General features: G+C 60.9%; 207 protein-coding genes and 3 pseudogenes (1 of these 210 running past the window's edge). 108 read left to right on the top strand and 102 right to left on the bottom strand.

Annotated features, from left to right (window positions below; genetic code table 11):
* Positions 1-242 precede the first annotated feature (242 nt).
* Positions 243-596 (bottom strand): YkgJ family cysteine cluster protein, encoded by a 354-nt coding sequence (locus BFQ04_RS25855; protein ID WP_065953227.1) that lies wholly within the window; start codon positions 594-596, stop codon positions 243-245.
* Positions 597-710: 114 nt separating this feature from the next.
* Between BFQ04_RS25855 and BFQ04_RS25860 the strand changes: the two genes are divergently transcribed.
* Positions 711-2003, top strand: coding sequence for an NAD(P)/FAD-dependent oxidoreductase (locus BFQ04_RS25860; RefSeq protein ID WP_065953228.1), 1293 nt, complete (start codon positions 711-713; stop codon positions 2001-2003).
* On the opposite strand, the gene BFQ04_RS25865 is transcribed toward BFQ04_RS25860, so the two are convergent.
* Positions 2004-2228: a DUF1127 domain-containing protein gene (locus BFQ04_RS25865; protein ID WP_065953229.1), complete on the bottom strand. Its 225-nt coding sequence runs from the start codon at positions 2226-2228 to the stop codon at positions 2004-2006.
* 166 nt (positions 2229-2394) lie between these two features.
* Between BFQ04_RS25865 and BFQ04_RS25870 the strand changes: the two genes are divergently transcribed.
* Positions 2395-3819 carry an aminotransferase-like domain-containing protein gene (locus BFQ04_RS25870; protein WP_065953230.1) on the top strand — a complete coding sequence of 475 codons (1425 nt, stop codon included), beginning with the start codon at positions 2395-2397 and terminating at the stop codon, positions 3817-3819.
* Between the two features lie 61 nt (positions 3820-3880).
* On the top strand, positions 3881-5449 hold the full coding sequence (locus BFQ04_RS25875; protein ID WP_065953231.1) for a phospholipase D family protein: 1569 nt from the start codon (positions 3881-3883) through the stop codon (positions 5447-5449).
* A gap of 71 nt (positions 5450-5520) precedes the next feature.
* On the opposite strand, the gene BFQ04_RS25880 is transcribed toward BFQ04_RS25875, so the two are convergent.
* Positions 5521-7014 (bottom strand): aldehyde dehydrogenase, encoded by a 1494-nt coding sequence (locus BFQ04_RS25880; RefSeq protein WP_065953232.1) that lies wholly within the window; start codon positions 7012-7014, stop codon positions 5521-5523.
* A gap of 230 nt (positions 7015-7244) precedes the next feature.
* On the opposite strand from BFQ04_RS25880, the gene BFQ04_RS25885 reads away from it, so the two are divergent.
* Positions 7245-7607: a cupin domain-containing protein gene (locus BFQ04_RS25885; RefSeq protein WP_065953233.1), complete on the top strand. Its 363-nt coding sequence runs from the start codon at positions 7245-7247 to the stop codon at positions 7605-7607.
* Positions 7608-7678: 71 nt separating this feature from the next.
* Here the strand turns inward: BFQ04_RS25885 and rpmG are convergent, their stop codons facing one another.
* A complete protein-coding gene (rpmG, locus tag BFQ04_RS25890) occupies positions 7679-7834 on the bottom strand; it encodes a 50S ribosomal protein L33 (RefSeq protein WP_003176906.1) in 156 nt (51 codons plus the stop codon).
* 11 nt (positions 7835-7845) lie between these two features.
* Positions 7846-8079, bottom strand: coding sequence for a 50S ribosomal protein L28 (rpmB, locus tag BFQ04_RS25895; RefSeq protein WP_003176907.1), 234 nt, complete (start codon positions 8077-8079; stop codon positions 7846-7848).
* Positions 8080-8537: 458 nt separating this feature from the next.
* Here rpmB and BFQ04_RS25900 point away from each other — a divergent pair, with 458 nt between their 5' ends.
* On the top strand, positions 8538-10130 hold the full coding sequence (locus BFQ04_RS25900; RefSeq protein WP_065953234.1) for an ABC transporter substrate-binding protein: 1593 nt from the start codon (positions 8538-8540) through the stop codon (positions 10128-10130).
* A 54-nt stretch (positions 10131-10184) separates the two neighbouring features.
* Here BFQ04_RS25900 and radC read toward each other — a convergent pair whose 3' ends face one another.
* Positions 10185-10859: a RadC family protein gene (gene radC / locus BFQ04_RS25905; protein ID WP_065886945.1), complete on the bottom strand. Its 675-nt coding sequence runs from the start codon at positions 10857-10859 to the stop codon at positions 10185-10187.
* Between the two features lie 154 nt (positions 10860-11013).
* Here radC and coaBC point away from each other — a divergent pair, with 154 nt between their 5' ends.
* The 8 genes and pseudogenes from coaBC to BFQ04_RS30595 all read left to right on the top strand — a co-directional run.
* Positions 11014-12222, top strand: coding sequence for a bifunctional phosphopantothenoylcysteine decarboxylase/phosphopantothenate--cysteine ligase CoaBC (coaBC, locus tag BFQ04_RS25910; protein WP_010207499.1), 1209 nt, complete (start codon positions 11014-11016; stop codon positions 12220-12222).
* A gap of 5 nt (positions 12223-12227) precedes the next feature.
* Positions 12228-12683 (top strand): dUTP diphosphatase, encoded by a 456-nt coding sequence (gene dut, locus BFQ04_RS25915; RefSeq protein ID WP_065953428.1) that lies wholly within the window; start codon positions 12228-12230, stop codon positions 12681-12683.
* A gap of 257 nt (positions 12684-12940) precedes the next feature.
* A pseudogene (locus BFQ04_RS25920) lies at positions 12941-14344 on the top strand (phosphomannomutase/phosphoglucomutase); the annotation flags it as partial.
* A 19-nt stretch (positions 14345-14363) separates the two neighbouring features.
* Positions 14364-15269 carry an acetylglutamate kinase gene (gene argB / locus BFQ04_RS25925; RefSeq protein WP_065953236.1) on the top strand — a complete coding sequence of 302 codons (906 nt, stop codon included), beginning with the start codon at positions 14364-14366 and terminating at the stop codon, positions 15267-15269.
* A 204-nt stretch (positions 15270-15473) separates the two neighbouring features.
* Positions 15474-15686, top strand: a complete 213-nt coding sequence (locus BFQ04_RS25930) for a hypothetical protein (RefSeq protein ID WP_065953237.1) — start codon at positions 15474-15476, stop codon at positions 15684-15686.
* A 16-nt stretch (positions 15687-15702) separates the two neighbouring features.
* On the top strand, positions 15703-16275 hold the full coding sequence (locus BFQ04_RS25935; protein WP_065953238.1) for a hypothetical protein: 573 nt from the start codon (positions 15703-15705) through the stop codon (positions 16273-16275).
* Positions 16262-16645 (top strand): hypothetical protein, encoded by a 384-nt coding sequence (locus BFQ04_RS25940; protein ID WP_065953239.1) that lies wholly within the window; start codon positions 16262-16264, stop codon positions 16643-16645. Before BFQ04_RS25935 ends, BFQ04_RS25940 begins: the two co-directional genes overlap by 14 nt.
* A 24-nt stretch (positions 16646-16669) precedes the next feature.
* Positions 16670-16756, top strand: a pseudogene (locus BFQ04_RS30595) (hypothetical protein); the annotation flags it as partial.
* 117 nt (positions 16757-16873) lie between these two features.
* Here BFQ04_RS30595 and pyrE read toward each other — a convergent pair.
* The gene (pyrE, locus tag BFQ04_RS25945; protein ID WP_003195489.1) at positions 16874-17518 is read right to left on the bottom strand and encodes an orotate phosphoribosyltransferase; all 645 of its coding nucleotides are present in this window, start codon (positions 17516-17518) and stop codon (positions 16874-16876) included.
* An 82-nt stretch (positions 17519-17600) separates the two neighbouring features.
* Between pyrE and BFQ04_RS25950 the strand changes: the two genes are divergently transcribed.
* Entirely contained in the window at positions 17601-18380 is a 780-nt protein-coding gene (locus BFQ04_RS25950; protein WP_003195493.1) for an exodeoxyribonuclease III, read from the top strand.
* Between the two features lie 59 nt (positions 18381-18439).
* Here BFQ04_RS25950 and BFQ04_RS25955 read toward each other — a convergent pair whose 3' ends face one another.
* Together BFQ04_RS25955 and rph are read right to left on the bottom strand one after the other, a co-directional pair.
* A complete protein-coding gene (locus BFQ04_RS25955) occupies positions 18440-18808 on the bottom strand; it encodes a DUF4870 domain-containing protein (protein ID WP_065953240.1) in 369 nt (122 codons plus the stop codon).
* Positions 18809-18830: 22 nt separating this feature from the next.
* Positions 18831-19553: a ribonuclease PH gene (gene rph, locus BFQ04_RS25960; protein ID WP_065953241.1), complete on the bottom strand. Its 723-nt coding sequence runs from the start codon at positions 19551-19553 to the stop codon at positions 18831-18833.
* A 216-nt stretch (positions 19554-19769) separates the two neighbouring features.
* Between rph and BFQ04_RS25965 the strand changes: the two genes are divergently transcribed.
* From BFQ04_RS25965 to BFQ04_RS25990, 6 genes are all read left to right on the top strand, one after another.
* Positions 19770-20633: a YicC/YloC family endoribonuclease gene (locus BFQ04_RS25965; protein ID WP_065953242.1), complete on the top strand. Its 864-nt coding sequence runs from the start codon at positions 19770-19772 to the stop codon at positions 20631-20633.
* A 10-nt stretch (positions 20634-20643) separates the two neighbouring features.
* Positions 20644-21264, top strand: coding sequence for a guanylate kinase (gmk, locus tag BFQ04_RS25970; RefSeq protein WP_057006353.1), 621 nt, complete (start codon positions 20644-20646; stop codon positions 21262-21264).
* A gap of 167 nt (positions 21265-21431) precedes the next feature.
* Positions 21432-21695, top strand: coding sequence for a DNA-directed RNA polymerase subunit omega (rpoZ, locus tag BFQ04_RS25975; RefSeq protein ID WP_003176920.1), 264 nt, complete (start codon positions 21432-21434; stop codon positions 21693-21695).
* Positions 21696-21755: 60 nt separating this feature from the next.
* Positions 21756-23861: a bifunctional GTP diphosphokinase/guanosine-3',5'-bis pyrophosphate 3'-pyrophosphohydrolase gene (spoT, locus tag BFQ04_RS25980; protein ID WP_065953243.1), complete on the top strand. Its 2106-nt coding sequence runs from the start codon at positions 21756-21758 to the stop codon at positions 23859-23861.
* A gap of 24 nt (positions 23862-23885) precedes the next feature.
* Positions 23886-24266, top strand: coding sequence for a RidA family protein (locus tag BFQ04_RS25985; protein WP_003176922.1), 381 nt, complete (start codon positions 23886-23888; stop codon positions 24264-24266).
* 56 nt (positions 24267-24322) lie between these two features.
* On the top strand, positions 24323-25066 hold the full coding sequence (locus BFQ04_RS25990) for a hypothetical protein (protein ID WP_065953244.1): 744 nt from the start codon (positions 24323-24325) through the stop codon (positions 25064-25066).
* A 63-nt stretch (positions 25067-25129) separates the two neighbouring features.
* On the opposite strand, the gene BFQ04_RS25995 is transcribed toward BFQ04_RS25990, so the two are convergent.
* Positions 25130-25981: an SDR family oxidoreductase gene (locus BFQ04_RS25995; protein WP_065953245.1), complete on the bottom strand. Its 852-nt coding sequence runs from the start codon at positions 25979-25981 to the stop codon at positions 25130-25132.
* A 189-nt stretch (positions 25982-26170) separates the two neighbouring features.
* Between BFQ04_RS25995 and exbB the strand changes: the two genes are divergently transcribed.
* The 6 genes from exbB to BFQ04_RS26025 all read left to right on the top strand — a co-directional run bounded on the left by exbB (position 26171) and on the right by BFQ04_RS26025 (position 33092).
* On the top strand, positions 26171-27145 hold the full coding sequence (exbB, locus tag BFQ04_RS26000; RefSeq protein ID WP_065953246.1) for a tonB-system energizer ExbB: 975 nt from the start codon (positions 26171-26173) through the stop codon (positions 27143-27145).
* A 6-nt stretch (positions 27146-27151) separates the two neighbouring features.
* On the top strand, positions 27152-27577 hold the full coding sequence (gene exbD / locus BFQ04_RS26005; RefSeq protein WP_003195519.1) for a TonB system transport protein ExbD: 426 nt from the start codon (positions 27152-27154) through the stop codon (positions 27575-27577).
* Positions 27574-28320 carry an energy transducer TonB family protein gene (locus BFQ04_RS26010; protein ID WP_057723307.1) on the top strand — a complete coding sequence of 249 codons (747 nt, stop codon included), beginning with the start codon at positions 27574-27576 and terminating at the stop codon, positions 28318-28320. The genes exbD and BFQ04_RS26010 overlap by 4 nt, the downstream gene beginning before the upstream one ends.
* Before the next feature lie 159 nt (positions 28321-28479).
* Entirely contained in the window at positions 28480-29400 is a 921-nt protein-coding gene (locus BFQ04_RS26015) for a hydrogen peroxide-inducible genes activator (RefSeq protein WP_057723306.1), read from the top strand.
* Positions 29401-29408: 8 nt separating this feature from the next.
* Positions 29409-31484, top strand: a complete 2076-nt coding sequence (gene recG / locus BFQ04_RS26020; protein ID WP_065953247.1) for an ATP-dependent DNA helicase RecG — start codon at positions 29409-29411, stop codon at positions 31482-31484.
* A 207-nt stretch (positions 31485-31691) separates the two neighbouring features.
* Positions 31692-33092 carry an aminoacyl-tRNA deacylase and HDOD domain-containing protein gene (locus tag BFQ04_RS26025; protein ID WP_065953248.1) on the top strand — a complete coding sequence of 467 codons (1401 nt, stop codon included), beginning with the start codon at positions 31692-31694 and terminating at the stop codon, positions 33090-33092.
* A gap of 130 nt (positions 33093-33222) precedes the next feature.
* Here BFQ04_RS26025 and BFQ04_RS26030 read toward each other — a convergent pair whose 3' ends face one another.
* From BFQ04_RS26030 to tagH, 13 genes are all read right to left on the bottom strand, one after another.
* On the bottom strand, positions 33223-33597 hold the full coding sequence (locus tag BFQ04_RS26030) for a hypothetical protein (protein ID WP_003195530.1): 375 nt from the start codon (positions 33595-33597) through the stop codon (positions 33223-33225).
* Between the two features lie 124 nt (positions 33598-33721).
* On the bottom strand, positions 33722-34645 hold the full coding sequence (tagQ, locus tag BFQ04_RS26035; protein ID WP_065953249.1) for a type VI secretion system-associated lipoprotein TagQ: 924 nt from the start codon (positions 34643-34645) through the stop codon (positions 33722-33724).
* 84 nt (positions 34646-34729) lie between these two features.
* Positions 34730-36442 (bottom strand): formylglycine-generating enzyme family protein, encoded by a 1713-nt coding sequence (locus tag BFQ04_RS26040; protein WP_065953250.1) that lies wholly within the window; start codon positions 36440-36442, stop codon positions 34730-34732.
* Positions 36435-37619 (bottom strand): ABC transporter permease, encoded by a 1185-nt coding sequence (locus BFQ04_RS26045; RefSeq protein ID WP_065953251.1) that lies wholly within the window; start codon positions 37617-37619, stop codon positions 36435-36437. Before BFQ04_RS26045 ends, BFQ04_RS26040 begins: the two co-directional genes overlap by 8 nt.
* A complete protein-coding gene (locus tag BFQ04_RS26050) occupies positions 37619-38323 on the bottom strand; it encodes an ABC transporter ATP-binding protein (RefSeq protein ID WP_065953252.1) in 705 nt (234 codons plus the stop codon). The genes BFQ04_RS26045 and BFQ04_RS26050 overlap by 1 nt, the downstream gene beginning before the upstream one ends.
* A complete protein-coding gene (locus BFQ04_RS26055; RefSeq protein ID WP_065953253.1) occupies positions 38323-41301 on the bottom strand; it encodes a serine/threonine-protein kinase in 2979 nt (992 codons plus the stop codon). Before BFQ04_RS26055 ends, BFQ04_RS26050 begins: the two co-directional genes overlap by 1 nt.
* Positions 41298-42017, bottom strand: a complete 720-nt coding sequence (locus BFQ04_RS26060) for a PP2C family protein-serine/threonine phosphatase (protein WP_065886928.1) — start codon at positions 42015-42017, stop codon at positions 41298-41300. Before BFQ04_RS26060 ends, BFQ04_RS26055 begins: the two co-directional genes overlap by 4 nt.
* Positions 42018-42671 (bottom strand): type VI secretion system-associated protein TagF, encoded by a 654-nt coding sequence (tagF, locus tag BFQ04_RS26065; RefSeq protein ID WP_065953254.1) that lies wholly within the window; start codon positions 42669-42671, stop codon positions 42018-42020. It abuts the gene before it with no gap.
* Positions 42668-46168 carry a type VI secretion system membrane subunit TssM gene (tssM, locus tag BFQ04_RS26070; protein ID WP_065953255.1) on the bottom strand — a complete coding sequence of 1167 codons (3501 nt, stop codon included), beginning with the start codon at positions 46166-46168 and terminating at the stop codon, positions 42668-42670. The genes tagF and tssM overlap by 4 nt, the downstream gene beginning before the upstream one ends.
* A complete protein-coding gene (locus BFQ04_RS26075; protein ID WP_065953256.1) occupies positions 46165-47454 on the bottom strand; it encodes a DotU family type VI secretion system protein in 1290 nt (429 codons plus the stop codon). The genes tssM and BFQ04_RS26075 overlap by 4 nt, the downstream gene beginning before the upstream one ends.
* A gap of 6 nt (positions 47455-47460) precedes the next feature.
* Positions 47461-48795 carry a type VI secretion system baseplate subunit TssK gene (tssK, locus tag BFQ04_RS26080; protein WP_065953257.1) on the bottom strand — a complete coding sequence of 445 codons (1335 nt, stop codon included), beginning with the start codon at positions 48793-48795 and terminating at the stop codon, positions 47461-47463.
* Positions 48796-48813: 18 nt separating this feature from the next.
* The gene (gene tssJ / locus BFQ04_RS26085) at positions 48814-49323 is read right to left on the bottom strand and encodes a type VI secretion system lipoprotein TssJ (protein WP_065953258.1); all 510 of its coding nucleotides are present in this window, start codon (positions 49321-49323) and stop codon (positions 48814-48816) included.
* A gap of 56 nt (positions 49324-49379) precedes the next feature.
* Positions 49380-50708, bottom strand: coding sequence for a type VI secretion system-associated FHA domain protein TagH (gene tagH, locus BFQ04_RS26090; protein WP_065953259.1), 1329 nt, complete (start codon positions 50706-50708; stop codon positions 49380-49382).
* A gap of 392 nt (positions 50709-51100) precedes the next feature.
* Here tagH and tssA point away from each other — a divergent pair, with 392 nt between their 5' ends.
* The 15 genes from tssA to BFQ04_RS26160 all read left to right on the top strand — a co-directional run bounded on the left by tssA (position 51101) and on the right by BFQ04_RS26160 (position 70097).
* Complete coding sequence (tssA, locus tag BFQ04_RS26095; protein WP_065953260.1) at positions 51101-52120, top strand: type VI secretion system protein TssA; 1020 nt, start codon at positions 51101-51103, stop codon at positions 52118-52120.
* Between the two features lie 54 nt (positions 52121-52174).
* Positions 52175-52681 (top strand): type VI secretion system contractile sheath small subunit, encoded by a 507-nt coding sequence (gene tssB / locus BFQ04_RS26100; RefSeq protein WP_003195557.1) that lies wholly within the window; start codon positions 52175-52177, stop codon positions 52679-52681.
* A gap of 2 nt (positions 52682-52683) precedes the next feature.
* Positions 52684-54180, top strand: a complete 1497-nt coding sequence (tssC, locus tag BFQ04_RS26105; protein ID WP_065953261.1) for a type VI secretion system contractile sheath large subunit — start codon at positions 52684-52686, stop codon at positions 54178-54180.
* A 165-nt stretch (positions 54181-54345) separates the two neighbouring features.
* Entirely contained in the window at positions 54346-54834 is a 489-nt protein-coding gene (locus tag BFQ04_RS26110) for an Hcp family type VI secretion system effector (RefSeq protein ID WP_005792512.1), read from the top strand.
* 78 nt (positions 54835-54912) lie between these two features.
* Positions 54913-55428, top strand: coding sequence for a type VI secretion system baseplate subunit TssE (gene tssE / locus BFQ04_RS26115; RefSeq protein ID WP_042945974.1), 516 nt, complete (start codon positions 54913-54915; stop codon positions 55426-55428).
* Entirely contained in the window at positions 55425-57284 is a 1860-nt protein-coding gene (gene tssF / locus BFQ04_RS26120; RefSeq protein ID WP_065953262.1) for a type VI secretion system baseplate subunit TssF, read from the top strand. The genes tssE and tssF overlap by 4 nt, the downstream gene beginning before the upstream one ends.
* Positions 57248-58291 carry a type VI secretion system baseplate subunit TssG gene (gene tssG / locus BFQ04_RS26125; protein WP_065953263.1) on the top strand — a complete coding sequence of 348 codons (1044 nt, stop codon included), beginning with the start codon at positions 57248-57250 and terminating at the stop codon, positions 58289-58291. Before tssF ends, tssG begins: the two co-directional genes overlap by 37 nt.
* The gene (gene tssH, locus BFQ04_RS26130) at positions 58284-60938 is read left to right on the top strand and encodes a type VI secretion system ATPase TssH (RefSeq protein WP_065953264.1); all 2655 of its coding nucleotides are present in this window, start codon (positions 58284-58286) and stop codon (positions 60936-60938) included. Before tssG ends, tssH begins: the two co-directional genes overlap by 8 nt.
* A gap of 155 nt (positions 60939-61093) precedes the next feature.
* Positions 61094-63034: a type VI secretion system Vgr family protein gene (locus BFQ04_RS26135; protein WP_065953265.1), complete on the top strand. Its 1941-nt coding sequence runs from the start codon at positions 61094-61096 to the stop codon at positions 63032-63034.
* 15 nt (positions 63035-63049) lie between these two features.
* The gene (locus BFQ04_RS26140; RefSeq protein ID WP_065953266.1) at positions 63050-63484 is read left to right on the top strand and encodes a DcrB-related protein; all 435 of its coding nucleotides are present in this window, start codon (positions 63050-63052) and stop codon (positions 63482-63484) included.
* Positions 63485-63496: 12 nt separating this feature from the next.
* Complete coding sequence (locus BFQ04_RS26145; RefSeq protein WP_083218074.1) at positions 63497-67885, top strand: RHS repeat-associated core domain-containing protein; 4389 nt, start codon at positions 63497-63499, stop codon at positions 67883-67885.
* A gap of 1 nt (position 67886) precedes the next feature.
* Positions 67887-68456 carry an imm11 family protein gene (locus BFQ04_RS26150; RefSeq protein ID WP_065953267.1) on the top strand — a complete coding sequence of 190 codons (570 nt, stop codon included), beginning with the start codon at positions 67887-67889 and terminating at the stop codon, positions 68454-68456.
* Between the two features lie 130 nt (positions 68457-68586).
* Entirely contained in the window at positions 68587-69234 is a 648-nt protein-coding gene (locus BFQ04_RS26155) for a hypothetical protein (RefSeq protein ID WP_065953268.1), read from the top strand.
* A gap of 151 nt (positions 69235-69385) precedes the next feature.
* Positions 69386-69730, top strand: a complete 345-nt coding sequence (locus BFQ04_RS29570; RefSeq protein ID WP_256544623.1) for an HNH endonuclease — start codon at positions 69386-69388, stop codon at positions 69728-69730.
* Between the two features lie 10 nt (positions 69731-69740).
* Entirely contained in the window at positions 69741-70097 is a 357-nt protein-coding gene (locus BFQ04_RS26160; protein WP_057726105.1) for a DUF7716 domain-containing protein, read from the top strand.
* An 85-nt stretch (positions 70098-70182) separates the two neighbouring features.
* On the opposite strand, the gene BFQ04_RS26165 is transcribed toward BFQ04_RS26160, so the two are convergent.
* The 3 genes from BFQ04_RS26165 to BFQ04_RS26175 form a co-directional block, all read right to left on the bottom strand.
* On the bottom strand, positions 70183-70458 hold the full coding sequence (locus tag BFQ04_RS26165; protein WP_003213368.1) for an HU family DNA-binding protein: 276 nt from the start codon (positions 70456-70458) through the stop codon (positions 70183-70185).
* A 190-nt stretch (positions 70459-70648) separates the two neighbouring features.
* Complete coding sequence (locus tag BFQ04_RS26170) at positions 70649-71797, bottom strand: NAD(P)/FAD-dependent oxidoreductase (RefSeq protein ID WP_065953269.1); 1149 nt, start codon at positions 71795-71797, stop codon at positions 70649-70651.
* Positions 71798-71834: 37 nt separating this feature from the next.
* Positions 71835-72002, bottom strand: a complete 168-nt coding sequence (locus BFQ04_RS26175) for a rubredoxin (RefSeq protein ID WP_065953270.1) — start codon at positions 72000-72002, stop codon at positions 71835-71837.
* A 193-nt stretch (positions 72003-72195) separates the two neighbouring features.
* Here BFQ04_RS26175 and BFQ04_RS26180 point away from each other — a divergent pair, with 193 nt between their 5' ends.
* Positions 72196-72759, top strand: coding sequence for a chorismate--pyruvate lyase family protein (locus BFQ04_RS26180; RefSeq protein ID WP_065953271.1), 564 nt, complete (start codon positions 72196-72198; stop codon positions 72757-72759).
* The gene (gene ubiA, locus BFQ04_RS26185; protein WP_065953272.1) at positions 72759-73649 is read left to right on the top strand and encodes a 4-hydroxybenzoate octaprenyltransferase; all 891 of its coding nucleotides are present in this window, start codon (positions 72759-72761) and stop codon (positions 73647-73649) included. Before BFQ04_RS26180 ends, ubiA begins: the two co-directional genes overlap by 1 nt.
* A gap of 119 nt (positions 73650-73768) precedes the next feature.
* On the opposite strand, the gene BFQ04_RS26190 is transcribed toward ubiA, so the two are convergent.
* Positions 73769-74146 (bottom strand): hypothetical protein, encoded by a 378-nt coding sequence (locus tag BFQ04_RS26190; RefSeq protein WP_065953273.1) that lies wholly within the window; start codon positions 74144-74146, stop codon positions 73769-73771.
* Positions 74147-74302: 156 nt separating this feature from the next.
* On the opposite strand from BFQ04_RS26190, the gene phoB reads away from it, so the two are divergent.
* The 3 genes from phoB (at position 74303) to BFQ04_RS26205 (ending at position 78025) form a co-directional block, all read left to right on the top strand.
* Complete coding sequence (gene phoB / locus BFQ04_RS26195; protein ID WP_003195617.1) at positions 74303-74992, top strand: phosphate regulon transcriptional regulator PhoB; 690 nt, start codon at positions 74303-74305, stop codon at positions 74990-74992.
* Between the two features lie 103 nt (positions 74993-75095).
* Complete coding sequence (gene phoR / locus BFQ04_RS26200; RefSeq protein WP_065953274.1) at positions 75096-76418, top strand: phosphate regulon sensor histidine kinase PhoR; 1323 nt, start codon at positions 75096-75098, stop codon at positions 76416-76418.
* 266 nt (positions 76419-76684) lie between these two features.
* On the top strand, positions 76685-78025 hold the full coding sequence (locus BFQ04_RS26205) for a hemolysin family protein (protein WP_057726098.1): 1341 nt from the start codon (positions 76685-76687) through the stop codon (positions 78023-78025).
* 120 nt (positions 78026-78145) lie between these two features.
* Here BFQ04_RS26205 and BFQ04_RS26210 read toward each other — a convergent pair whose 3' ends face one another.
* The 7 genes from BFQ04_RS26210 to BFQ04_RS26240 all read right to left on the bottom strand — a co-directional run bounded on the left by BFQ04_RS26210 (position 78146) and on the right by BFQ04_RS26240 (position 87613).
* A complete protein-coding gene (locus BFQ04_RS26210) occupies positions 78146-79054 on the bottom strand; it encodes a response regulator (RefSeq protein WP_065953275.1) in 909 nt (302 codons plus the stop codon).
* Between the two features lie 167 nt (positions 79055-79221).
* A complete protein-coding gene (gene phoU / locus BFQ04_RS26215) occupies positions 79222-79983 on the bottom strand; it encodes a phosphate signaling complex protein PhoU (RefSeq protein WP_065953276.1) in 762 nt (253 codons plus the stop codon).
* Between the two features lie 111 nt (positions 79984-80094).
* On the bottom strand, positions 80095-80928 hold the full coding sequence (gene pstB / locus BFQ04_RS26220) for a phosphate ABC transporter ATP-binding protein PstB (protein ID WP_065883786.1): 834 nt from the start codon (positions 80926-80928) through the stop codon (positions 80095-80097).
* Positions 80929-81033: 105 nt separating this feature from the next.
* The gene (gene pstA / locus BFQ04_RS26225; protein ID WP_065953277.1) at positions 81034-82704 is read right to left on the bottom strand and encodes a phosphate ABC transporter permease PstA; all 1671 of its coding nucleotides are present in this window, start codon (positions 82702-82704) and stop codon (positions 81034-81036) included.
* Between the two features lie 15 nt (positions 82705-82719).
* A complete protein-coding gene (locus BFQ04_RS26230; protein ID WP_175413321.1) occupies positions 82720-84753 on the bottom strand; it encodes an ABC transporter permease subunit in 2034 nt (677 codons plus the stop codon).
* Between the two features lie 386 nt (positions 84754-85139).
* The gene (locus BFQ04_RS26235) at positions 85140-86126 is read right to left on the bottom strand and encodes a phosphate ABC transporter substrate-binding protein PstS (protein ID WP_017135798.1); all 987 of its coding nucleotides are present in this window, start codon (positions 86124-86126) and stop codon (positions 85140-85142) included.
* 197 nt (positions 86127-86323) lie between these two features.
* Positions 86324-87613, bottom strand: a complete 1290-nt coding sequence (locus BFQ04_RS26240; RefSeq protein ID WP_065953279.1) for an MFS transporter — start codon at positions 87611-87613, stop codon at positions 86324-86326.
* Between the two features lie 405 nt (positions 87614-88018).
* Between BFQ04_RS26240 and BFQ04_RS26245 the strand changes: the two genes are divergently transcribed.
* Both BFQ04_RS26245 and BFQ04_RS26250 read left to right on the top strand, forming a co-directional pair.
* Positions 88019-88423 carry an acyl-CoA thioesterase gene (locus BFQ04_RS26245; RefSeq protein WP_003176975.1) on the top strand — a complete coding sequence of 135 codons (405 nt, stop codon included), beginning with the start codon at positions 88019-88021 and terminating at the stop codon, positions 88421-88423.
* Between the two features lie 75 nt (positions 88424-88498).
* Positions 88499-89398: a D-hexose-6-phosphate mutarotase gene (locus BFQ04_RS26250; RefSeq protein WP_065953280.1), complete on the top strand. Its 900-nt coding sequence runs from the start codon at positions 88499-88501 to the stop codon at positions 89396-89398.
* Positions 89399-89517: 119 nt separating this feature from the next.
* Here BFQ04_RS26250 and BFQ04_RS26255 read toward each other — a convergent pair whose 3' ends face one another.
* The 4 genes from BFQ04_RS26255 to purE form a co-directional block, all read right to left on the bottom strand.
* A complete protein-coding gene (locus tag BFQ04_RS26255; protein ID WP_065953281.1) occupies positions 89518-90054 on the bottom strand; it encodes a DUF3299 domain-containing protein in 537 nt (178 codons plus the stop codon).
* 77 nt (positions 90055-90131) lie between these two features.
* Positions 90132-90377 carry a GlsB/YeaQ/YmgE family stress response membrane protein gene (locus BFQ04_RS26260; RefSeq protein ID WP_057006311.1) on the bottom strand — a complete coding sequence of 82 codons (246 nt, stop codon included), beginning with the start codon at positions 90375-90377 and terminating at the stop codon, positions 90132-90134.
* Between the two features lie 105 nt (positions 90378-90482).
* Positions 90483-91568 carry a 5-(carboxyamino)imidazole ribonucleotide synthase gene (locus BFQ04_RS26265; RefSeq protein WP_065953282.1) on the bottom strand — a complete coding sequence of 362 codons (1086 nt, stop codon included), beginning with the start codon at positions 91566-91568 and terminating at the stop codon, positions 90483-90485.
* A gap of 12 nt (positions 91569-91580) precedes the next feature.
* Positions 91581-92072: a 5-(carboxyamino)imidazole ribonucleotide mutase gene (gene purE, locus BFQ04_RS26270; protein ID WP_003195648.1), complete on the bottom strand. Its 492-nt coding sequence runs from the start codon at positions 92070-92072 to the stop codon at positions 91581-91583.
* 362 nt (positions 92073-92434) lie between these two features.
* Between purE and BFQ04_RS26275 the strand changes: the two genes are divergently transcribed.
* Positions 92435-93085 (top strand): reprolysin-like metallopeptidase, encoded by a 651-nt coding sequence (locus BFQ04_RS26275; protein ID WP_065953283.1) that lies wholly within the window; start codon positions 92435-92437, stop codon positions 93083-93085.
* Between the two features lie 58 nt (positions 93086-93143).
* On the opposite strand, the gene BFQ04_RS26280 is transcribed toward BFQ04_RS26275, so the two are convergent.
* A complete protein-coding gene (locus tag BFQ04_RS26280) occupies positions 93144-94058 on the bottom strand; it encodes a LysR substrate-binding domain-containing protein (protein ID WP_065953284.1) in 915 nt (304 codons plus the stop codon).
* Positions 94059-94240: 182 nt separating this feature from the next.
* Between BFQ04_RS26280 and aspA the strand changes: the two genes are divergently transcribed.
* The 7 genes from aspA to BFQ04_RS26315 all read left to right on the top strand — a co-directional run bounded on the left by aspA (position 94241) and on the right by BFQ04_RS26315 (position 106839).
* Entirely contained in the window at positions 94241-95665 is a 1425-nt protein-coding gene (gene aspA / locus BFQ04_RS26285; RefSeq protein ID WP_032884466.1) for an aspartate ammonia-lyase, read from the top strand.
* A gap of 392 nt (positions 95666-96057) precedes the next feature.
* Entirely contained in the window at positions 96058-97503 is a 1446-nt protein-coding gene (locus BFQ04_RS26290) for an alanine/glycine:cation symporter family protein (RefSeq protein WP_065953285.1), read from the top strand.
* Between the two features lie 76 nt (positions 97504-97579).
* Positions 97580-98557 (top strand): asparaginase, encoded by a 978-nt coding sequence (locus BFQ04_RS26295; protein WP_065953286.1) that lies wholly within the window; start codon positions 97580-97582, stop codon positions 98555-98557.
* Between the two features lie 50 nt (positions 98558-98607).
* Positions 98608-99600, top strand: a complete 993-nt coding sequence (locus BFQ04_RS26300; RefSeq protein ID WP_065953287.1) for an AraC family transcriptional regulator — start codon at positions 98608-98610, stop codon at positions 99598-99600.
* Between the two features lie 132 nt (positions 99601-99732).
* On the top strand, positions 99733-100767 hold the full coding sequence (locus BFQ04_RS26305; protein WP_065953288.1) for a histone deacetylase family protein: 1035 nt from the start codon (positions 99733-99735) through the stop codon (positions 100765-100767).
* Positions 100764-101855 (top strand): polyamine ABC transporter substrate-binding protein, encoded by a 1092-nt coding sequence (locus BFQ04_RS26310; protein WP_065953289.1) that lies wholly within the window; start codon positions 100764-100766, stop codon positions 101853-101855. Before BFQ04_RS26305 ends, BFQ04_RS26310 begins: the two co-directional genes overlap by 4 nt.
* A gap of 358 nt (positions 101856-102213) precedes the next feature.
* Positions 102214-106839: a dermonecrotic toxin domain-containing protein gene (locus tag BFQ04_RS26315; RefSeq protein WP_065953290.1), complete on the top strand. Its 4626-nt coding sequence runs from the start codon at positions 102214-102216 to the stop codon at positions 106837-106839.
* Positions 106840-106847: 8 nt separating this feature from the next.
* Here BFQ04_RS26315 and BFQ04_RS26320 read toward each other — a convergent pair.
* Positions 106848-108385, bottom strand: a pseudogene (locus tag BFQ04_RS26320) (PLP-dependent aminotransferase family protein).
* Between the two features lie 87 nt (positions 108386-108472).
* Between BFQ04_RS26320 and BFQ04_RS26325 the strand changes: the two are divergent.
* The 3 genes from BFQ04_RS26325 to BFQ04_RS26335 are packed head-to-tail and all read left to right on the top strand — an operon-like array spanning position 108473 to position 110236.
* The gene (locus BFQ04_RS26325; protein WP_065953291.1) at positions 108473-109111 is read left to right on the top strand and encodes an FMN-binding negative transcriptional regulator; all 639 of its coding nucleotides are present in this window, start codon (positions 108473-108475) and stop codon (positions 109109-109111) included.
* Entirely contained in the window at positions 109108-109554 is a 447-nt protein-coding gene (locus tag BFQ04_RS26330; RefSeq protein ID WP_065953292.1) for a GNAT family N-acetyltransferase, read from the top strand. Before BFQ04_RS26325 ends, BFQ04_RS26330 begins: the two co-directional genes overlap by 4 nt.
* Before the next feature lie 10 nt (positions 109555-109564).
* Positions 109565-110236 (top strand): GNAT family N-acetyltransferase, encoded by a 672-nt coding sequence (locus BFQ04_RS26335; protein WP_065953293.1) that lies wholly within the window; start codon positions 109565-109567, stop codon positions 110234-110236.
* Between the two features lie 131 nt (positions 110237-110367).
* Here the strand turns inward: BFQ04_RS26335 and BFQ04_RS26340 are convergent, their stop codons facing one another.
* Positions 110368-111270: a homocysteine S-methyltransferase family protein gene (locus BFQ04_RS26340; protein ID WP_065953294.1), complete on the bottom strand. Its 903-nt coding sequence runs from the start codon at positions 111268-111270 to the stop codon at positions 110368-110370.
* A 114-nt stretch (positions 111271-111384) separates the two neighbouring features.
* On the opposite strand from BFQ04_RS26340, the gene BFQ04_RS26345 reads away from it, so the two are divergent.
* The 4 genes from BFQ04_RS26345 to BFQ04_RS26360 all read left to right on the top strand — a co-directional run bounded on the left by BFQ04_RS26345 (position 111385) and on the right by BFQ04_RS26360 (position 115937).
* Positions 111385-112206, top strand: a complete 822-nt coding sequence (locus BFQ04_RS26345; protein ID WP_065953295.1) for an ABC transporter substrate-binding protein — start codon at positions 111385-111387, stop codon at positions 112204-112206.
* Positions 112203-112973, top strand: a complete 771-nt coding sequence (locus BFQ04_RS26350) for an amino acid ABC transporter permease (RefSeq protein ID WP_065953296.1) — start codon at positions 112203-112205, stop codon at positions 112971-112973. The genes BFQ04_RS26345 and BFQ04_RS26350 overlap by 4 nt, the downstream gene beginning before the upstream one ends.
* A gap of 141 nt (positions 112974-113114) precedes the next feature.
* Complete coding sequence (locus tag BFQ04_RS26355) at positions 113115-114416, top strand: autotransporter outer membrane beta-barrel domain-containing protein (protein WP_065953297.1); 1302 nt, start codon at positions 113115-113117, stop codon at positions 114414-114416.
* A gap of 351 nt (positions 114417-114767) precedes the next feature.
* A complete protein-coding gene (locus tag BFQ04_RS26360; RefSeq protein WP_065953298.1) occupies positions 114768-115937 on the top strand; it encodes a hypothetical protein in 1170 nt (389 codons plus the stop codon).
* Between the two features lie 67 nt (positions 115938-116004).
* On the opposite strand, the gene oadA is transcribed toward BFQ04_RS26360, so the two are convergent.
* Both oadA and BFQ04_RS26370 read right to left on the bottom strand, forming a co-directional pair.
* Positions 116005-117813 (bottom strand): sodium-extruding oxaloacetate decarboxylase subunit alpha, encoded by a 1809-nt coding sequence (gene oadA, locus BFQ04_RS26365; protein WP_065953299.1) that lies wholly within the window; start codon positions 117811-117813, stop codon positions 116005-116007.
* 100 nt (positions 117814-117913) lie between these two features.
* Positions 117914-119329: an acetyl-CoA carboxylase biotin carboxylase subunit gene (locus BFQ04_RS26370; protein WP_065953300.1), complete on the bottom strand. Its 1416-nt coding sequence runs from the start codon at positions 119327-119329 to the stop codon at positions 117914-117916.
* Between the two features lie 196 nt (positions 119330-119525).
* On the opposite strand from BFQ04_RS26370, the gene BFQ04_RS26375 reads away from it, so the two are divergent.
* Positions 119526-120500 (top strand): LysR family transcriptional regulator, encoded by a 975-nt coding sequence (locus tag BFQ04_RS26375; protein ID WP_065953301.1) that lies wholly within the window; start codon positions 119526-119528, stop codon positions 120498-120500.
* On the opposite strand, the gene BFQ04_RS29040 is transcribed toward BFQ04_RS26375, so the two are convergent.
* The 3 genes from BFQ04_RS29040 to BFQ04_RS26390 all read right to left on the bottom strand — a co-directional run bounded on the left by BFQ04_RS29040 (position 120430) and on the right by BFQ04_RS26390 (position 124746).
* A complete protein-coding gene (locus tag BFQ04_RS29040) occupies positions 120430-120627 on the bottom strand; it encodes a PA3496 family putative envelope integrity protein (RefSeq protein WP_083218075.1) in 198 nt (65 codons plus the stop codon). The genes BFQ04_RS26375 and BFQ04_RS29040 overlap by 71 nt on opposite strands.
* Before the next feature lie 216 nt (positions 120628-120843).
* A complete protein-coding gene (gene hexR, locus BFQ04_RS26385; protein WP_003177007.1) occupies positions 120844-121710 on the bottom strand; it encodes a transcriptional regulator HexR in 867 nt (288 codons plus the stop codon).
* Positions 121711-121872: 162 nt separating this feature from the next.
* Positions 121873-124746 (bottom strand): GGDEF domain-containing phosphodiesterase, encoded by a 2874-nt coding sequence (locus BFQ04_RS26390; RefSeq protein WP_065953303.1) that lies wholly within the window; start codon positions 124744-124746, stop codon positions 121873-121875.
* A gap of 267 nt (positions 124747-125013) precedes the next feature.
* On the opposite strand from BFQ04_RS26390, the gene uvrD reads away from it, so the two are divergent.
* The 3 genes from uvrD (at position 125014) to BFQ04_RS26405 (ending at position 128913) form a co-directional block, all read left to right on the top strand.
* On the top strand, positions 125014-127197 hold the full coding sequence (uvrD, locus tag BFQ04_RS26395; protein WP_065953304.1) for a DNA helicase II: 2184 nt from the start codon (positions 125014-125016) through the stop codon (positions 127195-127197).
* A 302-nt stretch (positions 127198-127499) separates the two neighbouring features.
* Positions 127500-128369: a Tim44 domain-containing protein gene (locus BFQ04_RS26400; protein WP_065953305.1), complete on the top strand. Its 870-nt coding sequence runs from the start codon at positions 127500-127502 to the stop codon at positions 128367-128369.
* A 136-nt stretch (positions 128370-128505) separates the two neighbouring features.
* The gene (locus tag BFQ04_RS26405; RefSeq protein WP_003195742.1) at positions 128506-128913 is read left to right on the top strand and encodes an SMI1/KNR4 family protein; all 408 of its coding nucleotides are present in this window, start codon (positions 128506-128508) and stop codon (positions 128911-128913) included.
* A 102-nt stretch (positions 128914-129015) separates the two neighbouring features.
* Here BFQ04_RS26405 and BFQ04_RS26410 read toward each other — a convergent pair whose 3' ends face one another.
* The gene (locus BFQ04_RS26410) at positions 129016-130785 is read right to left on the bottom strand and encodes a cation:proton antiporter (RefSeq protein ID WP_065953429.1); all 1770 of its coding nucleotides are present in this window, start codon (positions 130783-130785) and stop codon (positions 129016-129018) included.
* A gap of 274 nt (positions 130786-131059) precedes the next feature.
* Here BFQ04_RS26410 and BFQ04_RS26415 point away from each other — a divergent pair, with 274 nt between their 5' ends.
* Entirely contained in the window at positions 131060-131545 is a 486-nt protein-coding gene (locus tag BFQ04_RS26415; protein ID WP_053258732.1) for an acyl-CoA thioesterase, read from the top strand.
* 125 nt (positions 131546-131670) lie between these two features.
* Here BFQ04_RS26415 and pdxY read toward each other — a convergent pair whose 3' ends face one another.
* Positions 131671-132543 carry a pyridoxal kinase PdxY gene (gene pdxY / locus BFQ04_RS26420; RefSeq protein WP_065953306.1) on the bottom strand — a complete coding sequence of 291 codons (873 nt, stop codon included), beginning with the start codon at positions 132541-132543 and terminating at the stop codon, positions 131671-131673.
* 117 nt (positions 132544-132660) lie between these two features.
* Here pdxY and BFQ04_RS26425 point away from each other — a divergent pair, with 117 nt between their 5' ends.
* Entirely contained in the window at positions 132661-133056 is a 396-nt protein-coding gene (locus BFQ04_RS26425; RefSeq protein WP_057726057.1) for a DUF3301 domain-containing protein, read from the top strand.
* On the opposite strand, the gene BFQ04_RS26430 is transcribed toward BFQ04_RS26425, so the two are convergent.
* Genes BFQ04_RS26430 through zigA form a run of 3 tightly spaced genes read right to left on the bottom strand, consistent with a single transcriptional unit; the run spans position 133050 to position 135909 of the window.
* Entirely contained in the window at positions 133050-134012 is a 963-nt protein-coding gene (locus tag BFQ04_RS26430) for a CobW family GTP-binding protein (protein ID WP_065953307.1), read from the bottom strand. The genes BFQ04_RS26425 and BFQ04_RS26430 overlap by 7 nt on opposite strands.
* Before the next feature lie 44 nt (positions 134013-134056).
* Complete coding sequence (locus tag BFQ04_RS26435; protein WP_065953308.1) at positions 134057-134701, bottom strand: DUF1826 domain-containing protein; 645 nt, start codon at positions 134699-134701, stop codon at positions 134057-134059.
* Positions 134701-135909: a zinc metallochaperone GTPase ZigA gene (gene zigA / locus BFQ04_RS26440; protein ID WP_065953309.1), complete on the bottom strand. Its 1209-nt coding sequence runs from the start codon at positions 135907-135909 to the stop codon at positions 134701-134703. Before zigA ends, BFQ04_RS26435 begins: the two co-directional genes overlap by 1 nt.
* 140 nt (positions 135910-136049) lie before the next feature.
* On the opposite strand from zigA, the gene BFQ04_RS26445 reads away from it, so the two are divergent.
* Positions 136050-136418 (top strand): glutamine synthetase, encoded by a 369-nt coding sequence (locus BFQ04_RS26445; protein WP_065953310.1) that lies wholly within the window; start codon positions 136050-136052, stop codon positions 136416-136418.
* Here BFQ04_RS26445 and BFQ04_RS26450 read toward each other — a convergent pair.
* Positions 136415-137626, bottom strand: coding sequence for an N-acetylmuramoyl-L-alanine amidase (locus BFQ04_RS26450; protein WP_065953311.1), 1212 nt, complete (start codon positions 137624-137626; stop codon positions 136415-136417). The genes BFQ04_RS26445 and BFQ04_RS26450 overlap by 4 nt on opposite strands.
* 128 nt (positions 137627-137754) lie before the next feature.
* Here BFQ04_RS26450 and folE2 point away from each other — a divergent pair, with 128 nt between their 5' ends.
* The 5 genes from folE2 to BFQ04_RS26475 are packed head-to-tail and all read left to right on the top strand — an operon-like array spanning position 137755 to position 141623.
* Entirely contained in the window at positions 137755-138645 is an 891-nt protein-coding gene (gene folE2, locus BFQ04_RS26455; protein ID WP_065953312.1) for a GTP cyclohydrolase FolE2, read from the top strand.
* Positions 138642-139310, top strand: a complete 669-nt coding sequence (locus tag BFQ04_RS26460) for a metal ABC transporter ATP-binding protein (protein WP_065953313.1) — start codon at positions 138642-138644, stop codon at positions 139308-139310. Before folE2 ends, BFQ04_RS26460 begins: the two co-directional genes overlap by 4 nt.
* Entirely contained in the window at positions 139310-140176 is an 867-nt protein-coding gene (locus tag BFQ04_RS26465) for a metal ABC transporter permease (RefSeq protein WP_065953314.1), read from the top strand. Before BFQ04_RS26460 ends, BFQ04_RS26465 begins: the two co-directional genes overlap by 1 nt.
* Before the next feature lie 11 nt (positions 140177-140187).
* A complete protein-coding gene (locus BFQ04_RS26470; RefSeq protein WP_065953315.1) occupies positions 140188-141066 on the top strand; it encodes a metal ABC transporter substrate-binding protein in 879 nt (292 codons plus the stop codon).
* Positions 141063-141623 (top strand): gamma carbonic anhydrase family protein, encoded by a 561-nt coding sequence (locus BFQ04_RS26475; RefSeq protein ID WP_065886671.1) that lies wholly within the window; start codon positions 141063-141065, stop codon positions 141621-141623. The genes BFQ04_RS26470 and BFQ04_RS26475 overlap by 4 nt, the downstream gene beginning before the upstream one ends.
* Before the next feature lie 74 nt (positions 141624-141697).
* On the opposite strand, the gene BFQ04_RS26480 is transcribed toward BFQ04_RS26475, so the two are convergent.
* A complete protein-coding gene (locus tag BFQ04_RS26480) occupies positions 141698-142219 on the bottom strand; it encodes a DUF3617 domain-containing protein (protein ID WP_065886672.1) in 522 nt (173 codons plus the stop codon).
* 130 nt (positions 142220-142349) lie between these two features.
* On the opposite strand from BFQ04_RS26480, the gene cls reads away from it, so the two are divergent.
* Complete coding sequence (cls, locus tag BFQ04_RS26485) at positions 142350-143789, top strand: cardiolipin synthase (RefSeq protein WP_065953430.1); 1440 nt, start codon at positions 142350-142352, stop codon at positions 143787-143789.
* 109 nt (positions 143790-143898) lie between these two features.
* On the opposite strand, the gene cfaB is transcribed toward cls, so the two are convergent.
* From cfaB to hflK (BFQ04_RS26525), 8 genes are all read right to left on the bottom strand, one after another.
* Positions 143899-145083 carry a C17 cyclopropane fatty acid synthase CfaB gene (cfaB, locus tag BFQ04_RS26490; RefSeq protein WP_065953316.1) on the bottom strand — a complete coding sequence of 395 codons (1185 nt, stop codon included), beginning with the start codon at positions 145081-145083 and terminating at the stop codon, positions 143899-143901.
* A gap of 87 nt (positions 145084-145170) precedes the next feature.
* Positions 145171-145959, bottom strand: coding sequence for an HvfC/BufC N-terminal domain-containing protein (locus tag BFQ04_RS26495; protein ID WP_065953317.1), 789 nt, complete (start codon positions 145957-145959; stop codon positions 145171-145173).
* Positions 145950-146795 (bottom strand): MNIO family bufferin maturase, encoded by an 846-nt coding sequence (locus tag BFQ04_RS26500; RefSeq protein WP_065953318.1) that lies wholly within the window; start codon positions 146793-146795, stop codon positions 145950-145952. The genes BFQ04_RS26495 and BFQ04_RS26500 overlap by 10 nt, the downstream gene beginning before the upstream one ends.
* 61 nt (positions 146796-146856) lie before the next feature.
* A complete protein-coding gene (locus tag BFQ04_RS26505; protein WP_065953319.1) occupies positions 146857-147108 on the bottom strand; it encodes a BufA2 family periplasmic bufferin-type metallophore in 252 nt (83 codons plus the stop codon).
* A gap of 116 nt (positions 147109-147224) precedes the next feature.
* A complete protein-coding gene (locus tag BFQ04_RS26510) occupies positions 147225-149111 on the bottom strand; it encodes a cation-translocating P-type ATPase (protein WP_065953320.1) in 1887 nt (628 codons plus the stop codon).
* The gene (gene hflK / locus BFQ04_RS26515) at positions 149108-150142 is read right to left on the bottom strand and encodes a protease modulator HflK (protein WP_065953321.1); all 1035 of its coding nucleotides are present in this window, start codon (positions 150140-150142) and stop codon (positions 149108-149110) included. The genes BFQ04_RS26510 and hflK (BFQ04_RS26515) overlap by 4 nt, the downstream gene beginning before the upstream one ends.
* Positions 150139-151128, bottom strand: a complete 990-nt coding sequence (gene hflC / locus BFQ04_RS26520) for a protease modulator HflC (RefSeq protein WP_065953322.1) — start codon at positions 151126-151128, stop codon at positions 150139-150141. Before hflC ends, hflK (BFQ04_RS26515) begins: the two co-directional genes overlap by 4 nt.
* 12 nt (positions 151129-151140) lie before the next feature.
* Complete coding sequence (hflK, locus tag BFQ04_RS26525; RefSeq protein WP_065953431.1) at positions 151141-153045, bottom strand: protease modulator HflK; 1905 nt, start codon at positions 153043-153045, stop codon at positions 151141-151143.
* A gap of 309 nt (positions 153046-153354) precedes the next feature.
* On the opposite strand from hflK (BFQ04_RS26525), the gene BFQ04_RS26530 reads away from it, so the two are divergent.
* The 7 genes from BFQ04_RS26530 to BFQ04_RS26560 all read left to right on the top strand — a co-directional run bounded on the left by BFQ04_RS26530 (position 153355) and on the right by BFQ04_RS26560 (position 159751).
* On the top strand, positions 153355-153978 hold the full coding sequence (locus BFQ04_RS26530; RefSeq protein WP_065953323.1) for a CDP-alcohol phosphatidyltransferase family protein: 624 nt from the start codon (positions 153355-153357) through the stop codon (positions 153976-153978).
* A gap of 11 nt (positions 153979-153989) precedes the next feature.
* The gene (locus BFQ04_RS26535; RefSeq protein ID WP_065953324.1) at positions 153990-155744 is read left to right on the top strand and encodes a bifunctional alpha/beta hydrolase/class I SAM-dependent methyltransferase; all 1755 of its coding nucleotides are present in this window, start codon (positions 153990-153992) and stop codon (positions 155742-155744) included.
* A 2-nt stretch (positions 155745-155746) separates the two neighbouring features.
* Positions 155747-157045, top strand: a complete 1299-nt coding sequence (locus BFQ04_RS26540) for a phosphatase PAP2/dual specificity phosphatase family protein (protein WP_065953325.1) — start codon at positions 155747-155749, stop codon at positions 157043-157045.
* Positions 157035-157478, top strand: a complete 444-nt coding sequence (locus BFQ04_RS26545) for a hypothetical protein (RefSeq protein ID WP_065953326.1) — start codon at positions 157035-157037, stop codon at positions 157476-157478. Before BFQ04_RS26540 ends, BFQ04_RS26545 begins: the two co-directional genes overlap by 11 nt.
* A gap of 9 nt (positions 157479-157487) precedes the next feature.
* The gene (locus BFQ04_RS26550) at positions 157488-158108 is read left to right on the top strand and encodes a lysophospholipid acyltransferase family protein (protein ID WP_065953327.1); all 621 of its coding nucleotides are present in this window, start codon (positions 157488-157490) and stop codon (positions 158106-158108) included.
* Position 158109: 1 nt separating this feature from the next.
* A complete protein-coding gene (locus BFQ04_RS26555) occupies positions 158110-159042 on the top strand; it encodes a phosphatidate cytidylyltransferase (RefSeq protein WP_065933648.1) in 933 nt (310 codons plus the stop codon).
* A 496-nt stretch (positions 159043-159538) separates the two neighbouring features.
* On the top strand, positions 159539-159751 hold the full coding sequence (locus BFQ04_RS26560; RefSeq protein WP_065953328.1) for a DUF3077 domain-containing protein: 213 nt from the start codon (positions 159539-159541) through the stop codon (positions 159749-159751).
* 135 nt (positions 159752-159886) lie between these two features.
* Here BFQ04_RS26560 and BFQ04_RS26565 read toward each other — a convergent pair whose 3' ends face one another.
* The 17 genes from BFQ04_RS26565 to mnmG all read right to left on the bottom strand — a co-directional run bounded on the left by BFQ04_RS26565 (position 159887) and on the right by mnmG (position 176151).
* Positions 159887-160246 carry a hypothetical protein gene (locus BFQ04_RS26565; protein WP_065953329.1) on the bottom strand — a complete coding sequence of 120 codons (360 nt, stop codon included), beginning with the start codon at positions 160244-160246 and terminating at the stop codon, positions 159887-159889.
* Positions 160247-160327: 81 nt separating this feature from the next.
* Positions 160328-162160 carry a glutamine--fructose-6-phosphate transaminase (isomerizing) gene (gene glmS / locus BFQ04_RS26570; RefSeq protein WP_057011543.1) on the bottom strand — a complete coding sequence of 611 codons (1833 nt, stop codon included), beginning with the start codon at positions 162158-162160 and terminating at the stop codon, positions 160328-160330.
* A gap of 10 nt (positions 162161-162170) precedes the next feature.
* Positions 162171-162938 carry a DeoR/GlpR family DNA-binding transcription regulator gene (locus BFQ04_RS26575; RefSeq protein WP_065886690.1) on the bottom strand — a complete coding sequence of 256 codons (768 nt, stop codon included), beginning with the start codon at positions 162936-162938 and terminating at the stop codon, positions 162171-162173.
* Between the two features lie 228 nt (positions 162939-163166).
* Positions 163167-164534 carry a bifunctional UDP-N-acetylglucosamine diphosphorylase/glucosamine-1-phosphate N-acetyltransferase GlmU gene (glmU, locus tag BFQ04_RS26580; RefSeq protein WP_065953330.1) on the bottom strand — a complete coding sequence of 456 codons (1368 nt, stop codon included), beginning with the start codon at positions 164532-164534 and terminating at the stop codon, positions 163167-163169.
* 122 nt (positions 164535-164656) lie between these two features.
* Positions 164657-165073, bottom strand: coding sequence for a F0F1 ATP synthase subunit epsilon (locus BFQ04_RS26585; RefSeq protein WP_032885166.1), 417 nt, complete (start codon positions 165071-165073; stop codon positions 164657-164659).
* A 44-nt stretch (positions 165074-165117) separates the two neighbouring features.
* Positions 165118-166494: a F0F1 ATP synthase subunit beta gene (gene atpD / locus BFQ04_RS26590; protein ID WP_065953331.1), complete on the bottom strand. Its 1377-nt coding sequence runs from the start codon at positions 166492-166494 to the stop codon at positions 165118-165120.
* A gap of 27 nt (positions 166495-166521) precedes the next feature.
* On the bottom strand, positions 166522-167382 hold the full coding sequence (atpG, locus tag BFQ04_RS26595; RefSeq protein ID WP_003195829.1) for a F0F1 ATP synthase subunit gamma: 861 nt from the start codon (positions 167380-167382) through the stop codon (positions 166522-166524).
* A 50-nt stretch (positions 167383-167432) separates the two neighbouring features.
* Positions 167433-168977: a F0F1 ATP synthase subunit alpha gene (gene atpA / locus BFQ04_RS26600; RefSeq protein ID WP_065953332.1), complete on the bottom strand. Its 1545-nt coding sequence runs from the start codon at positions 168975-168977 to the stop codon at positions 167433-167435.
* 21 nt (positions 168978-168998) lie between these two features.
* Positions 168999-169535 carry a F0F1 ATP synthase subunit delta gene (locus tag BFQ04_RS26605; protein ID WP_003195833.1) on the bottom strand — a complete coding sequence of 179 codons (537 nt, stop codon included), beginning with the start codon at positions 169533-169535 and terminating at the stop codon, positions 168999-169001.
* Between the two features lie 12 nt (positions 169536-169547).
* On the bottom strand, positions 169548-170018 hold the full coding sequence (locus tag BFQ04_RS26610; protein WP_003195835.1) for a F0F1 ATP synthase subunit B: 471 nt from the start codon (positions 170016-170018) through the stop codon (positions 169548-169550).
* 56 nt (positions 170019-170074) lie between these two features.
* Positions 170075-170332: a F0F1 ATP synthase subunit C gene (gene atpE / locus BFQ04_RS26615; RefSeq protein WP_002555987.1), complete on the bottom strand. Its 258-nt coding sequence runs from the start codon at positions 170330-170332 to the stop codon at positions 170075-170077.
* A gap of 133 nt (positions 170333-170465) precedes the next feature.
* Positions 170466-171335 carry a F0F1 ATP synthase subunit A gene (gene atpB / locus BFQ04_RS26620; RefSeq protein WP_057725770.1) on the bottom strand — a complete coding sequence of 290 codons (870 nt, stop codon included), beginning with the start codon at positions 171333-171335 and terminating at the stop codon, positions 170466-170468.
* Between the two features lie 16 nt (positions 171336-171351).
* Positions 171352-171759, bottom strand: coding sequence for a F0F1 ATP synthase subunit I (locus BFQ04_RS26625; protein ID WP_065886693.1), 408 nt, complete (start codon positions 171757-171759; stop codon positions 171352-171354).
* A 160-nt stretch (positions 171760-171919) separates the two neighbouring features.
* Complete coding sequence (locus BFQ04_RS26630; protein ID WP_065953333.1) at positions 171920-172792, bottom strand: ParB/RepB/Spo0J family partition protein; 873 nt, start codon at positions 172790-172792, stop codon at positions 171920-171922.
* A 9-nt stretch (positions 172793-172801) separates the two neighbouring features.
* Positions 172802-173599, bottom strand: a complete 798-nt coding sequence (locus tag BFQ04_RS26635) for a ParA family protein (RefSeq protein WP_057725767.1) — start codon at positions 173597-173599, stop codon at positions 172802-172804.
* 18 nt (positions 173600-173617) lie between these two features.
* A complete protein-coding gene (rsmG, locus tag BFQ04_RS26640) occupies positions 173618-174262 on the bottom strand; it encodes a 16S rRNA (guanine(527)-N(7))-methyltransferase RsmG (RefSeq protein ID WP_065953334.1) in 645 nt (214 codons plus the stop codon).
* A complete protein-coding gene (mnmG, locus tag BFQ04_RS26645) occupies positions 174259-176151 on the bottom strand; it encodes a tRNA uridine-5-carboxymethylaminomethyl(34) synthesis enzyme MnmG (RefSeq protein ID WP_065953432.1) in 1893 nt (630 codons plus the stop codon). The genes rsmG and mnmG overlap by 4 nt, the downstream gene beginning before the upstream one ends.
* Before the next feature lie 541 nt (positions 176152-176692).
* Here mnmG and BFQ04_RS26650 point away from each other — a divergent pair.
* The 3 genes from BFQ04_RS26650 (at position 176693) to BFQ04_RS26660 (ending at position 180665) form a co-directional block, all read left to right on the top strand.
* A complete protein-coding gene (locus tag BFQ04_RS26650) occupies positions 176693-177199 on the top strand; it encodes a sigma-70 family RNA polymerase sigma factor (protein WP_065953335.1) in 507 nt (168 codons plus the stop codon).
* Positions 177199-178143: a FecR domain-containing protein gene (locus BFQ04_RS26655; protein ID WP_065953336.1), complete on the top strand. Its 945-nt coding sequence runs from the start codon at positions 177199-177201 to the stop codon at positions 178141-178143. Before BFQ04_RS26650 ends, BFQ04_RS26655 begins: the two co-directional genes overlap by 1 nt.
* Before the next feature lie 149 nt (positions 178144-178292).
* The gene (locus BFQ04_RS26660) at positions 178293-180665 is read left to right on the top strand and encodes a TonB-dependent siderophore receptor (RefSeq protein ID WP_371914548.1); all 2373 of its coding nucleotides are present in this window, start codon (positions 178293-178295) and stop codon (positions 180663-180665) included.
* A 7-nt stretch (positions 180666-180672) separates the two neighbouring features.
* Here BFQ04_RS26660 and mnmE read toward each other — a convergent pair whose 3' ends face one another.
* The 5 genes from mnmE to rpmH all read right to left on the bottom strand — a co-directional run bounded on the left by mnmE (position 180673) and on the right by rpmH (position 184601).
* The gene (gene mnmE / locus BFQ04_RS26665; RefSeq protein WP_065953338.1) at positions 180673-182043 is read right to left on the bottom strand and encodes a tRNA uridine-5-carboxymethylaminomethyl(34) synthesis GTPase MnmE; all 1371 of its coding nucleotides are present in this window, start codon (positions 182041-182043) and stop codon (positions 180673-180675) included.
* 79 nt (positions 182044-182122) lie between these two features.
* Positions 182123-183805, bottom strand: coding sequence for a membrane protein insertase YidC (gene yidC / locus BFQ04_RS26670; protein WP_065894368.1), 1683 nt, complete (start codon positions 183803-183805; stop codon positions 182123-182125).
* A gap of 2 nt (positions 183806-183807) precedes the next feature.
* Complete coding sequence (gene yidD / locus BFQ04_RS29045) at positions 183808-184053, bottom strand: membrane protein insertion efficiency factor YidD (RefSeq protein ID WP_019816912.1); 246 nt, start codon at positions 184051-184053, stop codon at positions 183808-183810.
* A complete protein-coding gene (rnpA, locus tag BFQ04_RS29050; RefSeq protein ID WP_020302575.1) occupies positions 184046-184453 on the bottom strand; it encodes a ribonuclease P protein component in 408 nt (135 codons plus the stop codon). The genes yidD and rnpA overlap by 8 nt, the downstream gene beginning before the upstream one ends.
* Before the next feature lie 13 nt (positions 184454-184466).
* On the bottom strand, positions 184467-184601 hold the full coding sequence (gene rpmH / locus BFQ04_RS29055) for a 50S ribosomal protein L34 (RefSeq protein WP_003213577.1): 135 nt from the start codon (positions 184599-184601) through the stop codon (positions 184467-184469).
* A 584-nt stretch (positions 184602-185185) separates the two neighbouring features.
* Here rpmH and dnaA point away from each other — a divergent pair.
* Genes dnaA through gyrB form a run of 4 tightly spaced genes read left to right on the top strand, consistent with a single transcriptional unit; the run spans position 185186 to position 191379 of the window.
* Positions 185186-186691: a chromosomal replication initiator protein DnaA gene (dnaA, locus tag BFQ04_RS26680; RefSeq protein WP_065953339.1), complete on the top strand. Its 1506-nt coding sequence runs from the start codon at positions 185186-185188 to the stop codon at positions 186689-186691.
* Positions 186692-186729: 38 nt separating this feature from the next.
* The gene (gene dnaN, locus BFQ04_RS26685; protein WP_065886702.1) at positions 186730-187833 is read left to right on the top strand and encodes a DNA polymerase III subunit beta; all 1104 of its coding nucleotides are present in this window, start codon (positions 186730-186732) and stop codon (positions 187831-187833) included.
* Between the two features lie 20 nt (positions 187834-187853).
* The gene (gene recF / locus BFQ04_RS26690; protein ID WP_057725758.1) at positions 187854-188957 is read left to right on the top strand and encodes a DNA replication/repair protein RecF; all 1104 of its coding nucleotides are present in this window, start codon (positions 187854-187856) and stop codon (positions 188955-188957) included.
* A gap of 4 nt (positions 188958-188961) precedes the next feature.
* Positions 188962-191379, top strand: a complete 2418-nt coding sequence (gene gyrB, locus BFQ04_RS26695; RefSeq protein ID WP_065886704.1) for a DNA topoisomerase (ATP-hydrolyzing) subunit B — start codon at positions 188962-188964, stop codon at positions 191377-191379.
* 103 nt (positions 191380-191482) lie between these two features.
* On the opposite strand, the gene BFQ04_RS26700 is transcribed toward gyrB, so the two are convergent.
* Positions 191483-192205 (bottom strand): response regulator transcription factor, encoded by a 723-nt coding sequence (locus BFQ04_RS26700; protein ID WP_065953340.1) that lies wholly within the window; start codon positions 192203-192205, stop codon positions 191483-191485.
* A gap of 369 nt (positions 192206-192574) precedes the next feature.
* Here BFQ04_RS26700 and BFQ04_RS26705 point away from each other — a divergent pair, with 369 nt between their 5' ends.
* Entirely contained in the window at positions 192575-194863 is a 2289-nt protein-coding gene (locus tag BFQ04_RS26705) for a CHASE2 domain-containing protein (protein ID WP_065953341.1), read from the top strand.
* Positions 194864-194910: 47 nt separating this feature from the next.
* Positions 194911-195177 (top strand): hypothetical protein, encoded by a 267-nt coding sequence (locus BFQ04_RS26710; protein ID WP_065953342.1) that lies wholly within the window; start codon positions 194911-194913, stop codon positions 195175-195177.
* 247 nt (positions 195178-195424) lie between these two features.
* On the opposite strand, the gene BFQ04_RS26715 is transcribed toward BFQ04_RS26710, so the two are convergent.
* From BFQ04_RS26715 to glyQ, 4 genes are all read right to left on the bottom strand, one after another.
* Complete coding sequence (locus BFQ04_RS26715) at positions 195425-196195, bottom strand: lysophospholipid acyltransferase family protein (RefSeq protein ID WP_065953343.1); 771 nt, start codon at positions 196193-196195, stop codon at positions 195425-195427.
* Positions 196196-196277: 82 nt separating this feature from the next.
* Positions 196278-196817 carry a D-glycero-beta-D-manno-heptose 1,7-bisphosphate 7-phosphatase gene (gene gmhB, locus BFQ04_RS26720; RefSeq protein WP_175413322.1) on the bottom strand — a complete coding sequence of 180 codons (540 nt, stop codon included), beginning with the start codon at positions 196815-196817 and terminating at the stop codon, positions 196278-196280.
* Positions 196817-198871, bottom strand: coding sequence for a glycine--tRNA ligase subunit beta (gene glyS, locus BFQ04_RS26725; protein WP_065953344.1), 2055 nt, complete (start codon positions 198869-198871; stop codon positions 196817-196819). The genes gmhB and glyS overlap by 1 nt, the downstream gene beginning before the upstream one ends.
* Complete coding sequence (gene glyQ, locus BFQ04_RS26730; protein ID WP_065953345.1) at positions 198868-199821, bottom strand: glycine--tRNA ligase subunit alpha; 954 nt, start codon at positions 199819-199821, stop codon at positions 198868-198870. Before glyQ ends, glyS begins: the two co-directional genes overlap by 4 nt.
* Before the next feature lie 81 nt (positions 199822-199902).
* On the opposite strand from glyQ, the gene BFQ04_RS26735 reads away from it, so the two are divergent.
* Together BFQ04_RS26735 and BFQ04_RS26740 are read left to right on the top strand one after the other, a co-directional pair.
* On the top strand, positions 199903-200460 hold the full coding sequence (locus BFQ04_RS26735) for a DNA-3-methyladenine glycosylase I (RefSeq protein WP_065953346.1): 558 nt from the start codon (positions 199903-199905) through the stop codon (positions 200458-200460).
* Between the two features lie 40 nt (positions 200461-200500).
* Positions 200501-201388, top strand: a complete 888-nt coding sequence (locus BFQ04_RS26740) for a lysophospholipid acyltransferase (protein WP_065953347.1) — start codon at positions 200501-200503, stop codon at positions 201386-201388.
* 135 nt (positions 201389-201523) lie between these two features.
* Here the strand turns inward: BFQ04_RS26740 and BFQ04_RS26745 are convergent, their stop codons facing one another.
* The 5 genes from BFQ04_RS26745 to def form a co-directional block, all read right to left on the bottom strand.
* Complete coding sequence (locus tag BFQ04_RS26745) at positions 201524-201835, bottom strand: hypothetical protein (protein ID WP_065953348.1); 312 nt, start codon at positions 201833-201835, stop codon at positions 201524-201526.
* A gap of 18 nt (positions 201836-201853) precedes the next feature.
* Positions 201854-203227 (bottom strand): Trk system potassium transporter TrkA, encoded by a 1374-nt coding sequence (gene trkA / locus BFQ04_RS26750; protein ID WP_065953349.1) that lies wholly within the window; start codon positions 203225-203227, stop codon positions 201854-201856.
* A gap of 22 nt (positions 203228-203249) precedes the next feature.
* Positions 203250-204560 carry a 16S rRNA (cytosine(967)-C(5))-methyltransferase RsmB gene (gene rsmB, locus BFQ04_RS26755; RefSeq protein ID WP_065953350.1) on the bottom strand — a complete coding sequence of 437 codons (1311 nt, stop codon included), beginning with the start codon at positions 204558-204560 and terminating at the stop codon, positions 203250-203252.
* Complete coding sequence (gene fmt / locus BFQ04_RS26760; protein WP_065953351.1) at positions 204557-205510, bottom strand: methionyl-tRNA formyltransferase; 954 nt, start codon at positions 205508-205510, stop codon at positions 204557-204559. Before fmt ends, rsmB begins: the two co-directional genes overlap by 4 nt.
* A 69-nt stretch (positions 205511-205579) precedes the next feature.
* A complete protein-coding gene (gene def, locus BFQ04_RS26765) occupies positions 205580-206086 on the bottom strand; it encodes a peptide deformylase (protein ID WP_065953352.1) in 507 nt (168 codons plus the stop codon).
* Between the two features lie 135 nt (positions 206087-206221).
* Here def and BFQ04_RS26770 point away from each other — a divergent pair, with 135 nt between their 5' ends.
* From BFQ04_RS26770 to BFQ04_RS26780, 3 genes are all read left to right on the top strand, one after another.
* Positions 206222-206998 carry a peptidoglycan-binding protein gene (locus BFQ04_RS26770; RefSeq protein ID WP_065953353.1) on the top strand — a complete coding sequence of 259 codons (777 nt, stop codon included), beginning with the start codon at positions 206222-206224 and terminating at the stop codon, positions 206996-206998.
* A gap of 63 nt (positions 206999-207061) precedes the next feature.
* Positions 207062-208165 carry a DNA-processing protein DprA gene (gene dprA, locus BFQ04_RS26775; protein WP_065953354.1) on the top strand — a complete coding sequence of 368 codons (1104 nt, stop codon included), beginning with the start codon at positions 207062-207064 and terminating at the stop codon, positions 208163-208165.
* Positions 208166-208223: 58 nt separating this feature from the next.
* Positions 208224-208781: an L-threonylcarbamoyladenylate synthase gene (locus tag BFQ04_RS26780; RefSeq protein ID WP_065886727.1), complete on the top strand. Its 558-nt coding sequence runs from the start codon at positions 208224-208226 to the stop codon at positions 208779-208781.
* 104 nt (positions 208782-208885) lie between these two features.
* Here BFQ04_RS26780 and BFQ04_RS26785 read toward each other — a convergent pair whose 3' ends face one another.
* A complete protein-coding gene (locus BFQ04_RS26785; RefSeq protein WP_065953355.1) occupies positions 208886-209863 on the bottom strand; it encodes an NADPH:quinone reductase in 978 nt (325 codons plus the stop codon).
* Positions 209864-210022: 159 nt separating this feature from the next.
* Between BFQ04_RS26785 and hemF the strand changes: the two genes are divergently transcribed.
* Together hemF and aroE are read left to right on the top strand one after the other, a co-directional pair.
* On the top strand, positions 210023-210955 hold the full coding sequence (hemF, locus tag BFQ04_RS26790) for an oxygen-dependent coproporphyrinogen oxidase (RefSeq protein WP_065953356.1): 933 nt from the start codon (positions 210023-210025) through the stop codon (positions 210953-210955).
* Positions 210955-211773 (top strand): shikimate dehydrogenase, encoded by an 819-nt coding sequence (gene aroE / locus BFQ04_RS26795; RefSeq protein ID WP_065953357.1) that lies wholly within the window; start codon positions 210955-210957, stop codon positions 211771-211773. Before hemF ends, aroE begins: the two co-directional genes overlap by 1 nt.
* 53 nt (positions 211774-211826) lie before the next feature.
* Here aroE and BFQ04_RS26800 read toward each other — a convergent pair whose 3' ends face one another.
* The 3 genes from BFQ04_RS26800 to betC form a co-directional block, all read right to left on the bottom strand.
* Positions 211827-213395, bottom strand: a complete 1569-nt coding sequence (locus BFQ04_RS26800; RefSeq protein WP_065953358.1) for a SulP family inorganic anion transporter — start codon at positions 213393-213395, stop codon at positions 211827-211829.
* A 98-nt stretch (positions 213396-213493) separates the two neighbouring features.
* Entirely contained in the window at positions 213494-214408 is a 915-nt protein-coding gene (gene choX / locus BFQ04_RS26805; RefSeq protein WP_065953359.1) for a choline ABC transporter substrate-binding protein, read from the bottom strand.
* Positions 214409-214424: 16 nt separating this feature from the next.
* Positions 214425-215939 carry a choline-sulfatase gene (gene betC / locus BFQ04_RS26810; protein ID WP_065953360.1) on the bottom strand — a complete coding sequence of 505 codons (1515 nt, stop codon included), beginning with the start codon at positions 215937-215939 and terminating at the stop codon, positions 214425-214427.
* A gap of 103 nt (positions 215940-216042) precedes the next feature.
* Here betC and BFQ04_RS26815 point away from each other — a divergent pair, with 103 nt between their 5' ends.
* The 6 genes from BFQ04_RS26815 (at position 216043) to BFQ04_RS26840 (ending at position 221783) form a co-directional block, all read left to right on the top strand.
* Complete coding sequence (locus BFQ04_RS26815; RefSeq protein ID WP_065953361.1) at positions 216043-216993, top strand: choline sulfate utilization transcriptional regulator; 951 nt, start codon at positions 216043-216045, stop codon at positions 216991-216993.
* 30 nt (positions 216994-217023) lie between these two features.
* A complete protein-coding gene (locus tag BFQ04_RS26820) occupies positions 217024-217350 on the top strand; it encodes a DOPA 4,5-dioxygenase family protein (RefSeq protein ID WP_065953362.1) in 327 nt (108 codons plus the stop codon).
* 164 nt (positions 217351-217514) lie between these two features.
* Positions 217515-218474: a 2-dehydro-3-deoxygalactonokinase gene (locus BFQ04_RS26825; protein ID WP_065953363.1), complete on the top strand. Its 960-nt coding sequence runs from the start codon at positions 217515-217517 to the stop codon at positions 218472-218474.
* Between the two features lies 1 nt (position 218475).
* Positions 218476-219096, top strand: a complete 621-nt coding sequence (locus BFQ04_RS26830) for a 2-dehydro-3-deoxy-6-phosphogalactonate aldolase (protein ID WP_065953364.1) — start codon at positions 218476-218478, stop codon at positions 219094-219096.
* A gap of 48 nt (positions 219097-219144) precedes the next feature.
* Positions 219145-220293 (top strand): galactonate dehydratase, encoded by a 1149-nt coding sequence (gene dgoD / locus BFQ04_RS26835; RefSeq protein WP_003187297.1) that lies wholly within the window; start codon positions 219145-219147, stop codon positions 220291-220293.
* A gap of 185 nt (positions 220294-220478) precedes the next feature.
* Positions 220479-221783: an MFS transporter gene (locus BFQ04_RS26840; RefSeq protein ID WP_065953365.1), complete on the top strand. Its 1305-nt coding sequence runs from the start codon at positions 220479-220481 to the stop codon at positions 221781-221783.
* A 35-nt stretch (positions 221784-221818) separates the two neighbouring features.
* On the opposite strand, the gene BFQ04_RS26845 is transcribed toward BFQ04_RS26840, so the two are convergent.
* The 3 genes from BFQ04_RS26845 to trpB form a co-directional block, all read right to left on the bottom strand.
* Entirely contained in the window at positions 221819-223480 is a 1662-nt protein-coding gene (locus tag BFQ04_RS26845; protein WP_065953366.1) for an FAD-dependent oxidoreductase, read from the bottom strand.
* 171 nt (positions 223481-223651) lie between these two features.
* Positions 223652-224461: a tryptophan synthase subunit alpha gene (trpA, locus tag BFQ04_RS26850; RefSeq protein ID WP_065953367.1), complete on the bottom strand. Its 810-nt coding sequence runs from the start codon at positions 224459-224461 to the stop codon at positions 223652-223654.
* Positions 224461-225687, bottom strand: a complete 1227-nt coding sequence (trpB, locus tag BFQ04_RS26855; protein ID WP_065953368.1) for a tryptophan synthase subunit beta — start codon at positions 225685-225687, stop codon at positions 224461-224463. Before trpB ends, trpA begins: the two co-directional genes overlap by 1 nt.
* Before the next feature lie 110 nt (positions 225688-225797).
* Here trpB and BFQ04_RS26860 point away from each other — a divergent pair, with 110 nt between their 5' ends.
* The gene (locus BFQ04_RS26860) at positions 225798-226694 is read left to right on the top strand and encodes a LysR family transcriptional regulator (protein WP_065953369.1); all 897 of its coding nucleotides are present in this window, start codon (positions 225798-225800) and stop codon (positions 226692-226694) included.
* Here the strand turns inward: BFQ04_RS26860 and BFQ04_RS26865 are convergent.
* Positions 226691-227017: a DUF883 family protein gene (locus tag BFQ04_RS26865; protein ID WP_003170746.1), complete on the bottom strand. Its 327-nt coding sequence runs from the start codon at positions 227015-227017 to the stop codon at positions 226691-226693. The two genes, BFQ04_RS26860 and BFQ04_RS26865, sit on opposite strands and share 4 nt — an antisense overlap.
* 156 nt (positions 227018-227173) lie before the next feature.
* Between BFQ04_RS26865 and BFQ04_RS26870 the strand changes: the two genes are divergently transcribed.
* Together BFQ04_RS26870 and BFQ04_RS26875 are read left to right on the top strand one after the other, a co-directional pair.
* Positions 227174-227389: a dodecin gene (locus BFQ04_RS26870; protein WP_065953370.1), complete on the top strand. Its 216-nt coding sequence runs from the start codon at positions 227174-227176 to the stop codon at positions 227387-227389.
* 116 nt (positions 227390-227505) lie between these two features.
* Positions 227506-227730, top strand: a complete 225-nt coding sequence (locus tag BFQ04_RS26875) for a DUF1161 domain-containing protein (protein ID WP_065953371.1) — start codon at positions 227506-227508, stop codon at positions 227728-227730.
* Between the two features lie 60 nt (positions 227731-227790).
* Here the strand turns inward: BFQ04_RS26875 and BFQ04_RS26880 are convergent, their stop codons facing one another.
* Positions 227791-228222: the end of an LLM class flavin-dependent oxidoreductase gene (locus tag BFQ04_RS26880; protein WP_065953372.1), read on the bottom strand. It continues 570 nt past the right edge of the window; the window shows 432 of its 1002 coding nt (coding positions 571-1002); its start codon lies off the right edge, out of view; its stop codon occupies positions 227791-227793.

A 228222-nucleotide genomic window follows, 5' to 3' on the forward strand; every position in this document is an offset into this window, starting at 1 on the left:
AGCCTTTTTGGTTACTTTTGGGGCTCTTTTCCAAAAGTGACCCGCTGTAAAAGCGGAACCCATAGCAGCCGTTACCGCAGAAACGGATATGTACCCGGTCCAATCCAACATCCTGGTCGGCCCAGAGGCCGCCATCGGGGGCAAGCCCCCTCCCACACTTGGACCGAGGTGTATCAGGTGGGTAACCGTCGGTTGACAGGCCACCACGGGAGCCCCCCTCCCACATTGACCGAGTACATCCGCTACACCAGTACCTGCCGGGTACTCGCCATGTACGCGTGAATCTGCTTTTCAACCCGTGGATGAATCAATTCCACCGGCCGCCGGCCATTGGGGCACGGCAACGTCTTGGTAGTGCCGAACAGGCGACAGATCAGCGGGCGCTCGTCATACACGGTGCAGCCGTCAGGCCCCAGGTGCACGCAGTTGAGCTCATCCATGGCCGCTTCCTGCTCGGCAGCCGTCTTGCGCGGCAGGCGCGACATTTCTTCGGGCGACGTGGTGACCGGCCCACAGCAGTCGTGGCAACCGGGGACACACTCGAACGAAGGTATCTGTCGACGCAGCGCGCTGATTTTCTGACTGTTGCAACTCATCGAAACACATACCGAACGGCGAATAGGTGTGGATTCTGACTCAAAACGCACCGCGCAGACAGCTTCGCCCGACCGTTGTATCCTGCGTCAAATTTTTCAAACAGGGAGGCCCCCATGATCGTCAGCGCCCGGCACACCGCGTCCTACTACGCCGCCAGCAGCGTGCCGCACCCCGATTACCCGGCGTTGACGGGTGAGGTGCGTGCCGATGTCTGCGTGATTGGCGGGGGATATTCCGGGCTCAACACCGCCCTGGAGCTGGCCGAGCGCGGCTTCAGCGTCGTGCTGCTGGAGGCGCGCAAGATCGGTTGGGGCGCCAGTGGGCGTAACGGCGGGCAGCTGATTCGCGGCGTCGGCCATGGCCTTGACCAGTTCGCCAAGGTGATCGGCACCGACGGCGTGCGCCAGATGAAACTGATGGGCCTGGAAGCGGTGGAGATCGTACGCGAGCGCGTCGAGCGCTTCCAGATCCCCTGCGACCTGACCTGGGGCTACTGCGACCTCGCCAACAAGCCCCGCGACCTGCAGGGTCTCGCCGAAGACGCCGAAGAGCTGCGCAGCCTGGGTTATCGCCATCCAGTACGCCTGCTGCAAGCCGGCGAGATGGCCAGCGTGATCGGCTCCGACCGCTATGTGGGCGGGATGATCGACATGGGCTCCGGGCACCTGCACCCGCTGAACCTGGCCCTGGGCGAAGCCGCCGTTGCCCGGCAGTTGGGCGTGCAATTATTCGAGCAGTCCGAGGTGACGCGCATCGACTACGGCGCGCAGGTCAAGGTGCACACCGCCCTGGGCCAGGTACATGCCACGACGCTGGTGCTGGCCTGCAACGCCTACCTCAACGACCTCAACCCGCACTTGAGCGGCAAGATATTGCCCGCCGGCAGCTACATCATTGCTACCGAACCCTTGAGCGAAGCGCAAGCCGCCAGCCTGTTGCCGCAGAACATGGCGGTATGTGATCAGCGCGTAACGGTGGACTATTTCCGCCTGTCCGCCGATCGCCGCCTGTTGTTCGGTGGCGCCTGCCACTATTCCGGGCGCGACCCGCAAGACATTGGCGCGTATATGCGGCCAAAGATGCTGCACGTGTTCCCGCAATTGGCCAATGTGAAGATCGACTTCCAGTGGGGCGGCATGATCGGCATCGGCGCCAATCGGTTGCCGCAGATCGGACGCCTGGCGGATCAACCCAATGTGTATTACGCCCAGGCCTATGCAGGCCACGGCCTCAACGCCACACACCTGGCGGGCAGATTGCTGGCCGAAGCCATCAGCGGCCAGCAACAAGGGCGCTTCGATCTGTTCGCCCAGGTGCCGCACATGACCTTCCCTGGTGGTAAACACCTGCGCTCGCCGCTGCTGGCCCTGGGGATGCTCTGGCATCGCCTCAAGGAACTGGTCTGATCAATCGCGCCAGAAAGGCTTCAGGCCTTCATGGCGCGCCTGCTCTGCCGTCAGCCCCACGTCGCGCAATTGCTCTCGCGTCAGCGTGAGCAAGACCTTGCGTGTATGACGGCGGCGCCAGAACAGGCTCCAGCGGTTTTCGCCGGGCACAGAAGGCGCCCGCTCCTGCTCTGCTTCCAGTTCCTGGCTGTGTAACGCCAGCCGCACATCGCTCATGCCATTCATTTTGCCGTCCCTCGTTAGCGTGCTGCCTTGAGTGACTAGAATGAGCGCGCGCGCAAAACCCATACAGATTCAACCTCCCTTTATTAAATCCATACAGACACTGCCTATACATGGCTGAATCCTGTATTTTGCGCCTATCTGTACTGGTCTGTTGGGAGTGACCGCCGTGACCCTCTACGTCAACCTCGCCGAATTGCTGGGCACCCGCATCGAACAAGGCTTCTATCGCCCCGGCGACCGTCTGCCTTCCGTACGCGCATTGAGTGTGGAGCACGGGGTCAGCCTGAGCACCGTGCAGCAAGCCTATCGATTGCTGGAAGACAATGGCCTGGCGATGCCCAAGCCCAAGTCCGGCTATTTTGTGCCGGCGGGCCGTGAACTGCCGGCGCTGCCCGAGGTGGGACGCCCGGCCCAGCGACCGGTCGAGATTTCCCAGTGGGACCAGGTGCTGGAATTGATTCGTGCCGTGCCGCGCAAAGACACCATACAGTTGGGCCGGGGCATGCCAGATGTGTTGTCGCCCACTCTCAAACCGTTGCTTCGCAGCCTGGCCCGTGTCAGTCGCCGGCAGGATCTGCCCGGGCTGTATTACGACAACATTCTTGGCTGTATGGAGTTGCGCGAGCAAATTGCGCGACTGTCATTGGATTCCGGCTGCCAATTGACGGCCGAGGATATCGTCATCACCACCGGCTGCCACGAGGCGCTTTCCGCCAGCATCCACGCGATTTGCGAGCCCGGCGATATCGTTGCGGTGGATTCGCCAAGTTTCCACGGCGCCATGCAGACCCTCAAGGGCCTGGGCATGAAAGCCCTCGAGATCCCCACCGACCCGATCACCGGCATCAGTCTTGAAGCTCTGGAATTGGCGCTGGAACAGTGGCCGATCAAAGTCATCCAGCTCACTCCCAACTGCAACAACCCCTTGGGCTACATCATGCCGGAGGCGCGCAAACGCGCACTGCTGACCCTGGCCCAGCGCTTTGACGTGGCGATCATCGAAGACGATGTGTATGGCGAACTGGCCTACAGCTACCCGCGCCCGCGCACGATCAAATCCTTTGACGAAGACGGTCGTGTGCTGCTGTGCAGTTCGTTCTCCAAGACCCTGGCGCCTGGCCTGCGCATTGGCTGGGTCGCGCCGGGGCGCTACCTGGACCGGGTGCTGCACATGAAATACATCAGCACAGGCTCGACCGCTACCCAGCCGCAGATCGCGATTGCGGAATTTCTCAAAGGCGGCTATTTCGAACCGCATTTGCGCCGGATGCGCACGCAATACCAGCGTAATCGCGACCTGATGCTCGACTGGGTCAGCCGCTACTTCCCCGCCGGTACGCGCGCCAGCCGGCCGCAGGGCAGTTTTATGCTGTGGATAGAATTGCCGGAGGGCTTCGATACCCTCAAGCTCAACCGTGCGCTGATGGACCAGGGCGTCCAGGTGGCGGTAGGCAGCATCTTTTCTGCATCCGGCAAATACCGTAATTGCCTGCGTATGAACTACGCTGCCAAACCGACGCCGCAGATTGAAGAAGCGGTACGCAAAGTCGGTACCGCTGCGCACACCCTGCTAGCCGAAGCGGCAGACTGACCTTTTTCGAGCCATTGCCGTCATATGCCGACAAACGCCTGACCTGGATGCCGCTTCCTTGATGATTAAACGGCTTTTACCGCTTGCCCTGTTGGGAGCACTGGCACTGGGTGGCTGCGCGACAGCCTACACACCGCGCGTACCCAGTGATGCGCTGCCGGCGGCAGACTCCTCCTTCGGCCGTTCGATCCAGGCCCAGGCGGCACCGTATCAGGGCCGCTCCGGCTTTCGTCTGCTGCCCAACAGCAGCGAAGCCTTCATGGCCCGCGCCGAACTGATCCGCAACGCCCAGACCAGCCTCGACCTGCAGTACTACATTGTGCATGACGGTATCAGCACGCGCATGCTGGTGGATGAACTGCTCAAGGCCGCCGACCGCGGCGTGCGCGTGCGCATCCTGCTGGACGACACCACCAGCGACGGGCTCGACCAGATCATCGCGACGCTTGCCGCCCACCCCAACATCGACATTCGCCTGTTCAACCCGCTGCACCTGGGGCGTAGCACCGGGGTGACACGTGCCATGGGGCGCCTGTTCAACCTGTCGCTGCAACATCGGCGCATGCACAACAAACTGTGGCTGGCAGACAACAGCGTGGCGATCGTGGGCGGGCGCAACCTGGGGGATGAGTATTTCGATGCCGAACCCAACCTGAATTTCACCGATATCGACATGCTCAGTGTCGGGCCGGTGGCCGAGCAACTGGGTCACAGTTTCGATCAGTACTGGAACAGCGCGCTGAGCAAGCCTATCGATGAGTTTGTCGCGGACATGCCCTCCAAGGTCGACCTCGCTGTTGCGCGTGGGCGCCTGGAGGCCTCGCTGACCCAATCGCGTCAGCAGAACCACGCCTTGTATAACCGCCTGCGCACTTACCAGACCCAGCCGCGCATGGATATCTGGCGTCGCGAGTTGATCTGGGCCTGGAACCAGGCCCTGTGGGATGCCCCAAGCAAGGTGCTGGCCAAGGCCGACCCGGACCCGCAGTTGCTCCTCACCACGCAACTGGCGCCGGAGCTGGAGGGCGTCAGCCGTGAGCTGATCATGATTTCGGCGTACTTCGTTCCCGGGCCTCCCGGGCTGGTGTACCTGACGGGCCGCGCCGATGCGGGCGTGTCAGTGAACCTGCTGACCAATTCCCTCGAAGCCACTGATGTACCCGCCGTGCACGGCGGCTACGCGCCCTATCGCAAGGCGCTGCTGGAGCATGGCGTGAAACTCTATGAGCTGCGTCGACAACCTGGCGACCCCAGCGCAAGCAGCGGGCCGCACCTGTTTCGTCGCGGCAGCTTTCGCGGCTCCGACTCCAGCCTGCACAGCAAGGCGATGATTTTCGATCGGGAAAAATCGTTTATCGGCTCCTTCAATTTCGATCCGCGCTCGGTGCTGTGGAACACCGAGGTCGGCGTACTGGTGGACAGCCCGGAACTGGCGGAACACGTACGCAACCTGGCGCTGCAAGGGATGGCGCCAGCACTGAGCTACGAGGCGAAACTGCAGGATGGGCACATCGTGTGGGTAACGGAAGATAACGGCCAGTTGCACACCCTGACCCGGGAGCCCGGCAGTTGGTGGCGCCGGTTCAATGCCTGGTTCGCCACCAGTGTCGGCCTGGAGCGCATGCTCTAGAAATCAGGCATACCCCATGTGGGAGGGGGCAAGCCCCCTCCCACAGTTGCCCTGTGCTGTTTCCAGCAGGGTTACAGCTTGATCCAGGTCGCCTTCAGCTCAGTGTATTTGTCGAACGCGTGCAGCGATTTATCGCGACCGTTACCCGACTGCTTGAAGCCACCGAACGGAGCGGTCATGTCGCCGCCGTCGTACTGGTTGACCCACACGCTACCGGCACGCAGGGCCTTGGCAGTCAGGTGAGCCTTGGAAATGTCCGCCGTCCACACCGCCGCAGCCAGGCCATATTGGGTGTCATTGGCGATGGCGACAGCTTCTTCGGCGCTGTCGAACGTGATCACCGACAGTACCGGACCGAAGATTTCTTCCTGGGCAATTTTCATGGCGTTGGTCACACCGTCGAAAATGGTCGGTTCGACGTACGTGCCACCGGTTTCTTCCAGGGTGCGCTTGCCACCGGCGACCAGTTTGGCGCCGTCGGCATGCCCCGCTTCGATGTACGAGAGCACATTGTTCATCTGCTGGGTGTCCACCAGCGCACCCACGTTCGTGGCAGGGTCCAGCGGGTTACCGGGTTTCCAACCCTTGAGGGCCTCGATCACCAGCGGCAGGAAGGTGTCCTTGATCGAACGCTCCACCAACAGGCGCGAACCGGCGGTGCAGACTTCGCCCTGGTTGAAAGCGATGGCACTGGCTGCGGACGCGGCGGCGGTTTGCAGGTTCGGTGCATCGGCAAATACGATGTTCGGGCTCTTGCCGCCAGCTTCCAGCCATACGCGCTTCATGTTCGATTCGCCGGAGCGGATCAACAGTTGCTTGGCAATTTTGGTGGAGCCGGTAAACACCAGGGTATCCACGTCCATATGCACTGCCAGCGCGTTACCCACGGTGTGGCCGTAGCCCGGCAGCACGTTAAACACGCCTTTTGGAATGCCGGCCTCAACGGCCAGAGCGGCGATGCGGATGGCGGTCAACGGGGACTTTTCCGACGGTTTGAGAATCACCGAGTTACCGGTCGACAGCGCCGGGCCGAGTTTCCAGCACGCCATCATCAGCGGGAAGTTCCACGGTACGATCGCACCGACTACGCCGACGGGCTCACGGGTCACCAGACCCAGTTGATCATGGGGCGTGGCCGCCACTTCATCGTAGATCTTGTCGATTGCCTCGCCGCTCCAGCTCAAGGCATTGGCCGCGCCGGGGACGTCAATGTTCAGGGCGTCGCTGATCGGCTTGCCCATGTCCAGGGTTTCCAGCAGCGCCAGCTCTTCGGCATTGGCCTTGAGCAGCGCGGCGAAACGGATCATGACGGACTTGCGCTTGGCCGGTGCCAGGCGTGACCAGACCCCGGAATTGAATGTGGCACGGGCGTTTTCCACGGCACGCTGGGCGTCGGCGGCGTCACAGCTGGCCACAGTGGCGAGCAGACGGCCATCGACCGGACTGATGCATTCGAAGGTCTCACCGGAAGCGGCGGTGGTGTATTCGCCATTGATGTAAGCGCGGCCTTCGATTTTCAGGTCCTTGGCGCGTTGTTCCCAGTCGGCACGGGTCAGGGTGGTCATGCAAGTCTCCTCCTCTTATTGGATACAAGGGCCTGGAAAAGTGATCCCGGCGCCTCCACGAATGCTTGCCTGGCCAGCCTGCTGTTCGGCTCAAGGCACTTGCCACCCTAAACCAGCGGCTGGGGATGTTTCAATATATTTGACATAACGGCGGCAAACGCCCTTGCGATGTTCATTTTAATAAACATAGACTTTGGGCTCTCCAACTGCAGGCCAGACGGGATAAGCACATGAGCATCCAGGACATCGTCGATTTCAGCCAAGCCAATACCGCCCCCGACCGCTATCGCCCTGCCGCCGAGAAAATCCTCAAGGGCGACCCCGAACAGACGATCTACAACCACTACAACAGCCCATGCGGGCAAATGAACGCGGGCGTCTGGGAAGGCGAAATCGGGCAGTGGACAGTTAATTACACCGAGCATGAATACTGCGAGATCGTGCAGGGGGTTTCCGTACTGCGCGATGCCCAAGGGAATGCCAAAACCCTGCGCGCCGGCGACCGCTTTGTGATCCCGGCCGGCTTCAGCGGCACCTGGGAAGTGCTGCAAGCGTGCCGCAAGATCTACGTGGTGTTCGAACAGAAGGCCTGATCAGCGAATCACAGGCAAAAAAAAGCCCGTATCGTGAGATACGGGCTTTTTTTCACAAGGAAGGAAATCAATTACTTGATTTTGCCTTCTTTGTAGATCACGTGCTTGCGAACGCGCGGGTCGAACATTTTCTTTTCGAGCTTGTCCGGGGTAGTACGCTTGTTCTTGTCGGTAGTGTAGAAGTGACCAGTACCGGCGCTAGAGATCATTCGAATCAATTCACGCATGATAGAGCTCCTTAGATCTTGCCGGCGGCGCGGATTTCGGCCAGCACGACAGTGATGCCACGCTTGTCGATGATACGCATGCCTTTGGCAGATACACGCAGGCGAACAAAACGTTTCTCTTCTTCAACCCAGAAGCGGTGATGCTGCAGGTTCGGCAGGAAACGACGACGGGTTTTGTTATTTGCGTGGGAAATGTTATTCCCAGTCACCGGACCCTTACCGGTAACTTGACAGACTCTCGACATGCCTCAGCCCTCTAAAACCACATGCCCAACCCGGCATGGGTTGGCCGCTTAATCTCTCAGTCATTTGGCGCCAGGCGCCGCGTTTCTTTAGGGTCTTACCGGCTACACCTACAAGCGAAGGAACCGGGCCCCTAGAAAAGAGCGCTGCTTTATACCAGAAAGACCCAGGTGCAACAACAGCGAGTGTGTTTTTACCTGAGCAAATCTCGCCTATTGGCGCCTGAACCGTTGCCAGGAGGGGCCGCTGTAACAGCCGACCGCTCGTCGCACAGAATGATTTTCAGCGCCTGCAAGCACTCTGACCTGCACGTTGAAACGCGCTGAGGCGCCATCAAAACAGCATTTTGGCCAAAAGCACAGGCAAAAATAGGCTAGTCATTTAATCAACAGGCCACTACGGTAGGACTTTTCCAGACTGCACTCGCAGATGGGCCTTCGATCTGCACAGGAAACCGAATATGCGCCTCGCTGCCCTACCGCTGTTGCTAGCGCCCCTCTTTATCGCGCCGACGGCCGCTGCCGCCACCAATTTGAGCGTTTGCACCGAGGCCAGCCCCGAAGGGTTCGACGTGGTGCAGTACAACTCGCTGACCACCACCAACGCTTCGGCGGACGTGCTGATGAACCGCCTGGTGGACTACGACGCAACCGCCGGCAAGCTGGTGCCGAGCCTGGCAGACAGCTGGGATGTCTCCCCGGACGGCCTGACCTACACCTTCAAACTGCACCCGAACGTAAAATTCCATCGCACCGAGTATTTCACCCCGAGCCGCACCCTGACGGCCGAAGACGTGCGCTTCAGCTTCGAACGCATGCTCGACCCGGCCAACCCGTGGCACAAGATCGCCCAAAGCGGCTTTCCCCACGCGCAATCCCTGCAATTGCCGGCGCTGATCAAGAAGATCGATGCTCTTGACCCGCTGACCGTGCGCTTCACCCTTGATCACGCCGACTCCACATTTCTCGCAGCATTGAGCATGGGTTTTGCTTCGATCTATCCGGCCGAATATGCCGACAAATTGCTCAAGGCCGGCGCCCCCGAGAAGCTCAACAGCCAGCCCATTGGCACCGGCCCGTTTGTTTTCGTGCGTTTCCAGAAGGATGCGGTGGTGCGCTACAAGGCCAACCCAGACTACTTCGCCGGCAAACCGACGGTGGATAACCTGATCTTCGCCATCACGCCGGATGCCAATGTGCGCTTGCAGAAACTGCATCGCGACGAGTGCCAGATCGCCCTGTCGCCCAAGCCCCTGGATGTGGGCGAAGCTGAAAAAGACCCGGCCCTGAAGGTGGAAAAAACCGCCGCGTTCATGACTGCCTTCGTCGCCATCAACAGCCAGCACCCGCCACTGGACAAGCCCGAGGTACGCCAGGCGATCAACCTGGCCTTTGACAAAGGCAGCTACCTGAAGGCTGTATTCGAAGGCACCGCCGAAGCGGCCAATGGTGTTTATCCACCCAATACCTGGAGCTATGCCAAGGACTTGCCGGGTTATCCACAAGACCTCGCCAAAGCCAAGGCGCTGCTCAACCGCGCCGGCCTCAAGGACGGCTTCAAAACCACGCTCTGGACCCGCCCTACCGGCAGCTTGCTGAACCCCAACCCGAATCTTGGCGCTCAACTGCTGCAGGCCGATCTGGCCAAGGTCGGCATCCAGGCCGACATCCGCGTGATCGAGTGGGGCGAGTTGATTCGCCGCGCCAAAGCTGGCGAACACGACCTGCTCTTCATGGGCTGGGCCGGCGACAATGGCGACCCGGATAACTTCCTGACCCCGCAATTTTCCTGCGCAGCCGTCAAATCCGGTACCAACTTCGCCCGCTACTGCGACCCTGCGCTGGACAAGCTGATCAGCGCCGGCAAGACCACCAGCGAACAAGGCGTGCGCACCAAGCTCTACCAGCAGGCCCAGGCGCAGATCCAGCAGCAGGCCTTGTGGCTGCCCCTGGCACACCCCACAGCATTTGCCCTGACGCGCAAGAATATCGGTGGCTACCAGGTGAGCCCGTTTGGTCGCCAGGATTATTCCAAAGTCAGCGTCAAGCCTTAAGCTGCAAGCTGCAAGCCGACTTGTGGCTTGCAGCTCTAACCTTGCAGCTGCCTTCTACATCCATCCGTATTCCGCCATCGACAACGGATCACCATCGCCCACGATGATGTGGTCCAGCACCCGCACGTCCACCATTTCCAGGGCTTTTTGTAGAACCTTGGTCAATTTTCGATCAGCCGGGCTGGGGTCCACGCTTCCCGAAGGATGGTTGTGGCACAGGATCAACGCTGCCGCGTTGTACGCCAGCGCACGCTTGACCACTTGCCGGGGATAGACCAGAGCGGTATCGATGGTGCCTTCGCAGAGCGCCTCGAAACCCAGCACCCGATGCTTGGAGTCGAGAAACAGGCAGCCAAACACTTCGTGAGACTCATGACGCAGCAGCGCCTTGAGGTATTCGCGCACGGCCAGCGGGCTTTCCAGCACCGAATCGTTGCGCAGGCGCTCGGCCATGTGGCGCCGGGACATTTCCAGCACCGCCTGCAATTGGGCAAACTTCGCCGGCCCCAGGCCCAACTGCTGATTGAACAGCGCCTGGCTGGCTTCCAGCAGCGGGCGCAACCCACCGAATTGCGCCAACAGGTGGCGCGCCAGGTCCACGGCGCTCCTGCCGGATACGCCGGTGCGCAGGAAAATCGCCAGCAACTCGGCATCGGACAGACTGGCCGCGCCCCACTCCAACAGCTTCTCCCGCGGCCGCTCGGCAGCAGGCCAATTGCGAATACTCATCCCACCTCCTTTCCATGATGTACGCCGTATGCGCCGCTGTTGCCGGACGGACGCTGTGTTATCGTAGGCCCTCTTTTTTGCATGCGATTTCACCTGGGGAGGGGTCATCGCAGGCGTCACTGAACTGGCTTCACTGAACTGGAAAGGCAAACCAATGCAGCGTCTGTATCGGAAACGCATCGTTCTCGGCGTCGGCGGCGGCATTGCCGCCTACAAGAGCGCGGAACTGGTTCGCAGGCTCCTGGACCAAGGCGCCGAAGTGCGCGTGGTCATGACCCGTGGTGGCAGTGAGTTCATCACCCCGCTGACCATGCAGGCCTTGTCCGGCCACCCGGTTCACCTGGACCTGCTGGACCCGGCGGCCGAAGCCGCCATGGGCCATATCGAACTGGCCAAATGGGCCGACCTGGTGCTCATTGCACCGGCCACCGCCGACCTGATCGCGCGCCTGGCCCAGGGCATTGCCGATGACTTGCTGACCACCCTGGTACTGGCCACCGACGCCACCGTCGCCATTGCCCCGGCGATGAACCAGGCCATGTGGCGCGACCCGGCCACCCAGGCCAACACCCAACTCCTGCAAAGCCGTGGTCTCAAGGTCTTCGGCCCGGCGTCCGGCAGCCAGGCCTGTGGCGACGTCGGCATGGGCCGCATGCTCGAAGCCACTGACCTGGCGCTGTGTGCCGCCGAGTGCTTCCAGCACCTGGCTCTCACCGGTAAACACGTACTGATCACCGCGGGCCCGACCCAGGAAAACATCGACCCGGTGCGCTACATCACCAACCATAGCTCAGGAAAAATGGGCTTTGCCCTGGCTGAAGCAGCGGTTGAGGCAGGCGCACGTGTCACCCTGATCACTGGCCCGGTGCATTTACCGACGCCCGATCGTGTCACCCGAATCGACGTAGTCAGCGCCCGGGACATGTTGGCGGCCTGTGAAGCGGCCATTCCGTGCGACCTGTTCATCGCCTCGGCAGCGGTTGCGGACTACCGGCCGGAAGTCGTTGCACCGCAAAAGCTCAAGAAAGACCCTACAAGCGGCGATGGCCTGCTCCTGCAAATGGTGCGCAACCCTGACATTCTGGCCACCATCGCCACACGTGCGGATCGTCCGTTCAGCGTCGGCTTCGCCGCCGAGACCGAACATTTGCTGGACTACGCCGCGCGCAAATTGAAAGACAAAAACCTCGACCTGATCGTTGCCAATGATGTCGCCAACCCGAGCATCGGCTTCAACAGTGAGGAAAATGCCATCAGCGTGATCGACCGCGAGTTGCACGCCACCGTTTTCGCCCAGACCAGCAAGGGCAAGATTGCCCGTCAACTGATCTCTTTTATCGCCCAACGGCTGAACCAGGTTTAATGTCCATGCACGCTTTGCAAGCCAAGATCCTCGACCCACGCATCGGAAACGAATTCCCACTTCCGGCCTACGCCACCCCAGGTTCCGCCGGCCTGGACCTGCGCGCCATGCTCAAGCAGGACACGGTCCTCGAGCCAGGCCAGACGATCCTGATCCCCACCGGCCTGTCGATCTACGTCGGCGACCCGGGCCTGGCGGCCCTGATCCTGCCGCGCTCCGGCCTGGGCCACAAACACGGCATCGTGCTGGGCAATCTGGTGGGCCTGATCGACTCCGACTACCAGGGCGAATTGATGGTGTCGTGCTGGAACCGCGGCCAGACCGCATTCAATATCGCGGTCGGCGAGCGCATCGCCCAACTGGTGCTGGTGCCGGTGGTCCAGGCGCAGTTCGAACTGGTGCAGGAATTCGACGAAACCCAGCGTGGCGCAGGTGGTTTTGGGCATTCCGGCAGTCACTGACTAAGCTGAACAGGGCCGGGCGCAATTGCCCGGCCAGACGCCACCGCCCGGTTTTTCAGGATGAAGAATGCGCGTAAATTATCAGCGGATTTTATCAAATAAAATCAAGAAGTTACGCAAATATGAGCGCAAGGCCGAAGCGCCGATGGCACTTTTACACCACGAACTCTCTGCCGAAAACGTCGTCATACCCTTCAGTTTGAGCCTGCCGGCCAGCCACATCAGGCCAGCCTTGCCCCCTTTCAGATGGAGTTCCCCCCGCGATGAGTACTGCAGCCCGCGTAGCCCCGAGCTTTCCCGACAGCATCTTCCGAGCCTATGACATTCGTGGCGTGGTGCCCAAGACCCTGACCGCCGAAACCGCCTACTGGATCGGCCGCGCCATCGGTTCACAGAGCCTGGCCCAGGGCGAGCCGAATATTTCGGTAGGTCGTGACGGCCGCCTGTCCGGCCCGCAGCTTGTGGAGCAATTGATCCAGGGCCTGGCCGACAGCGGTTGCCATGTCAGCGACGTCGGCCTGGTGCCCACGCCTGCGCTGTATTACGCCGCCAACGTCCTGGCCGGCAAGTCCGGCGTGATGCTGACCGGTAGCCACAACCCGTCGGACTACAACGGCTTCAAAATTGTTATCGCCGGCGACACCCTTGCCAACGAACAGATCCAGGCTCTGCACACTCGCCTGAAAACCAACGACCTGAGCAGCGGCACTGGCAGTGTCACCAAGGTCGACATCCTGCAGCGCTACTCCGACGAAATCACCCGCGACGTCAAGCTCGCCCGCCGCCTCAAAGTGGTGGTGGATTGCGGCAACGGGGCGGCTGGCGTGATCGCTCCGCAATTGCTCGAAGCCCTCAATTGTGAAGTGATTCCCCTGTTCTGCGATGTTGACGGCAACTTCCCCAACCATCACCCGGACCCCGGCAAGCCTGAAAACCTGGTGGACCTGATCGCCAAGGTCAAGGAAGTGGGCGCCGACCTGGGCCTGGCCTTCGACGGCGACGGCGACCGCGTAGGCGTAGTGACCGAAACCGGCGAGATCGTGTTCCCGGACCGCCTGCTGATGCTGTTCGCCCGTGACGTGGTGGCGCGCAATGCCAACGCCGAAATCATCTTCGACGTGAAATGCACCCGTCGTCTCACGCCCCTGATCAAGGAATACGGCGGTCGCCCGTTAATGTGGAAGACCGGTCACTCGTTGATCAAAAAGAAAATGAAGGAAACCGGCGCCTTGCTGGCCGGCGAAATGAGCGGTCACGTGTTCTTCAAGGAACGCTGGTTCGGTTTTGACGATGGCATTTACAGCGCTGCGCGCCTGCTGGAGATCCTCAGCAAGGAAAAATCCACCGCGCAAGCGCTGTTTCAGACCTTCCCGAACGATATTTCTACGCCAGAGATCAATATCCATGTGACCGAGGAGAGCAAATTCAGCATCATTGACGCACTGCACGACGCGCAATGGGGTGAAGGCGCCAACCTGACCACCATTGATGGTGTGCGAGTCGATTACGCCAAAGGCTGGGGCCTGGTTCGCGCGTCCAACACCACGCCGGTGCTGGTGCTGCGCTTCGAGGCGGATACCGAGGCTGAGTTGCAGCGCATCAAGGACGTGTTCCACGTCCAGTTGAAACGTGTTGCCCCTGATCTCCAATTACCGTTCTGATTTTTTACCGGAGCCCTGAATGACCCTCGAACGCGAAGCCGCTGCCAACACCGCCAAGGTCCTGTCCGAAGCGTTGCCCTATATTCGACGCTACGTCGGCAAGACGCTGGTGATCAAGTACGGCGGCAATGCCATGGAAAGCGACGAGCTGAAAACCGGCTTTGCCCGCGACATCGTGCTGATGAAAGCCGTGGGGATCAACCCGGTTGTCGTCCACGGCGGTGGGCCGCAAATCGGTGACCTGCTCAAGCGTTTGTCGATCGAGAGTCATTTCATCGATGGCATGCGCGTCACTGACGCGCAGACCATGGACGTGGTGGAAATGGTGCTCGGTGGCCAGGTCAACAAGGACATCGTCAACCTGATCAACCGCCACGGCGGCAGCGCCATTGGCCTGACCGGCAAGGACGCGGAACTGATCCGCGCGAAAAAACTGACCGTGACGCGCCAGACACCGGAAATGACCCAGCCGGAAATCATCGACATCGGCCAGGTAGGTGAAGTGATCGGCATCAACACCGATTTGCTCAACCTGCTGGTCAAGGGTGACTTCATCCCGGTGATCGCGCCGATCGGCGTGGGCGCCAACGGTGAGTCCTACAACATCAACGCCGACCTGGTGGCCGGTAAAGTGGCAGAAGCGCTGAAAGCTGAAAAGCTGATGCTGCTGACCAACATCGCCGGCCTGATGGACAAGGAAGGCAAAGTACTCACCGGCCTGACTACGCAACAAGTCGACGAGCTGATCGCCGATGGCACCATCTATGGCGGCATGCTGCCGAAGATCCGCTGCGCGCTGGAAGCGGTGCAAGGTGGCGTCGGCAGCTCGCTGATCCTCGATGGCCGGGTTCCGAACGCGATCCTGCTGGAAATCTTCACCGATACGGGTGTAGGTACGCTGATCAGCAACCGCAAGCGTCAATGACGTGAAAATCTTACCTAGACCGTAGTTTTTCGTCGATTCCTTCGGCAACGCGCACCTGCGTACGAAACTTCCGAAGGAATCGACGAGATCTGCGGTCTTTTCAATGCGAGAGGGAAATGCCCTACCGCAATGATCGAATCATCCGACATCGTGCCGGCATGCATCTGCTTAGGATCTTCCTTAATTCCACAGGAGATCTTCCCCATGCAAAAAGTCCACACCCCCTACGGCAGCGACGTCTCGGCAGGCACTTATGAGTGCGCCGACTGCGGACGCCACTACAGCAATCAGTCGAAGACTTCACTCCCACCTTGTCCTGACTTCAAACCAGGCACGCACCTCCTGAAAGGCTGGCATATCCTCACCGGCCAAGGTGACGCCGTCGAAGATCCGTACCCGAACCAGCCTTCCCAATAACGGCGGAGACTGGACTATGGAGATCTCGTTCACCATCGATACCGATACTTTCCAGCGGGAACAGAGGGAGCCGGTCAAGAAAACCCTGAAAATTTCCGATAGCGAAATTGCAAGTGCCTTACAACGCATCGCCAAAGCAAGCCTGACCGAGTATTTGAAAATGCTGGTAGAGGGTGGCATGCCAAGTAGGGCAGATGAGGCGAAACAGGATCGCTTGCTGTATCTGATTCAAAGCTATTTCGGGCAGACTCTGCCCACTGAATCGCAGATTTCGACGATCTTTCAGCTGACCCAAAGCCAAAGCAAAACGTTGCTGAAAAACACGGTTTCACGCTTTCGTAATCAATTGGACGAGATCCTGCAGCACAGTATGCAAACTGTGATCGAGTCTGCAGAGCATGCACAGGCGGTGTATCTGGTGGTCATCAGCTCGGACGTCATCCGCGATGAGCTGAACATGCTCATTACGCAAAATGAGCCCACCTTCAAACCCATCACTAAACGCAAGGGCAGTGCCGGGCAATTCGAGATCAGCGAAGACTCACACGCGCTGTTGTGCCAAACGCTGGGCCTGAATGCCGTTGGGTGACATCGTCGCGGTCAGCGGCCTGCTGCTGACCCTGGCCACCTTCATGTTCAACTTGGCGTGGCCCAAAGTTCATGACGTGTTAGCGCTGGATGAGAGCCAATCAGGCGCGCAGGCCAGGAAACGTAGCAGGACTAAAGTCCTCAATATTTTGCTCGCCTGCGCCCTACCCATGACCAGTACTTTCATGGCGTTGTTTTACGTAAACCTGCCCACCGCCGTCCGCGTTATGAACAGCAGCAGACTGGACCTGTGGAACTTCGACGTGGATCGCACGTTGTACGTGCTGGTGGTCCTGGCATTGCTGGTGTTTGCGCTGTTCAACGCCTGGCTTGTCGTGCGATTGATCGATAAATGGCGGAAATTGGCTTAGCAACAAGTCGACGAACTGAGCGCCGATGGCCGGATTCCGAACGCGATCCTGCTGGAAATCTTCATCGATACGGGTGTGGGTACGCTGATCAGCAATCGCAAGCGTCCTTAAAAACGCTGAAAACAAATGTGGGAGGGGGCTTGCCCCCGATAGCGGCGTATCAGTTGGAGTATCCAGCACTGATGCACCGCTATCGGGGGCAAGCCCCCTCCCACATTACTTGCTGTATCAGACGCCGAACTGCTCGCGGTACGCCCGCACTGCCGGTAGATGCTGTTTAAGCTGCGGATCATCTTCCAGGAACTGCAACACCTGGTTCAACGACACAATGCTCACCACCGGAATGCCGAAATCACGCTCCACTTCCTGGATCGCCGACAACTCACCGTTGCCACGCTCCTGGCGGTTCAGCGCGATCAGCACACCGGCGGCCTTGGCGCCGTCCTGGGAGGCGATGATCTGCATCACTTCGCGGATCGCGGTGCCTGCGGTGATGACGTCGTCGATGATCAGCACATCGCCGGTCAACGGGGCGCCGACCAGGCTGCCACCTTCACCATGAGCCTTGGCTTCCTTGCGGTTGAAGCACCACGGCAAGTCCTGCCCATGATGTTCCGCCAGGGCCACCGCCGTCGCAGCGGCCAGGGGAATGCCCTTGTAGGCCGGACCAAAGAGCACGTCGAAGGAAATACCGCTTTCAACAATGGCTGCCGCGTAGAAACGCCCCAACTGAGCCAGGGCCGAGCCCGAGTTGAACAAGCCGGCATTGAAGAAATACGGGCTGGTGCGCCCGGACTTGAGGGTGAACTCACCGAAGCGCAAAACCCCGCGATCGATGGCAAAACGAATGAAATCGCGTTGATACGCCTGCATGAAAAAAGCCTCAGATACCACGGATTTAGCTAATTAGGTGGACGGCGTGTATCATACACGCACGCGATTTTTGGGGCCATTTATGCGGATCATCAGTGTGAACGTTAATGGTATTCAGGCTGCAGTCGAGCGTGGTTTGCTCAGTTGGCTGCAAGCACAGAATGCCGACGTCATCTGCCTGCAGGACACCCGTGCCTCCGCCTTTGAACTGGACGACCCAGCCTTCCAACTGGATGGCTACTTCCTTTATGCCTGCGATGCCGAAGTGCCCACCCAAGGTGGTGTGGCTTTGTACTCGCGGTTGCAACCCAAGGCGGTCATCAGCGGCCTCGGCTTCGAGACAGCCGACCGCTACGGGCGTTACCTGCAAGCCGATTTCGACAAGGTCAGCATCGCGACCTTGCTGCTTCCTTCGGGGCAGAACGGCGATGAAGACTTGAACCAGAAATTCAAGCTAATGGACGATTTCGCCCGTTATCTGGATAAACAGCGACGCAAACGTCGCGAGTACATTTATTGTGGCTCGCTGTACGTGGCGCAACAGAAGCTGGATATCAAGAACTGGCGCGACAGCCAGCAATCCCCGGGTTTCCTGGCGCCGGAACGGGCCTGGATGGACGAAATTGTCGGCAACATGGGTTATGTCGACGCGCTGCGCGAAGTCAGCCGTGAAGGCGACCAGTACAGCTGGTGGCCGGATAACGAACAGGCCGAAATGCTCAACCTGGGCTGGCGTTTCGACTACCAGCTGCTGACCCCGGGCCTGCGCCGGTTCGTACGCAGTGCACGCCTGCCGCGCCAGCCGCGCTTCTCGCAGCACGCGCCGCTGATCGTGGACTACGACTGGACATTGACCATCTGAGGTCATTCTCCAGACACAAAAAAACCGACAGCGATGTCGGTTTTTTTGTGGGCAACTGTTTACTTGACCAGGCGCCAGGTCCACGGATAACGGTAGGCAATGCCCTTATTCGCCTTGATACCGGCAATGATCGTCAGTATCAGCGCTCCAATCACCAGCACGGTCATCAACAAAAAGCCGATGACTACGAAGCCCAGCAACAGGCACACCAGCCAGGCGATCGCCACCGTGATCTGGAAGTTCAAGGCTTCCTTGCCCTGATCATCGATGAACGGGTCCACGTCCTTCTTGAACTGCCACAGGATCAACGGCCCCAACAAACTGCCGAAGGGGAACACCAACCCTGCAAACGCCGCGAAATGACACAACATCGCCAACTGGCGTACTTCCCCGGACGGTGTCGGAACCGGCAACTGGCTGTCATTCATGGCGCTTCTCCTGAGGACCGGCTTAGTCAGCCAGTGCGGCGTTTTGCAGTTCGAAAATTTCGGTCATGCCTTTCTGGGCCAGGGCCAGCATGGCGTTCAGCTCGGCCGGCTGGAATGGCGCGCCTTCGGCGGTGCCCTGCACTTCGATGAAGCCACCGGTGCTGGTCATGACAACGTTCAGGTCGGTCTCGGCGGCCGAGTCTTCCAGGTAGTCCAGGTCCAGCACAGGCTCGCCCTGGTACATGCCGACCGAGACGGCGGCGATCATTTGCTTGAGCGGGTCACCGCCTTTGAGGCCACCGCGCTTCTTGATCACTTTCAGTGCGTCGACCAGAGCCACCATGGCGCCGGTGATCGACGCGGTACGGGTGCCGCCATCGGCCTGGATCACATCACAGTCGACGTACAGGGTCACGTCGCCCAGCTTGGACATGTCCAGGGCAGCGCGCAGGGAACGACCGATCAGGCGCTGGATTTCCAGGGTACGCCCGCCTTGCTTGCCACGACTGGCTTCACGCTGGTTACGCTCGCCGGTGGCGCGCGGCAGCATGCCGTACTCGGCGGTCAACCAACCCTGGCCCTGGCCCTTGAGGAAGCGCGGCACGCCGTTCTCGACGCTGACGGTGCAGATCACCTTGGTCTCACCAAACTCGACCAGTACGGACCCCTCGGCGTGTTTGGTGTAGTTGCGGGTGATGCGGATCGAGCGGAGCTGATCGGCAGCGCGACCACTTGGACGTTTCATAGGGAATTCCTGTACTGAGGACGAAAAACTGCCGAGCATTATAGAGCCGCCAGCGGATTCGGGGCACTTCTAAAAATCCGGTTACGAATACGCGGTCCATCGCCCATTGTCTGGGCGCACCCGCCTCACTGCGCTACACTCCTGCGCCTTTGCAGCCTGTCGGCTCCCATTTCATCATCAGCCCGTATCTGCGGGACTGCATTGCGAGGTACCTCCATGGTGCACAGCATGACCGCCTTCGCCCGTGTCGAAAAAGCCGGCGCCCAAGGCACCCTCAGCTGGGAATTGCGCTCGGTCAACAGCCGTTACCTGGAGCCACATCTACGCCTGCCCGAGTCTTTCCGCGACCTCGAAGGCGCCGTACGTGAAGCGCTGCGCCAGGGCATTTCCCGCGGCAAGCTCGAATGCACCCTGCGCTTTACTGAAGAAACCACCGGCAAACCGCTGCAGGTTGACCGCGACCGCGCCGCGCAACTGGTCGCCGCCGCCGAAACCATTGCCGGCCTGATCAAGCAGCCCGCCGCACTGAACCCCCTGGAAGTCCTGGCCTGGCCCGGCGTGCTGGTGGCCGATGCCGCCGACCCGCAAGCCTTGAACGCCCAAGCGCTGGCACTCTTCACCCAGGGCCTGGACGAACTCAAGGCCGGCCGTGAACGCGAAGGCGCCGAACTGGCCCGCCTGATCAACGAGCGCCTGACGTCGATCGAGGCAGACGTCGTCACCCTGCGCGAACTCGTACCGCAGATGCTCGCCACCCAGCGCCAGAAGGTCCTGGACCGCTTCGCCGACATGAAGGCCGACCTCGACCCCGTGCGTCTGGAGCAGGAGATGGTGCTGCTGGCCCAGAAGAGCGACGTCGCCGAAGAGCTCGATCGCTTGAGCACCCACATCCTCGAAGTGCGCCGCGTGCTCAAGTCCGGCGGCGCCGCCGGTCGGCGCCTGGACTTCCTGATGCAGGAACTCAACCGCGAAGCCAATACACTGGGCTCCAAGGCGTTCGACCCGCGCAGCACCACGGCGGCGGTCAACCTCAAGGTGTTGATCGAGCAGATGCGCGAACAAGTACAGAATATTGAGTAAGGCAACCTCCATGACCCACAGCACCGGCACCCTTTACATCATTTCCGCCCCCTCGGGCGCGGGCAAGAGCAGCCTGGTCAAGGCCCTGACCGACGCTGACGAGCAGATCCGCATCTCGGTCTCCCACACCACCCGCGCCATGCGCCCGGGTGAGGTGAACGGCGTGCACTATCACTTCGTCGAGCGTACCGAGTTCGTCAGGATGATCGAACACGGTGACTTCCTGGAGCGCGCCGAAGTGTTCGGCAACCTCTACGGCACCTCGCAAAGCCACCTGCAACAGACGCTGGATGAAGGCCATGACCTGATTCTGGAAATCGACTGGCAGGGCGCCGAACAGGTACGCCAGCTGATGCCCAAGGCGCGCTCGATCTTCATCCTGCCGCCCTCGCTTGAAGCCTTGCACCAGCGCCTGACCAACCGCGGCCAGGACAGTGACGAGATCATCGAAGGTCGCATGCGTGAAGCCGTCAGCGAAATGAGCCACTACGTCGACTACGACTACCTGATCATCAATGACGATTTTGCCCACGCGCTGGACGATTTGAAGGCGATTTTCCGCGCCAATCAACTGCAGCAAAAGCGTCAACAGCAGCGTTTCGGCAAGTTACTCGCCGAACTGCTCGGCTGATTGGCCCTTCCCAAAATGGCTGCAAGGGCTTTACATTGGCACTTGTAGCGGTTTTGCGAGGGCCTGAGAAAAATCAGCGCTTCCCTAAACGCTGGTGATTTTTTAAACTGCTCAGTCCGCTCGCCCAACCGGGCAGCGCGCATCTTGCATTCGCTCCGAGGAATACCATGGCCCGCGTAACCGTTGAAGACTGCCTAGAACACGTGGATAACCGCTTTGAGCTGGTCATGCTCTCTACCAAGCGTGCCCGTCAACTGGCCACTGGCGGCAAAGAGCCCCTGGTCCAGTGGGAAAACGACAAGCCTACCGTTGTGGCCCTGCGTGAAATCGCTGAAGGCCTGATGAGCTACGAGTTCATCGCCAACGCTGAAATCGTTGAAGACGAACCGCTGTTTGCAGCGTTCGAGGACGAGTCCAACGAGGCCGTCTAAGCCTATGCCTGGTCGACGTAGCACGGCGCGGGGTCACAGCCTTCGGCAGGAGTTCACACTTTGCCGAGCATAGACGCCCTCGCCGATCGCTTATCGGCCTACCTCGGCCCCGACCAGGTCAACCTGGTCCGCCGAGCGTATTTCTACGCCGAACAAGCCCACGACGGCCAACGCCGTCGTAGCGGCGAGGCGTATGTCACCCATCCTCTTGCGGTGGCAAACATTCTTGCCGACATGCACATGGACCATCAGAGCCTGATGGCCGCGATGCTGCATGACGTGATCGAAGACACCGGCATCGCCAAGGAAGCGCTCAGCGCGCAATTTGGCGAAACCGTGGCCGAACTGGTCGATGGGGTCAGCAAACTGACCCAGATGAACTTCGAGACCAAGGCCGAAGCCCAGGCGGAAAACTTCCAGAAGATGGCCATGGCCATGGCCCGCGATATCCGCGTGATCCTGGTCAAGCTGGCCGACCGGCTGCACAACATGCGCACGCTGGAAGTGCTCTCCGGCGAAAAGCGCCGGCGCATCGCCAAGGAAACCCTGGAAATCTACGCGCCCATCGCCAACCGGCTGGGCATGCATGCCATTCGTATCGAGTTCGAAGACCTAGGCTTCAAGGCCATGCACCCGATGCGCTCGGCGCGCATCTTCCAGGCGGTCAAGCGCGCCCGGGGCAACCGCAAGGAAATCGTCAACAAGATCGAAGAGTCCCTGAGCCATTGCCTGGCGATCGACGAGATCGAGGGCGAAGTCAGCGGACGGCAGAAACACATCTACGGCATCTACAAGAAGATGCGCGGCAAGCGCCGGGCCTTCAACGAGATCATGGACGTCTATGCGTTCCGGATCATCGTCGACAAGGTCGACACCTGCTACCGCGTGCTGGGCGCTGTACATAATTTGTACAAACCCCTGCCGGGCCGCTTCAAGGATTACATCGCGATTCCCAAGGCCAACGGCTACCAGTCGCTGCATACCACGCTGTTCGGCATGCACGGCGTACCGATCGAGATCCAGATCCGCACCCGCGAAATGGAAGAGATGGCCAACAACGGCATCGCCGCCCACTGGCTGTACAAGTCCAGCGGCGATGAGCAGCCCAAGGGCACCCACGCCCGCGCCCGTCAGTGGGTCAAGGGCGTGCTGGAAATGCAGCAACGCGCCGGCAACTCCCTGGAGTTCATCGAAAGCGTGAAGATCGACCTGTTCCCGGACGAGGTCTACGTGTTCACGCCCAAGGGCCGGATCATGGAGCTGCCCAAGGGCTCCACGGCAGTCGACTTCGCCTACGCCGTGCACACTGACGTGGGTAACAGCTGCATCGCCTGTCGCATCAACCGCCGCCTGGCCCCGCTGTCGGAACCGCTGCAAAGCGGCTCCACGGTGGAGATCGTCAGTGCACCGGGCGCGCGGCCGAATCCGGCCTGGCTCAACTTCGTGGTTACCGGCAAGGCGCGCACGCATATCCGCCACGCCTTGAAACTGCAGCGCCGTTCCGAGTCCATCAGCCTGGGCGAACGCCTGCTGAACAAGGTGCTCAACGGTTTTGACAGTGCCCTGGACAAGATCCCGCAGGAGCGCGTGCAAGCGATGCTCCACGAGTACCGCCAGGAAACCATCGAAGACCTGCTCGAAGATATCGGCCTGGGCAACCGCATGGCCTACGTGGTCGCGCGCCGCCTGCTCGGCGAAGGCGAACAGTTGCCAAGCCCGGAAGGCCCACTGGCGATTCGCGGCACCGAGGGCCTGGTGCTCAGCTATGCCAAATGCTGCACGCCGATCCCGGGCGACCCGATTGTCGGCCACCTGTCGGCGGGCAAAGGCATGGTGGTGCACCTGGACAACTGCCGCAACATCACCGAAATCCGTCACAACCCGGAAAAATGCATCCAGCTTTCGTGGGCCAAGGATGTCACCGGCGAATTCAATGTCGAGCTGCGCGTGGAGCTGGAGCACCAGCGTGGCTTGATCGCCCTGCTGGCCAGCAGCGTCAACGCGGCCGACGGCAATATCGAGAAAATCAGCATGGACGAACGCGATGGGCGCATCAGCGTGGTCCAGCTGGTGGTCAGCGTGCACGACCGCGTGCACCTGGCTCGCGTGATCAAGAAGCTGCGCGCCTTGACCGGTGTGATCCGCATCACCCGCATGCGTGCATAACCGATCCATTACAAGGAGTCACTCATGACCAAGACAGTAATCACCAGCGACAAAGCCCCGGCCGCCATCGGTACTTATTCCCAGGCGATCAAGGCGGGCAACACCGTCTACATGTCCGGCCAGATCCCGCTGGACCCAAAGACCATGGAACTGGTGGAAGGCTTCGAAGCACAGACCGTACAGGTCTTCGAAAACCTCAAGTCCGTGGCTGAAGCGGCTGGCGGCTCCTTCAAGGACATCGTCAAGCTGAACATCTTCCTGACCGACCTGAGCCACTTCGCCAAGGTCAACGAGATCATGGGCAAGTACTTCGAACAGCCGTACCCAGCCCGCGCCGCCATCGGCGTTGCTGCCCTGCCAAAGGGCGCGCAGGTTGAAATGGACGCGATTCTGGTCATCGAGTAAAAACACCCGGCGCAGCTTCAATCGCTGCGCCGACTTCGTTTCAGAAGGATTTAGTCATGCGCAAAGCGCTTGTAGCCTCGTCGTTGCTCGCCCTGCTGCTCGGCGGCTGTGCCAGCAACCCTGCCAATCTGGATGTCAGCGGGACCTGGATCAACCAGGCCGCCATCGATGCGGCAGCCAAGGGCGGCCCTTTGCGCGAAGCCTTGCAGACCTTTGGCCCGAACCTGGAATGGGAGGTCAACACCAAGGCCTTGCAGGCACGCTACTACAACGGTTTTGAAGTAGCGGAAGGCAAGTTGCAGACGGACAAGCCAGGCGCCTGGAGCGTGGACTTCTACGGCAGCGCTGCCACCGAGCTCAAGCGCAGGGGCAAAAAGCTGCTGCAAGTGGCCAACGACAATGAGCCTGAGCAACTGTTCATGCGCCCCAAGGATCCGGCTCCGGAGGGCGCGCCACTGGGCGCCAACTTCGAGCGGGCGCTCTATGCGGCCTACATGGGCGGGGACTGGAAGATCACCGACGGGGTCGGCAATGGCGCCACCGTACAGTTCCAGGCTGACGGCAAGATTGTCGGCCTGCCTGGGGTGGACCGCTACTCCCTGTGCCTGGCGGGCGATTGCGCCTCGATGAGCGGCGGTTATGACAGCATCTGGCTGCAATTGAATGGCGTGGGCAATCCGTGGATCTTTGCGCGCAAGGGCAAGCAACTGGAGATTTTCCAGGCGATCAACACGGCGCAAGCGGATGAAGTGCCTCAGTTCACCCAAGGCCCTCGCCAATGGCTGCTTGAAAAGCAATAACCGACCGGGCAAGCAGCTAAATGTGGGAGGGGGCTTGCCCCCTCCCACATTCCAGACGGTGTTTCAACCCTTGAGGATGGCTGCATAGCCTTCCCGGTAAGTCGGATAGGTCGGTGCCCACCCCAGCGCCTTGGCCCGCGCATTACTGCATTGCTTGCTGCCGGCACGCCGCACACTGGCGTCCTCGGACCACTCTGTCACCCCCAGATACTCACGCAACCAACCCACCACTTCGGCCAATGGTGCGGGCGCGTCGTCGACACCGATATAGACCTTGTCCAGCGAACCGCCCTGCTCCACATGACGCAGCAAAAACGCCAGCAAGCCCGCCGCGTCATCCGCGTGAATCCGGTTGCCATATAAAGGCGGGTCAATCGCCACGCGGTAGCCCTGGCGAACCTGGGTCAACAGCCACTCGCGGCCCGGGCCGTAAATGCCGGTCAATCGCACCACGCTCGCCGGGATGCCGCTGTTGAGCGCAACCTGCTCGGCCTCGAGCATGACCTGGCCGGAATAACCTTTGGCCTGGGTTTCAGAGGTTTCGTCGACCCACTCGCCATTCTGCTGTCCATACACACTGCTGCTGGACACGAACAGCAGGTGCCTGGGCGCCTGACCGTAATCCTGCAGCCACTCCAGCACATGCTTCAAACCCTGCACATACGCCGCGCGATAGCCGGCCTCGTCGTGGTCGGTGGCTGCGGCGCAGTACACCAGGTAATCCACCCCGCCGATCGGCCAGGTCTCGGGGCAGTCTTTATTGAACAGGTCGCCGGCGATGCCGATCACGCCCTCGGGAAGACGTGAAATATCGCGGCGCAGGCCATGCACCTCCCATCCTCCGGCCAGCAATTGGCTAGCCAGCCGACTACCCACATCGCCGCAACCGGCAATCACAACAGAAGGCGCAGACATCATAAAACTCCATTCTCAAAGGCGCAGATTAGCCGCGCGAGAGGATCAACGGCCAGTAAAAAGCGAAATAAAGTAACAGTGCCACTTTAGTTAACAAGAATTACTTGCAATAATAACCACCCATTTGTCCTCGGCCCGCAGGGGTCTGGCAGGACGATCACCCATTATCTTCTCTCAGGTCCGGCCAGCATGACACGTAATACAAACCCCGCTTCGCCAACCAAGCCTCACAGCCCATCCCGCGCCTGGCGTACGATTGCTGCGATGCTGTTCAGCGTACTGCTGGCGCCGACCGCCGCTTTCGCTGATGCCACCGCACCTGCCGCTCCAGCCGCTGCCGAGCAGAATGCCGCCACCCCGGCTGCCCCAGCCGCCGCGCCAACCGCCACCGACCCGGCCCCGGCTGCAGCGCCTGCCGACGAAACCGGCGTTGTGCTGGAAGAAGACAACACACTGGGCATGGCACACGACCTGTCTCCGTGGGGCATGTACCAGAACGCCGACGTGGTGGTAAAAGCCGTGATGATCGGCCTGGCCATCGCCTCCATCATTACCTGGACCATCTGGATCGCCAAAGGCTTCGAGCTGCTGGGCGCCAAGCGTCGCCTGCGTACTGAAATCGTCCACCTGAAAAAAGCCACCACCCTCAAGGAAGCGAGTGAAACCGCGACCAAGAAGGGCACCCTGGCCAATACCCTGGTGCACGACGCGCTGGAAGAAATGCGCCTGTCGGCCAACACCCGCGAAAAAGAAGGCATCAAGGAGCGTGTCAGCTTCCGCCTGGAGCGTCTGGTGGCGGCCTGCGGCCGTAACATGAGCAGCGGCACCGGCGTGCTGGCCACCATCGGTTCCACTGCGCCCTTCGTCGGCCTGTTCGGTACCGTGTGGGGCATCATGAACAGCTTTATCGGCATCGCCAAAACCCAGACCACCAACCTCGCCGTGGTCGCCCCCGGCATCGCCGAAGCCCTGCTGGCTACCGCCCTGGGCCTGGTTGCCGCGATTCCTGCGGTGGTGATCTACAACGTCTTCGCCCGTTCGATTGCCGGCTACAAGGCCCAGGTGTCGGATGCGTCGGCAGAAGTCCTGCTGCTGGTCAGCCGCGACCTCGATCACCTGCCTCCCGAGCGCAGCTCGCAACCGCACATGGTGAAAGTGGGGTAATCGGCCATGGGCCTGCATTTGAATCAAGGCGACGACGAACTCGTCGAGAACCACGAAATCAACGTCACGCCGTTTATCGACGTGATGCTGGTGCTGCTGATCATCTTCATGGTGGCCGCACCGTTGGCCACCGTGGATATCAAGGTCGACCTTCCCGCCTCCAGCGCCAAGCCGGCGCCGCGGCCGGAGAAGCCGATTTTCCTCAGCGTGAAGGCGGATCAACGCCTGTTCCTGGGTGAAGAAGAAGTCAAGGCCGAAACCCTGGGGCCGGTGCTCGACGCCAAGACCCAGGGCAAGAAAGACACGACGATCTTCTTCCAGGCCGACAAGGGCGTGGACTACGGCGACCTGATGAGCGTGATGGATGCCCTGCGGGCAGCCGGCTACCTCAAGGTAGGCCTGGTCGGACTTGAGACGGCAGCCAAGAAATGATCACGACGCGCCACAAACTGACGCGTTATGGCACCAGCCTCGCAGTCGTGCTGGGCGTGCATGCCGTTGCGATCATCATCGCGCTCCAATGGTCCGCGCCGCAGGCGATTCAGCTGCCGCCGGCCGCGATGGTCATCGACCTCGCGCCCCTGCCGGCGCCACCGCCGCCTCCGGCACCGCCCAAGGTCGTTGCGCCACCGCCACCACCGGTCGAAGAGCTGCCTCTGCCGAAGTTGGCCGAAGCGCCCAAGCCAACGATCCAGGTGCCCAAGCCGGTCAAACCCAAGCCCAAGCCCCAGCCGCCCAAGCCGGTGGAGAAGAAGCCCGAGCCGCCCAAGGAAAAACCTTCCGAAGAGCCACCGAGCGACACGCCGCCGAGCAACGCGCCTGCGCAAAAATCCGCGCAGCCCGCCCCCGGCCCATCGGCACAGCAGCTTGCCGCCCAGGCATCCTGGCAAAGTACCCTGCTGGCACACCTGCAGAAGTACAAGAAGTACCCGCCAGGCGCGCAGCAGCGTGGCAAGGAAGGCATGAACCGCCTGCGCTTCGTGGTGGATGGCGAAGGCAATGTGCTGTCCTATGAGTTGGAGGGCCGCTCCGGCAACGCCGACCTGGACCGCGCGACGCTGGACATGATCCGCAAGGCTCAACCCTTGCCCAAGCCGCCAGCCGACCTGCTGAAAAACGGCAGTGTGGAACTCGTCGCACCGTTCGTTTACAACATCGACAAGCGCCGCCGCTAGCCGGGCACTGTGGGAGGGGGCGTGCTCCCTCCCACAGTCGGCTTCAGCGAATCAGCAAAATTACCGACAGCCCCCGCTCAATCCCCAGCAAAGTTCTGATAACGTGCGTCTATCGATTGCAGCCGGTATGCTTGGCCCGCAACTTCATGGACGCCCGCTATGACTCTTACAGAATTACGCTACATCGTGACCCTCGCCCAGGAACAGCATTTCGGCCACGCGGCCGAGCGCTGCCACGTCAGCCAGCCGACGCTGTCGGTGGGTGTGAAGAAGCTTGAAGACGAACTCGGTGTACTGATTTTCGAGCGCAGCAAGAGCGCCGTGCGCCTCACCCCCGTGGGCGAAGGCATTGTTGCCCAGGCCCAGAAGGTGCTGGAACAGGCGCAAAGCATTCGTGAACTGGCCCAGGCCGGCAAGAACCAGTTGACCGCACCGCTCAAGGTCGGCGCCATCTACACCGTCGGCCCCTACCTGTTCCCGCACCTGATCCCGCAACTGCACCGCGTCGCGCCGCAGATGCCGCTGTATATCGAAGAAAACTTCACCCACGTACTGCGCGACAAACTGCGCAACGGCGAGCTGGACGCGATCATCATCGCCCTGCCGTTCAATGAGGCGGATGTGCTGACGCTGCCGCTCTACGATGAGCCGTTCTATGTGCTGATGCCGGCCTCCCACCCGTGGACCAAAAAGGACAGCATCGACGCCGGCCTGCTCAACGACAAGAGCCTGCTGCTGCTCGGTGAAGGCCACTGCTTCCGCGACCAGGTCCTGGAAGCCTGCCCCACCCTGACCAAGGGCAACGACGGCGCCAAGCACACCACGGTGGAATCCAGCTCCCTGGAGACCATTCGCCACATGGTCGCTTCCGGCCTGGGTATTTCGATCCTGCCGTTGTCGGCGGTAGACAGCCATCACTACGCCCCCGGCGTGATCGAAGTGCGCCCACTCACGCCACCGGTGCCCTTCCGCACCGTGGCCATCGCCTGGCGCGCCAGCTTCCCGCGCCCCAAAGCGATTGAGATCCTCGCCGACTCGATCCGCCTGTGCTCGGTGGCCAAACCGCCTGCTGCGAGCTAAGTAACGGTATGACAGAGCTGTCGCAGGTGCCGGTGACGGCACTCAAGGGTGTCGGTGAAGCCATGGCCGAGAAACTGGCCAAGGTCGGCCTGGAAAATCTTCAGGACGTGCTGTTCCACCTGCCGCTGCGCTACCAGGATCGCACCCGGGTCGTGCCCATTGGCCATTTGCGTCCCGGCCAGGACGCGGTGATCGAAGGCACTGTCAGTGGCGCCGACGTGGTGATGGGCAAGCGCCGCAGCCTGGTGGTGCGCCTGCAGGACGGTACCGGTGGCCTGAGCCTGCGCTTCTATCACTTCAGCAATGCGCAGAAAGACGGCCTCAAGCGCGGCACCCGCGTGCGCTGCTACGGCGAAGCGCGTCCAGGTGCGTCGGGCCTGGAGATCTATCACCCGGAGTACCGCGCCATTACCGGCGACGAACCGCCGCCGGTGGACACCACTCTCACGCCTATCTACCCGCTGACCGAAGGCCTCACCCAGCAGCGCCTGCGCCAGTTGTGCATGCAGACCCTGACGATGCTCGGCCCGCAAAGCCTGCCCGACTGGTTGCCGCTGGAGCTGGCGCGCGACTATCAACTGGCACCGCTGGCCGATGCGATTCGCTACCTGCACCACCCGCCGGCCGACGCCGATGTCGACGAGCTCGCCCTCGGCCATCACTGGGCGCAGCACCGCCTGGCCTTCGAAGAACTGCTGACCCATCAACTGTCCCAGCAGCGCTTGCGCGAAAGCATGCGCTCGCTGCGCGCTCCGGCGATGCCCAAGGCCACGCGCCTGCCCGCGCAATACCTGGCCAACCTGGGCTTTGCACCGACCGGCGCCCAGCAACGCGTCGGCAACGAAATTGCCTACGACCTCAGCCAGCAGGAACCGATGCTGCGCCTGATCCAGGGCGATGTGGGCGCAGGCAAGACCGTGGTCGCCGCCCTCGCAGCCTTGCAGGCCCTGGAAGCCGGGTACCAGGTCGCGCTGATGGCACCGACGGAAATCCTCGCTGAACAACACTTCATCACCTTCAAACGCTGGCTCGAGCCGCTGGGGTTGGAAGTCGCGTGGCTGGCCGGCAAGCTCAAGGGCAAGAACCGTGCAGCCGCCCTCGAGCAAATCGCCGCTGGCGCGCCCATGGTGGTGGGCACCCATGCATTGTTCCAGGACGAAGTGCAGTTCAAGAACCTGGCGCTGGTGATCATCGACGAACAGCACCGCTTCGGCGTGCAACAGCGCCTGGCTCTGCGCCAGAAAGGCGTGGGCGGGCGCATGAACCCGCACCAGTTGATCATGACCGCCACGCCGATCCCACGCACCCTGGCCATGAGTGCATACGCCGACCTCGACACCTCGATCCTCGACGAACTGCCGCCCGGCCGCACGCCGGTCAACACCGTGCTGGTCACCGACACGCGGCGCGTCGAAGTGATCGAGCGGGTGCGCGGCGCCTGCGCCGAAGGCCGCCAGGCGTACTGGGTGTGTACGCTGATCGAAGAGTCCGAAGAGCTGACCTGCCAGGCCGCCGAAACCACCTATGAAGACCTCACCAGCGCCCTGGGCGAACTCAAGGTCGGGCTGATCCATGGCCGTATGAAACCGGCCGAAAAAGCCGCGGTGATGGCCGAGTTCAAGGCCGGCAACCTGCAATTGCTGGTGGCCACCACCGTGATCGAAGTCGGTGTGGACGTGCCCAACGCCAGCCTGATGATCATTGAAAACCCCGAGCGCCTGGGCCTGGCTCAACTGCACCAATTGCGCGGCCGCGTCGGTCGGGGCAGCGCCGCCAGCCATTGCGTGCTGCTGTATCACCCGCCGCTGTCGCAGATCGGCCGCCAACGGCTGGGCATCATGCGCGAAACCAACGACGGTTTTGTCATTGCCGAAAAAGACCTCGAATTGCGCGGTCCCGGCGAAATGCTCGGCACCCGCCAGACCGGCCTGCTGCAATTCAAGGTCGCCGACCTGATGCGCGATGCCGACCTGCTGCCCGCCGTGCGCGATGCAGCGCAAGCGCTGCTGGAGCGCTGGCCGGAACATGTCAGCCCGTTGCTCAACCGCTGGCTGCGGCACGGGCAGCAATACGGCCAGGTCTGACGCCCCTCCCCCCTGTAGGAGCGAGCTTGCTCGCGAAAACCGCCCTGACGACGCGGTCATCCAGAATGCCAGCGTTATCGTTAACGATTTTCGCGAGCAAGCTCGCTCCTACAGGGGCCGCGCACCCGATCACAAACCAAAGTTAGTCAACCAACAGGTGTAACAAGCTGGTTATACTTCGGCGACTGTAAGAAATTGGATCAGGCCATGTCAGAAGTTGCCCTCGCTACAGCCCCACTGACCGCCCCGCCGGTCATTCGGGCGCTGCTCGCAAAGCTCGCCATTCCCTACACGGAAGTCATCGAACAGCCTGGCCTGAACCCTGCGCGAAAGGTCCAGGCGGTACTGCTCGAAGACGCCGTCGGCGCGCTCATGGTGCTGTTCCCCCAGAGCCAGTTGCTCGACCTCAACCGCCTTACCGAACTCACCGGGCGTCGGCTCACCGCTGTGGCGCCGGAGCGCGTTGAGCGACTATTGGGCACACATGAACTGAACCTGCTGCCGGGCCTGCCGCCACTCACCAGTTCGCCTTGCCTGTATGAAGGCTGCCTGCTCAACGAGCCGAGCCTGTTGGTGCATTCGGGCGAAGCCGGGTTGCTGCTGGAAATCGCCAGCGAGCACTTCAAGACCATGCTGACCAAAGCCAGCGCCGCGCAGTTTGGCGAGCCGCTGAGCAAGATTCGCCCCAACCTCGACCGCCCCAATGATGACCGTGAGGAAATCACCCAGGCGATGCAGGCCTTCACCGCCCGCCGTATTCAGCAACGCCTGGAAGCGACCATCGAGATCCCGCCGCTGGCCGATACCGCGCAGAAGATCATCAAACTGCGCGTCGACCCCAACGCCACCATCGATGACATCACCGGCGTGGTGGAAACCGACCCGGCCCTGGCCGCCCAGGTGGTGAGCTGGGCGGCGTCACCCTACTACGCTTCGCCGGGCAAGATCCGCTCGGTGGAAGACGCCATCGTGCGCGTACTGGGCTTCGATCTGGTGATCAACCTGGCGCTGGGCCTGGCCCTGGGTAAAACCCTGAGCCTGCCCAAGGACCGCCCGCACCCGTCCACGCCGTACTGGCACCAATCGATCTACACCGCCGCCGTGATTGAAGGCCTGACCCGCGCCATGCCCCGCGCCCAGCGCCCCGAAGCCGGCTTGACCTACCTCGCCGGCCTGCTGCATAACTTCGGCTACCTGCTGCTGGCCCACGTTTTCCCGCCGCACTTCTCGCTGATCTGCCGCCACCTGGAGGTCAACCCGCATGTGTGCCACAGCTATGTCGAGCAACACCTGCTCGGTATCAGCCGCGAGCAGATCGGTGCCTGGCTGATGCGCTACTGGGACATGCCGGACGAGCTGTCCACCGCTCTGCGCTTCCAACACGACCCCACCTATGACGGGCAGTACGCTGAATACCCGAACCTGGTGTGCCTGGCCGTGCGCCTGTTGCGCAGCCGAGGCATTGGTTCCGGGCCGGATGAGGCGATTCCGGATGCGCTGCTTGAGCGTCTGGGCTTGAGCCGTGAGAAGGCTGAGGAAGTGGTCGGTAAAGTGCTGGATGCCGAGGTGCTGTTGCGGGAGCTGGCTTCACAGTTCAGCCAGGGATGAATGTGTAGCCTGTCAGGCCGCTATCGGGGGCAAGCCCCCTCCCACATTTGATCGAGTTCCAGCGTTGGAATGTGGCCGAATGTGGGAGGGAGCTTGCTCCCGCTGAATCCAGCTCGGTCTCCCTGAAAGCCTACTTCTTTTTCTTCGGCTTCAAATACTTGGTCAACCCCTGGAACCAGATCACCAGCGCCGGGTTGCCCTTGATCTGGATCGACTTGTCCTGAATCCCCGTCATGAACGCCAGTTGCTTGTTCTTCGCCTGCATCGTGGCGAAGCCGTAGGCGGCATCCTTGAAGGCGATCGCAAACGCCGGCGCCGGGTGTACGCCCGAGCGGCTGGTGATGCGCTGGTCTTTGACGATGAAGTGACGGGCAACCTTGCCGTCGAGGGTCTGCAACTGGAAGGCCAGGTCTTTGTCACCCAGCTGCTGCTGGAAGGCGGGATTGGTGCGGCTGGCTTTGCCCATCATCAGGCCCAGCACCCACAGGAGAAGACGAAATTTCATGCACACGGCCTCGGTGTAATTATTGAGTGGCCGCAGCAGTGTAACGATTTGCAGGCAGAACGCCACCGATCTCGCGCTTTAGCAGGAGATCGGCTGGCGTTTAACGCTTATAGCAACATGTTACTTAAACGTTAGGGCAAGGCACCGGCGCCCAGTCGGCCAGGTTCGGATCACGGCAGCTGCCCTCAAGCTGAGCCTTGCCGGCGCTGGCGACCTGCTTGCTTTCAGCCTGCTTGGCCTGCACGGTCTGGATGCTCTTCTCGGTGGTCACCGCTTCTTGTGGCACCACTGGCAGCACTTTCTTTTTCGGCGGCTTGACGACTTTCTTGCCTTTGGCTGGCGGCGCGACCTGTGTGGTGTCGGCAGTGGCGACGGTGACCACATCATTACGCTGCACCCCCACTTGCTGCAGGTCTTTCTCGTAGGCCTGGGTGTAGTTGTTCAGGTCTTCGCTGGCTTTGCCGTTGACCGCAACGATCAGATCGTTGGATTCCTTCAGGCCTGCCACGATTTCCGCCAGGCGCTTGCGGCCTTCGGTATCGTTGACGGTCTTGGCCTTGCGGTCTGCCACCAGCTTGGTGAACGCGCTCTGATAGCACTGCTGCGAAGCCTTGGCATAGGCGGTGCTGCGGTCGATGTCAGAGGCGCTTTTGTTGAAGTCGGTGGAGTAGGAAGCAATGCGCTGGTTGTCATCGGCGATCTGCTTCTGACGCTCGGTGTAGTAGCCCGCCGCGCCGCCCGCCAGGGCACCGCCGGCTGCGCCGATAGCCGCGTTACGGCCGCGCTTTTCCTTGTCGCCGGTCAGGGCGCCGAGCAATGCACCGCCGGCCGCGCCAATAGCGGCGCCGCTCACGACTGACTTGGTCATGTTCGAATCGGTAGCGCGCAGGTGCTGCACCGGCTCGTAGCAGTTCGGGTAGTACTCGACTTTGGTGCTCGACGCGACCTTGGACGCAGGCGACGTAGCGCAACCGGTCAACACGGTGCTGAAACCAGCCGCGATCAGCAGCAGGTGACGCTTGGAAACCGACTTACGGGAAAAAAGCATAGGTGTGATCTCTATTAAGTTTGACTTGCCCAGCACGGCCCACCGCCGTCTGAGTCCCTTCCAAGCTCGCTGGACAGCCAACGATCAAGACCGCTGACCGCTCGCTGCGAGCAATTCCTTCAAGATCGTTGCCGGGTCGGCCCGCTGTTGCTTGCGGTAGTTGCCGACATGGCGAACGAACAGTGTTGCGCGCGTCACCAGGCTCTTGCCGAGCACCGGCTTGCGATCCAACTCTTCCTTGATCCGTTGAAACTGGGCCTGGATCACCGCATCGGTATAGCGCGTACCGGTGGCCAGGTTATCGATATAAATCGCCACCGCGCCATCCAGCGCGCTGCGCCCGTTGGCAATGGCCATGTCGAATAACTGCGCGCTGGCCGTGTCCTTGTTATCCACAGCCTGCTGGCGGCTCTTCTGCAGGTTGGCCAGGCGGATGTTGTAGTTGCTGATGGTCTCGGCCACCAACGCTGCAGACTGGATCAGGTTGCCCGCCGCTTCTTCGCGTTGCTGGGCGATCAGCGAAACGTTGCGCTTGAGTTCTTCGTTGACCAGCCCCAGTTCGGCTTGCAGCTTGGGATCAACGCTGGCGGCGATGATGCTGTCCAGGCGCTTGGTCGGGTCCTGAGCGTCGTCGATGGCGTCGGTCAGCGAGGCGAGGCGTCCTTCTTTCTGCCACTGGGCGAACAGTTCCTTGTAGCGCGAGCGCGGCGCCGACAGCGCGCCAATCGCCACGCGAAAGCCGGTGGTCTCGTTGCTTTGCTCGGTGCCATCGGCGCCAAACAGCGGGTACTCGCGGCGCATGCCGGTAAACAACGTGCCTTCGCCCTCCAGGTAATTGCCGCCCTTGACCACGAAGCCGCCATAAGTGCCCTGGCGGCGCCCTGCGTGCACCAGCTGGAAGGATTCCTGAACCATTTCCGCAGCGTTGCCGATTACATCGAACATACCGATCGGGTTGGGCAATTTGGTGCCGATGGGCATCAACCGCGCCGCCTGTCCGGTGCCTCCCGCAACTTGATTGAACACCGCGTAGTCGCCCAGGGGTCCGTCGTTTTCACTGCCCTCGATGCGGCGTGGAAACAGGCGCCCTTCCAAATCCTGACGACTCACCGCCTGGCCACCGCGCGCGGCGTACTCCCATTCGACTTCGGTGGGCAGGCGCACAAAGCCCAGGCCGCCGTCTTCGGCCGAGGCACCGCGGCCGCTCACCGGCAGCAACTCGCGGTGGTATTTCATCAGCCAGGCGCTGTACACCGCCGAGAAACGCTCGGCCTCGAAACGCGACAATTTCACTTTAGGCAAACGCCCGGCCATCCCCTCAGGCGCATCGCAGGCCGGAGCCGGTTCGCCGCTGGCCAGGGACTGCGCCTGGGACATCACTTGGGCGTACTGGCGGGCCGTCACTTCGTACTTGCCGATGAAGTACAGCATCGGCTTGAGCGGGGTTTTGGCGTCGGTTTTCGGCATCAGCGGCGCGATGATCTTGTTCCAGTCTTTCGGCAGATCCTTGAGGGTGAACTGGCCGTTGATGAAGTCGCGGCGATAGCCGGAAATAAACGACTGCTGGTAGCCCGCCTCGCCTTCGGCAAAGGGATAGCCGAGGCTGACTTCGCGGTCGTCCAGGGTGCCCTGGGCCAACACGTAGGCGTAGCGAAACACCATCTGGCCTTCGCACGGCAGCGGCAGGCTCACGTCGTCCGGCAACGGCTTGGGGTTGTCGAGCTTGTCGCTTGCTTCATCGGCCCAGGCCAGTGAGGCCAGGCTCAGCGCCACACAGGCGCCCAGTAACTTAAACATCTCTGATTCCTTCGCAAGACTGGATACGCGCCACTCGCCAACCCCCACACGCCGCCGCCACGGCGCTGACGCCGAGCACGGCAGCCAGGGCCAGGCCGTAGTGACGCGCCAACAGATGGCTGGCGTATTCGCCCGGCACCTGCACGAATAATCGGTTCAAACCCGCTTCGGCCAGCCCATACAGCCCGGCACTGAGCACCGCGGCAATACTCGCGCTGTACAGCGCCTGCAGCACCACGAACAGCAACAGCGCCGCGGTGGAAAATCCCAGCAGGCGCAACACTGACAACTCCCGTCGCTTACGCGCCACCGCAGCCAACGCGCCGGCGAAGGTCGCGGCAAACGCACCGGCCAGGGCCAACCCGCAGATGATCCAGAATACGATCGACAGGTTGCGACTCAACGACTGCACCTGGGCGATGGTCGGTGCCTGGGTCGACACCGGCAGATTCTGCCCGGCGAAATAGAGGCGCAGCGGTTCCACGTCGGTGAGTCCGCGCGCATACAAACGAAACGCCGGGTACACCCGCTGCTCGCCCACCGCCACGGCGTCACCCTCCCATCCCAACGCCGGCACTGCGCGGCCATCGCGATAATCTTCCACCGCCTCCAGCAACGCCAGATCCGCAAACAGCCCGTCACGCGCGAAAGCCTCCAACGGCAATACCGCCCGCACCTGCAACCGCGCTCGCTGGGCCTCGACGCGCCCGGCCAGTTGCCGCGCAAAGCGCGTCTCCAGCCAGTCGCCGGGCCGCGCCGCGAGCTTCTCGGCGGCGGTATGGCTGAGCACGATCTGGTCCAGACCCTCAGGTATCGGCAAGCCGACCAGCAGCGGGTCGCCCGGCGCGGTCGGCAGCATTTCCAGGACCAAGGCGCCCACCTGCGCGGTCGCCGCAATCTGCCGCGTACGCGGTATGGCAAACGCCACATCGCTGCGCTGGCCAAGCTGCTCGACGAAAGCGCTGCTGAATCGACCGCCGCCCAACGGAATAATTTCACGGGTAGCGGGGTCGGTCTCCAGGCGTTGGGTCAAACTGCCAACCAGTCCAAATTTCAGGCCAAATAACACCAGCAACGGCGCGATGACCGCCACCAGTGCCAGCACCGAGCAGGCCGACAGCCACGCATCGTTGCGGTAGTCCTGCCAGGCAAGCGACGCAACCAGACCGATGCGCATCAGCAGGCCTCCCCGAGCGTGGCCGTGACACCGCCGTCGGCATCGCGTCGGCAACCGATGCGGTGCACCTGCAAGCCGCTGGCGCGGGCCAAGGGTTCATCATGCGTGGCGATCACACAGGCGGCGCGGTGTTCACGGGCCTGGGCCAGCAGTGCCTGCATCACGCGCTCGGCATTGAGCGGGTCGAGGGACGCCGTCGGCTCATCGGCCAACACCAGTTGCGGTGCATGGGCCAGGGCGCGGGCGCAGCTCACGCGTTGGCGCTGGCCCACCGACAGCGCCGCCGGACGCTTGTCCAGTTGATCGCTGATTTGCAGCTGCTCGGCCAGGCGCGCCACGCTGCCGTCGTCCTTCAAACCCAGCAACTGCCGGGACAAGGCAATATTGCCGCGTACATCGAGAAATTCGAGCAGCCCGCCGGTTTGCAGCACATAGCCCAGATGCCGGCTGCGCAATCGGGCCAGGTCGGTCTGCCGGTCCGCGCGCCACAGCCCATCGATGTCGACCTGGTTGAGTTCGAACTGCCCGATCCGGTCCGGCGCCAGCACCAGTGCGAGCATATCCAGCAAGGTGCTTTTGCCGCAGCCGCTGGGCCCGACAATCGCCAACTGCTCACCCGCACGCACGTGCAGCGCCGGAATCACCAGGCTGTAGCGCTGGCTGCCGACGCCCCGGCTCTTGTGCACCGCGTTCAGGCTCAGCATCACGGCAACGTCGACAACGGCACGCGGTACAACGCATCGCCCGGCTCGGCATCGCCGAACCGCACCCAGTTGGCCAGGTCATTGTGGAAGGTCTCGTAGAGACGGATTTTCGAATCCAGCTCGTCGATAAAATCTTCCTGCTCGGCCACGCTCAACGACAACCACAGGTCCTGGGTCATGTTCAGCGATTTGCTGCGATACGGCAGCCCCTCCAGGTACTCGCCCAACAGGCCGCCGTCGGCCAGGTTGCCGCCCTTGCGCAGGGCTTGCGGGTCACGGCTCATGTAGGCCGACGCGCTGGCAATTTCCTGGAAGAAGTCCTTGGGCGAGCTTTGGGTCTTGCGCGCCGCATCGACGATTAATTTCAGCGACTGCTGCAAGTCGTTCAGCTGCAATTTGGTCAGCATCACGCACACCTGGAACGCCGGCAGCGCCGGGTTGGTCAGGTCGCGGTCGGCGGTCCAGGCGCTGACCAGTTGCGGTGCCTGGCTTGCGGTTTTACGGCCGAGGAAGTCCATGTGCATGGCATAGCCGACGGCTGCGGATTTGTCCGCCAGGCTCGGCGCGGCACTGAGCAAAGGCACTGGCTGCGGCGTGTTGCTGCGCACCTGATGCACGAGGTTGGCGAACACCGTGCCGATCTCATCGACACGCTCACCCAGCTTGCGTACATCGCCGCCCGGCACCGGCGTGTACAGGTCGCCGATCTGCGGGTTGGCGTCGGCGGTCAGGACGCGATACTGACTCTCGGCGCCGGCATGGGTTTTCTTGCCGGCATCGGTGCGCAGATGCAACGCGTAGATCTTGATCTGCTTGCCCAGCGCCGCCTGGCGCACTTCGGCTTCGTTCATCTGGGTGGCGGCGAACGGGTCGTTCTTGCGCAGCGCACCGGCATCGGAGACCAGCAGGATGATGCGCCCGCCGTAGCCGGACCAGTCCATGCCGTCCACCGCCTGCATCACGCCGGCAAACGCGTCTTCGTTGAACGAGTGGCTGGACACCGTCGAGGCCTTGACCTGCCGCGCCATGTCGAGGAAACGCTGCGGATCGCGGCCCTGATCAAGGGTGATCAGGGTTTTGGCCACGTATTCCAGGCCGGGGGTTTTCTTGATGCTGTTGCGAAAGCCCACCAGGCCGAAGCTGACGCTGTCCAGCTCGCCGCGCTCGGCGATGCGGGTTTGCAGCTCGTGCACCACGTCGCGCACTTGATCGATATAGGGCTGCATCGACACAGTGGTGTCGACCACCAGCACCACAGCGGTACGGAAGGCGTCGGCATGGGCACTGAGCGCGGGCGCCGAAGGCTTGGCGACCGCGCTGCTGCCAGGGTCGATGGACGCCACGTTGAGCAACTGCACCGGTTGGCCGTTTTCGTCGAAGCTCTCTTTGGAATCAAAAATCGGCAACAGGTAGAACTGGTCTTGCGGCACCGCGCTGGCGGTGGGTTCCAGGGCCAGGACTTGCTGGTTGTCCTCACGGTTACTTTGCGCCTTGGCCAACGCACTTTTCGCCGCAGCCGGATCGCCCAACAGTTTTTCCACCTCGCCGGACTGACGCAGGAACATCACTGGCGCACGCCCCGAGCGTTCGGTGAACTTGAGCACCAGGCTTTGTTTCCAGTCACTGACTTGGGAGGCGGGCAACCAACCGTCGCTGCGCCCGTCGGTAGCGGCGCCGACACGCACCCAAGGGCTGCCGTCGATATCTTTGCGCTGGTACACGTAGAGCACGGAAAACGCGGGTAGCGCCTCGCCCGGCGCGCTGCCCGCCTCGTTGGAAAGCTTGGCGCCGGGCTTGCTGAGCACGCGCTGGAACAGCGTTTTCTTGCCCGCCATCAGCAACGGTCGTTGACCACCGTCCACTTCAGCGACGGCTACGGGCGGCGTCACCTTGGGAACCACGGCAGCCGGCGGTTGGGCAGGCTCATCGCTACCGCTCAGCCACCAATAGCTGGCACCACCGATGGCCAGTGCCACCGCAACCGCCACCGCGGCCAATGCCAGCACCGGCCCACGGCGCTGTTCGGACGGGGCGTTGTGCTGCGTTGGCGTCACGACCGGTTGGCGCACTATCGGCTGCGGCTGCGGTTTGTCGGTGGGTATGTCGACGGTGACAGGGGTCATGCCCGCCAGGTCAAAACTCAGTGGAATCGGCAGCGGCCGCACCAGGGTAGCCTCCGGCGACTCCGCCGGCAGGTTGTCCAGGGCCAGCAGTAATGCGTCGGCATCCGCGAAACGCTCCGCCGGATCCTTGGCCAACAACTTGCGCAGCACCTCCTGGTAACGGCCGTGGTGCACCGGCAATTCCGGCAACGGCTCAGTCAGGTGCGCGAGCGCCGTCGAAAGCGCATCGGTTCCGCGGTACGGCAGCTCGCCGACCAGGATTTCGTACAGCACCACGCCCAGCGCATACAGGTCGGCGCGGCCGTCGATCTCCTGGCCGCGTGCCTGTTCCGGGCTCATGTAGCTCGGCGTGCCCACGGCGAAGCCGGCCTGGGTGAACTGGGTGCGGTCGTCCAGGGACTTGGCGATACCGAAGTCCGACAACACCGCCGTGCCATCGGCGCGGAACAGGATGTTTGCCGGTTTCACATCGCGGTGTACCAGCCCCTGTGCATGGGCATAACCGAGCGCCGAGGCAATCTGGCGGATCAGCGTCACGCCCTGCTCCGGGGTCAGCCCGGCGGCAATGCGCTCTTTGAGCGTACCGTTGGGCAGGTACTCCATGGCCATGTAATACATTTCACCGACATTGCCGATGTCATGAATGGTCACCGTGTGCGGGTGCGACAGGCGCGCCAGGGTCTTGCCCTCGCGCAGGAAGCGTTCGCAGAACGTCGGGTCGGCCGCCAGGGCCGCCGCCATCACCTTCAACGCCACCTTGCGTTCCAGCGAGCGCTGGGTCGCCAGGTAGACGTTGGCCATGGCGCCTTCGCCGATTTCGCCTTCGATGGCATAGCCCGGGATCTCGATGATCATGACGAGACCTTCACGACGATCGTGGTGATGTTGTCCGGCGCGCCGCGATTGAGCCCCAGGTGGACCAGGCTGCGCACGATTTCATCCGGCGCGTCATGGCCGAGCACTTCGCCAATCTCATGATCCTCGACGGTCTTGGTCAGGCCGTCGCTGCACAGCAGGTAGCTGTCGCCGGGGGCGATCAACAGCTCCACCGAGGCCACGTTCAGTTGCGCTTCCACGCCCACCGCGCGGGTGACGATATTGGCGCGTGGGTGCACGCGGGCATCGGCTTCGCTGAGCAGGCCGCTGTCTTGCAGGTCCTGCACATAGCTGTGATCGCGGGAGAGGCTTTCCAGCTCACCGTCGCGCAGGCGGTACAGGCGACTGTCGCCGGCCCACAGGCACACCCCACGCAAGCCGCGTGCGGCCAGCACCACCACGGTGCTGCCCATCATGGTCACGCCACGGTTGGCGGTTTCTTCGCGTACCGCCGCGTTGATGCGAATCAGGTCGTTGCGCAAGGCGGCCGCGTATTCGTCGAGGGAGCGCCCCACCGGTACAGCGCGCAAGCTGTCGACGATCAGGCTGCTGACGTAATCCCCCGCCGCGTGCCCGCCCATGCCATCGGCCACCACCCACAGGCGGTTCTCCGGCAGCTCCAGGCAAGCATCTTCGTTGACCTGGCGGACCATGCCCACATGGCTTTTGCTCGCGGATTTGTAAGTCGCCCCCATCTACACCACACCTTCTTGTCCGAGCAGAAACTGCGCAAAATCGCTGGCGGCAGGCAAGCCCTGACACCGTAATAAACCGGGAGAAATACGCTGCGAACCGCGTCCCCACCACAGGCTGGCACCTTCGCAGGCTTGTTCGGCCAGCGCCGTCATGCGCCCGTGGGGCACGGTGGCGGCCACGCGTTGCAGGCCGGCGAAGCGGCTGTCGAGCGCACGCGGCTCAGTCGTCGGCACGCCAAGGCGGTCGAGGCCAGCGCTGAAACCTTCAAACGTTGCGCCGCTGTCCAGGGTGCCGAGCAGCAGCTCCTCGGCCTGCTCGAACCACCCATCCGGCCCGCCCACCAGGGAGGCGGGGTTGGTGTCGTGATCGAGCAACACCACCACGGCCAGCGGAAAATACCGCCCGACCCGATCGATACTCGGCATCACCACACCCGCCGCCGCATCCGGTCCGCACACCCCGGGCGCCAAGACAAAGCGCCACAGCGGGCTGACCAGGTAAGCGTTGAGCCAGCCGCCGCCCAGGCTGTTCTGGCTGGCGAGCAGCCCCGCCGCCAGCCAGCTGTCCCAGGGGCCGATAAAGCTCTGGGGCAAGGCGCGGCTGACAAAATCACCACGACTGGCCAACTTGCCGTAGAAACCCAGCGTCGTCATAGCCGCTCCGGCAAGCTGAAGCCGCTGAGCACGCGGCTCTTGAACGGGTTGAAGGCGCTGTTGGCGCGCAATTCGTAAGCGATGCTCGCGCCGTCGACCCGCAGGCGCAGGTTGAAGCGGTCCGGCGAGTTGCCGGCGGTCAGGTCCGATTGCTCCAGCAGGCGGAACCAGGCCCACGGGCCGTCCAGCGTCACACCGGAACGCCCGCTGGCCGAGGGCGGCATGATGGAAATACGCACCACGCCAATGCTGCCGGGGTTCGGCCATTGCATCGCCACCGGGCGGCTCGGGCCGTGGTCATAGCTCAGTTGCTGGCCGTCGAGGTCCAGCAGGAACTGGGTGATGGTCGGGTCCATCGACACCGGCTTGAGTTCGAAGCGCACCACAGGTTGCGTGCCCCCGGACCTGAAGAACGCATCGCGAATAGCCGCCGCGCGCTGGAAGGTCTGCAGCACGCCCGGCGCGATACCGAGCTTCTGCGCCGCGCCCGGCTGCCAGCGCCAGGTCTGCGCCGAGGTATCCACATAGGGCTGCAGGTACTTACGGAAGTAGTTATCCATCACCCCGCCGACGCCGAAGAACTGGCCGAAGTCATCCAGGGTCGCGTCCCGCGCACTGCCGGGCGACATCGGATAGCGTCCGGCCAGGGACTGGCGATACACGTTGACCACTTCGCTGACCCAGGCCGCGTTCAACTGGTTACGCACCCCGCCCATCATGCTGTTGGTGGTGGAATTGACCACCGACTTGACCATGCCCTGCACCAGCGGCGGTTGGCGCTCGGCATTCAGGCTGACCCGCGTGGCCGCAGCCGCCGCCTGGTTCTTGGCTTCGCCGAGCAGCGCATCGCCGCTGGCACCCACCATGGCGCTGACCTGCACATACAGCGCATTCATGTCCGAGAGCAGGCTGTCGATGGCCGCCGGCTCGCCTTCGTTTTTACTGACGATGCTGTTGAGTTCGGCAAAGTGCGCGGTGACTGGATCATCCGCAGCCACCGGCGCATTCGCCGTGGGTTGTTCCTGGCCGAGCAAGCTGCCCAAGCGCTCCTTGAGCTTGTCGACACCGCCTTCCACCGGCACACCCTTGGCGGCCAGTTGACGCTCTTCGGCCTGCAGGTCGGTTTCCCTGGCCACCGCCACCAGCAGCTTTTTCAGCGGTGAGGTCGGCCCCGAGATAACCCGCAGCACGTCGGCGGCCTGGGCCACGCTGGTGATCGGCACAAAGTCGATGTCGGCGAGCAACGCGTCCCACTGGCGCTGATAGTCCTGGAAATACAGGCGGCGCACATCGGCGGCCAGGCTCACCACGTTCTGCTGGTCGGCCTGTTCCTGGCCCAGGACCCATTGCTCTTCAGCCAGGGTGCCAGTCTGGTTCAGGCTGCTCAACAAAAACGCCTGGCGATAGCCCTTGGCGGTGAAGAAACCACTCAACGGCTCGCCCAACGGCTTGCCGCTCTTGCGACTGAACACCAGCGCGGCATCACGGCCGGCCGCTTCGTTGAGGCGAAAGTCCGCAATACCTTCAGGCAGTTTCTGGCGCTTGACCCGGTCGTAGACACGCTGGGCCACCGGCAATTGTTGCAATTGGCGGCGCAGGTCGTCGATCAGGCGTGGGTCAAGACGCGCAGTCGGTGGGTGACGGTCAAACAGTGCCTGCAAGTGCCCGGTCAAGGCCTGGCGCTGATCGGCCGGCAGGTCGCGTGGCAGGTTGCGGTCCCAGTCGAGGGCGATCCAGGCCTTGATGAAGTCCGGGTCGTAATGCTCATTGTCGGCCAGCATCAGATAGGCCTTGAGGCCTTCGTAGAGGAAGTCCGAGTTGCCGCCGCCGTGCAGTTGTTCTTCGATGCGCGTGACCAGGCGCGGGGCGAAGACCGCGATCAGCAACTTGCGATAGACGCTCGCGGATTCGGCTTCGAGCATGTCGCCCTGGTACAGCCCCAGCCCTTCGGACCAGCTTGGCGAATCGCCGGCCAGGTGCTTCACCGCGTTGAGCAAAGGCAGCACGGCCAATACGTCACGCTGCGCCGGGCTCAGGTTCTGCACGGTCTGGCCCAGGGGAGCGACTTTCTGATCGACTTGGGCGATATACGCCTGGTTGGCGCGATAACTCACCCACCACAGGCTGCTGACCACCACCACCAAGGCCACCGTGGCCGCGAGGACACCCCGGGCGAGCCACTTGCGACGGAGCTCGACTTTCGGGTTCACCCCGACCAGGCCACGTTCGGCAAAGGCCACGGCGGTGAAGAGTTTTTCGATGAAGTAACTGCGCCCGGTGCCGCTCTGGCGCGCCAAGTGTTGGCGGTCCAGGTTCATGCTCTGGGCCATGGCGCCGATCAGACGGTCAATCGGGCTGCCTTCCTGGGTGCCGCTGGTGAAGTACACGCCGCGCAGCAGCGCACGCTCTTCAAAGGCATTGGGTTTGAACACGCCCTCGAGGAAGCTCTGCAGGCAGTCCTTCAATGCGCCGAACTGCTGCGGGAAACCGTAGATCAGGTCGCGCCGCGCCGGGTCGCGTTCCTGTTGCAGGCGTTCCACCAGGCGTTCGTTAAGACGCTGTTCCAGACCGGCGAATTCGCTTTGCAGATGCGCCAACGGGCTGTCGCTATGCTTGCCGTCGTCCAGGGCAAAGGTCATGCCCCACACCTGGGCGCGCTCTTCCTTGCTCAGGTTGTCGAAGAACTCCATGAAGCCCGGCACCAGGTCGAGCTTGGTCAGCATCAGGTAGATCGGGAAACGCACGCCCAATTGGGTGTACAGCTCCTGGATACGCAGGCGAATCGCGGCGGCATGGGCGGCGCGCTCGGCATCGGTGCCCAGCAGCAGGTCCGACAGGCTGATGGCAATGAAGGCACCGTCGATGGGCCGACGTGAGCGCTGCTTTTTCAGCAGGTCGAGAAAGCCCAGCCACGCGGCTTTATCCACCGTCGAGTTGCTGTCCTGGGTGGTGTAGCGACCGGCGGTGTCGAGCAGTACGGCCTGGTCGGTAAACCACCAGTCGCAGTTGCGCGTGCCGCCGACGCCGCGCACCGCCCCCGCGCCCAATTGCGCAGCCAGGGGGAAGTGCAGCCCGGAATTGACCAGTGCGGTGGTCTTGCCCGAACCCGGCGGGCCGATGATCACGTACCACGGCAGCTCATACAGATTGCGGCGTTCGTCGCCACCGAGCTTGGCTTTCTTGAGCAGCGTGAGGGCTTCGTCCATGCGCTGGCGCAGGGTCGACAGCTCTTCGGCGGTCGCGACGCTATCGGGGTCGGCCGGGGTTTCGGCGGCCAGGCTGCGCATCACTTCGGCGGCCTGGCGGCGCGCCTGGATGATGCGCAACACGCGGTAGGCCATCCACAGTGCAAACACCAGGATGATCAGCGCCCAGCGGCGTCCCTCGGGCACCAGCACGTCGAGCAACGGCCCGACAAACCAGATGATCAGGCTCAGGGCGATCAACCCCAGCACGGGGATCACCCAGCGAATCATGAAACTGAAAAACGCCTTCACTCGACGCCCTCCGCCAATACGGTGATTTCAACCCGACGATTGCGGGCACGGCCTTCGGCAGTACTGTTGGTGGCCAACGGCTCGGTGTCGCTGCGGCCTTCGGCGCTGAAGCGCTCGGCCTGGCCGGTCTTGGCCGCGAGGATCTCCAGCACCGACTTGGCCCGCGCTTCGGACAGCGCCCAGTTCGACGGAAAGCGCAGGGTGGCAATCGGGCGGTTGTCGCTGTGGCCGGTGACACGCACCTGACCCTTGACCTTGCGGATGGCGTCAGCAATGCGCAGCATCAACGGCTGGTAGTCGTCGACGATGCTGGAACTGGCGGACGCAAACAGTTCATCGCCACGAATCGTCACCACAGAGCGGTCCACCTTGTCTTCCACGGCTACGCGGCCGGCCTTGATGTCTTCGGCCAGGAAGCCGGCCAGGCGTGGCCGCTCGATCACTTTCGGTTGCGCCACCGGACGGTCGATGGCTTGCACCGGAATCTCGCCCAGGGCATGGATATTCTTGAACACCGGCTCGGCATCCGAGGCCAGCTTCATGCGCAGGCCAAACAGCAACGCCAGCAGCAGCGCCAGGCCGATCGCCAGCGCAATCCACGGCGGCATGAATTGCGCCAGGCGATCGCGCGCCACGGTCACGCCGCGCCAGTGCGGCGACAGCTCACGCTCGTGTTCGCCACGGGCATTGCGAATCGCCGCGGCAGTGCGCTCGCGCAAGGCTTCCAATTGACTGCGCCCGTCGGTCATCACGCGGTAGCGGCCTTCAAAACCCAGGCACATGCACAGGTACAGCAGCTCCAGCAGGTACAGGCGCTCCCGTGGGCTTTGCAGGCAGTGGTCGAGCAACTGGAAGACCTTTTCACCGCCCCAGGCTTCGTTGTGCACGGTGATCAGCAAGCTCTGTTTGCCCCAATCGCTGGTGCTGCCCCAGGGCGTACTCAGCACGGCTTCGTCCAGGGCAGTGCACAGCGCGTAACGGGCCAGCAGCACTTCGTTGCGCGCCACGCCGGCGGCTTCGGCGCGCTCTTCAAACTGGCGCAGATAGGCCAATAACTGCGCGCGCAGGCTGGCCGGCGCCGGGTGTGCAAGGGTGTTACGCAACCGCGTCAGCAAGGCCAGCAACGGGCCGGCGGCGCTTTCCAGCGGGTTGAGGCCCTGGCTTTTGCCGGTGAGCATCGGCGCGGCCGGCATCGACAAAGGTGCAGGTTCCGCGCGCGCAGGTTCGGGTGCTCGGCCGCCCGGGCGCGGCATGAACTGTGTGCGGTCATCATCATTGGGATGCATCGCGGATTATCCTCGGATCGCCCAGAAGGCCAGGTTCAAGCCCGGGAACTGCCCGGCGATGTGGAAGGCGAAACCGCCGGAATTGCTCAACTGCTGCCAGTGTTCGCTGCCCCGGTCCAGCTCGTAATAGGTACTGCCTGCGTGGTAGGGCAATTGGCGTGGCGCCACCGGCAATGGCAGCAGGCCGATGCCCGGCAATTGCAGGTTGACCATGTCACGGATGTGCTCCACCGAGCCGACTTTGCTCTGCTGGCCGAAGCGCGCGCGCAGGGTTTCGCCGGGCACGTCGGCACGTACCACGAGGATGAAGCTGGCATTGTCGAGCAGGGTCTTGTCGGCCAGCATCGCCACGTGGATACCGTAGGCCTTCTCCACAATCGGGATCGGCGTGGCCTTGCTGTCGATCAGCATCGACAGCGCCTCACGCAGGGCGGCCATCACCGGGGCGAAGCTCAGGGCCAGGTCGTCGTGCTGGTACTGCGGGTATTCCTGGGGGCGGCGGCCAGAGGTCGAGAATGTCGAAAACTCACCGGCCAGGCTCACCAGCTCACTGAAGAAACGCTCCGGGTGCAGCGGGCTCAACTGGCTCAAATGCTGAATCAACGGCTGGGCGCGGTTGACCAGTTGCAGCAGCATGAAGTCGGCGATTTCCGATGCGCCGCCAGCGCCCGACGCCACCACACGGCCAGCCAGGGCTTCGCCACGCTGGTGCAGCAGGCCGAGCAGCTCGCTGCGAAAGGCCGTCAGCGGCTTGCTCGCGACCACGTCCAATACCGGCGGGATGTACGTGTCGTCGAGCACCAGTGCGCGGTCGGCGCGCTTTTCCTTGATGCGCACCAGCCCGATGGCGGCGTAATCGCTGATGCCGTCCTGGGCGGTCAGCAAACGCAACGCCCTGGAGCCCACAGCCACCGGCGCGCGGTTTTCGAAGGGCGCGTTGTCGTCGCGCACTTCACGCACCTGGCTCACATAACGCGCGGCCTCCAGGGCTTCACCTTCGTCCACCGTGTCACGCGCACCGGCACGCTTGAGCGGCAGGGCCAGGTACACCAGACCGTCGCGCAGGTTGTCGTCGATATTCAGCGGACTCGGCGCCAGATCGTCCTGGGGGATATTGAACGGCGTACCGTCAGGCAGCAGGCCACGGGCCGACACGATTGCCAGCTTGCCCTGGGCGAGCAGGCCCTGGTCGATCAGCAACTCGGAAAAGCCCCAGGCACCTGCAGACAACGGGCGGCTGCGGGCGTCGATCAGGTTTTCCAGGTAACGGTCATGCTGCTGGAAGTGCTGCGTTCCGATGAACATGCCTTCCGACCAGACCACGCGATTGTTCCAGGACATGGGGGCTCCGATTGCTTGTTATTGGGCTGGGCTGGAGGGGGTAGCCACGACGTCGGCGCGCACGGCACGCACATCGAGGCTGATCTGATATTCGGTGTATTGGCGCGGCGGCACGTTGATAACGGCGCGCCATTGCGCGCGGTCCAGCTCGCGATAGCCCACCAGCAGGCCGATCTGCCGGGTGGCCGGGTCGAGATCGCGCTGAACGCTCAGCTGTTGGCCGGGCTGGATCACCACTTCGTCCTGGTCCAGCAGGTCCAGGCCAAGCGTGGATTGCGCACGGTCAGCCAGGGCGAAGTAATCGGAGCGCGCGAACGTCGCGGCGTTTTTCAGCTCGAAAATACGCACCCGCACCGGGGCGGCCTGGCCGTTGGCGCCGGGGTTGAGCCCGGCGATCGCATGAAAATGCAGCTCGACGGCGGCAGTGTTCGCTTCAGCGTCGGCGGCGGCTTCGGGCTTGGCCGCGTCCTTGGCACACGCCGTCAGCAGCAGCGCGGTGGCGGCTGCAAGTAAAAACCTGGGAATCATCCTGCGTCCTCAATGACGTGTTTAGCTATCCGTTTTATCCATCACTGCGACGCGGCTCAGCGTCGCTGTCGTGCACTGTGCGCTTCGTAGGCCCGGCTGAATTCGCGGCCGAACAGGTCCTGGAAATCTTCCTGGGCCTCGCGGGAAATATTGTTGTAGAGCTCGGTGAATTGCTGCCAGTACTGGGCCTGGCGCGAGCCGTTGAAAATACTCGAGAGGCCGCCGGGCTTGCCCATGCGTTCCTCCAGCTGCGCCGGTTCAAAGCGCAGCAGCAAGTGCTTGAGCGCTGCTTCCACACCTGCCATCACGGCCAGTTGGTGCGCGCGCAGGTCGTCGAAGCTGTCACGCACGGCAGCGTCCGGCGCCATGAAGGCCGGGTTGCCGTGACGAAGCAGCAGCAGTAACGCTTCGTCGGCATTCGGAGCGAATTTCAACGGATTGTTTTCGGCGGGGCGGATCATGGTCTGCTGCATGCGAAATTCGCCCTTGAGGCTGGCGCGGGCACGCAACACGTCGATCAGGCCTTCGACCATCAGCCGGTAACTGCGGCCGATGCTTTCCATCTGGGCGCAGGCATCGGCCTGGTCCAGACGCAACTGATCGAGGCCGGCACCGCGCAGGAAAGCCTGCAAGAGATCGGCTTGTGGCTGGGCGTCGTCAGCGGGGAGCGCAACCGGCTCGACCACAGGCGGCGGCGCAATCACCGGCGCGGGGGGTGGCGCAACAGGGGCGAGCGGCGCGGGCGCGTCGCCAAGCAGGTCCCAGTCTTCGGGAATGACCGCACCGGCCACCGCCGGGGGTTCGGCCACCGGCACGGCAACCGGAGCCGGCGCACGGAAGTCATGTTGCTCGGAGGGCACGTGGTCTGCCACGGTGGCCGGTGGCACGGCAGCGGGGCTGAGGAAATCGAACAGGTCCGGCAGGGTCTCCATCGACGAAGCGCCATGAAACTGCGGCGCGATCATCGGTGTCGGCGCGGGCGGGCTCGCCACCGCGCCCATCAACGCCTCAAAGCTGTTCGGCGAATCACCGGCGAACGGCTGGCTGTCGACGGCCTGCACATTGAAGTCGATGCGCGCCTGGATTTCGTAATCGCCGATGCGAATCAACTCCCCATCCTGCAGCGGCTCGCTGTTACCACGGCGCAACCGGATGCCGGCGTTGACCAACTCCACACCGTTGGTACTGTTGTCGGTTAAATAATAACGGCCATCTTTGTACTGAATAACGCAATGTTGCGAGGAGACAAGGCGTTCGGGGTCGGGCAATACCCAGTCATTTTCCGAACTGCGGCCGATCGCCATCGAGCCCTGGTTCATGGACTTTTCGGCGCACTGCCCTGGGGTAATCTTGTGATAACTAGTGATAGTCAAACACAGCGACATCTTGCCTCCTTGCTGATACATCGCGCGCAGTCGAGACCTGGCCTACGCTTGCCTGAATATCGCCGCCAGGTCGTGGGACCGACCTTCCAAATCCGCATTTGCCAGCATGATCGCTGATCTTATCCGGCTTGCATGACAAAAATCCTCTGCGGGCGCAGCGTTCGACCCATCAGTCGCGCAGGTTGTTAAACACCGCACATCTGTCACAGAGGGCGAATAGCTTACCTTGACAAGGCATAAGTACTACACCAAAAATGCACAACTTCTTGAACATCAGTGATGGCACGATAGTGGCATTCTGAGGCTATGACCAAGAAAACATGCAAAGTTCACCGCGCAACTAATGCATGCATTGCCCGGCATCTAACGGGCTGATAGGGAGATCGAATTCTGTGGATGTGCCGTTGCTGCTCACCGCCGTTTCCGCGACTTCGCCCTGTGGCGAAGACATGGAATATGACGCGCAATTTCTGCAATTGGAACGTGATGCCAAGGGCCAGCCCGAGCGCAGCATGGGCGACTCGATCCTGCCCGCCGAGCCGCCGGAGTGGCGCAGCATCCAGCAACAGAGCCTCGACCTGTTGCAGCGCAGCAAAGACCTGCGCATCACCCACTTTCTGCTGCAAAGCACCCTCGCCCTCCAGGGCGTGGCCGGACTGGCCGAAGCGCTGACGCTGATCGATGCGTTGCTGCGCGATTACTGGGCCGACCTGCACCCACGCCTGGATGCCGACGACGATAACGATCCCACCGTGCGCATCAACGCCCTCACCGGCCTGACCTGCGACACCAATATTCGCCTGCTGCGCGAGAGCATCCTCACGCGCTCACGTACCTTCGGCCCTGTGACTCTGCGCGCGGCGCTCAACGCCAGCGGCCTGTTGAGCTTCCCCGATGAACAACTCGGCGCGCAGCAACTCAACGCCGCGTTCCTCGACAGCGACCCGGAGCACTTGCAGGCCACCCGCGATGCGCTGGTTGCCGCGCGCGCCGCCTGCGAAGCCATCGAACAACAGGTCAACGAACAGGTCGGTTCCGCCCAGGGCGTGGACCTCAGCGCCTTGAAGCAGCCGCTCAAGCAAGCCCTGCAATTGCTCAATCAAGCGGTGCCCGGCGCCGACAGCAGCAGCGAACCCGAGGCGGTCAATGAAGACCATGCCCCCTCGGTGGACTACGCCGCTGCCCCCGCTGCCCCGCGTCCGGTCGGCGATATCGCCAGCCGCGACGATGTGCTGCGCAGCCTCGACAAAATCCTTGCGTATTACACCCGGCACGAGCCTTCAAGCCCGCTGCCGGTGCTGTTGAACCGTGCGAAGAATCTGGTGCATGCCGATTTCGCGGCGATCGTGCGCAATCTGATTCCCGACGGCATGTCCCAATTTGAAAACCTGCGCGGCCCGGACAGCGAGTAAGCCGCCGGACCGTGCAGTAACAACACCGTCGCTCAAGCGACCAGGAGCAGCAACGTGGCGAAGCAAAGTTCTCAGAAATTCATCGCGCGCAACCGCGCGCCTCGAGTGCAGATCGAGTACGACGTCGAGCTTTACGGCGCCGAGAAAAAGGTCCAGCTGCCCTTCGTCATGGGCGTGATGGCCGACCTCGCCGGCAAACCAGCCGAGCCGCTGGCACCCGTGGCCGACCGCAAGTTCCTTGAAGTGGACGTCGACAACTTCGACTCGCGCCTCAAGGCCATGCAGCCACGCGTGGCGTTCCACGTACCCAATGAGCTGACAGGCGAAGGCAACCTGAGCCTGGACATCACCTTCGAAAGCATGGACGACTTCAGCCCGGCCGCCGTGGCGCGCAAGGTCGACTCGTTGAACCAGCTGCTCGAAGCCCGCACCCAGTTGGCCAACCTGCTGACCTACATGGACGGCAAGACCGGCGCTGAAGAAATCATCATGAAGGCGATCAAGGACCCGGCACTGCTCCAGGCACTTGCCAGTGCGCCCAAGCCTGCAGGGGAGCAGTAAGCATGACTGACAATACCGTTCGCGAAGGCGCGTCCAACCTGGGCGCCACCGAAGAAACCAGCGAGTTCGCCTCGCTGCTGATGCAGGAATTCAAGCCCAAGACCGAGCGCGCTCGCGAAGCCGTGGAGACCGCCGTACGCACCCTGGCCGAACAGGCCCTGGCGCAAACCGACCTGGTGTCCAACGACGCGATCAAGTCGATCGAGTCGATCATCGCCGCGATCGACGCCAAGCTCACCGCCCAGGTCAACCAGATCATCCACCATCAGGATTTCCAGCAGCTGGAAAGCGCCTGGCGTGGCCTGCATTACCTGGTCAACAACACCGAGAGCGATGAGCAGCTGAAGATTCGCGTGCTCAACATTTCCAAGCCGGACCTGCACAAGACCCTGAAGAAATTCAAAGGTACGGCGTGGGACCAGAGCCCGATCTTCAAGAAAATGTACGAAGAAGAGTACGGCCAGTTCGGCGGTGAACCTTATGGCTGCCTGGTGGGTGACTATTACTTCGACCAGTCGCCGCCCGATGTGGAATTGCTGGGCGAGCTGTCGAAAGTCTGCGCCGCCATGCACTCGCCGTTCATCGCTGCCGCGTCGCCGACCGTGATGGGCATGGGCTCCTGGCAGGAACTGTCGAACCCGCGCGACCTGACCAAGATCTTCACTACCCCGGAATACGCCGGCTGGCGCTCGCTGCGTGAATCGGAAGATTCGCGCTACATCGGCCTGACCATGCCGCGCTTCCTCGCGCGCCTGCCGTATGGCGCCAAGACCGACCCGGTGGAAGCCTTCGCCTTCGAAGAAAACACCGACGGCGCCGACAGCTCCAAGTACACCTGGGCCAACGCCGCATACGCGATGGCGGTGAACATCAACCGTTCGTTCAAGCACTACGGCTGGTGCTCGCGCATCCGTGGCATCGAGTCCGGCGGCGAAGTGGAAAACCTGCCGGCCCACACGTTCCCGACCGATGACGGTGGCGTGGACATGAAGTGCCCGACCGAAATCGCCATCAGCGACCGCCGTGAAGCGGAGCTGGCGAAGAACGGTTTCATGCCGCTGCTGCACAAGAAAAACACTGACTTCGCCGCGTTCATCGGCGCCCAGTCGCTGCAGAAACCGGCCGAATACGACGACCCGGACGCCACCGCCAACGCCAACCTGGCCGCGCGCCTGCCGTACCTGTTCGCCACCTGCCGTTTCGCCCACTACTTGAAGTGCATCGTGCGCGACAAGGTCGGCTCCTTCAAAGAGAAGGACGAGATGCAGCGCTGGTTGCAGGACTGGATCCTCAACTACGTCGATGGCGATCCTGCGCACTCCACCGAGACCACCAAGGCCCAGCACCCGTTGGCGGCTGCCGAAGTGATCGTGGAAGAAGTCGAAGGCAACCCGGGGTATTACAACTCCAAGTTCTACCTGCGCCCGCACTACCAGCTTGAAGGGCTGACGGTGTCGTTGCGCCTGGTATCGAAGCTGCCTTCGGCCAAGAGCGCTTAAGTAATTCGCTCTTCTGTGGGAGGGGGCTTGCCCCCGATAGCATCACCTCGGTCGGCCTCACAAACCGAGTTGCCTGCATCGGGGGCAAGCCCCCTCCCACACAAAAGCAATGGCCCTTTTGGGGCATAACCAAATTCAGTGGCTGAGTCCACACAGGGAGAAAACATGGCTGTTGATATTTTCATCAAGATCGGCGACATCAAGGGCGAGTCCATGGACAAGGCCCACAAGGACGAAATCGACGTGCTGAACTGGAGCTGGGGCATGGCCCAGTCCGGCAACATGCATGTGGGCGGTGGCGGCGGCGCGGGCAAGGTGAATATCCAGGACCTGTCGCTGACCAAATACGTCGACAAGGCGTCGCCGAACCTGATGATGCACTGCGCCAGCGGCAAGCACATCGACAAGGTCAAGCTGACCGTGCGCAAGGCCGGTGGCGAAAGCCAGGTCGAGTACATGGTGATCAACCTGGAAGAAGTGCTGGTCACCTCGCTGAGCACCGGCGGTTCGGGCACCGATGACCGCCTGACCGAAAACGTCACCCTGAACTTCGCCCAAGTGATGGTCGACTACCAGCCGCAGAAAGCCGACGGCACCAAAGACGGCGGCGCGATCAAGTTTGGCTGGAACATCCGTTCCAACACCAAGCGCTGATAGCCCCTGCAGCCGTGGCCTTGCGTCACGGCTGCAGACATTTTGTCCCTCCCGCAACCCGTCCGTGGAGCTGCTTTGGTGGTAACTGAAATCGCTTCCCGCGACCGTCTGCAACCGTCCCTGCTGGACCGGTTGACCGACGACGACCCAACCAATCCCAAGGAAAGCGCCGACAAACGCGTGCTGTCCCTGACCCAATTGAAAGCCTCGGTACTGCGCGACCTGGCGTGGCTGCTCAACACCACGTCGTTGCTCGATGCCGATGCCACGCTGCACACCCCGGCCGGTACGTCGGTGGTCAATTACGGCCTGCCGGCGCTGGCGGGCAACAGTGTTTCCAGCGTGGATATCAAGGCCCTGGAAGCCCTGATCTACCAGGCCATTGCCACCTTCGAGCCGCGCATCCTGCGCCACACCCTGCGGGTCAAAGCCCGTGTCGGCCAGGGCGAGATGAATCACAACGCCCTGAGTTTCGAAATCGAAGGCGACCTGTGGGCGCAACCGGTGCCGTTGCGCCTGTTGCTGCAGACCGATCTGGACCTGGAATCCGGGCATGTGCGCGTGGTCAATGCCGACCAGCGGAGACGCCCATGAACCCGCGCCTGCTGGAGCTGTACAACCAGGAACTGCACCACGTGCGCGAAAGCGCCGCCGAGTTCGCCAAGGAATACCCGAAGATCGCCAGTCGGCTGACCCTGTCCGGTATGGACTGCGCCGACCCGTACGTCGAACGCTTGCTCGAAGGCTTTGCCTACCTCACGGCCCGCGTGCAGCTCAAGCTCGACGCCGAGTACCCGACCTTCACCCACAACCTGCTGGAAATCGCCTACCCGCACTACCTGGCACCGACGCCGTCAATGACCGTGGTGCAGCTGCAGACCGACCCCGACGAAGGCTCCCTCGGCGGCGGCTTCCCGCTGCCCCGCGACACCGTACTGCGCGCCGCCCTGGGCCGTGAAACCCAGACCTGCTGCGAGTACCGCACCGCGCACCCGGTGACGCTGTGGCCGCTGCAGGTCAGCCATGCAGAGTACTTCGGCAACCCGTCCGCCGTGCTCGGCCGCCTGGCCGCCAGCGAACCGAAAGCCAAGGCCGGTCTGCGCCTGACCCTGCGCACCGGCGCCGAATTGCCGTTCAACAGCCTCGAGCTGGACAACCTGCCGCTGTACCTCAGCGGCGCCGATGAGCAGCCGTTCCGCCTCTACGAACAACTGCTGGGCAACGCCTGCGCGGTGTTCGCGCGCAAGCCCGGTGGCGACTGGGTTGAGCGCCTGCCTCAGGATGCCTTGCGTTCACGCGGTTTCGACGATGCCGACGCGGCCATGCCGGTGGTGGCGCGGGCGTTCCAGGGCTATCGGTTGTTGCAGGAGTACTTCGCCCTGCCCCACCGTTTCCTGTTTGTCGAATTCGCCGAACTGAGCCGCGCAGTCAAACGTTGCGACGGCCAGGAGCTGGAGTTGATCGTGCTGTTCGACCGTCACGACCCCAGCCTGGAAGGCAGCGTCGGCGCGGCGCAGTTCCTGCCGTTCTGCACGCCAGCGATCAACCTGTTCCCCAAGCGCGTGGACCGTATTCACTTGTCTGATCGGGTCAACGAACACCATGTGATCGCCGACCGCACCCGGCCGATGGATTTCGAGATTCACTCCCTGAGCGGCATCACTGGCCACGGCACCGGGCCGGAGCAGCCGTTTTTGCCGTTTTACGCCGTGCGCGATCCTTCCCGCTATGGGCGCGACCAGGCCTATTACACGGTACGCCGCGAACCCCGCGTGCTGTCCAGTGACCAGCGTCGCAACGGCCCGCGTTCCACCTATGTGGGCAGCGAAACCTTCGTCAGCCTGGTGGACAGCCGCCAGGCGCCGTATCGGCATGACCTGCGCCAGCTCGGCGTGACGGCGCTGTGCACCAACCGTGACTTGCCGTTGTTCATGAGCGTGGGCAACGGCAAGACCGATTTCACCCTCGCCGACAGCGCGCCGGTGCTCTCTGTGCGCTGCGTCGCAGGCCCCAGCCGCCCACGCGCCAGCCATGCCCACGACGCCAAGGCCTGGCGCCTGATCAGCCAGTTATCGCTCAATTACCTTTCCTTGAGCGAACAGGGCCAGGGGGCCGGCGCCTTGCGCGAACTGCTGCGCCTGTACGGCGACAGCAACGACGCCGCGCTGCAATTGCAGATTGAAGGCTTGCGCGAAGTCAGCAGCAAAGCCGTGACCCGACGCCTGCCGATGCCCGGCCCGATCGTGTTTGGCCGGGGCCTGGAAATCACCCTGGAATTCGATGAAAACGCGTTTCGCGGCACCGGAGTGTTCCTGCTCGGTGCGGTGCTGGAACGCTTCCTGGCACGTTACGTGTCGATCAACAGTTTTACCGAGACGGTGATCCGTACCACCGAACGCGGCGAGATCATGCGATGGAAAGCCAAGCCCGGACGGCGTCCGACCCTGTGAGTACCCTGGACGCGATGCACCAGGAGCCCTGGGAATATGACTTCTTCCAGGCGCTGCGGCGTATCGAGTGCGAATCGCCAGACCTGCCGCGCCTGGGCCATTCCCTGCGCCTGGCGGACGACCCGCTGCGCCTGGGGCAACAGGCCGATTGCACCTTCGCCCCGGCCACCCTGGCGTCGGTCGACCCCGGCGGCGACGGCAAGCCGGCGCGGCTGGAGCAATTCTTTTTCGGCCTCGGCGGCCCCAACGGCCCGCTGCCGCTGCATATCACCGAGTATGTGCGCGAGCGCCAGCGCAACAACGCCGACAGCACCAGCAAGCAATTTCTGGACGTGTTCCACCATCGCCTGTTGACCTTGTTCTACCGAGCCTGGGCCGAGGCACGGCCGACGGTCAGCCACGACCGGCCAGACGATGACTACTGGTCCGCACGCCTCGCCGCCTTGAGTGGCCGCGGCATGCCGAGCTTGCTCAACCAGGGCTTGATCGCCGACACGGCGAAGCTGCATTACAGCGGCCACTTGTCGGCGCAAACCCGCTACCCGGATGGCTTGAAGGCGATCCTCAGCGAGTACTTCGGCTTGCCGGTAGCGATCGAGGAATACGTCGGCCAATGGCTGGAACTACCCGAACGCAGCCGCATCGGCGTGAGCGCCAACCGGCTGGGCGTGGATTTCTGCCTGGGCAACCATGTGTGGGACCGCCAGCACAAATTCCGTATTCGCCTCGGGCCGCTCAAGCTCGACGATTACATGGGCATGCTGCCCGGCCACCCGCCGTTCAACGAACTGGTGGCCTGGGTGGCCGAGTACCTGGGCCATGAACTGGACTGGGACTTGAACCTGGTCCTGCAACAACCTGAAGTCCCGGCGCTGCAACTCAACGGCCGGTTCCGCCTGGGTTTCAATACCTGGCTCGGCCAACCTGCACATGACGCCAACGACCTAATCCTGGCCCGGCATTACGCCGATCATGCCACCACCTCAAGGAATCCAGAGCATGGGTGAAATCAGTCGCGCCGCACTGTTCGGCAAACTCAACAGCGTGGCCTACAAGGCCATCGAAGCCGCCACCGTGTTCTGCAAACTGCGGGGCAACCCGTATGTGGAACTGGCCCACTGGTTTCATCAGTTGCTGCAACTGCAGGACTCGGACCTGCACCGCATCATCCGCCAGTTCAACCTGGAACCGGCACGCCTGGCCCGCGACCTCACCGATGCCCTGGACCGCCTGCCGCGCGGTTCGACCTCGATTACCGACCTGTCGTCCCATGTGGAGGAAGCGGTGGAGCGCGGCTGGGTGTATGGCAGCCTGATGTTCGGTGAGAGCCAGGTGCGCACCGGTTACCTGGTGCTGGGCATTCTGAAAACGCCGAGCCTGCGCCATGCGCTGCTGGGCTTGTCTGCCGAGTTCGACAAGATCAAGCCCGAAGCCTTGAGCGAGCGCTTTGACGAGTACGTCGGCGACTCGCCGGAAAATGCCTTGAGCGCCAGCGATGGCTTCAATGCCGGTGTGCCAGGCGAAGCCAGCGGCGCCATGGCCCCCAGCGCGATGGGCAAGCAGGAGGCGCTCAAGCGTTTCACCGTCGACCTGACCGAACAGGCGCGCAGCGGCAAGCTCGACCCGATCGTGGGCCGTGATGAAGAGATCCGCCAACTGGTGGACATCCTCATGCGGCGCCGCCAGAACAACCCGATCCTCACCGGTGAAGCCGGGGTGGGCAAGACCGCCGTGGTCGAAGGTTTCGCCCTGCGCATTGTCGCCGGCGACGTACCGCCTGCGCTCAAGGACGTGGAACTGCGCAGTCTCGACGTGGGCCTGCTGCAAGCCGGCGCCAGCATGAAAGGCGAGTTCGAACAGCGTCTGCGCCAGGTCATCGAAGACGTGCAGGCCTCGCCCAAGCCAATCATCCTGTTTATCGACGAAGCCCACACCCTGGTCGGTGCCGGTGGCGCCGCCGGCACGGGCGATGCAGCCAACCTGCTCAAGCCTGCGCTGGCCCGTGGCACCTTGCGTACCGTGGCCGCCACGACCTGGGCCGAGTACAAGAAGCACATCGAAAAAGACCCGGCCCTGACCCGCCGTTTCCAGGTGGTACAAGTTGCCGAGCCCTCGGAAGACAAGGCACTGCTGATGATGCGCGGCGTGGCGTCGACCATGGAGAAACACCACCAGGTGCAGATCCTCGATGAAGCGCTGGAAGCTTCGGTCAAGCTGTCCCACCGCTATATTCCGGCGCGCCAGCTACCGGACAAGTCCGTGAGCCTGTTGGACACCGCCTGCGCCCGCGTCGCCATCAGCCTGCATGCGGTGCCGGCCGAAGTGGACGACAGCCGCCGTCGTATCGAAGCGCTGGAAACCGAGCTGCAAATCATCGCCCGCGAGCATGCGATCGGCATCGCCATTGGTGCGCGCCAGACCAACAGCGAAGCCTTGCTGAGCGCCGAGCGTGAGCGCCTGGCCACATTGGAAAGCCGTTGGGCTGAAGAAAAAGCCCTGGTGGATGAGCTGCTTGCCACCCGTGCGACCTTGCGTGAGAAAGCCGGCGTGGTGGACAGCGGCAGCGATGAATTGCGCACGCAATTGGTCGACCTGCAGCAGCGCCTCAGCGCACTGCAGGGCGAAACCCCGCTGATCCTGCCGACCGTGGATTACCAGGCCGTGGCCTCGGTGGTCGCCGACTGGACCGGTATCCCGGTGGGCCGCATGGCGCGCAATGAACTGGAGACGGTGCTCAACCTCGACCAGCACCTGAAGAAACGCATCATCGGCCAGGACCACGCCCTGCAGATGATCGCCAAGCGCATCCAGACCTCCCGCGCCGGCCTCGATAACCCGAGCAAGCCGATTGGTGTGTTCATGCTCGCCGGCACCTCGGGCGTGGGCAAGACCGAAACCGCCCTGGCCCTGGCTGAAGCCATGTACGGCGGTGAACAGAACGTGATTACCATCAACATGAGCGAGTTCCAGGAAGCTCACACCGTGTCGACGCTCAAGGGCGCGCCACCGGGCTATATCGGCTACGGCGAAGGCGGTGTATTGACCGAAGCGGTACGGCGCAAACCTTACAGTGTGGTGCTGCTGGACGAGGTGGAAAAAGCCCACCCGGACGTGCATGAAATCTTCTTCCAGGTGTTCGACAAGGGCGTGATGGAAGACGGCGAAGGCCGAGTGATCGACTTCAAGAATACGTTGATCCTGCTGACCACCAATGCCGGCACCGAGCTGATTTCCCACGTCTGCAAGGACCCGGCAAACATTCCCGAGCCCGAGGAAATCGCCAAGGCCCTGCGCCAGCCGCTGCTGGAGATTTTCCCGCCGGCCTTGCTCGGTCGCCTGGTGACGATTCCGTATTACCCGCTGAGCGACGAGATGCTCAAGGCCATCACTCGCCTGCAACTGAACCGCATCAAGAAGCGCGTGGAAAACACCCACAAGGTCGCCTTCGACTACGACGACGCGGTGGTCGACCTGATCGTCTCGCGCTGCACCGAAACCGAAAGCGGCGGGCGCATGATCGACACTATCCTCACCAACAGCCTGCTGCCGGACATGAGCCGTGAATTCCTCACACGCATGCTCGAAGGCAAGGCGTTGGCGGGGGTGCGGATCAGCAGTCGGGATAACGAGCTGCACTACCAGTTCAACGATTGACCTGACGAAACTCGATCCAATGTGGGAGGGGGCTTGCCCCCGATAGCGGTGAATCAGTCACCGAATGCATCAACTGACACGCTGCTATCGGGGGCAAGCCCCCTCCCACACTTTGAACCGGTTTCTTCAGTCATTTAGTCATTAAGAGACGCCCGATGCTATTCAACCAAGCCTCACGCCTGGCCCAGATCACCAGCCCCCTCGGGCCGGATGTGCTGTTGCTCAATGAAATGGGCGGCGGCGAAGAGCTGGGACGGCTGTTCAACTACGAGCTGCAACTGACGTCTTTGGACGCCAACATCGACCTCAACCAGTTGCTGGGCAAGCCGATGAGCGTGGGCCTGCAACTGGCCGACGGTGGCGAGCGGCATTTCCACGGCATCGTCGCGCGCTGCAGCCAGAACATCGACCAGGGCCAGTTCGCCAGCTACCAGGTGACGTTGCGCCCATGGCTGTGGCTGCTCAGTCGCACCTCCGATTGCCGGATTTTCCAGAACCTGAGCATCCCGCAGATCATCAAGCAGGTGTTCCGCGACCTGGGCTTTTCCGACTTCGAAGACGCCCTGAGCCGGCCGTACCGCGAGTGGGAATACTGCGTGCAGTACCGCGAGACCAGCTTCGATTTCGTCAGCCGCTTGATGGAACAGGAAGGTATCTACTACTTCTTCCGTCACGAACAGGACCGCCATGTACTGGTGCTGGCCGACGCCTATGGCGCCCACACCACGGTGCCCGGCTACGCCTCGATTCCGTACTACCCCAAGGACGAGCAGCAGCGCGAACGCGACCACATGCATAACTGGCACCTGGCACAGGAGGTGCAGCCCGGCTCGCTGGAGCTCAACGACTATGACTTCCAGCGGCCCAGCGCGAGCATCGACGTGCGCTCGGCCATGCCGCGTCCGCACACCGCCGGCGACTACCCGCTGTACGACTACCCCGGCACCTACGTGCAGAGCGCCGACGGCGAACACTACGCGCGCACCCGCATCGAGGCCCTGCAAACCCTGCATGAACAGATCGAGTTCGCCGGCAATGCCCGCGGCCTGGGTTCGGGCCACCTGTTCAGCCTCACCGGCTTCAGCCGCCAGGACCAGAACCGCGAATACCTGATCGTCGGCTGTCGCTACTACATCGTTCAGGAAAGCCTGGAAAGTGGCGGCGGATCCGGCTCGGCGCAGTTCGAAAGCAGCCTGACCTGTATCCCCGCGCAACAGAGCTACCGCACCCTGCCCACCACCCATCGGCCCGTGGTCAAAGGCCCGCAAACGGCGCTGGTGGTCGGCCCCAAAGGCGAGGAAATCTGGACCGACCAATACGGCCGCGTGAAGGTGCACTTCTACTGGGACCGTCACGACCAATCCAACGAAAACAGCTCATGCTGGATTCGCGTGTCGCAGTCTTGGGCCGGCAAGAACTGGGGCTCGATGCAGATTCCCCGGATCGGCCAGGAAGTGATCGTCAGCTTCCTCGAAGGCGACCCCGACCGACCGATCATCACCGGGCGGGTATACAACGCTGAGCAGACCGTGCCTTACGACCTGCCGGAAAACGCAACCCAGAGCGGCATGAAAAGTCGATCCAGCAAAGGCGGCACGCCGGCCAACTTCAATGAAATCCGCATGGAGGACAAGAAAGGGTTGGAGCAGCTGTACATCCACGCCGAGCGTAACCAGGACATCGTGGTGGAGGTGGATGAAAGCCATTCGGTGGGGCATGACCGGAATAAGAGCATTGGACATGACGAGGTGGTGACCATCGGTAATAACCGTCTGCGCATCGTCAAGCAGGAAGACATCCTCTCAGTGGGCCAGCGCAAGACCGACAGCATCAGCCAGAGCTACGTCATCGAAGTGGGCGAAAACCTGCGCCTGGTCTGCGGCGAAAGCATTCTGGAATTGAACGCCAGCGGGCAGATCAACCTCACTGGCGTGCAAATCAGCTTCTACGCCAGCGGCGATGCCGAGTTCAATACCGGCGGCCTCCTACACCTGAATAATGGTGGCGGCGCGGGCGCCACACCGGATGGCCAGGGCGTGAAAGCCAGCATCGACGCCAATATCAAAGCCGCGTTCCCCACGCCTAAAAGCTCCTGACGAGATCTGTTTGCCATGACGTATCGAATCAATGAATTCCAGTTTCAACTGCCTGCCGGCGAGTTGCAGGACGCGACGATCAACATTCTCAAGTTCCCCGAACTGGGCACCTCCCTGATCGTCAGCCGCAGCTTGCTGGGCGAAGGTGAAACCCTGCACAGCAACTTCAACGACCAACTCCAACGCCTGGAAAAACAGGTTCAGGATTTACGTTATCAACCGGGTGTCGATGTGCGTTTGGGCGCGGCTCAAGAAGTGGCAGGGATCGAATTACGCAGCCAGTTCAACAAGGGCAATGACAAGGTGTTCCAGTATCAATTGGCACTGGTGATTCCGGGCACGCGCAAGATGCTTGCTCTCAGCTACGTGAAGGCGGACGCGCTGGGTGAGGCCGAGGCGGCGCATTGGGCCTTGATAAAAAATTCACTGTCGTTCGACGCTATTTCCTGATGAGCGGCCTGCATGTCTGACGCGTTATGGGCGGCCCGGATGGGCGATGCGCTCGCCCACACTTCGATGATGGCCGACATCCTCGGCGGTGTGCTGGAGGTGGCGGCCAATATCGCGATCACTGCCGTGGCAACAGCTGCCGTGGTTGCGGCTACCGGTATCACCGTCGCCACCGGTGGCCTCGGCTGCTTCCTGTTGGGCGCGGTGGTGGGCACGATTGTCGGTCTGGCCATGAGCAAGACGGGCGCAGACAAAGGCCTGACCAATTTATGCGACAGCTTCAGCAATGCGCTGTTTCCGCCCACGGTGCAGGCCAATATTCTCACCGGTTCCACCAACACGCTCACCAATAACATCCCCGCCGCCCGCGCTGCCGGGGCAATCAGCTCTCACGTTGCGCCAGCGGGCACCGAACTGGAAGAGCCGGCGCCTACGCCTGAGGCCAGCTACCTGGACATGGCCGAGAGCTTCTTTTCGCAAATGTGGCGTCCGACCGTCGCCACGCCTGCGCCCGGTGCCGTGCCCAAGCCGCTGGACCTGGTGGTGTGCATGAAGCACCCGCCGATGCCACCGCAGTTTCTGGCGGAAGGTTCGGACAAGGTCACGATCAACGGCCAGCCGGCGGTGCGCAGCGGTGATCGCAGTACCTGCGATGCGACTGTGGTTTCGTCCGGGTTGATTTCCTCCAACGTGACCATCGGCGGTGGCTCCGTGGTGGTGCGCGAGATTCGCAGCGGCAAGACGCCGGGCGTGGGGCTGGCGGTGACGGCGTTGTTGATGCTCAAGGGTGGCAAGGGCAAGTTCTTCAGTAAGTTGCCGTGCATGCTGATCGGCGGTGCGACCTCGATGGCGGTCAGCAGTGCGATGGGGGCCCTAGCGAATGCGGCGATGGGCTCGTCGAATCCGGTGCATGCGGCGACTGGCGCGAAGGTATTGGGCGATGTCGATGAGCTGGATTTCATGCTGCCCGGCATCTTGCCGATTGACTGGCAACGTTTCTATAACAGCCGCGACGAACGCACCGGCAGTCTGTTTGGCGCGGGCTGGAGCGTGCCGTATGAGGTCTGCGTCGAAGTCCGGCCTCATCCCGACGGCGGCGAGACGCTTGTATACACCGACGAGCAAGGGCGCCCTATCGACATGGGTTCGATTCCCTTGGGCGGCGCGGTGTTCAGCGCCGGTGAAGGGCTCGCTGTGCGGCGGCACCTCAATGGGCAGTTGCTGATTGAGAGCGATGATGGCCTGTACCGTCTTTTTGAACTTACGACTAACCCGTCGCGACTGCGCCTGGCTCAGTTGGGGGACCGCAACGACAACCGCATCCATATTGATTATGACGAGGCCGGACGCCTGGTACGGCTGCGCGATACCTTCGACCTGGTGCAGGTTGAGCTGATTCGCGACGGCGAACAGGTCAGTCGCATCGAACGGGTGTATCCCGATCAACGCCGTGAGGCGCTTGTTGGGTATGGCTACGACACCGCCGGCAACCTGGCCGAGGTGCGTGATGCCACCGGTCAAGTGCGGCGGCGCTTCGCCTACGACAGCGACCGGCGCATGGTGGAGCATCAGTTGCCGACCGGGTTGCGTTGTTTCTATGAGTGGGCTTTGGTTGAAGGCCTGGAATGGCGCGTGGTGCGGCACTGGACGGATGAAGGCGACGCGTATCAATTCGACTATGACTTGAACGCCGGCCTTACCCGCATCACCGACGGATTACAGCGCGTCAGCACCCGGCACTGGAACACGCAGCACCAGATCATTCGCTACAGCGACAACCTCGGACAGACCTGGCTGTTCGAATGGAACGATGAGCGCCAATTGCTCAGCGCCACCGACCCGCAGGGTGGGCGCTACGAATACAGCTACGACGAGTCCGGCAACCTGATCGGCGAAACCGACCCACTGGGCCGCAGCGATTCGACCTTGTGGCTGGAGCATTGGGCACTGCCGCTGGTCGAGACCGACGCCGCCGACAACAGCTGGCAATATCGCTACGATCAGCGCGGCAACTGCATCGGCGAAACAGATCCGCTGGGCTACGTCACCCGGTACCGCTATGACGCCCATGGCCAGGTCGTGGAGATCATCGACGCCACCGGCAAAAGCAAGAAACTGCGCTGGAACCCGTTCGGGCAATTGGTCGAACACATCGATTGTTCGGGTTACCCGACGCGCTTCAGCTACGACGAGCGCGGTTATCTGCACGTCATCACCGATGCACTGGGTGAGCGCACGCAATTCAGCTACGACGCTCAGGGGCGCTTGCTAAGCACTCAATTGCCGGATGGCCGTATCGAGCAGTACCAGCGCGACATCAGTGGTCAACTGCTGGGGTATACCGACCCGGCCGGGCACACCACGCTCTACCAGCACAACCGCCGCGGCCAAGTCAGCCAGCGCACCGACGCCCATGGGCGGCAGGTGAAGTTCGGCTACGACAGCTACGGGCGCCTGCAAGCGCTGATCAACGAGAACGGTGAACGCTATCGCTTTGCCTGGGACGCCGCCGACCGCCTGGCCGAGCAGCAGGACCTGGACGGCAGCGCCAAGCGTTACGACTACGACCTGCTGGACAACATCACCACGGTAACCGCCATTGCGGCGCCTTATGGCAACGGCCTGGCGGTGGTCCCCGAGGCACCACCCGCGCCCATCGTTCATCGGCTGGAGCGCGATGCGGTCGGTCGGCTGGTTGCCAAAACCACCGACGATGGCCGCACCGAGTACAGCTACGACGCCGTGGACCAGCTCACGGCGGTGACTTTCACCGATCTGCAAGGCAATACCCAGGCCCTGGGCTTCGCCTACGACGCTCTCGGGCAATTGCTTGGCGAACAGAGTGCGGCCGGCACTCTGCACCACCACTACGACGAACTCGGCAACTTGATCCAGACCCAACTACCCGACGGCCGTTGGCTCAACCGCCTGTACTACGGCAGCGGCCACCTGCACCAGATCAACCTCGACGGCCAGGTGATCAGCGACTTCGAGCGCGACCGTCTGCATCGCGAAGTCCTGCGTACCCAGGGCCAACTCAGCACGCGCAGCGAATACGACCGCAGTGGCCGCCTGCGCGCACGCCAACGTCGACTGGCAGGCCAACCGTCGCTGCTACCAGCAGCCGTGCAAAAACAATTCGAGTACGACCCGGCCGACAACCTGATCGGCAAACTCGACCAGCAACCCGCTGCGCAACACCGCCAATTGCTGCACTACGACGCCACCGGCCGCATCATCGCCAGCCAGGACAGCCTGCACGGCCAGCGCGAAACCTTCGCCTACGATGCCGCCGCCAACCTGCTTGACGGCTCGCAGGCGGGTGCCGGGTTGGTGGTGCATAACAAGCTGCTGACGTATCAGGACAAGCGTTATCGCTATGACGCGTTTGGGCGGATGATTGAAAAGCGCAGTGCCAAACGCGGCGTGCAGCGGTTTGCGTATGACGCTGAAAGTCGGTTGATCGAAGTGCGCAATGAGAACGGCAGCGTGGTCAGAATGGCGTATGACCCGCTGGGGCGCCGGATTGAAAAAACCGAGCATGGCAGCGATGGGTATCCGCTGGGGGAAACCCGGTTTACGTGGGATGGTTTGCGGTTGTTGCAGGAGCATAAACATAGCCAGACCAGTCTTTATGTTTACGAAGATGAAAGCGGTTACGAGCCCTTGGCTCGCGTGGACGGCATTGGTCCGTTGCAGAAGATTCGTTACTACCACAACGACCTGAACGGCTTGCCCGAGCAACTGACCGAAGCCGATGGTCACAGCGTCTGGCAGGCGACTTATCGGGTGTGGGGCAACACGCTGGAAGAGGTGCGGGAGCCTTATTACATCGAGGAGCAGAACCTGCGGTTCCAGGGGCAGTACCTGGATCGGGAGACGGGGCTACACTACAACACTCTCAGGTTCTACGACCCCGAAATAGGGAGATTCACGACTCCAGATCCGATCAGTTTACTGGGCGGCATAAACCTGTACCAATATGCGCCAAATCCAATTACATGGGTTGATCCATGGGGCCTGTTTAATTGGAACTATAAAAATATGCCTGGAATCGATGGATTCCAGAAACACCATATTATTCCTCAATCGCTGGCTGATCACCCTGCTCTGAAGAAGGCTGGATTCGACATACACAAAACTTCCAACATCATTTACTTGCCTAGTGAAGAGGGCAAGCACAAATATCGCACTATTCACAAAGGCTCACATCCGGGTTACAACAAAGCTGTTCGGGCACAACTCAATGAAATATCCCTCGCGGGCAAGGCTGGAAAATGGAAAAAAGCCCAGTACGCGCAGGCAGTGAGGGAGGTTGTCAGCTCTGAAAGGTCGGGATTACGCAATGGGCGTACTCGGTTGAATAAAAACTCAACTCAAGCAGGTCGCTGCGGGAAATAATATGTACCTATTAGAAATCAGTGAAAATTATTCAGAAATTTACTGGTTCAAATACGACCAGAAAAAATCTCCCGACCACCTATTGTTTATTAGTGGAGAAGAGCAATCATCAATTGCTACCACTCCAACCTTTAGAAATAAAAATAAGATCAGCGCATCTCGCCTAATGTCCTTCGATCTTCTTCAAAGTGACACGCTTGAATTTGTAAGCGAGGCAATGGCCAACGTACTGCGCAAATTCCCGACAGACGTTCAGCTTTTTCCTGCCAACGTTTATCTAAAAGAAGAAAAGCTGGAAGGTTACTATGTATTCAATGTGATCCAGATACTTCCTTGTATTGATTTGAATAACTCTCAATATGGTCCCATGTTCAGCTTTATGCCGGATGGCCCTCTGAGATTCACCACTCTTCAAAGTCTGCCACCTGCTACCTTAGGCAATCACCATATCGTGAGAGCTAAGGAAAGTTCACAACGCATCTTTGTTTCCCAGCAGTTCAAGCAGCAATGCGAAGCATCCCAGCTTAAAGGTCTTCGATTCGTAGACTGTTCCAAAGGTATCCAAGTCTGAACAATAAAGGGGACTGAACAATAAACAACAATAAAGGGAACAATAAAGGGGACGGACCTATTTAATCCGGATAGGGACTATAAATAAATCCGACCCCTTTATCGGTTAGTTTTTCGAAGTGAATACTGCAATGAATCTAAATCTACTGACTTTGCAAGAAAGTGACGCATCTGCTCTGAGAGATGGCGTTCGTGTACGTCAACTGAGCCATCACGTTACCCAGATATTCATGACGTTGCTGCCCAAGGTCGAGCTAAACGGTAGTAGCAAAATAGTTGTTTCGTTGGGACCTCGCGGAGACGAAGATGTATTTGATAATGTCTTAGGCGTGACCAATATCTTCGTTGAAAATTTCGACTTCAAACAGTTTCTCTCTCTGAACCGCCGTAGCCAGGATGAAAAATTATTGGAAACGTTGCGTCAATCACTCACTCTTATTGCAACGAAAAAAGAAGACAATCAAGCCATTGTTGATGTTATCAACTCAACCGCTGAGGGCGTATTAAAAACAAATTTTGAACTAGAAACTCAAATCAAAAAACTCTCAAAAACCAGCAAAAATAAAAAATCCAAGATAAATGTTTATCGAGTGCTCAATGCTGCAGTCGGTGAAGGCTGGTACTGTGAAGAGCTCTTCCCGGCACATAAAAAAAGCTGGATGCATGAGCTGCCCGGCTTTATTGACCGGAGCGACTTATTCAAAACTGCGGAAATCAATGACTCTGCTTATAAAATCAAAAATCGTCTCGGCAAAGTGGTTTTTGAAATCGCTCTTTGATAATGAAATCCCTTACTCAACCAACAAAATTCAAGGCTATCTTGGAGTTCGCGGTGTGCAGCTCCACGGCAGCAAGGCTATCAAGTTTTTATAGAAAAGTAGAAAAAGGGAAAGATTTATTTAAAGATCTCCTAGCCAAGCAATTGCGAAAATAAATCCGTCCCCTTCTCCCTTCTCAAAGGACTCCGTACATTTCGCCGAATCCAACAGACAACTGCATTACGCAATGAAGAACGATCCCGCATTGCAAGCTACTGTCGAAGCAAAACACCCAGGCATCTCAAAATGGGTTGCGCCGAAGAAAAATGGCACGTTCAGAACAACAGCAATGAAAGGCTCGACCTGGCATCACCACCCTGTAGTAGGTGGCAATTTGCAGTTGGTCAGTCACGAGGACCATAAAAACCGTCACGGCGACTACCACCCGAAAGGCCGTAACGGTAAACGAGTAGGCGGCAGAAAAACCTGGGGTGGCGGGTCATCTTGTAGAAAATGAGGAGTCACTGATGAAAAAGATGCAAGGCATCACCAACCTGTTCAGCACCGTCAACTCCCATACCGATAACGACTGGGTCTATACCAACTTGGATAAATGGGAAGAAGAACCAAGGAATGCAATTTTCTACCTCATTTCCGAGGAGGAAATTGACGATCTCGAGGAAGACGATAAAACAGTCGAGAATTCTGCCGGCGAGCTTATCCCCAAGTCCCTGGAAAAAGAAAACGTCGAAACTTGGTTGGATGTGCAAACTCTACAAGCCATATTTGAAGTCATTCAAAAGAAGGTTAACGCGCCAGATAATGATATTTTGATCCGAGCAATCAATCACTATCGGGAATACGACGACTTCATGGAAGGCTGATTCCTATCCAACAAAAATGGGCACCCAACCCCGTCGGCGTGCCCATTTTTCATACCAACCCGCTTCCCTTCAGGCGGTACCGCTTTTACGGATTGACGCTGTCTTTAAGCGACTTGCCCGGCTTGAACGCAACAGTATTGCTGGCCTTGATCTTCACCGGCTCACCGGTCTGCGGGTTTTTGCCGGTGCGGGCGCCACGGTGGCGTTGCAGGAAAGTGCCGAAGCCGACCAGGGTGACGCTGTCCTTGCGGTGCAGGGCGCCGGTGATTTCTTCGAGAACGGCGTTGAGGACGCGGTTGGCCTGCTCCTTGGTGAGATCGGCCTTTTCAGCGATGGCGGCGGCGAGTTCTGGTTTACGCATATGTGAAGCCTCTTTGACGGTTTTTTGTTGTTATGTCCGTGCTGCTCTCTGGTGGAGCAGCGCCAAGGCGCCGCAGGCTCTACTCTGCGGCAGACGGGAGTGAGGATGGCATGCCCTCGCACGCTCCGCCAGCCTCGCCGCGACCTTTCTACGGGTAAGAAGAGGCTGATTCCGACAGAACGACCGACATTTACGCCAGCAGCGGCGGAAGTTCTTTATTCAATGCCAGTTTTTCCATGACGGCGGTGCCCGTCAGCGCGTAGCCCAGCAGGCGACCGCTGGCGTCGCGGCACAGGGCCTTGATGTCGGCGCCCTCGCCTTCGACACTCCATACGCCTTCGCTACCGCGTGGAGGCGGCGAGACCACCAGCGGGCAGACCGGGGTTTTCACGGTGATCGGCATCGGCCCGTAGCTCACGGCGGTAGCGTTGCCGGCCAGGGTCTGGGCCAGGGCGCGGGCGCAGGTCATCAGGGGCATGACGTACAGCAGGTTCAAGCCATCGACCTCGGCACAGTCGCCCAGGGCGTAGATATTGGCGTGGGAGGTCTTGAGGTGGCGATCCACCATGATGCCGCGGTTGATCTGCAGGCCGGCCGCCGCCGCCAGGTCTATGCGTGGGCGCAGGCCGATGGCGCAGACCACCAGGTCGCACTGGATCACTTCGCCGTCCGACAGATGGGCTTCCAGGCCATCGGCGTTGCGTTGCAGGCGGTTGAGTACCGGCCCCAGGTGGAAACGCGCGCCAATGCCTTCCAGCCCGGCTTGCACCGCAGCCGCAGCCGCCGGATGCAGCAGGGTCGGCATGACTTGTTCGCACGGCGCGACCAGATCGACTTCATAGCCGCCAAGGATCAGGTCGTTGGCAAATTCGCAGCCGATCAGGCCGGCGCCGAGCAACAGCACGCGGCGTTTGCCGGCAGCGGCGGCGCGAAAGCGCGCGTAGTCTTCAAGATCGTTGATCGGGAAAATCAGCTCGGCGGCGTCACCCTCGACCGGAACACGCACGGTCTCGGCACCCCAGGCCAGGATCAGGTCGCGGTAGGTCACTGACTCCTCGCCGATCCACAAGCGCTTGTGGCCCGGGTCAATGCCGCTGATACGGGTGTGGGTGCGTACCTGGGCCTTGAGTTGCTCGGCCATGGCGCCAGGTTCGGCCATGCTCAGGCCATCGGCTTCCTTGTTCTTGCCAAAACCGGTGGAGAGCATGGGCTTGGAGTAGGAGCGCCCATCATCCGCGGTGATCAGCAGCAATGGGGTGTCGCTGTCGAGCTTGCGAAACTCCCGGGCTACGTTGTAACCGGCCAATCCTGTGCCGATGATCACGACAGGTGAGTTCATTCCTTTCTCCTTGTAGTACGTTTCGTAAAACTTCAAATTAGCCGATTTCGATCATTTCGAAATCCATTTTGCCTACGCCGCAGTCCGGGCACAGCCAGTCTTCCGGAACATCTTCCCAACGGGTGCCGGGCACAATTCCGTCATCCGGCCAACCATCCGCTTCGTTGTAAATCAGGCCACAGACGATACATTGCCACTTTTTCATTACGTACTTCCTCAGGGTCCAGGCATCTTGGCCGACGGTCGATAGACCAGCGCTGCCGCTCGGCTCAGGGCGTTTGTACTGATCGCAGCCGGCAGATGCAAGTAGGATTGGCTTAAACGTCGGGTCAGCCCGGCAAAAGTTCAGGACGCCATGGTAAGCTCGCCGCCTCTTTTGCCGCCAATATTGACTTGCCGTGCCGCACTCAATCGCCCCTTCCGATGCTTGCCGATGGCTGCCCCAGAGCCTTCTGAGCCCGATGCCTGCGCCCTTGACCCTCGATTGGCTGTTCGATGAAGGCTCGCTGACGCGGCGGCTGACAGGGCTGTCCGGCAACGACTTCAGCGTGACGCCGCTGCTCGAAGGCTGGCAACCGTTGCGCGACGATGAATGTACGGCGCTGGCCCTGCCCCCGGGCACTGTCGGCTGGGTACGCGAGGTGTATTTGCGCGGGCATGACCAACCCTGGGTGTTTGCCCGCAGTGTCGCGTCACGCGGGGCATTGCAGGGCGACGGCTTGCAGATGGATGAGTTGGGCAGCCGCTCGCTGGGCGAGTTGTTGTTCTGCGACCGCGCCTTTACCCGCCAGCCGATCGAGGTGTGCCATTACCCGGCACCTTGGCTACCCGCTGCGGATCAGGTCGACGGGCTGTGGGCGCGCCGCTCGCGTTTCGATCGCGGGGCGCTGAGCGTGCTGGTGGCGGAAGTCTTCCTGCCGAGTGTCTGGCAGGTGCTGCATGACCATCCGGAGAACCGCTGATGTACCAACGTGTGCTCAAATCCTTGAATCGCCTGAACCCCAGGGCCTGGGATTTCATTCAACTGACGCGCATGGACAAGCCTATCGGTATCTACCTGCTGCTGTGGCCGACGCTATGGGCGCTGTGGATCGCCGGCAAGGGCTCGCCGTCGCTGCTCAATATCGTGATTTTCGTGCTGGGTGTGGTGCTGACCCGTGCCGGTGGCTGCGTGATCAATGACTGGGCCGACCGCAAGGTCGACGGGCATGTGAAACGCACCGAGCAACGTCCGCTGGTCAGCGGCAAGATCAGTTCGAAAGAGGCACTGGTGTTTTTTGCGCTGCTGATGGGCATCAGTTTCCTGCTGGTGCTGCTGACCAACGCCAGCACCATCCTGCTGTCCCTTGGCGGGCTGGCGCTGGCGGCAAGCTATCCATTCATGAAGCGTTACACCTATTACCCGCAGGTGGTGCTGGGCGCGGCGTTCTCCTGGGGCATGCCGATGGCATTCACGGCCGAGACCGGCCATCTGCCAGCCGAGGCCTGGCTGCTGTACATCGCCAACCTGTTGTGGACGGTGGGTTACGACACCTATTACGCGATGACCGACCGCGACGACGATTTGAAGATCGGCGTGAAATCCACTGCAATCCTGTTCGGTGATGCTGACCGCGTGATCATTCTCACCCTGCAGGGCCTGGCGCTGGTGTGCCTGTTGCTCGCCGGGGCCCGGTTCGAGCTGGGCGGCTGGTTTCACTTGGGTCTGCTGGCGGCGGCAGGCTGTTTTGCCTGGGAATTCTGGTACACCCGAGACCGGGACCGTATGAAGTGCTTCAAGGCGTTCTTGCACAACCACTGGGCCGGGTTGGCTATTTTTGTGGGGATTGTGGTGGATTACGCGGTTCGCTGAGAGGTTTGCGGTGGCTGTTCCGACGCCATCGGGGGCAAGCCCCCTCCCACAGTTGATGGGTTAACACCTTCAAATGTGGGAGGGGGCTTGCCCCCGATGATTTCAGCAGCGCCGCGCAGTCAAGGCTTGATGATATGCCAAGCCCCACCCTTGCCATCCCCGGTCTTGTCACCGGCTTTCTTGTCATCCTTGTAGGTGTAGACCGGCTTGCCTTTGTGGGCCCATTGACTGGTCTGATCGTCGCGGGTAATCACTGTCCAGTCGCCAGCCTTGGTATCGGTAGACTCGGCCTTCAGCGGCGGCCAATTGGTCGCGCACTGGTCCTTGCACACGGACTTGCCGTCGGCGTCCTTGTCGAAGGTGTAGAGCGTCAGGCCTTTGTGATCAACCAGCATCCCGTCTTTCGTCATCGCAGGTTCTGCGGCCAAAGCCAGGCCCGGCAGCGTCAACGCGGCCGTTACCAGCAGGGCTTTCCAGGAAATCGTGCTGTAAGTCATCGGAACCTTCCTTTTGTGGTTGTCAGGATTCGGACCCAAAGGGTAGTCCAGAGTGCCGTGAATTGCCCAAGGGTCTAAATTACTGTCACACGACTGCAATAATTCCGTTATCTAATGCGGCGCAAGACAGTTAAATGACAAAGAGGATTTTTGAGCATGGTTGGCAGGAGCATTCTGATTGTTGACGACGAAGCGCCCATTCGCGAGATGATCGCCGTTGCGTTGGAAATGGCCGGCTACGACTGCCTGGAGGCGGAGAACTCCCAGCAGGCCCATGCCATTATCGTCGACCGCAAGCCGGATCTGATCCTGCTCGACTGGATGTTGCCCGGCACTTCCGGTATCGAGCTGGCCCGGCGCCTCAAGCGTGACGAGCTGACCGGGGATATCCCGATCATCATGCTCACCGCCAAGGGCGAAGAGGACAACAAGATCCAGGGCCTGGAAGTCGGCGCCGATGACTACATCACCAAGCCTTTCTCTCCGCGAGAGTTGGTAGCTCGCCTCAAAGCCGTACTGCGCCGAGCCGGCCCGACCGACGGCGAAGCCCCCATCGAAGTCGACGGCCTGATCCTGGACCCGATCAGCCACCGCGTGACCATCGACGGCAAGCCGGCTGAGATGGGCCCGACCGAATACCGTCTGTTGCAGTTTTTCATGACCCACCAGGAGCGCGCCTACACCCGTGGCCAACTGCTGGACCAGGTGTGGGGCGGCAATGTGTACGTGGAGGAGCGCACCGTGGACGTGCATATCCGCCGCCTGCGCAAAGCCTTGGGCGATGCCTATGAGAATCTGGTACAAACCGTGCGCGGCACGGGCTACCGGTTTTCAACCAAAGGTTGAAACCTGGCTGCAAGTGATCAGCTACAAGCGGCAAGAGAAAAGCCGCCTCGCTCTGACTTGAAGCTTGCAGCTTGAAACTTGAAGCTGCTCCGAAGGACGCTCCATGAACCAAAACTGGCATGGCACCCTGATTCGCCACATGCTCCTGCTGGTCACCGGTTGCCTGCTGGTCGGGCTGATCAGTGGCTATTACGGCTGGAGCCTGGCCATCGGCATCGCGCTGTACCTAGGCTGGACCCTCAAGCAACTGCTGCGCCTGCATGAATGGCTGCGCCAGCACAAACCCGACGAAGCTCCCCCCGATGGCTACGGCCTGTGGGGTGAAGTGTTCGACAGCATTTACCACTTGCAGCGCCGCGACCAACGGGTGCGCGGGCGCCTGCAGGCGGTGATCGATCGGGTACAGGAATCCACCGCCGCGCTCAAGGACGCGGTGATCATGCTCGACAGCGACGGCAACCTGGAATGGTGGAACCGCGCCGCCGAGACCCTGCTGGGCCTCAAGACCCCCCAGGACAGCGGCCAGCCGGTGACCAACCTGGTACGCCACCCGCGCTTCAAGGAATACTTCGAGCAGGACAACTACGAAGAAGCCCTGGAAATCCCCTCGCCCACCAATGATCGCATGCGTATCCAGCTGTACCTGACGCGCTACGGCAACAACGAGCACTTGATGCTGGTGCGCGACGTGACCCGCATCCATCAGTTGGAACAGATGCGCAAGGACTTCGTTGCCAACGTTTCCCACGAGCTGCGCACGCCGTTGACGGTGATCTGCGGCTACCTGGAGACGCTGCTGGACAATGTCGACGAGATCAATCCGCGCTGGAGCCGCGCCCTGCAGCAGATGCAGCAGCAAGGCTCACGCATGCAGACCCTGCTTAATGACTTGCTGCTGCTGGCCAAGCTTGAGGCCACCGATTACCCCTCCGATAACCACCCAGTGGCGGTGCAAAGCCTGCTGCAAACCATCAAGAACGACGCCCAGGCGCTCTCCGGCGAACGCGGCCAGCAGATCACCCTGGAAGCCGACCCGACGGTGCTGCTCAAGGGCAGCGAGGGCGAGCTGCGCAGTGCGTTCTCCAACTTGGTGTTCAACGCGGTGAAGTACACCCAGGACAAGGGCAATATCCGCATCCGCTGGTGGGCCGACGAACAGGGGGCGCACCTGAGCGTGCAGGACTCCGGCATCGGTATCGACGCCAAGCATCTGCCACGCCTGACCGAGCGCTTCTACCGCGTCGATTCCAGCCGCAACTCCAATACCGGCGGCACCGGGCTGGGCCTGGCGATCGTCAAGCATGTGCTGCTGCGCCATCGGGCACGCCTGGAGATCAGCAGCGTGCTGGGGCATGGCAGTACATTTACCTGCCACTTTCCGACAACGCAGGTGACCCGTTCGCGGCTCGTCGGAAATGACGAATAACTCAAACACAGCACAACACCCACTGTGGGAGGGGGCTTGCTCCCGATAGCGGTGTATCAGTACCAGATGTGCTGACCGACACCCTGCTATCGGGGACAAGCCCCCTCCCACAGTGGTTGTGCATGAATCTGGGGAATGCATTCCAGGCCCCGCCCGGCAGCAACCACTAGGCAAGCGCCCCATCAGCCGCTACATTGGCCGACTTGCGCCTGCCTTTCAGGCCAGCCTTCCCCCTATTGAACAGACGGAACCTGCAAAACCCCATCATGGACCCTTCCCCTGGTATCACCCTCGCGACACTTTTCGCCGATTTCGGCATGATTCTTTTTGCACTGGTCCTGGTACTGCTCAACGGCTTCTTCGTTGCGGCGGAATTTGCCATGGTCAAACTGCGCTCGACCCGGGTCGAGGCCATCGCCCACACCAACGGCTGGCGCGGGCAGATCCTGCGCACCGTGCACAGCCAGCTCGACGCCTACCTGTCGGCCTGCCAGCTGGGTATCACCCTCGCCTCCCTGGGCCTGGGCTGGGTCGGCGAACCGGCTTTTGCGCACATCCTCGAGCCTTTGCTGGGCGCCGCAGGCGTGGAGTCGCCGGAGGTGATCAAGGGCGTTTCGTTCTTTGCCGCCTTCTTCGTGATTTCCTACCTGCACATTGTGGTCGGCGAGCTGGCCCCCAAATCCTGGGCCATCCGCAAACCCGAATTGCTGTCGCTGTGGACCGCCGTGCCGCTGTACCTGTTCTACTGGGCCATGTACCCGGCGATCTACCTACTCAACGCCAGCGCCAACGCCATCCTGCGCATCGCCGGCCAGGGCGAGCCCGGCCCGCATCACGAGCACCATTACAGCCGCGAAGAGCTCAAGCTGATCCTGCACTCCAGCCGTGGCCAGGACCCGAGCGACCAAGGCATGCGCGTACTCGCCTCCGCCGTGGAAATGGGCGAACTGGAAGTGGTGGACTGGGCCAACTCCCGGGAGGACCTGGTCACCCTGGATTTCAACGCCCCACTCAAGGAAATCCTGGCGCTGTTCCGTCGCCACAAATTCAGCCGTTACCCGGTGTATGACGCCGTGCGCAACGAGTTCGTGGGCCTGCTGCACATCAAGGACCTGCTGCTTGAATTGGCGGCCCTGGACCATATCCCCGAGTCGTTCAACCTGGCCGAACTGACCCGCCCGCTGGAGCGCGTGTCGCGGCACATGCCGTTGTCGCAGTTGCTGGAGCAGTTCCGCAAAGGCGGCGCGCACTTCGCCCTGGTGGAAGAAGCCGACGGCAAGATCATTGGCTACCTGACCATGGAAGACGTGCTGGAAGTGCTGGTGGGCGATATCCAGGACGAACACCGCAAGGCCGAACGCGGCATCCTCGCCTACCAGCCGGGCAAGCTGCTGGTGCGTGGCGACACCCCGCTGTTCAAGGTAGAACGCCTGCTCGGCATCGACCTGGACCACATCGAAGCCGAAACCCTGGCCGGCCTGATCTACGACACCTTGAAACGGGTGCCTGAAGAGGAAGAAGTGCTGGAGGTTGAGGGCTTGCGGATCATCATCAAGAAGATGAAAGGACCGAAGATCGTGCTGGCCAAGGTGTTGATGCTGGATTGACTACCCAATGTGGGAGGGGGCTTGCCCCCGATAGCGGTGGTTCAGTCAGCATATTTTTAACTGATAGACCGCAATCGGGGGCAAGCCCCCTCCCACATTGGTGAGTGGTCATCCTTTGAATTACGCACCCGGCACAAAATGCTTCTGCGCGGTACCACGTGCGATCAGCCGGGAGATGTAGTCCAGCTTCTGCGCATCCTGGTCGATAAACCGGAAGGTCAGTTGCAGCCAGTCACTGTCGGGCCTGGGCTCGTAGGCAACGATGGCGTGCAGGTAGCCGTTGAGGCGTGCCACTTCAGCGTTCTCGCCCTGTTCGAGGTCGAGCACGGCGCTTTCCAGTACCTGGGGCAGGACCTCACCGCGACGCACCACCAACAACGCCTCCTTGATGCTCAGCGCCTTGATCACGCACTGCTGCGTTCCGCTGGACAGCCGCAACTGGCCCTGGCCACGGCCGCCGGCAGGCGAAGCGGTCGGGGCGGCGGCGACAGGCGCGCTATTGAGCAGGCCTCTGCTCGGGGCTGCCGCCACCGACACCGGCGCCGGTTTGACAGCTTCGGGCTTGCCACCGGTCAGCGCGCTCAGGGAGTCGTTGCCGAAGGCCGAGTTCATCTTGGTCGGCGCGCTGGCAATCAACGCGTCGAGGCGGCCGATCTTGTGCAGGGCCTGCTTGACCTTGTTCAACAACTGCTCATTGGTGAACGGCTTGCTGACGTAACCGGACACGCCGGCCTGAATGGCCTGCACCACGTTTTCCTTGTCACCCCGGCTGGTCACCATCACGAACGGCATGGCCTTCAGATGGGCTTGCTCGCGGCACCAGGTCAACAGCTCAAGCCCGGACATCTCCGGCATTTCCCAGTCGCACAGCACCAGGTCGAAGGTCTCGCGCATCAGAATGGATTGCGCCTTCTTGCCGTTCACCGCATCTTCGATCTTGATCCCCGGGAAGTAGTTGCGCAGGCACTTCTTCACCAGGTCGCGAATAAACGAGGCGTCATCCACCACCAACACACTGACTTTACTCATCGACCCTTCATCCTATAAAACCTTGGCTGGCAGTACGCCTGACTGATGGCAGTTTGCCAAAACTCTGCAGTCACGTTAGGACTTATTACGCCCCGTCCGCAATAAATTCCGCTCGCCACAAACGAAAACGCCCGACCAATGGCCGGGCGTTAATTTCTCGGGCAACCTTACTTATCGTCAGATTCGCCCGGAACATTAGGGATAAGATCAGCGTTGCCTTCAACTTCGGCTTTCATGCGTTTGAGGCCCATGTGCCGAACGTCGGTGCCGCGTACCAGATAAATCACCAATTCCGAGATATTGCGCGCGTGGTCGCCGATGCGTTCCAGCGAGCGCAGCACCCAGATGATGCTCAAGACGCGCGAGATAGAGCGCGGGTCTTCCATCATGTAGGTGGCCAGCTCACGCAAGGCAGTCTTGTATTCGCGATCGATGACCTTGTCGTACTGGGCCACCGACAGCGCCAGGTCCGCATCGAACCGCGCAAATGCGTCAAGGGCATCGCGCACCATGTTGCGCACCTGGTCGCCGATATGCCGCACTTCCACGTAACCACGCGGCGCTTCGCCTTCTTCGCACAGCTGGATGGCGCGGCGGGCGATCTTGGTGGCTTCGTCGCCGATACGCTCGAGGTCGATCACCGATTTGGAGATGCTGATGATCAAACGCAGGTCGGAAGCTGCGGGCTGGCGACGGGCCAGGATGCGCAGGCATTCTTCGTCGATGTTGCGTTCCATCTGGTTGATCTGGTCATCGATCTCACGCACTTGCTGGGCCAGGCCCGAGTCGGCCTCGATCAGCGCGGTGACCGCATCGTTGACTTGCTTCTCCACCAGCCCGCCCATCGCCAGGAGGTGGCTGCGCACTTCCTCAAGCTCGGCGTTGAACTGCGCGGAGATGTGGTGGGTAAGGCCTTCCTTTGAAATCATGGTTTTGCTCCGCAAAAGCTGTAAGCCGCAAGCTACAAGCTGCAAGCTGATGTGTGTCGTTAATCAAACTGCTTTTACTTGCCGCTTCAAACTTGCGGCTTGCAGCCGGGGCTAACCATACCGCCCCGTAATATAGTCTTCGGTCTGCTTTTTCGCCGGATTGGTGAACAAGGTATCGGTATCGCCGAACTCCACCAGCTTGCCCATGTACATGAACGCGGTGTAGTCGGACACCCGCGCGGCTTGCTGCATGTTGTGGGTCACGATGACGATGGTGAACTTGGACTTGAGCTCGTAGATCAGCTCTTCAACCTTGAGCGTCGAAATCGGGTCGAGGGCCGAGCACGGTTCGTCGAGCAGCAGCACTTCAGGTTCCACGGCGATGGTGCGGGCAATGACCAGACGCTGTTGCTGGCCACCGGACAAACCGAGGGCCGACTCGTGCAGGCGGTCTTTGACCTCGTCCCACAGCGCTGCGCCCTTGAGTGCCCATTCAACCGCTTCATCGAGAATGCGTTTTTTGTTGATGCCTTGGATGCGCAGGCCATAAACCACGTTTTCATAGATGGTCTTGGGGAACGGGTTGGGCTTCTGGAACACCATGCCCACGCGGCGGCGCAGCTCGGCCACGTCTTCGCCCTTGCGGTAGATGTTGGTGCCGTAGAGGTTGATGGCGCCTTCCACGCGGCAACCGTCCACCAGGTCGTTCATGCGGTTGAAGGTGCGCAGCAACGTGGACTTGCCGCAGCCGGACGGGCCGATGAAGGCAGTCACGCGCTGCTTGGGGATGTTCATGCTGACGTCGAACAGCGCCTGCTTGTCGCCGTAGTAGAGGCTCAGGCCCGGCACTTCGATGGCCACGGTTTCCTGGGCCAGGCTCAGGCTTTGCTTGTCGCGTCCCAGGGCAGACATGTTGATGCCGTGGGAATGGGTTTCGTGTTGCATGGTCTCACTCCGTTCGTAGCTGCAAGCTTTTAGCTGCAAGCTGCAAGATTTGAGCAAAAGCGGCTTGTAGCTTGAGGCTTGCCGCTTGTGACTTAGCTTTAGCTGTCAACTGTCCAACGCCTTGTACTTCTCGCGCAGGTGGTTACGAATCCACACCGCCGACAGGTTGAGCGTGGCGATCACCAGCACCAGCAGCAGGGCTGTGGCGTAGACCAGCGGCCGCGCCGCTTCGACGTTGGGGCTCTGGAAGCCGACGTCATAGATATGGAAGCCCAGGTGCATGATCTTCTGGTCAAGGTGCAGGTACGGGTAGTTACCGTCCAACGGCAGCGACGGGGCCAGCTTCACCACGCCGACCAGCATCAGCGGCGCCACTTCACCGGCGGCCCGGGCCACGGCGAGGATCATGCCGGTCATCATCGCCGGGCTGGCCATCGGCAGCACGATCTTCCACAGCGTTTCCGCCTTGGTCGCGCCGAGCGCCAGGGAACCTTCACGCACGGTGCGAGGAATCCGCGCCAGGCCTTCTTCGGTGGCCACGATCACCACCGGCACCGCCAGCAGCGCCAGGGTCAGCGAGGCCCAGAGCAGGCCCGGCGTGCCGAAGGTCGGCGCCGGCAGGGCTTCGGCGAAGAACAGCCGGTCCACCGAGCCACCCAGCACATACACGAAAAAGCCCAGGCCAAACACGCCGTAGACGATGGCCGGTACGCCCGCCAGGTTGTTGACCGCGATGCGGATAATCCGCGTCAGGGTGTTCTGCTTGGCGTACTCACGCAGGTACACCGCCGCCAGCACGCCGAATGGCGTGACAATCATCGCCATGATCAGGGTCATCATCACGGTGCCGAAGATCGCCGGGAAGATCCCGCCTTCGGTGTTGGCTTCCCGTGGATCGTCGCTCAGAAACTCCCAGACCTTGCTGAAGTAGAAGCCGATCTTGGTCAGGGTGCCCATGGCGTTCGGCTGGTAGGCGTGTACCACTTTGCCGATACCGATTTCGATTTCCTTGCCGTTGCCGTCCCGGGCCGTCAGCGCGTCGCGGTTGAACTGGGCGTGCAGGTCGGCCAGGCGCGCTTCGATGTCCTGGTAGCGGGCGTTCAGTTCGGCGCGGTCGGCGTCCATGTCGGCCTGGGCGGCGGCGTCGAGCTTGCCTTCCAGCTCCAGCTTGCGACCGTGCAGGCGGACGCGCTCCAGCCCGGCATTGATCGCACCGATATCGGTTTTTTCCAGGCTCTTGAGCTGGGCGGCGAGCGTGTTGACGCGGTCCACACGGGCTTGCAACTCCGGCCACGCGGCCTCGCCTTCGGCGATGATCTTGCCATCCTGCTTGACGTTGACCAGGGTGCCGTAGAAGTTGCCCCATTCACGCCGCTCAATGGTCATCAACTGCACCGGCGTGGTCTGGTCCTTCAACCATTCGCCGACGATCCAGGTGAAGTCATTGCCGTTCAAGTCGCGGTTGCCGACCTTGATCAGCTCGCGAGTCATGAACTCCGGGCCCTCATCGGGCACCGGCAGGCCAGCGCTTTTCAGGCGCTCGCGTGGGACTTCTTCCTTCTGCACCACTTCGCCGATGACGATATGGTTGGCCTGGCCCGGCACGCTGTAGTTGGCCTGGATCAGGTCGGCCGGCCAGAAATGGCCCAGACCGCGCACCGCAATCACCGCCAGCAAACCAATGGTCATGATGACCGCGATGGACACCGCGCCACCGCTGATCCAGACGCCGGGGGCGCCGCTCTTGAACCATCCATTCAGGGAGTTCTGTTTCACAGACTTCTACCTTTCTTAAAGCGACGAGTATTTCTTGCGCAGACGCTGACGGATCAGCTCGGCGAGGGTGTTCATGATGAACGTGAACAGCAGCAGCACCAGCGCCGAGAGGAACAGCACGCGGTAGTGACTGCCGCCCACTTCCGACTCGGGCATTTCCACCGCGACGTTGGCCGCCAGGGTGCGCAGGCCTTCGAACAGGTTCATCTCCATCACCGGCGTGTTACCGGTGGCCATCAGCACGATCATGGTCTCGCCGACGGCGCGGCCCATGCCGATCATCAATGCCGAGAAAATGCCCGGGCTGGCGGTCAGGATCACTACGCGGGTCATGGTCTGCCAGGGCGTGGCGCCGAGGGCCAGGGAGCCCAGGGTCAGGCCACGCGGCACGCTGAACACCGCGTCTTCGGCGATGGAGTAGATGTTCGGGATCACCGCGAACCCCATGGCCAGGCCGACCACCAGGGCGTTGCGCTGGTCGTAGGTGATGCCCAGGTCATGGGAAATCCACATGCGCATGTCGCCGCCGAAGAACCAGGTTTCCAGGTACGGGCTCATGTACAGCGAGAGCCAGCCCACGAACAGGATCACCGGGATCAGGATCGCGCTTTCCCAGCCATCCGGCACCCGCAGGCGGATCGACTCAGGCAACCGGCTGAATACAAAGCCGGCCACCAGGATGCCAATCGGCAACAGCATCAGCAGGCTGAAAATCCCCGGCAGATGCCCTTCCACATAAGGCGCCAGGAACAGGCCGGCGAAGAAGCCGAGGATCACCGTGGGCATCGCTTCCATCAACTCGATCACCGGCTTGACCTTGCGGCGCAGGCTCGGGGCCATGAAGTAAGCGGTGTAGATCGCGGCGGCTACGGCCAGCGGCGCGGCGAGCAACATCGCGTAGAACGCGGCTTTCAACGTACCGAAGGTCAGCGGCGCCAGGCTCATCTTGGGCTCGAAGTCGGTGTTGGCGGCAGTCGACTGCCAGACGTATTTAGGCTCGTCGTAGTTCTCGTACCAGACCTTGCTCCACAGCGCGCTCCAGGACACTTCCGGGTGCGGGTTGTCGAGCAGCAACGGTTGCAGCTTGCCACCGGCCTCGACGATCACGTGGTTGGCCCGTGGCGACAAACCGAACACGCCTGGGCCGTCGACCACCGGATCGACCAGCAAGGTGCGGTGCGCGGTGCTGTGGAACACGCCGAACTGACCGGAGGCGTCGAGGGCAGTGAAACCCTTGCGACGTTCTTCAGCGGTGATTTCCACGATGGGCGCAGTGCCCATCTGGAAGGTACGGATTTGCTTGAGGCGCTGCTCGCCATCCGGATCGCGGGCCATGAACCACTGGGCCAGGCCGCCCTTGGAGTTACCGACGATCAGCGAGATGCCGCCCACCAGCTGAGTGCTGGCGGTGACGTCGGCAGTGCCGTCTTCAAGCAGCTTGTAGCGACCGTTGAGGCTCTTGTCGCGCAGGCTGAACACGTCGGCCAGGGCACGACCGTTGATCACATACAACCATTGCTGGCGCGGGTCGATGAAGATCGCCTTCACCGGCTCGGTCATTTGCGGCAGCTCGACACGCTTCTGCTCGCTGGTGACTTCACCGGTCATCATGTTTTCTTCGCGGCTCAGGGTCAGCACGTTCAAGTGCGAACCGGCCGAGCCTGCCACCACCAGGGAAGTATCGGTGGCATTGAGCGCGACGTGCTCCAACGGGCGGCCGGCCTCATCCAGCACGATCGGCGTCTCGCCATAAGGGTATTCGATTGCCGGCGTGATGGTTTTCTTGCCGTCCGGGTAAGACACTTTATAAGTGTGGCGGAACACCATGGACTGGCCGTTGGACAAACCCAGGATCACCAGCGGGCTGCCCGGCTGGTCTTCGCCGATAGACGCAACGCTTGTACCGGCCGGCAGCGGCAGGTCAACGCGCTTGAGCTCGGTGCCGGTGTCGACTGCAAAGAACAGCGCCTGGCCCTTGTCGGAAACCCGCATGGCAACCTGGTTCTGTTCTTCCAGCGAGATCAGCAATGGCTTGCCGGCGTCCTGCATCCAGGCAGGCGTCAGCGCGTCTTCCTTGGTCAGCGAGGCGCCTTGAAACAGCGGCGCGACCACATAGGCGAGAAAGAAGAAAATCAGGGTAATGGCACCCAGCACGGCGAGGCCGCCGACCAATACGTACCAGCGGGTGAAACGATCCTTGAGCGCGCGAATGCGGCGCTTGCGTTGCAGCTCAGGCGTATTGAAATCAATGCGCTTGGGGGGAGAAGTCGTCGTCATGGTGGAATTGGCCAGATCATTCATGCGCACACCCTAGCGGTCCTGTATGACAGAAAGATGACAGTGCAGTGACGCAGGAAATCCGCCGCGAAGCAGGGCTGGCAGCGGATTGAAAATGAGTGATGCGGGAACCGGCGTACCGGCGCCCGCAGAGGCAATCAGTTGCCTTCTTTCAGACCCAGGTCAGCCAGGGCCTTGGCGGCAACTTTGGCTGGCAGCGGGATGTAACCGTCTTTCACTACCACTTCCTGGCCCTGCTTGGACAGCACCAGTTTCACGAACTCAGCTTCCAGCGGAGCCAGAGGCTTGTTCGGGGCTTTGTTGACGTAAACGTAGAGGAAACGCGACAGCGGGTATTTGCCGTTCAGGGCGTTTTCTTCGCTGTCTTCGATGAAGTCAGTGCTGCCTTTCTTGGCCAGGGCCACGGTCTTCACGCTGGCCGTCTTGTAGCCGATGCCCGAGTAACCGATGCCGTTCAGCGAGGAGCTGATCGACTGTACGACCGAAGCCGAACCAGGTTGTTCGTTCACGTTAGGCTTGTAGTCGCCTTTGCACAGGGCTTCTTCCTTGAAGTAGCCGTAGGTGCCGGACACCGAGTTACGGCCAAACAGCTGAACCGGCTTGTTGGCCAGGTCGCCGGTCACACCCAGGTCACCCCAGGTTTTCACGTCGGCTTTGGCGCCACACAAGCGCGTCGAAGAGAAGATCGCGTCAACCTGTTCCATGGTCAGGTGCTGAATCGGGTTGTCCTTGTGCACAAATACCGCCAGGGCATCCACGGCTACCGGGATAGCGGTTGGCTTGTAGCCGTACTTCTGCTCGAAGGCCGCCAGTTCGGTGTCCTTCATCTTGCGGCTCATCGGGCCCAGGTTGGAGGTGCCTTCAGTCAGCGCAGGTGGCGCGGTGGCGGAGCCGGCCGCTTGAATCTGGATGTTGACGTTCGGGTATTCCTTTTTGTAACCCTCGGCCCACAGGGTCATCAGGTTTGCCAGGGTATCGGAACCGACGCTGGACAGGTTGCCCGACACACCAGTGGTCTTGACGTAAGCCGGGATCGCCGGGTCAACGCCAGCAGCCACCGCGTTGGCGGTCGCGACGCCAGCAGCGACAAACGTCATTGCCGCCATCAAACGTTTCAGTTTCATGCCTTGCTCCTAGCAGATAGGGATAGTTGGATCGGGGCCAAGTATCGAGAGGCCGTGTGAACACTCTATGTCTGCAATGTGACAGTTAGATGAAAGGCCACTATCGAAAGCGCAGGCTTGGGAACGTAAAACGGTCAATGAACACCTTCACTGTGGCGAGGGAGCTTGCTCGCTCGCCACAGGAGATCAGGGCAGTGTCAGCGGGAACGCTTCCACAGATACCCACCCACCACCATCCCCATCAAGCACAAGGCAGCAACATAGTAGGCCGGCCCCATCGGGCTTTCCTTCATCAGCAGCGACACCGCCAGCGGCGTCAGCCCACCGAACACGGCGTAGGCCACGTTGTAGGAGAACGACAAGCCACTGAAACGCACCACCGGCGGAAATGCCTTGACCATCACGTAAGGCACCACGCCGATGGTGCCGACAAACAGGCCAGTCAAGGCGTACAGCGGGAACAGCCAGTCCGGGTGGGCCATGAGACTGTGATACAGCGTCCAGGAAGTGGCCAGCAACAATGCGCAACCGGTGACCAGTACACGACCGGCACCAAAACGATCGGCCAGGGCACCCGAGGCAATGCAACCCAGGCTCAGGGTCACGATGGCCAGGCTGTTGGCCTGCAACGCAACCGTGGGGCTGAAGTGGTAGACGGTCTGCAGCACGGTCGGCGTCATGAGGATGACCACCACGACGCCGGCCGAGAGCAGCCAGGTCAGCAGCATCGACAACACGATGGCGCCACGGTGGTCGCGCAATACCGCGCGCAACGGCAGCTCGGCGGCCAGGGTCTTGCGTTGCTGCATCTCGGCGAAAATAGGTGTTTCATGCAGCCAGCGGCGCAGGTACACCGACAGCAGGCCGAATACACCGCCGAGCAGGAATGGGATCCGCCAGGCGTAATCGGAGACCTGCTCCGGGGTATAGACCGTATTAATGGCGGTGGCGACCAACGAGCCCAGCAGAATACCGGCGGTGAGGCCGCTGGTCAGGGTACCGCAGGCGTAGCCGATGTGGCGTGGCGGGACGTGTTCGGAGACGAATACCCAGGCGCCCGGTACCTCGCCGCCAATCGCCGCACCCTGGATCACGCGCATCAGCAGCAACAGGAGCGGCGCCCACAAGCCGATCTGCGCGTAGGTCGGCAACAGGCCCATGATCAAGGTCGGCACGGCCATCATGAAGATGCTCAGGGTGAACATTTTCTTGCGGCCCAGCAGGTCGCCGAAGTGCGCCATGATGATGCCGCCCAGCGGGCGGGCGAGGTAGCCGGCGGCGAAGATGCCGAAGGTCTGCATCATGCGCAGCCATTCGGGCATGTCGACGGGGAAGAACAGTTTCCCGACCACGGTGGCGAAAAATACGAAAATGATGAAGTCGTAGAACTCCAGCGCCCCGCCCAAGGCAGACAGCGACAGGGTTTTGTAGTCGTTGCGGGTCAGCGGGCGCGACGGTTGCGCGCTGCTTGCGGGCACGGAGGACATGGCAAGGCTTCTCTTATAGTAATCATCGTAAAGGACTGCACGCCCGTGACTTGCGGCGGGTTTGGCAAGATAGCAAATCGCTTGAAAAAGCACAGCGCTGTGAAAACAGTTGCGCGCAAAAGCCCCGATACAGCGCCTATTAACCGACCAAATGAGCCTCAGGTGGTCGTCGTCGCGCCAGCGTCCCGATATACTCGCCCGTGCAAGCGCAGGAACCCCAGTCTTGACGGGCTGCTGTGCCAAAACGTTGTTGGGCGCCATCCAGCCGATTTGGCAGAGTTTCCCTTTAGTTCGCCTTACGAGAAACGCATCGAGCGGTGTATGTTGGTGCTGAAACGTTTTTCCAGAAGACGGCTATCCACTTGAAATACCCATGAAGCGTCACGGGTCAGAGGCACCTTCGGCATGATCGAACTCGAACAAGAAGATCCTATCCCGCAAGGCGATCTCGCCCTGCAAATCACTGCGCTGCCGCGTGAAACCAACGGTTTTGGCGATATCTTCGGTGGCTGGCTGGTCGCGCAGATGGACCTGGCCGGTACGGCAATGGCCAGCAAGGTGGCCGGCGGGCGCGTAGCCACGGTGGCCATTGATCGCATGGCATTCCTGGTACCGGTCGCGGTGGGCGCGCAGTTGTCCTTCTATACCCAGGCTCTGGAAATCGGCCGCAGCTCGATCCAGATGATGGTCGAAGTGTGGAGCGACGACCCGCTGTCCAGCGAATGGCGCAAGGTCACCGAGGCGGTATTCGTGTTCGTCGCCATCGACGGCAGCGGCCGCACGCGCTCGGTTCCGTCGCGCGCGCGTTAAACCTCATCGGGTTTTCACGGTCAATTGCCCCATTGCCTGCCATTGCCCATTGCCTGCCATTGAGAGAGCTTTGTTATGCCGACGCCCCACGTTGAAACCGTGAAAATCGACGCGCTGGACTGCTGGCGCATCCGCCACAACGGCGCCGAGTTGAGGGTGGCCCAACAGGGCGCGCATATCTTCAGTTATCAGCGCGACGGCGAGCAGCCGCTGATCTGGCCGAACCCCGAAGCGGTGTTCAAGCAGGGCAAAGGCATTCGTACCGGCGTCCCGGTGTGCTGGCCCTGGTTTGGTGTGTTCGACCGCAACCCGCAGAGCGTCAAGGCAATGCGCCAGAGCGATCAGCCGGCCGGTGCCCACGGTTTTGTGCGTACGGCGTTGTGGGAATTAGCCGCAACCGAGCTTGAAGGCCAGGCGTTGCGGGTGGATCTTGCGCTGCCCGTACCGGCAGGCGGCTTTCCTGGCTGGCCTCATCAGGTCGACTTGACGTTGAGCCTGGTGCTGGACGACCAGTTGCATATCCACCTGACCAGCCATAACCGCGGCACTGACACCGTGACCCTCAGCCAGGCACTGCACACCTACTTCGCCGTCAGCGATGTGCGCAAGGTGCAGGTCGAAGGCCTGGACGGGGCGGCCTATATCGATACCGCCGATGGCTGGGCCGAGAAGACGCAATCGGGCCTGCTGCACTTCACGGCCGAGACTGACCGTATCTATCTCGACACGCCTGCCCATCTGAGCATCGTCGACAAGGACTGGCAGCGCCGCATCCAGCTCACCAGCGAAGGTTCGAAATCGACCGTGATCTGGAACCCGTGGACCGAACGCGCCAAGGCCTTCGATGACATGGCCGACGATGGCTGGCAGGGGATGTTATGCGTCGAGACGGCGAATGTGCTGGATGATGTGGTGGCGTTGGCGCCCGGTGAAAGCCACACCCTGGGCGTGAGCATCGCCGCTGTCGCCCTGTAGGCGAAGTTCAAAATGTGGGAGGGGGCTTGCTCCCGATAGCGGTGGTTCAGTCAGAACATGTTTGACTGGCATGCCGCAATCGGGAGCAAGCCCCCTCCCACATTGTTATGTGTTGGCTTTTAGAGATCGGACTCCTTCACTACCCGCACCTTCCCTGCGTCCAGCGCATACGCCGCATCCGCCAGGTCGTTATTCACCTTCTCCACCTTCAAGGTTCCGGTGACCCACAGCGGCGTGTAGATATCATCCAGCTTCAAGCCCTTGGGATAGCGCACCAACACCAGTTGGTTGGGCGGCGGTGGCGGCACATGGATGCACGCGCCGGGGTATGGCACGAGAAAGAACAGCGTGCTGCGGCCCTTGGCATCGGTTTCCAACGGCACTGGGTAGCCGCCGATACGGATGTGCTTGCCGTTCATGGCCGGCACGGTCTTGGTGGAATACATCACCGCCGGCAAGCCTTTGCTCTGTTTCAGGCCGCCCTTGTCGGTAAAGGTGCCTTGGGCTTCGGGCGAGTTGTGATCGATCTCGGGCATGGCTTCGAGGGCTTTCTGATCCGACAGCGGCATCAGCTCGAGCCAGTCGGTTTCCGGCAGTTCGCCAGCGTGGGCCAGGCCTGGGGCCAGCAAGAGGAGAGTCAACAGAAGACGGCGCATGGAGAGGCTCGGCAAGTACAAGTGGCGAGCATTCTAGCCCTCTGCGCCTGCGCAGCGCAGAGGACTTTGTCGGCTGATTACTTTCTTTTGATCAGGCCGTAGATCACCAGCAGCACGATCGCGCCGACCAGCGCACCGATAAAGCCCGCGCCTTGACCGGCCTGGTAGATCCCCAGGGCCTGGCCACCGTAGGTTGCAGCCAGGGAGCCGGCGATACCCAGCAGAATGGTCATGATCCAGCCCATGCTGTCGTCGCCAGGCTTGAGGAAACGCGCCAGCAGGCCGACGATCAAGCCGATAAAAATGGTTCCGATGATACCCATGGCATTTCCCTCTGATTGGTGTGAGTCATGCCAAAGCCTAGTCAGACTTTGGCATCCTGCAATCAGAGGGACGCCGAGCCTTAATGGTTCCCACGGCGACGCAGCTTATTGTTCGGCGATCAGTGCTTCGACCTTGAGGATCTGCGCCTGCAGGGTCGCGCGGTCCTTGCAGCGCAGGTTGGCGTGACCCACCTTGCGCCCTGCCTTGAAGGCCTTGCCGTAGTGATGCACATGGCAATCGTCGATCGCCATGACTCGCTCAACCGGCGGCACCACGCCAATGAAGTTGAGCATGGCGCTCTCGCCAACCTTGGCCGTGGAGCCCAACGGCAAGCCCGCCACCGCCCGCAGGTGGTTCTCGAACTGGCTGCACTCGGCGCCTTCGGTGGTCCAGTGCCCGGAGTTGTGCACGCGCGGGGCGATCTCGTTGGCCTTGAGACCGCCATCGACTTCAAAGAATTCGAATGCCATCACGCCGACGTAATCCAGCTGCTTGAGCACACGGCTGGAATAATCTTCGGCCAGGGCCTGCAGCGGGTGGTCGGTACTGGCCACGGACAGCTTGAGAATGCCGCTGTCGTGGGTGTTGTGCACCAACGGATAGAAGCGGGTTTCACCATCACGGGCGCGCACTGCGATCAGCGAGACTTCGCCGGTGAACGGCACGAAGCCTTCCAGCAGGCAGGCGACGCTGCCCAGTTCGGCGAAGGTACCGGCCACATCGGCAGCGGTGCGCAGCACTTTCTGGCCCTTGCCGTCATACCCCAGGGTGCGGGTTTTCAGCACGGCCGGCAGGCCGATGCTGGCGACGGCGGCGTCCAGGTCTGCCTGGGACTGGATATCGGCGAAGGCCGGGGTCGGGATGCCCAGGTCCTTGAACATGCTTTTCTCGAACCAGCGGTCGCGCGCGATGCGCAGGGCTTCAGCGCTCGGGTACACCGGCACGAACTGCGACAGGAAAGCCACGGTTTCGGCCGGTACGCTTTCGAACTCGAAGGTCACCAGGTCAACTTCGTCGGCCAGTTGGCGCAGGTGATCAGGGTCGCTGTAGTCCGCGCGCAGGTGTTCACCCAGGGCGGCCGCGCAAGCGTCCGGCGCCGGGTCCAGAAAAGCGAAATCCATCCCCAGCGGGGTTCCCGCCAGAGCCAGCATGCGGCCCAGTTGGCCGCCACCGATTACACCGATTTTCATCAATCAACACCCTCAGGCGATGCGTGGGTCTGGATTGTCCAGCACGCTGTCTGTCTGCTCAGCACGGAATTTTTTCAGCACCGCATGGAACTGCGGGTGCTTGGCGCCCAGGATACTGGCGGACAGCAACGCGGCGTTGATCGCGCCGGCCTTGCCGATCGCCAGGGTCGCCACCGGGATGCCGGCCGGCATCTGCACGATGGACAACAGCGAATCCACGCCCGAGAGCATCGACGACTGCACCGGTACACCCAGCACGGGCAGGTGAGTCTTGGCTGCACACATGCCTGGCAAATGCGCCGCACCGCCGGCACCGGCGATGATCACCTCGATGCCACGGGATTCTGCTTCATCGGCATACTGGAACAGCAAGTCCGGGGTGCGGTGGGCGGAGACCACCTTCACTTCGTACGGAATGCCGAGTTTTTCCAGCATATCGGCGGTGTGGCTAAGGGTGGACCAATCGGACTTGGAGCCCATGATCACGCCAACCAATGCACTCATCGTCGTGCCTCTTCTCTCTGGGCGCCCGCAGGCGCGTCAAAAAACAACAAGCCACGCGGGAAATCCGGCGTGGCTTGGTGTACGAAATCAGGCCGGTTGGACCGGCCGAAGGCCGCGCAGTATACCGTAATAATCCAGATAAACAGCCCCTGTCACGACCATCTGTCATCCGTTGCCACCGAGCGATTTATTGACTCTCAGGTCAGTCACTGGCGCACGCCAAAACACCACGCTCATGCCCACTCGCCAGACCGCATTACCGTCGAGAATTAATTACCACCTGGGGCAATACCTTCATTTAATAAACTCGCCGGACCCTGATTCACTATCAATAACCTGGAACTCCTTGAAAGGTTTGAAAGATGACGTCGACAACCGAAGGCACACCTAGCAAACACATTACTATTATCGCCGTCCTGCATGATGACGTGACGCCGGCAAAACGAAAGACCATTTACGCTGATTTTTTTCACGCACTCGTAAAAGAACTGGAAAGCTTCGCAGAGCGGAAAATCAATGTCGTCTTCACCCAGGGCGAGCCCCACAGCAACATGGAATACAAAGGCGACGATATTGAGGACGCGGCAACACGCTGGCAAACTCTCGGCACTCAACTTCTCGACGACATGACACAAGAGGGCCTGGAAACCAATGATCTGACCAAAGTCGTTCTCGTCACCAACGACAAATTAAATAATACGGTTTTAGGCCTCGCGAGCACGCATGGGGAAACCCAGGGCGGAACATTCGCCATCGCATCATTGGTCTCGCCAGAAGTTATCGCCCATGAGATCGGTCATTTATTAGGGGCCAGACATGACGACTCTGAAGTTCATTTAAAGCGCCGCTGGGCCAGCGGCCTTAAACTTCTAGAAGCTTGGGTATTCGGAACCTGGTACGAGGACATCAAGACGTATACCTATATGGCACCCCGCAGTAGCAGTTCCACCACTTACACGTTCAGCCCCGCCAATCGGCAAAATATCAAGAATTACCTGGCCAGCAAAGATTAATACCAACACCTCTTTTACCGTTTTACGCCCATCGATTCGATCACTGGCCTTCCTCCGCTCATGCGGAGGAACTCACTGCGATGCCACTCTCGAGCTTGCGCCACAACAACCGCACATTGGCCTTGCGCACCAGCGCACAGCGATACAGCCGAATCTCCAGCGGCACATGCCATTGCGACCCGCCACACACCACCAGTTCGCCTCGAGCCAGTTCCGCCCGCACGCTCAATTGCGGCACCCAGGCGATCCCCAAGCCTTCAAGGGCCATGCTTTTGAGGCTGTCGGCCATGGCGGTTTCATAGATGGTGGTAAAACGCAGGGCACGCTGGCGCAGCAGCAGGTTCACCGAGCGCCCGAGAAAGGCACCGGCACTGTAGGCAAGCAGCGGCACACTGCCCTCGCCTTCAAGATCGAACAGCGGCTTGCCGTCGGCATCGGCGGCGCACACCGGGAGCATTTCGGTGTTGCCCAGGTGCAGGGAGGGGAAGATCTCGGCGTCCATCTGCATGGCGGCATCCGGGTCGTAGAACGCCAGCATCAGGTCGCAGCCGCCTTCGCGCAGGGCGTGCACGGCGTCACCCACGTTGGTGGCGACCAGCCGCGTGGCGATGTTCAAACCTTCGTTGCGCAGCTGGGCGATCCAGCGCGGGAAAAAACCCAATGCCAGGGAGTGAGCCGCCGCCACCTGCATGACCTCGCCCTGCCCGCCTTCCAGATGATGCAAATGGCGCAGCACTTCACCGAGTTGTTCGACCACCGTGCGCGCGGTGACCAGGAACAATTGCCCCGCCGCCGTCAGTTCCACCGGCGTGCGTGTGCGATTGACCAGGGTCAACCCCAGCGCCGCTTCCAGGCTGCGAATACGTCGACTGAACGCCGGCTGGGTGACAAAGCGCCGCTCCGCCGCCTGGGAAAAGCTGCGCGTTGCCGCCAGGGCGCTGAAGTCTTCCAGCCATTTGCTCTCAAGGTTCATCACTGCCTCCCACGGGAATGCACCATTTTGGCACACACGCCCGTCATGGTAACCGGGTCACATCCACATTATGCCGTTTGTGCATAGGCCAGTGTTTAACAGCATTGGCCCAAAAAGTTCTACAAGCCTAGCATTCGCAGCGTTCCGGCCAGTTCCGGGTCCCTATCGAGATGATTTCCGTCATGTCCTCTGCTGCATCTTTCCGTACAGAAAAAGACCTGCTTGGCGTACTCGAAGTACCGGCTCAAGCGTATTACGGCATCCAGACCCTGCGAGCGGTGAACAACTTCCGCCTCTCGGGCGTTCCGATTTCGCATTACCCGAAATTGGTGGTCGGCCTGGCAATGGTCAAGCAAGCAGCGGCGGACGCCAACCGCGAACTGGGTCAGCTCAGCGAAGCCAAGCACGCTGCCATCAGCGAAGCCTGTGCCCGGCTGATCCGTGGCGACTTCCACGAAGAGTTCGTGGTGGACATGATTCAAGGCGGCGCCGGCACTTCAACCAACATGAATGCCAACGAAGTGATCGCCAACATCGCGCTGGAGGCCATGGGCCACCAGAAGGGCGAATACCAGTACCTGCACCCCAACAACGACGTGAACATGGCGCAGTCGACCAACGACGCCTACCCGACCGCGATCCGCTTGGGTCTGCTGCTGGGCCATGACGCGTTGCTGGCCAGCCTCGACAGCCTGATCCAGGCCTTCGCCGCCAAAGGTGTCGAGTTCGGGCATGTGTTGAAAATGGGCCGCACCCAACTGCAAGACGCCGTGCCGATGACCCTCGGCCAGGAATTCCGTGCCTTCGCCACCACCCTGAGCGAAGACCTGGCCCGCCTGAAAACCCTGGCGCCGGAGCTGCTCACCGAAGTGAACCTGGGCGGCACCGCCATCGGCACCGGCATCAACGCCGACCCACGCTACCAGGCCCTGGCCGTACAGCGCCTGGCCACCATCAGCGGCCAGCCGCTGGTACCGGCGGCCGACCTGATCGAAGCCACCTCCGACATGGGTGCCTTCGTGCTGTTCTCCGGCATGCTCAAGCGTACCGCCGTGAAGCTGTCGAAGATCTGCAACGACTTGCGCCTGCTGTCCAGCGGCCCACGCACCGGCATCAACGAGATCAACCTGCCGGCACGCCAGCCGGGCAGCTCGATCATGCCCGGCAAGGTCAACCCGGTGATCCCGGAAGCCGTCAACCAGGTGGCCTTCCAGGTGATCGGCAACGACCTGGCGCTGACCATGGCGGCCGAAGGCGGCCAACTGCAACTGAACGTGATGGAGCCGCTGATCGCCTTCAAGATCTTCGACTCGATCCGCCTGCTGCAACGCGCCATGGACATGCTGCGCGAGCACTGCATCGTCGGTATCACCGCCAACGAAGCGCGCTGCCGCGAGCTGGTGGAGCACTCTATCGGCCTGGTCACCGCGCTGAACCCCTACATCGGCTATGAAAACGCCACCCGCATTGCGCGTATCGCCCTTGAAAGCGGTCGCGGCGTGCTGGAACTGGTGCGTGAAGAAGGCTTGCTCGACGACGCCATGCTCGACGACATCCTGCGCCCCGAAAACATGATCGCTCCACGCTTGGTCCCACTGAAGGCCTAAGTGTTTGTTGCACCGCTCACCAGGTTGAGGGACTAGACACCTCTCACCTTTTGAGGGCCTGAAGGCTCGTTCTTCAGGCCCTTTTTTTTGCCTTGAGGTTGCTCATGACGCTTATAAAAAATCCAATATCGCACCGCTTACCCACCTCCCCTGTCACCGCTTCGCTGAAACCTTTAATCAGGCCGTGCAGACGGATCACGCTCGCCTAGGTATAGTGCCGCCCCTCTTCGCGTCTGCGGCAATCGGTAACGAGGCCCGGATACCACGCGAAAGCGCATGAATAACAACACCCGCAAAAGGATCGGGATCGAAGCGTCGTGCACTGCCTGGTGCCGAGCGATGTATCGGACCGTCCTGCGTTTGCCATTAGAAAAATCAGCGAGGAACACTCCATGCTCGAAGTCATCAACGACTTCCTCTCAGGGAAAGTACTGATCGTGCTCATTGTCGGGCTCGGCGGTTATTTCACGATCCGCTCGCGTTTCGTTCAACTGCGTCACTTTTTCCACATGTTCTCGGTGTTTAAAGACAGCCTGAAAAGCAGCTCCGGTCAACTCAGCTCGTTCCAGGCACTGATGCTCAGCCTGGCGGGCCGCGTCGGTGCCGGTAACATTGCCGGCGTCGGCATTGCCGTGACCCTGGGCGGCCCGGGTGCGGTGTTCTGGATGTGGGTCACTGCGTTGGTGGGCATGTCCTCAAGCTTTATCGAGTGCTCCCTGGGTCAGCTGTACAAGCGCACCGATGCGGAAGGTACCTACCGTGGCGGCCCGGCCTATTACATCCAGCACGGCCTGCACAAACGCTGGCTGGGGATGGTCATGGCGTTCCTGCTGCTGGTGACCTTCGGCTTTGCCTTCAACGGCCTGCAAGCCCACGCCGTGACTCACTCGCTCAATAACGCCTTCGGTCTCGACACCACCTATACCGGCCTCGCGCTGGCGGTGTTGCTGGGCCTGGTATTCATCGGCGGGATCAAGCGTATTGCGTCGATTGCCGACCTGCTGGTGCCGGTCAAGACGCTGGTCTACATCGCAGTGACCCTGTACGTGATCGTGCTGCAATTCGACCACGTGCCGGCCATGCTCGCGACCATCGTCAAGAGCGCCTTCGGCCTCGACCAGGCCTTCGGTGGCCTGGTGGGCAGCGCGATCATCATGGGCGTGAAACGCGGCGTGTTCGCCAACGAAGCAGGTTTAGGCAGCGCGCCTAACGTGGCGGCTGTCGCTTCGGTAGAACACCCGATTGCCCAAGGTGTGGTGCAGGCATTCAGCGTGTTCCTCGACACGTTCGTGATCTGCACCTGCACCGCGTTGCTGATCCTGCTGTCCGGTTTCTACACCCCGGGCTTTGAAGGCGACGGCATTGCCCTGACCCAGAACTCCCTGGCCGCCGTGGTCGGTGACTGGGGCCGCATGTTCATCTCGGTCGCCCTGGCGTTGTTCGTGTTCACCTCGATCATGTACAACTACTACCTGGGCGAGAGCAACCTGCGCTTCCTGGTCGGCAACAACCGCAAGGTGCTGATGGGCTATCGCGCCTTGGTGCTGGTGCTGATTTTCTGGGGTTCGATCGAGAACCTGAGCACCGTGTTCGCCTTCGCCGACATCACCATGACCATGCTCGCGTTCGTCAACCTGTTCGCCCTGGCGTTCCTGTTCAAGATCGCCATGCGCATCCTCAACGACTACGACAACCAGCGCGCAGCGGGCATCAAGACCCCGGTGTTCGACTCCAGCCAGTTCCCTGACCTGGATCTGGACCGCAAGGCCTGGCCGGCCAACCCGGTAAAATCCGAAGCAGCGCCGTCGCCTGAACTGAGCGCCCAGGCGCAACGTTAATCACCGCTAGATGACACGCCGCCCGGCCTTGGGCATGCTCTGGGCCCGGCGGCGTTTTTCGTTCAGGAGATTTTTCATGCAACCAGCCAACAACGTCATGGTGCTCTACACCGGCGGCACCATCGGTATGCAGGCCAGTGCCAATGGCCTGGCACCCGCTTCCGGTTTTGAGGCGCGTATGCGCGAGCAACTGGCCGACGCACCCGTGCCCACGTGGCGCTTCCGGGAGATGTCGCCGCTGATCGACAGCGCCAATATGACCCCTGCCTACTGGCAGCACCTGCGCAGCGCCGTCGTCGAGGCCGTGGACGACGGCTGCGACGCCGTGCTGATCCTGCACGGCACCGACACCCTGGCCTACAGCGCGGCGGCCATGAGTTTTCAACTCCTCGGTCTGCCGGCACCCGTACTGTTCACCGGCTCGATGTTGCCGGCAGGCGTGCCCGACAGTGATGCCTGGGAAAACGTCAGCGGTGCGCTGACGGCACTGGGGGAAGGCCTGGCACCTGGCGTGCAATTGTATTTCCACGGCGCACTCATGGCGCCAACCCGGTGCGCGAAGATCCGCAGCTTTGGTCGCCATCCGTTCGCAGCCTTGCAACGTAACGGCGGCGTCTCCCAAGCCGACATGATCCCTGCTGCCCTGCATTACCGCCAACCCAAGTCCGTCGCCAGGGTCGGCGTCCTGCCGTTGGTGCCGGGCATCGCCGCCGACCTGTTGGATGCGCTGCTCGACAGCGGCATCCAGGCGCTGGTGCTCGAATGCTTCGGTAGCGGCACCGGCCCAAGTGACAACCCGGCCTTCCTGGCCAGCCTGCAACGTGCGCAGGATCAGGATGTAGTGGTGGTTGCGATCACCCAATGCCATGAAGGCGGCGTGGAACTGGACGTCTACGAAGCCGGCAGCCGCCTGCGCGGTGTGGGCGTGCTGTCCGGTGGCGGCATGACCCGCGAGGCGGTATTCGGCAAGCTCAACGCCCTGCTCGGGGCCGGATTGCAAACCAGCGAGATCCGGCGCCTGGTGGAACTGGACCTGTGCGGCGAACTGAACTGACCGGCATGTAATTTGCTCCACTTCCAGCCTACCCAAGGCTGGAAGTCCCCATGCTGCACTCCCATCTCACCACCCTCAATGCCGTGTCCCTGGTGCTCAGTACCTTCGAGGCCGAAGGCTTGCCCCATGAAGCGTTATTGGCCGGCAGCGGCATCCGCGCAGCGGACTTGCGCCGCGCCGACACGCGTATCGCCACGCACCAGGAGATGCAAGTGTGCGCCAACGCCGTGGCCCTGCAGCGCGATATCGGCCTGATCGTGGGGCGGCGTATGCATGTTTCCTCCTACGGCATGCTCGGCTATGCCCTGCTCACCAGTGCCACTTTCGGTGACGCTTTGCGCCTGGCCCTGCGTTATCCGGCGCTGCTGGGAACACTCTTCGAACTGAGCCTGGAGGAGGACGGTGAACGTGTCTGGTTCACCGCTGGCGATTACCGCGAGAGCCCTGCACTGACGGCCTTCAATGTCGAGTTGTGCCTGGGGTCGCTGAAGGTGATCTGTGACGACCTGCTTGGCCATCCACTGCCCTTGTTGGGCGCTCGTTTCGAGTACGACGCGCCGGATTATCAAGCGCGTTACGTCGAGAGCTTCGATTGCCCACTGCAGTTCCAGGCCACGGCCAATGCATTCGCCTTTGATAAACGCTGGCTTGCCCAGCCTCTGCCACTGGCCGACACCGTGACCCACCAGGCCATGGTCGAGCGTTGCCGGAAACAGAACACCGAATTCACCGGACGCGAGGCATGGCTGGGGCGGATCCGTCAGTTGCTGGCCGCGCAACTGCATGCCGCACCCGGGCTGGATGGCCTGGCCCGGCAAATGAACTGCTCCGCACGCACCCTGCGTCGACACTTGCACGACCTGGGCTGCAGCTATCAGGAGCTGCTCGATGAGTTGCGCTTTGAACGCGCCAAACAGCTATTGGCTGACGGCCTGTGGCCAATCCACCGGATTGCCGAGACGCTGGGGTTCAGTGAGACGGCCAGCTTCAGGCACGCGTTCGTACGCTGGAGCGGCGTAGCGCCGAGCCAATTTCGCGCATGACGCCCCAATCAGGGGCCAATTGCGGACACATAAGTTGGCCATATTTATCCCCTTTTGGCCGCTCCTGCCATTCTCATAAACCGCGTCCGCCGCAAGACTGCAGGCACCGATACCGCCTGCGGAGAACAATAAATGCTGACGATCTACTCGGACGATCACCACCTGCACCACGGCCGTTGTGAATTGATGGACGGGCAACTGATGCCCTGCTTTGAAATGCCCTCGCGCGCCAACCACGTGCTGCAACGCGTCAAGGACCGTGACCTGGGGCCCGTGCAGGCCCCGCAGGACTTCGGTCTGGCGCCGCTGCAACGTATTCACAGCAGCGACTATCTGGACTTCTTCAAAGGCGCCTGGCAACGCTGGACCGAGTACGGCCAGGACGGCGACCTGTTGCCCTACACCTGGCCCGCTCGCACGTTGCGCCGCGTGATTCCCGCCAGCCTGCACGGCCAGCTGGGCTATTACAGTTTCGATGGAGGCGCGCCGATCACCGCCGGCACCTGGCAAGCGGCTTACAGCGCGGCGCAAGTCGCCCTCACCGCCCAGGCCGCCATCGTGCAAGGCGCCCACAGTGCCTTTGCGCTGTGCCGCCCGCCAGGGCATCACGCCGCCAGCGACCTGATGGGCGGTTATTGCTACCTCAATAACGCGGCCATCGCCGCCCAGGCGTTCCTCGATCAGGGCTGCAAAAAGGTCGCCATCCTCGATGTGGATTACCACCACGGCAACGGCACGCAGTCGATTTTCTACCCGCGTAGCGATGTGCTCTTCACCTCGATCCATGGCCATCCGGAGGCAGAGTTCCCCTTCTTTCTCGGGTATGCCGATGAGCTCGGCGAGGGCACGGGAGAAGGGTTCAACTTCAACTATCCGTTACCGGCCGGCGTCGGCTGGGAAACCTGGAGCGCCGCGCTTGAACAAGCCTGTGCCGAGATCGCGCGCTACGGTGCCGATGTCATCGTTGTCTCCCTGGGCGTGGACACCTTCAAGGACGACCCCATTTCGCAATTCAAGCTGGACAGCCCGGACTACCTGGTCATGGGTCGTCGCATCGCGCAGCTCGGCAAGCCGACACTGTTTGTGATGGAAGGCGGCTACGCCGTAGAAGAAATCGGTATCAACGCCGTCAACGTGCTTGAAGGTTTCGAGGAAGCAGCCCAATGAACATACTCAAATCGCTCGTCCTGTGCGTCGCTGTCGCCAGCGGCGCGGCACAGGCCGAAGAGAAAACCCTGAAGGTCTACAACTGGTTCGACTACATCACCCCCAAGGCCCTGGAGGACTTCAAGGCGCAGAACCCGTCGATCAAGCTGGTGTACGACATCTTCGACACCAACGAGGCGCTGGAAGCCAAGCTGCTCACCGGCAACTCCGGCTATGACGTGGTCGTGCCGTCCAACGTGTTCCTGGCCAAGCAGATCGAAGCCGGCGTGTTCCAACCCCTGGACCGTAGCCAGTTGCCCAACTGGAAGCACCTGGACCCCAAGCTGATGAAGCTGATCGAAGCCAACGACCCCGGCAATCAGTACGCCGTGCCCTACATGTACGGCACCATCCTGATCGGCTTCAACCCGGCCAAGGTCAAGGCGGCCCTGGGCGACAACGCGCCAGTGGACAGCTGGGACCTGATCTTCAAGGAAGAAAACATCAGCAAGCTCAAGCAATGTGGCGTCGCGCTGCTGGATTCGCCCTCGGAGATCCTGCCGCTGGCCTTGCAGCATCTGGGCCTGGACCCCAACAGCAGCAACCCCAAGGACTACATCAAGGCCGAAGCACTGCTGATGAAAATCCGTCCGTACATCACCTACTTTCACTCCTCCAAATACATGGCCGATATCGCCAACGGCGACATCTGTGTGGCGGTGGGTTATTCCGGCAGTTTTTCCCAGGCCGCCAACCGCGCCAAGGAAGCCAAGAACGGCGTGACCGTGGATATGCGCCTGCCCAAGGAAGGCGCGCCGATCTGGTTCGATATGCTCGCCATCCCCAAGGGTGCTAAAAACCCGGGCGACGCCCACACGTTCATCAATTATCTGTTGCAACCCAACGTCATCGCACCGGTCAGCGACTTTGTCGGCTATCCCAACCCGAACAAGGACGCTACCGAGTGGGTCGACCCGGCGATACGCAACAACCCCAACTTGTACCCGACCGACGCGGCCATGACGACGCTCTATACCCTAAAGCCCCTGGACAGCAAAGCCGAACGCGCCAGGACAAGGGCCTGGACCAAGATCAAATCCGGCACCTGAAACACCTTGATTTGACGGGCGCCTTCCAGTGCGCTCGTGAAGGTGGGCCTATCTAAGCACCGCCTCTCTGTGTGGCCGCGCCCTAGCATGGAACGCCTAGCCTTTACCTCAGGCTAGTTCCACCAAACGGCCAGACAGGGAAGCCTCACCATGAACGCCGCCGCTTCAACTACCACGCCCACCCACACACCGCGTCCGAATGCACCGATAGCGCTGCTCACGCAGCGCTCTAGCGGCGCGTCGTTCAGGGAGACTGCGACCCCGCTGCTGCTCAAGGGTTATGAAAAGTTTCCCTGGCCATCGCTACCTTGCACAGCCTCAACGCCCGTCCAGGCCAGCGATTGCAGAGGAGCAACACATGCCCAACGACCGACTTGACAACAATCATCGCCCCCCCAGCACCTATGAACTGCTCACCCAGTTAACCACCGGGCCCACCACCCACGAGGTCGCGGCCGCCACGTTGCGCTCGGCACTCAGAGAACTCTACCCCACCCTTAATATCGATCCCGACCTGGCGATGGTGGTCAGCCCGCGCTGGCATGTCATGGGCAGCGCTGTCGAACCGGCGCCAGCCGTTATCCAGTCCCTGACCTCGGTACTGGCTCATCAAACGCTGACCAGCGAGCGGGTCACTTACATCGATGGCGAGCACTTCCTCACGCTGCAGCCGAACGCGGCGGCGCCTGTGCACCTTGCGGTGAAGATCGATGCCATCGCACGCTTGATCAACGAGTTATCCGACTTGCTGTTCATCGCTTTTCAGGAACAGCAACTTAACTTCTGGAACGCCTCCGACGACAGCAGCAGGCCACGCTGGCAGACGTTTTCCAATTCGCTGAGGAAAGTGTGGAATGTCACCGAAGAGCAAGGCCTGGATGAGCACCATGCGGCCATGGCCCGTGAAGTGTTCCAGGAACCGGACCGGGGCAGGCGCTCGCTCAATGATCGCTACAAGAGTCACGCCTACCTGGTTGACGTCGACCTACTGTGGGACGGCGAGTCCACCCACATCAGTTTCCTGGACATCGCCGTACTGGTTGGCGAGCACGACGAGCGCCAATTGGTCCTGACGCACTCGCTGGTCAGTGGCTATGAAACCTTCGAGTCACTTGAAGCGTTCGGCGCCTCATTGCCAGCCCGGCTCAGTGCGCCACAGCGTGATATCACGTTGCAATGGCGCCTGTATGAGCCCGCCGGCAACTTTTTCGACACACTGGCCTGCACCCTGATCGCGCTGCAAATCCGCGCCATCGGCAGTTACAGCCAAGCCGCGGTCGATGAGCCGGCAGAGGACCAGCCAAGCCCTACCACCGTCGCCCGCATTGTGCCCAGCATCGAAGAGATGAGCGATCACCAACTCTCGAGTATCCGCGAGGTTCATCAACAACTGCCCGACTGGCTGGCCTCGGCGTCGGACTCGGACACCGCCGCCTATAGCCGCTACATGATCGACCTGGCCCAACTGCATGCCCACTATCGCGGCGAAACATTCCAGGACGGCATTGCGCCCATTCGGGACTATGCCCGTACGCAACTGCAAAGCCGCATCCAGGCGCATAAAGGCGGTGCACGCCTGAACCTGGACAAAATCGAGGTGGTGATCGAAAGCCCGGTGGTATGGGGCACCTTCGTCGTGCCGGGCAGCGTGGACATCACACGTCGCGGCCTGATCGATCTGACGTTGGACAACCTCACCGGCCTGCCCACCGGCAACACCACGGTGCACCACAACGACGATAACAATGGCGTCCCCAGCTGGCTGACCTTCAGCTATTTGAAAGACCTGATCGAAGACATTGATATCGGCGAACACTACCCCGCACTGATCAAACAGAAACTGCTCGATGACCCGGTGCAATCCAGTCACCGCCAACAGCTGTATATCAGCCATCTACGCCTGCAACTGCCGCTGCTGGCCCTGCAAATGAAAATCCGCAGACAGGGCGCAATCGATGAGCGCGGCTACCGCTACGTTGCCGCCGCGATGCACACCGATGAATACGACCGCCACGTAGACGGGCAGCTCATTGTTATCCGCGCCCTGGCCTTCGTGCCCACATTGCGGCCCGGCAATGAGCGCGACGTGGTCGCCAATATGTTCGTGATCGGTCCAAGGGACGCCAACGCCGGTCCGTGCCTGCTTTATCGCCCGTTGCTGGAACCGGTGCTGGTGCAATACCCGTCACGGCAAAACCTGCTGTACGCGATCAAACATAACCGCCCCTTGCGCGAATCGGTGCTGGCCTGGCTGCCGCAAGCGCAAAGCTTCAACTACGCCCAATACGTGTTCCCCGACACCTTCCCCTCGCCCTGGACGGTGGTGCGAGCCCTGGTCGAGCCCCTCACCCTGCTGTACATGAGCGGCCCCGTGGCCCTGGCCGATCAAGAAGTGGGCAATGACGCCCTGGCAACGCTGTTCAAGGCCAACGCCACCGCGATGGTCGAATTGGCGGACCGCCAGTCGGTGTCCACTGTACAGAAGCGTTGGGCGACGTTTCGACACACCGGCTGGCAAATATTCAACGCGGCCCTGCCATTCATGGGCCGTACCGTCGGAATAGCCGCCTGGGTCTGGCAAATCATGGACGACCTGCAAGCCACCGAGGAAGCCGTGGACAAGGGGGATCAACAAGCCTCGTGGACAGCGTTAGTGGATGTATTCCTCAACCTGGGCATGGCTTTGACCCTGCACATCGCCCTACGCCATCCTCGCCCGCTGGAACAGTTCGATGCGCCGAAGGGCAAAACTCGATCCGAGTCAAAAACGATCGAAACCGCCGGTAAACCACCGGTTACCAAGAAAAAATATAAAGCTGTGCAACAAGCCAATATTCCCGACAGCCAACTGCCCGCCAAGCACCAAGGCGCCGTACACATCCTGGGGGCCCTGAGCCATAGCCGCTTGGGCCTGGCCAAGACACTCGACAGTTTCAATATCGCCAAACCCGATAAGCTTGGCGAGCAAAACAAAACGCCTGGGCGCCACTTGAATCTGTATCCACTTGCAGACAAGTGGTATGCACCGGTTGCCGCGCGTTGGTTCGAGGTGAGGGTGGATGACAACGACATTGTCATCATCATCGACCCGAAGGCACCGTTGCGTACAGGCCCGCCGCTGATCGGCAATCTGGCGGGCCAGTGGTACGTTGACATCCGCTTACGACTGCGCGGCGGCGGCCTTCGGAACCGTCAGCGTGCGGTCAAGGTCAACCAGCCTGAGCGCATTGCGGCACTCATGACCCAGCTCAACGCCTTTGATGCGGTCGCCGCCAGACAACAGCTGGACGTGCTTGAGTCAAAGCCTGCACTGGACGCCGCCCCCGGCCCTTCCACGGACCTGCTGCGTACAGCGTTCATAGGTAAAGCCGACAACCGGCTGACGGCGTACGATGAAGCGATCAGTCAGCTGAAATCCTTGAGCATCATCGATGCCGTGCCCACCTACCAGCGCAACATGAGTGAATACCTGAAACAGCAAATACAACTGTCTCAGATAGTCGTGGAGCAACAATTGGTGGGCTATAGCGAGGCCTTGAAGGCTTCGTCCCCCATCCTCGACGCCGAAACAGGCATTGACTATAAAAACCAGGCGCGAAGCGCACAAACCCTGTCCACCTTGAACCTGGCAATCATCAAGCGCCTGGAGTTCATCAACAACCGTTTCAGCGATCTCAAAATGCTGGGAGATGAAGGCGCAGCGGTCATTCAAAAAACCATGAGCGAGTTGCCCCCGTTCACCCTCGCTGAGCTCAAATCCCTGGAGATCGGCTTGGGTCGCTACTTGTGTATCGATGAAGAGCAAAGCCAGATCCCTGCCACGCTGCGAGAGCAGATGAACCAGTGCGTCGATACAGCCGAACTTAACGTCGAGAGTTTCACTGAAATCATGGAACGGGGTAGCGACACATCGCTGGATGAGCGCATTGACGTGCTCAACAGCCTGGTCGAGCAATTTTCCAGCGCAGACCAACGTCTGCTGGACATGCATGCCGACCACCCGCAGTTTCTGCTGAAAACTCGCCTGGAAAGCTTTCGACAGCAAATTGGCGAGTTCAGCCGGCGGGCCGTTCACGACCTGGCGCATCTGCTGCGCGAGAAAAAAGCCCTGGAACCCAAGCCCGGCAGCTCAAAGGCCACGCGCGCGCCACGGCGCAAGGTGATCACGACACGCTACGATGGCATTCTAATAGCCCAGCCCCAAGAGTCCGACAGTACGCTGGTCGATGTCAGGACGTCCGTGACGGGCAAGGTACTCGCTACGTTTCATGAAAAAACCCCAGGCGTCTGGGTCAAGCGGCAAAAGGTCACCCCGCCACCGCCACCGCCTGCCACGGTGGACCTGGATACCAGCATCAACACCGGACAAACGCTGTTGGATGCCGAGCAGGCTGAAACCCGCAAGTATCAGGGCTTCTCACGTAAACCCTGGCACGCGCCCCAGGATATCCAAGATATGTACGAGGCCTACGCCAAAAAACTGGAGGATGTGTCAAACGACATCGAGCAAGCGCTGACCCGGCGCAATCTCACCGAAAGCGACCATACTTCCGCCGCGTCGACCAAGCGCAACCTCAACGACGCAGCACAGCGGCTTTATCGCCTGGGTAGAACAACCTACATCGACATGATCAAACAGCAGCCGCCCACGGCGGCGCGGGTGGAGTGGCTGCGTAGCCAAGGGCTGATAAGTATCAGCAAAACCTTCAGCCGCCGCGCCGTCAAAGGGCCTCCAAAGGGCTACCTGGACGAGTACGAGGTACGTGATAAAGAAACCAACGCCGTGCTGTGGTACGCGCACTTCCACTATGCAACGAAAGGCGCCGCCCTTGAGAGATTCGATAAGGCCCACCTCAAGACGCGTGAACAACAGCGCCTGGGTGGCTCTCGCCAACGCACCGGACCCAGTGACTGGGAAATGATAGAAATCCACCGCAGCAGCATCGGTGATCAACTGGCCAAGTCGCTGTTCCTCAACAGCTGATCACCTTTTTATGCCTGCCATACCTGGCGCAAACGGGCCAGAGCCTGCGCGATGGCCGCCTCGGGCACGGCGGCAAACCCCATCACCAGGCCCGCGCGCTGGTCCGGTGGTGGGCTTGTGCCAGCCAGCCAATGCTACTCAAACCGTTGATCTCAACCTCTACCGCACGGGCCTGCGCGAGCAACGCCTGCTCGCGGGCCAGGCTGTCCACTCGCACTGTCAGGTGCAGCCCGGCCGCAACGCTGGGCAAGGCGCCGACGCCGGGCAACCCACCGGGCCAACCGGCCAGCAAGGCATTGCGACGGCTCAACGCAGCGCGACGCATTCGGCGAATGTGGCGTTGGAAGTGCCCCGCCGCCATGAACTCAGCCATTACCGCCTGGGTGCTGACTTCCGAATGGCGCATGTCCACGGCGCGGCGCCGAGTGAAGGCTTGCACCAGGCCCGGTGGCAGCACCAGGTAACCCAGGCGCAACGCCGGGAACGCCACTTTGCCGAAAGTGCCCACGTATAACACGCGACCACTGCGGTCCAGCGCCGCCAACGGCGACAGCGGCGCGCCGGTGTAGCGGTACTCACCGTCATAATCGTCCTCCACGATCCAACCGCCCGAACGCTCGGCCCAGGCCAGCAACTCCAGACGCCGGGCCAGGCTCATCACCACGCCCAACGGATACTGATGGGAAGGTGTGACATAGGCCACACGGCACTCATGCAGAGCGTTGAGCACCTGGCAATCCAGGCCCTCGCTGTCAACCGGCACGCCCTGCAATCGTCCACCAGCCAGGGCGAATGCATGGCCTGCCGCACGGTAACCCGGATTTTCCACCGCCACCCCATCACCCGGCTCAACCAGCAACTGTGCACAAAGGCTGATCGCCTGCTGTGCCCCACTGGTGATCACAATTTGTTCAGCCGTGCACTGCATACCCCGTGAGCTGCGCAGGTAGGCGGCAATCAAACCACGCAGGCGGCCGTCACCTGCTGGATCGCCATAGCAGAGCTGTTCCAGGTCAGGTTTGCGCCAGAACGCCCCGTTCAGCTTGGCCCATACCTCAAATGGAAACAGATCAAAGGCCGGTACGCCCACCCGAAATGCCCGCGGTGGCCCCATGGGAGGCTGAGGCAGGTGGTGGTTTTTTACCCGCGCCAGGCCCGTGCTGTGGATAACTTGATCGTCCAGATCCTCAGGCAAATTCGCCCATTTTGTGGATAAGGCTGGGGATAAGCCTGTTGAAAACCCTGTGGATACTTTTGTGGATAGTTTTTTTGGCCTGGGCAATTGGGCTACATAGGTGCCATCTCCCACCCGACTCTCGATAAACCCCTCCGCATACAGCTGATCGTAGGCGCGCACGACGCTGTTTCGGGAAATCGACAATGCCGCCGCCAGATCACGAGTAGCAGGTAACCGTGTACCACTGACCAGCCGTCCATCCAGCACCCGCTGGCGCAGGGCTTCATAGAGTTGGCGCGTCAGGCCCTGGCGGCGGTCCAGTTCGATACCGGCAGGGTTGAAGGACAACGGCGGCGAAAGGAGCGGCATATTGGACCTATGGAAATAGCGCTAGATGGCTCTTACAACGAACCAATAGCCTGCCTACGATGCAGGCATTCGCCAAGGAAAATTTCCATGTACACACCCCGCGCCTTTGCCCTCGATGACTTGCCCCAAATCCAGCAACTGATCCAGCACACCCGTCTGGCGCAGTTGGTGACCGTGGGAGAAGATGGCCTGCAAGCCAGTCATCTGCCACTGCTGCTCAACCCCGATGAAGGTCCCAACGGCACGCTTTACGGGCACCTGGCCAAGGCCAACCCGCAATGGCGCGAGCTGCAAAATGGCAGTGAGGCGCTGGTGATCTTTGCGGGTGCCGACGCCTATATCAGCCCGGCGTTTTACCCGGCCAAAGCCGAACACGGCAAAGTGGTACCGACCTGGAACTACATCGCCGTGCACGCCTATGGCAAGGCCGAGGTGTTCAGCGACGCCGAGCGATTGCTCAAGGTGGTCACCGCCCTCACCGAGCGCCATGAAAGCGGCCGCGCCCAGCCCTGGGCAGTCAGCGACGCGCCGGCGGATTACATCGACGGCATGCTCAAGGCGATCGTCGGCTTCGCCCTGCCCATCGAGCGTGTGATCGGCAAACACAAACTCAGTCAGAACCGCAGCGCGGCCGACATGGCAGGCGTGCGCGAAGGCCTGGCCGCCAGTACCGATGTGCGCGACCAGACCCTCGCCCGCTTTATTCCCCAAGGAGTTACACAATGACCCGGATCGACATTCGCCAAGTCACCGCCGCCGACCACACCACCTGGCTGCCGTTGTGGCAGGCGTATTTGAAGTTCTACAACACCGAACTGCCGGACGCCGTCAGCCAAAGCACCTGGCAACGCCTGATCGACGCCCGCGAGCCGACTCATTCGGCACTCGCCTGGCAGGACGGCAAGGCAGTGGGCATGGTCAACTTCATCTACCATCGTTCCAACTGGAGCATCGAGAACTCCTGCTACCTGCAGGACTTGCTGGTGGACCCCGCCCAGCGTGGCACTGGCGTGGGCCGCAAGCTGATCGAATTCGTCTACGCCACCGCCAAGGCCGATGGCTGCTGCAAGGTGCACTGGTTGACCCACGAGACCAACGCCACCGCGATTCAACTGTACGAACGCATCGCTGAACGCCCAGGTTTCATCCAATTTCGCAAAGGTCTTTAAGGAGCGCAGCATGGTCACTTCCCCCGCCGACTGGAAAGGCGCCCCCGCGCCTGCCGCGCAACTGCTTGAAGGGCGCTTTATTCGCCTGGAAAAGCTCGACCCGGCGCGCCACGCCGAGCAACTGTGGCAAGCCCTCGAAGGCCCCGGTGCCGACCCGACGTTGTGGGACTATTTGCCCTACGGGCCTTTTGCTGAGCGCAGCGCCTTCGATGCCTGGCTGAACAACCATGCTGCCAGCAGCGACCCGTATTTCTTCAGCGTGGTCGACCGCGCAAGCGGCCAGGTCCAGGGCATCCTCAGCCTGATGTCCATCGTCCCCGCTCACGGGCGTATTGAAATCGGCCACGTCACCTTTGGCGCACCGATGCAGCGTTCGCCAAAAAGTACCGAAGCGGTGTACCTGCTGGCCAAGTACGCGTTCGAACAGGGCTACCGCCGCCTGGAATGGAAGTGCAACAACGGCAATGCGCGCTCCCGGTATGCAGCCGAGCGCCTGGGGTTCAGTTTTGAAGGCGTGTTCCGCCAGCATATGGTGGTCAAGGGGCAGAACCGGGATACGGCGTGGTATTCGATGCTGGATTCGGAATGGCCGAAGATTGGCGCGGGGTTTGAGGCGTGGTTGTCGGAGGAGAACCAGGCCGGTTCCGGTCAGCTCAGAACACTGGCCGAATGCCGAACCTGAACCTCACCCGCAAAACAAAACCCATGTGGGAGGGGGCTTGCCCCCGATGGCGGTTTATCAGTCAAACAGGCTGAGACTGACACTCTGCTATCGGGGGCAAGCCCCCTCCCACAATTTTGATCTGCGGTGAATCAGTTGGTAAGGCGCTCGGCCAACACCGCAATATGCTCCGGCCCGATGCCGCAGCAACCGCCCAAATGGCTGGCGCCACGCGCTTTCCAATCAGCCGCCCACTGCAGGTAACCCGGCGGGTCGAGATCGTCGCGCAATGGGTCCAGGCCATCGTTGGCCGTGGCTTCTTTGGGTTGCGGTGGGAAGGCATTGGCGTAGGCGCCGATCTGAATCGCGACGCCCAATCGCTCGAAGGTTGCCCGCGCCGCATCGATCGCCGCGCCGATCACTTCCGGCTGGCTGCAGTTGAACAGCAACACCTGCACGCCCAACTGCGCCGCCGCCTCGGCCGCCTCCGCCACTGGCTCACCGGAACGCAGGCGCGGCACGTCATCAGTGTCTTCATCTTTCAAGGTAAACGACAGCCAGAACGGCTTGCCATCCTGCGGCAGGCCGGCATGAATCGCTTGTGCTTCAACGATGGAGCTTTGGGTTTCCGCCAGCCACAGGTCAACGTGAGGCGCCAGGCCCTGCACCAGCGGTGTCAGCAATTCGCTGACCCGCTCCGGCAGGAACAGGTCGGGCCGGTATGAGCCAAACAACGGCGGCAATGAACCGGCGACGCGCACCGGTTTGCCGGATGCCTTCACCGCCCGTCGCGCCAACTCACCGGCCAGCGCGGCCAGCACCTGGGCCTCTTGCGCGAACCGCGCTTCGCCGATATGAAACGGCACCACCGCGTAACTGTTGCTGGTAATCACGTTGGCACCACTGTCGATATAAGCTGCGTGCACCGCCTCTACCGCTTGCGGCGCTTCGCTCAGGGCCAGCGCCGACCATTCCGGCTGGCGGAACGGCGCGCCACGGCGTTGCAGTTCACGGCCCATGCCGCCATCGAGAATTACTGTACTTGCTGTGCCCATATGCTTTTTACTCATATGCTTATGAAAATAACTCACTATGAGAGTCGTTCTTATAACTATTTAATGCGTACCGTTCGGTTAATAACAACCTCTTTTTTATTCGGGTGCTCGATTTTGAAATTACGACCGCTGTTGGCCCTGGGCCTGACCATATTGGCCGCTTCAACCCAAGCCTTTGGCGGCGCCACGCTGGACCGTATCGAACAGAAGAAAGAGCTGGTCGGTGTGCTGATGGAAAGCTACCCGCCGTTTTCATTCCTCAACGATCAAAACCAACTCGACGGCTTCGACGTGGATGTGGCCAAGGCCGTGGCGCAAAAGCTTGGGGTCAAGTTGCGCCTGGAAACGCCTTCATGGGACGTCATTGCCGCCGGCCGCTGGAGCGGGCGCTACGATATTTGCATCTGCTCCATGACCCCGAGCAAGGCACGCGCCGAGGTGTTCGACTTCCCGGTGGAGTACTACGCCTCGCCCGCCGTCATCGTGGTCAATGCCAAGGATGATCGCATCCATACAGCCAAAGACCTGAGCGGCAAGAAAGTCGGCCTCACCAGCGCCTCCAGCTATGAAAGCTACCTGAACAAGAACCTGGTGATCGAAGGCGCCGAAGACACACAGTTGCAGTACCCGTTCGAGGATGTGCAGATTGCCCCGTACGACACCGACAACGTGGCATTCCAGGACCTCGGCCTGGGCGCGGGCGTGCGCCTGGATGCAATCCTCACCAACCTGGTCACCGCGCAGCCGCGCCTGACCCAGGACAAGCGTTTCAAGCTCGCAGGCGAGCCGTTGTATTCGGAGCCCAACTCGGTGGCCATCGAGAAAGGCGACGCGCAGTGGGACAGCAAAGTGCGTGAGGTCTTCGCCCAGCTCAAACAGGACGGCACCTTGAGCAAGCTGTCGCAAAAATGGATCGGCGCCGATATCAGCCGATGAGTTTTCGTATACGGCTTTACCTGACCTGGGCGGCGCTGTTCGCCTTGTTTGCCAGTTTCTTCCTGAGCTTTGACCTGAAGTTCTCGATCATCCTCGACAAGCTGCCCAACCTGGTCGGCCTGCACCTGGCGCCCAATGGCTTCCTGCAAGGTGCGGCGCTGACGCTGTTTTTATGCCTGTGCGCCATCGTTGCGTCGTCGGTACTGGGTTTTGTCACCGCCCTGGGGCGCCTGTCGAAAAGCGCGGTGGCGTTCGGCATTGCCAGTTTCTACGCCTCGTTCTTTCGCGGCACGCCGTTGCTGATCCAGATCCTGCTGATTTACCTGGGTTTTCCGCAACTGGGCCTGGTACCGGGCGCCATCGTCGCCGGGATCATCGCGCTGTCGCTGAACTATGGTGCCTATCTGAGCGAGATCTTTCGCGCCGGTATCCTCGGCGTGCCCCATGGCCAACGGGAAGCCGCATTGGCCCTGGGCATGCGTGACCGGGCGATCTTCTGGCATGTCACCCTGCCCCAGGCCATGCGCACCATCATTCCGCCGGCCACCAACCAGTTCATCTCGATGCTCAAGGACTCGTCGCTGATCTCGGTGATGGGCGTTTGGGAAGTGATGTTCCTGGCGCAGTCCTATGGCCGCTCGAGCTATCGCTATATCGAGATGCTCACCACGGCGGCGATCATTTACTGGGTGATGTCTCTCGGGCTGGAGCTGATCCAGGCGCGCATGGAGCGGCATTTCGGCAAAGGTTATGTGCGCCGCGGTTGAAGTTCAGAACCCCTAGGCAGATGAGCTTTGAGCCGCACGCCATTAACGACAACTCCCGCAAACCAGCGGTCAGTGGCCTGACAGTTATCCCTCGACGACCTCGCTACATTCCCGGCCTCATTCATCAGAGGTCGGGAATTCATGTCTTTCATACCCTCCAGAATCGCTGCGTTCATCAGCCTTGCAGTGGCCATCAGTGTTCAACCCGCGCAAGCACGCGGCGATATTGAATACAGGCCGTTTTTTCATCACCCCTATGATTCAATCGACACTGAGTGGGCCATCGAACCCAAGCTCGGTACGCCGCCTTCCCCGCCGCCCTACGCCGGGTACCTCATTGGACAAGCCACTACCTACAACGGCGTGCAGGTCGCCAAGGTGCTGGAGCCCGCGCTGCTTGAACTGCTGAACGCCGGTGAGCTGACCTCGGAACAGATAAAGAAGCTGCAAAAGGTAGATGAAGCACTTGCCGGACAGCCCGGCGGAATCGGCGCAGCCCTTGAACAATTGGCCGGCAGCCAAAACGCTAACCTGGCCACCGCCACCCACGCCGTCACCAGCCAAATCAGCAACCAATTACTCTCGACCCTGCGCGCCTTGCCCGCCGACGAGAATAGTCACTTTTGGGTGCAGGGCCTGGGCAACGATGGCAACCTCGATTCACGAAGCGGCAGCGCCGGCCTGAAACACGGTACCCGCGGGCTGTTGCTGGGCGTCGACTGGGCGGTGGACCAAGCCTGGCGCGTGGGGGTGATGAGTGCCAAATCCGCGAGCAATCTTGGCGCCCAGCGCTTTTCCGCCGAGCTGGACAGCTTGCATCTGGGAGCCTATGCCGTGCGACAGGACGGCCCGCTGGCCCTGCGCCTGGGTGCGATCTACAGCAGCCACGCCGGGACCAACAGGCGCAACGTCAATCTGCTCGATTACAAAGATCAGCTCAAGTCTCGTTACGATGCCCAAAGCCAAACGCTGTTCTCGGAACTGGGCTATCAATTGGGCAGCCAGAACTTGCGCGTCGAGCCTTTCGCCGGCATTGGCTACCAGCGTTATCACCGCGACAGTTTCAAGGAAAGCGGTGGCCTGAGCGCACTCAACGTCGGCGCGCAGACCCAGCAGAACCTGAGCAGCACGGTTGGTCTGCGCCTGGCGACGGTGTACCGGTTCGATAATCAGATCAGCCTTACACCCCACCTCAGCACCGGCTGGAAACACCTCTACGGCGCAGTCGACAGCCAGGTGCACCAATCCTATCGCAACGTTCCAGTGGTGCTGGACGGCTTCACCATCACCGGTACGGCACTGGATCGCAACAGCCTGGACGTGCAAGCCGGTCTGGACGTCGCACTCTCCAAGCAACACACACTGGGCCTGACTTACAGCGGCCAGGCGGGCACGCATAGCCGCAATCAGGGCGTGAAGGGGCAGTGGACCATGAGCTTTTAACCAAGCGTACTAAGGCGCTATTCCAATAACGAGCCCTCTTACAACGCTCAATGCCACCCGCCGACAGCTACAGGCATTTACCTGCGGTAGTTTTTCGACCTCCAGCACACGTGAGGTCGAAATCCAATGTCGAGCGTATCCACACAGCTTGCAGCCTGCTCCCCTCAAACGTTCTATTCGAACTCGGCCGCTGTGCATGTCGAGGCCGGCAGCGCCATCGAACTCACCACCGGAGGCCACCTCACAAATAACGGGCATATATCCACCGGCCCCTCAACACGCTTCGAAGAATCGTACAGTGGCATAAGCGTGAACGGCGCAGACGTAACAGTCGTCAACCATGGGGCAGTGATGGGTGGCAGCAATGGCATCAAGGCCAAGGACGCTGTAGTACTGACCAATACAGGAGCGATCACCGGCCAGAAAGGCGCCGGTTTGAAATCCAAGGGCAATGCAGAGGTGGTCAATTATGGCGTCATCACCGGCGCAGATACCCAGCGTGCCCGGCAGAACGACGGCGACGGTGATGGCCTGGATATCGACAAATTCGGGCGCATACACAACTACGGGATCATCGAGGGCACGGGGGCCAATGGCAGTGACAAGCACGGCGCGCCCAATACCAGTGAAGGCATCGCCATAGGGGGTGCCGACATCTATAACCACGGCCTCATCAGCGGTGCGCATCATGGCGTGCTGGTCGACAACGGGAACGCAGGGCCTGCCTTTGGCAGCACGTTGCTGGTCAACAACGGCAGTATCAGAGGTCGCAATGGCTATGGGGTAAACCTGGTCGGGAATTTCAACGACAGGGTCATTAATAACGGCCTGATCAGCGGTGGCAACGGCGTTGCCCTGAACATGGGCGGTGGCGACGACGTGCTGACTGTGCGCGGCCAGGCCCGATTCAGGGGCGAGGTGGACGGCGGCAGCGGTACCAACCAGGTCATCCTGGATGATATCGAGGGCGGCATGTTCAACGGCGCCCGCCAGGTTCAGCACCTGGACGTCACGGCAGGCGCCTGGACCCTGACCGGCGCACTGGAGGCCAACCAGCGAGGTCGGGTTCAGAGCGGCGCCACGTTGATCAACCAGAGCCGCATCGGCGGCACGGTCACGGTTGAACAGGGTGCCACCTACGCCGGAGGCACGGTGAACGAACTTGAGGTTGCCGGTACGCTGGTGCTCGACCCGGCCTTGAAAAACCAAGGGCGCATCAAACGCGACCTGAACATGACACAGGGTTCGACCCTGGCTCTCAAGGTGGGCCAGAACGAAACACACAGCACCCTGAAAGTCGGCAACCGTGCCAGCCTCGGGGGTGCAACACTGAGTATCCAGATCGAGCACGAAAGTGATGAACTGCTCAACCGCCAGCTACGCATCGTCGACGCCGCACAGATTGAAGGCCGCTTCGAGCGGATCACCAGCAACCTTGAAACCCTGACCCCGGAACTGATCTACACAGCCACCGGCGCCTTTGTCAGCTTCAAGCGCAAAAAGCCTGCTGACGAAGCCTGAATATCAGGCAAAAAAAAGGAGGGCACCTGCCCCCCCGAGGATTAAGCGGTAATGTCGAAGGCTGAATTCAGCCTTCGATCTCAATCAGGATCTCACCCGGGTTGACCCGGTCACCCTTGGCCACATGAACGGCGGTCACCTTGCCGGCAATGGCTGCCTGGACTTCGGTTTCCATCTTCATGGCTTCGGTGATCAGCACGGCCTGGCCGGCCTTGACCACGTCGCCCTCCTTGACCAGCACATCGACGATATTGCCCGGCATCGCCGTGCTGACATGGCCCGGTTCGGTAGCGTGCTTGCGCTTGCTGCCGCCGCTGCTGACAAATTCGTTGAGCGGTTCGAACACCACTTCTTCCGGCATCCCGTCGATGGACAGGTAAAAGTGGCGCTTACCTTCGGCCTTCACGCCGACACCGGTGATATCCACACGGTAGCTTTCGCCGTGCACGTCGATAACGAACTCGGTCGGCACGCCTTCGCCGCTGGCACGGGCTACACCGCCCGCTTCCGGAATCGGCAGCAGCACTTCAGGGGCCAGGGTGCCGGCGTCGCGTTCTTCGAGGAATTTGCGCCCGATATCCGGGAACATGGCGTAGGTCAGCACGTCTTCTTCGGACTTGGCCAACGCGCCGATTTCACCGCGCAGCTTGGTCATTTCCGGCTTGAGCAAATCAGCCGGGCGAACATCGATAACCTCTTCGCTGCCGATGGCCTGACGGCGCAACTTTTCGTTCACCGTGCCCGGGGCCTTGCCGTAGCCGCCTTGCAGGTAGAGCTTCACTTCGTTGGTGATGGTCTTGTAGCGCTCACCGGCCAGCACGTTGAAGAACGCCTGTGTGCCGACGATCTGCGACGTGGGGGTGACCAGCGGCGGGAAGCCGAGGTCTTCACGCACGCGCGGGATCTCGGCCAGCACTTCGCTCATACGGTTCAGCGCGCCCTGCTCTTTCAACTGGTTGGCCAGGTTGGAAATCATCCCGCCCGGCACCTGATTGACTTGCACGCGAGTGTCGACGGCGGTGAATTCGCTTTCGAACTGGTGGTACTTCTTGCGCACGGCGTAGAAGTACAGGCCAATCTCCTGCAACAGCTCCAGGTCGAGGCCGGTGTCGAATTCGCTGCCTTTGAGGGCCGCGACCATCGACTCGGTGCCTGGGTGGCTGGTGCCCCAGGCGAAGCTGGAGATGGCGGTGTCGATATGGTCGGCACCGTTCTCGATGGCCTTGAGCTGGCACATCGCGGCCAGGCCGGCGGTGTCGTGGGAGTGGATAAAGATCGGCAGGTTCTGTTCGGCTTTGAGCGCCTTGACCAGTTCGCCGGTGGCGTAAGGGGTCAGCAGGCCGGCCATGTCCTTGATCGCAATCGAGTCGCAGCCCATGGACTCCAACTGCTTGGCCTGGGCCACGAAGGCGTCGACAGTGTGCACCGGGCTGGTGGTGTAGGCGATGGTGCCCTGGGCGTGTTTGCCGGCGGCCTTGACCGCTTCGATGGCCACGCGCAGGTTACGTACGTCGTTCATCGCATCGAAGATACGGAACACATCGATCCCATTAACCGCGGCCTTGGCGACGAAGGCTTTGACCACGTCGTCGCTGTAGTGGCGGTAGCCCAGCAGGTTCTGGCCGCGCAGCAGCATTTGCAGGCGCGTGTTGGGCAATGCCGCGCGCAGTTGGCGCAGACGCTCCCACGGATCTTCTTTGAGGAACCGTACACAAGCGTCGAAGGTAGCGCCGCCCCAGACCTCCAGGGACCAGTAGCCGACTTTGTCGAGCTTGTCGCAGATCGGCAGCATGTCATCGGTGCGCATGCGGGTCGCCAGCAACGATTGGTGAGCGTCGCGCAGGATGGTGTCGGTTACGAAGATTTTTTTAGTCATTGGTAGCTCCTCATAGCGGCAAGTTTCAAGCTACAAGCTGCAAGAAAAAGCCAATCTGCTTTTACTTGTAGCGTGCCGCTTACAACTTGCAGCTGTTTATTCATAAACCTGCGTGTGCGGCGATGGCGGCGGCGATGGCCAGGGCCAGCTCTTCGGGTTTGCGCTTGATCGAGTAGTTGGTCAGCTCAGGGTGGCTTTCCACAAAGCTTGTATTAAATTGGCCGCTGCGAAATTCCGGGTTGCGCAGGATTTCCTGGTAATAGGCGGCGGTGGTCTTCACGCCTTGCAGGCGCATGTCGTCCAGGGCGCGCAGGCCGCGGTCCATGGCTTCTTCCCAGGTCAACGCCCACACCACCAGTTTCAGGCACATGGAGTCGTAGAACGGCGGAATGGTGTAGCCGGTGTAGATCGCCGTGTCGGTACGCACGCCAGGGCCGCCGGGCGCGTAGTAACGGGTGATCTTGCCGAAGCTTGGGAGGAAGTTGTTCTTCGGGTCTTCGGCGTTGATGCGAAACTGCAACGCGAAACCACGGTGCTGGATATCTTCCTGTTTCACCGACAGCGGCAGGCCCGAGGCGATACGAATCTGCTCACGGACGATATCGATCCCGGTGATTTCCTCAGTGATGGTGTGTTCCACCTGCACCCGAGTGTTCATCTCCATGAAGTACACCTCGCCCTCGGCGAGCAGGAACTCCACGGTGCCGGCGTTCTCGTAGCCCACGGCCTTGGCTGCGCGCACCGACAGGTCGCCGATGTAGGCGCGCTGTTCCGGGGTCAGCTGCGGGCTGGGGGCAATTTCGATGAGCTTCTGGTTGCGGCGCTGGATCGAGCAATCACGCTCGAACAGGTGCACCACGTTGCCAAAGCTGTCACCGAGGATCTGCGCCTCGATGTGCTTGGGATTGACGATGCATTTTTCCAGGAACACTTCTGCCGAGCCGAAGGCCTTGGTGGCTTCGGAGATCACACGGGGAAAGGCTTGTTCGAGTTCTTCGCGGCTGTTGCAACGGCGAATACCGCGACCGCCACCACCCGAGGTGGCCTTGAGCATCACCGGGTAACCGATACGGTCGCCTTCGGTGAGGGCTTCATGGATGTCGGCGACGTTGCCTTCGGTGCCCGGCGTAACCGGTACACCGGCCTTGATCATGCTGCGGCGTGCTTCGGTCTTGTCGCCCATGCGGCGAATCACTTCCGCCGACGGACCGATGAACTTGATCCCACGCTCGACGCAGATGTCAGCCAATTCGGCGTTTTCCGACAGGAAACCGTAGCCGGGGTGCAGTGCATCGCAGCCGGTTTCCACGGCCAGGTTCACCAGTTTGCGCGGGTTCAGGTAACCGGCCAGGGGCTCGGCTCCGATGCTGTGGGCTTCGTCGGCACGCTTGACGTGCAACGCGTGGCGGTCGGCGTCCGAATAAACCGCGACCGAGCGAATGCCCATCTCGGCGCAGGCACGCACGATTCGTACGGCAATTTCACCACGGTTGGCGATCAGGATCTTTTTTATCACTTGGAAATTCCCTTGAGCCGATTGCTGCGTCTTTGACCCTGGGTAGCCGGGGGTCAGCGCGTGACCAAATGTTTCATGACAGTCGCGAGACACACACTATGCGCACCGAGGGATTAACAAAAATCAATAATTATTGGGTTGTGTATAAGTAAAGACTTATAGTTAGCAGGACAATGGGTATAGCGGGAATTATTTGATGCGTAAGTCATTGATGCGTATGACATTGCGTCAGCTGCAGATTTTCAATGAAGTGTGTGATTTGCGCTCCTACAGCCGTGCAGCCGAGGAAATGTCCCTTACCCAACCGGCCGTCAGCCTGCAAATTCGCCAACTCGAAGAGCTGATCGGCCAGCCGCTGTTCGACTATGTCGGCAAAAAGCTCTACATGACCGAGGCCGCCGAAGCCCTCCAACGGGCCAGCCGGGATATCTTCGGACGCCTGGAAAACCTCGATATGCAACTCTCGGACATGCAGGGCTCACTGCAGGGCCAATTGAAGCTGGCGGTGGAGTCCAGCGCCAAATACTTCGTGCCGCACCTGTTCGCCGCTTTCAAGCGCCAGCACCCGGAGGTTCAATTGCACCTGACCGTGGTCAATCGCGCCCAGGTGATCCGCCGACTCTCGGACAACCGCGACGACCTGGTGATCATGTCCATGGTGCCTCAGGACATGGGCCTGGAATTTCTGCCGTTTCTCAACAATCCGATTGTCGCCGTGGCGCTGCCGGATCATCCGCTGAGCCTGCAAGGGCCGCTGCGCCTGCAGGATCTGGAACCCTACACCCTGCTCATCCGCGAACCGGGCTCCGGCACACGACTGGCGTGCGAAGAGTACTTCAAGGAAAAACGCGTGCACTTCACCCAGACCGTGGAAGTGGCGTCGGCCGAGGCGCAGCGTGAGTGCGTGGTCGCAGGTTTGGGCGTGGCCCTGCTGACGCGCCACGCCTTGAACCTGGAACTGGCCACCGGCGGGCTCAAGGAGCTGGCGGTGGAAGAACTGCCGCTGTACCGCAGTTGGTGCCTGGTGCAAGCCAAAGCCAAGCGGCTGTCACCGGTGGCCCATGCGTTCCTGGGCTTTATTCGCAGCGAACGGGTACAGATCAGCGCGCTGGCTGAGCGCTTCGCTGGGCAGCCAAGGGCGCCTGCCAATGCAGTTCCGGGTAATCACTGATGCTCTGGAGCAGTTGGCGCTGGTCGCAGCGGTCTTCGATTGCGCGACGGAACGCCATGCGGCGCTGGTCTTCCTGCTGACGACGGGTCTTGACGGTGCTGTTGCTGTCTTCGTAGGTCCGGGCCATTTGGAGTCTCCCAATGCGAGTACGTGGGAGTACAGAATGGGCGCGGGGGATGACGGGGCGATGACAACCTGATGAAGATTCTGGACACACATGAGAACCCAATGTGGGAGGGGGCTTGCCCCCGATGGCGGCGGGTCAGTCAATGAATCGGGTGACTGACACTGCGCTATCGGGGGCAAGCCCCCTCCCACATTTCGACCAAGTATGGCCCTTGAATCAGTCGTCGAGGGCTTTGACCGACTTGGGCGACAACCGCAGGCTGCGCAAACTGCGCTTCACGCTCTTGAGGTGGTTGACCAGGCTCGGCCCACGGGCCATGGCGACCCCCATCGCCAAAACGTCGATCACCACAAGGTGAGCGATGCGCGAGGTCAGCGGCGTGTAGATCTCGGTGTCTTCATGCACGTCGATCGCCAGGTTCACCGTGGACAACTCCGCCAACGGCGTCTGGCTCGGGCACAGGGTGATCAGCGAGGCGCCGCTTTCACGCACCAGGTTGGCCGTGATAAGCAGGTCTTTGGAGCGACCGGACTGGGAAATACAGATGGCCACGTCGGTAGGCTTCAAGGTCACCGCCGACATCGCCTGCATGTGCGGGTCGCTGTAGGCCGCCGCCGTGAGCAGCAGGCGGAAGAATTTGTGCTGGGCGTCGGCCGCCACCGCGCCGGAAGCACCAAAGCCATAGAACTCTACGCGCTGGGCCTGGGACATGGCGGTCACGGCCTTTTGCAGCTCCACCGGGTCGAGCTTCTCGCGCACTTCCATCAGGGTGTGCAAGGTGGTGTCGAAGATTTTCAGGCTGTAGTCGGCGACGGAATCGTCTTCATGGATCGCAAACTGGCCGAAACTCGCCCCGGCGGCCAGGCTTTGCGCCAACTTGAGCTTCAAGTCCTGAAACCCGGAGCAACCGATGGCGCGGCAGAAGCGCACGATGGTCGGCTCGCTGATGCCCACGCTGTGGGCCAGGTCAGCCATGGAACTGTGCATCACGGCCGCAGGGTCAAGCAGCACGTGATCGGCAACCTTGAGTTCCGATTTGCGTAACAGGTGGCGCGACTGGGCGATATGTTGCAACAGGTTCAAAGGGCAGGACTCTTGTTATTGGCAGACGCCAGGGATGTAGCAAGCTTGTAGTTATACTACAAGAATTGCCGTTTTGCCCGCCTGATGCAGCACTAAATCGCCCCGCCCCCCACTGAAATTAAGGGTAGAGGCTTTGTAGCCACAGGGGCTGCCCCCGAGTCGTTAAGGAAATTCCGGATTTTTCCGTAACAAATCTGCCAGCCCCTCGGCGTGCATCGGTCGGCTGATCAGATAGCCCTGTACCTCGTCGCACCCCTCGCTTCGCAGGAAATTCAGTTGCTGCTGATCCTCCACGCCTTCGGCCACCACTTTGAGCGCCAACCCGTGGGCCATGGCAATGATCGCTCGGGTAATGGCGGCGTCCTCACGCCCCTGGCCAAGCCCCCGGATAAAGGTCTGGTCGATCTTCACGTAATCCACCGGAATACGCTTGAGGTAGCTGAGGGATGAATAGCCGGTGCCAAAATCGTCGATGGCCAGCTTCACACCCAGCTCGCGCAACTGCCGGAAGGTAATGATGATGTGCTCGACACTGTCGAGCAGCTGACTTTCGGTCAGTTCCAACTCGAGGTATTGCGGGTCCAGCCCGGTCTCTTCCAACACCTGGCGCACCAGGCTGACCAGCTTGCCCTGGCGTAACTGATGCACCGACAGGTTCACCGACACGCGAATCGGCGCCAGCCCCTGACGCTGCCACTCACAGGCCTGCCAGCAGGCCTTGCGCAACACTGACTCGCCCAACGGCACGATCAGGCCGGTTTCTTCGGCCAGACCGATAAAGTCCCCCGGCGGCACCAGGCCCCATTGCGGGTGTTCCCAGCGCACCAGGGCCTCCACCGCATTGAGCTTGCCGGTGGCCAGGCACAGTTTGGGTTGGTAGAACACCGTGAGCTGGCCTTCGTCGATGGCCTTGCGCAGATGGTTTTCCAGCTGCAGGCGCTCCAGGGTGCTGGCTTGCAGGCTGTCGGTGTAGAACTGGAAATTATTCCCGCCCAGATGCTTGGCGTGCTGCATCGCCATATTCGATTGGCTGACCAGCGCAGAAATTTCCCGCGCATTATCCGGCAGCAGGCTGACGCCCATGGAGGCGCTGACCACCAGCTCATGGCCCTCCACCGTCACCGGCACGCGCAGCTTTGCCAAGAGCCGGGTCGCCACGCGCGCCAGGCTCGACAAGTTGCCATAGGCATCGAACAGCACCGCGAATTCGTCACCGGACAGGCGGGCAATGGTGTCGGCTTCCGGCAGTGCGTTGATCAGCCGCCGTGCCATCTTCTGCAATAGCTGGTCGGCCACTTCATGGCCCAGGCTGTCATTGAGCAGCTTGAAACGGTCGAGGTTGATGTGCAGCAGCGCCAGGCTGCGCCCACCCTGACGCACGCGCTGATGCGCTTCACGCAGCCGTTCACGAAACAGCGAACGATTGGCCAGGCCCGTTAACTCATCGTAATGGGTGAGGTAGCGCATGCGCTCCTCGGACTCGCGTCGCGCGGACAGATCGGCGAAAAAACCGACGATATGACTGACATTGCCGCGAGCATCGCGCACCACGCTCAGTTGCAGCCACTGCGGGTACAGCTCGCCGTTCTTGCGCGTCTCCACCAGTTCCCCTTGCCAGGTGCCGTGGCTGAGCAGCGCCTGGCGAATCACCGGGAAGTGACGCCGGGCATCGCGACTGCTGGGTAACTCCACGACATTGCGCCCGAGCAGGTCGTCGATGTCAAAACCGGTGACACGGCTGAACGCCTGGTTGACCGCAATCAGCACGTAGTTCGGGTCGAGAATCACGATGCCTTCGCTGGCGGCCTCGAACACCGTCGAGGCGAGCCGTTGCTGTTCTTCCAGGGCCTTGCCGGCACTGATGTCGCGGCGCGTGCCGAGCATGCGGATCACCCGCCCACCGGGCGAACGCTCTACCGCGCGCCCACGGTCCTCGATCCACACCCAGTGCCCGTCGCCATGGCGTATCCGGTATTCCACCTGATAGTCCTCGCTGCGGCCTTTGAGGTGCTCCACCAGCGCATGCTTGAGCAGCGGCAGGTCGTCGGGGTGCAGGCGCGGCTTGAGATGACTGAGCATCGCGGTGACGTACTCGGGTTCCAGGCCGAACAGTTCCTTGAGCTGGGTGTGGTGCACCTCATCGGTTTGCAGGTTCCAGTCCCACAGGCCCAGTTCACTGGCTTGCAGCGCCATGGCCAGGCGCGCCTCGCTTTTGTTCAGGGCGAGGCTGGCGGCGTCCAGTTCCTGGCTGCGCAGCGCCATACGGTCTTGCAGGCCGACCTGGGCGTCACGCAAGTCCTGCTCGACCTGGCGACGCTGCTCGACTTCGCGCATCAGCGCCTGGTTCAACTGCTCGCTGCGTTGCCGGGCCTGCTGCAAATGCTCGATCAAGGCCTGGTTCTGGAAGCGTCGCAACAGACCGCGCTGGATCAGGCGGTTGACCTGCCACGCCACCACACTCAACGACGCCAACAGGATCACACCGAGCACGCCCCAGCCCTGTTGCTGCGAGGTGCCGCTGCAGAACAGATACACGATGACCGGCAACAGGCACGGCAAGGCGAAGGACACAAAGGCCCAGAGGCTTACGGCATACGCCACGCTGGCCGACAGCATCGCCGCGCCGATCAGGCCGAACACCCAGGCCTGTTGCATGAAGCTGTCGGTGGGCACCAGGGCGATGGCGGCGATCGACAGGGTCAGGCCGCTGACCGCCGAGCCGAGCATGAACATCCGGCGCCAGACAGGTTGGGCCTGACGGCTGGGCATGGCCGACTCAAAGGCCGCCACCTGGATGACCCGCATCGCCACCAGCGCCAGCAACCAGACCAGCCAGAGGCTGTCGAGCAGGTATTGCGCAGGGTTCCACAGCAGCCAGGCGCACACCAGACCATTGACCAGCATCAACAGGGTCGGCACCAATGAGCCTTGATACAACAGGCGTGTCCGCTCGACCGCCATCTGGGTGGCGTAACGTTTGCGGATAACCTGCGCAGGCGCCGCCGAAGGGCCGAACAGGTCAGTGTCAAAGGTCATAGGCAGTGTTCTTATAATGGTGAGCCCGAACGTCGACGGAGCATACACAAGCAAGCGCTCGGGCCAAACTGCTCCAGATCATAAAAAACGCCCGGCCGTTGGGCGCAAAGCGCTGTTCCAGACAGCTTGAACGAGACGCCACGCGGGCTGTGGCGCATGACTGACCGGTCATCCGCACCCGACAGAATGTTGCCCCGCAGGCGGTTTTCCGTCGGGCGCGTGGCATTGGGGTTTGCCCGTCTTCACCCGGCACCCTAGAATGCGCCGATGCGCGATGATCTCTCCCTTTTGCTGAACTCCCTCAACGATGCCCAACGCCAGGCCGTAGCGGCCCCCGTTGGCCGTCAGTTGGTCCTGGCCGGTGCTGGCTCCGGTAAAACCCGAGTGCTGGTGCACCGTATCGCCTGGTTGATCCAGGTCGAGAACGCGTCGCCCCATTCCATCCTGTCGGTGACGTTCACCAACAAGGCTGCCGCCGAGATGCGCCATCGCATCGAGCAACTGATGGGCATCAGCCCGGCCGGCATGTGGGTCGGCACCTTCCACGGTCTGGCACACCGCCTGTTGCGGGCGCATTGGCAGGAAGCGGGGTTGGCCCAGACTTTCCAGATCCTCGACAGCGACGATCAGCAACGTCTGGTCAAGCGGGTGATCCGCGAGCTGGGCCTCGACGAGCAGCGTTGGCCGGCACGCCAGGCCCAGTGGTTTATCAACGGTCAGAAAGACGAAGGCCTGCGCCCGCAACATATCCAGGCCAGCGGCGATCTGTTCCTGGCCACCATGCGCAGCATCTATGAAGCCTACGAGGCGGCCTGCGCACGCGCCGGCGTGATCGACTTCTCCGAACTGCTGTTGCGTGCCCTCGACCTGTGGCGCGACAACCCCGGCTTGCTGGCCCATTACCAGAAGCGTTTCCGGCACGTTCTGGTGGACGAGTTCCAGGACACCAACGCCGTGCAGTACGCCTGGTTGCGCCTGCTGGCCAAGGGTGGCGACAGCCTGATGGTGGTGGGTGACGACGACCAGTCGATCTACGGCTGGCGCGGCGCGAAGATCGAGAACATCTATCAGTACTCCGAGGACTTCCCGGACGCGGTGACCATCCGCCTTGAGCAGAACTACCGCTCCACCGCCGGGATTCTAAAGGCCGCCAACGCCTTGATCGCCAACAACACCGGGCGCCTGGGCAAAGAGCTGTGGACCGACGGCGGCGAAGGCGAAGCGATCAACCTGTACGCCGCCTTCAACGAACACGATGAAGCGCGCTACGTGGTGGAAAGCATCGAAAGTGCGCTGAAAACCGGCCTTTCGCGCAGCGATATCGCCATTCTTTACCGCTCCAACGCCCAATCCCGGGTATTGGAAGAAGCCTTGTTGCGTGAACGCATCCCGTATCGCATCTACGGTGGCCAGCGCTTCTTCGAGCGTGCGGAAATCAAGAACGCCATGGCCTACCTGCGCTTGCTGGAAGGTCGGGGCAACGACGCGGCGCTGGAGCGGGTAATCAATATCCCGGCCCGTGGCATCGGCGAAAAAACCGTCGAGGCCATTCGCGAACACGCCCGCCATGCCGATGTGTCGATGTGGGAGGCCATGCGCCTGCTCATCGCCAATAAAGGCCTGACAGGCCGCGCAGCCGGCGCACTGGGTGTGTTTGTCGAGTTGATCGAGAACCTTGCGGCCAAGTGCGCGGAGATGCCCCTGCATTTGATGACCCAGACCGTGATCGAACAGTCCGGGCTGATCGCCTACCACGAGGCCGAAAAAGGCGAAAAAGGCCAGGCACGGGTAGAAAACCTCGAGGAACTGGTCAGCGCCGCCCGTGCGTTCGAAAACGCCGAGAACGAAGAGGACCTTACTCCGCTCGCCGCCTTCCTTGGCCATGCTTCGCTGGAGGCCGGGGACGCCCAGGCTGACGAGCATGAAGACAGCATCCAGCTGATGACCTTGCACAGTGCCAAGGGCCTGGAATTCCCGTATGTGTTTCTGGTGGGCATGGAAGAAGGCCTGTTCCCGCACAAGATGAGCCTGGAAGAGCCTGGCCGTCTTGAAGAAGAACGTCGCCTGGCCTACGTGGGTATTACCCGGGCCATGCAGAACCTGGTGATGACCTACGCCGAAACCCGACGCCTGTACGGCAGCGAGACCTACAACAAGGTGTCGCGCTTCGTACGTGAAGTGCCGAAGGGGCTGATCCAGGAAGTGCGCCTGTCCAACAGCGTCAGCCGCCCGTTCGGCGGTGGCCAGCAGCAGAACTCCAGCAACATGTTTGCCGGCTCCGAGATTCCGCAAACCCCGTTCAGCCTGGGCCAGCAGGTCAAGCACGCGATCTTCGGCGAGGGCGTGATCCTCAACTTCGAAGGCGCCGGCGCCCAGGCGCGGGTGCAGGTGAACTTCGCCGAAGGCAGCAAGTGGCTGATGATGGGCTACGCCAAACTTGAGGCTGTCTGAAGTCTTCCCTCCTGTAGGAGCGAGCTTGCTCGCGAAGAACGTCCAGATAACGCGTTCATCCAGAATGCCCGCGTTATCGTTGACGATTTTCGCGAGCAAGCTCGCTCCTACAGAGAACCGTTCAACATGAAGGTTTTTGGCCTACCCTTGTTTTTAGTAAGGGCGGGCCAATATCTGTAATAAGTCCTACAGACCATTCCGAATCAGTCCTACGCAAAAGCCCGAAACATTATGTCGCTAGCCACTGTCACGACACCTGTGCAACATGGCGCGCGTGCAATCCACAAATGGGAATTCCCTTTATGAAACGTTTTCTTAGCATCGCCATGGCGTTGTGCATCGGCTTGACAATGAGCCTTGACGCCAACGCCAAACGCTTCGGCGGCGGCAAGAGCATGGGCTCGGCGCCGACTCACCAGACCAGTCAGATGGCTCCATCCGCCGGTGCCGGCGGTGCTGCAGCGACTGCGGGCGCAGCCGGTGCCGCTGGTGCCGCGGCCAAGGCCGGCGGTGCTTCGCGCTGGTTGGGCCCATTGGCCGGCATCGCCGCCGGTGGCCTGCTCGCGTCCATGTTCATGGGCGGCGGCTTCCAGGGCATGCAGATCTTCGACATCCTGATCCTGGCGGTCATTGCCTTCGTGATCTTCCGCTTTATCGCCGCCCGTCGTCGCAAGCAGCAGGAGCACCTGGCTCCGGCCGGCGCGCCGATGCAGCGTGAAGTGTTCGAGCAAAAACCCGCCATGGGGTCGATCTTCGGCGGTTCGGCAGCCCCTGCTGCCGCCCGTCCGGTAATCAACGCGCCGGCGTGGTTCAACGAAGAGCGTTTCGTCGAAGCGGCCCGCAACCACTTCCAGTCCCTGCAGCAACACTGGGACGCCAACGAAATGGACAAGATCGCCGAGTTCGTGACCCCGCAACTGCTGGAGTTCCTCAAGCGCGAACGTGCTGACCTGGGTGACGGCTTCCAGTCGACCTATATCGACGACCTGCGCGTACAGCTGGAAGGTGTGGATGATCGCGCCGACAAGACCATCGCCACCCTGACCTTCAGCGGCGTGTCGAAGACCTCGCGTTTCGACCAGGGCGAAGTGTTCAGCGAAAGCTGGAACATGGAACGTCCGCAGGGCGAAAACCAGCCATGGCTGGTCGCCGGTATCCGCCAGAACGGCTGAAACCCGCACGCTTAAGCAAGTGGTAACAAAAACCCCGGACATGTTCCGGGGTTTTCTATTTCACGGTTGCACTTATAGCGAGCTACTGTATAAAACGCCCCTATAAAACGCGCCATCTAGCAAGAGGATCCCGGCCGTGGAAGAAATCATCGAACAACTGCGTGAAGCCAACGAACCGGTCCCGGTTCCTTTGGAGCTGCCTGACGAAGACCAACTGGTGGAAATCGAAGAACAACTGTTCATCGACATTCCCTTCGTGTTCCGCGAATTCCTGCTGACCGTCAGCGACGTGGTCTACGGCAGCCTCGAGCCGGTGACCGTCACCGACCCGCAGTCCCACACGTATCTGCCGGACGTTGCCGCCAACGCCTGGGACGCCGGTGTTGACCGCAGCCTGATCCCGATCTGCCAGGACGGCGACGACTACTACTGCGTCGAAGAAGACGGCACCGTGGTGCTGTGGTCCGCCGAGGAAGAACTGGTCCAGGAAGAAACCTGGGAATCGGTGTGGCACTGGGCGCGGGACGTCTGGCTGGAAAGCTGAGCCTCTTGTAGGAGTCGGGCTTGCTCGCGAAAAACCTGGGCGCGACACTGGGTGTCAGGTTTCCCGCGTTATCGTTGACGATCTTCGCGAGCAAGCTCGCTCCTACTGCGTATCCTTGTGGTTATCCTTGTGGTTATCCAGCGTCTCCAGCAAGGCCACCTGCATCCGCGTATGCACGCGGATGAACCAGCGCCAGAGCACGGCCGCCACCGCCGCCGTGACCACCGCAATCAGCACCAGCAACTTGTTGGTCGGCAGAATACTGGCCGACAAGGCTGCCAACAGCAGGAAGATCACCAACAGCGACAGAATGGGGATCAGTTCCGCGATCACCCGCCGCACACGCTGGGTATGCCGCCCGGCCATTTCCGGCTTCACACTCATCTCCGCCAGCAACATCGACAGCGCCTTGAGCTTGCGGTACGCCGCGATCAAAAACGGCAGCGACAACAGCAGTGCCCCACCCCAGATCAACGCCTTCTGCCAACTTTGATCGCTGATCCAGCCTTCCAGATACCCTCCGATGCGCGCCGCGAAAAAGCTGCCGGCGAAGAAGATCGCAATCACCAGCGCCAGGTTCACTCCCACTTGCAGCACGATCTTGCGGATCATCGACGCCAGCATGGCGCCTTCGCCTTGAGGCTGAATACTGCGCAGCCATTCGCCATACATTGCGAATACCCGGCTCATGCGCTGGGGCATCACGGCGGCAATTTTCAATGACAGCGGGTCGGCGCCGCGGATCAGGTAAGGGGTGAGCAACGTCGTTATCGCCGAAACCGCCACCGCCACCGGATACAGAAAGTCGCTGGTGACTTGCAGGGTCATCCCCAGCGCCGCGATGATGAAAGAGAATTCGCCAATCTGTGACAGGCCCATGCCCACCCGCAACGAGGTGCGACCATCATTGCCGGCGATAAACGCGCCCAGCCCGCAAGACAGCATCTTGCCCAGCACCACGGCCACGGTAATGACCGCAATCGGCCAGGCGTACTGCAGCAGGATTTGCGGGTCGATCATCAAGCCGATGGCGACAAAGAAAATCGCGCTGAACATGTCGCGAACCGGTTCGATCAGGCGCTCGATTTTAATCAGTTGGCGTGATTCGGCCATGATCGCGCCGATCAGGAAGGCCCCCAGCACCATGCTGTATTCGAGCTTGACCACCAGCAGGCAGAAGCCGAAACACAGGCCCAGTACCGTAATCAGCAGCATCTCGTTGCTTTCGAACCTGGCCACGTAGGCCAGCAGGCGCGGCACCAGCAAAATACCGATCACCAGCGCAACAATCATGAACAGCGACAGCTTGCCCACGGTGGAAAACACCTCGCCGGAGCTGACCGTGCCGCTGACGGCGATGCTCGACAGCAAGGCAATGATGCCGATCCCCAGGATGTCCTCGACGATCAGCACGCCGAATATCAGCTGGGCGAAACGCTGGTTCTTCATCTTCAGGTCATTGAGCGCCTTGACGATGATGGTGGTTGAGGAAATCGCCAGGATCGCGCCGAGAAACAACGAGTCCATGGTGTTCCAGTCGAACCATTGACCGATCTCGTAGCCGATCCAGATCATCAGGATGATTTCCAGGAACGCCGCGATAAACGCCGTGGCGCCCACCTTGAACAGCTTGCGCAGGCTGAACTCCAGGCCCAGGCAGAACATCAGGAAGATCACCCCGAGTTCGGCCAGGGTCTTGATCGTGTCTTCATCGTGAATCAGGCCGAACGGCGGCGTGTGGGGGCCGATGATGAAACCGGCGACGATGTAGCCCAGCACCACCGGCTGCTTGAGGCGATGAAACAGGATGGTGACCACCCCCGCCACCAGCATGATCACGGCCAAGTCCTGGATAAAGCTGATGGCGTGCATGGCGTGGGGCTCCTTGAAATTGCTGGCGGTTTCCACTTCCCGCGCGCGCAGCCGCTGAAAGAAAAGTCTGCCGTGACCGTAAGAAATGCCCATAGAGGCGCGTTTGAAGGTTAACACTGCGACTTCCGCCGGAAAGCCGGTGCAATATATGGAAACAGATCGGCCCGGGCGTGACGGCAAGCCGCCCACCGGCGTCCCGTTAGGGATGGCTGCAAAGCTCCCAGCACCCGCAGAGGTGCCCTACCCAACCAATGCCTAAACCCGTGAGTGTGCTATGGAACCCGGAAACGCCCAGCTGTCGATGACGGTATTGATGACCCCTGACATGGCCAATTTCTCAGGCAATGTCCACGGCGGCACCCTGCTCAAGTACCTCGACGAAGTGGCGTACGCGTGCGCCAGCCGTTATGCCGGCCGCTATGTGGTCACGCTGTCGGTGGACCAGGTGATTTTCCGCGAGCCGATCCATGTCGGCGAACTGGTGACCTTTCTCGCGTCGGTCAACTACACCGGCAACACCTCGATGGAAGTGGGCATCAAGGTAGTGACCGAGAACATTCGCGAGCGCTCGGTGCGTCATACCAACAGTTGCTTCTTCACCATGGTAGCGGTGGACGACCAGCGCAAACCGGCCGCCGTCCCCCCCTTGCAGCCGCAGAACAGCGAAGACAAGCGCCGCTTCGTGCAGGCCCAGCAGCGTCGGCAGATTCGCCAGGAACTGGAAAAGCGTTACCAGGAAATCAAGGCCGACGCGCCCTGAGTCCAGATCTGCGAACCCAATCAAATGTGGGAGGGGGCTTGCCCCCGATAGCGGTGTTTCAGCCAAACAGATGGCGGCTGATATATCGCAATCGGGGGCAAGCCCCCTCCCACATGGGTTTGTATTTACAGGCTGATCGGCGTCGCCTCAAAGCGTACGCGAGGATGGGCAATACGATCCTGCGCCCGCACCAGTTCCAGTTCATAACTGGCGCAGGCCTGGGTCTCCAGCAGCACCTCATGCACCGCCGCCGCTGTGAACTCGAAAGCCGCCACCAGGCTATCGCCCAACAGCACCCGCGCCAGGAACAGCCCCGACGTCAGGTCCCCCACACCCACCGGCTGGCGCGGAAATGCCAGGAGCGGCCTGCGCAAGTGCCAACTGCCCTCGGCCGTCACCAGCAGCATCTCGAAGCCGTCCGGCAGTTTGCCCGGGTAATCCAGATGCTTGACCAGCACCGCCTTCGGCCCGCGCGCCAGCAAGGCCTTGGCCATCGCCAGGCAATCGAACAGCGATTGCGGCTTGCGCCCGGCAAAGCTGTCCAGCTCCAGTTGGTTAGGGCACAGGAAATCCGCCATGGCCGCAGCCTCGTTCAGCAGGAAATCACTGACTTCCTGCGGCACGATGCAGCCCTTTTCCGGATGGCCCATCACCGGGTCGCACAGGTACATCGCCTTGGGATTGAGCGCTTTTATACGCGCCACGCCACTCAGAATGGCGCGCCCCTGATCCGCGCTGCCCAGATAGCCGGACAGCACCGCATCGCAGTTACCCAGCTCGCCGATCGCCGCGATACCTTCCACCAGTGCTGGAATTTGCTGCGGCGCCAGCACTTCGCCCGCCCAGTGGCCATACTGTGTGTGGTTGGAGAACTGCACCGTGTTGAGCGGCCATACATTCACCCCGACCCGCTGCATGGGGAACACGGCGGCGCTGTTTCCGGCATGGCCAAAGACCACATGAGACTGGATCGCAAGCAGATGGGGTGTACGTTTCATGCAGGAGATTTCCATAAAGCCGTTGAAATTCTGGCCGCGCAGTATGCGACTAAACGCAGCCTGTACGACAGACCGGCGACACAGTTAAGCTGCGCTCACTTTGTTGGAGTTCATGGAATGCTGACCCTGGGAAACATGTTCGTGTTGATGCTGCTGGCGACCGGCGCCGCTTGGGTCTGGCACAACCATGGCCTGCGCGAGCGGGCGCTGGAGCGGGTCAAGCAGCACTGCGCCAAGCTCGACATCGAACTGCTCGACGGCGCGGTGGCGTTGAAACGCATCGGTTTCGTGAAGGATGCCAGTGGTCGGCGCCGCCTGGCGCGCGTCTACAATTTCGAGTTCACCGTGACGGGCGAGGCTCGCCACAGCGGCACCATCACCCAATTTGGCGCTCACAGCGCGCAGATCGAACTGGCGCCCTACCCGTTCGAAGCCAAGGAGCCGCTGCCCAGCGCCGAGGTCATCGAACTGAGCCAGTGGCGCCAGGATCACGCCACCAAGAACCGTCAGTAACGGCAGGCGATCACGGCGGCCTGCAATGCCGCCATGTCCTGGGGTGCGCTGAAGATCAGTTCGATACGCGAATCGCGGCGCCATTCGCTGGGCTGCCAGGCCAACGGGCTGTTATCCACAGCATTGGCGGATACCCACGCGTCACGGCTGTGGATAACCAGCTTGGCACGACGCCATTCCAGACCTGTCAGCCACTGCTTCAACCGCTGCGGATCGAATTGCTGGCTCGGGTGCCAGCGCCAGCCGATGCTCCAGCCGTTTTCCTGGGCCTGGCTCAGGCAGATCGGCAGCGCGGGGTCGCTCCAGACCGTCTCTATGTGCGCCAAGCCTTTGGGGGCCACAAAGTTATCCACAGCCCCGCCTGCCTGTGCCGTCAAACCAGGTAACTGCTCAATGGGCAACCGCGCCTGACGCGTCCAATAAACCGCGTTGCCGGGTAATTGCTGCTCAATGGCCTGGCGCTGCAGCGCATCCAGCGTCTCATCCTTGTTCAACACCAGCAGGCCGGCACTGGCCAGCGCCTCCTGCTGCGCCGGCGGCAAAGGTCTGCCCGCTGCCAGGGCCTGAGCGTCCAGCACCAGTACGCAGGGCTGAACCGCCAGTACGTCCTGCCATGGCGCCTGGCTCAGTTGTTTGAGTAACTGCGCCGGATGGCCCAGGCCCGAAGGCTCGATAAACAGCCGATCCGGCTTGGCCTTGCGCAACAACCGACCCAGGCCTACCTGGAACGGCGCACCATTCACACAACACAGGCAGCCACCCGCGACCTCGCCCAGGGCAATGCCATCCTCCTCTTGGGTGAGCAAGGCAGCGTCCAGGCCGATCTGCCCGAACTCGTTGATCAACACCGCCCAACGCTCGTTGGCCGGGCGCTGGGCAAGCAGGTGTTTGATCAGGCTGGTCTTGCCGGCGCCCAAGGGCCCGGCAATCACGTGGGTGGGAATATTCTGCAGCATGGAAGGCATCATTCAGGCCATGTAGAGCGCTTGATCCTACGCGTTTATGCGAGCCAATCCAGCGTGAGAATCAAGCGACGCTCATTGGCCTTCAGGGCGGGCGAGCGGTGAATCAGGCCATGGTGTTCATTGCCGTGCCATTTGGTGCCCTTGAGCAGCGCCACTTCACCGCAGTGGATGTGCTCGATGCGCTCGCTGGGTTCTGCGTCAGGCTGGCTCAACCGGCGGCGGTCCATGACGCCTTCGCGCAGCCACTGGCTGCCAACGCCGGCGTAGGTGGTGATCAGCCGCACAGGCACGTGGTCGACATGAAAACGCGGGCACATGGCCTTGTCCAGCAGGCGCAAACGCACGCCGATGCGCCTGGCGCCAAGCAGGCAGGCGAAGGCGCTGACCAGCCAGGAGACATCGGCGATAAAGCCATCATAACCTTCAAGATCACGGCAACCGGACGCCAGGCCCTGCAAATTCGGCGCGGTATCGTCGTCGCTCAACTCGATGACCAACGCTTCGGCCAGCGGCTCATCGAGCGCCACCAGCAACGCACCGAATTCGGCAATATGCAGCGGTAGTTGGCGCTGCCACAGCGCCAGGTTCACGCCATCTTCCAGGATGTCGGAGAGCGCCAGCGGGGTTTCCCCGCTGGTCTGGCGAATCACGGGGCGCAGGGGAATAACCGGGGCCAGCATCAGGCGGCTGCCTCCTCATACCAGGGGCCAAAGGGATCGACCCACTGACGCCAGCCTTCGACGCCCAGGGCCATTTCTTCGTCAGTGAGCAGGCACTGGTCGAGCTCGGCACGCATCTGCGCGAAATCGATGTTCTGCCCGATAAACACCAGTTCCTGACGGCAATCGCCCGTGCTCGGCTGCCAGTTGCCCATGATTGCGGCAACACTTTCTTCGTCCTGCGGCCATTGGCTTTTCGGCACGAAGCGCCACCAGCGTCCAGCAAAACCATGGCGCATCAAACCACCGGCCTGGGACCAACTGCCGGCGTCCTGGTGTTTGCTGGCCAGCCAGAAGAAGCCTTTGGAACGCAACAGCTTGCCGTTCACCCAGGGGCGGTCGATGAAGTCAAAAAATCGCTGCGGGTGGAAGGGGCGGCGCGCACGGTAAGCGGTGGAGGCAATGCCATACTCTTCGGTTTCCGGCACGTGTTCGCCGCGCAACTCCTGCAACCAGCCCGGGGCCTGGGCGGCCCGTTCGAAATCAAAGCGACCGGTGTTGAGGATTTTGTGCAGCGCCACCTCCCCCATCACCATCGGGATGATGTGCGCCTGGGCATTGAGCCGTTCGAGGATCGCCATCAGCTCTTGGCGCTCGTGACTGCCGATCAAGTCGATCTTGCTGATCAGTATCACGTCGGCGAACTCGATCTGTTCGATCAACAGGTCGGTGATCGAGCGTTCATCCTCTTCCCCCAGGGTTTCTCCGCGTGAGGCCAGGCTTTCTGCGGCTTGATAGTCGAGCAGGAAATTCATGCCGTCGACGACGGTGACCATGGTGTCCAGGCGTGCGATATCCGCCAGGCTTTGCCCGTCTTCATCGCGAAAGGTGAAGGTTTCAGCCACAGGCATCGGTTCGGAGATACCGGTGGATTCGATCAGCAGGTAATCGAACCGACCTTCCCTGGCGAGCTTGCCGACTTCTTCGAGCAAATCTTCACGCAAGGTGCAGCAGATGCAGCCGTTGCTCATCTCAACCAGCTTTTCTTCGGCACGATTGAGAGTGACGTCGCGCTGGACCTCGCTGCCGTCGAGGTTGATTTCGCTCATGTCGTTGACGATCACCGCCACGCGCAGGTGTTCGCGGTTGCGCAGTACGTGGTTGAGCAGGGTGCTTTTACCGGCGCCGAGAAAGCCGGACAACACGGTAACGGGTAGACGATTGGGCATCAGGTCGCTCTCATCAGGCTGCCCGGTCAAGCCAGGCTTTGTTTAATGTTATAGTATAACAATACAAACAAGCCAACCTTCCTTGCTCTGCGTGACGAAGGGCGCGAAGCTTGATCACCTCCCAACCCCAGAGAAACCCGATGAAACGCCTTTGGTACATCCTGCTACTGGCAGCGGCGGGACCTGCCTGTGCCCAATCTCCAAGCCTGTCGGCCCACTGCACGCGCAGCGCCAACCTGCTGGCCTGCGTAGACCCGCTGGGCAATGCCTACAGCGTGGCGACCGTGGGCAGCACCACGTATTTGCGCGGTGTCGAAGTGATCGGTAAACGCTACTGGGCACAAACCAACAGCCGCTATGGGCAGCTGACGTTCTTTACCGGGTTGGCATCGGACGGTGAGGCGTGGGTCGGCTACACGCGGCGCGTGGGCTGGACCACGCTTAACCGCTTCTCCAGTTCCGGTGGAGCCAGCGCCACATTCACCTGCAGCCGAATCACCGGCTGTTAAACCTGGCCTTTCTGCTGCTCCTGCACCCACGCCATGTAGCTGTTCATCGGCGGGTTTTTCTCGAAGTATTTTTTCAGACCGTCGAACAGGCCATCGGCAACCGCCTGTTGATGGCGCGCCGTCACCAGCCGCTGGGCGTCCTGGGTGTTGGAGATAAAGCCGGTCTCGACCAGGATCGACGGCACGTCCGGTGATTTGAGTACCGCAAAGCCGGCCTGCTCCACGCGCTTCTGGTGCAGGCTGGTGATGTTTTGCAGGCTACCCAGCACCGAGCTACCCAGTTGCAGGCTGGAGGCGATGGTCGCGTTCATCGACATGTCGAGAATCACCCCCGCCAGCATCGGGTCCTTGTCCTTGAGGTTGAGTAACGTCGTGGCGCCCAGCAGGTCCGCGCCGTTTTCGCGCTGCGCCATGAAGCGGGCGGTCGCCGAGGTGGCGCCTCCTTCAGACAGCGCATACACCGAGGCGCCCGAGGCGGTAAGCCGAGGTGCGGCGTCGGCATGCACGGAGATGAACATATCGGCTTTGTGCTGACGGGCGATGTCCACGCGCTTGCGCAAAGGCACGAAGAAGTCATCGTTGCGCACCAGCTTCACGTCGAACCCCTTCTCGCGCTTCAAGCGTCTGGCCAGCAACTGAGCGATCGACAGCACCACATCTTTCTCACGCTGGCCTTTGGAGCCGATGGCACCGGGATCCTTGCCGCCGTGACCCGGATCGACCACCACGATGATGTCGCGCCGGGGATGTGTTTTATCCACCGGCGCGATCAAGGGCGCAGGCTCGGCGGCGATTTGACGAGGCGCCAGTGTGGCGCGGGTCAGGTCGAGCACCAGGCGATGGCCCTGGCCCTCCTGGGGTGGCAACAGGAAACTGTTGAGCTGCATCGGCGCAGCCAGGTCCAGCACGATGCGGGTGTCGTTCTGGCCGAAATGCCCGGAGCGGATCGAGGTAATTCCGCTGTTTTTCAGCGCCAACTGGGAGAAGTCACCGCTGAGCCCCGCGCCGCTCAGGTCGATGATCAAGCGCTCCGGGGCGGTCAGTGAAAATGTCTTGTATTGCACCGGGCCGCTGAGGTCGAAGACCAGCCGCAGCTTATCGGCGGAACGCCACAGGCGCGCATTGCGGATCTGCGTGGCGTAAGCCCCCAGCGGCAAGGCGAACAGGGGGCTGAGCAACAGCAGGTTGAGGAGCTGACGTCTGTGCATGACCGATACCGCGAATAAGGGAGCGTCCCTGCTCGACGTGACTGAAGAAAGGCTGGAGCAGAAAATTCATCGTGAACGTTATTGTTATACTATAACATGTCGAATTATTACCAACGATGGACCTGCTTATGAATGCGCTGACTCTGCCGGATATCGCCGCGCAGGCTTCACGCCAAGCCTTGCCCCTCGACTGGGTGGGCATGTGCGGCGTTGCCTTGCCTGTCCTGTTCGATGGCCAACGCCTGGCCGCCACTGCCGATGCGGGTGTGAGCCTGGACGATGGCTCGGCCCGTGGCATTCATATGTCACGCTTGTACCTGGCGCTGGAGATGTTCGACCAACAGCCGCTTACGCCTGCACTTCTGCGTAATGTACTGCAGCGTTTTCTCGACACACATGAAGATTTATCTAATAACGCCTACCTGCGTATTCACACCGAGTTGCTGTTAAAACGCCCTGCCCTGGTCAGCCCTTTGCATGGTTGGAAGCGCTACCCAGTCAGCATCGAGGCGCGTCTGGAAAACCAGATGTTCCACGTGGAACTAAAAATTGACGTGACTTACTCCTCAACCTGCCCATGCTCCGCCGCCCTTGCCAGGCAGTTGATTCAGCAGCAATTTCTGAATGATTTTGCCAACGCGCCATTGCAGCACGCAGACGTGTTGACCTGGCTCGGCAGCGCCAACGGCGTCGTCGCCACACCCCACAGCCAGCGCAGCAGCGCGCAGTTGCACGTGCACCTGCAAGGCAACCAGTTGCCAATCGTTGACTTGATCGACAGGGCCGAAGCAGCCCTCGGCACCGCCGTGCAAACCGCGGTAAAACGTGCCGATGAGCAAGCCTTCGCCCTGGCCAATGGGCAGAACCTGATGTTCTGCGAGGACGCCGCTCGCCGCCTTAACCTCGCCTTGAAACGCTCGGATGCGGTCAAAGCCTTCTACCTCAAAGTGGTCCACGCCGAAAGCCTGCACGCGCACGATGCCGTGGCTGAAAGCCGCTGGACGAGACCTTCCACATGATCACCTGCAATGCGTTGCGCTGGGGCGCTCCGGGCCAACCGCTGACTCCCTCCGTGGATTTCACCCTGGAAAAAGGCAGCCTCACCGGCGTCATCGGCCCCAATGGCTGTGGCAAAAGCAGCCTGCTCAAGGTTATCGCCGGCTTGCAGAAGCCGCTGGCAGGAAAGGTCAGCGTCGATGTTCCACGGCGCGGCGGCCTGGCCTTTCTGCCCCAGCAGCAACACTTGGACCGACAGTTCCCCATCAGCCTGCAAGAACTGGTCGCCGCCGGACTGTGGGGCACTCGGCTCACGCCACCGCAACGCAGCGAGCGCCTGCAGGCCGTGCTGGAAGACTGGTGCCTCAGCGGCCTGGAGCAACGTCCGTTGATGGCCCTGTCCGGCGGGCAACTGCAACGCGCCCTGCTCGCCCGGATGAGCCTGACCGACTCGCCGGTGTTGCTGCTCGACGAACCCCACGCCGCCCTCGATGAGGAAGGCCAGGCGCTGTGCTGGAAACACATCCACGCCTGGCATGACGAGGGCCGCACGCTGATGGTGGTCTGTCATGACCTGGCGTCGGTGCGCCATCACACTCAGAACGTGCTGCACATCAAAAGCACAGGCTGCACGCTGGGCCCGAGTAAAGAGCTGATTCGCCCACAACCGCAATTGCAGGTGGCCTGATGCAGTTTGCCGCCCACTTGTGGATGCCCTTTGTCGATTTCGTGTTCATGCGCCGCGCGCTGATCGGGGGGCTGGTGCTGGCCTGCAGCACGGCGCCGCTGGGGGTGTTCCTGATCCTGCGGCGCATGAGCCTGATCGGTGATGCGGTGGCCCATGGCATTCTGCCCGGCGCCGCCCTGGGCTTCTGGTTCGCCGGGCTGAGCCTGCCCGCGCTGACCATCGGCGGCCTCGGCGCAGGGCTGAGCATGGCGGGGTTATCCGCATGGATCACACGCCGCACCGGCCTGCGTGAAGACGCCAGCCTCGCTGCCATTTACCCCATCTCCCTCGCCGCCGGGGTGTTGATCCTTGGCATCGCCGGCAAGCGCCTGGACCTGTTGCACCTGCTGTTCGGCTCCGCGTTGGCCGTGGATGAAACCACCCTCACCGGCATGCTGTGGGTGACCGGCTTCAGCCTGATTGCCATGGTGCTGATCTATAAACCGCTGCTGCTCGACACACTCGACCCGCTGTTCCTGCAAACCGTCAGCCGCCTCGGCCCGCTCGCCCACGGGCTGTTCCTGACCCTGGTAGTGCTGAACCTGGTAATCGGTTTCCAGGCCATCGGCGCCTTGATGGTGGTGGGTTTGATGATGCTGCCGGCCATCGCCTCACGCTTCTGGAGCCGGCGCCTGCCGGTGCTGATCGCGGTATCGGCAGTGCTGGGATGCCTGTCGGTATGGCTGGGTCTGCTGTTGTCGTTCTATTACTCACTGCCCAGCGGCCCGGCCATCGTGCTGGTGGCGGGCGGCGGGTATTTGCTGTCCGTGGTCTTCGGTCCGGTGCACGGCTTACTGCGCCGCCCGCCCTTGCTGTCATCCCAATGAGGTGTTTTCCAATGCGCGCTTTACTCGTGCTGTTCAGTCTGCTGTTGCCGCTCTCGATGGCCCAGGCCGCCGACAAACTCCAGGTGGTCACCAGTTTCAGTATCCTGGATGACATCACCCATCAGATTGGTGGCGATCACATCCAGATCAGCAACATGGTCGGCCCGGACGCCGACGCCCACACCTACGAACCCTCGCCGGACGATGCCAAGGCGCTGCTCAAGGCCACGCTCATCATCAAGAACGGCCTGGGCTTCGAGCCATGGTTGGACCGCCTGGTGACCAGCACCGAAACCAGGGCCACGGTGGTCACCGCCAGCAAGGGCGTGATCTCCCACACCATGGACGAGGACGGCGAGACCATCCCCGACCCGCACGCCTGGCACAACCTGGCCAATGCCGAGATCTACGTCAACAACATCACCAAGGCGCTGGTTGCCGCCGACCCTGCCAACAAGGCGGACTACCTGCGCAACAGCCAGGCCTACCTGAAAGACATCCACCGCCTGCTGGCCGAAGCCAAGGCCAGGTTCGGCGCACTGCCTGCCGGTAACCGCCGTATCGTGACCTCCCATGACGCCTTTGGTTACCTGGGCCAGGCCTATGGCATCCAGTTCCTCGCGCCCCAAGGCCTGTCCACCGAGCGCGAACCGTCGGCCGCCGAAGTGGCCGCGTTGATCACCCAGATCCGCAAGGACAAGGTCAAGGCCGTGTTCATCGAAAACATCAAGGACTCACGCCTGCTCAAGCAAATCGCCGACGAAAGCGGCGCGCAGATCGGCGGCACGCTGTACTCCGATGCTCTGGCCGCAGAAGGTCCGGCCAGTACCTTTACCGGGCTGTTCGAGTACAACCTCAACACCTTGTGCGCCGCGCTGGGCAAACCATGATTCGCAAGAACCCTTCCGGCGATCTGCCGGTGATAGCCGAATCGGCCTATGTCGACAAAACCGCGATCATCTGCGGCAAGGTCATCATCGGCGAAAACGTGTTTGTCGGTCCCTACGCCGTGATCCGCGCCGACGAAGTCGACGCCAGCGGCGCCATGGACCCGATCACCATCGGTGCCAATTCCAATATCCAGGACGGTGTAGTGATCCACTCCAAGTCCGGTGCCGCCGTGACCATCGGCGAGTTCACCTCGATTGCACACCGCTCCATCGTCCACGGCCCCTGCACCGTCGGCGACCGCGTGTTCATCGGGTTCAACAGCGTACTGTTCAACTGCGCCGTGGGCGACGGCTGCGTGGTGCGGCACAACTCGGTGGTGGACGGGCGCGACCTGCCCGCGGCCTTCTACGTACCCTCCACCACCCGCATCGGGCCCACTACCGACTTGTCGCAATTCCCGCCGGTGAGCGTCAGCGCTTCGGAGTTTTCTGAAGACGTGGCGCGCACCAATGTCGACCTGGTGCGCGGTTACAAAGCCCTGCAAAACGAGTTCTGACGCATGAGCGGCCTGATGATCCTAAATGGACGGCGGGTCAATGAAGGCCAGACCCTGCCCCTGCATTTTCAGGGTCAAGCGCGAGGTTTGACGGTGCCGCAATCGTTACCCAGCCACTGGGCGTGAGTGTCCAGGCTGCCCTTTTGCTGGATGCCGGTGGCATTGAAGGTACCGTTGACGGTGGTGGTGAATTCTTTCTGGCTCTGGAACGTCGCCACGCCCGTGCCTTGCGCTTTAGGGCAACTGAAGCGGAATTTCCACTGGTTGCCGGTCTTGTCGGTCACTTGCTGTTTGCAGCCCGATTGAGGGTCGGTCAGGGGGATGGAATCGGAAGCGACCTGGGCCGGCGTCAGGCACACCTGCACGCCTTTACCGGCCATGGTAATGCCTTGTTTTTCCAGCATGGCGCGTTGTTCGGGGGTCATCTGTTGCTTGAGCTGACCGAGGATCAGCGACAGGTCCGGCAGGTCCTGGTTATCGACTTTCATATTGCTGGTGGTCAATTCCCACAAGCCCGGCGCCAACATCTGCGCCTGCGCCGCCACCGGCAGCGACAAACCAACAACCATGGACAAACACAGCAGACGAGCATTCATCGGGTAACTCCTGGGCAATGGTGGGCGTTAGACGCCGCAAAGGCGCCAGTGTTGCACGGCAAATAAAATAGCGACATTCACTGTCGAACATGGTCTGTTACGCACTGGACTGCCCGGAGTGATGTCGTTCATGGATTTTTTTGGCCCGCACCTGCTCGCCTACTTCATTGCCACGCTGCATTTTTTCGGGAGCCTCGCCGCCATCCATGCGGTACTGACTGTCAGGACCGCCCAAGGCTCGATCGCCTGGGCGCTGTCGCTGATGTTCATGCCCTATCTCACGCTGATTCCCTACCTGATTTTCGGGCGCAGCACGTTCGATGCCTACATCCAGGCACGTCGCCAGGCCAACCAGGAAATGCACAGGGCAATCGCCGAACTGAACTGGCGCCCCTGGGTAGAAGAAGCGCTGGCCGCACGCAACTCCAGCGCTTATGCCTCCTTGCGCGCCATGCCCAAATTGGGCCGCATGCCCTGCCTGGCCAATAACCAGGTGCAGTTGCTGGTTAATGGTGACGCCACCTTCAGCGCAATCTTCGAAGCCATCGGCAACGCGAAAACCGCCGTACTGTTCCAGTTCTTCATCATTCATGACGATGACCTCGGCCGCCAACTGCACCGGTTACTCACGGCAAAAGCGGCCGAAGGCGTGGACATCTATGTGCTCTACGACCGCATCGGCAGCCATGCCCTGCCCCATCGCTACGTGCAATCGCTGCGTGACGCCGGGGTGAAGGTCAAGGCCTTCGCCACCCGCAGCGGCTGGCTGAACCGCTTCCAGGTCAACTTTCGCAACCACCGCAAAATCGTGGTGGTGGACGGCATTACCGGGTTTGTCGGCGGGCACAATGTGGGCGATGAATACCTGGGCAAAAAGCCGCCGTTGTCACCGTGGCGCGACACCCACGTGCAGGTCACCGGCCCGGTGGTGGCGTGCTTGCAGGAGTCGTTCGCCGAGGACTGGTTCTGGGCCGCGCGGGCATTGCCGCCCCTGATCCTGCCGGACGCTTATCCGGAAGACGGCGTGCTCTGCCAATTGCTCGCCAGCGGGCCGGCGGACCCGTATGAAACCTGCTCGCTGTTTTTCGTCGAGGCCATTCACGCCGCAACCCAACGCGTGTGGATCACCAGCCCGTATTTCATCCCCGACGAGGCCGTGTTCGCTGCCCTGCGCCTGGCCGTCCTGCGCGGCGTGGACGTGCGCGTGCTGCTGCCCTCGCGACCCGACCACCGCATCGTGTACGCCGCCTCCAGCCTCTATGCCATCGAAGCGGTACGCGCTGGCGTGCGGGTGTTTCGCTACACCCCGGGGTTCCTGCATCAAAAGGTGGTATTGGTGGACAGCGAAATCAGCGCCATCGGCAGCGCGAACATGGACAACCGTTCGTTCCGGCTGAATTTCGAAGTGATGTTATTGACGGTCGACGAAGCCTTCGCCAAAGAGGTGGAGCGGATGCTGTTGGACGACTTCGCCCTGGCCCATGAAGTCAGCCAGGAAGAAAGCCGCGAAACCCGGCGCCTGCAACAGCTGGGCATGCGCGTGGCGCGCTTGATTTCACCCATCCTTTAAAATGTGGGAGGGGGCTTGCCCCCGATTACGGTGTGTCAGCCACAAGTTGGGTTACTGATACACCGCTATCGGGGGCAAGCCCCCTCCCACAGTTTGATCTTCAGTGTTCTTAGCGGTAGATATCTTCCCGCGTCCACGGCAGTTCATGGCTGCCATCGGCATGGGGTTTCACCGCCAGGATCTGGTGCAGGTTGATCCAGCCCCGCGCAAACGCATAAGCGCAACCGGCCAGGTACAGGCGCCAGATACGCAAAGCGTGCTCCGGCACGCTCTTCGCCGCCGCTTCGAGGTTGTCCTCCAGGCGCTCGCTCCAATGGTCCAGCGTGCGGGCGTAGTGCAGGCGCAGACTTTCGACATCCACCACTTCCAGCCCGACTTCGCTGATTTCGGCCGTCATCATCGCCAGGTGCGGCAGCTCACCATTGGGGAAGACATAGCGCTCGATAAACTCCCCGGCGCCACGGCCCACGGGACGACCGTCGGTATGCTTGGCGGTAATACCATGGTTCATCACCAGGCCGCCTTCGCGCACGGCGCCGTGCAGAATCCGGCAGTATTGCGCCAGGTTGGCGTGGCCGACATGTTCAAACATGCCCACGCTCACCACCTTGTCGAAACGACCATCCTGCGGCAGGTCGCGATAGTCGAGCAACTGCAGGTCAACCTGCTCTTCAAGGCCTTCGGCTCTGACCCGCTCTCTGGCCAGGGCCAGTTGTTCCTTGCTCAAGGTAATCCCGAACACGTTGACCCCGAATTCCCGCGCCGCAAACCGCGCAAGCCCGCCCCATCCGCATCCCACATCGAGCAGGTATTCACCCGGCTGCAAGCGCAATTTGCGGCACAGGTGGCGAAATTTGTCTTGCTGGGCCTGGTCGATGGACTCGCTGCCGGTTTCAAAATAACCGCAGGAATACGCCATGTCCTGGTCCAGCCATAACTGGTAGAACTCGTTGGACAGGTCGTAATGATAGGAAATGGCCGCCGCGTCGGTTGCCTTGTCGTGGATCGAGCGCACCGGACGAGGTCCGTCGTCGTCTTCGATCAAGGCGTGACTCAATTCGTCACATACCCTGATCACCTCGGCAATGGAGCCCTCAAGGTCCAGCTTGCCCTCGACGAAGGCTTCGCCCAGTGAATCGAGCGTGGGATGGGTCAGCTGTGTGACAACCGTAGGGTCCTTCACCACAATGGTCACACTGGGCTCCGGGCCCAGGTTGAATTCATGGCCGTCCCAGAGTCGCAGACGCAGCGGTAGCTGAAGATTCTGTAAGGCCGGTGGAAGTTGCGCGAGCATGAGTAGTCCCCCCCTTGTTTCAGACGTCTGGAGTGAGGGTAGACCATGCCAAATAAAGTAGGAAGCTATCGATTAAATAACTGCCTGCTATGAAGCCCGACGTTCGAGCAGCCCTTCCTGGATCCACTGTTTCAACCACGTGGCCGCTTGCAGTGGCGCACCCTCTCCATAAGTGACTGCCAACTCGATGCACAGTTCTGAAAAGTTCCAGCCGGTGGTCGCCATGCCTGCCAGTGCACGGGCTTCATTCGGTTCCAGGCTGCGGTACTGACACAGGTTGCGGTGACGCCACACCAGGCACACCTGGGCCACGTCCAGCGCCTGGCTGCCGGGAAAGTCCGATTCATCCTTGTTGGCCCGCCAGATCGCCACCGTATTGAAACGGCACAGCACGTGTTGCACCGAAGGCGCCAGCGATACGCGCAGTTGCGGCCAGTGCTCAGGAGCCAGGTGCGCCATGTGATCGAGGTTCAGCGGCTCGCCCGCAGGCGCGTCGAATGCCAGGGTGAACGCCCATTCCAACTGCGCCAGTTCGGCCAGGGGGATGCTGTGTTCGGCCACCAGATGCTCAAGAATAAACACTGCAAAGCGCTCACCCAGCCAACGCAGGCTGTAATGGTCCGACGGGTAGCGCCGAACATACGCCTGGCTCAATGCGGCAAACTCTTCATCACCCAGCCAGTAGCGGATGGCGGCGAAGTCGTGGCGTAACACGTCCTGTAAGCGCGACAGGTAAGCGTTTTGATAAATCGCCAGGCCCGTGTCTACATCCAGCGTCGGGCCGCCAAGCAGGGTGGAAAAAAATCCACTGGCGGCGGTGGACGTTTCAGACAACAGATGCGCCTCGAAGGCCAGCTGCCAATCGATCAGGCGCATAGCGCCCCCCTGGCCAAAGCGGTGGCCCCCAGTTCCCGGGCCTTGATCAATTCAGCCAGCAACGCCTCGAATGGCGGAAAATGATCGTCGCGTTCCAGCAGCGTCGACACCGGCCCCAGATGTTCCAGGGTGCGCTGATAGAGCGCCCACACCGGGTCGCACACCGGATGATCATGGGTATCGACCACGTAGTCGCCGTAATCCACATGCCCCGCCAGATGCAGCTGGCGAATGCTCTCAGGCGGCAGGTTGCGAATGAATTCCCAGGCATCGAACCCGTGGTTGCGCGAGCTGACGTACACATTGTTCACGTCGAGCAGCAGTTGGCATCCCGTCAGGTGTGTCAACGCATTGAGAAATTGCCACTCGGTGAATTCATCCGCCTTGGAGCGTAGGTAACTGGAGACGTTTTCCAGCACCAACGGGCGTTGCAACACGTCTTGCACCTGACGCACGCGACTGGCCACGTGGTACAGGCTTTCCTCGGTGTAAGGCAGGGGCAGCAAGTCATGCAACTGGTGTGCGCTGCCGCGGCTCCAGCACAGGTGATCGGAAATCCACGCCGGCTGGATGCGCGCGGCAAGCTGCTGGATGTGCTTGAGGTAATCGGTATCGATGGCATGGGGACCGCCGATAGACAGGGAAACACCGTGCATCACCAGGGGATAGCGTTCGGCTATCGCGTCCAGGTAGTACAAGGCCTTGCCGCCCTGCACCAGATAGTTCTCGGAGATCACTTCGAACCAATCCACCGCAGGGGATTGGGCAAGGATCTGTTCATAGTATTCGTTGCGTAAACCCAGGCCGTAGCCCAGGAAAGGGAAAGAACTGGCCATCATGCGCTCCTGGACAGTGTCCGCAGCGGCGCAATTGCCGCTGCGGTAGCACTCGCGTCGGTTACTCGCCGACTTTGCCGCCAGCCTTGGCGCACTCAGCCTTGGTCATGGATTTGAAACCATGGCCCTTGCACACCGCCTGGCCCTTGCAGGCGTTTTCGGCGGTCTTGCAATCGTTCATGCCTTTGCAGGCGTTGACACCGTAGCAATGAACCGGAGCGTCGGCGGCCTGTACCTGGGTGGCGACGCCGGCAAACAGGGAAGCGGCAGCGATAGCCAGGGCAGCACCGGAAACGGCTTTCTTGATGTTCATTGTGTAGTCCTCATAGATCGATAGTGGGGTCGGTCTGAACGGGTTGCCCAGTCTCGACACACCACTAGAGTGAGGCGCCCTTTTAGCGTTACAGCGTGTACAAAAGTTTCTGAAAGTTATTCGTCAAGCTTCAACAGCGGCTCGTGAAAGCGCAGCAAGCGCCCGGCGTTACCGAGTACCAGCAAGGTGCTGAGGTTGTGCAACACCGCGGCAATCATGGCCCCGGCGGCGCCCAGCCAGCCGAAGGCGGCGAACACCACGATGGCCAGCGTCCAACCCAGGCCAATGATCACGTTGACCTGCAAGGTGTGCCGACACTGCCGGCTCAAGCGCACGCACGTGCCCAGGCGGCGCAGGTCGCTGCCGATCAGCACCACGTCGGCCGAGGCCAGCGCGATATCGGCACCGCCCGCGCCCATCGCCACGCCGACCACGCCGGCTTTCAGCGCGAGAGAGTCGTTGATCCCATCCCCCACCACCATCGGCCGGAAACCGCTGCCGATCTCCCCCAGCACACGGTTGAGTTTGTCTTCCGGTAATGCCTGGGCCTGGACCTCACCGATGCCCACACTCACGGCCAGGCTGTCGGCCACGCTCTGGCGGTCGCCGGTGAGCAGCAGTTGGCGACCCAGCCCCAGGTCGCGCAGCTCTTGCAGGGCCTGGCGCGCCTCCGGTTTGACGCTATCGGCCAGCAGCAGCCAGGCCAGGAATTGCCCGTTCAGCGCCAGCCCGGCAATCGGGCCGTCGTGCTCAGGCACCGAGGTGGTGACGATATTCAGTTGCTCGAACAGTTCGGGACGGCCCAACGCCGCTTCGCCCTGTTCCGTGTGCGCAACCACGCCGAGCCCCTGGCGCTCGCGTATATCGCTCAGCGCCAGCAGTTGTTCCTGCGTCGCCAACCCCGCCAGCGCACGGCTGACCGGATGGCTGCTGGCCGAACCGAGGCTGGCCGCCAGGTTGAGCAGTGCCTGGCGATCGGTCGAAGCGGTCTGGATGGACTGCAGACGCAAGGTGCCGAAGGTCAGGGTGCCGGTCTTGTCGACGACCAGCGAGGTGAGGTCCGCCAGTTCTTCCAGAAACGCCGAACCGCGAATCAGGATGCCATGGCGTGCGGCGACCGCGATCCCGGCAATCGCGGTGGCCGGCGCTGACAAAACCAATGCACACGGACACGCCGCCACCAGCACGGCAAGCATCGCCTGAGCATCGTGGGTGACAAACCAAGTGACCGCCGCCAGCAACAGCACCAGCACCATATAGCTGCCGGCATAGCGCTCCAGCAACCGCGTGATCGGCGGCTTGGCACGCTCGGCGTTCTGCATCAGCGCAATGACCTTGCCCAGCGTCGACTCATTACCCGTGCGCGTCACTTCAAGGCGCAGCAGGCCGTCCAGGTTGATCGCCCCGCCAAACACTTGTACGCCAACACTGGCCTCCAGGGGCACCGACTCACCGGTAATCGGCGCGGTGTCCAGGCTGGCCTGGCCCGACAGCACCACGCCGTCGGCCGGCACGCGGTCGCCGGCGCGCACTTCGACTACATCACCGGTGTTCAGCGTGGCGTTATCCACTTCCACAATGCTGCCGTCAGCCTGCACCCGGCGCGCATGGCTGCGGGTGAGCCTACCCAGCGCATGGATCGCTTCCTGGGAACCGATCACGCTGCGCTCTTCGAGTACATGCCCGAAAATCATGATGATCGGCAGCAGGGCAGCGGTCAGCAGATCGCCCGTGGCCCAGGCGCCCATCATCGCCAGCGCGATCAATTGGTCAGTGATGCCATGCAGGCTCGGGTAGCGCAGGCTGTACCAGGCCGAACGCATGACCGGCACGGCCACCAGCAGCGAGGCAACACCGAGCAGCAGCTGGCTGACCCCGCTCTGGTCCGCCGCCAGCCAGCGCCATACCAGGCCCAGCAGGAGTAAACCCAGGGCCAGCATGGCCAGGGTCAATTGCCGGGCGGCGCTGCGCTGTTCGGCGGTGGTCAGCATGGGTGCGCTCATTGCTCGGCTCCCTGGATGATCAAACGGGCGTCGTCTTTGGGATCGACCGTGGTCACCGAGCCGGCCTGGCCGAGAATCTTCGGCAGGCGCTCACGGTACAGGCGCAGCAACAAGCCCGGGTCTTTCACTTGCGCCAGGCTGGCGACGGTGGCGGTCTGCGCCTGGGCACTGGCCAGACGCTCACTGGCCTGGGCATGGGCGACCTGCACTTGGCGGTCAGCCTCCTGGTTGGCGGTTTGGGTGAGCTTTTGCGCATCGGTCCGCGCGTTGGCCACCGCTTTGTCGGCTTGCTGGCTCGCCGTAAGTACCGCGTTGAACGCGTTCACCGCGGGCCCCGGCAGGCTCGATTGCACATCGACCCGTGTCACTTCGATACCCAACCCCAAGCCACTGGCGGTCAACTGCGCCAGGCGCTGATTGATGCCCTGTACCAGGTCACCGCGCAGCCGTTCGCGGCGCTCGGCGGCGCCGTTGTCAGTGCCGATCAATTCAGGGCGCGCCACTAAAATAGTGTCCAGGTCCCGCGCCGCCGCCAGGGCAACGGCGCTGCGCGTCACCAGGCGGTCCAGCGCGGGCAGCACATGCTCGCCCTGCATTACAAAGGCATAGGGTTCGGTGACCTTGTAGAAGGCTCGCACATCCAGTTGCACGATCCCGGCATCACCGGTCAGCAGATAGCCAGAGCCGGCCAGCGTATCGCTCAAGGGTGTGGCGAAACTGGCCACGCGGTCCGCCTGCACCGCCGCCTCCGAACGCAACAGGTTCTCCACCCGGCGCTCGATCACCCGGTCCGCCGCCGGCAGCAACACCACCTGCTCGAACGGTGGCGGCCATGCCAGCAGCAACCCGGCGTTCTGAATGCGGTCGAGGGCGCCGAAGTGCAGCACCATGGCGCGGTTCTGCGGGTCGATCTGGCGCACATTGGAAAACGCCCAGGCCAACGCCGCCAATACGGTGACTGCGTACAGCGCCAGGAACGTCAGGCGCCCGGCCTGGATCCAGGGGCTGTCCGGGCTGTCACGCTCACTCATGGCTGAACATCCTTCGGTCCATCCACCAGCGCACGGAACGGGGCGGCATCGGTACGCAGAATGATCCTGGTACTTGGCGTCACCACCGTACCCAGGGTATCCAGCGAGCGCAGCAGGTTGTACAGCTGCGGATTAGCCGCGTAGGCACGCCCGTAGATCTGCGCCGCCTCGACCCGCGATTGCGCTTCGATATCAGCGGCCTTGACCGTGGCCTCGGCTTGCACGATCCGCGCATCACGCTCGGCTGCCGAGCGGATCTGCGCCGCCTCGCGCTTGCCCACGGCGGTGCGCTCGGTGGCGATGGTTTCGCGTTCGGCGCGCATGCGGTCGACCGTGGCGGTGAGGGTCACCGAGGGCAAGGTCAGCCGTTCGATGCCGACCTGGGCCACGCGTACGCCATAGGTGGCGAGCAATTGTTGATCGATCTGCCGGCGCAGTTGGGCTTCGAACTCGGCGATGCGCACCTGGCTGGCGTCGGTGTTGATCAGGCTGGACAGGTCAAAACTGGCCGCCGTGGTCTCCAGCGCCGAGCCGACGAAGGTACGGATCTGGCGCGCTGCTTCGTCCGGCTGATTCTGCACCGCACGCATGAAGCGCTGCACATTGTCGGTATCGCCCTGCACCTGCCACGCCACGTAGGCTTGCACGATGATGCGCAGGCCATCGCGGGTGCCCACATCCTGCAACCCGCTGGAGGTGGTGCGCAGGCGCAGGTCCACCGGAATCGCCGCTTCAAACGGCGCCGGCCAGCGCCAGCCCAGGCCCGGCTCCAGCAGCACCCGCACCGGGTTGCCGAACCGGGTAATCACCGTGGCCTCGCCGGAACGCACCTGCACCAGGCTCGCCGCCGCGATGGCGAACAGCACCAGCACTGCCGCCCAGGCCATGCGCCGCCAGGGAAAAGGCCCGGCCGCCTGTTCATCGCCGTGATGGTGATGGTGGTGATGGCCGTGGTGATGGCCGTGATCGTGAGAATGAGCGCTCAACAGACAGACTCCTTATTGAACGGCTTTACGCGGCACCGAGGGATCGGCCGGCAAGGTAAAAGAACGCAGATCGATCGTCGGCGCACTGTCGGCGCCCAGGCGATGATCCAGAATAAGCAGTTTGGCGTGGGCCAGGCCCTGGCTCAGCTGGCCCAGATACTGCTCCAGCACGAAGGCTCGGCCCGCCGCGGCATAGGCTTGTTGTTCGGCAACAAAGCGCAGGTTCGCCGCCTGGGCACCGGCATTCACTTCGCCGGCGGTGGCCTGGGCCTGGTCGCGGGCCGTGCTGGCCTGCAGCAACGCCTGGTTGGTCTGCCCGCTGGCGGCGCCTCGCTCGCGCGCGATCAATGCCTGCGCGCCTATCTGCGCGGCTTGCACGCCGTGGTAGGCGTTGGCGGCGCCGGCCGGTGGGTGAATCGCCTCAACGACCGTGGCGAGGATTTCCACACCGCTGTCGAGTGTGTTCAGGTCGGCTTGTACGGTGCGACCGATCTCGTCGGCGAGGCTGGTGCGTTGTTCGCCGAGCAATTCATCGAGGGTGCGCGAGGCGAACTCATGCACCAGGATACGGCTGGCGGTGCTGCGAATCAGGGTCGGGACATCGGCGCTGTTATAGGTGGCGGCCAACGCGGCCTGGTCGGTCAGGCCGATGCGATAGACGAACCGCACGTCCATATTGACGATCTGGAAGCTCTGCTTGTCGCCGCTGCTGCTGGCGATGACCTGGGATTTATCATTCACATGGCTGGCGTCCCACAAGCGGTTGGCAATCAGCGGCGCCGGACCTTCGGCGCTGGCCAACTCGGGGGCGGCCGTTTCGCTGACGCTGGTCGCCAGCTCATGCACCACGCCGTTCTCCACGTTCAACACACGGCCCAGCGGCCAGGGCAACCCGACGTGCAGGCCCGGGCCGAATACCTCTACCGGTTTGCCAAAACGCTCATAGATTCCACGGCCCTGCAAAGGCACTTCATGCACGCCCGTCAGCGCCCAGCCGATCGCCAGCACTACCAGCAGCACCGGCAGGAACGCGCGACGCATGTAGGTAAACGCCCAAATCTGGCGCAGGTCGATGCCGAAGCGGTTATGCAGTTCATGCTGCAAGGCCAGCAAGGGTTGCGGCGGCCAGCGCAGCAAGCCGGCGACAAAGCTCTGCGCTATCAGGCGCGGTTCGAGACGCGGCTGGCGTGGGCTGAACAGCGACAGCACGCCGCGCAACAGAAACTCCAGCGCCACCAGCGCGGGCAGCAGGCCGATCAGCACGGCCAGGCGCAACGGCCACACCGACTCGGCACCGGCGAACAGCAGGCAAATCGAGCTGACCAACAGGCAACCGATCGCCACGCGGCACAGCTGCGCCAGGGGGGAGGCTTCAGGCCACTGCGCAGGCGTTTGCTGGGCCAGGCGCCGCTCGAACACCAGCAAACCGAACGCCAGCGCCAACCCCAGCGCCGCGCCGATGCTCGCGGATTGACCGACAGCCGCGGCGGGTAGCGTCAGGTTCCAGAATTCGATGATGCTGATCAGCGCCAATAATGACCAACCGCACAACCACAACACCGGCGCGCCAATCTGCTTGCCCAAGCGCTCCACCAGACGAGCGTAGCGGCCCGTCTCTGTGACCTGCGCATCGGCCGGCGGCTCTTCCAGCGCCTGGGCACGCCAATCGGCCACCCACCACGCCGACTGCAACGCGGCAACCAGCACCCACAGGGCCGATGAGCAATTGATCAGCACCACCGGCCAGATCGATACCGGTGCAAACAAAACGACAAATAGCGCCAATACCCAACCGGTGACGGCCAGGGCAGTCAAGCTGATGCCGGCTTGCCTCAATCGACGGGCATGGAACAACCCCTGCTGAAAACGCGGCAAGCCTTCAACCGAAGCGCCAGCAGCCTCTAGATCCACTTGCATCCACTCAACGCCCGCTTGTACATAATTCGTTACGATATAACACAGGGCGTGAAATTTTTGTTCGCTTTTGGCCACGGCATCTATCCCTGTGGGAGGGGGCTTGCTCCCGATGGCCATGCATCCGTAATACATGTGTTGGCTGACACACCGCTATCGGGGGCAAGCCCCCTCCCACATTTGAATCTGCGCGTTCTCCAGACCGTGACTAAACCCCCATAAACACGCGACATCACTGGTGCACGCGACAATTAATCGGCACACTCCAGAACAGTTTTTCGCGGGTCCACGGACAAGGAAGCATCGCCCCTCATGATCTCCATCTATCAGCTCAAACCGCGCTTTCAGAACCTGCTGCGCCCCCTCGTGCAACGCCTCTATGACAACGGCACCACCGCCAACCAGATCACCGTGCTGGCCGGCGTCATTTCCGTGCTGGTGGGCCTGCTGATCGCCGGCTTCGCCCAGCACCTCTGGCTGTTTGCGCTGATCCCGCTGTGGATGATTGTGCGCATGGCCCTCAACGCCATCGACGGCATGCTCGCGCGGGAATTCGGCCAGCAATCACGTCTGGGCGCCTACCTCAATGAATTGTGCGATGTGATCGCCGACAGCGCCTTGATTCTGCCGTTTGCGCTGATCCCCGGCGTAAGCCTGGCGCCCGTGCTGCTGGTGACGTTGCTCGCGGTGTTCAGCGAATACGCCGGCGTGTTGGGGCCGATGGTGGGCGCCTCGCGTCGCTATGACGGGCCGATGGGCAAGAGTGACCGGGCGTTCGTACTCGGCGTGCTGGCCACGGGCGTGGCACTGGGCTGGCTCGGCGCCGGGTGGGTCGACACGCTGATGTGGCTGGTCGCCGCGCTGCTGGCCTACACCCTGGTCAACCGGGTGCGCCACGGCCTCAAGGAACAATCAGCAACCTCACCGATTGCATAAGGATTTCTGCGATGCGCGAACAGCAACAGCACACCTTCAGCACCCATGATGGCGTCGAGCTTTTTTACCGGCATTGGACGGCCACGGCCACGGCAGACGCCGGGCCGCGCAAGGCCATTGTGTTGTTCCATCGCGGTCATGAGCACTCAGGTCGCATCGCGCACCTGGTGGACGAACTGGGCCTGCCCGACTTTGACTTCTTCGCCTGGGACGCCCGTGGCCACGGCCAATCCCCCGGCGAGCGCGGTGACAGCCCGAGCTTTGCCACCAGCGCTCGCGACGTACAGACCTTCTGCGACCACATAGGCGCCACCTACGGTATCGACGCAGAAAATCTCGCCGTTGTCGCCCAAAGCGTCGGCGCGGTGATCGCGGCCACCTGGGTGCATGACTACGCACCGAAGATCCGCGCCCTGGTACTCGCCTCCCCCGCCTTCAAGGTCAAGCTTTACGTGCCTTTCGCCCGCCCGGGCCTGGCACTGATGCGCAAGTTTCGCGGCAACTTTTTCGTCAACAGCTACGTCAAGGCCAAGTTCCTCAGCCATGACCCGGAGCGCGTGGCGTCCTACGACAGCGATCCGCTGATCACCAAGGCCATTTCGGTGAACGTGCTGCTGGGCCTGTACGAAGCGGCCGACCGAGTGGTCGCCGACGCCCAGGCCATTCAGGTGCCGACCCAATTGCTGATCTCCGGCTCCGACTTCGTGGTACACCGCAAACCCCAGCAGCAGTTTTTCGAGCGTCTCGGCAGCCTGAAAAAAGAGCTGCATGTGCTTCCCGGTTTCTTCCACGACACCCTCGGTGAACGTGACCGCGCCACGGCCGTCAACAGTGCCAGGCGCTTTATCCTGCAAAGCTTCGCGCAGCCACTGGACCGCGCCAGCCTGCTGGATGCCGACAAACTGGGTGCCACCTGCGCCGAATCCGAAGCCCTCGCCGCACCGCTGCCGCGCAATTCCCTGCGCGATCTTTACTGGCGCATGACGCGCGCCAGCATGGGCCTGGGCAAGAACCTGTCCGACGGGGTGAAACTGGGCTTCGACACCGGTTTCGATTCCGGCAGCACCCTGGACTACGTGTACCGCAACACGCCCACCGGCAAAGGCGCGCTGGGGCGGATGATCGACACCAACTACCTCAATTCCATCGGCTGGCGCGGTATTCGTCAGCGCAAACTGAACGTCGAAGAACTGCTGCGCCTGGCCATGGCGCGGTTGCGCGCGGACGAGCGTGAAGTGCGTATCGTCGATATCGCCGCCGGTCACGGGCGGTACATTCTGGAAGCGTTGCAGGGTGTGTCGCCGCTGCCGGAATCGATCCTGCTGCGCGACTACAGCGACATCAACGTGCGCGACGGCGGTGCGTTGATCCGTGAAAAAGGCCTGGGCGACATTGCCCAGTTCGTCAAAGGCGATGCGTTCGACCGTGCGAGCCTGGCGGCGCTGGAGCCCAAGCCGACGTTGGCGGTGGTGTCCGGGTTATATGAGTTGTTTGCCGATAACGCCATGGTCGGCGGTTCGTTGGCAGGCTTGGCCGAAGCGGTGGAGCCCGGCGGTTACCTGGTCTACACCGGCCAACCGTGGCACCCGCAGCTGGAACTGATCGCCCGCGCCTTGACCAGCCACCGCCAGGGCCAGGCCTGGGTGATGCGTCGGCGCAGTCAGGCGGAAATGGACCAACTGGTGGAGGCTGCAGGCTTTCGCAAGATCACTCAGCGTGTGGATGAGTGGGGCATTTTCACGGTGTCCCTGGCGCAGAAGATCTGAGCATGCGCGAACCCGGCTTATTCAAACCAGCGCTTCTCTGGCTGCTGCTGTTGGCACCGCTGTTTTTCAGCACCTACGGCCTCGCCACCTGGGTCACCACCCAGCGTAGCGATGTGGGTACGCTGGTGTTCGGCTGGGAAACCCATATGCCGTTCTGGGCCTGGACCATCGTGCCTTATTGGTCCATCGACCTGCTGTACGGTTTCTCCCTGCTGCTGCCGAGCACCCGCCACGAACTCAGGCAACACGCCCTGCGCCTGCTGACGGCCCAGGTGATTGCCGTCAGTTGCTTCCTGATCTGGCCGCTACGCTTCACCTTCGAACGGCCGGAACTGGAGGGCGTGTTCGGCTGGTTGTTTGCAGTGCTGGCAGGCTTCGACAAACCCTTCAACCAGGCGCCTTCACTGCATATCGCGCTGCTGGTGATCCTGTGGGTGGTGTACCAGCGGCATACCCAGGGGTTCTGGCGCTGGGCAGTGCACGGCTGGTTTGCACTGATCGGTATTTCCGTACTGACCACTTATCAACATCACTTCATCGACTTACCCACAGGCGCCCTCGCCGGCTGGTTGTGCGTGTGGCTATGGCCGCTGGAACACACCAGCCCGTTGCTCAATGCCCGGCTGGCGCGAGACGCGAAACGCGGTTGGCTGGGTGCGCGCTACGGCCTTGGCGCGCTGGCGCTGATGGCACTGGCGCTGGCCTTTGGCGGTTGGGGATTATGGCTGCTATGGCCGGCGGCATCCCTCGGTCTGGTTGCGACCAACTACTGGCTGCTGGGTGCCGAGGGCTTTCAGAAACGCAGCGATGGCCAGCTGACCCCAGCCGCGCGTTGGCTGTATGCCCCTTACCTGGCGGCTGCCTGGATCAATTCGCGGCTGTGGACACGTGGCCATCCACAGCCTGAACCGATTGTGGATAACGTATGGCTGGGCCGGATTCCAGCGGCCGGCGAGCAAAAGCCATTCAAGGCCATCGTCGATCTCTGCGCCGAACTGCCGATTGATCCACAAGGCCGGCGCTATCAATGCATCCCTGTTCTGGACTTGATTGCGCCAACCCCCGCCGAATGCCTGCAAGCCGCCCAGGCCATCGAACGCTTGCGCTTGGACGGCCCGCTGCTGGTGTGCTGCGCCCTGGGCTACTCGCGCAGCGCAACAGCCATCGCAGCCTGGCTGTTGCACAGCGGGCGCGCGGCGACGGTCGACCAGGCGCTGGCTATTATTCGTACAGCACGAACCCGTGTGGTCCTGCATCCTGCACATCGCTTGGCTTTGGAGGGGTTGTCCCATGCCCGCTGACATGGAGCTGCACGTAGTTGCCAGCCTGCTGCGCCGTGGCCGTTCGCTGGACCAGTTATCCACAGGCCTGACCCTGGTCGGTGTGCTGTTCGGTCTGGCCCAGTTGCTGATGGCGAGCGTTTCGACGATCTGCCTGCTGCTGGCCTTGTGGATGATCATCCTGGGCCTTCTACAAAAATACTGGGCGCTACGCGTTGCGTTCGATGCCGATTTGTTCGCCCTGCTGGCCCGCGACACCGAGCGCACCCCGGACCTTGACCAAGCCCTGCAAGCCCTTGGCCTGCAATCGGCCGAGCGCGCCGGCCGGCCTTGGGTCGAACGCCGTCGCGGTGCACTCAAATTGCTGCGCAAACAGGCCTGGCTGCTTGGCGCGCAAGTGATGCTGACCCTGGGCGTGATACTTGCCAGCCCTTGGCTACCTTTCGCCGGATAAGGAGTTCCCATGTTCGAACCCGTGGTCGCCACACTGATTACCTCCATGGCCCGTACCGTCACTGGCGCTCGCAGCCTGTGGCTGGGTTGCGCGCCAGTGCCGGTACAACGCATCTATTTCGCCAATCACAGCAGCCACGGCGACTTCGTGCTGGTGTGGGCGTCGCTGCCGCAGAACCTGCGCAAATTCACCCGCCCTGTGGCCGGCAGCGATTACTGGAATAAAAGCGCGCTGCGCCGCTACATCATCAACCGTGTGTTCAATGGCGTGCTGATCGATCGCGAGCGCAAGGAGCCTGTGGATAACCCGCTGCAGCCGATGCTCGCCGCCCTCGAAGGCGGCGACTCGCTGATTATCTTTCCCGAAGGTACGCGCAATCTGGAGGACGGCTTGCTGCCGTTCAAAAGCGGCCTGTATCACTTGGCAAACAGTTACCCACAGGCCGAGCTGATCCCGGTGTGGATAGCCAATCTCAACCGCGTCATGCCCAAGGGCCGTGTCCTGCCATTGCCATTGTTATGCACAACCAGCTTCGGCGCTCCACTGCACTTGGAAGAAGGCGAAGACAAAACCGCGTTCCTTGCCCGCACACGCGACGCCCTGCTCGCCCTCGCCCCGGAGCATTCCTGAGATGGATAGCCAAACCCTGATGTTATTCGGCGGGATCGGCGCGATCCTGGTCACCGCCTCGCTGATCGGCCTGATCCTCAAGCTGCGCACCCGTGGCAACCCCAATGCGGTGATCGACAACCTCAATGCGCGCATCAACGCCTGGTGGGTGATGGTGGTCGTGATCGGTATTGCCTTCTGGCTCGGTACCGGCGCGGTGATCCTGCTGTTCTACGCGGTGTCGTTCTACGCCCTGCGCGAATTCCTCACCCTCACGCCGACCCGGCGCAGCGACTACCCGGCGCTGGTAGCGGCGTTCTACCTGGCGCTGCCGCTGCAATACGTGCTGATCTATGCCGATTGGTACGGGCTGTTCTCGATCTTCATCCCGGTCTACGTGTTCCTGCTGCTGCCGATCCTCGCCTCCCTGGGCGGCGACAGTACCCACTTTCTGGAGCGCGCATCGAAGGTGCAATGGGGCCTGATGATCGCGGTGTTCTGCGTGTCGTTCGTCCCGGCGCTGCTGACGCTGGACATCCCCGGTTATGAAGGCCGCAACCTGCTGCTGATCGCCTACCTGGTGATCGTGGTGCAACTGTCCGACGTGCTGCAGTACGTGTGCGGCAAGTTGTTCGGCAAACACAAGATCGCGCCCAACCTCTCGCCGTCGAAAACCGTGGAAGGCTTTGTCGGCGGCATCCTGCTGTCATCCCTGATCGGTGCGGCGCTGTGGTGGACCACGCCGTTCAACCCGTGGCAGTCATTCCTGATCGCGCTGTTGATCAACTTGCTGGGCTTTGCCGGCGGGATTGTGATGTCGGCGATCAAGCGTGACCGCGGCGTGAAGGATTGGGGCCATATGATCGAGGGGCACGGCGGCATGCTGGATAGGCTGGACTCGGTATGCTTTGCGGCGCCGATCTTCTTCCACCTCGTGCGCTACTGGTGGACCTGAGCCTTCCCCTTTCTCAAAACCAATGAAGATCAAACTGTGGGAGGGGGCTTGCCCCCGATGGCGGTGTGACAGTAACTGCCCATGCTGGCTGATACACCGCAATCGGGGGCAAGCCCCCTCCCACCTTGGTTTAAGGTGCTTTCGGGGTTTAAGCAAAGTCTGAAACTGGTGCTCCAACCTTCGGCGTCCCTTTCTTTCGCAGGACATTTCCGAGAGAATCCCGACAGCTTGCGCCCTACGTTTTCGGTGCTCAGTCTGCGTTCGTCACTGCCAATTCAGTGACCGGGTTTAGCAGCTCGAACGTTAACATTGGGCGCACAAGCGCCATCACAAGCATGGCGTTTTTTTCTGCCAACGCTTTCTGGTGGCTGTGCGCAGGGCACCTTCGGGTGCGTCGGATTCCCAATGTTCCGGCCTGCTAACCTGCGTACAGCTGCCACCCATGGTTTAGCAGCGATGTCTGGCAGCTCCAATTAATTACATTGGAGTTACCGTAATGAGTAAAGTAAGGCCTGATCCACCGCATCCGTTTTCTATCACCCATCCCGAACTCAGCTTCGAGGATGCCTTGGCCTACGCCTCCGATCTGCTTCACTGCGCTGAGCAGTTACTCGATTGCCGGCAGGCAGCCAGTTATCTGGTTGAAATGGCCAAGGTGATGGTAGACCGCTCGCTGGACTGCATTGCTTCAGCAGACGTGGGCGCATAGCGTCGTAGGGGCGCGCTTGCTGGCGAGGGACGTAACGCGCAGAGATTGATGCCAGGTGGCGTTCTCAGGTTTTTCGCGAGCAAGCTCGCTCCTACAGTAAATGCGGTGCAGCCTAGCCCTGAACTACGGGCTCTTTTAAGCAATGATCTCGACGTAGCTCGATTCCCCGCCTCCTGTCGCACCCGATAGCCAGCCCCAAACAAAACTCAACGTGGTGCGCCCGGCGTGATCCACGCCTACCGTGCCACGTGACCAGCCAGCAAGCAGTTCCCCTTCCAGGGTCAGGCACTGAAATAGCAGCTCGATGGTATCTGTACCGGTCACCCGCCCGACTTGAGTGCCCAGGCGAATCCGGCCCCCTAGGTAAGTGCTCGAAATCGCGTCATCTTCGACCAGATAGTGAAACACGGTGCCGTTGCCGGACAGCCCGTGGGCGTTGCTGGCGACCACAAACCTACGATTGTGCAGACGTGCGTAGACAGTAGGATTTTGCATCAGCCGACCTCCTTGATTGAGCGAATCCAAAACGTAAAAAGGGGCTGTCGAAACAGCCCCTTTTGGGTACGCCAGTCAGGCTTACTCCACCGTCACCGACTTCGCCAGGTTGCGCGGTTGGTCAACGTCGGTGCCCTTGAGTACGGCGACGTAGTACGACAGCAACTGCAGCGGGATGGTGTAGAGGATCGGCGACAGGGTGTCATGGATATGCGGCATGTTGATCACGTGAGTGCCTTCACCGTTGGTCATGCCGGCCTTTTCGTCGGCGAACACGATCAGTTGGCCGCCACGGGCGCGCACTTCCTGCAGGTTGGACTTGAGCTTTTCCAGCAGCTCATTGTTCGGCGCCACGGTGACCACGGGCATGTCGTCATCCACCAGGGCCAGTGGGCCGTGTTTCAGTTCGCCGGCCGGGTAGGCTTCGGCGTGGATGTACGAGATTTCCTTGAGTTTCAGCGAACCTTCCATCGCGACCGGGTACTGCGCGCCACGGCCGAGGAACAGGGTGTGGTTCTTGTCGGCAAACAGTTCGGCGACTTTTTCCACGGTGCCGTCCATGGCCAGGGCTTCGCCCAGGCGGGTCGGCAGGCGGCGCAGTTCTTCCACCAGGGTGGCCTCAACGCCTTCGGCGAGGGTGCCGCGCACTTGGCCGAGGGACAAGGTCAGCAGCAACAGGCCGACCAGTTGGGTGGTGAAGGCTTTGGTCGAGGCGACGCCAATTTCGCGACCGGCCTGAGTCAGCAGGGTCAGGTCGGATTCGCGCACCAGTGAGCTGATGCTGACATTGCAGATCGCCAGGCTGCCGAGGAAGCCCAGCTCCTTGGCGTTGCGCAGGGCGGCCAGGGTGTCGGCGGTTTCGCCGGACTGGGAGATGGTCACGAACAGGGTGTCGGGCTGCACCACCACTTTGCGGTAGCGGAACTCGCTGGCAACTTCGACCTGGCACGGGATGCCGGCCAGTTCTTCCAGCCAGTAACGCGCAACCATGCCGGCGTGGTAGCTGGTGCCGCAGGCGACGATTTGCACGTTGCGCACTTTGGCGAACAGCTCGGCGGCTTGTGGGCCGAAGGCGTTGACCAGCACCTGGTTCTGGCTCAGGCGACCTTCGAGGGTGCGCTGCACCACGGAAGGCTGCTCGTGGATTTCCTTGAGCATGAAGTGGCGGAACTCGCCCTTGTCGGCGGCTTCGGCACCGTCACGGTATTGCACGGCTTCGCGCTCGACGGACTGACCGTTGACGTCCCAGATCTGCACGCTTTCACGGCGGATGTCGGCGATATCGCCTTCTTCCAGGTACATGAAGCGGTCGGTCACTTGGCGCAGGGCGAGTTGGTCGGAGGCGAGGAAGTTCTCGCCCAGGCCCAGGCCGATCACCAGTGGGCTGCCACTGCGCGCGGCAACCAGGCGGTCAGGCTGGCTGGCGCTGATCACGGCCAGGCCGTAGGCGCCGTGCAGTTCCTTGACCGTGGCCTTGAGGGCGGTGGTCAGGTCGCTGTGGTCCTTGAGCTTGTGGTTGAGCAGGTGGGCGATGACTTCGGTGTCGGTGTCCGAGGTGAACACGTAGCCGAGGCCCTTGAGTTGTTCGCGCAGCACTTCGTGGTTTTCGATGATGCCGTTGTGCACCACGGCCAGGTCGCCCGAAAAGTGCGGGTGAGCGTTACGCTCGCAAGGTGCGCCGTGAGTCGCCCAGCGGGTGTGGGCAATACCCAGGCGGCCTACCAGTGGCTCGCCGGCCAGGGCCTGGTCCAACTCGCTGACTTTGCCCGGACGACGCATACGCTCCAGCTTGCCGGCGTTGGTGAAGACCGCGACACCGGCGCTGTCATAGCCACGGTATTCCAGGCGCTTGAGGCCTTCGATCAGGATGGCCGTTACGTTACGTTCGGCGACTGCGCCAACAATTCCACACATGGTATTTCTCCTAGATGACTGCCGCGCATATCAGCGTAATGCCGCGGGCTTGGATCTGGTCGCGGGCCTCGAGCGGCAGGCGATCATCGGTGATAAGGGTATGGACACTGCTCCAGGGCAGTTCCAGGTTGGGAATCTTGCGGCCGATCTTGTCGGATTCGACCATCACCACGACTTCACGGGCGACCTCGGCCATGACGCGGCTCAGGCCCAACAATTCGTTGAAGGTGGTGGTACCGCGCTGCAAATCGATACCGTCGGCACCGATGAACAGTTGATCAAAATCGTAGGAACGCAAAACCTGCTCGGCGACCTGACCCTGGAACGAATCCGAATGCGGATCCCAGGTACCGCCGGTCATCAGCAGCACCGGTTCATGCTCCAGCTCGCTCAAGGCGCGGGCCACGTTCAGGGAATTGGTCATGACCACCAGGCCGGGTTGATGGCCCAGTTCGGGAATCATCGCGGCGGTGGTGCTGCCGCTGTCGATGATGATGCGCGCGTGTTCACGCAAGCGCACCACGGCGGCGCGGGCAATCGCACGCTTGTAGGCCGACACCGGCTGGGCCGCGTCGCCCACCAGTTCCTGAGGCATGGTGATTGCACCACCGTAGCGGCGCAGGAGCAGGCCATTACTTTCGAGGGCGGCCAAATCCTTGCGGATGGTCACTTCCGACGTTTCGAAACGCTTGGCCAATTCGTCCACACTCACTTCGCCCTGTTCATTGAGCAAGGTCAGGATGTTGTGGCGACGTTGGGGGGTGTTTCGTTTCGACATGGCAGTGATAAGTTTCGTTTCGAAAGATAACGAAGGCAATCAAAACCTATTGGCGAAAGATCGTCAAGCGGTGGCGATCACTATTTTTGAAATAACACAGGCCAATGTGGGAGGGGGCTTGCTTCCCGATGGCGGTGTATCAGTCAGTCTATGTCCTGGCCGATGCACCGCTATCGGGGGCAAGCCCCCTCCCACATTGGAATTTTGTTGCTTGTCAGACTGGGGTACTCAGGTTTTTTTGATTTTGACCGGGCGTATCCAGCCGTCGATGTTGCGCTGGCGCGCACGCGCTACGGCCAGTTGCGACTTATCCACATCCTGGTTGATGGTTGAGCCCGCTGCGGTGTTGGAACCATCACCGATGGTCACAGGAGCCACCAGCGAATTGTTGGAGCCGATGAATACGTCTTCGCCAATCGTCGTCTGGTACTTGTTGGCGCCGTCGTAGTTGCAGGTGATGGTGCCGGCACCGATATTGGTGCGGGCGCCAATGACAGCATCGCCCAGGTAAGTCAGGTGACCGACCTTGGCACCTTCACCGAGGTGGGCGTTTTTCAGTTCGACAAAGTTACCCACATGGGCCTTGGCCCCCAGCTCGCTACCCGGACGCAACCGCGCAAACGGCCCGGCATCGCTGCCCTCGCCCATCACCGCACCGTCGATATGGCTGTTGGCCTTGACCACCACGCCTTTGCGCAAGGTGCTGTCTTTGATCACGCAGTTCGGACCAATCACCACGTCGTCTTCAATGATCACGCGGCCCTCGAGGATCACGTTGATATCGATCAACACGTCGCGGCCGACCGTCACTTCACCCCGTACATCGAAACGCGCCGGGTCACGCAGGGTGACGCCCTGGGCCATCAGGCGGCGGCCTTCGCGCATCTGGTAGTGGCGCTCCAGCTCCGCCAGCTGCTTGCGGTCGTTGGCGCCCTGCACTTCCATCGGGTCGTGGGGCTGTTCGGTGGCGACCACCAGGCCGTCACTGACCGCCATCTCGATGACGTCAGTGAGGTAGTACTCACCTTGCGCGTTGTTGTTGGACAGACGGCTCATCCAGTCGCCCAGCTTGTCAGCCGGCACGGCGAGAATGCCGGTATTGCCTTCGGTAATGGCGCGCTGGGCTTCGCTGGCGTCCTTGTGCTCGACGATCGCGGCGACCTTACCGTCGGCATTGCGCACAATACGTCCGTAGCCGGTGGGATCGTCCAGCTCAACGGTGAGCAGGCCCATCTGGCCTGGCACCACGTGCTTGAGCAGGCGTTGCAGGGTTTCCACTTCGATCAGCGGCACGTCACCGTATAGAATCAGCACGGTATCAGCGGTAATGAACGGCACGGCCTGCGCAGTGGCGTGGCCAGTGCCCAATTGCTTGTCCTGCAATACGAAATTCAAGTCGTCTGCGGCCAGACGCTCACGTACCACATCGGCACCGTGCCCGATGACCACGTGAATGCGTTGCGGGGCCAACTGCCGGGCGCTGTGGATAACATGACCGAGCATGGAATTGCCTGCGACCGGGTGCAGCACCTTGGGCAGGGCTGAGCGCATGCGGGTGCCCTGGCCTGCGGCGAGAATTACGATTTCAAGAGACATGAATGGCTACCAATCCTGGGCGGTCCGGCTTCAGACCAGAGAAGTGTTTTGCAAAAAAGAAAAAGGGTAGCCGAGGCTACCCTTTTTAATCAATCACGCGTGAAGCGTAACGGCAAAGCCGCTTACTTCTTGCGGATCTGCTGGAGCGTACGCAGCTGCGCTGCAGCTTCGGCCAGACGGACTGCAGCAGCGCTGTAGTCGAAGTCTGCGCCTTTTTCGTTCAGCGCCTTCTCGGCAGCCTTGACGGCTTCCTGAGCGGAGGCTTCATCCAGGTCGCCAGCACGTTGCACAGTATCGGCAAGTACCTTGACCATGTTCGGCTGAACCTCGAGGAAACCACCGGAGATGTAAAACACCTCACGTTCCCCGCCTTGCTTGGTCAGAGTGATCGGACCTGGCTTCAAACTGGTGATCAACGGCGCGTGGCCCATGGCAATACCCAGGTCACCGAGTTCGCCGTGTGCAATCACCATTTCTACCAGACCGGAGAAGATTTCCCCTTCCGCGCTGACGATATCGCAATGGACTGTCATAGCCATCTGATTGCCTCAACCTGATGAGCGCCCGTTTCCGGGCGCCAGGATTACAGTTTCTTGGCTTTCTCGATCGCTTCTTCGATGCCGCCAACCATGTAGAACGCTTGTTCTGGCAGGTGGTCGTAGTCACCGTTGAGGATGCCTTTGAAGCCAGCAATGGTGTCTTTCAGGGAAACGTATTTACCCGAGGCACCGGTGAAGACTTCAGCCACGAAGAACGGCTGCGACAAGAAGCGCTGGATCTTACGAGCACGGTTTACCAACTGCTTGTCGGCTTCCGACAGCTCGTCCATACCCAGGATCGCAATGATGTCCTTCAGTTCCTTGTAACGCTGCAGCACGTACTGAACGCCGCGAGCGGTGTCGTAGTGCTCCTGGCCGATCACGTTCGGGTCCAGCTGGCGCGACGTCGAGTCGAGTGGATCGACCGCTGGGTAGATACCCAGGGAAGCGATGTCACGGGACAGAACGACGGTGGCGTCCAAGTGGGCGAAGGTGGTGGCTGGCGACGGGTCGGTCAAGTCATCCGCAGGTACGTATACCGCCTGGATCGAGGTGATCGAACCTTCCTTGGTCGAAGTGATACGTTCTTGCAGAACGCCCATCTCTTCAGCCAGGGTCGGCTGGTAACCTACTGCCGAAGGCATACGGCCCAGCAGTGCGGATACTTCAGTACCGGCCAGGGTGTAACGGTAGATGTTGTCGACGAACAGCAGAACGTCGTTACCTTCGTCACGGAACTTCTCGGCCATGGTCAGGCCGGTCAGTGCTACGCGCAGACGGTTTCCCGGCGGCTCGTTCATCTGACCGTAAACCAGTGCCACTTTGTCCAGAACGTTGGAGTCCTTCATCTCGTGGTAGAAGTCGTTACCCTCACGGGTACGCTCACCCACACCGGCGAACACGGAATAACCGCTGTGCTCGATGGCGATGTTACGGATCAGTTCCATCATGTTTACGGTCTTGCCTACACCGGCACCACCGAACAGACCGACTTTACCGCCCTTGGCGAACGGGCAAACCAGGTCGATAACCTTGATGCCGGTTTCCAGCAGGTCGTTGCCGCCTGCTTGTTCGGCGAACGAAGGTGCTGCGCGGTGAATGCCCCAGCGCTCTTCGGTGTCGATCGGGCCAGCTTCGTCGATCGGGTTGCCCAGTACGTCCATGATCCGGCCCAGGGTCGCTTTACCGACCGGTACGGAGATGGCTGCGCCAGAGTCGATAACGTCCAGACCGCGCTTCAAGCCTTCGGTGGAACCCATCGCAATGGTACGAACTACGCCGTCGCCCAGCTGCTGCTGAACTTCCAGAGTAGTGTCCGCGCCTTGTACTTTCAGCGCGTTGTAGATGCTCGGTACGCTGTCGCGTGGGAATTCCACGTCGATAACGGCGCCGATGATTTGAACGATACGTCCGCTACTCATAGCTGGATCCTCTGAATATTTGAACCGTTAAACCGCGGCAGCGCCGCCGACGATTTCCGAGATCTCTTGGGTGATCGCAGCCTGACGCGCCTTGTTGTAGATCAGCTGCAAATCGCTGATCAGATCACCGGCGTTATCGGTAGCGTTTTTCATCGCGATCATCCGCGCCGCTTGTTCAGCTGCGTTGTTCTCGACCACCGCCTGGTACACCTGCGACTCCACGTAGCGCACCATCAAGCCGTCAAGCAGCTCTTTGGCGTCTGGTTCGTAGAGGTAGTCCCAGTGGTGCTTGAGTTCCTGATCCGGAGTTGCCACCAGTGGAATCAATTGCTCCACGGTTGGCTGCTGGGTCATGGTGTTGATGAACTTGTTGGATACCACGGACAGGCGGTCAATCCGGCCTTCCAGATACGCATCCAGCATCACCTTCACACTGCCGATCAAATCATTGATCGACGGCTCTTCACCCAGGTGGCTGATAGCTGCAACGACGTTACCGCCGAAGTTACGGAAAAAGGCCGCACCCTTGCTACCCACAACACACAGATCGATCTCGACGCCGTTTTCGCGGTTTACCGCCATGTCCTTGACCAGGGCCTTGAACAGGTTGGTATTCAGGCCACCGCACAAACCACGGTCACTGCTCACTACCACATAACCCACACGCTTGACGGCGCGCTCGATCATGAACGGGTGGCGGTATTCCGGGTTGGCGTTGGCCAGATGCCCAATTACCTGGCGGATACGCTCCGCATAAGGACGGCTAGCAGCCATGCGCATTTGTGCCTTGCGCATTTTGCTGACCGCCACTTTTTCCATGGCGCTGGTAATCTTTTGCGTGCTTTTGATGCTCGCAATCTTACTGCGAATCTCTTTTGCGCCTGCCATGTAACACCTATCAGGTTAGCAAGCGGGAGCCTTGCGGCTCCCGCTGCGGCTTACCAGGTTTGGGTGGCCTTGAACTTCTCGATACCGGCTTTCATGCCAGCGTCGATATCGTCATTGAAGTCACCCTTCACGTTGATCTTCGCCATCAATTCGGCGTGATCGCGGTTGAAGTAAGCAATCAGCGCTTGTTCAAAGCTGCCGACCTTGGTGATTTCAACGTCGGTCAGGAACCCACGCTCAGCGGCATACAGCGACAACGCCATGTCAGCGATCGACATTGGGGCGTATTGCTTCTGCTTCATCAGCTCGGTAACGCGCTGACCATGCTCAAGTTGCTTACGGGTCGCTTCGTCCAGGTCAGAAGCGAACTGGGCGAATGCCGCCAGTTCACGGTACTGAGCCAGAGCGGTACGGATACCACCGGAGAGCTTCTTGATGATCTTGGTCTGAGCGGCACCACCCACACGGGATACCGAAACACCGGCGTTCACTGCAGGGCGGATGCCTGAGTTGAACATGGCCGACTCCAGGAAGATCTGACCGTCGGTGATGGAAATCACGTTGGTCGGAACGAACGCGGAAACGTCGCCAGCCTGGGTTTCGATGATCGGCAATGCGGTCAGGGAACCGGTTTTGCCGGTCACTGCGCCGTTGGTGAACTTCTCTACGTACTCTTCCGAAACGCGGGATGCGCGCTCCAGCAGACGGGAGTGGAGATAGAACACGTCGCCTGGGTAGGCTTCACGGCCTGGTGGACGGCGCAGCAGCAGGGAAATCTGGCGGTAAGCCACTGCTTGCTTGGACAGATCGTCATAAACGATCAGCGCGTCTTCACCGCGGTCGCGGAAGAATTCACCCATGGTGCAACCGGAGTACGGTGCCAGGAATTGCAGCGCAGGAGATTCCGAAGCACTGGCAGCCACAATGATCGTGTTGGCCAGGGCGCCGTTTTCTTCCAGCTTGCGAACCACGTTGGCGATGGTCGATTGCTTCTGACCAATGGCTACGTAGACGCAGAAAATGCCGCTGTTCTTCTGGTTGATGATCGCGTCGATGGCCAGAGCGGTTTTACCGATCTGACGGTCACCGATGATCAGCTCACGCTGGCCACGGCCGACTGGGATCATCGCATCGACAGCCTTGTAGCCAGTCTGTACAGGCTGGTCTACCGACTTACGCCAGATCACGCCTGGAGCAACTTTCTCGACCGCGTCGGTCTCGGTGTTGCCCAGTGGACCTTTACCGTCAACAGGGTTACCCAGTGCGTCGACTACGCGACCCAGCAGTTCCTTACCAACCGGAACTTCCAGGATGCGGCCTGTGCACTTGGCGCTCATGCCTTCGGCCAGACTGGTGTATGCGCCCAATACAACGGCACCTACGGAGTCTTGCTCCAGGTTGAGGGCCATACCGTAGACGCCGCCCGGAAACTCGATCATCTCGCCGTACATAACGTCGGCCAGACCGTGAATCCGCACGATGCCGTCAGATACGCTGACGACAGTGCCTTCGTTACGGGCTTGGGAGGTCACATCGAGCTTGTCGATGCGGCCCTTGATAATTTCACTTATTTCGGAAGGATTGAGTTGCTGCATTGCTCTGCTGCCCCTTCAAACTCAAGATTTCAATGCTTCGGCAAGTTTCGCGATTTTTCCGCGAATCGAGCCATCGATAACCAGGTCGCCGGCACGGATAACGACACCACCAATCAGGGATGCGTCCTCCGAAGCTTGCAGGCGCACTTCCCGATTGAGTCGTGCACTGAGAACCTTGGCGAGTTTGTCTTGCTGTTCTTGGTTCAATGCAAAAGCACTGGTCACTTCAACGTCTACCGATTTCTCTGCTTCGGCCTTGTACAGGTCGAACAGAGCGGCAATCTCCGGCAACAGCGGGAGACGGTCGTTTTCGGCAATGACGTGAATGAAGTTCTGCACTTTCACATCAAACTTGTCGCCGCACACTTCAATAAAAGTGGCGGCCTTGTCTGCGCTCGTCAGGCGCGGGGCCTTGAGCACGCGCTGCATGGTGTCGTCTTGCGACACTGCTGCAGCCAGGCCGAGCATGGCTGACCAAGAGGCCAGTTGCTGGTGGGCCTGGGCGTGCTCGAAGGCTGCCTTAGCGTAAGGTCGGGCCAACGTGGTCAGTTCTGCCATGATCGCCCTCGCTTAAATTTCAGCAGCCAGTTTGTTAACCAGCTCCGCGTGCGCGTTTTGATCGATTGTGGCACCGAGGATCTTCTCGGCACCGCCGACCGCCAGAGCACCCAGTTGGGCACGCAGCGCGTCTTTGACACCGTTCAGTTCCTGTTCGATCTCGGCATGAGCCGAAGCCTTCACACGGTCAGCTTCGACGCGGGCTTTTTCAACAGCCTCTTCGACGATCTGGTTACCGCGTTTCTTGGCTTGCTCAATGATCTCGGCTGCCTGTGCTTTAGCTTCGCGCAGTTGCTGACCCACTTTCTCGTGGGCCAACTCCAGGTCGCGAGCTGCACGGCTGGCAGCGTCCAAACCATCCGCGATCTTCTTCTGACGTTCGTGCAAAGCCGCGATGACCGGAGGCCACACGAACTTCATGCAAAACACTACAAAAATGAAGAACGCAACGGATTGGCCAATCAGGGTTGCATTAATGTTCACGCCAACACCTCGCTCATTCGTTGTCCATCACCCCAATCACTCGAAAAGTCGAGTGATTAGCCAGCGAGTTGACCAACGAAGGGGTTCGCGAAGGTGAAGAACAGTGCGATACCAACGCCGATCATGGTCACGGCGTCGAGCAGGCCGGCAACGATGAACATTTTAACTTGCAGCATTGGCACCATTTCTGGCTGACGCGCTGCGCCTTCCAGGAATTTGCCGCCCAGCAGGCCGAAACCAATGGCAGTACCCAGGGCGCCCAGGCCGATCAACAGTGCAACAGCGATAGCGGTTAGACCAACTACAGTTTCCATCTTTCCTCCCGACTTTTACGTCGTATGGTTTAGGTTTTTTAGATTTTAAAGCGGTAAAACAAATCGTTTCATAGCCCTGGAGGGCCACCTTCCCGTTTGACCGGGAAGGACATCAGACTAGTCGAGACTGGTCTTAATGGTTCTCTTCGTGCGCCATCGACAGGTAGACGATGGTCAGCATCATGAAGATGAAGGCCTGCAGGGTGATGATCAGGATGTGGAACACAGCCCACGCCCACTGCAGAACGATGCCCAGGCCGCTAAGCCAGAGCAGACCGCTGCCGAACATCACAGCGATCAGAATGAACACCAGCTCGCCGGCATACATGTTGCCGAACAGTCGCAAGGCCAGGGAAATCGGCTTGGCGACCAGGGTCACGAATTCCAGCAGGAAGTTCACCGGGATCAGCAGGGCTTGAACGAAAATGTTCTTGCTGCCGAACGGGTGCAGGGTCAGTTCGCCGATGAAACCGCCGATGCCCTTGACCTTGATGCTGTAGAAAATGATCAACGCGAACACCGACAGGGCCATGCCCAGGGTCGCGTTCGGGTCAGTGGTCGATACGGCACGGAATGGAATGTGCGCATCGCCGGAGATCAGGATGGCCAACTGAGGAATCCAGTCCACCGGGATCAGGTCGACGGCGTTCATCAGGAACACCCAGACGAAGATGGTCAGTGCCAGCGGTGCAATCACCGGGCTGCGGCCATGGAAGCTGTCTTTCACGCTGCCATCGACGAATTCGACCAATACTTCAACGAAGTTCTGCAAAGCACCTGGCTGACCGGAAGTCGCCTTTTTTGCCGCCATGCGGAAAATCAGGACGAAGATCAGACCCAATGCGACCGACCAGCCCAGAGTATCCAGGTGGAAGGCCCAGAAACCCATTTCCTTGGCTTCTGCTGCGGTGTGGGCAAAGCCCCAGCCGCCGTTGGGAAGCTGACCGAAGGTCAGGTTCTGCAAGTGGTGCTGGATATAGCCCGAAGCGGTTGTTTCTGCCATGGTTGCCTCAAACGCCCTAAGGTTTCGAAAGTCTTGTTTTCATTAGCAGGGGAGCGAACCAGCTGACCAATTGGGTCAACACGAAGACGCCGAATACAGCCAGCGGCGCCAATGGCTTCACACCTGCAAAGGTCAGTGCGAACAGCACTGCCGTCAAAATCAGTTTCCCCGCCTCGCCGGCATAAAAAGACCGGACGATGGCCTGGGCTGCTCGGGCGCCGGAAAACCGAAAGGCCCTGTGAGCAAAATACATATTGGGCAGCAAGGCTATCAGGCCTCCGCAGAGCCCTGAATATCCGGCTACGACGCCATGCCAGTACCAAAGCGCCAATGCAGCGATCAGCAAAACGACAAGTTGCGCCAATAAAACCGGAAAAACAGCCAAGCGATGGAACGGCAACGTGTTTGGCGTGCGGGTTTCCATCACGCTTGCTCCTCAATGGTCGGCTGCCGGAAATCAATAACTTGGCATACTTTGTGCCGACAAAATGCGCGCAGAGTATAGGGGCGGTTCAGCCCCTATTCAACTGCCGGGTAGTGATTTCCGATCACGCGCTACATGAGCAAATGTTTCTGCGAATGTTTCAACGGATGTGGGAAAGGACGCCTTGAAGCTCATCAAGGGAGTTATATCCGATAACCAATTGCCCTTTGCCTTTCTTGCCGTGGCGAATTTGCACCGCAGAGCCTAGGCGCTCGGCGAGGCGCTGCTCAAGGCGCGCGATATCCGGATCAGGTTTGACGGTTTCGACCGGTGCAGGTTTGCCACTCAACCATTGGCGAACCAAGGCTTCCGTCTGACGAACGGTGAGCCCGCGTGCGACAACGTGTCGCGCCCCTTCAACCTGTTGATTTTCCGGCAAACCGAGCAAAGCACGGGCGTGTCCCATTTCCAGGTCACCGTGCGACAACATGGTCTTGATGACTTCCGGCAGCGCGATCAAGCGCAGCAAGTTGGACACGGTGACGCGGGATTTGCCCACCGCCTCGGCCACTTGTTGCTGAGTCAGCTGGAATTCCTGCTGCAAACGCTGCAAGGCGATCGCTTCTTCGATCGGGTTGAGGTCTTCACGCTGGATGTTCTCGATCAACGCCATGGCGATGGCGGTTTCATCCGGCACATCGCGCACCATCGCCGGGATGGTTTCCTTGCCGGCCTGTTGGCTGGCGCGCCAGCGACGCTCACCGGCAATGATTTCAAAGCGGCCACTGCCAATCGGGCGCACCACGATCGGTTGCATCACGCCCTGGGCCTTGATCGAGTTGGCCAGCTCTTCCAGAGCCTGCGGGTCCATGTCGCGACGTGGCTGGTATTTACCGCGCTGGATCAGGTCCAGCGGCAAGTGCTGCAGCTCACGCTCGTCGGCCTGCACCGCTTGTTCTTCCAGCGAAGTGACGGTCGGACCACTCAGGAGTGCATCCAGTCCACGTCCGAGACCTCGTTTTTTGACGGCCATGGGGATTCCTTAAGTTGGCTGGGCTGCAGCGGTGCGTGAATTGCGACGTTGGCGACGCACCATCTCACCGGCCAGCGCCAGGTAGGCAATGGCGCCACGGGATGATTTGTCGTAGGCCAGCGCCGGCATGCCATAGCTTGGCGCCTCGGCCAGGCGAATGTTGCGTGGAATCACTGTGTCGTAGAGCTGGTCGCCGAAATGCTCCTTGAGCTGCGCCGAGACATCGTTCATCAGGCTCAGGCGCGGGTCATACATGGTCCGCAGCAGGCCTTCGACTTTCAGGTTCGGGTTGAGCAATTCGGCAATACGCTTGATGTTATCCACAAGGTCGCTCAAGCCTTCGAGTGCGAAATACTCGCACTGCATGGGGATAATCACCCCATCGGCGGCAACCAGAGCGTTGAGCGTGAGCATCGACAGCGACGGCGGGCAGTCGATCAGGATGTAGTCGTAATTCTCGCGGATAGGCGCCAGGGCGCTGCGCAGACGGCTTTCCTTCATCTGCATTTCCAGCAGTACCACTTCCGCCGCAGTCAGATCGCGGTTGGCCGGCAGCAATTGATAACCGCCGTGCTCGGAGTAGTGCATGGCCTGGCCCAGGTCACACTCGCCGATCAGCAAGTCGTAGACCGAGTTTTCCAGGCCGTGTTTATCCACACCGCTACCCATGGTGGCGTTGCCCTGTGGATCGAGATCGATCAACAGCACCCGGCGCTTGGTCGCGACCAGGGATGCTGCGAGGTTGATGCAGGTGGTGGTTTTACCCACGCCACCTTTCTGGTTCGCTATCGCGAATACCTTAGCCATTCTTGCTTGTGTTCCCAATCATGCCGTGCGGCGCAGTATCAGCAGATGGCGTTGGCCTTGGCAACCGGGTACGGCCAAGGCGTGTTCGCTATCGAGGTGGAAGTCTGCCGGCAATGCTAACAGCTCGTCGCTTGGATGGACGCCCTTCATTGCCAGCCAGCGGGTGTCGTGGTCGCCCAGGTGGCGAGTCCAGTTGCTGAAGTTCTCCATGCTGCTGAACGCCCGGGAAACAATTCCGTTGAAGGGCTGCTCAGGCGTAAAGGCTTCGACGCGACTGTGGACAACTTGCAGGTTGTCCAGCTTGAGTTCGAGTTTGACCTGGGTCAGGAAGCGGGTTTTTTTGCCGTTGCTGTCCAGACAGGTCACTTGCGACTCGGGAAACAGGATGGCCAGTGGAATGCCAGGCATGCCGCCGCCGCTGCCGACGTCCAACCAGCGACCGTTTTCGATAAATGGCATTACGCTCAAGCTGTCGAGCAGATGGCGCGACACCATTTCGTCCGGATCGCGCACTGCGGTCAGGTTGTAGGCCTTGTTCCATTTGATCAACAGGGCCAGGTAGCCCATCAGCAAAGCGTGCTGGGCTTCAGTCAGGTCGACGCCCAACTGGCGCGCACCTGTGGATAACTCTTCGGCGTGTTGCGTGGTGACCAACGAACTCAAGCGCTTTGCTCCAACTGACGGCCCGCGCCGCGTTTTTTCAAATGAATCATCAACAGCGAAATAGCTGCCGGAGTGACGCCAGGTATACGCGAAGCCTGCCCGAGGGTTTCCGGCCGAGTTATCCCCAGCTTGCTTTGGATTTCCTTCGACAGTCCGGAAATCCCTGTGTAATCGATATCCACAGGCAGCTTGGTGTTTTCACTGGCGCGCAGGCGAGCGATCTCGTCCTGCTGGCGATCAATGTAACCGGCGTATTTGGTCTTGATTTCCACCTGTTCCGCAACCTGTGGATCTTGCGCGCCGCCGCCGGTCACTTCGACCAGGCCAGCGTAATCAATCTCTGGACGGGACAGCAGGTTCAGCAAGTTGTACTCGTGGGTCAGCGGCGTGCCGAATTTTTCGGCGATCGCATCACCCTGTTCAGTGCCCGGACGAACCCAGGTGCTTTTCAGGCGCTGCTCTTCGAGCGTGATGCTCTCGCGTTTTTTGCAAAAGGCCGCCCAGCGCGCGTCATCGACCAGACCCAACTCGCGACCTTTTTCGGTCAAGCGCAGATCGGCGTTGTCTTCGCGCAGGATCAGGCGATATTCGGCCCTGGACGTGAACATCCGGTACGGTTCCTGGGTGCCCAGGGTAATCAGGTCGTCGACCAACACGCCGATATACGCTTCATCGCGACGCGGGCACCAGCTGTCTTTGCCCTGGGCACGCAGTGCAGCGTTGGTACCGGCCAGCAAACCCTGGGCGCCGGCTTCTTCGTAACCGGTGGTGCCGTTGATTTGCCCGGCGAAGAACAAACCGCCGATCACCTTGGTTTCCAGGCTGTATTTCAGGTCACGTGGATCGAAATAGTCGTACTCGATGGCGTAGCCAGGGCGGACGATATGGGCATTTTCCATCCCGCGAATCGATTGCACGATCTGGATTTGCACGTCGAACGGCAGGGAAGTGGAAATCCCGTTCGGGTACAGCTCGTGGGTCGTCAAGCCTTCGGGCTCGATAAAGACCTGGTGGCTTTCCTTGTCGGCAAAGCGATGGATCTTGTCTTCAATCGAGGGGCAATAACGCGGGCCGATACCTTCGATCACCCCGGAATACATCGGCGAACGGTCGAGGTTCGCGGCAATGATTTCGTGGGTACGGGCGTTGGTATGGGTGATCCAGCAGCTTACCTGTCTGGGGTGCTGTTCCTTGGAACCCATGAACGACATGACCGGAATCGGGGTATCGCCGGCCTGTTCGGTCATCACCGAAAAATCTACAGAACGTCCGTCGATACGCGGCGGAGTCCCGGTTTTCAAGCGGCCCACACGCAGCGGCAATTCACGCAGACGGTGTGCCAGGGCAATCGACGGCGGATCACCGGCGCGACCACCGGAATAATTCTGCATGCCGATGTGGATAAGTCCGCCAAGGAAGGTCCCGGTAGTCAACACCACGGATTCTGCAAAGAAGCGCAGACCCATTTGCGTGACAACGCCGCGTACCTGGTCCTGCTCGACGATCAGGTCGTCTGCGGCCTGTTGAAATATCCACAGGTTTGGCTGGTTTTCCAGGGTTTCACGTACGGCGGCCTTGTACAAAATACGGTCGGCTTGTGCACGAGTGGCCCGTACGGCCGGGCCTTTGCGGCTGTTGAGCACGCGAAATTGGATACCACCCTTGTCGGTGGCCATGGCCATCACGCCGCCAAGGGCATCGATTTCCTTGACCAGGTGGCTTTTGCCGATGCCACCAATGGCGGGGTTGCAACTCATGGCGCCGAGGGTTTCCACGTTATGCGTCAGCAACAGGGTTTTTACGCCCATGCGTGCTGACGCCAGTGCTGCCTCGGTACCGGCATGACCGCCGCCGATGACGATCACTTCAAAACGGGAAGGGAAATCCACCACGCACCTCGTGCCTGCTTATGTAGGTAATCAGGAATTGTTGGTTGAAAGAGTTTTGCAGCTTATGGCGGCAAGTATAGGGACTTCGCCCTTCCTAAAGAACCCTTTGCACAAAATTTAACCAGCTGTGGATGGATCGCGGACAATAGAAATTAAAAGAGAGAAATTTATTAAATCTTTGTTTTTATGTTTATTTCTACTGGGTACCTTTTCTGTGGATAGATTTATGCAGGCCTTTATCTACGTCGTGTACAGGGATTCAAAAGTCTGTGGTCATGTGCCAATGAGGGGCTTGGATAAGTGCTTTAAGCCTGTGGATTAAACAGGTGGTTATCCACAGACCGGTTTTTACTCAGGTTTCAAGCGTGGTTATCAACCGGGCACAAGGGCGGTTATTCACAGGGCTTAATCCACAGAAAAGGCTGATTCAATATCGGCCAGCCCATGGATTCAGCGCAGATTCGAGGTCAAGACGGCTATTGTGGGAAGACACGAGGGCAGTTAATAATAGCGATTATCATTAACCTACCTCGTCGCGCCTATGTCCCCTCCTTCACACACGACAGCTGTGCAGCGCATCTATGAGCAACACCATTCGTGGTTGCACGGGTGGCTCAAAGGCAAATTGCATAACGCCTGCGATGCGGCCGATGTGGCCCACGATACGTTCGTGCGTATCCTGGGTGGACGCGACGCCGTGCAGATCCTCGAGCCACGGGATTATCTGGCGACCATTGCAAGGGGCCTGGTGATTGATCGCTATCGCCGGCACGCCATTGAGCAGGCTTATAAGCAAAGCTTGGCCGAGCGTCCCGAAGCCACCGCCATCAGTGAAGAAGACAAGGCAATCATTATCGAAACCCTGGTGGCTGTGGATAAAGCACTGTGCAGCTTGGGCGAGCGTGCTCGACGGATTTTCATGCTGTCGCAGATCGAGGGTCTGACTTATCAACAGATCGCCGATCAACTGCGCGTGTCATTGACCACAGTGAAGAAGCACATGGTCCGCGCGTTGACCGAGTGTTCGCTGATCATGGCCAGCCTCTAATGCCCGCCCCTGATCGCAAGACATTCGAGGCGGCCGCCAGTTGGTATGTGCAGTTCCAGGCGCAATCTCCGACGCCGGCCGATCGACTGGCCTGGCAACAATGGCTCAATGGCGACCCTTCCCATCAGGCGGCGTGGAACCAGTTGGAGCAATTGCAGCGCAGCCTCGGCGCCCTGCCCCAGGACTTCACACGCCGCGCATTGACCAGCACGCAGAAACGCCGCCAGGTGCTCAAGTGGATGCTGGTACTGGGCGGCAGCGGGTATCTGGGCTGGAATGTTCAACAACACACGTCCGTGGGTAACGTATGGGCCGACTACCGCACGCCTGTGGGTAAACATCGAAGGATCGAACTGGCCGACGGCACTCAGGTTGATCTCAACACCAGCACAGCCATTGATGTGATGTTCGACTCGCGCCAACGCTTGATTCGCCTGCGTGAAGGTGAAGTACTTATCCACAGTGGCAAACGTGGCGCCAACACGCCCTTGTATGTGGAGACTCGCCACGGTCGGGTTCAGGCACTGGGTACTCGGTTTACTGTTCGCCAATTGCCGGATTTCACCCGGGTCGGTGTGCTGGAAGATCGGGTCAATTTGTCCCCAGGCGATCAACCCGACCACAACAAGACCCTCGGAGCTGGGGAAAGCGCTGATTTTGATCGACACACGATTAGCCTCACCCAGCGATATGGCGTGGCGCAAGCCGCCTGGGCGGACGGTCAGTTGATCGTGCTCGATGCCAGACTCGGCGATGTCATCGATGAGTTGGCGCGCTATCGACCGGGCATGCTGCACTGTGACCAGGCTTCGGCTCGACTGCGCGTTTCCGGCGCGTTCCGTCTGGACTCGACCGACGCGGTACTGGCCAACCTGCAAGCGACCCTGCCGATCCAGGTGAAGTACTTCACGCGCTACTGGGTGTCGGTCAGCCGAATCGGTTGATGAAAAAAATAACCTCAGGGGGTTATCTTTTTTTTATCACGCACGGCCCTTCAGGTAATCACGACGCTACCCTCAGGGCTTACCCATCTATGCGCCTTTCCATCCAGCTACGTCAGCGACTCTCCTGCCATGCCATCACCTACGGCCTGATGCTTGCCAGCATGGGCGGTACCTTGTTATCCACAGGGGTCATGGCCGCCAGCACCACCCAGCACTACGTTATCGCAGCCGGTCCTCTGGACAGTGCCTTGAGCCAGTTTGCCGCCAGGGCCAATGTGATCCTGTCCTTCTCGCCACAACAGACTTCACGGCTGACCACCTCCGGACTCAATGGTGATTATTCGGTGGATCAAGGTTTCGCCCTGCTGCTGCAGAATTCCGGGTTGCAAGCCGTCGTCCAGGCCCCCGGCAGCTATGGATTGCAAGCAGTCCCTACGGGCCAGCTCACGCTTGCACCCACCACCGTCAGTGCTTATCAACCGGATGGCTTCAATCAGGACATAGCAGGGGATGTGGGCTACAAGGCGCAGAATAGCCGGGTCGGCACCAAAACCAGTACGCCTCTGTCGCAGACACCCCGTTCGGTATCGGTGGTGACCGGGCAACGTATCAAGGATCAGAAATCGCAGACACTGACCGAAGTGCTGGGGTACGTCCCCGGCATCTTCGCGCCGCCTTTTGCCGCGGGCGACGGGCTGGCGGGCGATCTATTCTTTATTCGAGGCTTCAACGCCACGGACTACGGTTACGGCCTGCTGAGAGATGGACTGCGTGTGCAAGGCAATCGTTACGACACCACCAGCGAGCCGTATGGCCTGGAGCGGGTCGAAGTGTTTCGCGGTCCTTCTTCACTGCTCTACGGTGAAAATGCCCCGGGCGGCTTGGTCAACCTGGTGAGCAAACATCCGACCGCCAACCCGCGAGGCGAGGTGCAATTGGGCTATGGCTCGAACAACCGGCGCCAGCTGGGTGTGGATATCTCCGGCCCGCTCAATGACAGCGAGAATATTCTCGGCCGCTTAGTGATGCGGGGCCGCAAATCCGACACCCAGACCGACCATGTCCCGGATGATCGTGTTTACATCGCCCCTTCCCTGACCCTGAATTTCGACGACTACAACACCCTGACCCTCTTGGCCAACTACCAGAAGGATCACACCAACCTGGAACTCGGCCTGCCAGCTGCAGGCACTTTGCTTACTAATCCCAACGGTAAACTGTCCAAGCACACCATGCTCGGCGATCCGGATTGGAATACCTTTGAGCGCGAAGCCTGGAGCACCGGTTACGAGTTCAGCCACAGCTTCAACGACGACTGGCAGTTCCGCCAGAATTCCCGGTACATGCAGTCACGCATCAACCGCCATGAAACCTGGCCGAGCGCACTGAATAATCGGGGCTTCGGTACTCAGCTGAACATGACCGCCTACGACCGCTACAACAAATCCATGGTCTATTCCCTGGATAACCAGCTCGAGGGCAAATTCGATATCGGCGCACTGGAAAACACCGTGTTGTTCGGCGCCAGTTATGACCGCACGTCGTTCAACCAGGATTGGGACGCCGGTTTCGCCGGTACCATCAATGTGTATAACCCGGTGTACCTGCGCGATCCGCTCACGCCGATCGCGGTGCAGAACACCTTGCTCGAACAGCAGATGAAAGGCGCATACGCCCAGATCCAGAGCAAGTATGACCACTGGCTGTTCCTGCTCGGGGGCCGGCAGGACTGGGTCGACAGCGATTTTCGCGACAAGGTCAACAAGGCCAGCAACACCGGCAGTCAAGACCGCAAGTTCACCTATCAAGGTGGCGTGATGTACCAGTTCGATAACGGCCTCACGCCGTATGTCAGCTATTCCACGGCATTCGTTCCGGTTCAGCAGATTTCCAATGCTGGCTCCCCGTTGAAACCCATCACCAGCAGCCAATATGAAGCGGGTGTGAAGTACGAGCCGAGCGGCTGGGACACGGCGATGACGCTGTCGGTGTATGACTTGCGCAAACAGGACGACACTTACCTGGATGCCACCACCAACAGCTATAGGCAGGTGGGTGAGAGCCGCGCCAAGGGCGTGGAAGTTGAAGTCAACAGCAACCTTACGCCCAACCTGAATGTGACGGCGGCCTATACCTACACTGACGCGCGGATTACCAAGGATTCCGCCACTTCCCTGGTTGAAGGACGCCAGATGACCGGTGTTCCTCGCAATCAGGCTTCGGTATGGAGCAAATACCGCTTCCTGGAGGGTCAACTCAAGGGCCTGTCTGTGGGGGGAGGCGTGCGCTATTTCGACAGCACCTTTTCCTATACGGCGCCTACGCTGTACGGGAAGTTGGATGCAGGCAGTGTCACGTTGGTGGATGCCGTGGTGGGGTATCAGATCGACCCGCACTGGTCAGTGGATCTGAACGCCAAGAACCTGTTCGACAAGGAGTATGTGTCTGGTTGCAACGATGCGGGGCGCTGCTATTGGGGTGACAGCCGCACCCTGTTGGGCACGGTGTCCTACAACTGGTAAAACCTGGCTATTTGCCGATACAAAAGCTGGAAAAGATTCGGCCGAGCAGGTCATCCGAGCTGAATGCGCCGGTAATCTCACCTAACAGCTGCTGCGCCTGACGCAAATCCTCAGCCAGCAGCTCCCCGGCGCCCGCCAGGGTGAGCTGTGCCCGCCCGTGCTCCAACGCCGCGCTGGCATGGCGAAGCGCCTCCAGATGCCTGCGGCGTGCACTGAAGCTGCTTTCCGAGGTCTGCTCGTAGCCCATGCAGGCCTTGAGATGGTCACGTAGCAACTCCAGGCCCTCACCTGCCGATTTGGCACTCAGGCTGATAGTCACATGGCCATCCTCGCTGGTTTCCATCGCAATGGCTTCACCGGTCAGGTCGGCCTTGTTACGGATCAGGGTCACTTTGGCCGGGTCTGGCCGCTGCTCGAGGAATTCCGGCCACAACGCAAAAGGATCCACCGCCTCGGGGGCGGTGGCGTCCACCACCAACAACACACGATCGGCTTCGCCGATGGCTTTGAGCGCGCGTTCTACGCCAATCTTCTCCACCTGGTCGTCGGTGTCGCGCAACCCTGCCGTATCGACCACGTGCAACGGCATGCCATCGATGTGGATATGTTCGCGCAGGATGTCGCGGGTGGTACCGGCAATTTCGGTAACGATGGCCGCTTCGCGCCCCGCCAATGCATTAAGCAGGCTGGACTTGCCGGCATTGGGTCGCCCCGCGATCACCACGGTCATGCCGTCACGCAGCAACGCACCCTGCCCGGCTTCGCGCAACACTGTGGATAACTCATCGCGGACCTTGTCCAGCATCGCGAGGACATGGCCATCAGCCAGGAAATCAATTTCCTCTTCTGGAAAATCAATGGCCGCCTCGACATAGATACGCAGGCTGATCAACTGCTCGGTCAAGTTATGCACACGCAGGGAAAACGCCCCCTGCAACGAACGCAATGCGTTACGTGCAGCTTGTGCAGAACTGGCCTCGATCAGGTCGGCAATGGCTTCGGCCTGGGCCAGGTCGAGTTTGTCGTTGAGGAATGCGCGCTCGCTGAACTCACCCGGACGGGCCAGGCGGCAGCCCAATTGCAGGCAACGCTGCAGCAACATGTCCAGGACAACCGGACCACCATGGCCCTGCAGTTCCAGTACATCTTCACCCGTGAAGGAGTTTGGTCCCGGAAAGTAAAGAGCCAAGCCTTCGTCCAGCACACTTTCGTCCGCATCCAGAAACGGGCCGTAATGGGCGAACCGCGGCTTCAACTCCCGTCCACTGATCGCCTTGGCGGCCGCGCCGGCGAGCGGGCCGGAAATTCGAACGATACCGACGCCGCCGCGACCTTGAGCGGTCGCGACAGCAGCGATGGTTTCACGGGGAGCGCTCATCAGCAGGTTCCAGAATTAAAGTGTCGGAAAGCAAAACGCCCCACTAGGGGGCGTCTTGAGTGGTTATCCACAGAGTAAATTACGCCTCGGCTTTTTTGGTAGCCGCTTCGATTTTACGTGTGATGTACCACTGTTGGGAGATCGACAACACGTTGTTGACTACCCAGTACAGTACCAGGCCCGCTGGGAACCACAGGAAGAAGAAGGTGAAGATGATTGGCATCATTTTCATTACCTTGGCCTGCATCGGGTCCGGCGGCGTCGGGTTCAGACGCTGCTGGATAAACATGGTTGCGCCCATGATGATCGGCAGGATAAAGAACGGGTCCTTGATCGACAGGTCGGTTATCCACAGCATGAACGGTGCCTGGCGCATTTCCACGCTTTCCAGGAGTACCCAGTAAAGCGACAGGAATACCGGCATCTGTACCAGAATCGGCAAGCATCCACCCAGCGGGTTGATCTTCTCTTTCTTGTACAGCTCCATCATGGCCTGCGACATTTTCTGCCGGTCGTCACCATGTTGCTCTTTCAGCGCAGCCAGTTTCGGCGCCACGGCACGCATGCGCGCCATCGACTTGTAGCTGGCGGCCGACAGCGGGAAGAAGATCCCCTTGATCAGCATGGTCAGGAAGATGATCGACCAGCCCCAGTTACCGACGATGCTGTGGATATGTTGCAGCAGCCAGAAGATCGGCTGGGCAATGAACCACAGGAAGCCGTAATCCACAGTCAGTTCCAGGCCTGGGGACAACTCTTTCAGTACCGCCTGGCTTTTCGGGCCGGCATACAGGGTAGCGCTGGTTTCTGCCTTGGCGCCTGGTGCGACGGTCAATGCCGGGCCAGTAAAACCAATGATGTAGTTGCCCTGGCTGTCCTTGCGGGTTTGAACCAGGTTCGCTTCACCCTTGTTCGGGATCCACGCGGTCACGAAGTAGTGCTGCAGCCACGCTACCCAGCCACCTTGAACGGTTTCTTTCAGCGCGCCCTTGTCGATATCTTTCATCGATACTTTTTTGTAGGGCTCGTTACTTGTCCACAGGGCGGCGCCCAGGTAAGTCGCGGTGCCGGTGGCGGTGCTGGAAGAAGGGTCGGAGCTGGCGTCACGCTTGAGCTGGGCAAACAGGTTGCCGCTCCAGGCTTTGTCACTGGTGTTGTCGATCAGGTACGTGACCTTCAAATCGTACAAACCACGCGTGAAGCTGAAACGCTTGATGTAATTGACGCCGTCGAGGCTGAATTTCAGGTCGACGTTCAACTGGTTCTGGCCATCAGCCAGTTGATAGCTCTTCTGCTCGGTCGAATAAATCGGACGACCGGTAGCTCGCGCATCCGGACCATTGGTGCCGGTCAGGCCGCTTTGCGCCAGATAGGTGCGTTCACCGCCGTTATCGAACAGCTGGAACGGAACATCCGGGTGGTCTTGGCGACGTGGATAAAGCGGCAGCTTCAGCTGTGCGATATCACCGCCCTGCGGGTCGATCGCCAGGTCGAGCACATCCGTTTTAACGTGGATGAGGTCTTTGTTGGTGACCACTGGCGTTTCTAACGGGGCACTTGTCTCGCCATTCGCGCTGGGAACATCGGCACTCGCGGACGCATTGTTACCCAGCGGGGTGTCCGGGATAGCCGGCGCAGCCTGATTGGTAGCAACATTCTGAGTCGGCAGGGCAGCCTGACCATAATCCTGGTTCCATTTAAGGACCATGACATAGGACACGATTGCCAGGGCGACGATCAGGATTGTGCGTTTAATATCCATGATTACTCGGCCATCGAAGAAGAACGGGAGGTAGGGATAGGTGGAACCGGGTCATAACCACCGGGATTCCACGGATGACAGCGACCTAAACGACGAAAGGTCAGCCAGCCACCGCGCAGAAGACCATGATTTTCTATGGCCTCTAACGCGTAGCAGGAACAACTGGGGTAGAAACGACAGTGGCTGGCCATCAGAGGACTAATGGCATAGCGATAAAACTGGATCGGAACGATTGCCAGTTTACGCATCAAGGCTGTCTACCCCTACAGTTTCGGTGCTGACTGCTGGTGCTGGTTTGTGGGTACGCGCCAGACGTTTCCAGAGCTTGCCGAAATGCTGAATCAATTCGGGGTTTTCTACATCCCCCAAGCCTTTGCGCGCGACGATAACAATATCCCAACCAACCAGAGTGTCCTGGTGGAGGCGAAACGATTCGCGCATCAGACGCTTGAGGCGATTGCGCTCAACGGAGAGCTTTACGCTCTTCTTGCCGATCACCAACCCGAGACGGGGGTGATCAAGATCGTTGTTACGCGCAAGGAGCAGGAGATTTTTCCCCGGAACCTTGCCGGTGGGGGAGTCAAAGACTGCCTTGAAGTGCCGGGGGGTTAGCAGACGCTTTTCCCGACTGAAGTCCTGACTCACCACCAGTACCGGATTATCAAACTGCCAGACGCGCACGACCTTTGGCGCGGCGACGCGACAGGACAGCACGGCCGTTCTTGGTAGCCATGCGAGCACGGAAGCCGTGAGTACGGGCGCGTTTGATGGTGCTTGGTTGGAAAGTACGTTTCATGGCGTTGTTACCTGGTTCGTCCACAACGGGCCGGAATGGCCCCCGTTTTAAGAGACCGGCGATTCTAGAGAAAGCAAGCCTCTAGGTCAATTTCCAACCAGCTTTTCCTTCAATTAGATATCTGGAGGCCACCTCCCCCTTTCCATCCGCCTGGCTTCCACGAGGAGTGACTAGATATAAAAATAAAGAAGGAAGTTATTTAAAGCTTTTCTGTAAAGCTTATAAAAGCTAGAGAGGCGTTCTTCTGTGGATAACTACCTTGAGGCCATATTCAACGTGGTGTACAGAGAATGACAACACAGGGGAGAAACGGTGCTCTGCCTGTGCTGCACTGTCGGATAAGCTGTGGGTGGAATGGGTTGTTATCCACAGGCCAGTTACCCACAGACTTTTGCCCCTACTTGTGCAACGGGCTCAGGTACGGTTATCCACAGAGCTTATTCACAGACCGCCGGTCGCCTTTATTCCCGTTAAGGCGTTGATTTTGGGTGCCCTGTGAGCAACCTTCATGTGGATAAGTGGACGGCTGGCCGCTACAATGGCGGCTGTTTTTGCCTCACCGGCTTTCAACTTAGGGGATATCCGTGTCAGTGGAACTTTGGCAGCAGTGCGTGGAGCTTTTGCGCGATGAGCTGCCTGCCCAGCAATTCAACACCTGGATCCGTCCGCTACAGGTCGAAGCCGAAGGCGACGAGTTGCGTGTCTACGCGCCCAATCGTTTTGTTCTCGACTGGGTCAACGAGAAGTACCTGAGCCGCGTTCTCGAATTGCTCGACGAACATGGCAACGGCATCGCGCCCGTGCTTTCCTTATTAATAGGCAGCAAACGCAGCTCCGCACCTCGTGCTGCCCCGAATGCGCCATTGGCTGCGGCTGCATCGCAGTCCCAGGCGGCACCGGTAGCTGCAGCGCCTGCACCGGCGCCCGCCAAATCATCTACGCCTAAACATGCACCAGAGAACGAAGAGCCGTCCCGTGACAGCTTCGATCCCATGGCTGGAGCCAGCTCTCAACAAGCTCCCGTTCGTGCCGAACAGCGCACGGTGCAGGTCGAGGGCGCGCTCAAGCACACCAGCTACCTGAACCGCACCTTTACCTTCGAGAATTTTGTCGAGGGCAAGTCCAACCAGTTGGCCCGTGCGGCCGCCTGGCAAGTGGCCGACAACCCGAAGCACGGTTACAACCCGCTCTTCCTTTATGGCGGTGTCGGCTTGGGTAAAACCCACTTGATGCACGCTGTGGGTAACCACCTGTTAAAGAAGAACCCGAATGCCAAGGTGGTCTACCTGCACTCGGAGCGCTTCGTGGCTGACATGGTCAAGGCTCTGCAACTCAACGCCATCAACGAGTTCAAGCGTTTTTATCGCTCCGTTGATGCATTGCTGATCGACGACATTCAATTCTTCGCGCGCAAGGAACGTTCCCAGGAAGAGTTCTTCCACACGTTCAACGCCCTGCTCGAAGGTGGACAGCAGGTCATCCTCACCAGTGACCGTTATCCAAAAGAAATCGAAGGCCTTGAAGAGCGCTTGAAGTCGCGCTTCGGCTGGGGGCTGACGGTTGCCGTAGAGCCGCCCGAGTTGGAAACACGCGTCGCGATCCTGATGAAAAAGGCCGACCAGGCCAAAGTCGACCTGCCCCACGACGCTGCGTTCTTTATCGCCCAACGCATTCGTTCCAACGTGCGTGAACTTGAAGGTGCGCTCAAGCGGGTCATTGCGCACTCTCACTTCATGGGGCGCGACATCACCATCGAGCTGATTCGCGAATCCTTGAAAGACTTGCTGGCGCTGCAGGACAAACTGGTGAGTGTGGATAACATCCAGCGCACCGTTGCCGAGTACTACAAGATCAAGATTTCCGACCTGCTGTCCAAGCGCCGTTCGCGCTCGGTAGCACGCCCGCGCCAGGTGGCCATGGCCCTCTCCAAAGAGTTGACCAACCATAGCCTGCCGGAAATCGGTGATGTGTTTGGTGGTCGCGACCACACCACGGTTTTGCACGCGTGTCGCAAGATCAACGAACTTAAGGAATCCGACGCGGATATTCGCGAGGACTACAAGAACCTGCTGCGTACACTGACTACCTGATGACACCAGCGCAGCTTATTAAGGCAAGGGACTAGACCATGCATTTCACCATTCAACGCGAAGCCCTGTTGAAACCCCTGCAACTGGTCGCAGGCGTCGTCGAGCGCCGACAGACCTTGCCGGTGCTTTCCAACGTATTACTGGTGGTCGAAGGCCAACAGTTGTCCCTGACCGGTACCGACCTGGAAGTCGAACTGGTTGGCCGCGTGCAGCTCGAAGAGCCCGCCGAACCTGGCGAGATCACCGTGCCTGCACGCAAGCTGATGGATATCTGCAAGAGCCTGCCAAACGACGCGCTGATCGACATCAAGGTTGATGAATCGAAACTGGTTGTCAAAGCCGGGCGCAGCCGTTTCACCCTCTCCACGTTACCGGCCAACGATTTCCCGACTGTGGAAGAAGGTCCAGGTTCGCTGACCTGCAGCCTGGAGCAGAGCAAACTGCGTCGGTTGATCGAGCGCACCAGTTTCGCCATGGCCCAGCAGGACGTGCGCTATTACCTTAATGGCATGCTGCTGGAAGTGTCCGAAGGGATCATTCGTGCGGTCGCCACTGACGGTCACCGCTTGGCGATGTGTTCGATGCGCGCCGATATCGGCCAGCCGGATCGTCACCAGGTCATCGTGCCGCGTAAAGGTATCCTCGAGTTGGCGCGTTTGCTGACTGAGCCGGATGGCAACGTCAGCATCGTTCTGGGTCAGCACCACATCCGCGCGACGACCGGCGAATTCACCTTTACCTCCAAGTTGGTCGACGGCAAGTTCCCCGACTACGAGCGGGTGCTGCCTAAAGGCGGTGACAAGCTGGTACTCGGCGATCGCCAGGCCCTGCGTGAAGCGTTCAGCCGTACCGCCATTCTCTCCAACGAGAAGTATCGGGGCATTCGTCTGCAACTGGCTAATGGTCAGCTGAAGATCCAGGCGAACAACCCGGAACAGGAAGAGGCGGAAGAAGAAGTGGGCGTCGACTACAACGGCGGCAACCTGGAGATCGGCTTTAACGTGAGCTATCTGCTGGACGTGCTGGGGGTGATGACCACCGAACAGGTTCGCCTGATTCTGTCGGACTCCAACAGCAGCGCGCTGGTACAAGAATCCGATAACGACGACTCGGCTTATGTTGTTATGCCGATGCGTCTGTAATCATGCTCAGCAGAAGATAGATGTCCCTCAGTCGCGTCTCTGTCACCGCGGTGCGCAATCTGCACCCGGTGACCTTCTCCCCTTCCCCTCGCATCAACATTCTTCATGGCGCCAATGGCAGTGGCAAAACCAGCGTGCTGGAAGCTATCCACTTGCTGGGGCTCGCCCGTTCCTTCCGCAGTGCCCGCCTGTTACCGGTGATTCAGTACGAGCAACTGGCGTGCACGGTATTTGGCCAAGTTGAATTGGCCGAAGGTGGACACAGCGCCCTTGGGATATCCCGTGATCGCAGCGGGGAGTTTCAGATTCGCATTGATGGGCAAAATGCGCGCAGTGCTGCGCAGTTGGCGGAAATCCTGCCGTTGCAGTTGATCAACCCCGACAGCTTCCGCTTGCTGGAAGGTGCACCAAAAATCCGCAGGCAATTCCTCGATTGGGGCGTGTTCCACGTGGAACCAAGGTTCATGGCCACCTGGCAGCGCCTGCAGAAGGCCCTGCGGCAGCGGAACTCGTGGCTGCGGCATGGTACACTTGACGCCGCTTCACAAGCGGCCTGGGACCGGGAACTCTGCCTGGCCAGCGACGAAATAGATGAATACCGCCGTGCCTATATCAAAGCCTTGAAACCAGTCTTTGAGCAGACCTTGAGCGAGCTGTTGGACCTCGAGGGGCTGACGCTGAGTTATTACCGTGGTTGGGACAAGGAGCGCGAGCTGAGTGCAGTGCTTGCGACCTCCCTGCAGCGTGACCAGCAGATTGGCCACACCCAGGCCGGCCCCCAACGCGCTGATTTGCGCCTTAGATTAGGCGCTCACAATGCTGCGGATATTCTGTCCCGCGGTCAGCAGAAGTTGGTGGTGTGTGCATTGCGTATCGCGCAGGGGCACCTGGTCAGCCAGGCCCGACGCGGTCAGTGTATTTATCTGGTGGATGACTTGCCGTCCGAACTCGACGAGCAGCACCGCCGCGCGTTATGCCGCTTATTGGAAGACTTACGCTGCCAAGTGTTTATCACCTGTGTAGACCACGAATTATTGAGGGAAGGCTGGCAGACGGAAACGCCAGTCGCTTTGTTCCACGTGGAACAAGGCCGTATCACCCAGACCCACGACCATCGGGAGTGAAGGCATGAGCGAAGAAAACACGTACGACTCGACCAGCATTAAAGTGCTGAAAGGTTTGGATGCCGTACGCAAACGTCCCGGTATGTACATTGGCGACACCGATGATGGTAGCGGTCTGCACCACATGGTGTTCGAGGTGGTCGATAACTCCATCGACGAAGCTCTGGCCGGTCACTGCGACGACATCAGCATCATCATCCATCCGGACGAATCCATTACCGTGCGCGACAACGGCCGCGGTATTCCGGTAGATGTGCATAAAGAAGAAGGCGTCTCGGCGGCTGAGGTCATCATGACCGTGCTCCACGCCGGCGGTAAGTTCGACGACAACTCTTACAAAGTATCCGGTGGCTTGCACGGTGTAGGTGTATCGGTAGTGAACGCGCTGTCCGAAGAGCTGGTACTCACCGTACGCCGCAGCGGCAAGATCTGGGAACAGACTTACGTTCACGGTGTGCCACAGGAACCGATGAAAATCGTAGGTGACAGTGAAACCACCGGCACCCAGATCCACTTCAAGCCTTCGGCTGAAACCTTCAAGAACATCCACTTCAGCTGGGACATCCTGGCCAAGCGGATTCGCGAGCTGTCGTTCCTCAACTCCGGTGTCGGCATCATCCTCAAGGATGAGCGCAGCGCCAAGGAAGAGTTGTTCAAGTACGAAGGCGGCTTGCGTGCGTTCGTTGAATACTTGAACACCAACAAGACTGCGGTCAATCAGGTGTTCCACTTCAACATCCAGCGTGAAGACGGCATCGGCGTTGAAATCGCCCTGCAGTGGAACGACAGCTTCAACGAGAACCTGTTGTGCTTCACCAACAACATTCCGCAGCGCGATGGCGGTACTCACCTGGTGGGTTTCCGTTCCGCGCTCACGCGTAACCTCAATACCTACATCGAAGCGGAAGGATTGGCGAAGAAGCACAAAGTCGCCACCACCGGTGATGATGCCCGTGAAGGCCTGACTGCGATCATCTCGGTAAAAGTGCCGGATCCGAAGTTCAGCTCCCAGACCAAAGACAAGCTGGTGTCTTCCGAAGTGAAGACCGCTGTGGAACAGGAGATGGGCAAGTACTTCTCCGACTTCCTGCTGGAGAACCCGAACGAAGCCAAGCTGGTTGTCGGCAAGATGATCGACGCCGCACGTGCCCGTGAAGCGGCACGTAAAGCGCGTGAAATGACCCGTCGCAAAGGCGCGCTAGACATCGCCGGTCTGCCGGGCAAGTTGGCTGACTGCCAGGAGAAGGACCCTGCCCTCTCCGAACTGTACCTGGTGGAAGGTGACTCTGCTGGCGGTTCCGCCAAGCAGGGTCGTAACCGTCGCACCCAGGCCATCCTGCCGTTGAAGGGCAAGATCCTCAACGTCGAGAAAGCGCGCTTCGACAAGATGATTTCCTCCCAGGAAGTCGGCACCTTGATCACGGCACTGGGCTGCGGCATTGGCCGTGACGAGTACAACATCGACAAGCTGCGCTACCACAACATCATCATCATGACCGATGCTGACGTCGACGGTTCGCACATCCGTACCCTGCTGCTGACCTTCTTCTTCCGTCAGTTGCCTGAACTGATCGAGCGCGGCTACATCTACATTGCCCAGCCGCCGTTGTACAAAGTGAAAAAGGGCAAGCAAGAGCAATACATCAAAGACGACGACGCCATGGAAGAGTACATGACGCAGTCGGCCCTGGAAGATGCCAGCCTGCACTTGAACGACGAAGCCCCAGGTATCTCCGGGGAGTCGCTGGAGCGCCTGGTTAATGACTTCCGCATGGTGATGAAGACGCTCAAGCGCTTGTCGCGCCTGTACCCTCAGGAGCTGACCGAGCACTTCATCTACCTGCCGGCCATCACCCTGGAACAGCTGGGCGATCATGCGCACATGCAGGATTGGCTGGCCCAGTACGAAGTGCGTCTGCGCACGGTAGAGAAGTCTGGCCTGGTGTATAAAGCCAGCCTGCGCGAAGACCGTGAACGTAACGTATGGCTGCCAGAGATCGAATTGATCTCCCACGGTTTGTCGAACTACGTAACCTTCAACCGCGACTTCTTCGGTAGCAATGACTATAAGACGGTCGTCACCCTCGGCGCGCAGTTGAGCACCCTGTTGGACGACGGCGCTTACATTCAGCGTGGCGAACGCAAGAAGCAGGTCAAGGAGTTCAAGGAAGCCCTGGACTGGTTGATGGCTGAAAGCACCAAGCGTCACACCATCCAGCGATACAAAGGTCTGGGCGAAATGAACCCGGATCAGTTGTGGGAAACCACCATGGACCCGGCTCAGCGTCGTATGCTGCGCGTGACCATCGAAGACGCCATTGGCGCAGACCAGATCTTCAACACCCTGATGGGTGATGCGGTCGAGCCTCGTCGTGACTTCATCGAGAGCAATGCCCTGGCGGTTTCCAACCTGGATTTCTGATCCGGTAGCCGGCAAAAACAAAAAAGGCCAACGCTAAGCGTTGGCCTTTTTTGTGGGCGTTTGGTCAGCGCGGAAAAATGCTCCACGTGGAACATCGCACTTTTCAGTGTTCAGCCGCTGTTGCCACACTCTCCAATCGATACCCGTACCCATAAATAGTCAGCAGTTGCCAGCCGCGGTCGGCCGTCAATCCGAGTTTATTGCGCAGACGGTAGATATGCGTATCCAACGGCCGAGACGAAACCATTTCTTCGTGGGTCCAGAATCGCTCATACAAATACTCGCGAGAAAGCGGCCGCGCCAGGTTGGCAAACAGGCAACTGGCCAAGCGGTATTCCCGTTCGGTGAGGTTGATTGGTTTTCCGGCTCGCGTGACGGTCAGCTCGGCATCATCGAATGTCAGATCATTGAAGCTTTGCAGTTCATTACTGGCGGACTTATGCAGCCCGTGCCGACGCAGGACGGCGGTCACGCGTGCCTTGAGTTCGTTAGGCCGAAAGGGTTTGCCGACGTAGTCATCCGCCCCGCTGTTGAGCGCTGTGACGATATCGCTCTCAGCATCGCGGCTGGTAAGCATGATGACGGCGGGCGGTGACTCCATGTGCTCGCGAGTCCAGCGCAACAACGCAATTCCGCTGATATCAGGCAGTTGCCAGTCAAGTATCAACAGGTCAAAGGTTTCACGGCGCAGTTGGCGCAGCAGGTCTTCACCGCGTTCAAAGCAATGCAGGGACCAGGGCTGTTCCAATGTGCTGGGAATCTGTCGCAGTGTCTGTTCTACCCGTCTCAATTCGGCGGGCTCGTCGTCCAGTATCGCGACACGCATGAGTGGGTCCTTCCTGCAAAAAATACGGCAGCTTAATCAGAGGCAACGTGTGCGGATACTCGCCTCTGAATCTGAATAATTATGGTCGGATAAACCGAATCTCGAATCTCTCGTTACGCTGGCATTGAAGCGCGGTAGCCCATCGAAAGTCTTCGGTACGCAAGGGGAAAGATACCGGCTCCTGGCTATGAGGAAAAGGATCGATGTACGGTATGGTGATTGCCTGATACTCCAAGAAGACCGGAATAAGCTTCACTGGTATCAGTACCTCTGATGCGTTTCAGCGTGACCACCTGGAGGGAGACCGGGGCTTATGACACTTTCATCTGACGGTTATCGATGCCTTGTCGGGTCCGCGGCGGTGACCCTGTGAAACTGTGGGGCAAGGCTGAAAAACGCCAGCCCACCCGGGCGCAGTTGCTGTTTCACGGGTTGGTACGAGAGTGGCTGTTGATCGGCTTGGTCTTATTGCCCTTCACGGCTTACTTATCCTTGAGTCCGGGCCTGGCCCTTAATAACCCGCTCTATGACAGCCTGCGCCAGTTGGCACCGCTGCCGGTAGACCCGCGCATTGTGTTGGTAACCATTGACGCGCCAAGTCTGGAAGAACTTGGCCCATGGCCCTGGCCGCGCAGTGTGCATGCGGACCTGATCGAACGCCTCAGTGCCGCCAAGCCGGCAGGTATTCTATTCGATGTCATCTTCAGTGAACCCGGCGAAGGCACAGGTGACCGACGATTGGCCGACGCTGTATGCAAGGCAGGCAATGTATTGCTGCCCATCGTGACGGACAGCAGCGCACGGTCCAGGCAGATGGGAGAGTCCTTGTCGCCTTTGCTCAAGTGCGCCAGGGGCATCGGGCATATCAATGTCGAATCGGATCATGATGGTGTCGTGCGCAGCCTGTATCTACGTGAAGGCCCCCCGGGCAGCGCACTCCCGCAGTTGGCCTGGCTGGCGTTCACGTTGAACGGGCAAACATCAGGGATGCCGGGCATGCCTCAAGAGCCGGGTAGTCAGCAGTGGCATCAGGAACATCAGATCCGCGTCCCTTTCACCTCTACACACGACCCTTTCCCAAGTGTTTCTTACGCCAGCGTGCTACGTGGCGAGGTGTCTCCAGAGTGGCTGCGCGGTCGACTGATTCTGGTCGGTGCCACGGCCTATGGGATGGGCGAGAGTTTCGTTACGCCGCTCTCCTCTATCGGCTCGACAGCGGGTGTGGAGATTCAGGCCAATGTGCTCAATGGCTTACTGCAAGGGCGCAGTATTGCCGATCTGCCAGGTTGGCTTGCGGCGCTGATGGCGACGTCCCTGGTGGCACTGCTGCTGGGCCTGCTGTTGTATCGCCCACGATATGCGCTGTGGATGACCCTGAGCGGCATGGCCATGTCGATACTGGGTGCGTGGGCGCTGCTGAGCCTAGGCCACTGGTGGTCGCCTGCGGCTTGTCTGATTGGTTTGCTGCTCAGCTACCTGATCTGGAACTGGCGACGTCTGAGTGTGATTCTCGCCTACTTCGGCTGGGAACTTGCTCGCCTGGATAACGAACCCAAAGTCTTGCCGGAGCGGCGCCGTGCGCCGGCCAGCAAGGGCGATGTGCTGCAAGGGCGGATCTTCGCCCTCGAGCAGGCGGTCAGTCGTACGCGCGATACTCGGCGTTTCATGGCGGATGGCCTGGAATGCCTGCCGGTCGCGACCCTGATCACCGATCCCCGGGGCAGCGTCCTGTTGGCCAATCGCGTTGCTCGTGAGGTATTCGGCAACGACCTGGTTCAAGAAAACCTCCTTGAACAGCTCGCCGACCTGGGTTATCCGCCGCTGCATAACGGCGTGCGCCCTGCCCTGTCCGAATTGGCGTTGGTCGAGTTCCGTGATATCCACCAACGCAGCTTGCGCATGGAGCTTGCACCCCTGCTGCCGGCCGAAGGTGACATCGCCCTGGGTTGGCTGCTGAGCCTCACGGATCTAAGCAAGGAACGCGAAGCCCAACAGCATCGCGAAACCATGCTGCGCTTCCTGTCCCATGACCTGCGTGCGCCACATTCGGCAATCCTCGCCCTATTGGATCTGCATGAGAGTGAATCGCCCGTGTTTGGCCAGATCGAACAACAGGTGCGCCGAGCGCTGAGCCTCACCGAGTCCTTTGTGCAACTGGCGAAAGCGGAGGCGGACGGTTACCACTTCCAGCCCACCCTGTTTGCCATGCTGGTGATGGATGCTTTCGATCAAGTGGCAGTTATCGCGCAACTCAAAGGCATTCGTTTGGTTCACGATCTGGATGAAGCGGACGAAGGCATGGTGTCGGCAGACCAGTCGCTGCTCACTCGCGCACTGTTCAACGTCCTGGAGAATGCCATCAAGTATTCATCCTCGGGGACTACCGTCAGATTGAGGCACAGCACGGTAGAGGGTTGGTTGGAATGTCGTATCAGTGACCAGGGGCCGGGAATTGCTGCGGCGGACCTGCCGGAACTGTTCAGCCAGTATCGGCGTTTTGATTCTGCGCAGGGCAGCGAGGGTTTGGGATTGGGGCTGACGATGGTCAAAGCCGTCATAGAGCGTCACAAGGGCTACATTGGTTGCGAGAGTGTTGTAGGAAAAGGTACTACCTTCACCTTGAAACTGCCGTTGTTGGAAGAACCCTTCGGGAACTGAAGTGCAGATTTCTCCACTTATGAAGTCTGCCAACCTGGAGTTTTTCCATGAAAGAAATAAACACGCAATTTAACTTCCCAACGCTTGGCCCTTCAATCAACAGCGATCCTCAAGCGGCATCGAAAACAACGATAAAAAACGTAGACGAAGCTCGCGGATACGTAGCAGCGTTAGGACTTCGCTACCAGGATCAGTTCTCCGCTGCATCAACTGGCCTTGCGGAAAAAATGAGCAATGGGCAACTTGATGAAGACAGCTATCTGCTGCTGACGAGCGCTATGGTTGACGCCAGCCGGGTGGCGCTGGCGAGGTAGACGGCAGTCAGTACGCGCCGACGCCGCACGCCAAAAAAAAATGCCCCACATCAGTGATGCGGGGCATTTTTTTATAGGTGTAGCGCCATTCTGAGAAAGGTACCTGTAATAGGCAACGCTGCGACAGAAAAACTTATGCACTTTTTACGTGATTTTATGAGCTTGGGAAATATGCAATGAAATCAGCTTGTTGTGACGATAAAAGCGCCATTCGAGAGAAAATCATACACAGGTTATCCACAGATCATCAGATCACAGGTGTATCAATCACCACCGGCTCCGGCGGCAATGAACCCATCGCCCGTTGCTGCGCTTCATTCCATGCTGCGGCGCGGTCGTTCAAGGCGGCAATAGCGCGTGGGCCTTCGCCCTCTGCATACATGGGCTCGCCGATCACCACGGTAATGGTGCCTGCGCGTTTGGCCCAACCGGTCTTTGGCCAGAACTTCCCAGCGTTATGTGCGATCGGCAACACCGGCAGGTTGGCGTTGACCGCCAATGCAGTGCCGCCGCGCGAGAACTTGCCTACGGTGCCATAAGGCACACGCGTACCTTCGGGAAAGATCAGCACCCAAACACCATCCTTGAGCAGCTCGTCGCCTTTCTTGGCAACATGCTTGAGCGCGGCCTTGGGATTGTCACGGTCGATCGCAATCGGACGCAGCATCGCCATGGCCCAACCAAAGAACGGCACGTACAGCAGTTCACGCTTGAGCACCTGGCTCAGGGGCGAGAAGTACGCCGAGAGGAAGAACGTTTCCCAGGTGCTCTGGTGGTTCGACAGAATCACGCAGGGCTGCTCCGGGACGTTTTCCGCGCCCTTGATCTCGAAGCGAATGCCCAGGAAGACCTTGGACAGCCACAGCGCACAGCGGCACCAATACACATTGATAAAGCGATAGCGCGCCTTGAACGGCAGGAAAGGTGCAATAAAAAAGCTCAGGGTGCACCAGAGAAACGAACTGGTGCCCAGTAGCAGGTAAAAGAAAAAGGTTCTGATGGCCTGCAAGATCGACATGGCGGCATTTACCGTTGCGGGACACGGCCCGCCTGTTAAAAGCGCACTCCCGAACAATCCCTGGTCAGGAAGTCGAGGGCGGCTAGTTGTTGATAAGTTCTGCGGCAACCGCCGCCAGATCGTCAAAAATCAAAGTGCCTACCGGCAGGTTTTTCGCCTGGGTCTTTTCGCCTTTCCCGGTTTTTACCAAAACTGGCTGAGAGTCGACGGCTTTGGCCGCCTCCAGGTCACCGAGACTGTCCCCGACGAACCATATCCCAGCCAAGGGCACCTTGTAATGTTTTGCAATAGTTTTCAGCATGCCAGGTTTGGGCTTGCGGCAAGCGCAGCCCTCATCCGGGCCGTGGGGGCAGTAAACCACTAGCCCCACCTCACCGCCCTGCTCGGCCACCAGCCTGCGCAAGCGCGCGTGCATGGCGTCCAGGGTGGCAATGTCGTAATAACCGCGGGCGATGCCGGACTGGTTAGTGGCAATGGCCACTGTCCAGCCGGCTTTGCTCAACTGCGCGATGGCCTCGATCGAACCGGGCAGTGGAATCCATTCCGCCACCGACTTGATGTAAGCGTCGGAGTCGTAATTGATCACCCCGTCCCGATCGAGAATCAGCAGTTTCAACATGATCAGCCCAGTACGGAAATGTCAGCGATATTGATGAACAGGCCACGCAGACGCGCGAGCATGGCGTAGCGGTTTTTCCGCACGCCGGCATCGTCGGCATTGATCATCACCGCTTCAAAGAACGCATCCACCGGCTCACGCAACGACGCCAGGCGCGCCAGCGCTTCAGCGTAGTTACGCTCGGCGATCAGCGGCTTCACGGCGTTCTCGGCCTTGACGATGGCCGAGTTCAGCGAGAACTCCTTGGCATCGGCAAACAGGCTTGGGTCCACTTCGGCAGTGCCCAGGTTGTCGGCCTTGCTCAGCAGGTTCGATACGCGTTTGTTCACGGCGGCCAGGGCATCGGCTTCCGGCAACTTGCGGAACGCCTGTACGGCCTGTACGCGTTGATCGAAGTCCAGCGCCGAACCCGGCTGCAGGGCACGCACCGACAGGTAGACAGAAACGTCCACGCCTTCATCTTCGTAACGCGCACGCAGGCGGTCGAACACGAACTCCAGCACTTGCTCGGCCAGGCCCGCTTGCTTGACCTTGGCACCGAACTGGCCGACGGCAAATACCACGGCCTGGGTCAGGTCGAGGTCCAGCTTCTTGTCGATCAGAATACGCAGCACGCCCAGGGCCGCACGGCGCAGCGCATACGGGTCTTTGCTGCCGGTGGGCAACATGCCGATACCGAAGATACCCACCAGCGTGTCCAGCTTGTCGGCGATGGCAACGGCCGCACCGGTCAGGGTGCTCGGCAGCTCGGCACCGGCGCCACGTGGCATGTACTGCTCGTTCAGTGCCAGGGCCACATCGTCCGGTTCGCCGTCGTTGAGGGCGTAGTAGTAACCGGCCACGCCTTGCATCTCAGGGAATTCACCGACCATCTCGGTGGCCAGGTCGCACTTGGACAGCAGGCCTGCGCGGGCGGCCCAGGCAGCATCGCCACCAATGCGCGGCGCGATGTAGGCCGCCAGCTTGGAAACGCGTACGGCTTTGTCGTAGACGCTGCCGAGTTTTTCCTGGAACACCACGTTTTGCAGACGCAGGTTGAAGTCTTCGAGCTTCTGCTTCTTGTCCTGCTTGAAGAAGAACTCGGCGTCGGTCAGGCGTGGGCGCACGACTTTCTCGTTACCGGCGATGATCTGTTGCGGGTCCGTGCTTTCGATGTTGGCCACGGTGATGAAACGCGGCAACAACTTACCGTCCACGTCCAGCAGGCAGAAGTACTTCTGGTTGTCCTGCATGGTGGTGATCAGCGCTTCTTGCGGTACGTCGAGGAAGCGCTCTTCGAACGAGCACACCAGCGGCACCGGCCATTCAACCAGGGCGGTCACTTCGTCGAGCAGGCTTGGCGGCACGATGGCGGTGCCTTCCTGCAGGCGGGCCAGCTCTTCGGTGCGCTTGCTGATCAACTCGCGACGCTCATTGGCATCGGCCAGCACGTAGGCGGCGCGCAGGTCATTGAGGTAGTTGGCCGGCGAGGTGATGCGCACGCTCTCCGGGTGGTGGAAGCGGTGGCCACGGGAATCACGGCCTGCCCTCTGGGCGAGGATGGTGCAATCGATGACCTGGTCACCGAGCAGCATCACCAGCCATTGGGTTGGGCGTACGAATTCTTCCTTGCGCGCACCCCAGCGCATGCGCTTGGGGATCGGCAGGTCGTTCAGGGAGTCTTCCACGATGGTCGGCAACAGGCTGGCCGTCGGCTTGCCGGTGATGACCTGGCTGAAGCGCAGTTTCGGCCCGCTCTGGTCAATCTCGCTCAGCTCGACGCCGCACTTCTTGGCGAAGCCCAGTGCCGCCTGAGTCGGGTTGCCTTCGGCGTCAAATGCGGCCTGACGCGGCGGACCGTCGAGGTTGATGTTGCGGTCCGGCTGCTGGGTTTCCAGCGCGGTCAGCAACACCGCCAGGCGACGTGGCGCGGCGTAGACTTTCTTCGCGGCGAACTTCAGCCCGGCGCCGTGCAGGCCTTTTTCGATACCGGCCAGGAATGCATCGGCCAGGGTGTTGAGTGCCTTGGGTGGCAGCTCTTCGGTGCCCAGTTCAACCAGGAAATCTTGAGCACTCATTGTGCAGCCTCCAGCTTAGCCAACACTTCATCACGCAAATCGGGGGGTGCCATCGGGAAGCCCAGCTTGGCGCGCGCCAGCAGGTAGGCTTGGGCGACGGAACGCGCCAGGGTACGTACACGCAGGATGTATTGCTGGCGCGCGGTCACCGAGATGGCACGGCGCGCGTCCAGCAGGTTGAAGGTATGGGAGGCCTTCAACACCATTTCATAGCTCGGCAACGGCAGCGGCTGGTCGAGTTCGATCAGGCGCTTGGCTTCGCTTTCATAGAAATCGAACAGTTCGAACAGCTTGTCGACGTTGGCGTGTTCGAAGTTGTAGGTGGACTGCTCCACTTCGTTCTGGTGGAACACGTCGCCGTAGGTGACTTTGCCGAAAGGGCCGTCAGCCCACACCAGGTCATAGACCGAGTCCACGCCCTGCAGGTACATGGCCAGGCGCTCGAGACCGTAGGTGATTTCGCCGGTCACCGGGTAGCACTCGATGCCGCCCGCTTGCTGGAAGTAAGTGAACTGGGTCACTTCCATGCCATTGAGCCAGACTTCCCAGCCCAGGCCCCAGGCGCCCAGGGTCGGCGATTCCCAGTTGTCCTCGACGAAACGGATGTCGTGGACCAGTGGGTCCAGGCCGACATGTTTCAGCGAGCCCAGGTACAGTTCCTGGAAGTTGTCCGGATTGGGCTTCAACACCACCTGGAACTGGTAGTAGTGCTGCAGACGGTTCGGGTTTTCGCCGTAGCGGCCGTCAGTCGGGCGACGACTGGGCTGCACATAAGCGGCGTTCCAGGTTTCCGGGCCGATGGCCCGCAGGAAGGTTGCGGTGTGGAAAGTGCCGGCGCCTACTTCCATATCGTAGGGCTGAAGTACCACACAACCTTGCTCGGCCCAGTATTGCTGGAGGGCGAGGATCAAGTCTTGGAAGGTACGCACGGCTGGCGTAGGCTGGCTCACGAAATTCACCTGTTACTTGGGCTGCGATTTAAAGAGCGGGAGTATACCCGATTCGGCCCCGCCACCACTCCCTGGAGCCTTATGCCACGCTGCTTTTGGTGTTCTGAAGATCCGCTGTACATGGCTTATCACGATCAAGAGTGGGGAACGCCGCTGCGCGATGCGCAGGGACTGTTCGAGTTGCTTTTGCTCGAAGGGTTCCAGGCGGGCTTGTCCTGGATCACCGTTTTACGCAAACGCGAGCATTACCGGAAGGTGCTGTTCGGCTTCGATGCGCAGCGTCTGGCCAGGCTGACCGACGCTGAAATCGAAGCGCTGATGCAGGACCCGGGCATCGTGCGCAATCGCCTGAAGCTCAACGCCACACGCCGCAACGCCGCGGCCTGGCTGGCGCTGGAAGACCCGGTGGGGTTGCTCTGGTCGTTTGTCGGCGGCAAGCCCAAGGTCAATCACTTCAAGGATCGCAGCGACGTCCCGGCGATTACGCCCGAAGCCGAAGCCATGAGCAAGGCCTTGAAAAAGGCCGGCTTTACGTTTGTCGGGCCGACCATCTGCTACGCGTTCATGCAGGCCTCGGGCATGGTCATGGACCACACCCAGGACTGCGACCGTTACGCGGACCTGGTCAACGCCGGTTAGAATGCGCGCTTTGCGTACCACACACGATCAGGAGTGACCTGTGGAAAAGTTTAAAGGCGCCTTGCTGGTAGGCGCTCTTCGGTTGTTTGCCCTGCTGCCCTGGCGCGCCGTTCAGGCCGTCGGCACGGGCATCGGCTGGATCATGTGGAAAACCCCCAACCGCTCCCGCGACACGGTGCGGATCAACCTGTCCAAATGCTTCCCGGACATGGACCCGGTCGAACGCGAGCGCCTGGTGGGCCGCAGCCTGATGGACATCGGCAAGTCCCTGACCGAAAGCGCTTGCGCCTGGATCTGGCCGGCCCAGCGTTCCATCGACCTGGTGCGCGAAGTCGAAGGCCTGGAAGTGCTCCACGAGGCCCTGGCCTCGGGTAAAGGGGTGGTGGGTATCACCAGCCACCTGGGCAACTGGGAAGTGCTGAATCATTTTTATTGCAGCCAGTGCAAACCGATCATTTTCTATCGCCCACCCAAGCTCAAGGCCGTTGACGAATTGTTGCGCAAGCAACGCGTGCAACTGGGCAACCGCGTGGCCGCCTCCACCAAGGAAGGCATCCTCAGTGTGATCAAGGAAGTGCGTAAAGGCGGCCAGGTAGGTATCCCTGCCGACCCCGAACCGGCTGAATCCGCCGGCATCTTCGTACCGTTCTTCGCGACCCAGGCGCTGACCAGCAAGTTCGTGCCGAACATGCTCGCGGGTCACAAGGCGGTGGGCGTGTTCCTGCATGCCCTGCGCTTGCCGGACGGCTCGGGTTACAAGGTGATCCTGGAAGCGGCCCCGGAAGACATGTACAGCACTGATACCGCCACGTCCTGCGCGGCGATGAGCAAGGTGGTTGAGCGTTATGTCGGCGCCTACCCGAGCCAGTACATGTGGAGCATGAAACGCTTCAAGAAACGCCCGCCGGGTGAGGCGCGGTGGTACTGATTGACACCTGACTCAAGATCACCACAAAAAACAATGTGGGAGGGGGCTTGCCCCCGATAGCGGTGGTTCAGTCAACTATGTATTGGCTGACACACTGCTATCGGGGGGCAAGCCCCCTCCCACATTTGGTTCTGCTCAGGTCTGGCGGTCGAGTTTCTTCAGGAATACCGTCATCTCTTTTTCGGCCTGTTTGTCGCCATGGGCCTGGGCCGCCTCGATGCCTCTCTCCCACGCGTATCGTGCGCCAGCGTTATCATCCTGCCCCAACTGCGCCTTGCCCAACAACTTCCAGGCCGCCGAATACTTAGGGTCGAATTCGACACATTTCTGTAGGTGCTGCGCCGCCTTGGCGTTGTCCTTCAGGTCCAGATAACCCTTGCCCAGCCCAAACCGCAGCAGCGAATTATCCACGCCCTTGGCGAGCATTTTTTCCAGGGATTCGAGCATGTCGGTCACTCCGTTTGATCAGAAAAAGCTCAAGCCCACGTGGAACAGCTTCTCCACGTCGCGGATATGTTTCTTGTCCACCAGGAACAAGATCACATGGTCACCGGTGGCGATGACCGTATCGTCGTGGGCGATGATCACTTCTTCATCGCGAATGATCGCGCCAATGGTGGTGCCCGGCGGCAAGCCGATATCGCGGATGGCCCTGCCGATGACCTTGCTCGATTTGGAGTCGCCATGGGCAATCGCCTCGATAGCCTCCGCCGCGCCACGGCGCAGGGAGTGCACGCTGACGATGTCGCCACGGCGCACGTGAGCGAGCAACGTGCCGATGGTTGCCAATTGCGGACTGATGGCGATGTCGATATCGCCGCCCTGGATCAGGTCGACATAGGCCGGGTTGTTGATGATGGTCATCACCTTCTTCGCCCCCAGCCGCTTGGCCAGCAGCGAGGACATGATGTTGGCCTCGTCGTCGTTGGTCAGCGCCAGGAAGATATCGGCATCGGCGATGTTTTCTTCCATCAGCAGGTCGCGGTCCGAGGCACTGCCCTGCAGCACCACGGTGCTGTCGAGCGTGTCGGACAAGTGCCGGCAGCGCGTGGGGCTCATCTCGATGATCTTCACCTGGTAGCGACTTTCGATGGCCTCCGCCAAGCGCTCACCGATCTGCCCGCCGCCGGCGATGACGATGCGTTTATAGGTCTCGTCGAGCCGGCGCATTTCGCTCATTACCGCACGAATATTCGCCTTGGCCGCGATGAAAAACACTTCGTCATCGGCTTCGATCACGGTGTCGCCCTGGGGCAGGATGGGCCGGTCACGCCGGAAAATCGCGGCGACGCGGGTTTCCACATTCGGCATGTGTTCGCGCAATTGACGCAATTGCTGACCCACCAGCGGCCCGCCGTAGTAGGCCTTTACCGCGACCAGTTGCGCCTTGCCCTCGGCGAAGTCGATCACCTGCAAGGCACCCGGAATTTCAATCAGGCGCTTGATGTAGTGCGTGACCACCTGTTCCGGACTGATCAGCACGTCCACCGGAATGGCATCGTTATCGAACAGGCCGGCGCGGGTCAGGTAGGCGGCTTCGCGCACACGGGCGATCTTGGTCGGGGTGTGGAACAGCGTGTGGGCGACCTGGCAGGCGACCATGTTGGTCTCGTCGCTGTTGGTGACCGCGACGAGCATGTCGGCATCGTCGGCACCGGCTTGGCGCAGCACAGTCGGGAACGACGCACGGCCCTGCACCGTGCGGATGTCCAGGCGGTCGCCCAGATTGCGCAGGCGCTCGGCGTCAGTGTCGACCACGGTGATGTCGTTGGCTTCGCTGGCCAAATGTTCAGCCAGCGTGCCACCGACCTGCCCTGCCCCGAGGATGATGATTTTCATCCGGTCACTCCCTTAAAACCATTCAGCCGCGCGCGGCGGCGATCTTGATCAGTTTGGCGTAGTAGAAGCCATCATGCCCGCCTTCCTGCGCAAGCAATTGGCGACCGTGCGGTTGCTTGATGCCGGCCGTGGTCGCGAGGTCCAGTTCCCGTGCGCCGCTGGTGCGGGCGAGGAAGGCTTCGATAACCTCGGTATTCTCGGTGGGCAAGGTGGAGCAGGTGGCGTAAAGCAGAATGCCGCCGACTTCCAGGGTTGGCCACAGCGCGTCCAGTAGTTCGCCTTGCAACACGGCCAGGGCGGCGATGTCGTCGGGTTGGCGCGTCAGCTTGATATCCGGGTGGCGGCGGATCACGCCGGTGGCCGAACAGGGCGCATCCAGCAGGATGCGCTGGAACGGTTTGCCGTCCCACCAGGTGGCGGTGTCGCGGCCGTCGGCGGCGATCAATTCGGCGCTCAAACCCAGGCGTGCGAGGTTTTCCCGTACGCGCACCAGACGCTTGGCTTCCAGGTCGACCGCTACCACACCGCCCAGGTCCTTTTCGACTTCCAGGATGTGACAGGTCTTGCCGCCAGGCGCGCAGCAGGCGTCCAAGACGCGTTGGCCGGGTGCCAGGTCGAGCAGGTCGGCGGCCAGTTGTGCGGCTTCGTCCTGCACGCTGATCCAGCCCTCGGCAAAGCCCGGCAGGCTGCGCACGTCTGTGGCAGCCTGGAGCACGATACCGTCGATGCTGTACACGCACGGCGCGGCGTCGATGCCCGCTTCGCTGAGCAATTGCAGGTAGGCGTCGCGGCTGTGATGCCGGCGGTTGACCCGCAGGATCATCGGCGGATGGGCATTGTTCGCCGCGCAAATGGCTTCCCACTGCTTCGGCCAGAACGCCTTCAGGGATTTTTGCAGCCAGCGCGGATGCGCGGTGCGCACCACCGGGTCATGTTCCAGCTCGGCCAGCAGCCCTTCGCTTTCGCGCTGGGCGCGGCGCAACACGGCATTGAGCAAGGCCTTGGCCCAGGGTTTTTTCAGTTTGTCGGCGCAACCCACCGTCTCACCGATGGCGGCATGGGCCGGTACGCGGGTATAGAGCAGTTGATAGAGACCGACCAGCAGCAGCGCTTCAACATCGGCATCGGCTGCCTTGAACGGTTTTTGCAGCAACTTGGCCGCCAACGCCGACAACCTTGGCTGCCAGCGCGCCGTGCCAAACGCCAGGTCCTGAGTGAAACCGCGATCACGGTCTTCGACCTTGTCCAACTGCACAGGCAGTGAACTGTTCAGCGAAGCCTTGCCGTTGAGCACGGCGGCGAGCGCCTTGGCGGCGGCCAGACGTGGGTTCATTGAGCGCTCACCCCGAGGAACGTGCCCGGAGCGAATTGCTCCCGGCGGCTGTTGAACAGGTCGCTGAAATTCAGCGCCTTGCCACCGGGCAATTGCAGACGTGTCAGGCACAACGCCTGTTCACCGCAGGCGACCAGCAGGCCGTCCTTGCTGGCGCCGATGATTTCTCCGGGCGCGCCTTCACCGTCGGCCAGGGTGGCAGCCAGCACTTTCAAGGCTTCGCCGTTGAGCGTGCTGTGGCAGACAGGCCATGGGTTGAACGCACGCACCAGGCGCTCAAGCTCCACGGCCGGGCGGCTCCAGTCAATGCGGGCTTCGTCTTTGTTCAGTTTGTGCGCGTAGGTGGCCAGGCTGTCGTCCTGCACATCGCCTTCCAGGGTGCCCGCAGCAAGCCCGGCGATGGCCTGGATGACGGCGGGCGGGCCCATTTCAGCCAGACGGTCGTGCAGGCTGCCGCCGGTGTCCTCGGCGGTGATCGGCGTGGTGACTTTGAGCAGCATCGGGCCGGTGTCCAGCCCTGCTTCCATGCGCATGACCGTCACGCCGCTTTCGCTGTCGCCTGCTTGCACGGCGCGCTGGATCGGCGCCGCTCCGCGCCAGCGTGGCAGCAACGAAGCGTGGCTGTTGATGCAGCCCAGGCGTGGGATATCGAGTACGGCCTGAGGCAGGATCAAGCCGTAGGCGACGACCACCAGCAGGTCCGGCTTGAGCGCGGCCAGTTCCGCCTGGGCATCCGCATTGCGCAGGGTCGGTGGTTGCAGCACGGCGATACTGTGCTCGAGCGCCAGTTGCTTGACCGGGCTGGGCATCAGTTTTTGCCCGCGCCCGGCCGGGCGATCCGGCTGGGTGTACACCGCGACGATTTCATAGGGGCTGGCAAGCAGCGCCTTGAGGTGTTCGGCGGCAAATTCGGGTGTACCGGCAAAAACAATGCGCAGTGGCTCGGTCATCGGAGTTCTCGGTTAAAAGCAGTCACAAAAGAAAAAGGCTTGCCGCAGCAAGCCTTTGGAAGGAGGGCATCAAGCTTGCTGGCGATGCTTTTTTTCCAGCTTCTTCTTGATCCGGTCACGTTTGAGCGTGGACAGGTAATCGACAAACAGCTTGCCGTTGAGGTGGTCGCACTCGTGCTGGATGCACACCGCCAACAGGCCTTCGGCAATCAACTCGAACGGCTTGCCGTCGCGGTCCAGGGCCTTGATCTTCACGCGCAATGGGCGTTCGACGTTCTCGTAGAACTCCGGCACCGACAGGCAACCTTCCTGGTATTCGCCCATCTCGTCGGTCAGCGCTTCGAACTCGGGGTTGATGTACACCCGGGGTTCGCTGCGATCTTCGGACAGGTCCATGACCACGACGCGCAGATGCACGTTGACCTGGGTCGCGGCGAGGCCGATGCCCGGAGCTTCATACATTGTTTCAAACATGTCATCGACCAACTGACGAACCTTGTCGTCCACTACGGCCACCGGCTTGGCGATCGTGCGCAGGCGCGAGTCGGGAAATTCGAGGATGTTCAAAATAGCCATAAGCGTAATTGCTGCACATGTGAGGTAGAGGCAAATCGGCGGTGGGATGGACCCAGGCAGCCGGTGTGAAACGTTCGAAAGCCGCGAAGGCTATGGCGTTTCACGCGAACGCACATAATAAAGGAGATTGACCCCATGAGGAAATCGCTACTCGTCTTGCTGCTATGGGCCCCGCTGGCCATGGCGCTGATTCCACAGCCCGGCCAGCGCCTGGACCCTGTCACGCAAAAGGCGATACAGAGCTTCTTGCTGCACAATCGCCTGCTCGATTCCCCCAAGGACCTGGACAACGCACCCTATATCGTCGCCGCCGAGGCCGGACGCGTGCTGGGCGCCAATGGCGAGCGCGTCTACGCCAGGGGCAGTCTGGACCCGACCCAGCCGAATTACGGGATCTTCCGTCGAGGCAGGGTCTATACCGACCCCGACACCCGGGAACTGCTTGGAATCAATGCCGACGACATCGGCACCGCGCGCTTTTTGCTGACCGATGATCTCACCACCCTGGCCGTGCAAAGGGTTACCCAGGAAGTGCGTCCAGGCGACCGTTTGCTTCGCGCCGAACCTGGCGTCAGCCTGGCCGATCTGAAAACGGCTGCCCATGCACCCTTCGTTGAGGGCCACATCATCGACATCCCCAAGGGCGTCACGCAAATCGGCGTGCTGGATGCGGTGACCTTGAACAAGGGGCGCCGGGACGGCGTAGTCGAAGGCCAATTGCTCACGGTGATCAGGGCTGGCGCCTCGGTACGCGATGCGCTTACAGGTGCCCCGACGCGACTCCCGGATGTGCGTGCTGGCACCCTGCTGGTATTTCGCACCTATGAAAAACTCAGCTACGCCCTGGTTCTCAGCGCGTCCCGCCCGTTGGCGGTCATGGATCGTTTCGAGACTGACGATCAATCGCAATAAATAGCCTGCTAAATAAGTTACCAACAGAGTTATCCACAGCTTGTTCCGATCAAGGATGATCAGATGTTTCCGATAAACAGCACTCAGATTTCCCCGGCAGAGCTGGAAGCCCGGCTACGCTTGCACAGGTTGCCGGAACTGGGCCCCAGGCGTTTTCACCGGTTGATCGAGGCGTTCGGCTCTGCGTCCAAAGCCATCAGTGCACCTGCCAGTGCCTGGCGTGCGCTCGGGTTGCCGGCGGTCAGTGCCGATGCCCGGCGCAGTCCGGATATTCGCGATGGGGCCAGTGCGGCATTGGCCTGGCTGGCCCGTCCGGGCCAGCATTTACTGATGTGGGACCAGCCCGATTACCCTGCGCTGCTAGGCCAGATTGAGGGTGCTCCGCCGCTGTTATTCGTTGCCGGCGACCCCACGCTGCTGGAAAAACCGCAGTTGGCCGTAGTGGGCAGTCGTCGTGCCTCCCGCCCCGGCATGGACACCGCCGCCGCCTTTTCCCGCAGCCTGGCATGCGCCGGTTTCGTCATCACCAGCGGCCTTGCGTTGGGTATCGATGGTGCGGCCCATCAGGCGGCATTGGACGTGGGCGGTCATACCATCGGTGTACTCGGCACCGGCCTGGAAAAACTTTATCCACAGCGCCACAAGACGCTCGCCGCCACCATGATCGCCCAGGGCAGCGCCGTGGTTTCCGAGTTTCCACTGGACGCGCCACCCCAGGCCGGTAACTTTCCACGGCGCAATCGTATTATCAGCGGTTTGTCCCTGGGCGTTTTGGTGGTGGAAGCCAGCATCGCCAGCGGTTCGCTTATTACCGCACGGCTGGCGGCGGAACAAGGGCGCGAGGTGTACGCCATTCCGGGTTCCATCCATCATCCGGCGGCCAAGGGCTGTCATCAGTTGATCCGCGATGGCGCGGTGCTGGTGGAAACCATCGAGCATATTCTTGAAGGCTTGCGCGGTTGGCAGGCATTGTCACGCCCGGCCCCGGTGCCGGTTGTGCATCCACTGGTGGCCCTGTTGCATGCGGCCCCGCATACCAGCGAAGCCCTGGCGCTTGCCAGTGGACGGCCGCTGGCCCAGGTGCTGGCGAGCCTTACCGAGCTGGAACTCGAAGGCCAGGTGATCTGTGAAAGTGGGCGCTGGCTTGCGCGTGGCGAGCGGTTGTAGCTGGGTTTTGCAACGAAGATCGGTAAACTGCCCAGAGCTTTAGTTCGGAGAGTAAACAATGGTCAACAGGTGGCGTGTGCTGGAAGCCGCACGAGAAATTCGCGCTGGTGCGGTGATTGCCTATCCGACCGAAGCGGTCTGGGGCCTGGGCTGCGACCCGTGGAATGAAGCAGCGGTGGACCGGTTGCTGGCGATCAAGAATCGCTCAGTGGATAAGGGCCTGATCCTGGTGGCCGATAATATTCGCCAGTTCGACTTCCTGTTCGAAGACTTTCCCGACACCTGGATCGAGCGCATGGCCAGCACCTGGCCTGGGCCGAATACCTGGCTGGTGCCCCATCAGGACTTGCTGCCGGAATGGGTCACGGGTGTGCATGACACCGTGGCGCTGCGGGTCAGTGACCATCCGCTGGTACGGGATTTGTGCGCCCAGGTCGGGCCGTTGATTTCCACGTCGGCCAACCCCCAGGGCCGTCCGGCCGCGCGTACGCGGATTCGGGTGGAGCAGTATTTCCGGGGGCAGGTGGACCTTGTGTTGGGCGGCGCCCTGGGGGGGCGCAAGAACCCGAGCCTGATCCGTGACCTGGCGACGGGGGATGTGGTGCGGCCTTCCTGAGACCGAGTCGCGCCTATCGGGGGCAAGCCCCCTCCCACATTTGATTGGTGTTCGTCGTGACACCTCGTTCAAGGGTGGGAGGGGGCTTGCCCCCGATGACTTGCTTAAGGCAGCAGAATGGTCGAGCCGGTCGTGCGCCGCGCCGACAACTCGGTCTGCGCTTTGGCCGCATCCGCCAGTGCATAGCGCTGATTGATATCAATGCGCACCTTGCCGCTCTTGATCATCGAGAACAGGTCATCGGCCATCGCCTGCAAATCCTTCGCGTTGCTCGCGTAGGTCGCCAGCGTCGGCCGGGTGACATACAGCGACCCCTTCGCCGACAGAATCCCCAGGTTCACCCCATCCACCGCGCCCGACGCATTCCCGAAACTCACCACCAAACCACGCGGTGCCACGCTGTCCAGCGACGTCAGCCAAGTGTCCTTGCCAACGCCGTCATACACCACCGGCACCTTTTTACCGTCAGTCAGTTCCAGCACGCGCTGTGCGACATTTTCCTTGCTGTAATCAATGGTCTCCCAGGCGCCGAGGGATTTGGCCAGGGCGGCTTTCTCCGGTGAGCTCACCGTGCCGATCAACTTGACGCCCAGCGCCTTGGCCCATTGGCAAGCCAGGGAGCCTACACCGCCTGCGGCGGCGTGGAACAGAATGGTTTCGCCGCCCTTCAACTCATAGGTCTGGCGTAAGAGGTACTGCACGGTCAGGCCCTTGAGCATGGCACCGGCGGCCTGTTCGAAGCTGATCTCGTCCGGCAGATGCACCAGATTGGCGGCGGGCAACACGTGCAGTTGGCTGTAGGCGCCGAGCGGGCCGCTGCCATAGGCCACGCGGTCGCCGACCTTGAATTGGCTGACTTCACTGCCCACGGCATCGACCACACCGGCGCCTTCGGCCCCCAGTCCCGAGGGCAAGGACGGTGGCGCGTAGAGGCCGCTGCGAAAATAAGTGTCGATGAAGTTCAGGCCAATGGCTTCGTTGCGCACCCGAACCTGCTGTGGGCCTGGCTCCGCTGGTGTGTAGTCCACATACTCGAGCACGTCGGGGCCGCCGTGGGCGCTGAACTGGATACGTTTGGCCATCTACCTTCTCCTTGGGTCGAATAAACGAAGGCTCCTATCGGACTCCTAAGCTTGATCTTCGTCAACTGCGACGACACGGGGTGGGGTGGTATCCTGTGCGCCCATTTGCCGCCGACGCCCAATGGCCTCGCGTAGCTTTGCCCGATTCAAGGTGATGCCATGACTACTCGCACCGAGGCTGTAAAAGCCTACCTGCTCGACCTGCAAGACCGCATTTGCAGCGCCCTGGAAACCTTCGAAACGGACACGCGCTTTATCGAAGACGCCTGGACCCGGCCTGCGGGTGGTGGCGGTCGCACCCGTGTGATTGAGAACGGGTCGGTCATCGAAAAAGGCGGCGTCAACTTTTCCCACGTGTTTGGCAGCGGCTTGCCACCGTCCGCCAGTGCGCATCGCCCTGAACTGGCCGGGCGCGGCTTCGAGGCGCTGGGCGTGTCGCTGGTGATCCATCCCCACAACCCGCACGTGCCGACTTCCCACGCCAATGTGCGCTTTTTCATTGCCGAAAAAGAAGGCGAAGAGCCGGTGTGGTGGTTTGGCGGCGGCTTTGACCTGACGCCCTATTACGGCAACGACGAAGACTGCATCCACTGGCATCGCGTGGCCGAGCAGGCCTGTGCGCCGTTCGGTGCGGACGTTTACCCGCGTTATAAAGCCTGGTGCGACACCTATTTCCATATCAAGCACCGCAACGAGCCGCGTGGCATCGGCGGCCTGTTTTTCGATGACTTGAACGAATGGGGCTTCGACACCTGCTTTGCCTTCATCCGCGCCATCGGTGATGCCTACATCGACGCCTACCTGCCGATCATGCAGCGCCGCAAGGCGATGGCTTACACCGAACAGCAGCGCCAGTTCCAGGAGTTCCGCCGGGGCCGCTACGTTGAGTTCAACCTCGTCTATGACCGTGGCACCCTGTTCGGCCTGCAGTCGGGCGGGCGTACCGAGTCGATCCTGATGTCGCTGCCGCCGCAGGTGCGCTGGAGCTACGACTGGAAAGCCGAAGCCGGCAGCGAAGAAGCGCGCCTTACCGACTATTTTCTGCAAGACCGCGACTGGCTCGGCCTGGCTGCGCCCAAGGTGGTGGTGTGATGGATCGCTATGTCGTCTTCGGCAACCCCATCGGCCACAGCAAATCACCGTTGATTCACCGCCTGTTCGCCGAGCAGACCGGCGAGCAGATGGACTACAGCACGTTGCTCGCGCCGCTGGAGGATTTCATCGGCTGCGCCCGTGAGTTCTTTCAACACGGCCGTGGGGCGAATGTCACCGTGCCGTTCAAGGAAGACGCTTTCCGGCTGGCCGACACGCTCACCGAACGCGCCCAACGCGCCGGTGCGGTGAATACCCTGAGCAAGCTGGCCGATGGCACGTTGCTCGGTGATAACACTGACGGCGCAGGCCTGGTGCGCGACCTCAAGGTCAACGCCGGGCTGGACCTGCAAGGCAAGCGCATCCTGTTGCTGGGCGCCGGTGGCGCGGTACGCGGCGTGTTGGAGCCGTTGCTGGCCGAGAAGCCCGCCTCGCTGATCATTGCCAACCGCACCGTGGAAAAAGCCGAAGGGCTGGCCGAGCTGTTCGACGACCTGGGGCCGGTGTCCGCCAGTGGTTTCGATTGGCTGCGTGAGCCGGTGGACGTGATTATCAACGCCACGTCCGCCAGCTTGTCAGGCGACGTACCGCCGATTGCGGGCAGTTTGATCGAACCGGGCAAGACGTTCTGCTACGACATGATGTACGCCAAGGAGCCGACCGCCTTCTGTCGCTGGGCCGATGAGCAAGGTGCAGCGGTAGCGATGGATGGCCTGGGCATGCTGGTTGAACAGGCGGCGCAGGCCTTCTTCCTGTGGCGCGGCGTACGCCCGGAGTCGGCGCCGGTACTGGCCGAGCTGCGCCGCCAGTTGGCCTGACATACATCCAACTGTGGGAGGGGGCAAGCCTCCTCCCACAGTTTTGACCGTATTCAGTCCTCGAAATGGATGGGGCACCTGTCTGGCCCCTCCAGCTTTTTCAACTCATCCACCACCTGCGGCCGAGCCCCGCGCAATGTCAGGCTACGCCCCAACCCCGCCAACCGCCGCGCTTCCTGGTGCAGCATCTCCACCCCGGAATAGTCGATAAAGTTGATCTGCTGGGCCTCGATCACCACCCGCTCGCCCTGCAAACGTTGCAGGCGCACCTGCAGGTAGTGGCTGGCGCCAAAAAAGATCGAGCCACCCACGCGCAAGACATCCTCGTCGCCGTCGCGCCATTGCTGCACCCGGGGTTGCGAGGTGCGCTTGAGGTAGAAAAACAGCGACGCGAGTACCCCGGCATAAATCGCCGTTTGCAGTTCCAGAAGCAAGGTAGCGACACACGTCAGCGCCATCACCACGAATTCGGCGCGGCTCACGCGCAACAACGCCCGAATGCCTCGGTGGTCCACCAGCCCCCAGCAGATCAACAGGATACTTGCCGCCATGCTCGGGATCGGGATGTGGGCGATCAACCCTGCGCCATACAGCGCGAACAGCGCCACCCAGAGTGCGGAAAACACGCCGGCCAATGGCGAGCGGGCACCCGCCTCATAACTGAGGCCGGAACGGGTGAAGGAGCCTGCCGACAAATACCCGGAGAAAAACCCGCCGACGATATTGGATAAACCCTGGGCGCGAACTTCCTGATTCGCGTCGAGCAGTTGCTGCGAACGGGCCGACAATGAACGGGCAATCGACAGGCTGGTCACCAGTCCCAGCATGCCCACCGCCACCGCGCTCGGCAGCAGGCGCAGGATCGTATCCAGGTCCATTGGCAACGGGCGCAAGGGTGGCAGCTTGCCGATGAACGAACTGACCAGCGCCACATGCCCGAACAGCGCCGGCCACAGCCACGTGGCCAGGCTGCCCAGGGCCAGGGCGATCAACAGGCTCGGCCAGCGTGGCATCAGGTATTTGAGCAACGCGCCCACCAGCAAGGTACTCATGCCCAGGGCAAGCGAGGCGTGATCCCACTCGCCGGCATGCTCGAGCAGCGCCAGCAGGCTGTTGATCGCGGTGGCCTGGCTCGGCAGGTCCAGCCCCAGCAGGTTGGGCAACTGACCAAGGGCGATGACCACTGCGGCACCCAGGGTGAAACCAAGCACCACGGAATGGGAGACGAAATTCACCAGCGCGCCGAAGCGCAGCAGACCCAGCAACCACTGGAACACGCCGGCCAGGACGGTCAGCAGCAGGATCAAGGTGATGTAATCCTGGGAACCCGGCACCGCCAGCGGGCTGATGCTGGCGTAGAGCACAATGGAAATTGCCGCTGTAGGACCGCAGATCAGGTGCCAGGACGAGCCCCACAGGCAAGCGATCAACACTGGAATAATGGCCGCGTACAGGCCGTACTCCGGTGGGAGCCCGGCAATCAGCGCGTAGGCAATCGATTGTGGCAGCGCGAGTACGGCGCCGCTGAGGCCGACGATGGCATCCCGGCCGACGCTGCCGCAGGTTTGGCGCGGGAGCCAATCGAGGAAAGGGAACAGGGTGTGGCGGTTGGGCCGGGGCATCGCAGGCTCGGATTCAAAGGTTGGGCTCAGGGTATCAGCACATGCTGATCCTTGTGGGAGGGGGCTTGCTCCCTCCCACATTTGGATCGTGGTGTGTCTTAGAGGTTGGCTTTTACCGCTGCCAACGCATCCTTGCCATCAACGGTTTTCACGCCATCGAGCCATTTGTCCAATACCGCCGGATTGGCCTTGATCCACGCCTTGGCTGCTTCGGCATTGCTGACCTTATTGTTGGCCACGTCAGCCATGATGCTGTTCTCCATCTCCTGGGTGAAACTCAGGTTGGTCAGCAGTTTGCCCACATTCGGACAGGCTTGCGCATAGCCCTTGCGGGTCAGGGTATAGACGCTGCCGGTGCTGCCAAAATACTGCTCGCCGCCTTTGAGGTAGTGCATTTTCAGCTGCACGTTCATGGGGTGCGGCGTCCAGCCGAGGAAGGTGACGAAGCGCTGTTTCTTCACCGCTCGCGAGACTTCGGCGAGCATCGCCTGTTCACTCGACTCCACCAGCTTCCACTGGCCGAGATCAAAGTCATTCTTCTTGATGATCTCCTGCAGCGAGATATTCGCCGGCGCGCCGGAGCCGATGCCGTAGATCTTCTTGCCGAACTGGTCGGCGAATTTATTCAGATCGGCAAAATCATGCACACCCGCGTCCCACACGTAGTCCGGTACGGCAAGGGTGAACTCGGTGCCGTCGAGGTTCTTCGCCAGCTGTACGACATCGCCATTGGCCACGAACTTGTCATAGAAGCCCTGCTGCGCCGGCATCCAGTTGCCCAGGAACACGTCAACCTGACCATCCTTGAGCCCGCCAAAGGTAATCGGCACGGCGAGGGTGTCGACCTTGGGCTTGTAGCCCATTCCGGTCAGCAGAAAACCGGTGATGGCGTTGGTCGCCGCAATGTCGCTCCAGCCGGGATCGGCCATTTTTACCGTTTCACAGCTGGGGTCCGCGTATGCATTGGCGCTGCTCAACGCCAGCATGCCCAGCACTACCGTTAACTTTTGCATGGCCTTCCCTCTGTATTTACTGGTTTTGGCAGGGTTGTGGATAACGTGCCTTGCGCTCCAGGTCGTCGAGGTCGATATGGTTGCGCATGTACTGCTGACTGGCGTCCACCAGTGGCTGGTGATCCCAGCTCTTGAGCTTGCCCTGGGACAGTGCCTGGAATACCAGGCGACGGCGGCGTTGGCTGGCGAGCACCTGTTGGTGGATCGCCGGGATGTCCCATTTGGCCCGCGCCTCAGCCAAAAACGCCTCGAACAGTGGCCGGTGTTCAGGTGACTGACCGAGGTTCTCCCGCTCGTGCGGGTCGTTGTGTACATCGAACAGTAGACAAGGGTCGTCTTCGCTGTAGATGAATTTGTAGGCGCCCCGGCGAATCATCATCAGCGGGCTGATGGTGCCTTCGGCCATGTATTCGCCAAACACTTCGTCGTGCCCGCCCTCGCCTTGCAGGTGCGCCAGCAACGAACGGCCATCCAGGGGCAGGCGCGGGTCCAGCTCGCCGCCGGCCAACTCTACCAGGGTGGGCAACAGGTCGGCGGTCGAGACGGCCTGGCACACACGGTGCGCCGCAAATTGCCCCGGCGCACTGACCAACAGCGGCACGCGGGCGGCCATTTCGAACCAGTGCATTTTGTACCAGAGGCCGCGTTCGCCCAGCATGTCGCCGTGATCGCCGGAGAAGATGATGATGGTGTCATCGGCCAGCCCGGTGTCTTCCAGGGTTTGCAGCAGCTTGCCAACATTGCTGTCGATGTAGCTGCACGCGCCGAAATAGGCACGGCGTGCATCGCGGATCTTATCCACAGGCAGCGGCTTGTCCCACAGGTCGTAGACCTTGAGCAAACGCTGGGAGTGCGGGTCGAGATCGCCCTGTGCCGGTGTTTCAGGCAGTGGGATGTCGTTGTCGTCGTACAGGTCCCAGAACGGTTTGGGAATGGTGTAGGGGTCATGGGGATGGGTCATCGACACGGTCAGGCAGAACGGCTGCGCGCCGTCCGCGCGGACATGATCGAACAGATATTGCTGGGCCTTGAACACCACTTCTTCGTCGAAATCCAGCTGGTTGGTGCGCACACATGGCCCGGCTTGCAGCACCGAGGCCATGTTGTGATACCAGGTGGGGCGTACATCCGGTTCGTCCCAGTTCACCGCCCAACCATAGTCGGCCGGGTAGATGTCGCTGGTCAGGCGCTCCTCATAGCCGTGCAACTGGTCGGGACCGCAGAAATGCATCTTGCCCGACAGCGCCGTGCGGTAGCCGAGGCGACGCAGGTAGTGGGCGTAGGTGGGCACATCGGCGGGGAAATCTGCCGCGTTGTCATAGGCGCCAATCTTGCTCGGCAGCTGGCCGCTGACCAACGTAAAGCGCGAAGGCGCGCACAGCGGACTGTTGCAGTAGGCCGCGTCGAAGACCACGCCCTGCTCGGCGAGGCGGCTCAGGTTCGGCAGCTTGATCGGGGAAGGTCCGTAGAACGGCAGCAGCGGCGCGGCCATTTGATCGGCCATGATGAAAAGAATGTTCTTGCGCTTCATGGTTTCTCGGCATTCCATAGGCGGTGTTTATGCCAATGAGCATGCGGTCCATGAAAAACATGGTAAAGCCCATGAAGAACAATGCCTAGGATAAGCACAGCTTATGTATGAAGCGCTGGGTGACCTCTCACTCGACCTGTTGCGCGCGTTCGAAGCAGCTGCGCGGCGGCGCAGTTTCACCGCCGCCGCGATGGAACTGGGTACCACCCAACCGGCCATCAGCCAGCAGATCAAACGGCTTGAAGAGCAGTTGGCGATCCGCTTGTTCGATCGCATCTACCGTGGCATCGAATTGACCGACGCCGGCGCCCTGCTGTTCGAACACGTGCAGGCCGGCCTGCAAACCATCCACCTGGGCCTGGGCACCGTCACCCAGCAGGACCAGCACGAAGTGCTGCAAGTGGCCACCGACTTCGCCTTTGCCGCCTACTGGCTGATGCCGCGCCTGCATCGTTTCCACCAGGACAACCCGCAGGTTGACGTGAGCCTGGTGACCAGCGAGCGCAACCACGCCAGCCTGCGCAGCGACATCGACGTGGCCGTGCTGTTTGGCGATGGACGCTTCAAGCAAGGCGACAGCCTTTGGTTGTTCAACGAGGAAGTGTTCCCGGTGTGCAGCCCGCAGTGGCTCAACAACCAGGCCACTGCGCTGACCGTACAGACCCTGCCGGACTACCCCCTGCTGCACCTGCGTCAGGAAAACAATCGTCAATGGTTCGATTGGGCCGGTGTGTTTCGCGAGCTGGGGATCAGCGCCGCGCCCACCCCTGGCCAGTTGCGTTTCGACAATTACACGCTGCTGATTCAGGCGGCTATTGCCGGCCAGGGCGTCGCGATCGGCTGGCGCCACCTGGTGGATAACCTGCTGGAGCAGAACTGGCTGTGCAGGCCGATCAGCGACACGGTGGTCTCGCGCTTCGGCTATTACGTGGTGCAGCCCCAGCGCAAGCGTCGCGGGCAGTTGGTCGAACGGTTTGTCGATTGGCTGATGGCAGAGCAGGCCAGCAGTGCGCAGTCATTGACCGGGCTGGCCCTGCCGTCGATTGCGGTCTAGGATCGGCGCACAGTGGATCCGGAGTCCGTCATGCAACGTATCAAGGGCTACCACGCCCATATCTACTTCGACGCCAACACCCTCGACCAGGCCCGCACCTTGTGTGAAGACGCGGCAGCGCTGTTCCCGCTGCGCATGGGGCGCGTGCATGAGCGTCCGGTGGGCCCGCACCCGGACTGGAGCTGCCAGTTGGCATTCGAGCCGGAATACATTGGCGTGGTATTGCCGTGGCTGGCGCTGCATCGCAACGGCCTGGTGGTGTTCCTGCACCCCGAGACTGGCGATGACCTGAAGGATCACACCGATTACGCGATCTGGATGGGTGCGATGCGCGAGCTGGATTTGTCGATTTTTTAACCTGTCCAGGCGGCTGCAATGCTCATTTTCCCAAGAATGCGTAGGATTTTTTGCGGCATTTTCCCAATATATGGGACTGTTATTTATATATTGAGATATTACAAAGCTTAGGTTTATATTCGCCCATCTGCTTTTTTCAGCACCCACTCATTTCAGGTGAAGCGATGCAGGCGCAATTGATCGCGCTCGATTGGGGAACCAGCTCCCTTCGTGCTTACAAACTAGGCCCCGCCGGCGTGGTGCTGGAGCAACGCTCACTGGCGTCGGGCATCATGCATTTGCCCAACGAACCGCGTGACATTGCGGGCGTGCGCTGCAGCAATGGTTTCGAGCTGGCCTTCGACACCGCGTGTGGGGACTGGCTCGACGCCCAGCCCGAACTGCCGGTGATTGCCTGCGGCATGGTCGGCAGCGCACAGGGCTGGAGCGAAGCGGCTTATCGCAACACCCCGGTGGATGTGGCCAGCCTGGGCCTGGCGCTGCATAAGGTGCGCAGCGTGCGTGGCGTTGATGTGCATATCGTGCCGGGCGTGATCGAACAGGTCGGCCTGCCCAATGTGATGCGCGGCGAAGAAACCCAGGTGCTCGGTGTGCTGCACGGGCTTGCGAGCGAAGTACTGATCGGCCTGCCGGGCAGCCATTCCAAATGGGTCGAGGTGGTCGAGGGATGTATCACTCACTTCGACACGTTCATGACCGGTGAGCTGTTCGCCGTATTGAGCCAGCACAGCATCCTGGGACGCACCCAGAAATCATCGGAACATTTCCAGACCGAGGCGTTTGATCGCGGCGTGCATGTGGCGCTTTCGGCGGACGGCCAGCGCGGCGTGCTCTCGACCCTGTTCAGTGCCCGCACCCTCGGCCTGACCGCCCAACTGACGCCTGAGCAGCAGCCCGACTACCTGTCCGGCCTGCTGATCGGTCATGAACTCGCCGGTTTACCCGACAGCGCAAAACCCAAGCCGATCGTCCTGGTCGGTGCCGCCCCCCTCTGCGCCCGCTATCAACGTGCCCTCGCGCTTTGCGGCTTCGCCGACGTCAGCCTGGCGCAGGCAGCCAGCGAGCGCGGTTTGTGGCAACTGGCCGTGGCGGCCGGGCTCACTCAACCTGTAACGGAGGCCTGACATGCTTAAAAGAGCACTTGCACAAAACGGTCTGATCGCGATCCTGCGCGGTGTGCGCCCGGACGAAGCCGAAGCCGTCGGCCAGGCGCTGTACCAGGCCGGTTTTCGCGTCATCGAAGTGCCGCTTAACTCGCCGGACCCCTACACCAGCATCCGCACCCTGCGCGACAGCCTGCCCGCCGATTGCCTGATTGGTGCCGGGACGGTGCTGACGCCCGAGCAGGTCGAGCAGGTCAAGGCCGCCGGCGGCCAGGTGATCGTGATGCCCCACAGCGATGCCAAGGTATTGCGGGCGGCGAAAGCAGCCGGCTTGTATCTGTCGCCGGGCGTCGCCACGCCGACCGAAGCCTTTGCCGCACTGGCCGAAGGTGCCGATGTATTGAAGTTGTTTCCGGCCGAGCAAATGGGCCCGGCGGTCATCAAGGCGTGGCTTGCGGTATTGCCGGCGGGCACGTTGCTGCTGCCGGTGGGCGGTATTACGCCGGACAACATGCAAGTGTTCACCGACGCCGGTGCCAAGGGCTTCGGGCTGGGGTCCGGGTTGTTCAAGCCGGGTATGACCGTAGAGCAGGTTGCGAGCCGTGCCCAGGCTTATGTCGCGGCCTGGAAAGCCCTGAGCTGATTTCAAGTTCCGCGCCTGCTGGCGCTGCATCTATAAGAGAGACAACAGATGAAAATCACCAAACTGACGACCTTCATCGTCCCGCCGCGCTGGTGCTTCCTCAAAGTCGAAACCGACCAGGGCGTCACCGGCTGGGGTGAGCCCGTGGTTGAAGGTCGCGCCCACACCGTGGCCGCTGCCGTCGAAGAATTGTCCGACTACCTGATCGGTAAAGACCCACGCAATATCGAAGACATCTGGACTGTGCTCTATCGCGGCGGTTTCTACCGCGGTGGCGCTGTGCACATGAGCGCCCTCGCCGGTATCGACCAGGCGTTGTGGGACATCAAGGGCAAGGCCCTGGGCGTGTCCGTCAGCGACCTGCTGGGCGGCCAGGTGCGTGACAAGATCCGCGTGTATTCATGGATTGGTGGCGACCGCCCCGCCGACACCGCCCGCGCCGCCAAAGAGGCCGTGGCCCGTGGCTTCACTGCGGTGAAAATGAACGGCACCGAAGAGCTGCAGTTTGTCGACAGCTTCGAAAAGGTCGACCTGGCCCTGGCCAACGTCGCTGCCGTGCGTGATGCGGTCGGCCCTAACGTCGGCATTGGCGTCGATTTTCATGGTCGCGTGCACAAGCCCATGGCCAAGGTCCTGATGAAGGAACTGGACCCGTACAAGCTGATGTTCATCGAAGAACCGGTGCTCAGCGAAAACTACGAGGCCCTCAAGGAACTGGCACCGCTGACCAGCACCCCGATTGCCCTGGGCGAGCGGTTGTTCTCGCGCTGGGATTTCAAGCGAGTGCTCAGTGAAGGTTATGTCGACATCATTCAGCCGGATGCGTCCCACGCCGGCGGCATCACCGAAACCCGCAAGATCGCCAACATGGCCGAAGCCTATGACGTGGCCCTGGCCCTGCACTGCCCGCTGGGCCCGATTGCCCTGGCGGCCTGCCTGCAATTGGATGCGGTGTGCTACAACGCGTTTATCCAGGAACAAAGCCTGGGCATTCACTACAACGAGAGCAACGACCTGCTCGACTACGTGCGCGACCCGGGCGTGTTCGATTATGACCAGGGCTTCGTGAAAATCCCCAACGGGCCGGGCCTGGGCATCGAGATCAACGAGGAATACGTGGTCGAGCGCGCGGCCATCGGCCATCGCTGGCGCAACCCGATCTGGCGCCATGCCGACGGCAGTTTCGCCGAGTGGTGATGTTGACTGGCTAAAATGTGGTCAAAAATGTGGGAGGGGGCTTGCCCCCGATGGCGGTGGAACAGCCAGTACATCAGTGGATGACAGACCGCAATCGGGGGCAAGCCCCCTCCCACATTTGATCCGGTTTCTTCAGTCAGCTCAGTTTTTCAGACCTCAATAAACATAAAAAGAGGCACTTCCCCATGCACCCTGAACCCCTCACCGGACAGGCTTCTTTAGTCACGCCCAGCCGAAAGCGCTTCTTCATCATGGTGCTGCTGTTCATCACCGTGGTGATCAACTACCTCGACCGCAGCAACCTGTCGATTGCCGCTCCCGCGCTGACCAGCGAGCTGGGCATCGACCCAGTCCATGTCGGGCTGATTTTCTCGGCGTTCGGCTGGACCTATGCCGCGATGCAGATCCCTGGCGGCTGGTTGGTCGACCGTGTGCCCCCGCGCATTCTCTACACCGTCGCCCTGCTGTTGTGGTCCATCGCCACCGTCATGCTTGGCTTTGCCGCAAGCTTCATCGCATTGTTCGTGTTGCGCATGGCTGTCGGCGCCCTGGAAGCCCCGGCTTATCCGATCAACAGCCGGGTCGTGACCACCTGGTTTCCCGAGCGTGAGCGCGCCACGGCGATTGGCGTCTACACCTCCGGGCAGTTCGTCGGGCTGGCGTTTCTCACCCCCGTGCTGGCGTGGCTGCAGCATGCGTTCGGCTGGCACATGGTGTTCGTCGCCACCGGTGGCGTCGGCATTTTATGGGCGCTGATCTGGTACGCGGTGTACCGCGAGCCCAAGGATTTCAAAGGCGCCAACGCGGCGGAAATCCAGCTGATCCGTGACGGCGGTGGCCTGGTGGATATGCAGGCACACACGGCCAAGGCGCCGTTCAGCTGGGTTGACCTGGGCATTGTGCTGAGCAAGCGCAAGTTATGGGGCATCTACCTGGGGCAGTTCTGCCTGAATTCCACCCTGTGGTTTTTCCTGACCTGGTTCCCGACCTACCTGGTGAAGTATCGCGGCATGGATTTCATCAAGTCCGGTCTGCTCGCTTCACTGCCGTTTCTGGCGGCGTTCGTCGGTGTCCTGTGCTCCGGGATTTTTTCCGACTGGCTGATCCGCCGGGGCGCGTCGGTGGGCTTTGCGCGCAAGTTGCCGATCATTGGCGGGCTGCTGATTTCCACCGCGATCATCGGCGCCAACTACGTGGACTCCACCGCCTGGGTGATAGCGTTCCTGGCGGTGGCGTTTTTCGGCAATGGCCTGGCATCGATCACCTGGTCGCTGGTGTCCACGCTGGCGCCAGCGCGCTTGCTGGGGCTGACCGGTGGCGTGTTCAACTTCATCGGCAACTTGTCAGCCATTGCCACGCCGATCGTGATTGGTTTTCTCGCCAGCGGTGATTCGTTTGCGCCGGCGATTACCTATATCGCAGTGCTGGCGTTGCTTGGCGCGCTTTCCTACGTGTTGCTGGTGGGCAAGGTCGAGCGCATTGAGCTGTGAAATCAGGCGACCGTAAGGTCGCCTTTTTTATCTGTCTACGGCACGGACATCTCGTTACGGAACACATTGTGCGGGTCCCAATGCCGCTTGGTGCGGCGCAGGCGACTTTCTATCGGCGTCTCGGGGCAGAAAATCTTGTACCAAAAGGGGTTTTTAGGGTTGGCCGGATCACCGCCGACGTGGGTCATGTCGAGGTCCGGATAGTTGATATAGCAGCCCTCGAACTGGTCATTGATCGGTACTCCCTGGTCATTGACGAACGCTTGGAAAAACAGTCCCTGAATCCATCGGGCGTGGGCCTGATCCGCCGCCTCGCTGGCATCGTGCCAATAACATTGGGGCTGCCACTTCAGATAGGAGGAGCGTTGCGAAACCGACGACTCCTTGCGCACCGCCGGTGAGGGCTCATTGATGCGCCCGCCAAACGACTGGATTTGTATCAGGCTCTGGGTCAAGTGTTCCTCGGGGGCGTCCAGGTGCAGCGTGTCCCAGATCGCCTGGAGCACCTGAGGGGTGAATTCACCCTTCTGATAGGCCGACTTGTAGCGCCCTCGCAGATTGTCCCCTGAACCATTCAAGGTTTGCTGGCACACCAGCCAATCCAGGCGCCGCGTGGCCGCTAATGCGTCTGGCAATGCACTGATGGTGCGTCCGCTGGCGCCGCCGCTTGGCATATGCACAACGTAAAACGGCACCAGGCATTCCGTCGCGGGCAGGCCAATGGCCGCGAGCATTTTTTCGACGAAATCCACGAAGGGCGCCTGGTCCTCCAGCCCTCCGTCCCGATCGACGTAGTGGATGCCCAGGGTCACATTACCGGTGTGCAGATGGCGCATCTCCAGTTTGGTGGCCAACCCCCAGGTGTCGGGATTGCGCTGGTTAACGGCGAACCAGTTTTGATAGGCGATAAGCAGGTTGTCGAGTCTGGACTTATCGGTCAGCAGCGACCAATCCCATTCCAGCACCAGCCATAGCACTTCCTTCGGCGCCTCGGGCAGTGCCTTGAAGTAGTAGCTGGTGATGATGCCGAATTGACCACCGCCTGCGCCGCAGCACGCCGCGAAGAGGTCGAGCTCGTCAGGGTCTGTGCTGTCTCGCGAGACATGCACAGGTGTCAGGCCGGTTCCCTGTGCATTGGGCACCAACATATCCACACCGTGCAGCCAATCGCACACCAGGCCATGCTTGCGTGACAACAACCCATAGCCGCCCCCGCAGATATGCCCGCCCAGCCCGACCGAATAGCATGAGCCCCCCGGCAGTGTTTTATTGGCCAGCTTGTACAACCTGACGTAGGCGTCCCAGTTCTGCGCACCCGCCTCCAGGCGAAAACCGTAGCGCTCGGGCCGCGCCGGCACCAGCTGGGAAGCGATTTGCCCATCGGCAGCGTAGACCACTTGGTTCAGAGGGCTGATATCCAGGATCGATAACACCTCGTCGCCGTTGCCGGGCATCTTGTTGGAGACGAAACCTTCGTAACAGTGACCACCGCTTCGAACCGTGATACGCCCATCGGTGACCGCCAGCGCCTCGGCGGCGGCGTCGACGATGTCCTGGGGACTGTGGCAGAGGTAGATGCGATTGGCGCCATTGGGCGACGACTCGCCCTGCTGGTTGCCCAATGGCCAGCGCAGGTTGAAGCCTTTTTGCAAGGTGGAATGACGGGGGTCTGAAGACGTGATGAGATCAAATGCCATGATGTACTCCTTAAGAGCCAAAGATGACTTCTGATGCAGCTAACTTAACAACCGAGAGGCAAGAACTGCGGGGGGCTTGCGGAGGCGGTTAGACGACAAGGCGCATGAAGTGCTTGTGGGATGACTGCATGTCACCCCACAAGCCTAGCGCAAGAATCCAGACAGGCGCGCTTACCGACGAGCGTTACGCACGCCTTCCGATAGCGCTGCGCAATGGCTCAATACACCATCGATCGCTTGCTGGTCGCTGCCGGCGCTGGCGATGTGATCGATCAGCGCAGACCCCACCACCACCCCGTCCGCCAGGCGCGCAATGGCCGCCGCTTGCTCCGGCGTACGGATGCCGAAGCCGATGCTGATCGGCAGGTCGGTGTGGCGACGCAGGCGATTCACGGCTTCTTCGACGTGCTCCAGGGTGGCCGCGCCGGCACCGGTCACACCCGCCACCGACACGTAGTACACAAAGCCGGAGCTGCCGTTGAGCACCGTCGGCAGGCGTACGTCGTCGGTGGTCGGCGTGGTCAGGCGGATAAAGTCGATACCCGCCGCCTGGGCCGGATCGCACAGTTCGCCGTTATGTTCAGGCGGCATGTCCACCACGATCAGGCCGTCTACGCCAGCTGCCTTGGCATCGGTGATGAATTGCGGCACACCGTACTTGTGGATCGGGTTGAAGTAGCCCATCAACACCAGCGGCGTGTCGTTGTTGTCTTTGCGGAACTCGCGAACCATCTGCAGGGTTTTCGCCAGGTTCTGCTTGGCCTCCAGCGCACGGATGTTGGCCAATTGGATGGCCGGGCCATCGGCCATCGGGTCGGTGAAGGGCATGCCCAGCTCGATCACGTCGGCTCCGGCAGCGGGCAGGCCCTTGAGGATCGCCAGCGAGGCGTCATAACCCGGGTCGCCGGCGGTGACGAAGGTCACCAGGGCGGCGCGGTTCTGCTCTTTGAGTTGCGCGAAGCGCGTTTGCAGGCGGCTCATCAATGTTTCTCCTGCTGGGACTGTTCCATATGGTGCATGACGGTCTGCATGTCTTTGTCGCCCCGGCCGGACAGGTTGATCACCATCAGGTGGTCCTTGGGCAGGGTCGGTGCGCGTTTGAAGACTTCAGCCAGGGCGTGTGCGCTTTCCAGTGCTGGAATGATCCCTTCCAGGCGGCAGCATTTGTGGAAGGCGTCGAGGGCTTCATCGTCGGTCACCGAGGTGTACTGGACGCGGCCGATGTCGTGCAACCAGGCGTGTTCAGGGCCGATGCCGGGGTAGTCCAGGCCTGCGGAGATCGAGTGCGCGTCGATGATCTGGCCGTCATCGTCCTGCAGCAGGAAGGTGCGGTTGCCGTGCAATACACCGGGTACCCCGCCATTGAGGCTGGCGGCATGCTTGCCGGTTTCGATGCCATGGCCGGCTGCTTCAACGCCGATGATCTCGACGCTGGTGTCATCCAGGAATGGGTGGAACAAGCCCATCGCATTGGAGCCGCCGCCGATGCACGCCACCAGGCTGTCCGGCAGGCGGCCTTCCTGGGCTTGCAATTGGTCGCGGGTTTCCTTGCCGATCACGGCCTGGAAATCGCGCACCATGGCCGGGTACGGGTGCGGGCCGGCCACGGTGCCGATCAGGTAGAAGGTGCTGTCGACATTGGTGACCCAGTCACGCAGGGCTTCGTTCATTGCGTCTTTCAGGGTACCGGTGCCGGCGACCACCGGGATCACTTCAGCGCCCAGCAGCTTCATGCGAAACACGTTGGCCTGTTGGCGTTCGATGTCGGTGGTGCCCATGTAGATCACGCATTGCAGGCCAAAGCGCGCGGCGACGGTGGCAGTGGCCACGCCGTGCATGCCGGCGCCGGTCTCGGCGATGATGCGCTTCTTGCCCATGCGTCGAGCCAGCAGGATCTGGCCGATGCAATTGTTGATCTTGTGCGCCCCGGTATGGTTCAGCTCTTCGCGCTTGAGGTAGATCTTGGCGCCGCCGCAGAACTCGGTCAGGCGTTCAGCGAAGTACAGCGGGCTTGGGCGTCCGACGTAATCGCGCTGGAAGTAGGCCAATTCTTCGTTGAACGCCGGATCGATCTTGGCTGCTTCGTATTCACGGGCCAGTTCGAGGATCAACGGCATCAGGGTTTCAGCGACGTAGCGGCCGCCGAACGCGCCAAACAGGCCGTTGACGTCAGGGCCGTTGCGCAGGTCGGTCTGGGACTGAGTCATGGGACGCTCCAGGAATGAAGGGGTGTGGAAAACAATGAGGACCACTCTACCCCTGCCGCTGCGGGCTGAAAACCGATAAGATCGCCGCAACCTGTCAGGAAAACTCACATATGAGTCGAGATCTTCCGCCGCTCAATGCGCTGCGCGCGTTTGAGGCCACCGCCCGTCTCAGCAGCGTCAGCCAAGCTGCGGAGCAATTGCATGTCACCCATGGCGCAGTCAGTCGCCAGTTGAAAGTGCTGGAAGAACACTTGGGGGTCAGCCTGTTCGTCAAAGACGGGCGCGGCCTTAAACTCACAGATGCGGGGGCAAGGTTGCGCGACGCCAGCGCCGAGGCGTTCGAGCGTCTGCGCGATGTGTGTGCCGAACTCACCCAGCGCAGCGCCGACGCACCGTTTGTACTGGGATGCTCGGGCAGCCTGCTGGCCCGCTGGTTGATCCCGCGTCTGGGGCGCTTGAATGCCGACTTGCCGGACTTGCGTCTGCACCTGTCGGCGGGTGACGGCGATCTCGACCCCAGGCGCCCCGGCCTTGATGCCTTGCTGGTATTCGCCGAGCCACCGTGGCCGGCGGATATGCAGGTGTATGAGCTGGCCAGCGAGCGCATCGGCGCGGTCATGAGTCCACGATTCGCCGGTTACGAGCGCCTGCGCCAGGCACCCGCCCAGGCCTTGCGTGGCGAGCCTCTGTTACACACCACATCGCGCCCGCAGGCCTGGCCCAGCTGGGCGCAGCAACACGGGATCGAGCCCGGCGCGCTGAAATTCGGCCAGGGTTTTGAACATTTGTATTATTTGCTGGAGGCGGCCGTGGCGGGCCTGGGCGTGGCGATTGCGCCTCAACCGCTGGTGGCAGAGGACCTGCGAGCGGGTCGGCTGGTAGCGCCGTGGGGCTTCAGTGAAACTCCGGCGCACCTGGCGTTGTGGCTACCCAAGCGCGCCGCAGATGGGCGCGCCGGGCAATTGGCGCAGTGGCTCAAGGCTGAGCTGGCGCGCCAAATCGTTTAGTCGCCGCGTTTGCACAGCAGGTAAGCCGCCAGCAGACCCAGTGCACCGACAGCGACGCCGGCTGTGGTCCATGGGTGCTCTTGTGCGTAGTCGCGAGTGGCAACGCCGGTTTCGCGGATTTTGACTTTGCTTTCTTCGTAGGCATCGCTGATCAGGTGGCGAGAGTGCTTGAGGGCATTCTCGGCATTGCTTTTGAGGGCCTTCAGCGTTTTGCGCGACTCATCGGATGCGTCGTCCTTGAGGCTCTCGAGGGATTTGAGCAGGCTCGAAATCTCGGCTTCCATGCTTTCCAGCGACGCTTTGCGTAAAGAAGTGTTGGCCATGTGGACATCTCCTGAAGTGATTGAGTGGCGTGTGTAGATACCGACTGCGGCCGTTTCAGAAAGTGCATTAAATCTGAACTTTCGTAGCCAAGCGGTCGCCTCAAGCAGTACGAATATTCACTGCTAGTCTTGATTGACGACCCTAGGAGAAATGCCATGAGCGAACATCACACCTACAAGAAAGTCGAATTGGTCGGCTCATCCACCACCACCATCGAAGATGCGATCCAGAATGCCCTGGCCGAAGCCAGCAAAAGCCTCAAGCATCTGGAGTGGTTTGAAGTGACTGAAACACGTGGGCATATCGAGAATGGCAAGGTCGCGCACTATCAGGTCACTCTCAAGGTGGGATTCCGAATTGCCACTAGTTGATCGGGCGCGTGGAACTTTGATCGCTGGCCGATTGCCATAACCTGCGCTACACCCAATGCATGCCGACGCCTTAAGCGTCGGCATGCTCTTTTCGACCAGCGCAAGGAAAGTATCGGATGAAGAAGTTCTTGTTGGCGGTAGGTTTGTTGAGCATTGCAGGTACGGCCCTGGCGGCGGGCAAACCTTGTGACGAGCTGAAAAGCGAACTCGCGGCAAAGCTTGATGCCAAGGGCGTTCAGCACTATTCGCTGGATGTTGTGGACAAAGGCGCTGCCGCCGATGGCCAAGTGATTGGCAGTTGCGAAGGCGGCACCAAGGAAATCGTCTACAAGCGCGGTTAATCCCGTGTTGCAGACCTGAAAAACCGACGCAGGCGCGTCGGTTTTTTTTCGTCTGGGGGTTTAGCCCTTCATCACCTGCGCCAGCAGCTCGTAGGAATGAATCCGATCGGCATGCTCATACAGGTCGCAGGTAAAGATCAGTTCGTCGGCGCCGGTCTGTTCGATCAGCACCTGCAGTTTGGCGCGGATTTTCGCCGGGCTGCCCACCATCGCCAGGCCGAGGAAACTGCCCACCGCCTCTTTCTCGTGGGGCAGCCACAGGCCGTCCATGCTTTTCACCGGCGGGCGCTGCACCAGGCTTTGCCCACGCATCAGCGCGAGAATGCGCTGGTACACCGAGGTGGCCAGGTAGTCGGCCTGTTCATCGGTGTCAGCGGCGACCAGCGGAATGCCGAGCATCACGTAGGGCTTGTCCAGCACGGCCGACGGCGTGAAGTGATTGCGGTACACCCGAATCGCTTCATGCATCAGGCGCGGTGCGAAATGTGAGGC

This window comes from Pseudomonas sp. 37 R 15 (genome assembly GCF_900004865.1).
GTDB lineage: Bacteria > Pseudomonadota > Gammaproteobacteria > Pseudomonadales > Pseudomonadaceae > Aquipseudomonas > Aquipseudomonas fluorescens_AM.

What these genes read in the sequence shown, in the direction of transcription:
- mnmE (WP_065953338.1), bottom strand. Translation starts at nt 182,043, where the DNA reads ATGAGCGCTCCCCGTGAAACCATCGCTGCTGTCGCGACCGCTCAAGGT.
- rpmH (WP_003213577.1), bottom strand. Translation starts at nt 184,601, where the DNA reads ATGAAACGTACTTTCCAACCAAGCACCATCAAACGCGCCCGTACTCAC.
- BFQ04_RS26445 (WP_065953310.1), top strand. Translation starts at nt 136,050, where the DNA reads ATGAAACGCCTTTGGTACATCCTGCTACTGGCAGCGGCGGGACCTGCC.
- BFQ04_RS26045 (WP_065953251.1), bottom strand. Translation starts at nt 37,619, where the DNA reads ATGCGCATCGGTCTGGTTGCGTCGCTTGCCTGGCAGGACTACCGCAAC.
- BFQ04_RS26530 (WP_065953323.1), top strand. Translation starts at nt 153,355, where the DNA reads ATGATCTCCATCTATCAGCTCAAACCGCGCTTTCAGAACCTGCTGCGC.
- tagH (WP_065953259.1), bottom strand. Translation starts at nt 50,708, where the DNA reads ATGTCGCTGTGTTTGACTATCACTAGTTATCACAAGATTACCCCAGGG.
- zigA (WP_065953309.1), bottom strand. Translation starts at nt 135,909, where the DNA reads ATGCCCAATCGTCTACCCGTTACCGTGTTGTCCGGCTTTCTCGGCGCC.
- BFQ04_RS25985 (WP_003176922.1), top strand. Translation starts at nt 23,886, where the DNA reads ATGACCAAGACAGTAATCACCAGCGACAAAGCCCCGGCCGCCATCGGT.
- exbD (WP_003195519.1), top strand. Translation starts at nt 27,152, where the DNA reads ATGGGCCTGCATTTGAATCAAGGCGACGACGAACTCGTCGAGAACCAC.
- BFQ04_RS26545 (WP_065953326.1), top strand. Translation starts at nt 157,035, where the DNA reads ATGCCCGCTGACATGGAGCTGCACGTAGTTGCCAGCCTGCTGCGCCGT.
- dut (WP_065953428.1), top strand. Translation starts at nt 12,228, where the DNA reads ATGCACGCTTTGCAAGCCAAGATCCTCGACCCACGCATCGGAAACGAA.
- uvrD (WP_065953304.1), top strand. Translation starts at nt 125,014, where the DNA reads ATGCGCGATGATCTCTCCCTTTTGCTGAACTCCCTCAACGATGCCCAA.
- ubiA (WP_065953272.1), top strand. Translation starts at nt 72,759, where the DNA reads ATGTACCAACGTGTGCTCAAATCCTTGAATCGCCTGAACCCCAGGGCC.
- cfaB (WP_065953316.1), bottom strand. Translation starts at nt 145,083, where the DNA reads ATGCTCGCGCAACTTCCACCGGCCTTACAGAATCTTCAGCTACCGCTG.
- BFQ04_RS26260 (WP_057006311.1), bottom strand. Translation starts at nt 90,377, where the DNA reads ATGGGTATCATCGGAACCATTTTTATCGGCTTGATCGTCGGCCTGCTG.
- BFQ04_RS25965 (WP_065953242.1), top strand. Translation starts at nt 19,770, where the DNA reads ATGGTGCACAGCATGACCGCCTTCGCCCGTGTCGAAAAAGCCGGCGCC.
- BFQ04_RS26135 (WP_065953265.1), top strand. Translation starts at nt 61,094, where the DNA reads ATGCTATTCAACCAAGCCTCACGCCTGGCCCAGATCACCAGCCCCCTC.
- BFQ04_RS26605 (WP_003195833.1), bottom strand. Translation starts at nt 169,535, where the DNA reads ATGGCAGAACTGACCACGTTGGCCCGACCTTACGCTAAGGCAGCCTTC.
- trkA (WP_065953349.1), bottom strand. Translation starts at nt 203,227, where the DNA reads ATGAAAATCATCATCCTCGGGGCAGGGCAGGTCGGTGGCACGCTGGCT.
- BFQ04_RS26205 (WP_057726098.1), top strand. Translation starts at nt 76,685, where the DNA reads ATGGACCCTTCCCCTGGTATCACCCTCGCGACACTTTTCGCCGATTTC.
- atpG (WP_003195829.1), bottom strand. Translation starts at nt 167,382, where the DNA reads ATGGCAGGCGCAAAAGAGATTCGCAGTAAGATTGCGAGCATCAAAAGC.
- trpB (WP_065953368.1), bottom strand. Translation starts at nt 225,687, where the DNA reads ATGACTCAGTCCCAGACCGACCTGCGCAACGGCCCTGACGTCAACGGC.
- argB (WP_065953236.1), top strand. Translation starts at nt 14,364, where the DNA reads ATGACCCTCGAACGCGAAGCCGCTGCCAACACCGCCAAGGTCCTGTCC.
- BFQ04_RS26820 (WP_065953362.1), top strand. Translation starts at nt 217,024, where the DNA reads ATGCAACGTATCAAGGGCTACCACGCCCATATCTACTTCGACGCCAAC.
- BFQ04_RS26190 (WP_065953273.1), bottom strand. Translation starts at nt 74,146, where the DNA reads ATGACTTACAGCACGATTTCCTGGAAAGCCCTGCTGGTAACGGCCGCG.
- BFQ04_RS26305 (WP_065953288.1), top strand. Translation starts at nt 99,733, where the DNA reads ATGCTGACGATCTACTCGGACGATCACCACCTGCACCACGGCCGTTGT.
- BFQ04_RS26630 (WP_065953333.1), bottom strand. Translation starts at nt 172,792, where the DNA reads ATGGCCGTCAAAAAACGAGGTCTCGGACGTGGACTGGATGCACTCCTG.
- BFQ04_RS25865 (WP_065953229.1), bottom strand. Translation starts at nt 2,228, where the DNA reads ATGAATGGCATGAGCGATGTGCGGCTGGCGTTACACAGCCAGGAACTG.
- BFQ04_RS26245 (WP_003176975.1), top strand. Translation starts at nt 88,019, where the DNA reads ATGATCGAACTCGAACAAGAAGATCCTATCCCGCAAGGCGATCTCGCC.
- BFQ04_RS26310 (WP_065953289.1), top strand. Translation starts at nt 100,764, where the DNA reads ATGAACATACTCAAATCGCTCGTCCTGTGCGTCGCTGTCGCCAGCGGC.
- BFQ04_RS26785 (WP_065953355.1), bottom strand. Translation starts at nt 209,863, where the DNA reads ATGGCCAAACGTATCCAGTTCAGCGCCCACGGCGGCCCCGACGTGCTC.
- BFQ04_RS26155 (WP_065953268.1), top strand. Translation starts at nt 68,587, where the DNA reads ATGAATCTAAATCTACTGACTTTGCAAGAAAGTGACGCATCTGCTCTG.
- BFQ04_RS26465 (WP_065953314.1), top strand. Translation starts at nt 139,310, where the DNA reads ATGCAGTTTGCCGCCCACTTGTGGATGCCCTTTGTCGATTTCGTGTTC.
- gmk (WP_057006353.1), top strand. Translation starts at nt 20,644, where the DNA reads ATGACCCACAGCACCGGCACCCTTTACATCATTTCCGCCCCCTCGGGC.
- purE (WP_003195648.1), bottom strand. Translation starts at nt 92,072, where the DNA reads ATGAGTGCATTGGTTGGCGTGATCATGGGCTCCAAGTCCGATTGGTCC.
- BFQ04_RS26495 (WP_065953317.1), bottom strand. Translation starts at nt 145,959, where the DNA reads ATGCGCCTGATCGATTGGCAGCTGGCCTTCGAGGCGCATCTGTTGTCT.
- BFQ04_RS26240 (WP_065953279.1), bottom strand. Translation starts at nt 87,613, where the DNA reads ATGTCCTCCGTGCCCGCAAGCAGCGCGCAACCGTCGCGCCCGCTGACC.
- BFQ04_RS25855 (WP_065953227.1), bottom strand. Translation starts at nt 596, where the DNA reads ATGAGTTGCAACAGTCAGAAAATCAGCGCGCTGCGTCGACAGATACCT.
- BFQ04_RS26040 (WP_065953250.1), bottom strand. Translation starts at nt 36,442, where the DNA reads ATGTTTAAGTTACTGGGCGCCTGTGTGGCGCTGAGCCTGGCCTCACTG.
- BFQ04_RS26710 (WP_065953342.1), top strand. Translation starts at nt 194,911, where the DNA reads ATGAAAGAAATAAACACGCAATTTAACTTCCCAACGCTTGGCCCTTCA.
- BFQ04_RS26870 (WP_065953370.1), top strand. Translation starts at nt 227,174, where the DNA reads ATGAGCGAACATCACACCTACAAGAAAGTCGAATTGGTCGGCTCATCC.
- BFQ04_RS26585 (WP_032885166.1), bottom strand. Translation starts at nt 165,073, where the DNA reads ATGGCTATGACAGTCCATTGCGATATCGTCAGCGCGGAAGGGGAAATC.
- BFQ04_RS25955 (WP_065953240.1), bottom strand. Translation starts at nt 18,808, where the DNA reads ATGAATGACAGCCAGTTGCCGGTTCCGACACCGTCCGGGGAAGTACGC.
- BFQ04_RS26845 (WP_065953366.1), bottom strand. Translation starts at nt 223,480, where the DNA reads ATGGCATTTGATCTCATCACGTCTTCAGACCCCCGTCATTCCACCTTG.
- BFQ04_RS26360 (WP_065953298.1), top strand. Translation starts at nt 114,768, where the DNA reads ATGGGTGGCAGCAATGGCATCAAGGCCAAGGACGCTGTAGTACTGACC.
- tagQ (WP_065953249.1), bottom strand. Translation starts at nt 34,645, where the DNA reads ATGCTTTTTTCCCGTAAGTCGGTTTCCAAGCGTCACCTGCTGCTGATC.
- BFQ04_RS26295 (WP_065953286.1), top strand. Translation starts at nt 97,580, where the DNA reads ATGCAACCAGCCAACAACGTCATGGTGCTCTACACCGGCGGCACCATC.
- rsmB (WP_065953350.1), bottom strand. Translation starts at nt 204,560, where the DNA reads ATGAACCCACGTCTGGCCGCCGCCAAGGCGCTCGCCGCCGTGCTCAAC.
- hflK (WP_065953321.1), bottom strand. Translation starts at nt 150,142, where the DNA reads ATGAGTGAGCGTGACAGCCCGGACAGCCCCTGGATCCAGGCCGGGCGC.
- atpA (WP_065953332.1), bottom strand. Translation starts at nt 168,977, where the DNA reads ATGCAGCAACTCAATCCTTCCGAAATAAGTGAAATTATCAAGGGCCGC.
- BFQ04_RS26840 (WP_065953365.1), top strand. Translation starts at nt 220,479, where the DNA reads ATGCACCCTGAACCCCTCACCGGACAGGCTTCTTTAGTCACGCCCAGC.
- BFQ04_RS26410 (WP_065953429.1), bottom strand. Translation starts at nt 130,785, where the DNA reads ATGCACGCCATCAGCTTTATCCAGGACTTGGCCGTGATCATGCTGGTG.
- BFQ04_RS26050 (WP_065953252.1), bottom strand. Translation starts at nt 38,323, where the DNA reads ATGCTGAGCCTGAACGCGGTGCACAAGAGCCGGGGCGTCGGCAGCCAG.
- BFQ04_RS26150 (WP_065953267.1), top strand. Translation starts at nt 67,887, where the DNA reads ATGTACCTATTAGAAATCAGTGAAAATTATTCAGAAATTTACTGGTTC.
- BFQ04_RS26780 (WP_065886727.1), top strand. Translation starts at nt 208,224, where the DNA reads ATGGTCAACAGGTGGCGTGTGCTGGAAGCCGCACGAGAAATTCGCGCT.
- BFQ04_RS25875 (WP_065953231.1), top strand. Translation starts at nt 3,881, where the DNA reads ATGATTAAACGGCTTTTACCGCTTGCCCTGTTGGGAGCACTGGCACTG.
- BFQ04_RS26075 (WP_065953256.1), bottom strand. Translation starts at nt 47,454, where the DNA reads ATGCATCCCAATGATGATGACCGCACACAGTTCATGCCGCGCCCGGGC.
- exbB (WP_065953246.1), top strand. Translation starts at nt 26,171, where the DNA reads ATGACACGTAATACAAACCCCGCTTCGCCAACCAAGCCTCACAGCCCA.
- pyrE (WP_003195489.1), bottom strand. Translation starts at nt 17,518, where the DNA reads ATGCAGGCGTATCAACGCGATTTCATTCGTTTTGCCATCGATCGCGGG.
- BFQ04_RS26430 (WP_065953307.1), bottom strand. Translation starts at nt 134,012, where the DNA reads ATGCTGCAGAATATTCCCACCCACGTGATTGCCGGGCCCTTGGGCGCC.
- BFQ04_RS26280 (WP_065953284.1), bottom strand. Translation starts at nt 94,058, where the DNA reads ATGAACCTTGAGAGCAAATGGCTGGAAGACTTCAGCGCCCTGGCGGCA.
- BFQ04_RS25990 (WP_065953244.1), top strand. Translation starts at nt 24,323, where the DNA reads ATGCGCAAAGCGCTTGTAGCCTCGTCGTTGCTCGCCCTGCTGCTCGGC.
- BFQ04_RS26415 (WP_053258732.1), top strand. Translation starts at nt 131,060, where the DNA reads ATGGAACCCGGAAACGCCCAGCTGTCGATGACGGTATTGATGACCCCT.
- choX (WP_065953359.1), bottom strand. Translation starts at nt 214,408, where the DNA reads ATGCAAAAGTTAACGGTAGTGCTGGGCATGCTGGCGTTGAGCAGCGCC.
- BFQ04_RS26165 (WP_003213368.1), bottom strand. Translation starts at nt 70,458, where the DNA reads ATGCGTAAACCAGAACTCGCCGCCGCCATCGCTGAAAAGGCCGATCTC.
- BFQ04_RS26175 (WP_065953270.1), bottom strand. Translation starts at nt 72,002, where the DNA reads ATGAAAAAGTGGCAATGTATCGTCTGTGGCCTGATTTACAACGAAGCG.
- BFQ04_RS26325 (WP_065953291.1), top strand. Translation starts at nt 108,473, where the DNA reads ATGTACACACCCCGCGCCTTTGCCCTCGATGACTTGCCCCAAATCCAG.
- dgoD (WP_003187297.1), top strand. Translation starts at nt 219,145, where the DNA reads ATGAAAATCACCAAACTGACGACCTTCATCGTCCCGCCGCGCTGGTGC.
- coaBC (WP_010207499.1), top strand. Translation starts at nt 11,014, where the DNA reads ATGCAGCGTCTGTATCGGAAACGCATCGTTCTCGGCGTCGGCGGCGGC.
- BFQ04_RS26655 (WP_065953336.1), top strand. Translation starts at nt 177,199, where the DNA reads ATGCCCGCCCCTGATCGCAAGACATTCGAGGCGGCCGCCAGTTGGTAT.
- BFQ04_RS26510 (WP_065953320.1), bottom strand. Translation starts at nt 149,111, where the DNA reads ATGAGCGCACCCATGCTGACCACCGCCGAACAGCGCAGCGCCGCCCGG.
- phoB (WP_003195617.1), top strand. Translation starts at nt 74,303, where the DNA reads ATGGTTGGCAGGAGCATTCTGATTGTTGACGACGAAGCGCCCATTCGC.
- aroE (WP_065953357.1), top strand. Translation starts at nt 210,955, where the DNA reads ATGGATCGCTATGTCGTCTTCGGCAACCCCATCGGCCACAGCAAATCA.
- BFQ04_RS26575 (WP_065886690.1), bottom strand. Translation starts at nt 162,938, where the DNA reads ATGTCGAAACGAAACACCCCCCAACGTCGCCACAACATCCTGACCTTG.
- BFQ04_RS26375 (WP_065953301.1), top strand. Translation starts at nt 119,526, where the DNA reads ATGCGTAAGTCATTGATGCGTATGACATTGCGTCAGCTGCAGATTTTC.
- BFQ04_RS26335 (WP_065953293.1), top strand. Translation starts at nt 109,565, where the DNA reads ATGGTCACTTCCCCCGCCGACTGGAAAGGCGCCCCCGCGCCTGCCGCG.
- BFQ04_RS25885 (WP_065953233.1), top strand. Translation starts at nt 7,245, where the DNA reads ATGAGCATCCAGGACATCGTCGATTTCAGCCAAGCCAATACCGCCCCC.
- BFQ04_RS26475 (WP_065886671.1), top strand. Translation starts at nt 141,063, where the DNA reads ATGATTCGCAAGAACCCTTCCGGCGATCTGCCGGTGATAGCCGAATCG.
- dnaN (WP_065886702.1), top strand. Translation starts at nt 186,730, where the DNA reads ATGCATTTCACCATTCAACGCGAAGCCCTGTTGAAACCCCTGCAACTG.
- yidC (WP_065894368.1), bottom strand. Translation starts at nt 183,805, where the DNA reads ATGGATATTAAACGCACAATCCTGATCGTCGCCCTGGCAATCGTGTCC.
- tssK (WP_065953257.1), bottom strand. Translation starts at nt 48,795, where the DNA reads ATGTCCTGGAACAATCGCGTGGTCTGGTCGGAAGGCATGTTCATCGGA.
- BFQ04_RS26330 (WP_065953292.1), top strand. Translation starts at nt 109,108, where the DNA reads ATGACCCGGATCGACATTCGCCAAGTCACCGCCGCCGACCACACCACC.
- BFQ04_RS26625 (WP_065886693.1), bottom strand. Translation starts at nt 171,759, where the DNA reads ATGGAAACCCGCACGCCAAACACGTTGCCGTTCCATCGCTTGGCTGTT.
- BFQ04_RS26480 (WP_065886672.1), bottom strand. Translation starts at nt 142,219, where the DNA reads ATGAATGCTCGTCTGCTGTGTTTGTCCATGGTTGTTGGTTTGTCGCTG.
- BFQ04_RS25860 (WP_065953228.1), top strand. Translation starts at nt 711, where the DNA reads ATGATCGTCAGCGCCCGGCACACCGCGTCCTACTACGCCGCCAGCAGC.
- glmU (WP_065953330.1), bottom strand. Translation starts at nt 164,534, where the DNA reads ATGTCTCTTGAAATCGTAATTCTCGCCGCAGGCCAGGGCACCCGCATG.
- BFQ04_RS26290 (WP_065953285.1), top strand. Translation starts at nt 96,058, where the DNA reads ATGCTCGAAGTCATCAACGACTTCCTCTCAGGGAAAGTACTGATCGTG.
- BFQ04_RS26425 (WP_057726057.1), top strand. Translation starts at nt 132,661, where the DNA reads ATGCTGACCCTGGGAAACATGTTCGTGTTGATGCTGCTGGCGACCGGC.
- BFQ04_RS26830 (WP_065953364.1), top strand. Translation starts at nt 218,476, where the DNA reads ATGCTTAAAAGAGCACTTGCACAAAACGGTCTGATCGCGATCCTGCGC.
- BFQ04_RS26745 (WP_065953348.1), bottom strand. Translation starts at nt 201,835, where the DNA reads ATGCTCGAATCCCTGGAAAAAATGCTCGCCAAGGGCGTGGATAATTCG.
- recG (WP_065953247.1), top strand. Translation starts at nt 29,409, where the DNA reads ATGACAGAGCTGTCGCAGGTGCCGGTGACGGCACTCAAGGGTGTCGGT.
- BFQ04_RS26390 (WP_065953303.1), bottom strand. Translation starts at nt 124,746, where the DNA reads ATGACCTTTGACACTGACCTGTTCGGCCCTTCGGCGGCGCCTGCGCAG.
- radC (WP_065886945.1), bottom strand. Translation starts at nt 10,859, where the DNA reads ATGAGTATTCGCAATTGGCCTGCTGCCGAGCGGCCGCGGGAGAAGCTG.
- BFQ04_RS26505 (WP_065953319.1), bottom strand. Translation starts at nt 147,108, where the DNA reads ATGAACATCAAGAAAGCCGTTTCCGGTGCTGCCCTGGCTATCGCTGCC.
- rph (WP_065953241.1), bottom strand. Translation starts at nt 19,553, where the DNA reads ATGAAACGTCCAAGTGGTCGCGCTGCCGATCAGCTCCGCTCGATCCGC.
- atpE (WP_002555987.1), bottom strand. Translation starts at nt 170,332, where the DNA reads ATGGAAACTGTAGTTGGTCTAACCGCTATCGCTGTTGCACTGTTGATC.
- aspA (WP_032884466.1), top strand. Translation starts at nt 94,241, where the DNA reads ATGTCCTCTGCTGCATCTTTCCGTACAGAAAAAGACCTGCTTGGCGTA.
- BFQ04_RS25995 (WP_065953245.1), bottom strand. Translation starts at nt 25,981, where the DNA reads ATGTCTGCGCCTTCTGTTGTGATTGCCGGTTGCGGCGATGTGGGTAGT.
- BFQ04_RS26355 (WP_065953297.1), top strand. Translation starts at nt 113,115, where the DNA reads ATGTCTTTCATACCCTCCAGAATCGCTGCGTTCATCAGCCTTGCAGTG.
- BFQ04_RS26550 (WP_065953327.1), top strand. Translation starts at nt 157,488, where the DNA reads ATGTTCGAACCCGTGGTCGCCACACTGATTACCTCCATGGCCCGTACC.
- BFQ04_RS26770 (WP_065953353.1), top strand. Translation starts at nt 206,222, where the DNA reads ATGAGGAAATCGCTACTCGTCTTGCTGCTATGGGCCCCGCTGGCCATG.
- BFQ04_RS26650 (WP_065953335.1), top strand. Translation starts at nt 176,693, where the DNA reads ATGTCCCCTCCTTCACACACGACAGCTGTGCAGCGCATCTATGAGCAA.
- BFQ04_RS26540 (WP_065953325.1), top strand. Translation starts at nt 155,747, where the DNA reads ATGCGCGAACCCGGCTTATTCAAACCAGCGCTTCTCTGGCTGCTGCTG.
- BFQ04_RS26700 (WP_065953340.1), bottom strand. Translation starts at nt 192,205, where the DNA reads ATGCGTGTCGCGATACTGGACGACGAGCCCGCCGAATTGAGACGGGTA.
- rpoZ (WP_003176920.1), top strand. Translation starts at nt 21,432, where the DNA reads ATGGCCCGCGTAACCGTTGAAGACTGCCTAGAACACGTGGATAACCGC.
- tssG (WP_065953263.1), top strand. Translation starts at nt 57,248, where the DNA reads ATGGAAAGCCAAGCCCGGACGGCGTCCGACCCTGTGAGTACCCTGGAC.
- BFQ04_RS26160 (WP_057726105.1), top strand. Translation starts at nt 69,741, where the DNA reads ATGAAAAAGATGCAAGGCATCACCAACCTGTTCAGCACCGTCAACTCC.
- BFQ04_RS26275 (WP_065953283.1), top strand. Translation starts at nt 92,435, where the DNA reads ATGACGTCGACAACCGAAGGCACACCTAGCAAACACATTACTATTATC.
- hflK (WP_065953431.1), bottom strand. Translation starts at nt 153,045, where the DNA reads ATGCAAGTGGATCTAGAGGCTGCTGGCGCTTCGGTTGAAGGCTTGCCG.
- trpA (WP_065953367.1), bottom strand. Translation starts at nt 224,461, where the DNA reads ATGAGCCGCCTGCAAACGCGCTTCGCGCAACTCAAAGAGCAGAACCGC.
- tssJ (WP_065953258.1), bottom strand. Translation starts at nt 49,323, where the DNA reads ATGATTCCCAGGTTTTTACTTGCAGCCGCCACCGCGCTGCTGCTGACG.
- BFQ04_RS26255 (WP_065953281.1), bottom strand. Translation starts at nt 90,054, where the DNA reads ATGCGCCGTCTTCTGTTGACTCTCCTCTTGCTGGCCCCAGGCCTGGCC.
- BFQ04_RS26230 (WP_175413321.1), bottom strand. Translation starts at nt 84,753, where the DNA reads ATGCAGGACGCCGGCAAGCCATTGCTGATCTCGCTGGAAGAACAGAAC.
- BFQ04_RS26235 (WP_017135798.1), bottom strand. Translation starts at nt 86,126, where the DNA reads ATGAAACTGAAACGTTTGATGGCGGCAATGACGTTTGTCGCTGCTGGC.
- BFQ04_RS26010 (WP_057723307.1), top strand. Translation starts at nt 27,574, where the DNA reads ATGATCACGACGCGCCACAAACTGACGCGTTATGGCACCAGCCTCGCA.
- BFQ04_RS26875 (WP_065953371.1), top strand. Translation starts at nt 227,506, where the DNA reads ATGAAGAAGTTCTTGTTGGCGGTAGGTTTGTTGAGCATTGCAGGTACG.
- yidD (WP_019816912.1), bottom strand. Translation starts at nt 184,053, where the DNA reads ATGCGTAAACTGGCAATCGTTCCGATCCAGTTTTATCGCTATGCCATT.
- BFQ04_RS26300 (WP_065953287.1), top strand. Translation starts at nt 98,608, where the DNA reads ATGCTGCACTCCCATCTCACCACCCTCAATGCCGTGTCCCTGGTGCTC.
- BFQ04_RS26210 (WP_065953275.1), bottom strand. Translation starts at nt 79,054, where the DNA reads ATGAGTAAAGTCAGTGTGTTGGTGGTGGATGACGCCTCGTTTATTCGC.
- hemF (WP_065953356.1), top strand. Translation starts at nt 210,023, where the DNA reads ATGACTACTCGCACCGAGGCTGTAAAAGCCTACCTGCTCGACCTGCAA.
- BFQ04_RS26735 (WP_065953346.1), top strand. Translation starts at nt 199,903, where the DNA reads ATGCCACGCTGCTTTTGGTGTTCTGAAGATCCGCTGTACATGGCTTAT.
- BFQ04_RS26170 (WP_065953269.1), bottom strand. Translation starts at nt 71,797, where the DNA reads ATGAACTCACCTGTCGTGATCATCGGCACAGGATTGGCCGGTTACAAC.
- BFQ04_RS26635 (WP_057725767.1), bottom strand. Translation starts at nt 173,599, where the DNA reads ATGGCTAAGGTATTCGCGATAGCGAACCAGAAAGGTGGCGTGGGTAAA.
- BFQ04_RS26815 (WP_065953361.1), top strand. Translation starts at nt 216,043, where the DNA reads ATGTATGAAGCGCTGGGTGACCTCTCACTCGACCTGTTGCGCGCGTTC.
- BFQ04_RS26055 (WP_065953253.1), bottom strand. Translation starts at nt 41,301, where the DNA reads ATGATCATCGAGATCCCGGGCTATGCCATCGAAGGCGAAATCGGCGAA.
- BFQ04_RS26315 (WP_065953290.1), top strand. Translation starts at nt 102,214, where the DNA reads ATGCCCAACGACCGACTTGACAACAATCATCGCCCCCCCAGCACCTAT.
- BFQ04_RS25940 (WP_065953239.1), top strand. Translation starts at nt 16,262, where the DNA reads ATGCCGTTGGGTGACATCGTCGCGGTCAGCGGCCTGCTGCTGACCCTG.
- atpB (WP_057725770.1), bottom strand. Translation starts at nt 171,335, where the DNA reads ATGGCAGAAACAACCGCTTCGGGCTATATCCAGCACCACTTGCAGAAC.
- BFQ04_RS26660 (WP_371914548.1), top strand. Translation starts at nt 178,293, where the DNA reads ATGCTTGCCAGCATGGGCGGTACCTTGTTATCCACAGGGGTCATGGCC.
- BFQ04_RS26025 (WP_065953248.1), top strand. Translation starts at nt 31,692, where the DNA reads ATGTCAGAAGTTGCCCTCGCTACAGCCCCACTGACCGCCCCGCCGGTC.
- BFQ04_RS26865 (WP_003170746.1), bottom strand. Translation starts at nt 227,017, where the DNA reads ATGGCCAACACTTCTTTACGCAAAGCGTCGCTGGAAAGCATGGAAGCC.
- tssH (WP_065953264.1), top strand. Translation starts at nt 58,284, where the DNA reads ATGGGTGAAATCAGTCGCGCCGCACTGTTCGGCAAACTCAACAGCGTG.
- BFQ04_RS26860 (WP_065953369.1), top strand. Translation starts at nt 225,798, where the DNA reads ATGAGTCGAGATCTTCCGCCGCTCAATGCGCTGCGCGCGTTTGAGGCC.
- BFQ04_RS26560 (WP_065953328.1), top strand. Translation starts at nt 159,539, where the DNA reads ATGAGTAAAGTAAGGCCTGATCCACCGCATCCGTTTTCTATCACCCAT.
- BFQ04_RS26250 (WP_065953280.1), top strand. Translation starts at nt 88,499, where the DNA reads ATGCCGACGCCCCACGTTGAAACCGTGAAAATCGACGCGCTGGACTGC.
- BFQ04_RS26715 (WP_065953343.1), bottom strand. Translation starts at nt 196,195, where the DNA reads ATGTCGATCTTGCAGGCCATCAGAACCTTTTTCTTTTACCTGCTACTG.
- BFQ04_RS26110 (WP_005792512.1), top strand. Translation starts at nt 54,346, where the DNA reads ATGGCTGTTGATATTTTCATCAAGATCGGCGACATCAAGGGCGAGTCC.
- oadA (WP_065953299.1), bottom strand. Translation starts at nt 117,813, where the DNA reads ATGACTAAAAAAATCTTCGTAACCGACACCATCCTGCGCGACGCTCAC.
- phoR (WP_065953274.1), top strand. Translation starts at nt 75,096, where the DNA reads ATGAACCAAAACTGGCATGGCACCCTGATTCGCCACATGCTCCTGCTG.
- BFQ04_RS25900 (WP_065953234.1), top strand. Translation starts at nt 8,538, where the DNA reads ATGCGCCTCGCTGCCCTACCGCTGTTGCTAGCGCCCCTCTTTATCGCG.
- def (WP_065953352.1), bottom strand. Translation starts at nt 206,086, where the DNA reads ATGGCTATTTTGAACATCCTCGAATTTCCCGACTCGCGCCTGCGCACG.
- BFQ04_RS26350 (WP_065953296.1), top strand. Translation starts at nt 112,203, where the DNA reads ATGAGTTTTCGTATACGGCTTTACCTGACCTGGGCGGCGCTGTTCGCC.
- BFQ04_RS26060 (WP_065886928.1), bottom strand. Translation starts at nt 42,017, where the DNA reads ATGGGGGCGACTTACAAATCCGCGAGCAAAAGCCATGTGGGCATGGTC.
- glmS (WP_057011543.1), bottom strand. Translation starts at nt 162,160, where the DNA reads ATGTGTGGAATTGTTGGCGCAGTCGCCGAACGTAACGTAACGGCCATC.
- BFQ04_RS26340 (WP_065953294.1), bottom strand. Translation starts at nt 111,270, where the DNA reads ATGGGCACAGCAAGTACAGTAATTCTCGATGGCGGCATGGGCCGTGAA.
- BFQ04_RS26460 (WP_065953313.1), top strand. Translation starts at nt 138,642, where the DNA reads ATGATCACCTGCAATGCGTTGCGCTGGGGCGCTCCGGGCCAACCGCTG.
- BFQ04_RS25880 (WP_065953232.1), bottom strand. Translation starts at nt 7,014, where the DNA reads ATGACCACCCTGACCCGTGCCGACTGGGAACAACGCGCCAAGGACCTG.
- atpD (WP_065953331.1), bottom strand. Translation starts at nt 166,494, where the DNA reads ATGAGTAGCGGACGTATCGTTCAAATCATCGGCGCCGTTATCGACGTG.
- dprA (WP_065953354.1), top strand. Translation starts at nt 207,062, where the DNA reads ATGTTTCCGATAAACAGCACTCAGATTTCCCCGGCAGAGCTGGAAGCC.
- pstB (WP_065883786.1), bottom strand. Translation starts at nt 80,928, where the DNA reads ATGCAACACGAAACCCATTCCCACGGCATCAACATGTCTGCCCTGGGA.
- BFQ04_RS25930 (WP_065953237.1), top strand. Translation starts at nt 15,474, where the DNA reads ATGCAAAAAGTCCACACCCCCTACGGCAGCGACGTCTCGGCAGGCACT.
- BFQ04_RS25935 (WP_065953238.1), top strand. Translation starts at nt 15,703, where the DNA reads ATGGAGATCTCGTTCACCATCGATACCGATACTTTCCAGCGGGAACAG.
- BFQ04_RS26030 (WP_003195530.1), bottom strand. Translation starts at nt 33,597, where the DNA reads ATGAAATTTCGTCTTCTCCTGTGGGTGCTGGGCCTGATGATGGGCAAA.
- BFQ04_RS26140 (WP_065953266.1), top strand. Translation starts at nt 63,050, where the DNA reads ATGACGTATCGAATCAATGAATTCCAGTTTCAACTGCCTGCCGGCGAG.
- BFQ04_RS26470 (WP_065953315.1), top strand. Translation starts at nt 140,188, where the DNA reads ATGCGCGCTTTACTCGTGCTGTTCAGTCTGCTGTTGCCGCTCTCGATG.
- BFQ04_RS26015 (WP_057723306.1), top strand. Translation starts at nt 28,480, where the DNA reads ATGACTCTTACAGAATTACGCTACATCGTGACCCTCGCCCAGGAACAG.
- BFQ04_RS26555 (WP_065933648.1), top strand. Translation starts at nt 158,110, where the DNA reads ATGGATAGCCAAACCCTGATGTTATTCGGCGGGATCGGCGCGATCCTG.
- BFQ04_RS26500 (WP_065953318.1), bottom strand. Translation starts at nt 146,795, where the DNA reads ATGGCCAGTTCTTTCCCTTTCCTGGGCTACGGCCTGGGTTTACGCAAC.
- cls (WP_065953430.1), top strand. Translation starts at nt 142,350, where the DNA reads ATGGATTTTTTTGGCCCGCACCTGCTCGCCTACTTCATTGCCACGCTG.
- rpmB (WP_003176907.1), bottom strand. Translation starts at nt 8,079, where the DNA reads ATGTCGAGAGTCTGTCAAGTTACCGGTAAGGGTCCGGTGACTGGGAAT.
- tssF (WP_065953262.1), top strand. Translation starts at nt 55,425, where the DNA reads ATGAACCCGCGCCTGCTGGAGCTGTACAACCAGGAACTGCACCACGTG.
- BFQ04_RS26450 (WP_065953311.1), bottom strand. Translation starts at nt 137,626, where the DNA reads ATGCACAGACGTCAGCTCCTCAACCTGCTGTTGCTCAGCCCCCTGTTC.
- tagF (WP_065953254.1), bottom strand. Translation starts at nt 42,671, where the DNA reads ATGACGACGCTGGGTTTCTACGGCAAGTTGGCCAGTCGTGGTGATTTT.
- pdxY (WP_065953306.1), bottom strand. Translation starts at nt 132,543, where the DNA reads ATGAAACGTACACCCCATCTGCTTGCGATCCAGTCTCATGTGGTCTTT.
- BFQ04_RS29040 (WP_083218075.1), bottom strand. Translation starts at nt 120,627, where the DNA reads ATGGCCCGGACCTACGAAGACAGCAACAGCACCGTCAAGACCCGTCGT.
- BFQ04_RS25950 (WP_003195493.1), top strand. Translation starts at nt 17,601, where the DNA reads ATGCGGATCATCAGTGTGAACGTTAATGGTATTCAGGCTGCAGTCGAG.
- BFQ04_RS26565 (WP_065953329.1), bottom strand. Translation starts at nt 160,246, where the DNA reads ATGCAAAATCCTACTGTCTACGCACGTCTGCACAATCGTAGGTTTGTG.
- BFQ04_RS26400 (WP_065953305.1), top strand. Translation starts at nt 127,500, where the DNA reads ATGAAACGTTTTCTTAGCATCGCCATGGCGTTGTGCATCGGCTTGACA.
- betC (WP_065953360.1), bottom strand. Translation starts at nt 215,939, where the DNA reads ATGAAGCGCAAGAACATTCTTTTCATCATGGCCGATCAAATGGCCGCG.
- recF (WP_057725758.1), top strand. Translation starts at nt 187,854, where the DNA reads ATGTCCCTCAGTCGCGTCTCTGTCACCGCGGTGCGCAATCTGCACCCG.
- BFQ04_RS26435 (WP_065953308.1), bottom strand. Translation starts at nt 134,701, where the DNA reads ATGCTGGCCCCGGTTATTCCCCTGCGCCCCGTGATTCGCCAGACCAGC.
- tssC (WP_065953261.1), top strand. Translation starts at nt 52,684, where the DNA reads ATGACTGACAATACCGTTCGCGAAGGCGCGTCCAACCTGGGCGCCACC.
- BFQ04_RS26265 (WP_065953282.1), bottom strand. Translation starts at nt 91,568, where the DNA reads ATGAAAATCGGTGTAATCGGTGGCGGCCAACTGGGCCGCATGCTGGCT.
- folE2 (WP_065953312.1), top strand. Translation starts at nt 137,755, where the DNA reads ATGAATGCGCTGACTCTGCCGGATATCGCCGCGCAGGCTTCACGCCAA.
- phoU (WP_065953276.1), bottom strand. Translation starts at nt 79,983, where the DNA reads ATGATTTCAAAGGAAGGCCTTACCCACCACATCTCCGCGCAGTTCAAC.
- BFQ04_RS26825 (WP_065953363.1), top strand. Translation starts at nt 217,515, where the DNA reads ATGCAGGCGCAATTGATCGCGCTCGATTGGGGAACCAGCTCCCTTCGT.
- BFQ04_RS26800 (WP_065953358.1), bottom strand. Translation starts at nt 213,395, where the DNA reads ATGCCCCGGCCCAACCGCCACACCCTGTTCCCTTTCCTCGATTGGCTC.
- BFQ04_RS26535 (WP_065953324.1), top strand. Translation starts at nt 153,990, where the DNA reads ATGCGCGAACAGCAACAGCACACCTTCAGCACCCATGATGGCGTCGAG.
- fmt (WP_065953351.1), bottom strand. Translation starts at nt 205,510, where the DNA reads ATGACCGAGCCACTGCGCATTGTTTTTGCCGGTACACCCGAATTTGCC.
- gyrB (WP_065886704.1), top strand. Translation starts at nt 188,962, where the DNA reads ATGAGCGAAGAAAACACGTACGACTCGACCAGCATTAAAGTGCTGAAA.
- glyS (WP_065953344.1), bottom strand. Translation starts at nt 198,871, where the DNA reads ATGAGTGCTCAAGATTTCCTGGTTGAACTGGGCACCGAAGAGCTGCCA.
- rpmG (WP_003176906.1), bottom strand. Translation starts at nt 7,834, where the DNA reads ATGCGTGAATTGATTCGAATGATCTCTAGCGCCGGTACTGGTCACTTC.
- BFQ04_RS26145 (WP_083218074.1), top strand. Translation starts at nt 63,497, where the DNA reads ATGTCTGACGCGTTATGGGCGGCCCGGATGGGCGATGCGCTCGCCCAC.